Below are 161,520 nucleotides of genomic sequence, written 5' to 3'. Positions count from 1 at the left end.
GGGGTATCGCCGGAGGCAGCGGCACTCCGTCGTGTTGAGTTATGTCTCAAAGTATCTATCGGGACCGCCACCGCCGTCGCCTACGGGCTCGGCTGCCGGTGGTGGGTGCGCTGCCTACCCCCCGCGATGGCGTCCCGTTGGCAGAACCGCTCCCGGCGCCTGGAGCCGAAGTCCGCCTGGTGGCTGCTGTTCCACGAGCATCCGGATGCTGTCGTCCATCTGGGATGCGTTCTGACGGACGGCGGTTACCTCGCCGGACGGCTCCACAGTTTCAGCCGCTCCCCAGTCGAGAACGGCGACCGTGAACTCACCCTGCGCGGTGACATCACCTACCGCGCACCGGGAGACAGCACCGCGGCGGTGCTGCCCCTGGTCAACGCGGTGGTCATCAGTGCGCGCCAACTGGCCTTCGTGACTGTCAGCTATCTGCCGACCGACTGCGGCCCCGCTCCCGTGCCGGCGCAGGGCACTGCCACGACCGGCGGGCCGACGGGCGACCCCGCTGGAGGGCCGTGAAATGGATACCGTGCTCGGAGAGCTTTGGGGAGGGCGCCGAGTGAGTGCGGCCGTGGTGGAGGCCCTCGCACTGGCCCAGGCACTGGCCGCCCGACAAGGCCGCGCCCAGGTCACGACGGGTCATCTGCTGGACGCACTGTTACGCGTGGCCGAGGCCCCCGCCTCGCACGCGGGCGTGATGTTGCGGGCCCAGGGGCACGCACCGGACGAGCTGGGCCGCGACCGCCCCCGTGGGACGGCCGCGCCAGGCGGGGTGCGCAGTCGTGCACAGGAGCCACCGCCACCGGATCCCGCCGTCCACGAGGTGCTGCGGGACCTCGACTCCTGGACCGTCGTCACGGGGGACCGGCGGGCGACCACACTCCATCTGCTCGCGGCGTTGTCCCGGTCCACGGCCGCCGAAGGAGTCTTCCTGCGCGAGGCGGGACTGGGCTCGGACACCGTCCTCGCTGTCGGCGCACGGTGCCGGGGCGACGTGCGGGGCGAGGACGCGGCCTTCGCGGCCGGTCGCCGTCCGGAGGGCGACGCCACGGTCCTGGCCATACCCCCGGCTCCCCGCCCGGACGACCTCGTGACTCGCACCACGGGCAGGCGTTCGGCCTCGGTGGCGCGGTTGTTGAGTGGTCAGTTGCCGGAGAGTGGCCGGATGAACACCCGCCTGGGAGTCGTCCGGGTGCGCTCGTGGGTCCTGGGCCACGCCGCGCACTACCTGATCACCCTCGCGGCGGTGCTCCTCCTCGTCGACGAGTTCATCGGGACGGGCGACTGGACGCTGTTGGTCTGCGTTCCTCTCGTCCCGCTCCAACTGTCTCTCACGCCCTGGACCGTCTGGGTGGCGGCGCGGGCCGTGGCCCTGTGGCTGACGCCGGCACCCCTCCCCTGGCTCGTGCTCGGCGCCTCGCTCCTCGAAGTCCTTGTGGTGAGGGACGAACTGTGGATGAAGCGGGTCGACCTGGGCCGCCCGGGCCTTCCCCTGCGCTATTTCCGGCTCGAGTACTGGCGCGAGTTGCGCAGCATGATCGAGGCAAGGATGTTCGGTGACGATGAGAACTGACAGGGCCTCGGATCCTGCGTTCCGGGACGCGGAGTCCGCGAGGCGCTGGCTGGCCGAGCGTGGTGGTCCCCGTGACGAAGAGGCCGCGGAGCTGGCGGCTCCAGCCGACTTTCTGATCGCGGCCCGCCGCCTGAGCCGTCTCGAAGGGCTGCTCGTCCTCGGGCGGGCCGTCCGTGACTATCGCGCGTTCCACCGTGCGGGCACGGGCCGACGCCGCCTCGGCACCTGGGACGTAGACAGCGGACGGCTGCTGTTTCGGCAGCTCGTGCTGCGCCCGTTGGCGTTGAGATTGCTCCTGCCCGGACTCGTCGGCGCCGCGGGAGCTCTTGCCGCTCTCCCCCTCGCACAGATCCTGCTGTGCATGGGCGCGGCGCTGCTGGCTCGATGGCACACCCTGATCTGCACCCTGCTGACCCTGGTCGCCGTCGTGGTCGAGTGGGACACTTGGTGGTTCCCCCCGCTGGCCGCTATGACCTCTTGGTACGCCCATGCGGTGACCGACCTGCTGTGGAGCGTGACGGGAACGGCGTGGTGGGCGCGCGGAGCGGCGTTCGCCTTCCTGCCGCTGAGGGACCGGCTCGTACTCAGGGCATCCGGCAGGTGGACGCTGTTCGCCACGGCGGTGGACCTGGCGGCCGGTGGGCAGGGGGGAACCGCCGAACCCTTCCTGGCGCGCTGCGGCGAGGTCCCGCGCCGCAGCCGGCCCGTCCTCGACATGGCACGGGCCCTGGTCGCCCTGCAGCGGGGCGAGCTGGCGGACGCGCTCGCACGAGCGGGTGCCGCCGTGGACGCCGCGCGGACGTCTCCGGCCGGTGTGCGCGGCTGGTGTCATGCCCAGCTGTCCCAGGTCTTCCTCGCCAGCGGTCGTCTCGACGATGCTGCGGCTGTCCGCGACGAGGCGATGCTCCTGCTCCAAGGTCGGCGGTGCCGCCGCTACGCCCGCGAACTGCAGGTGGCGCGTGTAGCCGAGGAACTGGCCGTCGAACCGGTCGAGTCCTCCCTGCGCGAGATTCACCGTCTGCGACGGGCGGCCATGCGCGCCAGCGACCAGAACCTGTTGCGCCACACGGAGATGTGCGTCGTCCAGCTGATGCTGCGGGAAGTGGACAACCGCGCCGGTGCGGCGCTGATCCTGCCGTCCGTCGTCGAGGGAGACGATGATGCCCGTACCCCGTGGCACATCACGCCGGACCAGGCGGCGAACGAACGGCTGCTGCGAGCTTCCGTCCTGGTCGAGGCGGAGGAGACACGGGATCATGCGCGCAAGGACGCGCAAGCCGCGCTGGCGATCGTTGATGCCGGCCGCAGACCGATCGCCGCCGTCGCAGCGCGTCTGCTGCTCGCGCGGGCCGACGAATTCGACGGCCGTCACGATCTCGCGCTGGCCCAGGCCGCGCACGCTCTCGCCGCCGTTCACGACGCCCGTTACCTGATCCCCTCCGCGCGTGGACGCAAGCAGTGGGAACGCATGCAGCTCAACGCCTACGCCACCGTGCTGCGCCTGGCAGAACGCTCGCAGGACGCAATCCTGGTCGCCGAGGTCGTCGAGACCGTGCGGGGCGAGGTGCTGCCCGACCGGATCGGCCGGGCGGAGCTGGAGGCGCACCTCGCACTCGACGCGATGACCGCCTCCGCCACAGCCGCCGGGACGGCCGCCCGCCCGGACTCCGTTCACGGAGGGCCTCCGGCCGGGGAGGATCCGTCGGCCGGGACGCCGGCGGGCCTGGCGGGCCTCGATCCGGTCCGCAGGCCGCCGCCGGTGCGGGTCGCGGGCCGACGGCAGCTGCCCACCGGCACGGACCGGCCCGAGGTGATCGATCTCGACCTGGAACTGTGCGCGCTGGCCGGCCGCTGCTGGTACTGGAGTGCGGCGGCCGTGCTCGACCGTTACCACTGGGTCGTCCGCGATCCTGACGGCCGCTGGTTCCAGGGAAGTTGCGACTTCGGTGAGCACAGTGCCGCCGCCCTCGCCGACGGAGCGCTGCGCGAGGCACTGCCGTTGCCGCTCCCGGACGAGGATTCAGCCTCGGCCGGAGCGCGCGCGGAACGGGGTCCGCTCGCACGGGGTGCCGGACCGGACGGCGGGAAGGAGCGGGCGCTGCTCGGCGCGGTCGCCGATGCCTTCCTGCCGCCCCCGCTCGCGGCCGGGCTGCGCGCCACGTCCGGCGAAGCGTCGTCGCTGGTCGTCTCGCTGCCTGCGGCTCTGGCTCATCTTCCCGTCCCCGCTCTGCTCTTGGAGCCCGGAACCGACCGGCGGGTGGTGGACGTGGCACGGGTGCTGCATGTCCCGGCCTGGTCGGTGATCGGACAGCGCCGGTCGCGGCCCGCCGGGAGAGCGGGGACGTATGATCTGCGCCTCGCGGTGATCGCCCCGGACGGCGACCAGCAGGCCGCCGCCCGCCTGGAGTGTCCGCCGGCAGCCCGCCGGTCCCTCGGCGGCCCGCTGCCGAAGAAGCGGCTGTCGGAGGCCCTGCGCGCGCTCGACGACGACCGGCACTGGCTCCTCTACCTCGCGGGGCACGTGGATGCCGGCGGGAACCCGACTCGCAGCGGTCTGCGCCTGGCCCCGGAGGGCGACGGGCACGGCCATCTGTCGATCGCCGAGATGCTCGGCGCCGCGGACGCGGACGGCCACGAGAACCCGTTTCCGCTTCCTGAGCGCGTCCTCGCCGTCGGGTGCCGCAGCCTCGGCCACGACACCGTGGCCGCCGGCACGGTCCGCACCCCGACCAGTGAGTGGCTCGGCTTCGGTTCGGCGCTGATGTTGGCGGGTACGGACCACGCCATCTGCACGCTCTACCCGGTTTATCCGGTGCGGCAGTTGAACGGCATCGCACATCGCCTCGCCGACCGGCTCGTCGCCGGCGAGAACCCCGCCGATGCGCTGCGCGCCGTTCAGCTCACCGAACTGGAGCAGTGGCGCCGCACCGGCCGGGGCCGGCCGTTTCTCTGGCAGGCTTTCGTCTACGTGGGAGTGGGGGTCTGACGGTGGCGGATTTCACCCAACGTCGCCCGTCGGGCCCGGCCGTGGCCCTCACACCGCGGCTGCGCTGTGCGCACGGAGCGGGTGCCGTCGTTGGCGCCGCCGATGCGGCACTCACGACGGGACGGGCCGCGCACGCGCTCGACGCGTACCTGCGTGCGCTGGCCGACCATCCGAGGACCGGCTTCTGCGACCGAGTGCTGCACGCGCGAGCGGCAGAGGCGGCACTGGCGGCGCGCTGCCCGCAGATCGCCCGCGACCTGGCGTCCGCGGCCGCCCGCGGCGCCGGTGAACGGCCCATCGGCGCGGACGCCGCCCTGACCGCCCGGGCACTGGCCCTGCTGGCCCGCGCCCTGCTGGCCTTGGGCCGCACGGAAGCGGCGGCAGGTGCGCTGCGCCGGGCGCAGAGCACCGTGCAGCGCGACAAGGCGGTGGACCAACTGGTACGCCTGTCCGCGGCCCAAGTCCACCTGGTGCTGGAAGCTCCCTTCGACGACCTGGAGCGCGCCACCGCATGGCTCACCTCGATGCTGGGCAGGCATCAGCTCAACCCTGCCCAGCCCGGCGTGATGCCTTCCCTCCTCATCTCCCTCGGGCGCACGTTCCTGCAGCACGACCGTCTCGAACCCGCATGCGAGTCCTTCGACATGGCCGGCCGGTTCACGGGCGTCACCGGTTGGGTCGCCGCCAAGGGCATCCTGGCCCTTGCCGGCCGGCACCCCGAGGCCGACCGGCGCATGCGGTACGCCGCGGCGGACTGGGCGGAGGCGCTCTGCGAGGAAGCCCACTGCCGCGCGGCCATGGGGATCGACTGCGCCGAGAGCGACGCGCCGCTCGTCTTCGGCCTCGCCGCGACTTCGGCGGCGAACCGAGGTGACGCGGAGACGGCGGCGCGGCTGTCCGCGTCCTGTACGTACCTCGACGGACTGGCCCGGACCGGTCAGGGGGTGTGGACCGTCCCCGGTGAACCCCCCGCCGACTCCCTCTTCCTGTTCGCGGACCACGCGGCGCAGCGCCGCTGGGCCGCCCTTCACCAAGGCGTGCACGGTATCCGGGCGCTCGCCACGGCCGGCGCTGACGCGGAACCGGATGCCGACGTCGACGTCCTGCCGCCCCGGCCGGTGTGGTGGGCTGAACGCTCGGACGCCGCCCACCTGCGCGCGGTGGCCCGTGAGGCGCATGGGGTATTCGGCCGGCTGAGCGCGTCGGACCCCGAGACGTTCCGGGCGATGTACGACCGGGCCATCCGAACGATCGCCCACCTGGAGTCACTGCTCGGTGAGGAACCGATCCTCAGCAGGCGGCGGACTTCTCGGCTCGAAACGAGTGCCTCGGTCCTGGGACCGGTGCGGCCGGCGCCCGACGGCGGGTCCGCCGCGGCCGACTGGAAGAAGCCGCCTGGCGCCCTTGGGCTCCCGGCGTTCGTGCCGGCCCCCTACAAGGACATGACCACGGCGACTCCCAGCGCCGAGCGAGCTCGGCCCGGGGCCTTCGCACGTCCCTCCTGGTCCGTTGTGGACGCCGGACGGCCGGGGGCCGACTGCTGGACGGCGCTGACCGCGGCGGCCGAGGCCCATCGGCTCGGCCATGGCCTGGTGGGAAGCGAGCATCTTCTCCTGGCGGTCTCCGAGGACGCCGACTGCGCCGGACTGCTGGGGCTGCTGGGGATCACTCGCGCGGCCGTACTGCGGTGTGTCACGGCGCTGCTGGGGCCGGACCCGGAACGCCGCGCGGAACTCCGGCTCTCCGAGAGGGCGGGCGCCGTGCTCGCCCTGGCCGCCGGTCACGCCCTGGCCAGGGGCGCGGGGCGGGTCCGTCCGCTGCATGTCCTGGGCGCTCTGACGCTGGACGGCATGGGCGTCGGAGCGCAGATCCTGACCTCGCTCGGCGCGGACCACGACGAGATCCTGGTCCGCATCCGATTGCACACTTCCTCCGCTCCAGACGGTCCGACGCCGTCCGCGGCCTCAGCCGGGTGGGTGATCGGTGGGCTGCCGTCGCTGCGGGACCTGACCGCGCCGACCCGCCGGAGTGTCGCCAGGGCGGTGGACTGGGCCGCAGCCTCACCGGGCGGTCTGCTCGATCCGTCGCTGCTGCTCCGCGCGATCGCTGCGGAGGGCTGGGACCAGACCCGCCGCCCGGCCGCCGGCCCGTCAGGCATGCTCCCCTCCGGTCCGCCGCGGAGCCCGGAGCATGCCCTGCCGGATGCGAGCGTGCCCGCCCCGGACAACGCGGGCGGCTCCACTGCGGAGGTCGGCAGCACTGCCCTCCGCGTCACGCCCACACCGGCCGCGCGCCGGGTGCTGGCGGCAGCCTCCAAGAATGCTCAGCGGCAGGGCCGTCAGGGCGTGGACCTCGACGACGTCGTCAGGGCGATCCTCCGGGACGGTGACTCCGCCGAGAGTACCGGTGCCCGCCCGGCTCCGGGAGCCGAGGAAGGGGACAGGCCTCCACCTGACACCGGAGCGAGAGGTGTCCTGGACTCCGCCCGGGCAGCCGCCGAGAGCGGAGGACAGCCGTACATCGGTCCCGAACACCTCCGGACCGCTCTGGAGGAGGCCGGTGACCGGCCCTGCCACGCCCAGGCGGCCTCACCCGGAACCGGGCTGTACCCCGGTGCCCCGCTGCCGCTGACTCCGGGCGCCGACCGGGCGCTCGCGTCCGCCGCTGCTCTGGCACGTGCCGCCGGCCGTGCCGGATTCACCGCCGGCGACCTGGCACAGGCTCTCTCCGAGGTGGCACCGCTTCCGAACTCCCGTCCCGCACCGCCCAGTCACGAGTACGGGTCCGAGAATCCGACCGAGCGCGACACGGCGGACGAGGAACCCGAGCGGCCCGACGGACAGCCGTTCCACCCAGATCTGGTCCGGCACCTGAAACGCGCCCTGGCGACGATCGACCGCGAGACAACCAATCTGCTGTCCCGGGGCCACTCCACCGATGGAGACGAGGCCGAGTACCGGCGGCGTCTGGAGGAGGTACTGGACGCACAAGGCGAACAGCTCGAAATCCTGCGGCTGCTCCACCGGCACGCCCCCGGCCGCCACGTGCACCGGTTGATCGAGGTACTGACCACCGTGGCCCGGCGGCGTCGGGGCTTCCTGGCCTGCGCCGCACTCGATCAGGCCGCCGGTCTGGCTCGGCTGAACGCCCGGCCGCACCAGGAGCGGACAGTCGGCCTGGCACGCGTCCTCACCGAGTTGGGCGTGGTGCATCAGGAGTCGGGAAGGTGGCGGGAGGCCCTGGTGTGGTACGACGAGGCACTCGGTCTTCTGGAGCCGGTGCAGGAGCCCGACGGCGGCTCCCTCGCCGCTGCCGGGATGGCATCCGAAGCGGGCGACCTGCGGGGCTGGACGCTCGGACAGCGGGCGCGCTGTCTCTCCGCCGACGGTCCGGACTCCGAGACCGCCGCACTCCTGCTGGTCGCCGCCCACCACAGACTCCGGATGACCGGGGCGAGACCGCCGACGCGCCTCGGACCGATGGTGACGGAGGTCGCGCACGTCGCAGGACGACTCGGCGAGCTCGGCCGTCACGACCAAGCGCTCGTCGTGGCGAGCGGCACGATCAAGACGGTGGGCGCCGAACTGCCGGAGCTGGCCGCCGTCCACGACGAGCGGGCACGGGCGCTGTCCCGCCTCAATCGTGGTGATCTCGGGAGGGCCGACCTCGACCACGCGGTCCGACTGGCACCCGACGACCCGTCCCGTCTGTCCGCGAGGGGGGCGCATCTGCTGTGGACCGGGGGGCTCGACGAGGCCATCGCCGACTTTGACCGCGCTCTCGCGCTCTCCCCCGCCTCGGTGTTCCCCTTGCACCTCAGAGGCGAGGCATTCCGCCGGGCCGGGCGCCTCACCGAGGCGCTCGCCGATCTCGACACCGTCGCGCGGGACGGCGGGTCCCCGTCGGCGCTGCTGTGCCGGGGGCAGGTACGGCGTGAACTCGGTGACGTGGAAGGGGCGTTGCGGGACCTCACGGCGGCAGGCGCCCTTGATCCCGACTGCGCCTGGACCCGCTACGAGTACGCCCTCGGGCTCTTCGTCGCAGGCTGTCCGGAACAGGCACGTCTACAGACCGGCGCGGCCATCCGGCAGGGGACGGCCCGCTACCGGGAGTTCGGCCCCTGGCGCTTCACCCACGCGGCCAACCTGGCTGTCTTCCACACAGCACTCGGCGCGGGGCGCCAGGCCTGTCACTGGCTGGGGACGGCGTTCAACTACCGCCATCACCCCTGGGGGGTGGCGGACTTCCATGACGACCTCGTCGAGCTGGCCCGAGCTCTTCCCGAGCGTGCCGGACTCTGCGCCGAACTGAGCAGAGCGGCCGGCCGACATGGCCCTTGAGCGGGGCTTGACCGACGGCTCGGACGACGGCACTCGTCGACCCCACCGGCCTGTCACGCCGGCGGCGCACACCGGCCGTCCGTGAATTCGGCCACCGTGCCCGCAAGATGTGCTCGACGTGGCAGCGCGATCGACACGGCCGTGCGAGGCCTCTCTTGGACAGGGCGTGACACACCAGGTCGCTCTCTTGTGCATATTACTCACTCTAAATATCCACACATGAACAAAAGAGTTAACTAGTCATCATATGCGCCTGCTTGACTATTGCGCCCGGTTAAGTGAGTGCAGTATCTCCGTCGTACACGAGGAACGACGGAATCGGGGGGATTGCCGTGGGCAAGTCAGTGCGGGTGGAAATCCATGGAGAGACTTCGAGCACGTCCCTGCGATCGCTGTACTCCTCACTGGCGCAGGAGCCCGCCTGGCGCGGACGCGTCGACGTCATCAAGGCACCGCACCCACCGGAGACGCTGAGCAGCAGCCTGCCCGAAGCGCTCGTCATCGCCCTGGTGCCGGGGGGAGCGGTCTCGATCCTGGTCGGGGCAGTGGTGGCCTGGGCCCGGAGGCAGGCGGTGGGGGACGTCGTGTGCAAGCTGAGCCGTCCGGACGGAACCTCGGTCGAAGTGTCGGCTCCGATCGCGCGCAGCCTGCGAGGGGCGGATGAGTTGAGTGCTCTGGTGGCGGACGTTGTGCGCCGCCTGGAGCACGGCGCGGGCGCTCCGGACGGGGAGTGACGGCAGTGGGGACTTTCGCTGCGTCCGGTGCGCGGGTTCTTCTGGCCGGATGCGGCGCCTACAGGGCGGAGTCGGGGCTGGAGGACGTGACCGCGGTGGCGGCCAGTGTCCGTGACCTGGGGCAGGCGCTGGTGGAGCGGTGCGGGCTCGACGAGGCGGATCTGCGGATGGTGCTGGACCCGCAGGAGCCCGGCGAGTTGGGGCGGGCGGTCGCGGAGGAGATCGGGCAGCATGCCGGGGTGCTCTGGTTCCACTACGTGGGGCATGGGCTGGTCAGTCCGAGCGGTCAGCTGCATCTGGCGACGGGTGGGACCCGTACGGAGCCGGGGTGGCTTGCGCATACGGCGCTGCCGTATGCGTCGGTGCGTGACTCGCTGCTGCTGAGTTCCGCGGGTGCGGTGGTGGTGACTCTGGACTGTTGCTTCTCCGGGCGTGCCGTTGGGTTCCTCGGGCCGAGCCCGGAAGGGCTGGAGGCGGACCTGGCGCAGATCGACGGCGGGTTCGTACTGGCTGCCGCGGCCAGGGAGGAACTGGCGCTGGCGCCGAAGAACTCGGTGCACACGGCGTTCACCGGGGAGCTGATCAAGCTGCTGTGGCAGGGCGATCCACAGGCCGGACCTCAGCTGACGCTGCTGGGAGCGGCGCGCTCTTTGCAGCGGTCCCTGGGCGAACAGGGGTTTCCCGTTCCTCGCCAGCGGACGAGCGGACGAGCGGGCGACATGGTGCTGTGTGCCAATCCCGCCTACCGGCCACCGGCTGACAGCGGTGATGCCGACGAGACGCAGACCCCCGCGGACTCAGGCGCCGACATCGTGTGTCCCTACCCGGGGCTGGTGGCGTTCAGCCCCGAGCAGGCGGCGTGGTTCTTCGGGAGGGGGAAGTTGCTCGACCGGCTGGCCTCGCAGCTGGCGCAGCGCATGGACACGCCGGAGTTGCTGGTGGTCGTCGGGCCGTCGGGGGCGGGGAAGTCGTCGCTGCTGGGGGCAGGGCTGATACCGGCGCTCGGCCGGGGTGACGCGGGTCTGCCCGGCTCCGCCACGTGGCCTCATGCCCGGTTCTCTCCCACCGGCCGACCGGTGGAAGCTCTGGCGGCGGCACTGACCCGCCTGGGTGGCGGCGGGAACGTCGAGGACATCACGGCCACTCTGTCGGCACAGCCGGGGGCCATGAGCGAGTTCGTCGGGAGGATCCTCGAGGCCAGGGCCGGCGGGCAGGGCACCGGGCGCACTCGCCTGGTGCTGATTGTCGACCAGTTCGAGGAGGTCTTCACACTGTGCGAGGACCGCACACAGCGGCAGGCGTTCATCGGGGCTCTGAGCGCAGCCGCGAAGGGGGCGGACGCGGCGGGCGGTGCACTGGTGGTCCTCGGACTGCGGGCCGACTTCTACAGCGAGTGCCTGGCCCGGCCGGAACTCGAACACGCACTGGGTCAGGCCGTGGTGGTCGGCCCCATGACGCAGGCAGGCCTGGCCGAGGCCATCACCAAGCCGGCGGAGATGTGCGGCCTGAGACTTCAGTCCGGACTGGTCGAGATCATGCTGCGTGATCTGGGACTGAAGGCCGAGGACGGCCTGGGTGAGGAAAGGGGTGCCGACTGTGAGGCCGCGGACGCAGGAGTGCTTCCCCTGCTGGCTCATGCGCTACAGGCAGTGTGGGACCTACGCGAGGGAAGGACGCTGACGCTCGCGGGCTACCGTGCAGCCGGAGGAATCCACGGCGCGATCGCCGCCACAGCCGACACCTGTTATGCCGCCCTGGAGTCGGAAACTCTCAAGGAGCTGGCAAAGACCATGCTGCTGCGGCTGATCCAGGTCACCGACAAGACCGAGACTCGGCGTCGCATGGGCCCCACCGAACTGCTCGTGGATCTGCCGCGGCCGGATGCCACAGCCGTACTGGACGCCCTGACCGAAGCACGGCTGGTCACCCGGGACACCGACGCGGTCGAGATCGCGCACGAGATCCTCATCCGAGCCTGGCCACGACTGCGCACCTGGGTGGAGGACGACCGGGCCGGTCTCCTGATCCGCCAGCGTCTGGCAGCCGCCGCCCGGTTGTGGCAGGACGCCGGACGCAAGGAAAGTGAACTGCGCCAGCAGACGGTCTTGCTGCGCGAGGAAGTCGCCTGGGCGGCGCATTCCCCCGCTCACCTGCGACCGACCGCCGTCGAGCGGGACTTCCTCAACGCTTCAGTGGCCCTGGACCAGCGCCGCACCCGCACTCGACGGGCCTGGGCTGTGGGCGGCAGTCTGCTGCTGGTCCTGGCTCTCGTGGCCGGACTGCTGGCCTTGCAGCGCTCACAGGCCCTGTCTGCGAGCCGGCGGCAGGCAGCCGCTCGCAACATCGCCGCCCGGGCCGACACTCTGCGGCAGTTCGACCCGCAGACCGCGATACTGCTGAACATCGCCGCATGGAAGACCGCGCAGGTACCCGAGGCGCGGTCCGGTCTGCTGACCGCCTCCGTGCAGCAGGACCAGGACGCCCTGTCTCTGCCGGATCTGTCCAATCCCCAGGTTGTGCTGTCCGGAGACGGGCAGGTGGTGATGGCCGTCAACGGAGACGGCACGGCCTACGTATGGGATATCGCGGCCAAGAAGCTCACCCATGGGTTCGATGTGTTCGACGCGGCAGCACATCCTGACGGCGGTGCGGCCGCCATCAGCTTCAACGGTCGGGTGGCGGCGGTGCAATCGGGCGAGGGCGTGCGTTTGTGGGACGTCGAACTCGGTCGGCAGATGCACCGCCGGACGGTGGGCGCCCCGGACAGCACACCACTGTCACTGGATGCTTCCGGACGGCTCCTGGCCCTGGACTCCGGCAACCATGTGGAAGTCTGGGACACGGTCGAGCACCGGCGACTGTTGCGAGCACCGGGCCCGGCGGCCACGGCAGAGCTGTCACGAGACGGCCATCTGGCCTTCTGCGGCCCGTCCCAGCACAAAGGCGGTCAGTCCGCAGTACTGGAACTGTGGGATGTGCGCACACATCGGAGTATTTCACGGAACCTGACCTCTTCCGTCGTATGCGACGCGAGATCCCTGCACTTCAGCCCCGACGGAAAGCTGCTGGCTGCCGCCGTTTTCACCTCAGGGACATCGGCAGGCCAGTTCACGCTCTGGGACACCGGCACGGGACATACGGGGGGACTCTTCTCGGCATTCCACGTCCTGGGCCCAGGTTTTCCCTTCTCCGTCTCTCTTGCGTTCTCCCCGGACGGTACTCGGCTCGCGCTGTCCGACGATCAGGCGATCCAACTGACGTCACTGAGCGGCGAGAGCACCGACCAGAACTATGTGCTGAACAACGAGGACGCGGAGTTCATGGCGTTCGCCCCGGACAGCCATACGCTGCGGTTTCTGCGCGGTATCAATGCCGGATTGGCCGTCAGGTCCATCAACATGGACACCGGGGCCGGCCGCGCCTTCTCCACCGCGGCCGGGGCGAGCGCGATCAGCGCGGACGGACGAGTCGTAGCCGTACAGAGCCCCGACGGCAGGCGCAACAAGGTCCGGATCATCGACCCCGCCACGGGCAGGGCAACCGGACAGGCCCTTGCCACCCATCCCGCCCCCGCGGCCGTCCCGGGAAATCCCGGCCCCACACCGATGGCACTGAGCGCAGACGGACGGCTGTTGCTGGTCGCTGACCCCACCGCGTCCACCATTGCCGTGTGGAACACACAGCACCGCCGCCGAGAACGCCGACTGGCCTTCTCGGCACCGCTATCAACGAAGTCGTCCCCGTTCGGAGGCACAAACCTCCTGCTGAGCGCCGACGGCACGGTAGCCGTCGCAGCGCTCGGCGACGGTACTACAGTGCAGGCGCTGCGGGTGAACACCGGGACGGCGATCCGCACCGTCCGGAACGTCACGGGCAGGCTGCTGGCCATCAGTGCCGATGGCCGCCTCCTGGTCACCAACGCGGGTGAGGTCATAGATGTGACGTCAGGGCGGACACGCAGGGTTGTCCTCGCACGCTACGGCACGGCCACACAGGCAGCGTTCAGCCCCGACGGCTCGCTGCTCGCCGCGACGGACCATGCCGGAGGTCTGGCCCTGTGGAACAGCACGGCCACCAAGCGGCTGACTTACCTCGACGGCGGGAACGCCTACTCTTACGGCAACGGCATGCTCGCGCCCGGCGGCCTGCTGGCCTTCTCCGCCGACGGGCGCCAGCTGGCCGCCCAGCAGCCTCTGGCCCCCAGAGTGACGCTCTGGGACACCCACACATTCCGAGCCCTCGGCGCTCCGCTCCCCCTGTACCCGCAACTGAACGTCCACGGGCTCGCCTTCGACACCAGCAGACGACACCTGCGAGTCGTAGGGGCTGATGCCCGTACCTCCTGGGACCAGTCGGCAAACCGGCAAGGAATCTTCCTCGTCCAGACGGCACTCGCTCCGGACGTGCTCGCCACCGCCCTCTGCAAACGCGTGGGACGTGATCTGACACGCACCGAATGGGCTCTCTACATCCAGGACCTTCCCTACCGGCACGTGTGCACGTAAAGGTCTCGAACGCCGGCTCCACGATGCGTGCGCTGGGCGGCCGCACGGCGGGTAAGGCCTGAGACTTGTACGACCGAACCTCGGTCGAGCTCCTCCGGACCCGCGTTCTCACTGCACCATGGTCTGGGCGACGGAACCGTGGCGAGCGCACCGAAGATCCAAGAAATCTCGACAGCACCTGCCCCAGGTACATTGAAGCCCCCGAGCAGGCCCGCACCCCATGGCCGGGACGGGCGACGACAGCCGCCGAAGTCCGAGCCAGGACCCAGCCAATGATGTAAGGATGCGAGAGTCCCGTGTATGACAAGAAGGGAATCGCTGCCGTTGATGTGCAGCGCTCGTAGGCACTGAGGCGGGTCGCAGACTGGCGCTTGAGCACGGCAGGATTGCCGACACCTACACCTACCTCATCGAGGTGACATCGCCGGGCATACCAGACGCCCCGAACCATGGCTCGTCCTCGGCGCTCCCCCACGGGCATCGAAGTCCACCAAGCGGCAACCTGTCGGCCCCGGCCACACCGACAGAGCACCCGACCACTCGTCGAGCAGGACGGCAGAGGGTCAGCACGAGGACGGCTGAACGCGACGACGGACGACCGTAGGCGCACATGAGTCAAACGCTGGGCAAGTACTAATGACCTGGGAAAGTGCCAGCTCACAGGGGAGCTGGTAAAGTGAGGGGCGAGCCGTGTTCTACTACCTGCTCAAGTACGTACTGCTGGGGCCGCTGCTGAGAGTGGTGTTCCGGCCGCGGATCGAGGGCCTGGAACATGTTCCGGCGTCGGGACCGGCCATCGTCGCCGGCAACCATCTCTCCTTCTCCGACCACTTCCTGATGCCGGCCGTCCTCAAACGGCGCATCACCTTCCTCGCCAAGGCCGAGTACTTCACGGGTCCGGGGGTGCGGGGCCGGCTGACCGCCTTCTTCTTCCGCAGCGCCGGGCAGATCCCGGTGGACCGCTCCGGCAAGGAGGCGGGCCAGGCCGCGATCCGGGAGGGGCTCGGGGTGCTGGCCAAGGGCGAGCTGCTCGGGGTCTATCCGGAGGGCACGCGCTCGCACGACGGCCGCCTGTACAAGGGCAAGGTCGGGGTCGCCGTGATGGCGCTGCGGGCCGGTGTCCCGGTGATCCCGTGCGCGATGATCGGCACCTTCGAGGCGCAGCCGCCCGGCAAGGTCATCCCGAACGTCCACCCCGTGGTGATCCGCTTCGGCAAGCCTCTGGAGTTCTCGCGCTATGCGGGGATGGAGAACGAGAAGGCCGTCCTGCGCGCCATCACCGACGAGATCATGTACGCCATCCTGACCCTGTCCGAGCAGGAGTACGTCGACCAGTACGCGGCCGTCGTCAAGGCCGAGCAGGCGGCGGCGAAGGGCGAGAAGGGACGCAGGTTCCCCCGGGCACCGCTCAGTTGAGGTCACACGTGGGGCGAGGGGCGGCCGGAGTGTTCCGGCCGCCCCTCGTCGTCGTGCGCGTCGTACGTGTCGTGCGCGTCGTACCGGAGCGGTTACGGCTGCGGGGTGGCGTGCGGGCCGCAGGTGACGTCCGCGCTGTCCAGCCGGCCGGTGAGCAGGTAGGTGTCGACGCGGCTGTTGATGCACGGGTTGACCAGGCCGGTCACGCCGTGCGAGCCGGCGCCCTGCTCGGTGATGAGGCGCGAGCCCTTGAAGCGCTGGTGCAGTACGACGGCACCCTCGTACGGGGTGGCGGCGTCACGCGTGGACTGCACGATCAGCACCGGCGGCAGGCCCTTGTGGGTCTTGACGTTCACCGGGGTCTGCTGCTTGACCGGCCAGGTGGCGCAGGGCAGGTTCATCCATGCGTTGGCCCAGGTCATGAAGGGGTACTGCTGGTTGAGCTCGGTGTTGTCGCGGTCCCACTTCCTCCAGCTGGTGGGCCACTTGGCGTCGGTGCACTCGACGGCGGTGTAGACGGCGTTGCCGTTCTCCGACGTGATGTTGCCCGCGGTGTCGCTGAGGTCCGGGGCGGCCGCGTCGACCAGTGCCTGGGTGTCACCGGCGAAGTACTCGCTGAACACCGTGGCGACCGGGACCCACGAGGAGTCGTAGTACGGGGCGCTCTGGAAGAAGCCGATCAGTTCGGCCGGTCCGACGACCCCGCCGATCGGGTTCGCCTTGGCGGTGGCGCGCAGCTGGAGCCACTTGGCCTGGACGGCGTCCCGGGTGGTCCCCAGGTGGAAGGCGGAGTCGTGCGCGGCGACCCAGTCCTCCCAGTCCTTCCAGCGGCCCTCGAAGGCGACGTCCTGGCCCAGGTTGGCCTGGTACCAGATGTTCTCCCGCGACGGGTTGACGACGCTGTCGACGATCATCCGGCGCACGTGTCCCGGGAACAGCGTCCCGTACACCGCGCCGAGGTAGGTGCCGTAGGAGACACCGAGGTAGTTGAGCTTCTTCTCGCCCAGCGCGGCCCGGATGACGTCCAGGTCGCGGGCGGTGTTCGCGGTGGTCATCTGCTGGAGCATCGCGCGGCCGGTGCGCTCGGCGCAGCCGTCCGCGTACTGCTTGGCGAGCTTGCGCTGCGCGGTCTTGTCGGCCTCGCTGTCCGGCACCGGGTCGGCCTTGGGGGCCTTCACGAACTCCTGCGGGTCCTCGCAGGAGATGGGCGCCGAGTGGCCGACACCGCGCGGATCGAAGCCCACGAAGTCGTACGCCTTCGAGGCGTTGACCCACAGCGGGTTCTTGTTGGTGACCCGGAGCGGGAAGCGCATCCCCGAGCCGCCGGGGCCGCCGGGGTTGTAGACGAGCGCGCCCTGGCGCTCGGCCGGCGTCCCCGTGCTGCCTATTCGGTCGACGGCGAGCTTTATCTGCTTGCCGTCGGGCTTCGTGTAGTCGAGCGGCACGCTGACCCAACCGCACTGGACGGGCTTGGTCAGAGCCCAGTCGGCGGGGCAGTCGGCCCAGTCGATGCCGGCCTTGGCGGCCCGCGCCGCCGCGATCGCCGCGCCCTGCTGGGCCCGGTCCTGGCCGCCGTGCCGGGCCTCGGCTCCGGCAGCGGGTACCGCGAGCGCACCGGTGATCAGGCTGGCCGTGACGAGCGCGCCGGCCGAACCGAGCGCGAGCACCCGGCTCCTCGATCTGAAGTTGTCCCTCAAGTGGGCCCCTCCCCCTGCATGATGACGAATGGTCAGGGGAGATCCTTGCGGCTGTGAGCCTCCTGGGAACAGGGCTGGGCAGCCGTCTTTACCAATCCGATAACCGGACGATCACATCGCACTCGCCCCGCTGAGCGGATCACCCGCCCAACTGGCCCAGCGCCTCGTCCAGAACCCGGCGCAGCCGCAGCGCATCGCCCGCCACCGCGCTCACCAGCACCGCGGGCCCGGCGAGCGGAGTGAGCGCGGCGCACTCCCCCAGCATCCGTGCCGTCAACGGCTCCGCCGCGAACTCCGGCCGTACAAGCACGAGTTGCCCCACCGCGCGATGCCCCGCCAGTACTGCGGGCCCGTCCCAGCCGCCGAGCGCACCGGGCCCGCAGGCCAGCTCCTGATCCAGTACGGCTCTTCCGGCCACCCGCACGGTGAGCCGGCTGCCGAGCCGCCCGGGCTCCTCCCCGACCCGCCCGAGCACCTGCTCCTCCCGCAGCACGAGCCGCCCCCGGGCCCCGACGTCGACCCGCGTGCGGACCCGCAGATCACTCCCGCCGGCCGAGATCAACTGCTCGGGCAGCCAGTGCAGTTCGCCGCCGTCGGCGACATCGAGCCGGACGTCGTAGCGGGCCTCTTCCTTCCCCTGCCCGGGCAGCGCGATGGTCGCGGCGGCCGACCCGACCCACAGCCGGGCCCCCTCCTCGACCCGGGCCTCGATCCCGAACCGGTCCCCGCCGAGCGGCCCGCTCATCGCCCCGACCACCATCACCCGGGCCTCGGCCCCGCTCCCCCGGGTGCGCCGCAGCGCCAGCGGTCCGGCGCCCTCCAGCACGGGAAGCGAGGTACCGCCCCGGCCGTCGTCCCGGGCCACGATCCGAGCGGTCGCACGCACCCCGGTGACTGTCATGCGGTCCACGCGGCGAGCCGCTCCCGCACCCATGCGGCCACGTCCGCGACACCGGTCCCACTGCGCAACGACTGGAAGACGACGGGCAGTTCGGCACGCTGCGCCTTGGCGTCGGCGGCCATCCGCGCCAGGTCCGAGCCGACGTACGGAGCGAGGTCCGTCTTGTTGACGACGAGCAGGTCGGCCGTGGTGACCCCCGGACCGCCCTTGCGCGGGATGTCGTCGCCGCCCGCCACGTCGATCACGAAGATCTGTGCGTCCACCAGCCCCTTGGAGAAGGTGGCGGTGAGGTTGTCCCCACCGGACTCGACGAGGATGAGGTCCAGCGGCCCGGCCTCGTCCTCCAGGTCCTCCACCGCTTCGAGATTGGCCGAGATGTCGTCCCTGATCGCGGTGTGCGGACAGGCCCCCGTCTCCACGGCGGTGATCCGCTCCGGCGGCAGCACGGCCTCCCGGAGCAGGAACTCGGCGTCCTCGCGGGTGTAGATGTCGTTCGTGACGACGGCCAGGGACAGCTCCGTGCGCAGGGCCCGGCACAGGGCGGCGACGGTAGCGGTCTTCCCGGACCCCACAGGACCGCCGAGCCCTATCCGGAGAGCGCGCCGGGACCCGTCGGGCCGGTGCGCGTCGGCGCTGAGGGCGACGGGACCGTGGTGGTGATCGTGATCGAGATGCATGTGCGGCTCCTTAGTATTACCTGGCCCTCTCACAGGCCTGTTCTGCAACTCCTGGACCGTCCGGCGCTCAAGGACGAGGACCGGTCCGCACCCCCCTACGACGCGAACAACCGCACCGCCCACCCCGCATGCCACTCCGCCCCGATCTCCGACAACGGCGCCGAAGCCGCGGGCAGTGCGTCGACCCCCGCCTCCTCGACCGCCTCCCGCGCCGCCTCCACCGCCCGGTCGACCACCAGGTCCACCTCGGCCGCCAACCGCGCCAGCACCCCGGTCGCCTCGAACGGGTCCAGACTCAGCAACCGCACCACCGCCGTGGCCGGCCCGCTCACCGACTCGTACGCCGCGCAGTAGGCCGCGTCCACCGCGGAGAGCCCCGCCGCCCGGGCCACCACCCCCAACACCACCGGCTGATGCGCCCCCTTGGGGAACTCCCGTGCCAGGGCGTCGAGTTCGGCACTCGGCCAGGCCGCCCGCGCGGCTCGCAGCAGCTGCCGCCCGAGCCTGCGCGCCGCACCCCGGAGCGCGGCCGACGGCGTCCGCGCATCGGCCGCCGCGTCCAACTCCCGTACATCCGCACCGAGTACCGCGGCCGCCGCGAACGCGCCCGCCACCAGCCCGGCCGTGTGCAGCCGACCCCGGCAGTACTCCTCCAAGTCGGCGGCCCCGGTGATCCGGCCGGCCTTCACGGCCGCCTCCGCCCCGCCGGAGTGCGCATGTCCCCCGGCGGGGAAGCGGCCGTCGGCCAGTACCAACAACGCTGCCCGGGACATCACAGACCTCGGCTCTCAGAACAGGAAGTAGCGCTGGGCCATGGGCAGTTCCGCGGCCGGTGTCGCCTCGACCAGTTCCCCGTCGATGTACACGGCGAAGCTGTCGGGATCGACCCGGACACCGGGACGCGCGTCGTTCTCCCGCATGTCCGCCTTGGTCACCCCCCGGGTCGACTCGATGGCGACGAACCGCTTCCCGAGCTGGAGCCGTTCCGGCAACCCGTCCTCGATCGCCAACGGGGCGACGAAATTGAAGGAGTTGGCGGCCGGCGCGCGTCCGATCGCCCCGTACATCGGGCGCGGCAGGATCGGCTGGGGCGTCGGGATCGACGCGTTGGCGTCACCCATCTGCGCGTAGGCGATCTGCCCGCCCTTGAGCACGAGGTGCGGCTTGACCCCGAAGAACGCGGGCTCCCAGAGCACCAGGTCGGCGAGCTTCCCGGACTCCACGGAGCCGACCTCGCGGGCCAGTCCCTGCGCGAGGGCCGGGTTGATCGTGTACTTGGCGACGTACCGCCGTACCCGGTGGTTGTCGGCCCGCCCGTCGCCGGGCAGTGCGCCCCGCCGTCGCTTCATGACGTGCGCGGTCTGCCAGGTCCGCAGGATCACCTCGCCCACCCGCCCCATGGCCTGCGCGTCGGAGGAGATGATGGAGATGGCGCCGAGGTCGTGGAGTATGTCCTCCGCGCCGATGGTCGACGGCCGGATCCGCGACTCGGCGAAGGCCAGGTCCTCCGGCACCGCCGGGTTGAGGTGGTGGCACACCATCAGCATGTCGAGGTGTTCCTCGGCGGTGTTCACCGTGTACGGCCGGGTCGGGTTCGTCGAACTCGGCAGCACGTGCGGCTCGGAGACGACGGTCATGATGTCCGGGGCGTGCCCGCCGCCCGCGCCCTCGGTGTGGTACGCGTGGATCCCCCGCCCGCCGATCGCGGCGAGGGTGTCCGCCACGAAGCCCGCCTCGTTCAGGGTGTCCGTGTGGATGGCCACCTGGATGCCCGTCCGGTCGGCGACGGTCAGGGCCGCGTCGATGACGGCCGGGGTCGACCCCCAGTCCTCGTGCAGCTTCAGCCCCAGTGCCCCGCCCCTGATCTGCGAGACCATCGCCTCGTGCGAGACGGTGTTGCCCTTGCCGAGGAAGCCGATGTTGAGCGGGTACTGCTCCATCGCCTCCAGCATCCGGGCCAGGTGCCACGGGCCGGGGGTGACGGTGGTCGCCTTGGATCCCTCGGCGGGGCCGGTGCCACCGCCGATCAGCGTGGTGACGCCCGCCGACAGCGCCTCGTCGGCGATCTGCGGGCAGATGAAGTGGACGTGCGCGTCGACCCCGCCCGCGGTGAGGATGCGCCCGTTGCCGGCGATGACCTCGGTCTCGGGGCCGATCACCAGGTCGGGGTGCACGCCGTCCATGGTGTCGGGGTTGCCGGCCTTGCCGATGCCGGTGATCCGGCCGTCCCGGATGCCGATGTCGGCCTTGACGATGCCCCAGTGGTCGATGATCACGGCACCCGTGATGATCGTGTCGGGGGTGCCGTCTGCGCGCGTAGCGCGCGACTGGCCCATGGACTCCCGGATGACCTTGCCGCCGCCGAACACGGCCTCGTCCCCGGCGAGTCCGGGCCCGCCGGAGCGGTCCTCCTCGATCTCGACGATCAGGTCGGTGTCGGCGAGCCGGATCCGGTCGCCGGTGGTCGGCCCGAACAGGTCGGCGTAGGCGGCACGGGAGATCTCAGGCATCGAGGGCACCTCCGGTCTCGCCGCGCAGCCCGGGGACCACCCGGGCGCCGGTCAGCGGGACGAGTTCGACGTCGACGGGGATGCCGGGCTCGAAGCGGACGGCGGTGCCGGCGGCGACGTTCAGCCGCTTGCCGCGCGCCGCGCCCCGGTCGAACTCCAGTCCGGGATTGGCCTCGGCGAAGTGGTAGTGCGAGCCGACCTGGACGGGCCGGTCGGCGGCGTTGAGGACGGTCAGCCGGGTGACCTCACGGCCCGCATTGAATACGACGGGCCCGTCGGCGAAGAGAATCTCTCCGGGAATCATCGACGGCCTCCTCAGACGATCGGGTCGTGGACGGTGACGAGCTTGGTGCCGTCCGGGAAGGTCGCCTCGACCTGGACGTCGTGGATCATCTCGGGGATGCCCTCCATGACGTCGTCCCTGGTGAGGAGCTTGCGCCCGGAGGCCATGAGTTCGGCGACGGTACGACCGTCACGCGCGCCCTCAAGGATGTGCGACGTGATGAGGGCGACCGCCTCGGGGTGGTTCAGCCGGAGGCCGCGGGCCCGGCGCCTCTCGGCGACGTCGGCCGCCACATGGATCAGCAGCCTCTCTTGCTCGTGCGGGGTCAGTTGCACGTCCCACCTCACAGTCCTCGCTCCGGACCGTGCGGGGTCCGGTTGCCGCAGCCACCCGACCGGGCCAGGAAAACCCCAGGTGGCGTGGATCGGCAGGCTAGTTCGCCGGAGTTTCGACGACGTTAACCGGACCTTGATCACCGCCTGACCGGCACACGAGCCTCCCGACCGGCGCACGGAAGCGCACCCCCGCTCCACGACGCGATCCACGCGCCCACCCTTGCCCCGGCCGCTCCACAACACCCGAACAGCCCTCACCCGAACGCCCACGGGAGGACCGACGGTCACGCCGGGGGCCCGTGACCGAACGCCGCCGGGGCCTGTGGCAGTGGTCCTCGGCGCCGACCGGCGGGGCAACAAGGCGGAGAAGGCCGAGTCGATCAGCCGCTGCCGCGGCGGGCGGACCGGTGGGAGCGCCCCGGCCCGGAACCCGAGGAGGGTGTGCCGTGCCTCGCGTCCGCGACCGGATCCGCCGGGCGGTCCCCTACGAGCCCGCGGCCCCCCGATGCTCCGCGGCGATGCCGAAGCGGCCGCGCTCCGGTCGTACGGCCGCGGTCTCGCGGACCGTGGAGACCGAGCTGACCACGTGGTCCACATGCTCCTCGGCGGGGCCCGCGAGCTCTTCGAGGCGTTCGAGGTCGGCGGCGGAGACAAGGGCGACCAGCGGCTTGCCGTGGCGTGTCACGACGACGCGCTCGCCGCCGTACACCACCCGGTTGATCAGTTCGGCGAGCTCAGCCCTGGCTTGGGTCACCGGAATCTCGTAGGCCATGAACCCAGCTTACGGGGCACTCCGGACAACGCCCTGTGTTCGACGACAGCGGAATCCCCGCTCCGGGCTATGTACGTCCTGTACATTTTTTACAGAGAGCTCGGCCATCGAGACGCCCAGCCACAAGGAGGGGTACGCCATGACCCGACCGTCCGCCCGCTACGTCCTGCCCGAGTTCACGGAACGCACCGCCACCGGACAGCGCACCCTGGACCCGTACTCGAAACTGCTGGAGGAGCGGATCGTCTTTCTCGGCGCGCCCGTCGACGAGACCTCGGCCAACGACGTGATGGCCCAGCTGATGTACCTGGAGTACGCGGCTCCGGAGCGGGACATCTCCCTGTACATCAACTCCCCGGGCGGGTCGTTCAACGCGATGACCGCGATCTACGACACGGTCCGCTATGTGAGCTGCGACGTGGAGACGGTCTGCCTCGGGCAGGCCGGGGCGTCGGCGGCGCTCCTGCTCGCGGCCGGCACACCCGGCAAGCGGTCCGTGCTGCCGGGCGCCCGCATCGTGCTCCAGCAGCCTTCGCTGCCGGAACCGGTGCAGGGCCAGCCGAGTGATCTGATGATCCAGGCGGCGGAGTTGGACCGGGTCCGGGCGCTGCTCGAAGGGATGCTCGTCCGGCACACCCGGCGCACGGCGCAACAGGTGCACCGGGACCTGGAGCGGGATCTGGTCCTGGACGCGCAGGAAGCACTGGCCTACGGGCTGGTGGACCGGGTCGTGCCCAGCCGCCGGGCCACCCTCGGCCTGCCGGACGCGGGGTGAACCGCCGATGCTGCCGCCGGAACTGCCGCCGCTGCCCGCGCTGACCCGCGCCGAGGGCGAGCTGATCGACCGTTACCTGGACGTGGTGGATCTGCTGGGCCGGATCAATCCGGCGCAGAACGAGGACACCTACCGCGGGCTGCGCGCCGCGCAGGCGCTGGTGCGCGCCGCGTCCGAGCTGCGTGACGCGCTCGCCCTGATGCACCTGCGGGGCGAGACGGAGCTTCACGGGGACACGCTGGCACGGGCGTTGCGGGTGCTCGACGGTGAGCGCCGGACCGCTCGCGTCGCACTCCCGCCCGACTGCGTACGCTGACACCCGCCGGACTCCGGTCCGATGCGTCGACGGCGCGACCGGGCCGGAGTCGAAACGATCCAAAGGGGTTACCGCCGTTCGGCGGAGCGTGGCGTGGTTTTACCTGCCCGCGGGGACCGCTCGGATCGCCTGCGCGGGGGTGCCCGCGAGCGGCTTCGTCGCAGGTCCGGGGCTACGCAGCACAGTTGACGAAGAATCGAACACAGCACTGTCCACCCGAACGGGTGGGTGGTGAGTAACCCCACAAATCCCCGATTCCATTGGGTTTTTCGGACACGAGTGCGTGAAGATCCCTGTCTGACGACAAGCCCCCGCCACAGCGGCGGGGCGGTCCGGGCGGACGCCGAGTCCTGCCGCCGCCCGGATTGACCCGTCGACAGAAGTGCATCGGCAGGAGTGGAGGACCCAGGCACGACGGGTCGCCGGAACGGTCACCACGACCGGACCGAGCAGCCCTTGGGGTGAAGCCGTGGCAACACGGCCGGGCAACTTCGCCAGCCCGAATCCGACAGGTCATCCTTCACAGGCGGCTGACGAAGGGTTGCGCATGACTGCGCTCAATCGTGTCCCGTCGCTCATGGCCCGGGCCGGCACGGCCTCGGCGCTCACCATCGCCGCCGTGGGCGGCTCCATCGTGATCCCGGGTGTCGCCTCCGACGCCTCGGCCGCCACGATGGGGACGAAGGCACTTCAGGTCGCTGCCTCGAAGAAGGGCTCGCCCTACAGGTGGGGCGCCACCGGACCGAACCGGTTCGACTGCTCCGGGCTGACGCTGTACTCGTTCAAGAAGGCGGGCAAGAAGCTGCCTCGTACGGCGGCCCAGCAGTACAACAAGACCCGTCACATCTCGGCCGGCAACCGCAGGGCCGGGGACCTGGTCTTCTTCCACTCGGGTTCCAGCGTGTACCACGTCGGCATCTACGCCGGGAAGGGAAAGATCTGGCACGCCCCGAAGACCGGGGACGTGGTGAAGCTCCAGAAGATCTGGACGCGCAGCGTCTGGTACGGCCGGGTCAGCTGACCCGCTCCAGCGGCCGGCCGGCAGGGGCTCGGGGCTACGGCTCCTGCTGGCCGGCCGCGGTGACGGTGCCGGCCGGGACCGTCCAGGGGAGTTCGATGGAGACGGTCTTGCCGCCCTCCCGGGTGGGGCGCACCCGTAGCTTGCCGCCGCACTCGGCGGTCAGCCAGCGGATGATGACCATGCCGCGCCCGTTGTCCTGCTGGACCGCGGCGGGAAGTCTCTTGGGGAAGCGCGGATGACTGTCCGTGACGCCGATGCGCAGTTGTTCGTCACGGTCGAGCACGAGGTCCACCGTGAAGGTGGGTGACTGCCCGAAGGTGTGCTGCACGGCGTTGGTGGCGAGTTCGGAGACGATGAGGCGGATGGTGTCCGCGGTCTCCGTCCCCGAGGGCAGTCCCCATTCCGCGAGGGTGTCCAGCACATAGGACCGGGCGGTGCAGACCGAGGCGGGATCGCTCGGCAGAGTGACGGATGCTTCCAGGTGGTCTGCCATGGCGTCGTCGTCCCTTTCCTCGGGACCGGAGTCCGGCACGGTGCGGATGGTTCGAGTACGGTCCCGGACTGGTGCTTCTTCGCCAGACTGCCATTACCGGGCCGGTCACGGGGAGCGATCCACCAAGATATGCATATATCTGTCGCTCGAAGCGGTGAACTCTGCTACCTCAGACCGTATTTGGGCGGCTCGGAAGGAGTAAGGAGTAGCCCATGCAGAACGGTCCCGCGGTGCGCCGCCGGAAACTGGGCGCCGAACTGCGCACACTGCGCACCGGTGCCGGCCTCACGAGCGGTGAGGCCGCCCGTCTGGTGGGCTGGCACCAGTCGAAAGTCAGCCGGATCGAGACCGGCGCCAGCGGTGTGAAACCGGCCGATGTGCGGTTACTCCTGGACGCCTACGGCGTGGTCGAGGGACAACTGCGCGAGTTGCTCATGGTGTTGGCGGGGTCGGAGGACACCGCGGGACGGCACCACTGGTGGCACGCCTACCGTGGGGTACTGCCGCCCGCCTACCGGGATTTCATCAGCCTGGAGTCGCAGGCCAGCGCGATGCGCACGCTGGAGACCTCGGTCGTACCGGGGCTGCTGCAGACCCAGGAGTACGCGCGCGCGGTGACCCGGGCGGCCGTGGACGGGCGTGCCGACGAAGCCCTGGACGCCCTGGTGGAGGTACGTCTGGCCAGGCAGGACGTGCTGCACAACGATCCGCCGCTGAAGCTGAGCGCGGTCCTGGACGAGGCGGTGCTGCGCCGGGAGGTGGGCGGTCCCGGAGTGATGGCGCGGCAGTTGGCGCGACTGGTGGAGGCGGCCCGGTTGCCCCAAGTACGGCTCCAGGTACTGCCGTTCGCGGCCGGGGCGCATATCGGCATCACCGGGCCTTTCGTAATCTTCTCATTTCCGAGCACTTCTGATCTGGACGTGGTTGTTATCGACCAGTTGACGAGTAGCCTCTACCTGGAGCGGAAAGAAGACCTCCAGGCCTACACGGAGGCCTTCGACACGCTCCGGATCCACGCCCTTTCGCCCGAGGACTCGTTGGATTACATCGCCGTGATAGCTGACGGCGCGTAAGGAGGCACCATGACTGCACTGCCTCGGAACGTACCTTCAAGTGCTGATCTGCACGGACTGCGGTGGCTGCGCAGCAGCTACAGCACCGGAGCGAACAACTGCGTGGAGACGGCACGGCCGCACTCCGGCCCCTCGGCCGGACTGCTCGCCGTACGCGACTCCAAGGCTCCGGCGGGACCCGCGCTGCTCTTCTCCCCCGGGAGCTGGGCGGGTTTCATGACCGCACTTGCCGACTGATCAGCCCCTAGCAGTCTGATCAGATCCGAACGAAACTGATCAGACCCCAACCTGATCGATCACCGACTCCGTATCCGTCTGCGAGCCGGACCCGGCCGTGTCACGCCGACTCATGGTCGTGTCTCGCCGATCACACGTACAGCGCGTTCGATCTCGGCCCCGGAGAGGTCCGCACGGGCGGTCAGCCTGAGCCGTGAGATGCCGTCCGGCACCGACGGCGGACGGAAACAGCCCACGGCCAGGCCTGCCGTCCGGCAGTCGGCCGCCCACCGCACGGCCTGCTCCGGGGACGGGGCCCGCACGGAGACCACCGCGGCGTCCGGACGTACTGCTTCCAGACCCGCGGCGGTCAGCCGTGCGTGCAGCTCGGCGGCCACCTCACGGGCCCGGGCCGCCCGCGCGGGCTCGCGGCGCAGCAGCCGCAGGGCCGCCAGCGCCGCTCCCGCCGCGGCGGGGGCGAGCCCGGTGTCGAAGATGAAGGTCCGGGCCGCGTTCACCAGATGGTCGATCACCCCGGCCGGGCCCAGCACCACCCCGCCCTGGCTGCCCAGCGACTTCGACAGGGTCGCCGTGACCACCACGTCGTCGGCGCCCGCCAGCCCGGCCGCGTACGGCGCGCCCCGCCCGCCGTCCCCGAGGACCCCGAGCCCGTGGGCGTCGTCGACCAGCAGCCCGGCGCCGCGCTCCCGGCACGCCTCCGCCAGTGCGGCCAGCGGGGCCGCGTCGCCGTCGACCGAGAACACCGTGTCGGAGACGACCACCGCGGGCCCCTCGTGGGTCCCGAGCGCCTTGCGTACGCCGTCCGGGTCGGCATGCCCGACGACCTGGGTGGCGCCCCGAGCCAGCCGGCAGCCGTCGATCAGGGAGGCGTGGTTGAGCGCGTCGGAGACGATCAGCGAGCCGTGCGGACCGAGCACGGTGACGGCGGCGAGGTTGGCCGCGTAGCCGGAGGAGAAGACCAGGGCGGCCTCGAACCCGCAGAATCCGGCCAGCTCCCGCTCCAGTTCGGTGTGGAGTTCGGTGGTGCCGGTCACCAGCCGGGAGCCGGTGGAGCCGCCGCCCCAGATCCGGGCCGCCCCGGCCGCGCCCTCGGCGACCTCCGGATGGTGGGCGAGGCCCAGGTAGTCGTTGCTCGCGAGGTCCAGCAGCGGCGAGTCGGCGGGGCGGGGGCGCAGGGTCCGTACCAGTCCGGCGCGGCGGCGCTGCTCCGCCTGTTCCTCGATCCAGCCGAACGCCATGACCCCTCCGGTGATTTTGTAGGCAGTGGACAGACCCTAGCGGGACCATCCGGCCCCCACTGTGTGGCAATACCCACACGTCGAACCGGCAGGGTTGTGCGAACTCTCCTTGGCCCGGAGCAGCCTCGTAGTACAGGATCGGCTCTCATGGACCTGCTGAACACGCTGGTGGACAAGGGGCTTCGGCGCGAGCTGCCGACCCGCGAGGAAGCGCTCGCCGTACTGGCGACCTCCGACGACGACGTGCTCGACGTGGTGGCCGCGGCCGGCAAGGTGCGCCGGCAGTGGTTCGGCCGACGCGTGAAACTCAACTACCTGGTCAACCTCAAGTCGGGCCTGTGTCCCGAGGACTGCTCCTACTGCTCGCAGCGCCTCGGCTCCTCGACCGGGATCCTGAAGTACAGCTGGCTCAAACCCGACGAGGCCTCCAGGGCGGCCGCCGCGGGCCTGGCCGGGGGCGCCAAGCGGGTCTGCCTGGTGGCCAGCGGACGCGGTCCGACCGACCGGGACGTGGACCGGGTCGCGGGCACCATCAAGGCCATCAAGGAACAGAACGAGGGCGTCGAGGTGTGCGCCTGCCTCGGGCTGCTCTCCGACGGCCAGGCGGAGCGGCTGCGCGAGGCGGGCGCGGACGCCTACAACCACAACCTCAACACGTCCGAGGGAACGTACGGGGACATCACGACCACGCACACGTACGCCGACCGGGTGGACACGGTCAACAAGGCGCACGCGGCGGGTCTGTCGGCCTGCTCGGGCCTGATCGCCGGTATGGGTGAGTCGGACGAGGACCTGGTCGACGTGGTGTTCTCGCTGCGCGAGCTGGACCCGGACTCCGTTCCGGTGAACTTCCTGATCCCGGTCGAGGGCACCCCGCTGGCCAAGGAGTGGAACCTCACCCCGCAGCGCTGCCTGCGCATCCTGGCGATGGTGCGGTTCGTCTGCCCGGACGTGGAGGTGCGGATCGCGGGCGGCCGCGAGGTCCATCTGCGCACCATGCAGCCGCTCGCGCTGCACCTGGCCAACTCGATCTTCCTCGGCGACTACCTGACCACCGAGGGCCAGGCCGGCCAGGCCGACCTGGAGATGATCGCGGACGCCGGGTTCACCGTGGAGGGCGCGGACGAGGTGACACTGCCGCAGCACCGGGCCGAGCTCCAGGGCGCGGGCTGCGGGTCGCACGGCGCCGAGGGGGCCGGCTGCGGATCGCACACGGCCGAGGGCGCGGGGTGCGGTTCGCACGCCGAGGGCGGATGCGGTTCGGTGTGCGGCTCCCACGAAGACGTGGCCGCGGCTGTGACCGTCGCCGCCAACGAGCCGCGCACCGACCTGGTCGCCGTCCGCCGCCGGGGTGCCGGAACGGATCTCGCGCCCAATGCCTGACCTGAGCGTCCCCGAACTGCTGGACCTCGACCGCCGGCACGTCTGGCACCCGTACGGTCCGATGCCCGGCCGGGCCGAACCGCTCGTCGTGGAGTCGGCGAGCGGGGTCCGGCTGCGGCTGGCGGACGGCTCGGGCGAACTGGTCGACGGGATGTCGTCGTGGTGGTCGGCGATCCACGGCTACAACCACCCGGTGCTCAACGAGGCCGCGCACGACCAGCTCGGCCGGATGAGCCATGTGATGTTCGGCGGGCTCACCCACGAGCCCGCCGTCCGCCTGGCGAAGCTCCTGGTCGACATCACTCCGGCCGGACTGGAGCATGTCTTCCTCGCCGACTCGGGGTCGGTGTCGGTCGAGGTCGCGGTGAAGATGTGCCTGCAGTACTGGCGCTCCCTCGGCCGCCCCGCCAAGCAGCGCCTGCTGACCTGGCGGGGCGGCTACCACGGGGACACCTGGCAGCCGATGTCCGTCTGCGACCCCGAGGGCGGCATGCACGAGCTCTGGTCCGGGGTGCTGCCCCGCCAGGTGTTCGCGGACGCCCCGCCGGCGGAGTACGACGAGTCGTACGCCGGGCACCTGCGCTCGGCGGTCGAACGGCACGCGCACGAACTGGCCGCGGTGATCGTGGAGCCGGTGGTGCAGGGCGCCGGCGGGATGCGGTTCCACTCCCCCGCCTACCTGCGGGTGCTGCGCGAGGCCTGCGACGCGCACGACGTGCTGCTGGTGTTCGACGAGATCGCGACCGGGTTCGGGCGTACCGGCGCGCTGTTCGCGGCGGACCACGCGGCCGTCACCCCGGACGTGATGTGCGTGGGCAAGGCACTGACCGGCGGTTACCTGACGATGGCGGCGACCCTGTGCACGCCCCGGGTGGCCGAGGGGATCTCGCGGGGCGAGGTGCCGGTGCTGGCGCACGGGCCGACGTTCATGGCCAACCCGCTCGCGGCCTCGGTGGCCTGCGCCTCGCTCGGACTGCTGCTGGGCCAGGACTGGCTCGCGGAGGTCAAGCGGATCGAGGCGGGGCTGCGGGAGGGCCTGGCGCCCGCCCGGGAGCTCCCCGGCGTACGGGACGTCCGGGTCCTCGGCGCCATCGGGGTGGTCCAGCTCGACCACGAGGTCGACATGAAGGCCGCGACGGCCGCCGCGGTCCGCGAGGGCGTGTGGCTGCGGCCGTTCCGCGACCTGGTGTACACGATGCCGCCGTACGTCACGGGTGACGCGGACGTGGCACGGATCGCGCGCGCGGTGTGCGCGGCCGCGCGGGAGGGATGAGCATGCCGATCCTGGTGATCACGGGGACGGGCACGGAGGTCGGCAAGACCGTCACCACGGCCGCGCTCGCCGCCGCCGCGCTGGCGGCGGGCCGCTCCGTGGCGGTCCTGAAAGCCGCGCAGACGGGGGTAGGGCCGGACGAGCGCGGGGACGCCGACGAGGTCGCACGGCTCGCGGGTGCCGTGACGGCGTCCGAAGTGGCCCGTTTCCCCGAGCCGTTGGCACCGGGCACGGCGGCCCGCAGGGCGGGGATGCCCCCAGTACGTCCGCAGGACGTGGCGGAGGCCGCCGCCAAGCTGGCCACCGAGCACGAGCTGGTGCTGGTCGAGGGCGCGGGCGGGCTGCTCGTCCGCTTCGACACCGCGGGCGGCACGCTGGCGGACGCGGCCCGGCTGCTGAACGCACCCGTGCTGGTGGTGGCGTCGGCGGGGCTCGGCACGCTGAACACCACCGAGCTGACGGCGCGTGAACTGCGGGTCCGGGAGCTGGAGTTGCTGGGCGTGGTGATCGGCAGTTGGCCCGACGTGCCGGACCTGGCGTCGCGTTGCAATGTCGCCGATCTGCCGGAGGTGGCCGGGGCGCCGCTGCTGGGTGCGTTGCCCGCGGGAGCGGGTGCCCTCGCTCCTGGCGACTTCCGTGCGATGGCGCCGAGTTGGCTGTCGGCGCGGCTGGACGGGAGCTGGGACGCGGAGGCGTTCCGGGGGCGGGTAGCTCCTTAGCCGGCAGGCCAGGTCTCGGTCGGGCGCTCCACCGGCGCCCCCGAAGGGGCGCGGGGAACTGCGCGACCAGCCCCCACACAGCCGCACCCGACCGACGGCCTAGGGCGACGCGCCCAGCAGCCGTACCAGTTCGATCCGGGACCGGATCCCCAACCGGCTGAAGACCCCCCGCAGATGGTGGTCGATGGTGCGCGGGCTGAGGTTGAGCCGGTCGGCGATCTCTCGGTTGGTGGCGCCCTCGGCCGCCATCCGGGCGACCATCAGCTGCTGGGCGGTGAGCACGGCGGCCGGGTCGGGCGCACTGGTGGCAGGTGTCAACGCCGTGCCCAGAGCGCGGAGTTCGGCGCGAGCCTGGGCCGCGCAGTGCGGGGCGCCGAACGACTCGAAGGCCTCCAGGGCGCTGTGCAGCCGGTCCCGGGCCTCGGTGCGCTGCCGCAGCCGGCGCAGCGCACTGCCGAACAGCAGCTCGGTGCGGGCGCGTTCGAAGTCCCGGGTGCCGCGGGCGTGCAGGTCCAGTGCGGCGCGGTAGTGCTGGACCGCCTCGGTGCCGGGGGCGAGCAGGGCCCGGCAGCGGGCGCTCAGCGCGAGGTCGTCGGTGCTGCGGACGGCGGTGGCCCAGCGGTGGTAGTCGGCGTGCGCGGCGCGGGCGACCCGGGTGTCGCCGGTGCGGACGGCGGCCTCGACGTAGTGCGGGGTGGCCAGGTGCCGGATGGCCCGGTGGCCGTGTCCCGGCCCGAACCCGGCGAGGGCGCGCAACCGTGCGGCGGCCGCCGGGAAGCGGCCGTTCGTCAGGTCGAGGAAGGCGAGCGCCCACTGCGCGAGGGCGGCGGGCAGCCCCAGTCCGTGCGCCAGGGCGTGCGAGCGGGCGGCCGCCGCGCGCTCCCGGCAGGCCTCCTCGTCGCCGGTGACGGCGGCGAACATGGCGAGCGCGGCCTGGAGATGGCAGGCCCCGTTGTCCTGTCCGGCGGCGTGGGCCTGGCGCAGGGCCTCCTGGGCGGCGGCCTCGGCGGACCTGGGGCGGCCGGTCCAGAAGTCGGCGTAGGCACGGAACTCCATGGCCTGTGCTTCCGTCCCGGGGATGCCGCGGGCGCGGGCCGAGGCGGCGGCCCGGAGGGTGGCGGTGACGGTCCGGGTGTGGTCGCCGAGCATGAGCGCGGCGATGCCCGAGTGGATCAGCGGACCGGGTTCGCCGCCGGGCCCGCAGCGGCCGGCGGTGCCCTTGAGGAGGACGCGGGCGTCGGCGTAGCGGCCCTCGACGGCGCAGGCGAGCGCGGCGAGGATGCCGGACGGCGGGAGGTCCAGCCACTGGGCGAGGACATGGGCCTCGCGGCAGCGTCTGAGGTCGCCGGTGTAGACCGCGGCCTCGGTCGCGAGGGCGAGGAGTTCGAGGGCATCGGCGGAACGTTCCTGCCGTACGGCGGCGGTGAGCAGGGCGTCAAAGGCCTCGGCGGCGTTGCCTGCCCTGAGGGCGAGGACGCCGTTGAGGGCCGAGTTGTCCGTCCGGGCGGCGAGCCGTCTGGCCCGGTCGGGCTCCCCGGAGCACCAGGCGTCGGCGGCGGCCCGGGCGAGCAGCCGGGCCCCCTCGACCGGGTCGGAGCAGAGGTCGGCGGCGCGTTCGGCGAGCGCGCGGGCCAGGGCGGGCCGTCCTTCGGCGCGGGCCCGGTCGGCGGCGGTGCGCAGTTCCGCGGCGAGCCGGGCGCTGGGGCCGAGTGCGGCGGCGCCCCGGTGCCAGGAGCGGCGGGTCGTCTCGTCCTTGCCGCCCAGCACCCGGGCGAGCAGCAGGTGGGCTTCGCGCCGGTCGGCCGGCGAGCCGGTCTCGTAGGCGGCGACCCGGGTCCAGGCGTCCCGGAAGAACACCCCGCCGGCGCTGGCGTGGGCGACCCCGGCCGCCTCGGCCGCCTCCAGTGGGCGGGTGTCGAGCCGGCCGGCGGTGACCGCCCGCAGGAAGGCGTGGGTGGCCACCGGGTACTGGTCGGCGGCGGCGAGCAGCAACAGCAGCCGGGTCCCGTCGGGCAGGGCACGGATCTCCCGGCGCAGCGAGTGGAGCAACCCCGGTGCCAGTTCGGCCGGTTCGACGGGCAGCGGGTCGACGCCGGCCGCCTGCCGTGCGGTGAGGCGCGGCACGAGTTCGGCCACGGCGCGCTGGTCTTCGTATACGACGCGCCACACCCGGGCGCGGACGCCCGCGGGGAGCGCCGAAGCCGGGCACGGCCCCGCGTCGGTCGATTGCGGTGGCGAAGTGCGGTCGAGAGGTGGGGGGTTCGCCGGTATCACCACACCAATGACGTTACTGGCGAGTTAGTTGACTCGTAAAGACTGGCGACTTCACCGATGCGGCGCGCGTAGACCCGTCCCGACACTCCTGAACAACCCCACCCGTTTCAGGAGGCATCATGCAACGCGCCAAGCGTCGCATCGCAACCGCTCTGTCGGCGATAGCCGGTTCGCTCCTTCTGTCCCTCCCCCTGACCGCCGGTACCGCACACGCGGCGAGTCACGAACCGATCGTCTTCGTGCACGGTCTGAGCAGCGACTCCAGCAGCTGGAACACCTGGATCTCGGACTTCGAGGCGGACGGCTACTCGTCCTCCGAGCTGTACGCGATCTCGTACGACTGGACGAAGTCGAACGTCACCACCGCCTCGACGCTGTCGACCTACATCCAGTCCGTCCTCTCGAAGACCGGCGCCTCGAAGGTCGACCTCGTGGTCCACTCCATGGGTGCGCTCAACAGCCGCTACTACCTGAAGAACCTCGGCGGGACGTCGTACGTGGACCACTTCGTGTCGGTCGCCGGGGTGAACCACGGGACCACCGTCGCCTCGCTCTGCGCGTTGCTGTACACGTCCTGCAAGGAGATGACGACCGGCAGCTCGTTCCTGACCGCCCTGAACTCGGGTGACGAGACGCCCGGCAGCGTCTCGTACGCGGCGTACTGGTCGGACTGCGACGCGGCGATCGACCCGGACACCTCGGCGGAGCTGAGCGGGGCGACCAACGTCGACGTCGGCTGCATCTCGCACACCGACATGAACGACAACTACAGCGTGTACGAGCAGGTCCGCGACTTCATCTCGTAGGGCCTGCCGCGGGGGTGCGACGGGCCCGTACGGGGGACAATCACCGTAGACCTGCTTCCGTCGGGAGGTCCGTCATGCGGCTGATGTCCGCCCGCACCGGCAATCCGGTGCGGGATCCCGTCCACCACCCGCTGTTCGCGCGTTTCTACGCCCGCTGCAGCGTCCGTGCCGAGACCGGACTCGGCATGGCGGCGATCCGGGAGCGGCTGCTCCTCGGGCTGTCCGGGCGGGTGATCGAGATCGGGGCCGGCAACGGGCTCAACTTCGCCCGGTATCCCGGCTCGGTCGCGGAGGTCGTGGCGATCGAACCGGAGCGCACCCTGCGGCAGTTGGCGGTGGAGGCCGCGGTGCGCGCCGACGTCCCGGTGGACGTGGTGCCGGGCGCGGCGGAGGCACTGCCGGTCAAGAGCGAGGCCTTCGACGCGGCGGTGTGCTCGCTGGTGCTGTGCAGCGTCCGGGATGTGCGGCGGGCGCTCGCGGAGGTACACCGGGTCCTGCGGCCGGGCGGTGAGCTGCGGTTCTTCGAGCACGGCGCGGGCGGTGGCACGGCGATGCGGTTCACCCAGCGGGCCCTGGACCGGACGGTGTGGCCGCTGCTGAGCGGCGGCTGCCGGCTGTCCCGGGAGCCGGTCGCCGAGCTGCGCGCGGCCGGGTTCGAACTCGGCCCCTACCGCCGGGTGTTCCTGCCGGAGCACGGTCCCCGGCTGCCCTCCTCGTACTGCGTGCTGGGCGTCGCCCGCAAACCCCGGGAGTCCTGAAGGCCTGGTCACAGGCTCGACCGGACCGGTCACAGGCTCCAGCGGCGCAGTTCCTCGGCGATGTCGGCGACGCCCGCCTCGCCGTTCTTGACCAGCCGGGCCAGGTCGCGGACCTGCTCGGGCGAGGTGGCCACCTTCAGGCCGCTGGCGACCAGGTAGGCGTACGCGACGGAGGACGCGAACAGCGCGTTCGACCGCTCCAGGGCCGGGACGTGGATCAGCAGCTGGAGCAGGGCGGCGGCCCGGGCGTGCGGGGTGTCGTAGACGGGGACGTCGAATATCTCGGCCCGGTGCCTGGCGACGGCGGCGATCAGCGCACCCCAGTCGGTGACCTGCGGGTCACCCGGGGTCTTCTGTTCGGCGAGCATGAGGAGCCAGGCGAGGTCGATCGTCAGGTCGCTCAAGGGATCAGTGACGGCCTTCGGTCTTGTCAGATGTGTCGCTACCGTGCGGCTCGCCGAACTCCTCGGCGAAGACGGACTCGTACTGCTTCATGAAATCGGCGGCGGCCTCGACGAACGTACGGCCTGCCTCACCCGTGTCCTGCATGACCAGTTCCTCTATGTAGCGATTGACGCTCACACCGCGCGCGAGGGCGCGCTCGCGGGCCGCCTTGGCGGTCCCCTCGTCCACGCGCACGTTCAGCTGGGTCTTCGCCATACCTCGAAGCTAGCGCGGTTGCGCTAGCGGCGGCAAGCGCGCATCGGAATCGAAAAGTGATACCGCCTGTGCGACGGGTCACACTACGCTCGACCCGGACAAAGAGGTCGGTGATCGCCGGTTGAACGGGGAGGCAGTCTTGTCGACAGCAGCTGCGGAGGGGCCGGCCGACGACGGGACCGCGGCCCGTGCCCGCGGTCTGACCAAGGCCTACGGCGCGGGCGAGACAGCGGTGCTCGCACTGGACTCGGTGGACGTGGACATCGCACGCGGCCGGTTCACCGCGGTCATGGGCCCGTCGGGCTCCGGGAAGTCCACGTTGATGCACTGCCTGGCGGGCCTGGACACCGTGTCGGCCGGTCAGATCTGGCTCGGCGGCACCGAGATCACCGGGCTGCGGGAACGCGAGCTGACGCGGCTGCGCCGGGACCGGATCGGGTTCATGTTCCAGTCGTTCAACCTGATCCCGACGCTGAACGCCGCCGAGAACATCACCCTGCCCATGGACATCGCGGGCCGCAAGCCCGACGAGAAGTGGCTGGACCAGGTCATCGACACGCTCGGGCTGCGGGACCGCCTCAAGCACCGGCCCGCGCAGCTCTCCGGCGGCCAGCAGCAGCGCGTGGCCTGTGCGCGGGCGCTGGCCTCCCGCCCGGAGCTGATCTTCGCCGACGAGCCGACCGGCAACCTGGACTCCCGGGCCGGCCTGGAGGTGCTGGGCTTTCTGCGGGAGGCGGTGGACCAACTCGGCCAGACGGTCGTCATGGTGACCCATGACCCGGGCGCCGCCGCCCACTCCGACCTGGTGCTCTTCCTCGCGGACGGCCGGATCGTGGACCGGATGGAGGATCCGACCGCGGACGCCGTGCTGGAACGCATGAAGCGCTTCGACGTGGGACGCGGGTCCTCCGGGCCCGAGGAGGACTGACCCGGTGCTCAAGGCGACCCTGCGCAGTTTCCTCGCGCACAAGGGACGGCTGATGCTGTCCGCGCTGGCCATCGTGCTGTCCGTGGCGTTCGTCGCGGGCAGCCTGATCTTCTCCGACACCGTCACCCGCACCTTCGACCGGCTGTTCGCGTCCACCTCCGCCGACGTGACGGTGGATCCGAAGCAGGACCTCAAGTCGTCGGTGCCGACAGGCGCCGTGCAGACCGTGCCGGCCGCGCTGGCGGGCCAGGTGGCGAAGGTCGCCGGGGTCGCGGGCACCCACGCGGACGTCTCCGTGCAGAACATCGTGGTGGTGGACGGCCACAACAAGTCGGTGGGCCCGACCACCGGCGCCCCGACCATCGCCACCGACTGGTACCTCACCCACCGCAGCCCCGTGAAGCTCACCTCGGGGCACGCCCCGCAGGGCGCCGGACAGGCCCTCCTGGACGCGGACACCGCCGACAAGAAGCACGTCCGGATCGGCGACACGCTGACCGTGCAGGCCCAGCCCGGCACCTTCCGGGTGGAGATCGTCGGCATCGCCACCTTCACCACCACCAACCCCGGCGCGGCCCTGGTCTTCCTCGACCCGGCGGTGGCCGCGAAGGAGCTGCTGGGCTCCCCCGGCCGGGCCACCAGCATCTCGGTGGACGCGGCGCAGGGGGTGACCGACGCCGTGCTCAAGGGCCGTATCGGCGCCGCGATCGGGACCGGGACGTACGACCTGAAGACCGCCGACGAGCAGGCGAAGTCGTCGGCCGCGGACCTCGGCGGCTTCCTGGACGTCATCAAGTACGTGATGCTGGGATTCGCCGGGATCGCCACCCTGGTGGGCGTCTTCCTCATCGTCAACACCTTCTCCATGCTGATCGCCCAGCGCACCCGGGAACTGGGGCTGCTGCGCGCCCTGGGCGCCGACCGGCGCCAGGTACGTCGGTCCGTGCTCACCGAGGCGGTGCTGCTGGGGCTGGTCGGCTCGACGCTCGGGCTTGGTGCCGGAATCGGGCTGGCGCTCGGGCTGATCAAGCTGATGACCGCGTTCGGCATGAACCTCAAGACCACCGAGATGGTCATCGGCTGGGGTACGCCGGTCGCCGCGTACGTCGTGGGCGTCGGCGTCACCTTCGTCGCCGCGTATCTGCCCGCCCGGCGCGCGGCGACCGTGTCGCCCATGGCGGCGCTCGCGGACGCCGAGATCGCCGGGATCGGCAAGCCGCTCAGGACGCGGGCGATCGTGGGCGGGATCGTCGGGGCGCTCGGGGCGGCGGCCCTCGCGGGCTGTGCCACGGCCTCGAAGACCGCCTCCGCCGCCTCGCTGCTAGGCCTCGGGGTCGTCCTGACCCTGATCGCGACCGTCATCGCCGGACCGCTGCTGGTCCGCCCCGTGATCCGGGTCCTCGGCGGGGCCTTCCCCGCCCTCTTCGGCCCGGTCGGCCGGATGAGCCAGCGCAACGCCCTGCGCAACCCGCGCCGTACCGGCGCCACCGCCGCCGCGCTCATGGTGGGGCTCGCCCTGGTCGGCGGGATGTCGGTGGCCAGCGCCTCCATGTCCAAGTCCTTCGACCAGCAGATCGACAGGACGCTGGGCGCCGACTTCATCGTCCAGAACAGCAACTTCCTGCCGTTCACCGGGGAGATCACCGACAAGGTGCGCGGCACCGCGGGCGTGGGGCTCGTGGTGCGGCAGCGGTTCACGCCGGTGGCGGTACGGCTGCCGGACGGCAAGCGGGTCACCACCACCGCCGCCGGGTACGACTCCCAGGTCGACCAGGTCGCCCATGTCGCCTACAAGGGCGGCGACACCGCGGCCGCGCTGGCGCCCGGCAGCCTCGGTATGAACGTCACCTTCGCCGAGGACCACAAGGTGCGCCTCGGCAGTGTGCTTGCGGTCGAGTTCCCGGGCGGGAAGCGGGCCGAGATGAAGGTGGGCGCCCTCTCCGACCAGGACAGCGGCAGCGGATTCGGCACCCAGGGCGGACTGTTCTTCGGCATCGCCACCGTGCAGAAGTACGTCCCCGGCGGCCAGGACTCGTCGCTGTACGTCAACCGGGCCCCGGGCACCACCGCCGACCAGCTGCGCTCTCGGCTGGAGCGGACGCTGGCGCCGTACCCGCAGGTGCAGGTCCGCGACCAGGCCGACTACAAGAAGCTGGTGCACGACCAGATCGCCGTGCTGCTCTACCTCGTGTACGCGCTGCTCGGCCTGGCGATCGTGATCGCGGTGCTCGGGGTGGTCAACACCCTCGCCCTGTCGGTCGTGGAGCGCACCCGGGAGATCGGGCTGCTGCGCGCGATCGGACTGGCCCGGCGGCAGCTGCGCCGGATGATCAGGCTGGAGTCGGTGGTGATCGCGGTGTTCGGCGCCGTACTGGGGCTGGCGCTCGGCCTGGTGTGGGGCGTGTGCACCCAGCAGGTGCTGGCGCTCCAGGGCCTGAAGGCCCTCGCCGTGCCGTGGGGCACGATCATCGCGGTGGTGATCGGCTCGGCGGTCGTGGGCATCGTGGCCGCGCTGCTGCCGGCCCTGCGTGCCTCGCGCATGAACGTGCTGGCGGCCATCGCGCACGAGTGACTCACGTCATCGGCAGCCGAGGAGAGTTCATGCCGCGCCCGTTCCGTTTCGGGGTCAATCTGCTCGCCGACGACCCGTCGTCCGCGCTCGGCCCGCTGCTGGAACGACGACCCGAGCTGACCCTGGACCGGGCCCTCGCCCTGCCGATCGTCGTCGTCGGCACGCTCGCGGAGGTCGTCGCACGGGTGCGGGGGCTGCGCGAGCGGTACGGGTTCTCGTACCTGACCGTGCTGGAGCCGTCCATGGAGGCGTTCGCCCCGGTGGTCGAGGCCCTGTCCGCATAGTGGAATCAGCAGGTGGGCAGGGGCGGTTGTGATGGGATCGCCGCATGACCGAGCTGCGTATCCGGGCCGCCGTGCCCGATGATCTGGACACCGTTCTCGCCTTCTGGAAGACCGCGGCCGAGGGCACCAGCATCAGCGACGACCGTGGCGGGACGGACCGCCTCCTCGCCACCGACCCCGAGGCCCTGCTCCTCGCCGAACTGGACGGTGAGCTCGTCGGCACGGTGATCGCGGGCTTCGACGGCTGGCGCTGCCATCTGTACCGGCTGGCCGTGCATCCCGAGCGGCGCCGCCGGGGCATCGGGGCGGCCCTGCTGACGGCCGCCGACGAGCGGTTCGTACGGCTCGGCGGGCGGCGCGCGGACGCGATGGTGCTGGAGCGCAACGAGACCGCGCACCATGCCTGGCGGGCCGCGGGGTACCAGGCCCAGGAGCAGTGGCGGCGGTGGGTGAAGCCACTGACGGACGGCGGCCACTGAGGCAACTTTGCTCATCCTTTACCATTGGGGAAACGTCGTTCCCGATGAAAGGTGTGTGAGCGTCCCGCCATGGGCGAGCCTCCCAGTCCTGTCCGCCGCCGACACCGCGCGGTCCTGTCCACCCTGCCCGATCATGGGACGGAGGTGACCCGATGACCGAAGTGCTCCTTCTGCTGGTGGCGATCCTGCTGTCGCTCGCCTGCGGTGCCTTCGTCGCGGCCGAGTTCTCGCTGACCACGGTCGAGCGCGGCGAGCTGGAGCGGGCCGCGGAGCGCGGCGAGCGCGGAGCGGCGGGGGCCCTCAAGGCCGTACGGAACCTGACGTTCCAGCTCTCGGGGGCGCAGCTCGGCATCACGGTCACCAACCTGGTGGTCGGCATGCTCGCCGAGCCCTCGGTCGCCAAGCTGCTGGCCGGTCCGCTGGAGGCGCTGGGCATCGGGCCGTCGGCGGCGAGCTCGCTCGCACTGGTGATCGGAACCGGGCTGTCCACGGTGTTCCTGATGGTCGTCGGCGAGCTGGTGCCCAAGAACTGGGCGATCTCCGCGCCGCTGGCCGTGGCCAAGCGGGTGGGCAACGCCCAGCGCTGGTTCAGCGCGGCCTTCCGGCCGTTCATCACGCATCTCAACAACACCGCGAACCGGCTGGTACGGCGCCTGGGCATCGAGCCCGCCGAGGAGCTGGCCTCCGCACGCGGGCCCCAGGAGCTGGCCGCGCTGGCCCGGCACTCCGCCAGACAGGGCGCGCTGGAGCCGGACACCGCCGAGCTGTTCGTGCGCACGCTCAACCTCGCCGACCTCACGGCCGAGAACGTGATGACCCCGCGCGTCCAGGTCGTCGCCCTGGAGGCCCGGGCGACCTGCGAGGACGTGGCGAACGCGACCCGCGCGACCGGCCTGTCCCGGTTCCCGGTCTACCGGGAGAGCCTGGACTCGGTCGTCGGCACCGCCCACATCAAGGACATCGTGGCCATGCCCGTCGAGGAGCGGGCCCGGGTCCGGGTGGCCCAGGTGATGCGCGAGCCCCTGCTGGTCCCCGAGTCCCTGACCGTCGACCGCCTCCTGGACCGGCTCGGCGGCCGGCGCACCATGGCCGTCGTCATCGACGAGTACGGCGGTACGGCCGGGGTCGCCACCCTGGAGGACATCGTCGAGGAGGTGGTCGGCGAGGTCCGCGACGAACACGACCCGCACGAGACGCCCGACCTCGCCCCGGCCGGCGCCGACGCGACGGGCCGCGCGCTCTACTCGGCGGACGGCGCGGCCCGCATGGACCAGCTCGCGCGCGTGGGCCTGCGGCCGCCCGAAGGGCCGTACGAGACGCTGGCCGGGCTGGTCGCGGCCGAGTTGGGCCGGATACCGGAGACCGGGGACGGCGTCGAGGTCGCCGGCTGGCGGCTGGACGTGGTCGACGCCTCGGGGCGGCGGGCGGCCCGGGTGCTGCTGCACGCGCCGCTGGACGACGAGACGGAGCAGGAGGGGCAGCGGTGACCGCCGTACAGTTGCTGATCGGTTTCGCGACGCTGGTCGTGAACGCGTTCTTCGTGGGCGCCGAGTTCGCGTTGATCTCGGTGCGCCGCTCCCAGATCGAACCGCACGCCGAGGCAGGCGACCGGCGGGCCAGGAGCGTGCTGTGGGGGCTGGAGCACGTGTCCGCGCTGCTGGCCGCCGCCCAGCTCGGCATCACGCTGTGCACGCTGGTGCTGGGCGTGGTCGCGGAGCCGGCGATCGCGCATCTCCTGGAGCCGGTGTTCCACGCGGTCGGCGTGCCCACCGGCGTCGGCCACGCCGTGTCCTTCGTGATCGCGCTGTCCCTCGCGACCTATCTGCACATGCTGCTGGGCGAGATGGTGCCGAAGAACGTGGCACTGGCCGAGCCGGTGCGCAGCGCGCTGCTCCTCGGGCCTCCCCTGGTCGCGCTGTCGCGGGCGCTGCGCCCGGTGATCTTCACGATCAACGCCTTCGCCAACGGCCTGCTGAGGATGCTCCGGGTGGAGACCAAGGACGAGGTCTCGGCGACCTTCACGGACACCCAGCTCGCCGAGATCGTCAAGGACGCCGGCGAGGCGGGCCTGATCGACGACCGGGCGCAGGAGCGGCTGCACGACGCCCTGGAGCTGGGCCGCCGGCCGGTGCGGGACGTGGTGGTGCCGCTGGAACGCGTCGTCTACGCGCGCGTGGGCGTCACTCCGGAGGAGCTGGAGCGGCTGTCCGCGGAGTCGGGCTTCTCCCGCTTCCCGGTGGTGGACGAGGGGCGCCGGATCGTCGGCTATCTGCACGTCAAGGACGCGCTGGACGCCTCGCCCCGGGACGAGGCGTTCCGGCTGCGGGACATGCGGCCGATCGCCCGGGTGCGGGAGACCACACCGCTGGACGACGTGCTCACGGCAATGCGCGGCAGCCGCACCCACCTGGCGGGCCTGCTCGGCGACGACGGACGGCTGGCGGGGCTGGTGACCATGGAGGACGTGCTGCGGGAGCTGTTCGGGCAGCACGCGTAGCCCTCGGCGGAGGGGGTGACCGCGGCGTCGCGCCCGCGGAGGGAGTGACCAAGGCATCGCGCCCGCGGAGGGAGTGACCGACTGGCGGGTATGCGCCCCGGGATACCATCTCTGTCGCCATGCAGAAGAACCCGGTGCCTCCCGCACACTCCAGCCTGGTCGCGATCGGCGACTCCTTCACCGAGGGCATGTCGGACCTCACGGCCGACGGCTCCTACCGCGGCTGGGCCGATGTCCTCGCCACCCGGATGGCCGCCCGTACCCCCGGCTTCCGCTACGCCAACCTCGCGGTGCGCGGCAAGCTGATCGGGCAGATCGTCGAGGAGCAGGTGGACGTGGCGGTCGCGATGCGGCCCGACGTGATCACGCTGGTCGGCGGCCTCAACGACACGCTGCGCCCCAAGTGCGACATGGTCCGGGTCCGGGACCTGCTGACCGAGGCGGTGGAGCGGCTGGCGCCGGCCTGCGAGCAGCTGGTGCTGATGCGCAGCCCCGGCCGCCAGGGCCCGGTCCTGGAGCGGTTCCGCCCCCGCATGGAGGAGCTGTTCGCCGTGGTCGACGAGCTGGCCGAGCGGCACGGTGCCCTCGTCGTCGACCTGTACGGGGCGCCCTCGCTGGCCGACCCCCGGATGTGGGACGTGGACCGGCTGCACCTGACAGCCGAGGGGCACCGCAGGGTGGCCGAGGCGGTCTGGCAGACCCTCGGCCACGAGCCCGAGGACCCCGAGTGGCGCACGCCGATCCCGGCCACGGCGCCGCCGGGCTGGGTCGCGCGCCGGGTCGCGGACGCCCGCTTCACCAGGCAGTACCTCCTGCCGTGGATAGGCCGCCGCCTCACCGGCCGCTCCTCCGGCGACGGCCGCGAGCCGAAGCGCCCCGAACTGCTGCCGTACGAGGCGTAGGACCGCTCGCATGCCCACCCGGGTGATCAACGTCAGGGGCCGGATCCACGAGTTCGGCCCCCGGCTGGAACACGCCCCCGCGGATGTCGTCTACGTGGGCCGCCGCTGGACGATGGGCGGCTGGGACCTGCCCCGCCACCCGCTGTACAACCCCTTCGCCTACGACACCGCGAAGAAGAAGCGGGACGGCACCCGGGCCGAGGTGATGTCGATGTACCGGGCGTACCTGCTGGAACGGCCCGAGCTGCTGGAGCCGGCGGCGGAGCTGCGCGGGAGGACGCTGGCCTGCTGGTGCGCCCCGGAGCTGTGCCACGCGCACGTGCTCGCGGAACTGGCCGACGTTCGGGAGCGGTGACGTGGCTCTCGTACGTTCAGCGGCGGACCGGTCGGCGGACGGTGTCGAGGATCTCGGCGGCCTGGTGGGCGGCGAGGTGGCCTGGGCGGATGTCAACCGGGCGGACTGGTCTGAGCGGACCGCTTCATTGCGTTGATGATGAGTGCGATGCCGCCGCACAGGCCTCCCAGTGCGCCGATGACTCCAGCTGACGCGGTGATGATCTGTGCGGCGTTGCTGGGTGACGGGTTCGTGGGCGGGGTCGGGATCCCTGTCGCTGACGGAGAGTCGGGAACCGCGGTCTGGGTTTCCGAGCCTGAGCCGCCTCCGCCTCCGCCGCCCCAGCCGCCAGGTGTGGACTGGCCGGCCTGAGGTGCGGTGGCACTCGTCGGGGGCCCGGTAGAAGGGGGTGGCGATCCTGTCGCGGAGCCGCCGTTCGCAGCCACCCAGAGGAGCAGACTGCCGAGTACGAGGGCGGCGGCGGAGATGATCGCAAACAGCCACGTCCACCGCTTGCTTGATCGTGGTGCAGCCATCGCAAGTCCCTAGCTGATCACGCTTGTGGTAGCCGGTGATCTCAGTCTCCGAGGTTCCGACCGCCGCCGCTCGTCGAGCTGTTCCCGGGGCGTCAGGCGGGGCCCCGAAACCCGAAACGTCGCACCTCAGGGCCGATATCCAGGGCGAAACCGGCTTCGGGTCGAGGTGAAAACCGCGGGCTTGACCCGAAACCGGCCCGGTGGGTCCCCGGCTTGCACCGGTCCGGCCTGAGCGGGCGATGGGCCTCGACGACCCGGGGCGGACGCCCACGGCCGACAGGTCCGGCGCTGCCGTAGGTGCGGCAGCCATGTGTCCACGAGCCGCCGCCTGCCGAATGCCGACGGCGGCAGGGCCGTCTCACAGCCATCCCGCGGACTCGCCGGAGAGCGCAGGTCGCAGTGCACCCGACCTGCGCTCTCCGGACTGTATGGCTGTCCCGGACCCCTCGTGGACGCCAGGTAAACTCCGTACACGTGACTTCAGCCGCGCCCGCCAAGCCCCGCATCCCGAACGTCCTCGCCGGACGCTACGCCTCCGCCGAGCTCGCCACGCTCTGGTCGCCCGAGCAGAAGGTGAAGCTGGAGCGGCAGCTCTGGCTCGCCGTGCTGCGGGCCCAGAAGGACCTCGGGATCGAGGTGCCGGACGCGGCGATCGCCGACTACGAGCGGGTCCTCGACACCGTGGACCTGGCCTCCATCGCCGAGCGCGAGAAGGTCACCCGGCACGATGTGAAGGCGCGGATCGAGGAGTTCAACGACCTCGCCGGGCACGAGCACGTGCACAAGGGCATGACCTCCCGGGACCTGACGGAGAACGTCGAGCAGCTCCAGATCCGGCTCTCGCTGGAGCTGGTGCGCGACCGTGCGGTGGCCGTGCTGGCACGGCTGGGCAAGCTGGCCGGCGAGTACGCCGAGCTGGTCATGGCCGGCCGTTCCCACAACGTGGCCGCGCAGGCCACCACCCTCGGCAAGCGCTTCGCGACCGCCGCCGACGAGCTGCTGGTCGCCCACGGCAGGGTCGAGGAACTGCTCGGGCGCTACCCGCTGCGCGGCATCAAGGGCCCGGTCGGCACCGCCCAGGACATGCTGGACCTGCTGGGCGGGGACGCGGCGAAGCTGGCCGAGCTGGAGGACCGGATCGCCGGGCACCTCGGTTTCTCGCAGGCGTTCACCTCGGTCGGCCAGGTCTACCCGCGCTCGCTGGACTACGAGGTCGTGACCGCGCTCGTACAGCTGGCCGCCGCCCCCTCCTCCCTCGCCAGGACGATCCGCCTGATGGCCGGGCACGAGCTGGTGACCGAGGGCTTCAAGCCGGGTCAGGTCGGTTCCTCCGCGATGCCGCACAAGATGAACACGCGGTCCTGCGAGCGCGTCAACGGCCTGATGGTGATCCTGCGCGGCTACGCCTCGATGACCGGCGAGCTGGCCGGCGACCAGTGGAACGAGGGCGACGTGTCCTGCTCGGTGGTGCGCCGGGTGGCCCTGCCGGACGCGTTCTTCGCCCTCGACGGCCTGCTGGAGACGTTCCTGACGGTCCTCGACGAGTTCGGTGCCTTCCCGGCGGTCATCGCCCGCGAGCTGGACCGCTACCTCCCGTTCCTCGCCACCACCAAGGTGCTGATGGGCGCGGTGCGCGCGGGTGTCGGCCGTGAGATCGCCCATGAGGCCATCAAGGAGAACGCCGTCGCCACCGCGCTCGCGATGCGTGAGCAGGGCGCCGAGCGCAACGACCTGCTCGACAAGCTCGCCGCCGACGAGCGGCTGCCGCTGGACCGTGAGCGGCTGGCGGCGCTGATGGCCGACCGGCTGTCCTTCACGGGCGCGGCCGCCGCCCAGGTCGGTGTGGTCGTCGGCCGGATCGAGGAGATCGTCAAGCAGCACCCGGAGGCCGCCGGTTACACCCCCGGAGCGATCCTCTGAGCCGCTTCACGGCGGCGGAACTGGAGGCCGCCCGCGACCGTCTCGTCCCGGACGTGCTCGCGGCCGGCCTCCGCGTCCTTTTCTGCGGGATCAACCCAGGTCTGATGACGGCGGCCACCGGTCACCACTTCGCCCGTCCCGGCAACCGCTTCTGGCCGGTGCTGCACCTGTCCGGCTTCACCCCGAGGCTGTTCAAGCCCGCCGAGCAGGACGAGTTGCTCGCGTACGGGCTCGGCATCACGAACGTGGTGGCGCGGGCGACCGCGCGGGCCGACGAGCTGACCGCCGAGGAGTACGCGGAGGGCGGCCGGCTCCTGACCGCGAAGGTCGGCCGGGCCAGGCCGACCTGGCTGGCGGTGGTCGGCGTCACGGCCTACCGGGCCGCCTTCGCCGACCGCAGGGCCCAGGTGGGGCCGCAGGAACGGACCATCGGTGACACCCGGGTGTGGGTACTGCCGAACCCCAGCGGCCTGAACGCGCACTGGACGGCGGCGACGATGGCGGAGGAGTTCGGGCGGTTGCGGGAGGCGGCGGAGGGCCGGCGCGGGCGTGGCTAGCGCGGGCGTCAGCCGTCCCGACGCCTGATGCCCCATGCCCCCGGTCCCACGTTTCGTGGCACACCGGTCGGCCGCTCTGTCTCGCAGCATCTCCGCGCCGGAAAACCGGACGGCCGGTCATCGGCGCCGTTCCGGCCGGAGCCCGGGGTGACGGAGCGTACCCGGACAGTGATCGCGGCGCACGGGTCGGGGCTCGTCGCGCCCCGTGGATCACGGAGTCGGTCGCGGATCTCCGGCAGATCGGAGGCGTCCGGCACTCGCCGGGATCGGCGGCGCCGAAGTACGATCCGGCCAACGTTCAGGGCTAGCTGGGAGGACCGACGTTGGCGGGGCTGACCGGCGGTGATCCGTCTCTGTTGCGGAGGATCAATTCCGCGGTGGTGCTGCACGCGCTGCGGGCCACCGACTGTGCGACGCTCACCGAGATCACCCGGGTCACCGGGCTGTCCCGGCCGACCGTCGAGGGGGTCGTGGAGGGGCTCATCGAGGCCGGTCTGGTCGTCGAGAAGGCGGCCGAGGAGGGCGCCGCCCGGCGGCAGGGGCGGCCGGCGCGGCGGTTCCGGTTCCGGGCCGAGGCCGGGCATCTGCTGGGTCTGGAGATCGGCCCGCACCGCGTCGCCGCGCTCCTGGCCGACCTGGACGGCCGCATACTGGGGGCGCAGGCCAAGGACGTGGACGAGACGGCCGACGCGGACGAGCGGCTGGAGCGGCTGCGCACCGCCGTCGCCGAGCTGCTGCGCCGGGCCGGGGTGGCGCGCAGTTCGCTGCGGGCCGTCGGGGTCGGCACCCCCGGCATCGTCGAGGCGGACGGCCGGGTGCGGCTGGGCACCGCGCTGCCCGAGTGGACGGGGCTCCAGCTCGGCGAGCGGCTGAGCAGGTCGTTCAAGTGTCCGGTGCTGGTGGAGAACGACGCCAACGCGGCGGCCGTGGCCGAGCACTGGAAGGGCGCGGCCACCGAGTCCGACGACGTGGTGATGGTGCTGGCCGGGCTGAGTCCGGGCGCCGGTTCACTGATCGGCGGGCGGCTGCACCGGGGGTACGGCGGGGCGGCCGGGGAGATCGGCGCCCTGCATCTGCTGGGCCGGGAGGTGACCCCGGAGACACTGTTGTCCACCACCGACGAGCCGCTGCATCCGCTGGACGAGCAGGCGGTCGCCGAGGTGTTCGCGCTGGCCCGCAAAGGGGACGCGCGGGCCCGCGCGGCCGTCGACCGGTTCATCCAGCGGCTGGTCCACGACGTCGCCGCGCTGGTGCTGGCGCTGGACCCGGAGCTGGTGGTGATCGGCGGCTGGGCGGCGGGCCTGGACGGCGTCCTGGAGCCGCTCCGCCGTGAGCTGGCCCGGTACTGTCTGCGGCCGCCCCGGGTGGCGCTCTCCCTGCTCGGTGAGGCGGCGGTGGCGACGGGTGCGCTGCGGCTCGCCCTCGATCATGTGGAGGAGCAGCTGTTCGCGGTGGACGGGACGGTCACCGCCCGCCGCTGACCGGCCGGCCTGCGGCTGCCCGGCTGCCCGGCTGCCCGGCTGCCCGGCGCGAACACGTCGCGCCCCGGAGGGGATCCGGGGCGCGATCCGGTCGTCCGGCGCGGTGGCTAGGAGGCCTGCCGCTCGGGGCCGTGGTGGATCTCCACACCGCCGGTGTCGCCGAAGGTCAGCCGGCAGGTGTCCGCCCGGTAGGTGGCGACGGAGAGCGCGGCGGTGCGGCCGTCGGCGAGGAAGCGGGTGGTGACGACCAGCACCGGGGCGCCGGGGAGACGGTCGAGTTCCTTGGCGTCGTCCGCGCGGGCCGAGCCGAGCTCCACGGCACGGTCCTGGCCCTCCAGCTCCAGGTGCTGGAGCTCGCGCAGCACCGCACGCGCGCGGGACGCTCCGGACGGCGCGTCGATCGCCGTGAGCTCCGGGACCGAGGCCGCCGGGATGTAGAGCAGTTCGGCGGCGACGGGCTGGCCGTGCGAGACGCGGGAACGGCGCACGACGTGCACGGGCTCCTCCGCGCCGGTCTCCAGGGCGGTCGCGACGGCGGCGGGCGGCACCACGAGGGTGCAGTCGGCGGGCTGCCAGGCGTCGCCGGCGGCGCCCGGCCAGGCGTCCTGGTCGGTGCCGACCGCCACGCCCATGCGCGGGGGCGCGACCGTCGTACCGACACCGCGGCGGCGCTGCAGCCGGCCCTCCAGTTCGAGCTGTTCGAGGGCCTGGCGGAGGGTGGCGCGGGCCACCCCGAAGCGGGCGGCGAGGTCACGCTCGTTGGGCAGGATCTCGCCGACCGAGAACTCCGAGTCCAGTGCCTCACTGAGCACGGTCCTGAGATGCCAGTACTTCGGTTCCGGCACCGATTCCAGCTGCGTGGTCCCCACCCTGTCCTCCGCAATCGCCGTGGTCCGGCGGCATTTTAGCGCCCTTGTTTATTAAAGGTTGTTGTACTTATCTGCGACCATAGGGCGGCGCACACCCTTGGTCAAGACCAATCCTCGATCCCTTGGCCAACGGATAGAAAGCGGTGCCATCCACCGTTCACAAGGCGTTCGCGCGGGTGCGTTTTCGTGACTTGGCGGCACGCGGTCCCGCCGCGTGCGACACACCCCCACCGGGGACTACCCGCGAGTAGCAATTGCTGACAAGCTGTCTACGGCGTCCGCAGAAGCCCAGACGAGGAGCCCCCATGTCCGCCACCGTGTCCTTCGAAGTCCCGGCCGCGCCCGGACGGCAGGATGTGACCGTCTCGTACGCGCGCGTAGGCCGCGGCGAACCGCTGGTCCTCATCCACGGCATAGGGCATCACCGGCAGGCCTGGGACCCCGTGGTGGACATCCTCGCGACCGAACGGGACGTGATCGCCGTGGACCTGCCCGGCTTCGGCGCCTCCCCGGCCCTGCCGGACGGCCTCGCCTACGACCTGCCGACCACCAACGCCGTGCTCGCCGCCCTCTTCGAGGCCCTGGAGCTGGACCGGCCGCACGTGGCGGGCAACTCGCTCGGCGGGCTGCTGGCACTGGAACTGGGCCGCGAGAAACTCGTACGGTCCGTCACCGCCCTCTCCCCCGCCGGGTTCTGGTCACAGGCCGAGCGGCGCTACGCCTTCGGCGTGCTCATCGCCATGCGGCGGATCGCGGAGCGGCTGCCGCTCCCGCTGGTCGAGCGGCTCTCCCGGTCGGCCGTCGGGCGGACGGCCCTGACCAGCACCATCTACGCCCGTCCGGCGCGGCGTTCACCCGAGGCCGTGGTCGCGGAGACGCTGGCCCTCGCGCATGCCGGCGGCTTCGCCGAGACCCTGCGGGCGGGCTCCGCCGTCCAGTTCACCGATGACGTCCCCGGCATCCCGGTCACCGTGGGCTGGGGCACCCGGGACATGCTGCTGGTGCGCCGCCAGGGGGTTCGGGCCAAGCAGATCATCCCCAAGGCCCGGCTGGTCCGGCTGCCCGGCTGCGGGCACTGCCCGATGAACGACGACCCGGCGCTGGTCGCCCGCGTCATCCTGGACGGCAGCCGCTGACGGACGGCCGGGAGCCGGCGCCGTGTCCGCACCGGCCGCCCGGGACCGCACGGGGTGACGGCCGCCGACCGACGGCTCGATGCGGGGCGGGACCGGGGCGACCGGCGCCCCGCGGCCGGTACGACGGGGCCCCGGGCCGGTCGTCGACGGCCCGCTGCCGAGGCGGGGCAGGGCGCCGGAGCCCAGGGCCACCCCGGCCCCGACCAGGACGCTGCCGACGGCCTGGGCGGGACCGTAGGAGCCGGTGCCGACGAGCGGGGCGGTGCATACGGCGCTCAGCGGGACGAGGCCGGTGAAGAGGGTCGCGCGCTCCGTGCCGATCCGCTGCACGCCCATGTACCAGCACACGAACCCGACGACGGTGACGACGGCCGCCTGCCACAGCAGCGCGGCCGTCTCCGTGGCGTCGGGTCGGGGCAGCCACGCCCCGCCGTCGAGCACGGCCCCGGCCACCGCCGCCTCGGCCGCGGCGAGGGCGCACACGGTGGCGGTCAGCAGCCGTGGCCCGAGCGTCCGCAGCACCGGTCCCGCGAGCACCGCGAACCCGACCTCGCCGGCCAGGGCGCACACCGAGAAGGCGAGCCCGCGCCCGTCCGTCCGCCCCCAGCCCTGGACCGCGAAGGCACCGGCCGCGACCAGCGACGCCCCCTGGAGCACCCGGCGTCGGGGCCGTCGGCCGTCGAGGAACGGGACCAGGACCGCGACCACCACCGGGGCGCAGCCGACGAGGACGCCCGGGACCGCGGGTTCCGCGGTGCGCTCGGCGGCGAGGACCGCCAGGTTGAAACCGACCATCCCGACGGCGGCGAGCAGGGCCAGCCGCAGCCAGGCGCGCGCTCCCAGCCCGCGCAGCCGCCCTGCCGCGCCCCGCCCGACGAACGGCACGAGCAGCAGACAGGCCAGTGCGTAACGGAGGAACTGGCCGCCCGCGTACGGGTAGTGGCCCAGCACACTGTTGGCGGTGAAGGAGCCGCCGACGAGGACGTAGGCGAGCGCGGTCAGCAGGGCGCCGCGCATGGTGGTCGCGTTCATGGGGACGACGCTAGGAACCCGGGCGGTCCGGATTAAGGTCCACTTCCATGACGTCATCGGGGACCAATCCGGGCGCCCTGCCGGGTTCCGCCGCCTGGGAACTGCTGCTGCCGGCCGCATCCGCGCCCGCACGCGCGCGTGGCCGCTTCCTCCAGGCGGCGCTGCGGGACGCCATCCGCGCGGGGCGGCTCACGTCCGGCACCCGGCTGCCGTCGAGCCGGGAACTGGCCAAGGACCTCGGGGTGTCGCGGGGGCTGGTCACCGAGGCGTACGAGCAGCTGACGGCGGAGGGCTATCTGCGCAGCGGCCGGGGAGCGGGCACCTGGGTGGGCGGCGCCGTACGGGCGGCGGAGCCACGCGCGCGTGATCTCGCGCCGCGCCCGCGGGGCGTCCGGGTGGACTTCGTGCCGGGGTCACCTGATCTCGCGCTGTTCCCGCGCGGCGCCTGGGCCGCCGCACAGCGGGAGGTGCTGGCGGAGCTGCCGCACCGCGACCTCGGCTATCCGGACCCGCGCGGACTGCCCCGGCTGCGCTCGGCCCTCGCCGAACTGCTGGTCCGGCGCCGCGGGGTGGTCGCCGACCCGGAGCGGATCGTGGTCGTCTCCGGGGTGGCGCAGGCGGCCGCGCTGCTCGGTTCCGTGCTGCACGCGCGCGGGGTGCGCGAGATCGGCGTGGAGGACCCCGGCAGCCCGCAGCACGACAGCCTGTACGCGGCGGCCGGGCTGCGTGCCGTACCGCTGCCCCTGGACGACGAGGGCCTGGCGCCGGAGCCACTGCATGCCTCGGGCGTCCGCGCGGTGGTGACGACGCCCGCCCACCAGTACCCGACCGGGATCGCCTGCTCCGCCGGGCGCCGCGCCCTGCTGCTCGACTGGGCCCGGTCGGTGGACGGGCTGCTGCTGGAGGACGACTACGACGGCGACTTCCGTTACGACCGGGCCCCGGTCGGCGCGCTCCAGGGTCTCGATCCGGAGCGGGTGGCCCACATGGGGTCGGTCAGCAAGTCCCTCGCCCCCGGACTGCGGCTGGGCTGGCTGCTGGTGCCGGATTTCCTGGCGGACGCCGTCGTCGACCGGAAGCGGACCACGGACCTGGGACACCCTTCCGTCGACCAGGCGGTGTTCGCCCGGTTCCTGGAGCGCGGCGACTACGACCGGCAGTTGCGCCGCTGCCAGCGCGCCTACCGGGAGCGGCGGGACGTCCTGGTCGCCGCCCTGGCCGAGCACGTCCCGCACGCGCGCGTGTCGGGGATCGCGGCAGGGCTGCACGCCATCGCCGAACTGCCCGAGCGGTACGGGCCGGAGAGCCGTTTCGTGCGCCGGGCGGCGGCGGCCGGGGTCGCGGTGCGCGCACTGGGCGAGTGCACGCACGCGCGGGGCGACGAGTCCGTCGTACGGCTGGTGCTGGGGTACGCGCACCTGTCGCCGGCGCGGATCAGGGAAGGGGTGCGGATGCTGGCGGAGGCCGTCGGCCGGTGACGTCCCCCTGGCCGGTCAGTTGTTCACCCGCGGTTTCCGTGTGCGCTGCGGCGCACCCGTAGTTGTGACTGTGCACAGCTGGCCCGACCGCGTCCTGGAGGCCCCTTCCATGTCCCTTTCGTTCCCCGCCCGCCGCAGCGTGCTGCGCGGCTCGCTCGCCGCGTCGGCGGCCCTGTCCCTGCCCACGGCGTTCGGTTCGGCGCCGGCGTTCGCGCTGTCCGGGCGTCCGCGCGCGGACTGGGGCGTCCAGGCGGGCGACGTGACCGCCGACTCCGGCCTGGTGTGGGTCCGTTCGGACCGGCCGGCCCGGATGATCGTGGAGACCTCGGCCACCGAGTCGTTCCGGGGCGCCCGCAGGTGGCGCGGTCCGCTGCTCGGCGCCGGCAGCGACTTCACCGGCACCACCCGGCTGCACGGGCTGCCGTCCGGCGAGCAGATCCACTACCGGGTGCTGCTCGCCGACCCCGACGACCCGCGCCGCACCGGCGAGCCGATCAGCGGAACCTTCCGGACCGCCTCCGCCCGCCGCCGCCAGGGCGTGCGGTTCGTGTGGTCGGGCGACCTGGCCGGACAGGGCTGGGGCATCAACGAGTCCATCGGCGGCTACCGCATCTTCGACGCGATGGCGAAGCTGGACCCGGACTTCTTCCTGTGCAGCGGTGACAACATCTACGCCGACGGCGTGATCCCGGCGACGCAGGCGCTGTCCGACGGGAGCCTGTACCGCAACGTCACCAGTGAGGAGAAGTCGCACGTCGCGGTCACGCTGGACGACTTCCGCGGCAACTTCCGCTACAACCTGCTCGACCAGGCGCTGCGCCGGTTCAACGCCCAGGTGCCGAACGTCATCCAGTGGGACGACCACGAGGTCCGCAACAACTGGTACCCGGGCGAGGTGATCGGCACCGGCACCGCCTACCCGGCCGGCACCAGGCTGGACGACATGGCGCTGCGCTCCCGGCAGGCGTTCTCCGAGTACTTCCCGATCTCCACGATCAGCGGCCGCCCGGACGGCCGGATCTACCGCGTCCACCACCACGGCCCGCTCCTCGACGTGTTCGTGCTCGACATGCGGACCTACCGGAACGCCAACTCGCCCGACGACCAGACCACCGACCCGCAGGGCATCCTCGGCGCGGAGCAACTGGCCTGGCTCAAGCGCGAGCTGTCCCGGTCGCGTGCGGTGTGGAAGGTGATCGCCGCGGACATGCCGCTCGGGCTGGTCGTGCCCGATCCGGTGGAGGGCCAGGCGAACTTCGAGGCCGTCGCCCAGGGCGACCCGGGCGCGCCGCTCGGCCGTGAGCTGCAGATCGCGGAGCTGCTGCGGTACATCAAGCACCGGAAGATCACCGGCACGGTGTGGCTGACGGCCGACGTCCACCACACCTCTGCCCAGCGCTACGACCCGTCGCGGGCCGCGTTCACCGACTTCGCGCCGTTCTGGGAGTTCGTCTCCGGACCGCTGAACGCCGGCGCCTTCCCGGCCAACGCGCTCGACGGCACGTTCGGCCCCGACCGGGTGTTCGTCAAGGCGCCGACCGCCTCGAACGTGTCACCCGCGGAGGGCTACCAGTTCTTCGGCGAGGTCGACATCGACGGTGACAGCGGCGAACTGACGGTGCGTCTGCGCGAGTACGACGGCACCGTGCTGTTCACGCGGACGCTGCAGCCGGGCCGGGTAGGTCAGTGACTCCCGTACGCTCGTGACAGGGCCGCGCACCGGCGTCATCCCCCGGTACGCGGCCCTGCCGGCTTTCCCGAACCCGTCGGCCTGAGGGCGTTTTCGCAGGTCGATGCCGATTGTCAGTGGTCGCCTCTACGGTTTTCCCATGACGCGATCTTCACAGTCCGTGGCCTATCGCCAACCCTCCGTGCTGCGCTCCGCCGCCGACGGCCGCCATCTCGGTCTCGAGACCTCCCGGGGTGCGACGCCGACCGGGGTCGAGGACCATCCGCGGTTCTTCGCGGGCTTCCTGACCTCGCCTCAGGTGGCCGCGGCCGGGCTGCTCGCGGTGGCCGACGTGGCGGCCGCGCGGTACTTCCAGCCGCAGCTGCGCGCCTCGCTGGATCCGGTGGTGACGGGCAACGGCGACCGGCTGCGCTTCGAGTCCTTCTCCGGCTGCGGCGGGGTGTACGCCCGGCTGGACGTCCTCGGCGCGGGACTGGACGGCGGCCAGGTGGGCCACGGCACGACGAACGTCGACGTCAACAACCCCCTGCGGGAGGCCCTTTCCCGGCTCGGCTCGGACGACCCGCTCCATCTGCGGGTCGGCCCCGAGGAGTTGACGGTGACCACGCTGGACGGCCCGGTCGTGGAGAAGAAGGTCCCGCTCCCGGACCGCTGGCTGCGCGGCTTCGCGGAGGCGCAGGTCACAGCGGCCGGTTTCGATCTGCGGGCCGAGCTGCCGGCGGACGAGGCGGTGCGGTTCCTGCGCTCGCTCCCCCGCGCCGGCACCGCGCGCCGGGGCGCGACCGGACCTCGCTGGGTGGTGCCGGCGGGCCGGTCGCTACGGCCGACGACCCGCCCGGTGCCGGGCGCGGTCTGCCTGCCGGGACCGGAGCGGCTGGGCGCGCTGCAACGGGTGCTGCGGCACGCGACGGCCCTGCGTGTCTACGGCCCGCAGGGCGCCCTCGCCGCCTCGGGTACGGCCGCGGCCTGGGAGGTCGTACTGCCGGGCATGCGGCTCACGCTGACCCTTTCGCCGGATCCGGCCCGGGGGTTCTCGGGCGAGGGCGGCGTGCTGGACGCCCTCGCCACCGACGAGGCCGCCGAGGACGCGGAACTGGTCGCGGTCCTGCTGGCCTGGGAGCCCCGGGTCGACGTCGCCGACCTGGCCGCCTCCGCCGGGCTCACCCCGGAGCGGGTCCGTGCGGCCCTGGTCCGTCTCGGCACCTCGGGACGCGTCGGCTACGACACGGCGGAGGCCGCCTACTTCCACCGCGAACTGCCCTACGACGCCGGGCGCGTGGAGCGGCACAACCCCCGGCTGCGCTCGGCGCGGGCGCTGGTGGCCGCGGGCGCCGTGGCCCTGGACGGCGAGCTCGGCACGGTGACGGCCGAGGACGGTCATGTGCACCGGGTGCGGGACGCGGCGGGGGTGCTGAGCTGCAGTTGTCTGTGGTGGGCGAAGTACCGGGGCGGGCGCGGACCGTGCAAGCACGCGCTGGCGGTGCGGATGGTGCGGCGGGGGGCCGCGGTGGAGCACGGCGGACGGCAGAACGTGGCACAGGACATGGCGGAGATCGGCGGGGGTGCGTGATGAGCGCGGTGCTGGAGGCGGTGCGGGCGGGGCGCGTCGGGGAGACGGCCCTCCTGGTGAAGAAGTTGACGGATGCCGAACGGCGCGCGCTGCTGCCCGAGTTGCAGGCCGTGCGCAAGGAGCTGCGGGCGGCGCCGTGGGAGAGCCGGTCCGAGCGCGGCTATCCGGCGCTCCAGGTGGCCGGGGCGATGTGCCACTCCGGGGCCGCGGCGGCCGCGACCTGGATCGCGGGGGCCGACATGCGCCGGCGGCAGGCGCCGGCGGAGATGCTGCTGAAGGTGCTGGCGGACCGGGACACCGGCTGGCAGGCCGATGTGGCCCGTCGGCTGGCCGCGCGGCCGGTCTCCGCGGACGTGCCGTTCCTGCTGATGGCCGGACTGGTACGCCGGTCCGGATGCGAGGTACCGGTGACGGACGCGTATGTGGTCGGTTGGGTCCGCCACATCGGCCACAGCTGGGGACGGGTCCCTCTCGTCGACCGGCTGCGCGCCGAGCCGGACCTCGCGCCGCTGGTGACCGGCCTGTTCGAGCTCTCCGACCTCGGCGAGGTCCGCTGGCTGTTCGGCGAGGGTCCCGGTTCCTGGCAGAGCGCGCTGGCGGAGCTCACCGGCGCGGGCGTGCTGGAGCGCAAGGCCGTGGTCGACGCCTGTGTGGCCCGGCTGCTGCGCGGCGGTGGCCCGACCGACCACCGGGTCTTCCTGCCGCTGCTGGGTCTGCTCGCCCTCACCCGGGACGAGCTGCGCGAGCGGGTCGCCGACTGGACGGCCCTGGCCCGGGACGCGGTCTCCCCGGTCGCCGGCCATGCCCAGTCGGTCCTCGGCACCCTGGCGCTCGACGGCGGCCTCACCCCGCGGCAGCTCGCCGAGGCCTCCGAAGGGCTGCTGTTCCGCACCGAGAAGAAGCTGGTGCGGGCCCAGCTGGTGCTGCTCGGCAAGGTGCTCGCCCGCGAGCCGGCCGCGGCGGCGGAGCTGCTGCCGGCCGTGGCCCGGGCGTTCGGGCACGAGGACACCGAGGTGCAGGAGCGGGCGCTGAAGCTGGTGGAGCGGCAGGCGAAGCGGCTCGACGAGGAGCCCGCGGTCCGGGCCGGCATCGCCGTCGCGGCCGAGGCGTTGAGTCCGGCCCTGCGGGTCCGGGCGGCCGCTGTCCTGGGCATCGCGGCGGTGGCGGCGCCCGAGGCGTACGAGGAGGTGCTGCCGCCGCCTCCGGAGCCGGTCCGGCTCATGGCCGCGCCGGACTCGGCCGTGGAGCTCGCCGAGGAGGTCTCGGCGCTGCTGGCGGCCGGCGGGGACGGAGACGTGGCCGCGTTCGAGCGGGCGCTGGACGGTCTGGCCCGGCACGCCCACCGCGACCAGGACGCGCTGCGGGAGGCGCTCGAACCGGTGGCGGCCACCCGCTGGTGGAAGCAGTCCGAGTCGCACGGCCGGCGGGACACCGAGGAGTACTTCGGTCACACCCGGCGCGGCCTGCTCACCGCCGAGGGCGGCCTCGAACTGGTCCTGGGCACGCTGTACGGGGCCGTGAGCACGGCCACCCTGCTCGCCGCGCTGCGGAGCGGTCCGGCCGACCACGACTGCGCGCGCCACGGGTTCTCCCGGATCCTCGACGTCCGGCTGCGTGAACTGGCCCACCGGATACGCACGGACCCGCAGCCGCTGCTGCTGGCCACGCCGTCGTGGAGCACCGGGCTCCTGGAGCCGGACGAGCTCGTCGGCCGGCTCGACACCTACCGTCGCCTCGGCGCCCGGGTGGGCGAGGCCGACTTCGCCCAGGCCCTGCTGCGGGTCCGCCGCGAGGACCGTGCGGCGGCCCTGGCCGCCGCCGGGCGCGCGAGCGCACTGGGCACGCCGGAGGGCGACCGGCTCGCCCGCCTGCTGTCCGCCGGGGCGGCCGCCCTGCCCGGCTGCGACCGCCGGACCTCGGGTCCGCGCGTCCTGGTCGAGTCCGGCGAGGTCCGGGAACTGCAGACGGACTTCCCCGAGGCGTTCCGGCGGCTGGGCCGGCCGTTCACGACGTCCGACGCGGTCCGGTACTGCTGTCACTGGGGCCAGGAGAACCACCGGCACTGGCTGGCCACGCTCCCGGAGCTGCGCGAACTCGTCGCCGTACGGCTGGTGCACGACCTCTCCGAGGCCGCCCTGGACGACGAGCGGGGCGCGGGCGCCGTGCTCCCGCTGCTCGCCGAGTCCGGCGGGGTCGCGGGCGAGAGCACGCACCTGTGCGTGGCGTACGGGCTGGGCGCCCGGCATCCGGAGGACCGGCTGGCCGCGGTGGACGCGCTGCTGGTGCTCGCCGCGCGTGGGCAGCTCGACGCGGAGCGGCTGGGCGCCGACCTCGGCCAGCTGGTCCGGCGCGGTGCGGTGAAGCCGCTGCGGCTGGCGGAGTCGGCCCGGACGGCGGCGGCCACGGGCGCCAACACGACGATCTGGGAGATGCTCCGGCACACCCTGCCGATACTGCTCGCCGGCCTCTCGACCGAGGGGACCGCGGGCGCCCCGGGGACGGTCCGTGGGCTCGGCGAGCTGCTCTCGGTCGCCGCCGACTGCGCCGAGCGGTCCGGGGCCCGGGGTGAACTGCCCCATCTCACCGGGGCGGCGGCCCGGCGCGGCTCGGCCCGGCTGGTGGTCCAGGCCCGTCGGCTGCGGGACGCACTGGCCGTGGCGGAGGCCGCCTGACAGGGGCAGGAACCGGCTGTTTCACGGCACTCGGCAACTGTTGAAACTGGCACAAAAACCACGTAAGCATGCTTTACCCATCGGTCACAGAGCGTTCGTGATCACGCAACACCGTTGCTTCACAGTGGCTGCATGAATCGAGACATGTCTGATGTGACACGCGCGAGGCACGGACGCCCCGTGCACCACTGGCGACGGGACGTCGTCGAACTCGCCGCCCTGTTCACGGCTGTCGCGGTGGCGGACGCGGTGGCCAACCTGATCGGGCACGGGCCCGGCGGTCCGGCGCTGCTGATGATCTCGGCGCTGGTGCTGGCGGCCACGGTGGGGTTCCACGTCTGGTGGGCGAGGCGCCCAGGCCATGCACCGCCGGTGACCGATACCGATACCGGCGCCCGGTCTGCCGTCTTTGGGACACGGCAGGCCGGGCCCGGTCCGGACACCGCGGAGACCGGGGACCGGGCGAGCACGCTGTGGCGGCTGCGCACGACGGTGCGGGACGAGCCCGGTTCGCTGGCGGCGCTGTGCGCGGCCCTCGCCGGGCACCGGGTGGACATCCTGAGCCTGCAGACGCATCCGCTGGCCGACGGCACGGTGGACGAGTTCCTGCTGCGGGGACCGGGCGAGCTGGCCGCCGGCGAGATCACCCGGGCGGTCGCGCTGGCCGGGGGCACCGACACCTGGATCGAGCGGGCCGACGCCCACGACCTGGTGGACGCCCCGACCCGGGTCCTGGGCCTGGCCACCCGCACCGCCCTGGACGCGGCGGAACTTCCGCTGGCCCTCCGGCAGTTGTTGGGAAGGTGCACGATCCGCTCGCTCCCCGCCCACCCGGTCGGCGGGGCCCGGAGCCCCGAGGCGGTTCCCGTCGAAGGGGCGCTGGAGGACACCGTGATGCGGCTGCGTGCGCCGGAGGGGGGAGTGATCACCGTGGAGCGGCCGTATCTCCCGTTCACGCCGACCGAGTTCGCGCGGGCACGGGCGCTGGTGGAGCTGGACGCCCGGCTCGGGCCGCGCATCCCGCGCGGCCAGGACGTGATCGCGTTGTCCGCGGGCGAGGCGATCACCGTGCGCCGGGCGGACACCGGTGACCTGGAGGCGGCGAAGGCGATGCACGAGCGCTGCTCGACGCGGACGCTCGGGCTGCGCTATCACGGGCCGGTCGGGGACGTGGACCGTTACCTGAACCACCTGCTCAGCCCGCGCTTCGGGCGGACGCTGGCGGTGCGGACCGCGTCGGGCCGGATCGTCGGCCTCGGGCATCTGCTGTGGGACGGGGACGAGACGGAGGTCGCCCTGCTCGTCGAGGACGACTGGCAGCGGCGCGGCATCGGCGGTGAACTGCTGACCCGGCTGGTGGGGATGGCCGTCGAGGCGGGCTGCGAGAGCGTGTACGCGGTGACGCAGGCGTCCAACACGGGGATGGTGGCGGCGATGCGGGGGCTGGGCTTGCCGTTGGACTATCAGATCGAGGAGGGAACGCTGGTCATCACGGCCCGGCTGGCGGCGGAGCCGGGTGACGCCGTGACCGCCATGGGGTGGCTCTCGGGTGCCGGGGAGCCGGGGAGGGCGGAAGCGCCGTAGGGTTCATGGCCGTTCGCCGGTCGCGGTTGCGGGCGCGGGCGTGTGGGGGCCGATCGCGCAGTTCCCCGCGCCCCTGAAGGGGCGCTACAGCATCAGCGCCCGGGCGGCCGCTCCGTGACCTCCCGCGGGATCCGGCCCGCCGGATCGGGGCCGTCGACGCGGACCGGCTGACCGTGTCGTAGGCGTCGTGGGGACGGAAGCCCCGCATGTGCCGGGCTTCCGTCGCCGCGGGGGCTAGCGGAGGGTGCGGAAGCCGTTGCGGAGTTCGCCGACGAAGAGCTCGGGCTGTTCCCAGGCGGCGAAGTGCCCGCCCCTGGGGAGCCGGTTGAAGTGGACGAGGTTCGGATAGGCCTCCTTCGCCCAGCTCTCCGGCGCCTGGTAGAGCTCGTCGGGGAAGACGCTGACGGCCACGGGGAGCTTCACGCCCTTGGCGCCGAAGAACGGGGTGGTGTTCTCGGCGTAGAGGCGGGACGCGGAAACGGCCGTGTTCGTGAGCCAGAAGAGCGTGATGTTGTCCAGGACGTCGTCCCGGGACAGCCCTTCCCGTACACCGTCGAAGGAGCGCGTGATCAGCGCCAGGCTCTTCGCGTCGTGGTCGAGCAGGAACGCCGCCAGGCCGACGGGCGAGTCCGCGAGGCCGGTCAGGGACTGCGGACGCGAGCCCATCATGTAGGCGTAGTAGACGTGCCGGTACACGAAGTCCAGCTGCTCGACGGCGCGCTTCTGCTCGTCGTCGGCGAGGACGACGTCGTCCGGAAGCGGGTTTCCGGCGACGATCGCCTCTTCGACGGCCGGCGGGATGACCTTGGGCATGTTGGTGTGGATGCCGACCAGCCCGGCCGGTTCCTGCACACCCATGAGGTCGGTGACGACGGCGCCCCAGTCGCCGCCCTGCGCGACGTACTTCGGGTAGCCGAGGCGCTTCATCAGCTCACCCCATGCCCGTGCGATGCGCTCCGGGCCCCAGCCCTTGGCGGTGGGCTTGCCCGAGAAGCCGTACCCGGGCATCGACGGGATGACCACGTGGAACGCGTCCTCGGCCAAGCCGCCGTGCGCCGTGGGATCGGTGAGCGGCTCGATGATCTTCAGCTGCTCGATGACCGAGCCCGGCCAGCCGTGCGTGACGATCACCGGCAGCGCGTTCTCGTGCTTCGAGCGGACGTGGATGAAGTGGATGTCCAGCCCGTCGATCTCGGTGATGAACTGCGGGTGGGAGTTCAGCCGCGCCTCGACCTTGCGCCAGTCGTACTCCGTGGCCCAGTAGCGTGCCAGCTCCTTGACGGTGGCGAGCTGGGTGCCCTGCGACTGGTCGGCGACGGTCTCCTTCTCGGGGAAGCGCGTCGCCTCGATGCGCGCACGCAGGTCCTGGAGCGCCGCCTCGGGGAACTCGCAGGTGAACGGCCGGATGGCTGCGGCTGCTGAAATATCAGACATATGCGGGTGTGACTTCCTCGCTCGATCGGCGACCCTGCGCCGCCGACCCGTTCACAGTGCTCCGGATCTACGCGCATCACCCCAGGGAGAACCCCGGGGTACCCCCGGGCCCGGACCCCGGGTACGGCAAGGCACGGGCAGCGGCCGGGACGACGCGAAAGGAATACCGTTGACATGACGTGCCGAAGTGGTGCCCCAGGAAGATCGATCCATGGATGCACAGGCCATCGATTCACCGGTCGCCCTCCGGGGCCGGAGTCATGAGCTGGCCGCGCTGGACCAGGTGCTGGCGACCGTGCGGGCGGGCAGCAGCGCGGTCCTGGTGCTGCGCGGCGAGGCCGGGATCGGCAAGACCGCGTTGCTGGACTGCGCGGCCGGCCGCGCCACCGGGTTCCGCACCCTGCGTGTCGCAGGCGTGGAGACGGAGATGGAGCTTCCCTTCGCGAGCCTCCACCAGCTCTGTGCACCCCTGCTGGGCGGCGCCCACCGGCTGCCCGGTCCGCAGCGCGACGCGCTGTCCGTGGCGTTCGGACTGCGGGACGGCGAGGTACCGAATCGGTTCCTGGTGGGACTGGCCGTGCTCGGGCTGCTCGCCGACACCGCCAAGGAGCGCCGGCTGGCCTGCCTGGTCGACGACGCGCAGTGGCTGGACGAGGAATCCCTCCACGTGCTGGCATTCGTGGCCAGACGGCTGGCGGCCGAGTCGGTGGCCCTGGTCTTCGCCCTGCGGGATGCCGACGACCGCCGTGAGGTGGCCGGCCTGCCGGAGCTGACCGTCCGGGGCCTCAGCGAGTCCGACGCACGTGCCCTGCTCGCCTCGGCGGTGCACGTGCCGCTCGACCCGCTGGTACGGGACCGGATGGTCGCCGAGACACACGGCAATCCGATGGCCCTGCTGCAACTGCCGCGCGCGCTGACACCCGCCGAACTGGCGGGTGGCTTCTGGCTGCCGGGCAGACGCCCCTTGGCAGGCCACATCGAAAGCGCCGTTCACCGGCAGTTCCGATCGCTTCCGGCGGACAGCCGACGGCTTCTGCTGACGGCCGCGGCCGAGCCCACCGGAGACCTGGACCTGCTGTGGCGCGCAGCCGGTCTGCAGGGGATACCGGCGCACGCGGCGGCACCGGCCGAGGACGCGGGACTGGTGGAGTTCGGCACCAGGGTGCGGTTCCACCATCCCCTGGTGCGCTCGGCCGTCTACCGGCGGGCCTCCGCGCCGGAGCGCCGGGCCGCGCACCGGGCACTCGCGGAGGCGACGGACGCTCTCCTCGATCCTGATCGCAGGGCCTGGCACCGTGCTCATTCCGCGCCGCGGCCCGACGAGGACATCGCCGTCGACCTGGAGCGCTGCGCCGACCGGGCCCAGGGCAGGGGCGGCATCGCCGCGGCGGCCTCGTTCCTGCGTCAGGCGACGGAGCTGACCCCCGATCCCGCCCGCCGGGTCGACCGGGCGCTGGCCGCGGCCCAGGCCCACATCGACGCCGGCGGAGCCGACCAGGCCCGCACCCTGCTGGCCTACGCGGAGACCGGTCCCCTCGACGACCTTCGGCGGGCCCGCCTGGAGCGGCTGCGGGCCCGGCTGGTCTTCTCCCAGGTGCGGGGCGGCGGCGCGCCCCGGCTCCTGCTCGACGCCGCGAACCGGCTGGCCCCCCTCGACGCGGCCCTCGCCCGCGACACCCTCCTGGAGACGTTCGGCGCGGTGATCTTCGCCGGTCGTCTCGGTGCCGGGCCCGGACTGCGGGAAGTGGCCGAGGCGGCCCGCTCCGGACCGCCGCCGCGGATGGTCGACGTGCTGGTGGACGGCATCGCCGGCCGGATCCTGGACGGCCACGGGACCGGAGTGGCCGAGCTCGGGCGAGCACTGCGCATCGTGCGGCAGGAGCTGAGAGCCGGCGCGGCGGACGCGGACAGGCGCAGGCTGTGGCTCGCGTTCCGGGTGATGCCCGAGCCGCTCGCACCCGAGCTGTGGGACGACGACGCATGGCATGAGCTGGCGGTGGCCGCCGTCGCTCTCGCCCGTCAGGCGGGGGCGCTCGCGGTCCTGCCGATGGCGCTGACCTACCAGGCGTGCTCCGACGTCCAGGCCGGTGAATTCGACACCGCGGCGGATCTGATCGACGAGGCCACCGCGATCTCGGACGCGGTCGGCGGCGTACCCATGATGTACACGTCGCTGATGCTCGCCGCCTGGCGGGGGCAGGCGCAGCCGGCCATGGCACTGATCGAGTCCACCGTCGACGAGGTGCGCCCGAGGGGCGAGGGGCGCGTCCTGGGCCTCGCCGAGTACTCCACCGCGCTGCTGTACAACGGGCTCGGCCGCTACGACGACGCGCTGGCGGCCGCGACGCGCGCATGCCGGTACGAGGATCTGGGCCTGTTCGGGTGGGCGCTGGCCGAACTGGTCGAGGCGGCCGCCCGCAGCGGGCGGGCCGCGGTAGCCGAGGCGGCGCTGGAGGATCTCACCGAGCGCAGTCGTGCGAGCGGTACCGAGTGGGCCCTGGGCACCGGGGCCTGCTCGCGCGCGTTGCTGAGCGACGACCGGACCGCCGACGCGCTCTACCAGGAGGCGATCGGGCGTCTCGGGCACTGCCGGGTGGCGGTCCAGCTGGCCCGCGCCCACCTGCTGTACGGCGAGTGGCTGCGGCGCCGGAACCGCCGTCAGGAGGGCCGCGTCCAGCTGCGCTCCGCCTACGAGGCATTCAGCCGGTTCGGGGCCGACGCCTTCGCCGACCGCGCCCGCCGGGAACTCCTGGCGACCGGCGAGACGGTCCGCAGGCGGACGGCCGGGACGGACGTCGAACTCACCAGCCAGGAGGCCCAGATCGCCCGGCTGGCCGGGGACCACACCAACTCCGAGATCGCCGCCCGGCTGTTCATCAGCCCCCGTACGGTGGAGTGGCACCTCGGCAACGTCTTCGCCAAGCTCGGTGTGAGCTCCCGCAGGCACCTTCGCGCGGCGCTGTCCGCGCCGGGGGCGCAGCCGCCGCGAGCCCGGTCACGTTAGGGGCGCAACTCACCCAGGGCCGTGTCCAGGTCGCGCCAGAGATCGTCCACGTCCTCCAGCCCCACCGACAGGCGCAGCAGCCGGTCGGTCACACCGGCACCGCGGCGGTCCCGCTCGTCGACGACACGGTGGCTGATGGACGCCGGGTGCTGGATGAGGGTGTCGACGCTGCCGAGGCTGACGGCCGGGGTGATCAGACGTACCCGGGAGACGACCTCGTGCGGATCGTCGTAGACCTCGAAGGCGATCATCGCGCCGCCCAGCCGCGGGTAGTGGACGCGGGCGACCCGGGCGTCGGCGGTGAGACGGTGGGCCAGGTCGGCGGCGGTGGCGGAGGCGGCGCGGACCCGGACCGGGAGTGTCGAGAGGCCGCGCAGCAGCAGGTAGCCGGCCAGCGGGTGCAGGACGCCGCCGGTCGCGAAACGTATCTTCCTGAGCTGCCCGGCGAACTCCTCGTCGCAGGCAACCACCCCGGCGAGCACGTCGCCGTGGCCGCCGAGGTACTTGGTGGCGCTGTGCAGGACGAGGCGTGCGCCGTGCTCGGCGGGGCGTTGCAGCACGGGGGTGGCGAAGGTGTTGTCGACGAGCAGCGGCACCGTGCCGCAGGCGTGGGCGACGGCGCGCAGGTCGACCTCGGCGAGGGTCGGGTTGGCCGGGGACTCGACCAGCACCAGCCCGGTGTCGGGGCGCAGCGCGTCGGTGATGCCGGCCGGGTCGGTCCAGGTGACCTCGGTGCCGAGGAGGCCGGCGGTGAGAAGGTGGTCGCTGCACCCGTACAGGGGCCGTACGGCGACGACATGGCGCAGGCCGGTCGACGCGCGGGCGAGGAGGACGGCGGACAGGGCGGCCATGCCGCTGGCGAAGGCGACCGCGGCCCCGGTGCCTTCGAGGCGGGCCAGGGCGGTCTCGAAGCGGGCGACCGTCGGGTTGCCGAGGCGGCCGTAGACGGGCGGTCCCGAGGGGTCGGCGCCGTCGGCGGCGAAGGCGTCGACGCGGGCGGCCTCGGCGCGGCTGTCGTACGACGGGTAGGTCGTGGACAGGTCGATCGGCGGGGCGTGCAGGCCCTGGCGGGCGAGGTCGTCGCGGCCGGCGTGCACGGCCTCGGTGGCCAGGGCGCGCGGTGCGTGCACGGCGTGGCCGCGGACGGGCGCCGGATCGTCGTAGGTGCTCGCTGTGTCCATGGCGGCAGGGTGAACACCCGACGGGAGATGCGGGTTGAACTCCGTGTTACGTTCGGCCCATGGCTGATTCCGTCGTACTGGATCCGGTCGATCTGCATCTGCTGCGGCTGCTTCAGAACGACGCCCGGACCACCTACCGCGATCTCGCCGCCCAGGTGGGCGTCGCGCCGTCGACGTGTCTGGACCGGGTGACCCGGCTGCGCCGGTCCGGGGTGATCCTCGGGCACCGCCTCGAACTGGATCCGGCCAAACTCGGGCGCGGTCTGGAGGCGCTGCTGTCGGTGCAGGTCAGGCCGCACCGGCGGGAGTTGGTGGGACCGTTCGTGGAGCGGATCCGGGCGTTGCCGGAGTCGCGGACGGTGTTCCATCTGACCGGTCCCGACGACTACCTGGTGCATGTGGCCGTGGCGGACATGGCGGACCTGCAACGGCTGGTCCTGGACGAGTTCACGGCGCACCGGGAGGTCGCCCGGGTGGAGACCCGGCTGATCTTCCAGCAGTGGGAGTGCGGGCCGTTGCTCCCCCCGGTGTCGTCGGCCCAATCCCCGTGACGCGCGACGGTCCGGCGTACGAGGATGGACCGCATGTCACAGACCAACAGCCCGCTGCCCCGTCAGGTCGCCGACACCTACGTCGACGAGCTCATCGCCCTCGATCCGATCACCGGTACTTTCCTCGGCGTGCAGGAGAGTTCGAGCCGGCTGCCCGACACCTCGCCGGCCGGCACGGAGGCGCTCGCCCGGCTGGAGCGCGCCACGCTCGCCAGGCTCGACGAGGCCGAGCGGCAGCCCGGTGCGGACAGTGACATCGAACGTCGCTGCGCGCGCCTGCTGCGGGAGCGGCTCAGTGCCTCCCTCGCCGTGCACGAGGCCGACGAGAGCCTGCGGTCGGTCAGCAACCTGAGTTCGGTCGCGCACGCGGTGCGTCAGGTGTTCACGGTGACGCCCACCGCCACGGAGGACGACTGGGCGGCGGTCGTCGAACGGCTGCGCGCGGTGCCGGCCGCGCTGGAGGGCTACCGGCAGTCCCTCGAACTGGGCCTGGACCGGAAGCTGTACGCCGGTCCGCGCGCCACCGCGACCTTCGTCGGACAGCTCGGCGAGTGGGCCGACACGGGCGACGGCAAGGGCTGGTTCGAGCAGTTCGCGGCCTCCGGTCCCGAGGCGCTGCGCGCCGGGCTGGACGAGGCGGCCGGCTCCGCCACCGTGGCCGTGCTGGCGCTGCGCGACTGGATGCGGGACGTGTACGCGCCGGCGATCGAGGGCGCGCCGGACGTGGTGGGCCGGGAGCGGTACGCCCGCTGGGTGCGCTACTTCAACGGCACCGACCTCGACCTCGACGAGGCGTACGCGTACGGCTGGTCCGAATACCACCGGCTGCTCGGCGAGATGAAGACCGAGGCCGAGAAGATCCTGCCCGGCGCGGCCACCCCGTGGGTGGCGCTCGCACACCTGGACGAGCAGGGCACCCACATCGAGGGGGTCGACGAGGTCCGGAGCTGGCTGCAGTCGGTGATGGACGAGGCCATCGAGAAGCTGGACGGCACCCACTTCGACCTGGCCGAGCGGGTGCGCCGGGTCGAGTCCCGGATCGCGCCGCCCGGCAGCGCGGCGGCGCCGTACTACACACCGCCGTCGGACGACTTCACGCGCCCTGGCATCACCTGGCTGCCGACCATGGGCCAGACCCGGTTCCCGGTCTACGACCTGGTCTCGACCTGGTACCACGAGGGCGTGCCCGGCCACCACCTCCAGCTGGCGCAGTGGAAGCACATCGCCGAGAACCTCTCCCGCTACCAGGCCAGCGTGGGCATGGTCAGCGCCAACGCCGAGGGCTGGGCGCTGTACGCGGAGCGGCTGATGGACGAGCTGGGCTTCCTCACGGACCCGGAGCGCCGCCTCGGCTACCTGGACGCGCAGATGATGCGGGCCGCGCGGGTCATCATCGACATCGGCATGCACCTGGAGCTGACGATCCCGGACGACTCCCCCTTCCGTCCCGGGGAGCGCTGGACGCCCGCGCTGGCGCAGGAGTTCTTCGGCGCGCACAGCAGCCGGCCCGCGGACTTCGTGGAGAGCGAGCTGACCCGCTATCTGTCGATGCCGGGGCAGGCCATCGGCTACAAGCTGGGCGAGCGGGCCTGGCTGCTGGGCCGGGAGCGGGCCCGGGAGCGGCGGGGCGCCGGCTTCGACCTCAAGTCCTGGCACATGGCGGCCCTGTCCCAGGGTTCGCTGGGCCTAGACGACCTGGTGGAGGAGCTGTCGCGGCTCTGAGGGTGCGGTCCCGCCGTCCGACGGGCGGCAGGACCGGACCGACGCCGGTCTGCCGTTCGGGGGTGCTCCGGTGGCGGCGGCCGGTGGCAGGGGGCTTGCTGGTGCCCGGGGGCCACCGGACACGGGAAGCGAGCAGCGCATGCAGACCTCCACGCCGCCACGGCAGCCGTTGCAGACCCCACGCGCCGCCGGCGTGGCCGGGATCGTCTTCGCACTGCTGCTCGCCGCCGCCATGGTGCTGATCCGGCTGGGCATCCCGCAGGGCGCCGACGCGGTCAGCGCCCAGCGGCCGGATCCCGCCCAGCTGAGCGCCGTCCGTGCGGCCCTGATGCTGGTGCCGTTCGCCGGGATCTTCTTCCTGTGGTTCGTCGGCGCCGTCCGCTCGCATGTCGGCGACGCCGAGGACCGGTTCATGGCCACCGTGTTCCTCGGCAGCGGCCTGGTCTTCACGGCCACGATGTTCGCCGCCGCCGCGACGGCCGCGGCCGTCCTGGACACCGCTCATCCGGCGGGTACCTCGCCGTCCCGGCCCACCTGGGACTTCGGTCAGCACCTCGCGTACACGCTGATGACCGGGTACGCGATGCGGATGGCGGCCGTCTTCGCCTGTTCCGCGTCGGTGATCGGGCACCGCCTGGGCATCCTGCCGCGCTGGCTCACGCTGCTGGGCTTCCTCACCACCCTGGTCCTGCTGTTCGTGTCGTCCGCGGTGCCCTGGGCCGAACTGGTCTTCCCCGCCTGGTCGCTGCTGCTCAGCGCGTACATCGTCATGGAGAGCCTCCGCCGCTCCCCCGCGGCCCCAGCGGCCCCCGCGGCCTGAGGGCTCACCCGATCGGCGGGCCCCGGCGCGCGACCGCCGGGCCGGGCTCCCATGCTGGCGTGCGGGGAGTTCTCCGCCGTCCGAGACCGGGACGGCGGACCGCGGTACGCACCGGACCTGGCCACCGGAAGGGCGGAGCCATGATGCGCCTTGTCGTCGACCTCAACAGATGTCAGGGATACGCGCAGTGCGCGTTCCTCGCTCCGGACGTCTTCGCCATGCACGGCGAGGAGTCGCTCGTCTACAACCCACAGGCCGAGCGGGAGCAACGGGAGCGGGTGGCGCGCGCCGTCGCCGCCTGCCCGGTGCAGGCGATCACCGCCGACGGTCTGGACGGATTCGCGGGAGGGACCTCCGATGCCGCCCACTGACTATCTCGACTGGCTGCGGCGCGAGGGCCGGATCGTCATCGTGGGGGCCTCGCTGGCCGGGCTGCGGGGCGCCGAGACGCTGCGCGCCGAGGGCTTCGCCGGCGAGCTCACCATGATCGGCGACGAGCCGTACGAGCCCTACGACCGGCCGCCGCTGTCCAAGGCGGTGCTGCTCGGCAGGGCTGCCCCGCACCACACCGAACTGCCGCACCGCCGGGAGATCGACGCGAAGTGGCGGCTCGGTGTCGCGGCCACCGGTCTGGACGTCGAGGCCAAGCGGATCCGGCTGGCCGACGGCGACGAGGTCGAGTACGACCGGCTGCTGATCGCCACCGGAGTGAGCGCCCGGCCCTGGCCCAAGGAGGACGAGGACCGCCTGGAGGGTGTGTTCACGCTGCGCACCCGGGACGACGCGGCCGCGCTGCTGCGACGGCTGAAGGCGGGGCCGCGCCGGGTGTTCGTGATCGGCGCCGGGTTCACCGGGTCGGAGATCGCCTCGGCCTGCCGGGAGCAGGGGATCCCGGTCACCGTCGCGGAACGCGCGGGCGCGCCGCTGGTGGGCGCCCTCGGCGGGGTGATCGGCGCGGTCGCGGCCGAGATGCACCGCGAGAACGGGGTGGACCTGCGCACCGGCGTCATGGTCACCGCGCTGGAGGGCGACCCGGCCGGACGGGTGCGAGCGGTCCATCTGTCCGACGAGAGCATCGTCGAGGCGGACGTGGTGATCGTGTCGCTGGGCGCGACCCGCAACACCGAGTGGCTGACCGGTTCCGGTCTCGGCGCGGGCCCGCGCGGCATCGCCTGCGACGCCGGCTGCCGTGCCTTCGACTTCCGCGGCATCGTCACCGACGACATCTTCGTCGCCGGCGATGTCGCCCGGTCCCCGCACGCGCTGTTCGGCTACCAGTTCCTGTCCCTGGAGCACTGGGGCAACGCGGTCGCCCAGGCCGAGACCGCCGCGCACAACATGATCAGCCCGAGCGCCGAGCGGAAGCCGCACCTGTGGGTGCCGGCGTTCTGGTCGTCGCAGTTCGGCGTGAACATCAAGTCGGTCGGGGTGCCCCCGATGGGCGACCAGATCATGATCACGCAGGGTTCGCTGGCCGAGCGCCGGTTCGTCGGGGTGTACGGCTACCAGGGCCGCACGATCGCCGCGGTGAGCTTCGACAACACCCGGTGGCTGGAGTTCTACCAGCGGCAGATCGAGAAGGGTGGGCCGTTCCCGGTGGAGTTCCCCACCGTGGACCGCCGTCCCGAGGGGCGGGTGCCGGTCGGCGCCGACTTCCCGGACCCGGCCCTGCCGACGCACGGCCCCATGGTGACCCTGAGCGGCTACTCGCCGACCGACCAGCAGCTGGTCTTCCACCCCGCCCGCCACTGACCGCGCCCCGGCCCCGACGCTGCAAGGAACTGTCATGCCGCAGACCTCGATGTTGCGCCAGATCACCGACTTCGCGAACCGCGCCAACCCCTACCCGCTGTACGAGGAACTCCGCAAGACGCCGGTGCTGCACGAGGAGGAGGACGGCCCCTACCTCATCAGCACCTATCACGACATCGAGGCCCTGCTCCATGATCCGCGGATCAGCTCGGACGCCGCCAACCTGGCCGCGCCCGGGGCGGACGAGCTGTCCGGCCCGGAGGCGACGGGGCTGCCGCCGAGCTTCATCCGGCTCGACCCGCCGGAGCACGACCGGCTGCGCCGGATCGCCAACAGCTCCTTCGGGCCGCCGCACCAGCCGTACCGGATCGACAACATGCGGGGCCAGCTGGAGGAGATCGTCACCGGGCTGGTCGACGGCCTCGGGGACGCCCGGGAGTTCGACCTGGTCGACCAGGTCGCGTACCCCTTCCCGGTGACCGTGATCTGCCGGCTGCTCGGCGTGCCGCGCGAGGACGAGCCCCGCTTCCGGGCCTGGGTCGACCCGATCGTCGCCGGTCTGGACCCCGACACCCGTACGGCCGCCGACTCCGAGAAGGCCGCGCAGGAGGCCCGGCTCCAGCTCGGCATGTACCTGAACGGGCTGGTGGAGCAGCGCCACAGGGAAGCCCGCGACGACATGCTGTCCGACCTGGTGCACAGTCATGGCCCGGACGGCTCCATGACGACCATGGAGGTGCTCAGCACCACGGTGCTGCTGCTCATCGCCGGGCACGAGACGACGGTCAACCTCATCACCAACGGCATGCTGACGCTGCTGCGGTACCCGCAGTACCTGGAGCGGCTGCGCGACGACCCGGGGCTGTCGGTGCGGATCGTGGAGGAGCTGCTGCGCTACGAGCCGCCGGTGCAACTGCTGCCGCAGCGCACCTGCATCGCCGACCTGGAGGTGCACGGGGTGACCATTCCCAAGGGTTCGCGCATCTGGTTCGTGCTGGGCGCGGGCAACCGGGATCCGCACCGGTTCACGGATCCCGACCGGTTCGACCCGGACCGCCAGGACATCCAGCACCTCGGCTTCGGCAGCGGCATCCACAGCTGTTTCGGTGCCCCGCTGGCCCGCCTGGAGGCCCAGATCGCGCTGTCCCAGCTGGCCCGCAGGCTCGACGGCCCCCGGCTGGTGGAGGACCCGCCGCCGTACCGGCCGAACGCGGTGCTGCGCGGCCCGCGGCACCTCAACATCGCGGTCGACGGCATCAAATGACACTCCGTCAGGGTTGCAGTCGTCGCAACTGCACCAGGCCCAGCCAGGTTTCCGGGCCGGGCCTGGTGTAGGCGGCGCGCACCGCGTAGGTGCCGGGTTCCAGCGGGACCCGCAGATGGTCACCGCCCTCGGCCTCGCCGCCCGGCCAGGCGGAGTCGAACAGGACGACGGGGCCCGGGACCTGCCAGCGGATCTCGTTCTCCCACACGGCGCCGTCGAGGGCGGCGGGCACCTGGGCCAGGAGTTCCTCCTCCGAGTTGGCGGCGGACCAGCGTACGAAGGTGCCGTGGTCCGGCAGGAACGACGTCGAGGCGGGTTCGTCGCCGAGGACCAGGGCCGTGCTGTCCCCGACCGGGAGCAGTCCGACATAGCCGTCGACCTCGCAGGCCCGGTCGTAGTCGGTGGCCAGGTCCTCGCTGTCGGCGCCGGCCCAGAACGGCAGGACCGTCTCCGGCACCGCCACCAGCGGGCCGCCGCCCGACTCCACCCACTCCACCGCGCCTGGATCCGCATATCGAGTCATGGGGGTGAACCTACACGGACAGCGAGGGCACAGGTTCGCCTCCGGGAATCAGCAACCGCAGTCGCCCGCGACGGGTGCCGTGAGCGGGTCGGGGGCGCGCCGGTCCCGTCCCCGCCAGGTCTCGAACTCGAAGCCCTCACGCACCCAGTACTCGAAGCCGCCGAGCATCTCCTTGACCTGGTAGCCGAGTTCGGCCAGCGCGAGGGCGGCTCGGGTCGCGCCGTCGCAGCCGGGACCCCAGCAGTACGTCACCACGGGCACGGTCCGGTCGAGGAGTTCGGCGGCCTGCTCGGGGACGAGCGCGGTCGGCAGGTGCACGGCGCCCGGGATGTGTCCCTGGTCCCAGGACTCGGTGGAGCGGGAGTCCACGACGACGAAGCCGGGGTCACCGCCGGCGGCGAGGGCGGCGGCCACGTCGGAGACGTCGGCGTGGCAGGCGAGGCTCGCCCGGAAGTGGGCGGCGGCCTCGGCGGGGGCGGCGGGGGCGATGCGCAGAACGGGGTTGACGGTGCTGACGGTCATGTCGGGCCTCTCGCCGAACGCCGGGGCGGTGATCTCCATGACCGGAAATCTACGGCGGCGAGCGCCCGCCCTGAAGGCACGATCCCCGGCTGTCACCTTGAACGGCCGGGGATTCCCTGCTATCCCTCCCCCATGACCGAGTTTTCCCCGGATGCCACCGACCGGCGCATCCTCGACGTCCTCCAGCGTGAGGGCCGGGCCAGCTTCGCCGAGCTGGCGCGGGCCGTCGCGATGTCCCCGAGCGCGGTGACCGAGCGGGTGCGCCGACTGGAGGAGACCGGCGTCATCCAGGGGTACACGGCCGTGGTCGACCCGGAGCGCCTCGGCCTGCCGATCCTCGCCTTCGTCCGGCTGCGCTACCCGAACGCCAACTACAGGCCCTTCCACGACCTGGTCGCCGCCACCCCCGAGATCCTGGAGGCGCACCACGTCACGGGCGACGACTGCTTCGTCATCAAGGTCACCGCCCGCTCGATGCGCCACCTGGAGGAGATCTCCGGCAGGATCGGCACCCTGGGCTCGGTGACGACGAGCGTCGTCTACTCATCGCCACTGCCCCGCCGGGCGGTCGGTACGTAGGGCGTCCTGAAGGGGCGCGGGGAACTGCGCGACCAGCCACGACGGCGCCGCAGCCGCCGCACGGCACATCGCCGCACTTCAAGCGGCGCACGCCGCACACTCAGACCCCGCGCTGCCGCAGCGCCGAGCCCGATCTGCCCTTCACCACCTCCAGTTGGGCATGGACGCGGCGGCGCAGGTCGGCGACGTGGCTGACGATGCCGACGCTGCGGTCGCGTTCCCGGAGGGAGTCGAGGACGTCGAGGACCTCGTCCAGGGTCTGGTCGTCGAGGCTGCCGAAGCCCTCGTCGATGAAGAGGGTGTCGAGGCGGACGCCGCCCGCCTCGTCGGTGACGACGTCCGCGAGGCCGAGGGCGAGCGCGAGGGAGGCGAAGAAGGTCTCGCCGCCGGACAGGGTCGCGGTGTCCCGCTCGCGTCCGGTCCAGGCGTCGACGACGTGCAGTCCGAGGCCGCTGCGGCCGCGTCCGGTGCGGTCGTCGGAGTGGACCAGGGTGTAGCGGCCGGACGACATGCGCCGCAGCCGTACGGTCGCCGCGGCGGCGACCTGTTCCAGGCGGGCGGCCAGGACGTACGACTCAAGGCGCATCCGGCGCTCGTTGTCGGCGGAGGTGCCCGCGGTGAGCCCGGCCAGCCGCGCGACCCGGTCGTACTCCTCGCGCAGCGGGGCGAGTCGGCGCACGCCCTCGGTGGCGCGGGCGGACAGCCGGTCGAGTTCGGCGCAGCGGCGGACGGACCGGTCACGGGCGGAGGCGGCGTCGCGCAGCCGCCGGGCGGCGACGGCGGCGGTGCGGTCCGCCGCTTCGAGGTCGGCGGGCGGCCGCTGGGCGGCGGCCGCGGTGTCGGCCTCCGCCAGCACGGCACGCACCGCGGCTTCCTCGGACTGCCGTTCGTCCAGGCGCCGTTGGAGCTCGCGATGGGCGGTGTCGTCGAGACGGGCGGCCGCCGCGGCCTGCGGAGTGTCGAACCCGGCCCGGTAGGCGGCGTCGGCGAGCCGGGCGTCGGTGTCCTTCAGATGCCGGGCGGTGTCCTCGGCGGCGCGCGCGGCGTCGGCGGCGTCGGTGAGCAGCGCCACCTGCCGCTCCAGCTGCGCGGCCCGTACGGACACGCTGGCCGCGCTTCCCCGGGCCTGGACCAACTCCGTTTCCAGGGCGGTCTGTTCCGTGTCCAGGACCTCGCGCCGGGTCAGCCGTGCGGCGGCCCGGACCTCGGCCTGCTGCCGCTCGGCCAGCCGGCGCTCGCGTTCCTGCTCGGCCAGCCGCAGTTCCTCGTGGGCCGCGTGCAGGGCGGAGCCGGTCCGCCGCGCCTGGGTGTACTCCCGCTCCAACTCGTCCGCCTGGGCGGCCAGTCGAGCGGTCGGGGTGTCGCCGGCCTCGGCGGTGGCGGCGGCCAGTGCCTCGCGTACGGTGCCGAGCCGCCGCTCGTCCCGGGCGCGCCGTTCGTCGGCGTCCTGGTGGGCGGCGAGCGCGCGTTCCTCGGCCGCGCGGTCGACGTGGCCCGCGAACTTCTCGGCCGGTGCCGGGTGTTCGGTGGCCCCGCAGACGGCGCACGGTTCGCCTTCGGCGAGCTGCGCGGCCAGTTCGGCGGCGATGCCGTTCAGCCGCTGTTCCTTGAGGTCGAGCCAGTGCGTCCGGGCCTCGACGGCCTGTTGTGCGGAGGCCAGGGCCGCACGCTGGGCCTCGTCGGTGTCCCGGCCCAGCTCGTCCCGCAGCCGCGCCGTCTCCAGCCGCCGGCGGGCGGGCTCGCGCTGGACGGCGAGCTGCTCGGCGCGGGTCGCGGCCTCCTGGGCGGAGTCGATACGGGCCTGGAGTTCCGCGCGCCCGGCGTCCCAGCCGGCGAGCCAGCCCGAAGCCTCGCGCAGGACGTCCTCGTCGTCCCGTTCCTGCCGGTGGAGCCGGCCGCGCTCGTCGACGACGTCGGCGAGCCGTCGCTCGGCCCGGCGCGCGGACTCCAGGCCGCCCAGTTCCCCGGCGGCCCGGTGGGCGGCGGCGACGAGCCCCGCCGCACCGGCTCCCGCCAGGCTCTCCGGCAGCAGCGCACGCGCCCGCGCCTCGGCGGCGGCCGCCGTGCGGTGTCCCGACTCGGCGGCCTCCCGCAGCTCCAGCGCCGGCGCCACCTCCGCCGCCTTCCGCGCCCGCTCCATCCGGGCCAGCGCCGCCCGGTGCTCCCCGGCCCCCTCCTCCAGCCGTACGGCCCGCTGCCGCGCGTGTGCGAACTGCTCCTGCAACCGGGCCAGTTCGCGTGCGTCGGCCAGCGCGCGATCGGCCGCGAACTGGGCGGACTCGGCGGCGCTGAGCCGGCAGTGGGCGATGGCGAGGTGCTCCCGTGCGGTGCTGCGGGCCACGGCCGCGGCGGCGAGGACGGCCGGGGCCAGTCCGGGCTCGCCCGGGGCCAGGTCCGGCAGCTCCATCGTGTCGCCCGCTTCCTGCTGCATGCGGTGCGCGTCGGCCAGCAGTGCGGAGTCGCCGTCCCGGACCCGGGCCTCGGTCGTCCTGCGGCGCTCGGCGAGGCGCTTCTCGACGTCGGCGAAGCGCTGGGTGTCGAAGAGCCGGCCGAGCAGCTGGCCACGGGCGCCGGCGTCGGCGCGCAGGAAGCGGGCGAAGTCGCCCTGGGGCAGGAGCACGACCTGGCAGAACTGCTCGCGGCTCATGCCGAGCAGCTGGGTGATCTCCTCACCGATCTCCTGGTGGGAGCGGCTGAGGTCCTGCCAGGCACCGGCCGTGGCGTCGTACGCGCGCAGCCAGGTCTGGGCCTTGTCCAGGGTGGTGCCCGCGCCGCGCTTCTTGGGGCGTTCCCAGGGGGGCTGCCGGGTGATCTCCAACCGGCGTCCGGCGACGGTCAGTTCGAGGCGGACCTCGGTGCGGGTGGCCGGGTCCGCGTGGTCGCTGCGCAGGGTGAGTCCCTGGCCGCTCTGCCGGGCGCCGGGGACGGTGCCGTAGAGGGCGTAGCAGACGGCGTCCAGGACGGAGGTCTTGCCGGCGCCGGTCGGGCCGTGCAGGAGGAAGAGCCCGGCGGCGGAGAGCTCGTCGAAGTCGACGCTCTGGGAGCCGCCGAAGGGTCCGAAGGCGGTGAGGTCGAGCCGGTGGAGCCTCATGCGGCCGTCTCCGGGGTGCGGTGCGGGTGCCCGGCTGCCGTGCTCGGGCGGTGCGTGGGGTCGTTCACCGGGCCACCTCACGTACCACGGCGTCCGCGCGTACCGCGTCGAACGCCTCGCCCAGAACGGCCAGTTCGTGTGCGTCGGGGCCCGCGCCGCGCACGTGGGCGACGAAGTCCTCGGCGATCTGCCGGTCGGTGCGGCCGGCCAGCCGGCGGGCGTAGGTGACGTCGGGGTCGTCCGAGGCCCGGTCGGGGGCGAAGACCAGGCTGAGGGTGTGCGGGAAGCGGTCGCCGAGGCGGGCCATGGGGTCGGCGGGGCGGACCGGGTCCGTGAGGGTGGCCTCGACCCAGGCGTCCTGGTGGGGGGTGAGGGCGGGGTCGGCGAGCAGGTCGTCCAGGGTGCCGCGGATGCGGGCCAGCGGGCGCGGCACCGGACAGTCGAGGCGCTCGGCGGTGACCGTGCCGTCGGCGGCGAGGTCGACGAGCCACATGCTCTTGCGGTGGTCGGTCTCGGAGAAGGAGTACGCGAGCGGGGAGCCGGAGTAGCGGACGCGGGGGGTGAGGGTCTGGCAGCCGTGCAGGTGGCCGAGGGCCACGTAGTCGGCGCCGTCGAAGACGCCCGCCGGGACGGCGGCCACTCCGCCCACCGTGATGTCCCGTTCGCTGTCGCTGGGCTCGCCGCCGGTGACGAAGGCGTGTGCGAGGACCACGGAGCGGGTGCCGGGGGCGCGGGCGGCGAGGTCGGCGCGGACCCGGTCCATGGCGGCGGCCAGCACCGTCTCGTGCCCGGCCCTGTCGACGGCGAACTCGTCCTTGACCAGGGCGGGTTCGAGATACGGCAGACCGTAGAAGGCGACGTCCCCGAAGGCGTCGGCGAGCATCACCGGGGTGCCGCAGGCCGCTGGCTCGGTGCGCAGGTGGATGCCCGCGCGGTCGATGAGACCGGCGCCGACGCCGAGGCGGCGGGCGGAGTCATGGTTGCCGGAGATCATCACCGTGGGCACACCGAGGGCGGCGAGCCGGTGCAGGGCGTCGTCGAAGAGTTCCACCGCGGCGAGCGGCGGCACCGCGCGGTCGTACACGTCTCCCGCCACCACCACGGCGTCGACGGCGTGCTCGCGCACGGTGGTCACGAGGTGGCCGATGAACTCGGTCTGGGCATCGAGCATGTTCACGCGGTGGAACGCCCGGCCCAGATGCCAGTCGGACGTGTGCAGGATCCTCACGAGACCACCTCGACCTGCACGCCTGCCCCTAGTGCACCTATTCGACCCGAACAAACCGGCACACATACCCATGAACCGGTACGAGGACTTCCCCGTCAACACCCGCCACGCTAACGCATTTCACCCCCGGCTCACGCGTCTCCGTAAGCCTCTCCGCCCAGTTCGAGGGTCGCCGTGCCCGCCGTCGCGTCGGCGAGCCAGGCACAAAAGGCGGCCACGTCGGCGTCCGGCAGGCCGATCCCGATGGTGACGGCCTCGCCGTAGCGGACGTCGCGGACGTCGCGGCCGGTGGCCCGCAGATCGTTCTGGATCTTGCCGGCGCGCTGGTGGTCGACGGTCACGGTGGCGAGCCGGAAGCGGCGCCTGGTGCGGGTGCCGACGGCGTCGAGGGCCTCGCCGACCGCACCGCCGTAGGCGCGGATGAGCCCGCCGGCGCCGAGCTTGACGCCGCCGTAGTAACGGGTGACGACGGCGACGACGTACCGCATGTCGCGGCGCAGCAGCATCTGGAGCATGGGGACGCCGGCGGTGCCGCCCGGTTCGCCGTCGTCGCCGGCCCGCTGGGTGGCGGCGTCGGCGCCGATGACGTAGGCCCAGCAGTTGTGGGTGGCGTCGGCGTGCTCCCTGCGGACCGCCGCGAGGAAGTCCTGGGCCTCCTGCTCGGTGGCGGCCGGGGCGAGGCTGCACAGGAAACGGGAGCGGTTGACCTCGGTCTCGTGCGTGCCCGCGCGGGCGACTGTGCGGTACTCGTCCTGCATCCGCCCAGCCTATGCGGACCCGTCCGCTAGCCCTTGCGCCCCCTCGCCACCGTCACCTCCGTCAGCAGCGCCGTCCCCGGGGCCAGGGCCGCCCATGTCGTGCCGTGCCAGGCGAGGACGGCGATCGCGGACGTCGGGAACTTCTTGCGCACCTGCTCCAGGGTGTCGCCGAGGCCGTCGCCCGCGAGGTCGAGGACGAGTTCCTCCAGGCCGGGGTTGTGTCCGACCAGCAGCAGCGTCTCCACCTCGGCCGGCACCTCGCGCACGACCGCCAGCAGGTCGGGTACGCCGGCCGCGTACACCCGCCGGTCGTGGCGGACCGGCGGCGGCGTGCCCCACTGGCCGGCGGCCAGCTCCCAGGTCTGCCGGGCGCGCACCGCGGTGGAGCACACCGCGAGGTCGGGCAGGCAGTCGGACTCGGCGAGGGCACGGCCGGCCGCGGGGGCGTCGCGTCGGCCGCGTTCCGCCAGCGGGCGGAGCCGGTCCGGGACGCCCTCGGGCCAGGCCGACTTGGCGTGCCGCAGGACGACCAGGCGGCGCAGCGGGCCCGCGCCCGCCCGGGTGGTCACAGCGCCCGCCCGAGGTCGCTGGTGAGGTCGAGGGCGAGCAGCCGGTCGGCGTAGGCGCAGGTCTCGAAGCGGGCGCCGGCCGGGATCTCGGGCTGGTTCTCCATCCAGCGCAGCACGGCGAGCACCGCGGGCACGTCCAGGTCGTCCTCCCAGGCGTCGCGCAGCCGTCCCCGTACCTTCTCGGGCACCGGCCGCGAGGGGCTGCGCGCCCATCGCGCCACCGACTGCCGCAGCCCGCCGAGCCGCCGTGCGGCCTCGTCGAGGGCGCCGGCGCCGAGGTGGACGGCGGCGCCGCGCGGGGCGTCGAGAAGGGCCAGCCGGAGGGCGGCGGGGTCGGCGAGCATGTTGAGGACGCCGGCCCCGGGGCCGCCGGCCGGGGCGACGGCGACGGTCACGCCGGCGCCGCCCACCGTGCCGCCCGCGGCCGCGACACGCACGACCTGTGCCTCGCCCAGTCCCGCGGCGAGGTCGCGGCCGTCCTCGAAGGGACGGATGCCGAGGGTGGTGGCGGCCGCGTGCAGCTCGGCCTGGTGGCGGTCGGCGGTGAGCAGGGGCAGGACCGGGGTGCCGCCGAGTTCCAGCGCGCGCAGCAGGAGGTCGGTGGTGAGCAGGACCCGCAGGGCCGTCAGGTCGTACCCGGAGGCATGCGCCTCCACCCGGGTCAGGGCACGGCGGGCGGGGACGGCGGGGACGGTCTCACCGGTCTTGGCGTCGAGGATGCGCAGCACGGGCTGAGCGTAGGCGGGCGGAGGGCCGTACGGAGGCACCTTGCGCCGATTCGGGTCACCGTGGCGGGACATGCGGGACATGCGACACCCCCTGCCTCGCGGACTGCCTCGACGGTACTGCGCGGACCGGGCCCGGGACAGGGAATCAGGGTCCGGCGGCCGCTGTTGGCCACGGCGAATGTTCCCCAGGGCCGAGGAGGCCGACGGTGTACGGCGACGAAGCGACGATCCGCAGGATTCTGACCGGGACGGGCGACACCTGGGCGGTGGTCGGCCTGTCGGCCAACCGGGGACGGGCGGCGTACGGGGTGGCGCAGGTGCTGCAGCGGTTCGGCAAGCGGATCGTGCCGGTCCACCCGAAGGCGGAGACGGTGCACGGCGAGCGGGGTTACGCGTCCCTCGCGGAGATCCCCTTCGAGATCGACGTGGTCGATGTCTTCGTCAACAGCGACCTGGCCGGGCCGGTCGCGGACGAGGCGGTGGCGAGGGGCGCGAAGGCGGTGTGGTTCCAGCTCGGGGTGGTCGACGAGGCGGCGTACGAGCGGGTGCGGGCCGCGGGTCTGGACATGGTCATGGACCGTTGCCCGGCCATCGAAATACCGCGCCTGGGCCGGATCTGAGCCGGATTTGAGGAAGATCTGAGCTTGCCTGTCTTACCCTCTTCTCACATATCGCCACTGAATACGGACATTCCGTGACCCTCTCTGACCTGTGTAAAAGCTTTTACCAAGACAGGAAAGATCGAGGGTCAAATCTTCGGCAACACTCTTCTCCGGTTGCGACACGCGCCCTTAAGTTGTGCCCTCTTGCTCGTTAAAGCTGCGTTCAGAAACTGAGAGGCCACTTGACATGGTGAGTGTCGAGAATGCCGCGACGGAGGACACCACACCTTCGGGCGGTCTGAGGCGGGACGTCGGGCTCATCGGCCTGATGTGGGCCTCTGTGGGCTCGATCATCGGCTCCGGATGGCTGTACGGCGCCGAGAAGGCGGTCGGTGTGGCCGGCCCCGCGGCGATCATCTCGTGGGTGATCGGCGCCATCGCGATCGTGCTCCTGGCACTGGTGCACGCCGAACTCGGCGGCATGTTCCCGGTGGCCGGCGGTACCGCCCGCTACCCGCACTACGCGTTCGGTGGCCTGGCCGGCATGTCCTTCGGCTGGTTCTCCTGGCTGCAGGCGGCGACCGTGGCGCCGATCGAGGTCGAAGCCATGATCGGTTACGCCGGTCACTGGAAGTGGGCCCAGCACCTCCAGCACAGCGACGGCACCCTGACCGCGAGCGGCCTGCTGGCCGCTGTCGTGCTCATGGCCCTGTTCGTCGGCGTCAACTTCTTCGGCGTCCGGGTCCTCGCGCACACCAACAGCGCGGCGACCTGGTGGAAGATCGCCGTCCCGCTGGCCGCGATCTTCATCATCGCGATCGGCAACTTCCACCCGGGCAACTTCCACTCGGAGGGCTTCGCACCCTTCGGCGCCAAGGGCGTACTGACCGCGATCAGCACCAGCGGCATCATCTTCGCGCTGCTCGGCTTCGAGCAGGCCATCCAGCTGGCCGGTGAGAGCCGCAACCCGAAGAAGGACCTGCCGCGCGCCACCCTCGGCTCGGTCGCGATCGGCGCCGTCATCTACGTCCTGCTCCAGGTCGTGTTCATCGCCGCGCTGCCGCACAGCACCTTCGCGCGCGGCTGGGGCCACCTCGCGTACGAGGGCATCAGCGGCCCGTGGGCCGGCCTCGCCACCCTGGTGGGCCTCGGCTGGCTGGCCTGGGTCCTCTACCTGGACGCGATCATCTCCCCCGGTGGCACCGGCCTCATCTACACCACCGCCACCTCCCGCGTCTCCTACGGCCTGGCGAAGAACGGCTACGCGCCGAAGATCTTCACCCGGACAGACTCCCGCGGTGTGCCGTGGTTCGGTCTCATCATGTCCTTCGTGACCGGCGTGATCTGCTTCCTGCCGTTCCCGAGCTGGCAGCAGCTGGTCGGCTTCATCACCTCGGCGAGCGTGCTGATGTACGCCGGCGCCCCGCTGGCGTACGGCGTCTTCGCCGACAAGCTGCCGCAGCACGAGCGCCCGTACCGGCTGCCCTTCGGCAAGGTGATCTCGCCGCTGTCGTTCGTGGTCGCCAACCTGATCATCTACTGGTCCGGCTGGGACATCCTGTGGCGGCTCGGCCTCGCGATCATCCTCGGCTACCTGCTGCTCGGCGGCTACGCCTTCTACGCCCACAGCAGGAACCTGCCGGACGCGCCCCGGCTGGACTTCCGGGCCGCGCAGTGGCTGCCCGTCTATCTGATCGGCCTGGGCCTGATCTCCTGGCAGGGCAGCTTCGGCGGACAGAACAACATCGCGCTGTGGTGGGACATCGTGGTCATCGCCGTCTTCTCGATCGGCATCTACTACTGGGCCAAGGCCACCGCCTCCACGGCCCAGGACATCGAGCGCAGCATCGACGAGGTCGTGGTCACCGACGCCCCGGCGCACTGACCTCTCCTTCTCACCGGTGTCCCGTCAGCCGTGGCCACACCGCCGCGGCTGACGGGACACCGTCATAATGCGGGGGTGACTCACCCCTCCTCCCACACCAACTCCCCCTCCCAAGAGCGCCGTACGGTCGTCGTCGTGGGTGCCGGACCCGCCGGACTGACCGTCGGCAACATCCTGCGGGCCGCCGACGTCGACTGTGTGGTCCTGGAGACCGAGAGCAGACGGTTCATCGAGACCCGGCCGCGGGCCGGGGTCATCGAGGAGTGGGCCGTACGCGGGCTCCGGCAGCGCGGCCTCGCCGACAGCCTGACGGCCCGGGCCCAGGTGCACAGCGCGTGCGAGTTCCGGTTCGGAGGCGAGCGGTTCCGGTTCGACTACAGCGAACTGACGGATCATCACCATTACGTCTATCCGCAGCCGTTGCTGGTGACCGACCTGGTGCGGGAGTACGCCGACGTGCGTGGCGGCGACATCAGGTTCGGGGTGCGGGACGTCACGCTGCACGACCTGGAGTCGGACCCCGCCGTGTCCTACCTCGACCCCACGACCGGCGAACGGCACGTCCTGCACTGCGAGTTCGTGGCGGGCTGCGACGGGGCGCGCGGGGTGACCCGGGACGCGATACCCGACGGGCGGGTACGGATCGCCCGGCAGGACCACGGCATCGCATGGCTGGCCCTGCTCGCCGAGGCGCCGCCGTCCTCGGACTGTGTGCTGTTCGGCGTCCATCCGAACGGTTTCGCCGGGCACATGGCGCGCAGCCCCGAGGTCACCCGCTACTACCTCCAGTGCCCGCCGGGCGACGATCCGGAGAGCTGGTCGCACGACCGGGTCTGGGGCGAGCTGCGCGAACGGCTCGGTGCGGCAGGCGCACCGCCGCTCACCGAGGGGCGGCTGACCGAGAAGCGGGTGCTGGACATGCACGACTACGTGGTCGAACCGATGGTGTTCGGCCGTCTCTTCCTGGCCGGTGACGCGGGGCACCTGACCGCCCCGATCGCCGCCAAGGGCATGAACCTCGCCCTGCACGACGCCTTCCTGCTGGGCGACGCACTCGCCGCGCACGCCACGAAGGGCGACGACACCGGCCTGGAGGGCTACTCCCACGCCTGCCTGCGCCGGGTCTGGGACTACCAGGAGTTCTCGCACTTCCTGTCCGGCATCTACCACGGCACGGCCTCCGGCGATCCGTTCCTCGCGGGCACCAGCCTGGCCCGGCTGCGCAGGCTCTTCACCTCACGCGCCGCGGCGACGGCCTTCGCCGAGCAGTACCTCGGAGCGGCCGCCGCCTTCTGATACGAGGACGAGGCTCAGCCGTCCGCCGCGGTGGCGGTCTCGGTCAGCCGGTGGTCCGCCACCTTCAGCGCCTCGTCGACCAGCCGCCGCAGATGACCGTGGCGCAGCGAGTACACCACCCGGCGCCCCTCCTTGCGCGTGCCCACCAGACCCGCGAGGCGCAGCCGGGCCAGATGCTGGCTGACCGCGGGCCGTGCCGCACCGCACACCTCGGTGAGCGTGCCGACGTCGGCCTCTCCCGTCGTCAGGGCGTGCAGCAGGGTGAGCCGGGTGCGGTCGCCGAGCAGGGCGAGGACCTCGGCGGCGAGCGCGAACTGCTCCTCGCCGGGGGTACGCGGGTGCGCATGATGCGCAGGTGATAGGTGCATGCGTGCGCTCATACGCACATAATGGCGTCGTGGGCGTCGGATGTCCACGTCCCGCGCACCGGAGAGGGGAGCCGCATGAGCGACCGGCACCACCACGAACACGCACCCGCGGACGACCGTCACCCCCGCGAGCACACCCACACCTCCGACCGGCACGGCGAACCCACCGACGGCCATGGCCACAGTCATCGCCCGAGCCATGACCACAGCCATGACGGGAGCCGCCACCACGACCACCACCACGGTCACCCGCACTCCGAACCCCATGCCCACCCCTCGTCCGCCGGTCTCCGGCACCGCCTCACCCACCTCCTGAAGCCCCACTCGCACGAGACGGCGGACAAGCTCGACCCCGCGCTGGAGTCCTCGGCGCGGGGCATGCGGGCGCTCTGGGTGTCGCTGGCCGTGCTCGGCGTGACGGCGCTCGTGCAGGCGGCCGTGGTGGTCCTGTCCGGTTCCGTCGCCCTGCTCGGGGACACCGTGCACAACGCGGCGGACGCGCTGACCGCCGTACCGCTGGGCATCGCCTTCGTGCTCGGGCGCCGCGCGGCGAACCGCCGCTTCACCTACGGCTACGGGCGCGCCGAGGACCTCGCGGGGATCGCGATCGTGCTGACGATCACCGCGTCGGCCGCCTTCGCCGCCTGGACCGCGGTCGACCGGCTGCTGGATCCGCGCCCGGTGACGCACCTCCCGGCGGTCGCGGTGGCCGCGCTCGCCGGGTTCGCCGGGAACGAGTGGGTGGCCCGGTACCGGATCCGGGTGGGCCGGGAGATCGGCTCGGCCGCGCTGGTGGCCGACGGGCTGCACGCCCGCACCGACGGATTCACCTCACTGGCCGTCCTGCTGGGGGCCGGCGGCTCGGCCCTCGGCCGGCAGCTCGCGGATCCGCTGGTGGGGTTGGCGATCACCGCGGCGATCGTGCTGGTGCTGCGGGACGCGGCGCGCGAGGTGTTCCGGCGGGTGATGGACGCCGTGGACCCGGAGTTGACGGACCGGGCCGAGCGCGCGCTGCGCGAGGTGCCCGGGGTGCGGGCGGTGGGCGAGCTGCGGTTGCGGTGGATCGGGCACCGGCTGCGCGCCGAGGTGGCGGTCGTGGTCGACGGCGAGGCGACCGTACGGCAGGCGCACGCGATCGCCGTCGCGGCGGAGCACGCGCTGCTGCACGCCGTGCCGCGGCTGACGGCGGCCCTGGTGCACGCGGATCCGGCGCCCGCACCGGGCCAGGCGGACCCGCACCTGCCGCTGGCCCACCACGCGCACGCCCTCTCCTAGACGCCCAGCCCGTCCAGCACCACCGCGCCCGGCAGTTCGGCGAACGCCTTGCCGGGAATCAGGAGTTTGCCGCGGCGGCGGCCGCTGCCGACCAGGACACAGGGCAGGTCGACCACCGCCGAGTCCACCAACAGCGGCCAGTCGCGCGGGAGTCCGACGGGGGTGATACCGCCGTACTCCATGCCGGTCGCGCCGGTCGCGATGTCCATCGCGGCGAACGAGGCCTTGCGGGCGCCGAGTTGGCGGCGGACCACACCGTTGACGTCCACCTTGGTCGTGGACAGCACCAGACAGGCCGCCAGGGTGGTCTCGGCACCGCGCCTGCCCGCCACCACCACGCAGTTGGCCGACCGCTCCAGCAGGTCCTGCCCGTAGTGTTCGACGAAGACCGCGGTGTCCGCCCACCGCGGGTCGGTCTCGACGTAGACGATCCGGTCGGCGGGTACGGCGCCGGTCCAGCCGCGTACGGCGTCGGCCACCGGCGCGATCAGGTCGTCGAGGCAGTCGGGGGCGGGGACGGCGGTGTCGAAGTCTCCGATGGGTGCGCGCATGTCCGCACGCTAACAGTCAGACCCGCGAGGCTCAGGGCACGGGCGGCACGGAGACGGTCATCACCATCTCCATCGGCACGTCACCGGCGTTGCCGTACACATGGGCGCTGTTGGCCTCGAAGGAGGCGCTGGCGCCCGTCGGCACGCGGTACTCGGTGCCGTCGACGGTGAGGGTCAGTTCACCGGCGGTGACATGGACGATCTCCACCGTGCCGGCGGGATGGGGTTCCGAGGGACTTCTCTCGCCCGGCATCAGATGCCAGTCCCACATCTCCAGCGGGCCGGGCGCCTCGGTGCCGGCCAGCAGCCGGTTGTAGCTGCCGGCCTCGGTGTGCCACAGCCGTACGGCCTTGTCCGCGGGGATGATCTGCACCTTCGGGCCCTGCTCGTAGTCGAGCAGGGTGGTGATGCTGATGCCGAGCGCGTCACCGATCTTGACGACCGTGCCGATACTGGGGTTGGTGCGGGCCTGCTCGATCTGGATCAGCATGCCGCGGCTGACCCCGGCCCTGGTCGCGAGCACGTCCAGGGTGAAGCCGCGGACCGCCCGCCAGTGCTTGACGTTGCGGGCCAGGGACTGGGTCAGCAGGTCGAGGTCCGACACGTTCCGTCCATCGGGGAGAGCATTGCGGAGGGCATCCTGGTCCAATATTTTGGATGACATAGTCCAACTTGGCGAACTACGGTGGGGTGTACCTGATCGTTCACCGAACTGTACTGCGAGGCGGGCCGTGACAGCATTCTTCGCCCTGACCACCAGTCTCCTGTGGGGACTGGCCGATTTCGGCGGCGGGCTGCTCACGCGACGCGCCCCGGCGCTCACGGTGGTCGTCGTGTCACAGGGCCTGGCGGCGGTGGTCCTGGGCGTGATCGTGGTCGCCACCGGCGGCTGGAGCGAGGCCGGGCCGCGGCTGTGGTTCGCGTTCGCGGCGGGTCTGGTCGGACCGGTCGCGCTGTTCTCCTTCTACAAGGCCCTGGCCCTCGGCCCGATGGGGGTGGTCTCGCCGCTGGCCACGCTGAGCGTCGCCATCCCGGTCGGGGTCGGCCTGTTCCTCGGTGAGCGGCCGGGGCTGCTCCAGGTCGCGGGCATCGCCGTCGCCGTCACCGGGGTGGTCCTGGCCGGCGGCCCCCAGCTGCGCGGCGCGCCCGTCCAGCGCCGGACGATCCTGCTCACCCTGGTCTCGGCGGCCGGCTTCGGCACCGTGTTCGCGCTGATCACGGAGGCGTCCACCACGGTCACCGGCCTCTTCCTGGCCCTCTTCGTGCAGCGGCTGACCAGCGTCGTGACCGGCGGCGGCGCCCTGTGGCTGTCCGTACGGCGGGGCGCGCCGGCGCTGCCGCGGGGCGGCCTCGCCCGGTCCGCGCTACCGGCGCTGGGCTTCGTCGGTCTCGCCGACGTCGCGGCCAACGGCACGTACTCGATCGCCGCCCAGCACGGCCCGGTCACCGTCGCCGCGGTGCTCGCCTCGCTCTACCCGGTGGTCACCGCGCTCGCGGCCCGCGGCTTCCTCAGCGAACGGCTGCGCGCGATCCAGGCGGCCGGCGCCGGGCTGGCGCTGGTGGGGACGTTGCTGCTGGCCACGGGCTGAGCCGACGGCGCCGGCCACCGGCTGAACCGGCGGCCGGTCAGCTCTCGGGTTCCAGTGCGGCGAGCCGCGCCACGTCCTCCTCGGCCAGCTCCGCGAGGGCGCGCAGCTGCTCCGGCGTGGTGCCCGCCGGGATCGGCACCGGCGGGGGTGTGCGCAGCGGCGGCTGCCAGCCGGTCTCGGGCGTCCAGCGGCGTACGACCCGGGCGGGCGCGCCGGCCACCACGGCGTGGTCGGGCACCGTGCCGCGGACCACCGCGCCGGCGGCCACCACCACGTTGCGGCCGATCCGCGCGCCCGGCAGGATCACCGCGCCGGTGCCGATCCAGCAGCCCGGCCCGATCTCCACCGGCTCCATACGGGGCCACTGCCTGCCGATGGGCTCGTGCGGGTCGTCGTAGGAGTGGTTGGTGGAGGTCACGTAGACGTACGGGCCGAAGTAGCAGTCGCTGCCGATGGTGACCGTCGTGTCCGCGATGACGTGACTGCCGCGGCCGAGGACCACTCCGTCGCCGATGCGCAGGATCGGGTCGGGGCCGAGGTCGAGGTCGGGCATCAGGCCCGCGGTGAGGGTGACCTGTTCGCCGACGATGCAGTGCGAGCCGAGGTGGATCCACGGCTCGCCGAAGACCGTGCCGAGCGGGAAGGCGAGGCGGGTGGCCTCGCCGATCGCGCCGAAGCGGAGCCCCGCCGGGTGCTCGGCCGTGACCGAACCGGTGCGCTGGACCCAGGCCCAGACCGCGTGGACTGCGCGTTGGGCGAGGCGATGTCGCCAGAATGAGAACGTGTTCTTGGGCTTCGGCACGCAGTCACGCTACTCAGCGGGCGCCGACTTCAAGAGGGCGGGCTGCTGTGATCTTCGCCCCAGGGGGTGAGCTAGGTTGCCGGGGACATCGATGACGAGGGGAGACCGTGGTGACGCAGAAGGCGCTGATCGTGGGCATCGGGGGGCGTGAGCCGCAGATCGAGGACGAGGTGTTCGTGGCGCCGAACGCCTCTGTGATCGGGGACGTGACGCTGAGGTCCGGGGCGAGTGTCTGGTACGGCGCGGTGGTCCGGGGGGACACCGAGAAGATCACCGTGGGGTCTCAGGCGAATGTGCAGGACAACGCGACGCTGCATGCGGATCCGGGGTTTCCCGTGAGCATCGGGGAGCGGGTGTCCATCGGGCACAACGCGGTCGTGCACGGGGCGACCGTCGGGGACGACTGCCTGATCGGGATGGGGGCGACCGTGCTGAACGGGGCGGTGATCGGGGCGGGGTCGTTGGTGGCCGCGCAGGCGCTGGTGCCGCAGGGGATGGAGGTGCCGCCGGGGTCGTTGGTGGCGGGGGTGCCGGCGAAGGTGCGGCGCGAGCTCAGCCGGGAAGAGCGGGAGGGGGTGACCCTTAACGGGACTTTGTATGCGGAGTTGGCCAAGACGCATCGGGGGGTGCATGAGTAGGTGGTTCGGCGGGTGCGGGTGCGTGGGGGCTTGTCGCGCCCACGCGGCGGAGCCGCAAATCGACTACGCCCCGCGCCCCCTTGGGGCGCTTCAGTCCCCGGCGCCTACAGGTTCGGTTTCCTTCTCCGTGATCCGGGCCTTCTTCGCCCTGCGCTGCACGATCAGCATCGAGGCCAGGCCGAAGAGGACCGCGGCCGCCAGGCCCACGTAGGAGAACCGCTTCAGCCAGTCCTCCGCGACGATGCCGACGTAGTAGACGACCGCCGTCGTGCCGCCCGCCCAGCAGATGCCGCCGAGCAGGTTGGCGGTCAGGAACTTCCAGTAGGGCATGTGCAGGACGCCCGCCAGCGGGCCCGCGAAGATGCGGAGGAGGGCGATGAAGCGGCCGAAGAAGACCGCCCACATGCCCCACTTCTCGAAGGAGCGCTCGGCGGTGGCCACGTGGCCCTCGCTGAAGTGTCTCGGGAACTTCCGGCCCAGCCAGGCCAGCAGCGGACGGCCGCCCTTGCGGCCGATCGCGTAGCCGATCGAGTCGCCTATGACCGCGCCGGCCGTCGCACAGGCGCCGAGGACGATCGGGTTGATGCCCGAGTGCTGGGAGGAGAGCAGCGCGGCGGAGACCAGGACGATCTCGCCCGGCAGCGGGATGCCCAGGCTCTCCAGTCCGATGACCAGCGCCACCACTGCGTAGACGGCGACCGCAGGCACCGAGTCGAGCCATTCCTGGACGTGCACCGCCGGATCCTCCCCTGTCGCGTGCTCCTTCCCCAGGAAGGCTACCGGTTCCGCCGGGTACCGCCGTGCCCGTGGCACCGGCCCGCCCTCCCGCCTTAGGTTCTCGGACATCCGGGTGTCATTCGGGACGGGAAGGCTCCCGGCGTCTCCGCTCGCCCGCGGCTCCCCACCGCCGGCCCGCCGTGGAAGGACAACGTCCCCGTGTCCTCTCTGTCCTCGCTCCGCTCCGACGCGCCGCCCGCGCGCCCGCTGCCGTCGCCCTCGGCGGCGGGCCGTCCGCTCCGGCTCGCCCTGTGCCTGTCTCCGCTGCTCGTCGCCGCGGTCTGGGGGCTGACCAACCGGTCCCTGCTGTACGAGGGCGTCACCCGGCTCGCCCGCGCCGAACCGGCGTGGCTGCTGGCCGCGGCCGCCTGCACCTGCCTGACCTGGGTGGTGGCCGCCTGCATGCGGCAGGGCGCCGTGCCCGACCGGCTGCCGCCGGGGCTGCTGCTGGCCTCGCAGTTCGCCGCCGGGGCCGCCAACCACGTACTGCCCGCCGGGCTCGGCGCGCACGCCGTCACCGTGCGCTTCCTGCGCACCCGGGGCGTCCCCCTGGAGCGGGCCACCGCCTCGGTCGCGCTGTACTCGGTGGCCAGGTCGGGCGCGAAGGCGGTCGTGCTGATCGGGTTCCTGCTCTCCTCGTCCGCGTGGCGGCGGCTGGGCGAGCTGGTGCCGGACGGCGCGGTGCTGGTCCCGCTCGCCGCCGGCGTCACCCTGGCGGGCGTGGCGACGGCCGTCGTACGACCGCTGCGGCGGCCGCTGACCGGGCTGGTGCGGTGTGCGTTCAGCGATGCCCGGACGGTGCACGCGCGGCCCTCCCGGGTGCTGGCCCTGTGGGGCGGGGCCGCGGCGATGCCGCTGGTGCAGGCGAGCGTGCTGGCCTGCACCGGGCAGGCGCTCGGGCTCGGGCTGTCCTGGCCGGAGGTGACCCTCGCGTATCTGGCGGCGGGCACCGCCGGGGGTGCCGTGCCGGTGCCCGGCGGGGTCGCGGTGGACGCGGCGCTGGTGTTCACGCTGGCCGCGTTCGGCTCCCCGCCGGCCGTGGCCACCGCGACCGTGATCGGCTACCGCGTGCTGACCGACTGGATGCCGCTGCTGCCGGGCGCCCTGGTGCTGTCGGCGATGATCCGCGCGAAGGTGCTCTGAGAGCCGTCCCGAAGGTCCTCCGAGCCGTCCCTGCGCCGTCAGTCGCGGCGGGCGACGATGCGGTACGCGTTGGAGACGCGCAGGCGCTGCGAGAGCGGCCGTACGGCGAAACGGTCCAGGAGGGTGCCGGCGATCAGGGCCGGGATGCCCGCGAGGAGCAGGGCGGCGCGGAGCGTCTTCTGCAGGCCGCCGGGAGGTCTCGGCAGCCAGGGGGCGTCCTCGCGCGGGGCGGTGTGATCCAGGGCCAGCCAGACGGCGGCCAGCAGGTCGACGGGGTCGTGGGCCTCGGCGTGCTGCTCGGCGACGACCGTGAAGCCGAGGTCGGTGAGGCGGGCGCGGAGGTTGGCGACCGGGACGAAGTGCAGGTGCTGCGGCTGGAGCCAGGGCAGCCACCAGCGGCCCAGCAGGCGGGCGTAGCGGCTCTCGGGGTCGGGGACCTCGATGAGGAGGTGGCCGCCGGGGCGTACCGTCTCGTGGGCGGCGCGCAGTTCACGGTCGGGGTCGGTGCTGTGTTCCAGGTAGTGGAACATGCTGACCACGTCGTAGCGGGCGGCGAGTTCGGGGGCCAGGTCGGGGAAGGCACCGCGGTAGGCGTGCTCGACGCGGCCCTCGCGGGCGGCGAGTTCGACGCCGTCGGTGAAGTCGAGGCCGTCGAAGGCGGTGCCGGGCAGCACCTCGCGGGCGGCCTCGCAGAAGTGGCCGTGGCCGGTGCCGACGTCGAGCCAGTTCTTGGGGGTCGGGTCGTGCGGGACCATCGAGGCGGCCCGGCCCTGGTACATCTTGGTGCGGCCGCCGAAGGTGCCGCTCATCTTCTGCTCGCCGAGGCCGTCGTAGAAGTCGCGGTAGTAGAACTCCAGGCCGGTCTCGTTGAGGCGCGGGTTCTGGAAGGTGTGTCCGCACTCCGCGCAGCGGTCGAGGACGAAGGCGCCGGGCTTGTGCTGGAGCAGGTCGGTGGTGCGCAGCCGGGTGGTCAGCCGGTCGGAGCCGCACCAGGGGCAGCTGGTGCGCCGGGGTTCGAAGAAGCGGTCGGTGCCCTCGGCGAGGTCCTTCCGGTAGGCGGCGCGCAGTGCCTCGATCTCAGTCTGCTTGCTCATCGGCTCTCCTTGCGTGCGGGTCGGCGGCGAGGCGTTCCAGGTGGGCCGCGGCGGCCGGCGCGCCGCCGGCCGCGCGGAACGCGGTGCGGATCCGGGCCGCCGCGGTGCGCGGGCCGGGCTCGTACAGGACGGTGTCCAGGGCCTCGCCCAGCCGCGCGGCGGTGACCCGGCCGAACCGGACCCGGATGCCCGCGCCGGCGTCCACGACCTGTCCGGCGATCACCGGCTGGTCGTCGCGGATGGGGGCGACGACCAGCGGGACGCCGTGCCACAGGGCCTCGCACACCGTGTTGTGCCCGGCATGGCAGACGACCGCGTCGACCCTTTCCAGCAGCGGGAGTTGGGGCAGGGACGGCAGGATCAGGAGGTCCTTGTCGTCGGTCACCGGGGGCAGGGTGCCTCCCGGGTCGGCCACCAACGCCTGGACCCGGTGCGCCCGTTCGCGTACGGCGGCCAGGCACTCGGCGAGGAAACGACCGCCCACGTCCGCGTTGGCGGTGCCGAGGGAGACGAGGACCCGTTCCCGGCTCGGGTCCAGCCACTCCCAGGGGAAGCCGTCGTCGGCGACCGGCCGCTCGGAGATCGACGGGCCCACGTAACGGATCGCCGGCCGGCCGGTGGGGCCCGCCAGTTCGGGGGTGGTGAAGGCGAGGGTGAGCCGCGGCGAGAAGCGCGGGTCGGCGGTGCCCGCCGGATCGCCGATGCGGGCCCGTAGTTCCGTGAGCCGGTCCCGGAGCCACTCGGCGACCTTGGGGATGCCGTCGTAGGCGCCGCCGAACTCGGCGGAGGTGGTCGCGGAGGTCGCCCAGGGCAGGCCCAGCCGCTCGGCCACCAGGGCTCCGGCGAAGGCCTGTTGGTCGGCGACCACCACATCGGGGCAAAAGTCGTCGGCGGCCGCCCGTACGCCGGGCGCCATGGCGTCCGCCAGCGGCACCAGGAACCACTCCCAGAGGAACTTCAGCGCCTCCGCGCCGCGCAGGCCGGGGGGCCGCTCCCCCTCGGCCGTCCCCGCGCACGGGAACACCCTTGCCTGCGGCCCCGCCAGCCGGCGCAGCAGCCCGGCGTCCGCGCAGACCCAGGCCACCCGGTGCCCGCGCGCGGCGAGTTCGGCGGCGACGCCGACGGCCGGATTGATGTGCCCGACCAGGGGTGGCACGACGAACAGGAAGCCGCTCACCGGACCCCGGCCGCCCGCGCCCCGCCGACCGAGTGGATCAGCTCCAGAATGTGTCCGCCGACCGTGCCGGCCGCCTCGACCAGCACGGAGTGCTCGTGGCCGGGCAGCACCACCGACCGGTAGTCCGCCAGCAGGGCCTCCTTCAGCGGGACCACCCCCACCAGGTCGGAGTCACCGCCGTACACCCCGAGGACCGGGCAGCGTACGGCGCTGATCTGGTCCTCGGTCAGGACCCGGCTGGCCGGGATGTCCCGGCCGAGGCTGGTCTCGCGGGCGAGCCGGGCCGCGCCCTTGGCCAGGCGGGCGGTGTTGTGGCTGCGGTTGGCGGTGATCCAGGCGATCGCGTCCGGCTCGTTGTGGGCGAGTTCGGTGACGACCCGGCGCAGGATGCCGCCGATCTTCGCCGCCCAGGCGGCGGTCGCCGGTTCGGACTCGATGAGGGTCAGACTGGCCGTGCGCTCCGGGTGCCGGGCCGCGTAGCCGAAGGCGATGGTGCCGCCGTAGGAGTTGCCGACGAGGTGCACCGGGCCGGTGACCGCCAGCCGGTCGAGCAGTCCCTCCAGGTCGTCGATGTTGTCGTCGAGGGTGTAGCCGCCGGCCGGGCGGCCGCTGCGGCCGTGCCCGCGCAGGTCGTACATGACCACGTCTAGGCCGGAGGCCGCGAAGGCGGGGGCCACGGTGAAGTAGTAGCTGGCCAGGCTGTCGGTGAGCAGCCCGTGGACGAGGACCACGGTGGCGAGGGGGGTACGGCCCTCCGCCGGGCCCATGCGCTGGACGTGCAGCCGGATGTCCCCGGTGTCGACGATCGCCATGGCTCAGCCCGCCTCCGTGGCCTTCAGGCTCCACACCACGTACTCGACGAGCCGGCCGACGGTCAGCTCGATGATCTCGTCGAACTCCATCCCGGCCAGGAACTCGGCGAAGTTGACCCGCTTGCCGTACCGCTCCTCCAGGAGCCCGGCGAGGGTGACCAGGTCGATGGACTCCAGCTCCAGGTCGCGGTTGAAGGTGGTGCTCATGCCGATCTCGGCGTCGTCGTCGCCGTACTCCTCCAGGAGGGTGCGGAGCATTCGCGCGAGGTCGGCGAGGACCGCCTCCTCGTCGGCGCGGACTTCGGGCTCGGTGGGATTCATCGCGGGTCCTCCTCGGGGTCTGCGGCTGCCGGTCCGGTGGTCCAGGCCACGACGTAGTCGCGGTCCGGCAGTGCGGGGGGATTGCGGACCGGCGCGCAGTGCACCGGGTAGGCGCGTTCCAGCCGGCCCGAGACCAGCAGCCGGCTGCCGTCCGGGGTCGCGTCCAGGACGGTGAAGTCCCTTGGCCGGCCGTCGAATCCGGTGCCCTCCGCCTTGGCGACGGCCTCCTTGGCGGCCCAGAGGCGGGTGAACCACAGTGCGGTGTCCGGGCCGAGGCGGTGCAGGAGCCGGAGTTCGTCCGCGCCGAGCGCGGCCTGCATGGCTGCCGGGTCGCGTTCGGTGACCTCTTCGAGGTCGATGCCCGGCCCGGGTCCGGGGGTGTGCGGGCGTACGATCGCCACCGCCGCCTCCGCCCGGTGGGCGAGGGAGACGTCCAGCGCGGGCAGCGTGCGGCCGTGCACGCCGACCACGTACGGACGGCCCAACGCGTCGTTGCGGACCCGGAGTTCGGCGGGGAAGACCGGTCCCTCGCCGTGCTGCCAGAGCCACTGCCGTACCGCGTCCTTGGCGGCGATCCGGCCCAGCAGCCACTGCCGGCGACCGCGCGGCGGGCGCGCGGCGTACTCCGAACGCTCGGCCCCGCCCAGGGAGTTGCGCATGATCAGCTCGCGGGAGGCCAGGTCCGGCCAGCGTTCGTGGAGCAGGGTCCAGCCGCCGGGCCGGGCCTCGGAGAGGGTGTTGCGCTCCGGGAAGCGCTCCACGGGACGGGTGTGCGGGTCGTTGTCGAAACGGCGGTCCTGCCAGCCGTCGATCCGGGCCCAGACCCGGTCGCCGACGGTCAGCTCCACGTCCGCCTCCAGCACGGTGTCGGTGAGCGAGGTGATCCGCACCAGGCAGCCGACCTCGGTGCCGGGGGCGGGATGCGGGCCGTGGAAGCGCATCTCCCGCATCTGCACCGGGAAGACGACGGTCCGCTCGGTGCGGCTGGCCATGATCCAGTAGCCGAGGATCTGCCCGACGTTGTCGAGGAGGGCACCCGGGGCGGTGGGCGTGGTGATCACGCCGCGGACGTGCCGGTCGCCGATCGCGGTGAGTTCGGTGACGCCCTGGAACGCCGGGCCGTGGAACATCCAGCGCTCGGAGTACAGGTCGGCCGCGGTGTGGTCGGGGGTGCGCTCGGGGGTCGGCGGGTGCCCGGGAGCGGCGGGGGGTGCGGAGTGGCGGGGGGCGAGTTCGATCACCGCGCGGGCGGTGGGGCCGAAGGTGACCGAGACGCGGCCGGGCCGCTCGGGGGTGACGGTGACCGGGACGTCCACGGGGGGTGTGGCGGTGAGCCAGCGGTCGAAGCGGGCTCCGTGCACGGCGACCGCCCGCAGTCCGGTGGCGTCCTCGGCCGCGTCCGTCATGTGCTGGACGATCGTGGTGGCGGGGACCACCGGCCAACGGTCCTCGGTGTCCGGCCAGCCGGGGCGTTGCGGGAAGAAGCAGTGGTCGAGAAGGTGCGGCATCGCCTCGGGGGACACCTGGAGGGTGGTGGTGCGGGAGGCGACGGGCGTCGGCTGAGCCGCTGTGGGCTGTGCTGCGGTGGGCAGTGGTGCGGTGGGCAGTGGTGCGGTGCGGGCCGGGATGGGCGGCAGCGCCCGGGAGGCGGTGGGGGCCGCGCCGGTGGACGGGGTGCGGATCGTGGTGAGCACGGCCGCCGCCGTGTCGGCCGTCTCCCGCAGCAGCGCGTCGAGTTCGGCGGCGGCCGGGATGCGGGCGGCGAGGTCGCCCAGCGGGGACGGCCCGGCGGATGTCCGGCGACCGCCCAGCGCCGTGCGGAGTTCGTGCAGTTCCGGGCCGTCCAGCGACACCAGTGCGCCGCCCAGGTCGAGCCGGACGGGCGGCCGCCGCCGAGCGGGCGTGACCGCCCGGCCCGTCCTCGGGACCGCCGGTGCGACGGCGCCACCGGCCGTCCACAACGCCGTGGCCACCCGCCGGAGCTGGGCCAGCCCTGAGTGGTGCGGGGAGTTGGCGGCGACGGCCAGGTGGTCGCGGTCGCCGAGGGTGTCGCCGATCAGGGAGGCGAGCCGGCCGGGGCCGGTCTGCACGAAGACCCGGTGCCCGGCGGCGTACATGGCTTCGACCAGTTGCCGGAACCGGACCGGCTCCAGCAGATGCCGGACGAACAGCTCCCGAGCCTCGGCCTCGGCCGCCGGGAAGGGGGCCGCGATGGTGCCGGACCAGACCGGGACGGTCGGCCGGTACAGCCGGAAACGCTCGGCGGCCTCCTTGATGGGGCTGAGGTACGGCTCCAGCATCGGGGTGTGGAACCCGGACCGGAACGGCAGGACCTGGCACAGCACTCCGTCGGCCCGGAAGGCACGGACGAACTCCGCCACCGCGCGGTCCGGTCCGCAGACCATCGACTGGTTGGGCGCGTTGTCGTGGGAGAGCACGATCCCGGCGTCCGTCCAGTCCTCGTGGAGTGCGGCGAGGACCCGGTCGGCGGAGGCACCGACGGCGGCGAAGGCGAGGCCCGGGACGGTGACCGCGTCGGGGTCGAACTCGGCCATGAACGCGTCGACCTGGTCACCGGAGTAGAGCCCGGCGGCCGTCATCGCCGTCCACTCGCCGACGCTGTGCCCGGCGACCGCGTCCGGCACCACGCCCATCCGGCGCAGCGCCGCGTCCAGCAGCCGCCCCACGCCGACGACACCGAACCCATGACGGCCTACGTCCCCGACGCGCACGGCGTCCGTGGCCGGACCGGGGACGGTGGGGAGGCCGAAATGCGCGGCGATGTCGTCGACGCGGGGAGTGAACTCGCCTTCCAGGCCGGGGAAGACGAAGGCCAGTCGGCCGGTGGGCAGCAGCGCGGTGGGCCGGAACCACACGTCGTTGCGGCCCTGCCAGGCACGGCCCTTGCCGACCGCGCGCCGGGCGAGGGCGAGCCGTTTGGCGGTGGGGTCGACGATGCCCAGCCGGACCGGTCCCGCCTGCGGGTGGGTCCCCTCGGGGGCCAGACCGGCGGCGAGCACGGCGGGGTCGTCGTCGGCGAGCAGGGCGGCGAGCCGCTCGGGGGTCTCGGCGGCGAGCAGGAGGATGCGCTCGGGCTCGGCGACGGCTGTGACACGGGGTGCGGGAACCGTGGTGGCGCCGGGTGCGGGGACCTCCGTGGTACGGGGTGCGGGAACCCCGGTGAGGCCGGGTGCGGGGACCTCCGTGGCACGGGCTGCAGGAACCCCGGTGAGGCCGGGTGCGGGAGCCTCCGTGGCACGGGCTGCGGGGAGCTCTGGGGCGCGGGCTGCGGTGTCTTTCGGGGCGCACTCTGTGGCACGCGGTTCGGGGACCGACGTGGCACGCGGTTCGGGGACTCCTGTGCTGCGGGGTGCGCTGCCCCTTGTGCTGCGGCCGACGGCGGCGGTGCGGTTGCCGGGGGCCTCCTCCAGCACCACGTGCGCGTTGATCCCGCCGAACCCGAAGGCGTTCACGCCGGCTCTGCGGATCGGCTGTCCGGGAGCGGTCTCCCAGGGCTCGGCCCGGTCCAGGGTGCGGAAGCGGGTGGCGGCCAGCGCCGGGTTCGGGTCGTCGCAGTGCAGGGTGGGCAGCAGGGTGGCGTGGTGGAGCGCGAGGGCGGCCTTGACCAGCCCCGCGACTCCGGCGGCCGGCATGGTGTGGCCGATCATCGACTTCACCGAGCCCAGCACGGCTCGCTCGTCGCTCGGCCCGAACACCTCCGCCAGCGTGGTCAGTTCGGCCGCGTCCCCGGCAGGCGTGGCGGTGCCGTGCGCCTCCAGGAGGCCGACCGAGTGCGGTGCGGCGGGGTCGAGGCCGGCGGTCCGCCAGGCCTGGCGTACGGCATGGGTCTGGCCGCCCGGGTCGGGGTTGACGAGTCCGGCGGTACGGCCGTCGCTGGCCACCCCGGTGCCGCGGATCACGGCGTAGACGCGGTCGCCGTCGCGTTCGGCGTCGGCGAGCCGCTTGAGGGCGACGACTCCGGTGCCCTCGCCGATGAGGATGCCGTCGGCGTCGCGGTGGAAGGGGCGGATGCGCTGGCTCGGGGAGAGCGCGCGCAGCTGGGAGAAGACGCTCCACAGGGTGATGTCGTGGCAGTGGTGCACTCCCCCGGCGAGCATCAGGTCGCAGCGCCCGGCGGTGAGTTCGGTGACGGCCTGGTCGACGGCGACCAGCGAGGAGGCGCAGGCCGCGTCCACGGTGTAGGCGGGGCCGCGCAGGTCGAGGCGGTTGGCGATGCGCGAGGCGGCGAGGTTGGGCACCAGGCCGATCGCGGACTCGGGGCTGGCCGGACCGAGCCGGTCGGTGAACGCCTCGCGTACCCGGGCCAGTTGGCCGGGCGTGAGGTCGGGTACCAACTCACCGAGGGTGCGTACGAGTTGACCCGCCGTGCGGACCCGTTGGTCGAGCCGGACCAGGCCGGGGGTGAGGTAGCCGCCCCGGCCCAGGACCACGCCGATCCGGTGCCGGTCGGGCAGCCGGTCCTCGCCGCCCGCGTCGGCGATCGCGGCGGCCGCCACGTCGAGGGCGATCAGCTGGTCGGGTTCGGTGCCGGCGACGGAGCTCGGCATGATCCCGTAGCGGGTGACCTCCACCTCGGCCAGCGCGTCCACGAAGCCGCCGCGCCGGCAGTACACCTGGTCGGGGACGGCGGGCCCGGTGGCCGAGCCCGGCCGGTAGTAGTCCGCGTCCCAGCGTCCTTCGGGTACCTCGCCGATCGCGTCCACGCCGTCGCGCAGGTTCCTCCAGTAGGCGTCGAGGCCCGCGGCGCCGGGCAGCAGCACCGCCATGCCCACGATCGCGACCGGTGTCCGGCGGTCGTCGGTCATGTCACCAGCCCGAGGCGGTGTAGACGACGGCCCGCACGGACTCCTCGCCCCAGGCGAGTTCGCGCAGCAGCGCGGCGGTGCCCTCGTCGGGGTCGATCAGCCCGATGCCGCGCCGCGCGTACTCGCGTCCGAGTTCCGCGCTGACCATGCCGGTGTGGCCGCCGACGGGCGCCCACGGCCCCCAGTGCACGGTCAGCGCGCGGTTCCCGGTGCGCTCCGCCCAGCCGGCGCCGAGGCTCTCCAGGGCGTCGTTGGCGGCGGCGTAGTCGGCCTGGCCGCGGTTGCCGAGGACGGCCGAGATGCTGCCGAACAGCACCGCGAATCCTGGCCCGTTGGGCAGTTCCTCCAGGGCGGCGAGCAGGGTGGCCGCGCCGGCCGTCTTCGTCCCGAACACCCGCTGGAAGGACTCCGGGGTCTTCTCGGCGATCAGCCGGTCCTCGATCACCCCGGCCGCGAACACGACCCCGTCCAGGCGGCCGTGGTCGGCGTGGATCTCCTTGACGGCCTGGAGCGCGGCGTCCCGGTCCCGGAAGTCGACGGCGTGGTAGCGCGCCTCGCTGCCGAGGGCGGCGAGTTCGTCCAGGGTGGCGGTGATCTCCCGCTGGGCCAGGATCAGTTCGGCCTCGCGGTTGATCTCGGCGGGCTTCAGGCCGCCCCGGGCGGCGAGGGCGGTGCGGAGGGCTGCCGGGGTGCGGGCGGCGGCGGTGTCCGGGTTCTCCGGGCCGGTGGGCGCGGGCGTCCGGCCGAGGAGTTCGATCCGGCAGCGGCAGGCGGCGGCGAGGGTGGCCGCGAACTTCGCGGTGATGCCCCGGGCCCCGCCGACCAGCAGCACCACCGAGTCCCGGTCGAGGCCGAGGGCGGCGGCCTCGGCGGCCCCCTCCCCGGCGGGTCCGGCCCCGGTGCCGGCGAGTGCGCCGGGTGGCTCCTCCACCAGTTCGAGGCCCTGCCGTCCGGCCGCCGTGCGAAGGACGACCGGGGCCGGTTCCGGCGCGAGCAGTTCGGCGAGCAGGGCGTCGGCGACCGCCTCCGGTGCGGTGTCGTCGAGGGTCACGACCCGGGCGACGGTGTCCGGGTACTCCCGGGCCACGGTACGGAACAGCCCGTGCAGCCCGGCGGAGCGGGCCGCGTCCGCGCCGTCGGCGGGGCGGGCGGCCAGCAGCCAGCGCGGGCCGCGGGCGAGGGCCGCGCGCAGCACCGGGTAGGCGTCCGGCAGGACCGGGGTCTCCGCGGCGCCGGGCAGGCCGCCCAGATACAGCACCCCGTCCACGGTCCCGTCCGCCGTGCCGGGCAGCCGGTCGGCCGCCTCGGTCACGACCTCGGCCCCGTGTGCGGACAGCCGCGCAGCGACCTGTGCGGCGGCCGGGCCCGCCGCCCCGAGCAGCACGAACCGGCGGCCGGCGAGCAGCCCCGTGGGATCGGCCCCCGGACCGGGCTCGGCCAGGGTGACGGGCCGCAGGACGAAGCGCTTGGGGGCCACGCCGGTGAGGGGCTCACCGGGCGGAGGAACCGGCACCGCGTCGGTACCGGCGGGGCCGGCCGGCTCGGCGGCCGGGGGAGGCGGGACCGGCCCGGCACCGCCCCCGCCCGCGCCCGCGGACTCCGCGGGAGCCGGGGTCACGGCCTGTCCGGCGGCGCCGGCCCCGTCCACCCGCGCCTTCAGCCACCCGGTCACCGCGGCCGCCGTGCGGGCCTTCGCCAGGTCTTCCAGCTCGGCGTCGTCCAGGGTCTCCGCGCCGCCCGCGATACCGAGTCGCTTGGCCAGCTCCCCCGCGATCTCGGCCCGCTTGATCGAGTCGATGCTGAGGTCCGCCTCCAGGTCGAGGTCGGGCTCGATCATGTCGACGGGGTAGCCGGTCCGTTCGCTGATGATCTCCAGGACGACCCGTTCGACGTCGGCCGCCGCTCCGGGCTCGGCCACGGGCCCGACCGCGAGGGCGGGTTCGGGCTCCGCCGACCGCGGCTGTGCCACGACCGCCTCGCCGGGCGGCAGCTGCTGGAGCACCGGCGGGGCCGGCACCTGCACCTGGGCCGCCCCGAAGTAGGTGAGCAGCACGTCGCGCTGGGCGGCCACCATCTCCCGGCTGGTGCGCAGGAACTCGGAGATCAGCGCGTCCCGGTCGGCCGGTGCGCCGTGCGGCTGGTTCGTCGTCACAGTCGTCGTCTCCACGACTCGTCGGGCCGGTGCGAGGGCACCGGGCAGGAGTTCTCCGGCGGCGGTGCGGACGAGCTGTCCGTCGACCGTCCAGCCCGGCCGCTTCGGCGCCGGGGTACGGACCGCGTCCACGGCGTCCCGGCCGCGCAGCAGCCAGGCGGTGCGTACCGGAGCCCCGGCCACGGCCAGCCGGGCGAGCGCGTCGAGCCAGCCGCGCAGTCCGCCGACCGCGCTCGGCTCGCAGGCCACGGTGGTGTGCGGTCGGTCGCCGAGAATCTGCCCGACGAGCCGGGTGAGGACGGTCCCGGGCCCGGCCTCCACGAAGACCCGGGCCCCGGCCTCGTACATCGCCTCGATCTGGGCGGCGAAGGCGACGGGTGAGCCGATCTGGGCGGCGAGTCCGGCGCGTACGGCGTCGGCGTCGGGCCGGTAGGGGGCAGCGGTGCGGTTGGACCACACCGGGAACTCGGGGGGTCGTACGGCCGTGTCCGCGAGGACGTCCGCGAACCGGTCGCCCGCCCCGGCCACGACCGGGCTGTGGAAGGCGCAGGCCACCTGGATCCGCTTGGCACCGAGACCGGCATCGCGCAACAGCCGCACGGTTTCGGTCACTTCGGCGGTCGGGCCGGAGATGACCGTCTGGCGGGGCGAGTTGTGGTTGGCCACGACCACGGAGGGCGGGGCTCCGGCCGTCCGCAGCGCGCGTTCGACGTCGTCCGCTCCGGCGGAGACGGCCGCCATGGTGCCGGGTTCGTCGCCCGCGACGGCCAGGATGGCGGCGGCGCGTTCGGCGCTCAGTTCCAGCAGGGTCTCGGGGGTGAGGGCGCCGGCCGCGCTGAGGGCGACGAGTTCGCCGTAGCTGTGTCCGGCGGCCATGTCGGGGCGGACGCCGGCCGCGGTCAGGAAGGCGTGGGCGACGAGACCGGTGATGCCGAGGGCGGGCTGGGCGGCCCGGGTGTCGGTGAGGGCGGCCCGGCGGCGCTCTCGGGTGTCGTCGTCGAACGCGGCGGGCGGGTAGAGGGTGTCGGCGTGGGCGCGGCCGAGCTGGAGGTAGTGCTGGAGTTCGGGGAAGGCGATGAGGACGTCGGCGAGCATGCCGGGACGCTGGCTGCCCTGGCCGGGGAAGAGGAACGCGACCTTGGCGTCGGCGGCCGGCTGCGGGTCGGCCAGGTGGATGCCGGCGGCCGGGTCGTGCTCCCCCGCGAGGACGCGGCGCAGTTGTCCGGTCAGCCCGGCCGTGTCGGTCGCGACCACCGCGGCCCGTACCGGCTCGTGCGAGGCGTCCGCGCGGCGGGCGGCGGCGAGTGCCAGGTCGCGCAGCCGCCAGGACCCGGTCCCGGCGGCCCGCAGGATCTCCTCGACGCCCCGGTGGGCGGCCTGGTCGTCCCGCCCGCGGAACACGAACAGCTCGGCGGGCCAGGCGTCCAGTCCCTGCTCGGGAGGTACCGCGCCGTCGTACGCGGCCAGCACCACATGGAAGTTGGTGCCGCCGAAGCCGAACGCGCTCACCCCGGCGACCCGTTCGGCGGGCGGGGTGGCCCAGGGGCGCGCCTCGTTGTGGAAGGCGAACGGGCTGCCGTCCTCCTGCCAGGCCGGGTTGGGGTGGTCGAGGTGCAGGGTGGGTGGTTTGACGCCGGTGTGCAGGGCGAGGGTGGTCTTGATCAGCCCGGCGAGACCGGCGGCGCACTTGGTGTGCCCGATCTGGGACTTGACCGATCCGAGTGCGCAACCGCCGTTCGCCGCGCCCGCCTCAGCGAACACCTCGCTGAGGATGGTGAGTTCGGTGCGGTCGCCGACGACGGTCCCGGTGCCGTGCGCCTCGACCAGGCCGACCTGGGCCGGAGAGATCCCGGCGCCGCGGTACGCCCGCAGCAGGGCGGCCCGCTGCCCCTCGGGGCGCGGCGCGGTCAGGCCGAGGGAACGGCCGTCGCTGGACGAGCCCAGGCCCTTGATCACGCCGTAGATCCGGTCGCCGTCGCGCTCGGCGTCCGCCAGCCTCTTCAGGACGACGCAGGCCACGCCCTCGCCGAGGGCGATGCCGTCGGCGGAGCCGTCGAAGGCGCGGGAGCGGCCGGTCGGGGACAGCGCGTGCACCGAGGAGAACAGGACGTAGTCGTTGATGCCGTTGTGCAGGTCGGCGCCGCCGCAGAGCACGACGTCGCTGGTGCCGGCGGTGAGTTCCTTGCAGGCGACGTCGACGGCGGCCAGCGAGGAGGCGCAGGCGGCGTCGACGGTGTAGTTGGCGCCGCCCAGGTCGAGCCGGTTGGCGATCCGGCCGGAGATGACGTTGGCGAGCATGCCCGGGAAGGAGTCCTCGGTGAGGCCGGGCAGCTGGTCTTCGAGGCCGTCGGGCACCTTGCCGTAGTAGGAGGGCAGGACGGCGCGCAGGGTGGCCGCGTTGGAGAGGTCGCTGCCGGCCTCCGCGCCGAAGACGACGGAGGTGCGCGAGCGGTCGAACTCCCGTCCCCGCTCGCCGTATCCGGCGTTGTCCAGGGCGCGCCGGGCGGCCTCCAGGGCGAGCAGTTGGACGGGCTCGATGTGCCCGAGGGAGGCGGGCGGGATGCCGTAGCCCAGCGGGTCGAAGGGGATCGGCGGCAGGAAGCCGCCCCACTTGGACGTCGTGCTGCCGTCGGCGTGGTGCACGGCCGGATCCCAGCGATCCACCGGCACCTCGGTGACCGCGTCGCGTCCGCCGACCACGTTCGCCCAGAAGGCGGCGAGGTCCGGGGCCTGCGGGAACATACAGGCCATACCGACGATCGCGACGTCGAGCGGGGCGGGGGCGGGCGGTGTCCGCGGCTGCCCGACCGCCGTCCGCCGGTCCAGGAAGTCGGCGGCCCCGTCGGTCACGGCGTGGTGCAGGGCGGCCACCGTGGTGACCGCCGAACGCAGGACGGCGACCTCCCCGGCCATGAACATGCCCTCGGAGAACTGTCGTTGCTCGTCCACGGCCGTCAACTCGCCGTCGCCCGACCGGTCGACGCCCTTGCTGGCGATGCGCAGCCGGCCCACGTTGAGCCGCTCCAGCTCCTCCCACAACCGCCGGTCGGGGACCCCGCCCTCCCGCAACTCCGCCTCACGCTCGCGGTAGTTGTACGTGAACGGGCTGGGAACGCAGCGGGTGGCGTGGCCGGGGGCGGTCTCCAGAAGGGCGGTCGAGGCGGCCGCCATGACCTGGCGCTGGAACAGCGGCTGGATCGCGCCCCGGTCCACGGCCTCCTCGGTGAACAGGTAGGCGGTGCCCATGAGCAGGCCGACGGCCGCGCCCCGGGCGGTGAGCGGCGCGGCGAGCGCGGCGACCATCGCCGCCGAGCGTTCGTCGTGGATGCCGCCCGCGAAGAACACCTCCACGTCCCCGGCGTCCGGGAAGTCCTCCAGTACGGCGAGCTGGGCCTCCCAGAGCGGGAAGCTCGCGCGCGGTCCGACGTGGCCGCCGCACTCGGAGCCCTCGAACACGAACTTCCGGGCGCCGGCCTCCAGGAACTGCCGCAGCAGCCCCGGGGAGGGCACGTGCAGGAAGGTGCTGATCCCGGCCCGCTCCAGCGCCTCCGCCTGGGCGGGCCGGCCGCCCGCGACGATCGCGTGGCTGGGCCGCAGCTCGCGTACGGCTTCGAGCTGGGCGTTCCTGAGTTCCTCGGGCGCGAAGCCCAGCACGCCGACGCCCCAGGGACGTCCGTCGAGCGCGGCCTTGGCCTCGGTGAGCATCTCCCGGGTGCGGGCGCCGTCGGCAAGGGCCAGCGCCAGGAAGGGCAGCGCCCCGTCGTCGGCGACGGCCGCGGCGAAGGCGGCCCGGTCGCTCACCCGGGTCATCGGCCCCTGCGCGACGGGCAGTCGGGTGCCGAGGACCCGGCTCATGGCAGAGGTGGCGGGCCGTAACGCGGCAGCGGCCGTGGCGGCAACGCCGGTGGCCACGGCGAGCGGCGACGAGCCGGGCGCGGCAGCGGAGCCCACCGGCGGCGCCACGTCGGCGGCAGCGGCAGCAACACCGGCACCGGCGGCAGCAGCAGCAGCCGAGCCGACCGGCTGCGGCACGTCGGCGGCGCCGGCAGCCGAATCGGCCGACCGCAACACGCCGGGCACGGCACCCGCAGCGAAGTCGGCCGGCCGCGGCGCGTCGGCGGCGGCACCGGCCCCGCCGGTACCGGCACCAGCCCCCCGGACCGCCGTCGTCAGTTCCCGTACGGTTCGCCGTACGGTCCCCCACCGCTCCGCGAACCGGGCGGCAAGGAAGCCGTCCTGGCCGACCGGGAGCAGCTGGGTGCGCAGGTCCTCGGCGCCGAGCAGTGCGGCGACCGCGGCCGGGTCGTCGGTGGGCGGGCGGACGGCGTCCGGGCCGCGGCGGTGCAGGACCCGGTATCCGGCGACGACGGCGGTCTCGGAGCCGTCCAGGGAGCGCAGGGCGGCCGCCGTCGCCTCGGGCAGCCGGGACTCGGCGAGCAGGGCCAGCTGGCTGTCCAGGACCACCCCGGCGGCGCCGCCGGCCACCGCGGCCGCGGCCGTGTGCGGCCCGATGCCGCCTGCGGCCCACACCGGCACCTCGAACTCGGTTGCGGCGAGCAGCTGTTGGAGGAGGACGAAGGTGCTGAGCTCACCGACCCGGCCGCCGCTCTCGGCGCCCCGGGCGATCAGCCCGTGCGCGCCGGCCGCGACCGCCGCACGCGCCCCGGCCAGGTCGGTCACCTCGGCCAGCACCCGGGTGTGCGGGGCGAGTTCGGCGACGGTCCAGGGCGCGTCGGCGGCGCGGACCACGGTGTCGGGCGCCGGGCCCGCATCGTCCGGGACGAGTTCGTCCGGGGTCAGGGCGCAGCCGGCGGCGATCCGCACGCCGTACGGTCCCGGCGCGGCCCGTTTCAGCCGGGCCAGCGCCTCCCGGGTTCTTCGGTCGCCGCGGCCCAGGTCCAGGACGCCGAGTCCGCCGGCGGCGCAGACCGCTGTGGCGAGCCTGGCATCGGGTTCTCCGAAAGGGGTGACGCACATGATCAGGTCGACGGCACGCACAGGGGACGTCATGACACTCCGAATAATCGGGAGGACAGCACGGTGGGGGATGTGTGCGGCGGAAAGCTCGTGGTGAGGCCACCGGAAACTAGCGAGTTCGTTACTCGCGGGTCAATAACGGAGCATGCCTATCGCGTCCGGTAGCATTGATTCGGCCAGCGGGCGGAATTCACCGCAAGAGCCGAAAATCCGAGCATTCCACTTCGGGTTGGCCGCCCTCCGGCGCCCGGACCACTGACGGCACACCGCCACAAGCCCGTCAAAGCACCCTGGCCATTCACCCGGCACTCACCGCGACGCAACGCGGCGTGCGACCGCGCCGAGCTCTGTAAATTCGGGATGACTTCGGTCCGCTGGCTCGATCGTGGCACACCGGAAACCCGCGCCGAACGTCTCCGCGGCAACCCTCACTCAATCCTGACAAAATCCTGTCGTCAACCGCATTGCTTCAAATGAAACGCATAGCGGGGAAAATTCTTGTAAACCCTTGGAGCAATGGGCCGGAGAGCCCTTGGCCCCCCGGCCGCTCCTTGACAGGAATTCAGCGCCGACCGCCGCCCACCTGGGCGCCGGTGCGCAGCCTCAGGTCGCCCGACGAGGCGCCGATCCAGACCGTCCGCCGTCCGGTGCCGAGTGTCCAGCGGTGGTGCCGCGCGTCCCAGGACGACAGGGTGCGCGCGGCGACCCGCACCGTGACCCGCCGCCGCTCCCCGGCCCGCAGGGTCAGTCGCCGGTAGCCGCCCAGCACCCGTACCGCCTGGTCGAGCCGGAGGTCCGGGGAGGGCCCGACATACACCTGCGGCACCTCGGTCCCGGCCCGGCGGCCGGTGTTGCGGACGGTGAACGTCACCTCCAGTCCGCCGCGCGTCCAGCGGGCCTCCGGGGCGGAGTACGCGAAGGAGGTGTACGACAGCCCGTGCCCGAAGGGGAAGAGCGGCCGCACGCCCTGCGCGTCGTACCAGCGATAGCCGGCGTGGATGCCCTCGGAGTACTCCTCCACCCCGTCGACGCCGGGGTAGCGGCGCGGGTCGCCGGCGACCGGGTGGTGGTCGTCGTCGGCCGGGAAGGACTGGGTGAGACGGCCGCCGGGATCGCTGTCGCCAAAGAGGACGGCCGCGGTGGCGGCCGCTCCCTCCTGGCCGGGGTAGTACATCTGGAGCACGGCCCCGGTGTCCGCCAGCCACGGCATCGAGGTGCACGACGAGGTGTTGAGGACGACGGTGGTGCGCGGACAGGCCGCGGCCACCGCGCGGATCAGCTGTTCCTGGTGGCCGGGCAGGGCGACGGTCGTGCGGTCGAGGCCCTCGGTGGCGTCCTCGTAGGCGAACAGCACGGTGTGCCGGGCGGCCCGCGCGGCGGCCACCGCGTCCGCGACGTCCTGGGCGCGGGTCGCGCCGGTGCCGCGCCGCAGCCGGAACAGCAGACCCGTGTCGCCGCCGGCCGCCGTGATCTTCAACGGGTGGGTGCCTCTGGCGAGTCGGAGTGTCCGACGGCGGACGCCGAGGCCGTCGGGGGCGACGGCGACCAGGCCACCGGAGAAGTACTCGCCGTATCCGGCCGCGAGCGGGAAGAGCTCCTCGCCGTCGAGCAGGACCTTGGGGCGGGCGATGGCCGCGGAGGAGAAGTGGAGCACGAGGGTCCACTCGTCGTCCTTGGCGACGGTGAGCGGAAACGTAGATCCAGCAGTGACCCGTGTCAACGATCTGCACAAGAAAAGCGCACCCGGCCGACAGGAACCGAAGTCGGCGCCAGCCGACCGTCCTCGCGCGCGGTCGGCGCGTCTGATCTACTTCTGGACGGCACCCGATCGACGAAGACCCGAGGTCATGACCACCCACTGCTGCGAGGCGATGAACAGCCGCGTCGACGTGCCCTGCGACCGGCACGCCGACCCCTTCGCCTGCCCGGACACGCTGGTCGCGTTCAACGCCGCATTCCAGGAGTACGGCCTGATCATCCATGACGGCGGCACGTCGAGCGTCACCATCGGGTTCTGCCCCTGGTGCGGCCGGCGCCTCCCCGAGTCGCAACGGGACAGGTGGTTCGACGAACTGGAACGCCGCGGGATCGATCCGGGGCAGGACGAGGTCCCGCCCGAGTTCCGCGACGAACGGTGGTTGGCCTCACTGCCTCAGGAGTGACGGTCCGCGCCGTGCGAACGGCCACGCAGCAGCCACTGCACGAACGTCCGACGGGCGGGCCGTACCACGACACGACCGTGGGCCTTCTCACCGACCAGTTCCACCCGCAGCGCGGGCCGGGTACCCGAACTCGTGGACTCCTGGCGGTACTTGGCCTTGGTATGCACCAGCAACAGACCATCGGTGTCGACCACGACACCCGGCCGTGTGATCAGCGTCAGCGTCTTGCCCGCCATCGCCACGTCGATCCGCAGGGTGTCGTGCGTGATGACCGCGTCCGTGAAGTCGAGCGTCACGTCGCAGTAGGTCACCGCGAGTTCCAGCCTGCGCGGAACCACCCAGCGCCCCACCCACTCGACCGCACTGCTGTGGACCTGTTCGATCCGCACCACGTCCTTGGCTTCCGCCCCGACCGCGCCGACGCCGGCCGATACGGGCGGCAGGTCGGCGGTGAGCGGGGCCAGTTCGCTCAGGGTCCGCGCCGACAGGGCGGCTTCCAGGCGCTCGTCCAGTTCGTCCGCGGTCAGCAGGCCGTCCCCGGCCGCGATCCGCAGCACATCCACCACCCGGTCCCGGTCGGCGTGGGAGGCCCGCAGCTCGGGCGGCGAGCCGGGGCCGACGGGCTTCCCGGTGGGCGACATCTCTCCCGGCATGCTTCCCGTCCTGATCCTGTCGAAACGTCTGTCCTGTCGAACGTCTCCGCGTGACGCGGGCCGCGGCGCGGGCAGAAGACCGACGCCATGTCGCGACCGGAATCCCCGCCGAGCCCCGTCACGGTGAGGTGTCGGTGTCGGACGACGGCGATCTACGGTGGTGCACGGCACGCGGCGTACCGCGTCCATCATGCCGAGGCCCGGTCGGTACAACAACCGCACCCCGAGGGCCGGTTCGCCCGGCACCCGGGGCAGGCGGCGAGGCGGGGCCCGGCGCGGACGTCAGCCGAGCAGCCCGGCCACTCCACCTACTCCGCCGACCGCGCCCACTCCGCCCACTGCGCCCACTGCGCCCACGACGTCCGGAACGGAGTTCAGGACGTTCGTCACGGTGGCAGGTGCCGGGGGCAGGATGCCGCCGACCGCCTCGGAGAGCGAGCTCACGGTCTCACGGGGTGCGGGCGGTGTGACGGCGCCGGGACGCCGAGGGGATCCGGCCTGCGCGACCCGCGTGCCGTACGGCTCCTGCGGCTCACCGGGGTCGCCCTGCGGAACCATCGGAAGCGATGGCGCGGGCGTCCCGGCCGACCCGCCCTGCTGCGGCGCGGGGGCCGCGGGCTGCGGAGTCACCGCGACTCCGCCCTCCCCCGACTCCAGCTCCCAGCGCTGCCCGGCCGACCCGCTGCGCCGGGCCACGACCACCCGGGTGCCGTCCGCGGCCAGCGCGAGGCCCTTGTCCCAGCGCAGCAGGAGTTCCCCGCGCACCGTCAGGTCGTACGACACCTCTCCCGCGTGCACCAGACAGCCGGCGACCACCACACTGTGCGCACCCGGGTCGGCGGCGACGCACAGGGTGGGGTCGAGCGCGCTGCGCAGCAGGCCGTCGTCCTGGTACGACCACTGCTGGGACCCGGCGTCCGAGCACGGGCCGAGCCGCAGTTCCGCGCCGACCCGCGGCCGGCCCCCGCGCACGTCGGCGCAGAGCCCGGCGTCGAGGGCGCGCAGCCGGCCGTGGGCGATCTCGACGGGTTCGCCCACGGAGGCCGGGGACGGGGAGCCCGAGGAGGGCGGGTTCGCCGTGGGGCCGGGCCGGGTGGTGGTGCCGCCCGGGGCTCCCCAGGTGGCGGCGCCGGGACGCGGGACGCCGTTGTCGTCGGTCCAGCCCTTGGCCACGAGCACGGTGGCGAGCAGCGCGAGGGAGACCAGGCCGGCACCGGCCAGCACGGCCTTGCGCCGCCCGCTCCCGGACACGATGCGGTGCCGTCCGCCGAGCGCCGCCGTGGCCGCCGGTTCGCCTCCGTCCGGCCAGGCCTCGACGACCGCGCCGCGGGCGGTCCGCGCGTCGAGGTAACGGCGGGCTCCCCAGCCGAGCACGGTCTCGGCGAGCAGCACCTCCAGGCCGGTGTCGAAATGGCTGAGCTGTTCGGCGGCGTGCCGGCAGTACCGGCACTCGGTGAGATGTCTTTGCACATCGGGGAGCAGAGAGCCGCCCCGGCGAATGGGAACGTCGAGGAGCCGGTTGTAGAAGCGGCATTCCTTCGAGGGTGCGAGTTCCCGATGGGTGCGTACCAATCCGATCCGGAATTGTTCGCGGGCCTGATCCAGTGCGGCCGTCGCGGTTGCCGTGTCGACACCCAGCAGACCAGCGGGTATGTTTATGGGTTCGGCTTCGACCTCGGTGTGCCAGAGGAGGCATTGCGAGGCTCCCGGAAGGGCCTGGAAAGCACGCTCCGCGAGTTGCCGCCTTTCGGGGGTGCCGGGTCTCGCGGCACCGAGTCCGCGACCGCCGGTGGTCTTGCGCAGTTCCGGTGCGACCACCGAAATGGCCTCGTCGGCGGCCCAGGCGCGGACCGTCTCCCGTACGGCCACGAGGAGCTGCGGACGCAGCGCCCCGCCCACCGCGCCGCCGGCCAGCCTGCCGAGGACCCGCTCGAAGGCGGCGCTGGCGACGAGCTGGGCGGTGGGCGTGGCGGCGGCCAGGCAGACGACGGCGTAGTCACAGGTGGCGTGCCAGTGTCGGGCGAGCAGCAGGGCGACGGCATGGTGTCTGGCCGCGGGGGCGCCGGTGAGCTGGGCGACGAGATCGCGGTCGGACTCCCCTGGGGCCGAACCGGGGCGAGGCGGGTACGGCGGGCGTGGGGGGTAGGGGGATTGCACTGAACCATTTCCTTCCGAGCCGCAGGGCGGCATGCGAATGGGCGCCCTGACGGAATGCGGTGCTGATTGGTGCGTACCTTTTCAGGTCCATAACGGCCGGCTTGGTGGCCGTACCGTTCTCCGGACCCTCCCGCGGGGTGGCTCACCTTTGCACACACGTCTCACAGGAAACAAGAAGTTGAGGTGACCCAAGTTCAAAGAGATGGGAATTCAGATAAGTTACCGGCGGTATCCACGCCCGGTCGGGATTCAGCGGCCGCACAGGTTCAACTTGTGTGCGCCAGGACCCCGATGGCACACGAAATCTTCAACTCCCGGACGGCCCCGGTCCCCCGTGGCGGAACGCGGAGTTCCACAGCCGCCTCCCATGCTTCTCCCGGCCCTCTCTCATCCCGGCGGGCGAGCATGGGCCGCATGATCGCCCCCCACTCCTCACCCGCCCCCACGTCCCCCCGGCCGGTGCGCAAGGCCGTCGTCCCGGCCGCCGGGCTCGGCACCCGGTTCCTGCCCGCCACCAAGGCGACCCCGAAGGAGATGCTGCCGGTCGTCGACAAGCCGGCCATCCAGTACGTCGTCGAGGAGGCCGCCAAGGCCGGGCTCGACGACATCCTCATGGTCACCGGCCGGCACAAGCGGGCCATCGAGGACCACTTCGACAACGCCTTCGAACTGGAGCAGGCGCTGGCCGCCAAGGGCGACACCGTGCGCCTGGACGCCGTACGCGATCCCGCGCGGCTCGCCGACATCCACCACATCCGCCAGGGCGACCCGCTCGGCCTCGGCCACGCGGTGCTGTGCGCCAGGCACCACGTGGGCGACCAGCCCTTCGCGGTGCTCCTCGGCGACGACCTGATCGACGCCCGCGAGACCCTGCTCAGCCAGATGCTCGACGTCCGCGACCGCCACCAGGGCAGTGTCGTCGCGCTGATGGAGGTCGACCCGTCACAGGTCCACCTCTACGGCTGCGCCGCCGTCGAACCGACCGGCGAGAGCGGCGTGGTCAGGGTGACCGGCCTGGTGGAGAAGCCGTCCCCGGAGCAGGCGCCCAGCAACTACGCGGTCATCGGCCGCTATGTCCTCGATCCCGAGGTGTTCGACGTCCTGGAGCGGACCGCGCCCGGCCGGGGCGGCGAGATCCAGCTGACGGACGCGCTGCAGGACCTGGCCGCGGCCGGCACGGTGCACGGCGTGGTCTTCGACGGACTGCGCTACGACACCGGCGACAAGGGCGACTACCTGCGCACGGTGGTCCGGCTCGCCTGCGAACGCCCGGACCTGGGACCGGAGTTCACGGCATGGCTCAAGGACTTCGTGGCGGGTCTGGAGGACGCCGGGGCCGGGCGCGAGGAGCGCCGCGCCGCCTGAGCGGCCCCGGTGAAGGACGGGGTGCGGGCCCGGCGGCCCGCACCCCGTCCGGCGTTCACGGAACCGCTCAGCCGTTGGGACGGAGGGTCCAGACGACCGTCATCTCGCCGGTGACCGCGCCGTCCTCGCGCGTGATGGCGACGGTGACCGGGAACTCGGGGCGCTTGCCCGCGTCGAGTTCGGCGACGACGTCGGCGGCCGGACGGCCCAGGACCGCGGTGGCCCTGACCGGGCCGAGGGCGACCTTCTTGTAGGCGATCTCGGCACTGACGGCCAGCGGTACGGCCCGGGAGAGCTGGTCGCCGAAGGCGGCGAGCACGATCGCGCCGCTCGCGGACTCGGCGAGGGTGAACATCGCGCCCGCGTGCGGGCCGCCGATGTGGTTGTGGAATTCGCCCTGGTCCGGCAGGGACAGCACGGCCCGCTCCGGAGTGGTCTCCAGGTACTCCAGGTTGAGGGTCCGCACCATCGGGACCGTGGCGGCGAGCATCTCGCCGATCGACATCTGGTCAGTGCTCATGACGGTCATGTTACTCACGAGTAGCCGAATCTGGCCAGACCAGCCGCCGTGATCGCCGCCATCGTGGCGGTCCCGACGGACACCGGTGACCGGATCATGTCCATGGCGGGACTAGGGTTACGAGCCATGTGGCCAGAACAGCAGCCGCCAGGGGGCGAGCAGTACCCGCAGAACAACCCGTATCAGCAACCGGGTTACCAGCAACCGAACCCGTACCAGCAGCCCGGCTACCAGCAGTACCCGCAGCAGGGCGGGTACGGGCAGCAGCCGCAGTGGGGCCCGGCCGGGCCCGCCGGCACCCCGCAGGGCGGGGGCGGGGGCGGCGACCGTACGAAGCTGGTCGCGATCATCGCGGCGACCGCCGTCGTGGTGGCGGCCGGGGTTACCGGGTTCCTGGTCCTCGGCGGCAAGAAGGACGACAAGGCGGACACCGGCAAGAACCAGCAGGCGACCCACTCGCCGGCCGCCTCCGCGTCCGCGTCGGCGTCCTCGGACGACAGCCCGCGCGGCGACGACTCGACCGAGAAGCCGACGGTCGCGGGCTGGAAGACCGTCGTGAACCCCAAGTGGGGCACGGCCTTCGACGTGCCGGCCGGCTGGGAGGTGCTGACCTCGGGGACGTCCGTCGGCTTCGAGGACTCGGACGGCAAGCCGATCATCACGATGTCGGCGCCCGCCCAGTACAAGTCGAAGTGGTGCACGAGCGACGACGACAAGGACGGCAGGACCGAGGACACCGCCCTGGCGGCAGTGGGCACCAAGGGCGAGAGCGGCGCGAAGACACCGGGCGACGCGGCCGTCCGGGAGGTCCCCTGGTGGGTGTACGGCGGCTACACACAGCCGGACAAGAAGACGATCACCTACGACAAGAAGTCCACCGCCTACACCACCGCGTCGGGCCTCAAGGGCGCCTACGCCTGGGCGCGTTCGACGAACAGCCCGCAGAAGGGCAAGTGCGCGGGCGACGGCAAGGCGATCACGTTCGGCTTCGAGAACTCGGCCGGCGACCTGGTCTCGTGGGACTTCTACGGCGCCAGGGGAGTGAGCGGCGAGGTCCCGACGGCGACGATCATGAAGATCCTCAGCACGGTCCGCCTGCACGGCACCCCGACCGGGAGCTGACGGCGGCGGGACAGCGGACGCCCCGGACTCAGGCACCCGCACACCGGATGCCGGGGAACGGGACGCCCGCGGACCGGATTCCCGGGTGCGAGGTGCCTGCGGACCGGATTCCCGGGCACGGAACGCCTGCGGACCGGATTCCCGAGCGCGAGGTGCCTGCGGACCGGATTCCCGGGCACGGGACGCCCGCGGACCGGATTCCCGAGCGCGAGGTGCCTGCGGACCGGATTCCCGAGCGCGAGGTGCCCGGGGGCAGGATTCCCGAGCGCGAGGTCCCCAGGGGGGATTCCCGGGCCTGCGGTGCCCCGGAACGGGATGCCCGGGAATCGGATTGGCAAGGCGGGCTCTTCGCGGGGATAGTCGGGCGGTGACCTCCACCTCCGGCTCCCCCGACTCCCCCGGCGCCGCCGGCACCCCGTCCCGCCTGCGCAGACCCGCCTGGGCGGGCCGCAACTACAGCCTGCTGACCGCGGCGACGATCGTGACGAGCCTGGGCGCCAACGGCTCCCTGATCGCCGCCGCGTTCGCCGTGCTGGACGCGGGCGGCGACGGCGGGGACGTCGGCCTGGTGGCCGCGGCCCGCACCTTCCCGCTGGTGCTGTTCCTGCTCGTCGGCGGCGCGGTGGCGGACCGTTTCCCCCGTCACCGGGTGATGGTCGCGGCCAACGCCCTCAACTTCCTCTCCCAGGGCGCCTTCGCCGTCCTCGTGCTCACCGGCGACCCCCGGCTGTGGCAGATGATGCTGCTCACCGCGCTGGGCGGCACCGGCCAGGCGTTCTTCGGCCCGGCGGCGGAGGGCATGCTGTTGTCCTCGGTGAGCGGCGACCAGGCGGGCCGCGCGTTCGCGGTGTTCCGGATGGCGATGCAGAGCGCCGCCCTCGGGGGCGCGGCTCTGGGCGGCGTGCTGGTGGCCGCGGTGGGTCCCGGCTGGGTGCTGGCGGTGGACTCGGCGGCGTTCGCGGTCGCCGGTGCGCTGCGCTCGTTCCTCGACGTCAGCCATATCCCGCCGCGCGCCCCGGGCGAGGGGATGCTGGCCGATCTCCGGGAGGGCTGGCGGGAGTTCGCGGGCCGCCCCTGGCTGTGGGGGATCGTCGTCCAGTTCTCGGTCGCGAACGCGGTGGTGGGCGCCGCCGACGCGGTCTACGGCCCGCTGGTGGCCCGCGACAGCCTGGGCGGACCCGGTCCATGGGGTCTGGCGCTGGCCGCGTTCGGCGCGGGCACGGTGGCCGGCGCCCTGCTGATGACCCGCTGGAAACCCCGCCGCCTGCTGTTCACCGGCACCCTGTGCATCTTCCCGCTGGCCCTGCCCTCGGCGGCGCTGGCGGTACCGGTCCCCGTGGCGGCCCTGTGCGCGGTGATGTTCGTGGCGGGTACGACGGTCGAGGTCTTCGGCGTCTCCTGGATGACCGCGCTGCACCAGGAGATCCCCGAGGAGAAGCTCTCCCGGGTCTCGGCCTACGACTGGTTCGGCTCCGTCTCCCTGCTGCCCCTGGCGACGGCGCTGGCGGGTCCCGCGGAGGACGCCTTCGGCCGGGGCCCGGCCCTGTGGGGCTGCGCGGGTGTGGTGGTCGCCGTCACGGCGGCGGTGCTGTTCGTGCCGGAGGTGCGCAACCTCACCCGCCGCACGGTCCCGGTCTCCGCCCGGCCGTCGCCGGCCTCACCCGATCCCGAACGTTCCGCCGGGGGGCTCGGGTGACGGTACGGCGGCCGGGTCCCCGACCGGCCGGGCCGCGCCGACGAACTCCCGCAGCGCCGACCCGTGTTCGACCCGCGCAGGGAAGGCGTCGGCGGCCGTACGACGGGCCAGCGCACCGGCGTCGATCGGCCGGTGCGAGGCGATGAGCACCGCGTTGCCGAACCGCCGCCCGCGCAGCACGCCGGGCTCGGCGATGAGCGCCAGCTCCTCGAAGACGACGGCGAACGTGGCGAGTTGGGAGCGCAGGAAGTCGAAGGGGGCGGAGTCCGCGAGGTTGGCCAGATAGATTCCGTCGCTCCTGAGCACCCGCTCGGCCTCCCGCGCGTAGCCCAGCGAGGTCAGGTGCGCGGGGATCCGGGACCCGCCGAAGACGTCCGCGATCATTACGTCCGCCGAGTCCGCGGGCGCCGCTTCCAGCCAGCCGCGCGCGTCGGCGGCGTGCAGGGTGATCCCGGTGCCGTCCGCCCACGGCAGGTGCTCGGTGACCAGCTCCAGCAGCTCCCGGTCGGCGTCCACGACGTCCTGCCGGGAACCGGGCCGGGTCGTCGCCACGTACCGGGGCAGCGTGCAGGCGCCCCCGCCGAGATGCAGCACGTCCAGGGGTGCGCCGGCCTCCGCCACGGCGTCCAGCACATGCCCCAGCCGCCGGGCGTACTCGAACTCGAGATGCGTCGGCTCGTCGAGATCCACATACGACTGCGGCGCCCCGTCGACGGTCAGCAACCAGGCCCGCTCGCGATCGACATCGGGCATCAGCTTGGCGGTCCCGTGCGCGGTGACCCGGACGACGGGTATGGCTTCGTTCACTCCCCCATTGTGCGTTGCGCAGGCCGACCGAGGCGCAGGGCCCGCACAGGGCCCATGGAGCGACGGTCACGACGGCGCCCCGAAAGGGGCGCGGGGAACTGCGCGACCGGCCCCCACCGGCCCGCAGTCCCCCACCCACCGCGACCTCACTCCACGGAGGTCACGGTCCCGCTCACTCCACGGAGGTCACGGTCCCGGCCCCCACGGTCCGGCCGCCCTCACGGATGGCGAACCCCAGCCCCGCCTCCAGCGGAACCTCCCGCCCCAGCCGCACGGTCATCTCCACCGTGTCCCCGGGCCGGGCCACCGCCACCTCACCGAGGTCGACGTCGCCGACCACGTCCGCGGTACGGATGTAGAACTGCGGCCGGTACCCCGTCGCGACCGGGGTCGTACGGCCCCCTTCACGCCCCGACAGCACGTACACCCGCGCCGAGAACCGCCACGCCGGCACCACGCTCCCCGGCGCCGCCACCACGTGCCCCCGCCGCACCGCGTCCCGGGGCACGCCCCGCAGCAGCAGCGCCACGTTGTCCCCGGCCTGCGCCTCGTCCATCGGCTTCCCGAAGGTCTCCAGCCCGGTGACGACGGTCTCGACGTCGGCGCCGAGCACCTCCACCCGGTCGCCGACCCGCACGGTCCCCCTCTCCACGGCCCCGGTCACGACCGTGCCGCGCCCGGTGATGGTGAGCACGTTCTCCACCGGCAGGAGGAACGGTGCGTCCAGGTACCGCTCCGGCATCGGCACGTACGTGTCCACCGCGTCCAGCAGCGCCTCGATCGACGCCGCCCACCGCGGGTCCCCCTCCAGGGCCTTGAGTCCGGAGACCCTCACGACGGGCACGGAGTCGCCCCCGTAGCCGTGCGCGCTGAGCAGTTCCCGCACCTCCAGCTCCACGAGCTCGACCAGTTCCTCGTCGGCCGAGTCCGCCTTGTTCAACGCCACCACGACGTGGTCGACGCCCACCTGCCGGGCGAGCAGCACGTGTTCGGCGGTCTGCGGCATGATCCCGTCGAGCGCGGAGACGACGAGGATCGCCCCGTCCAGCTGCGCGGCTCCGGTGACCATGTTCTTGACGTAGTCGGCATGGCCCGGCATGTCCACGTGGGCGTAGTGCCGGGTGTCGGTCTCGTACTCGACGTGCGCGATGTTGATGGTGATGCCGCGGGCGGCCTCCTCGGGGGCCCGGTCGATGCGGTCGAACGGCACGAAGGTGCCGGTGCCGCGCTCGGCGAGGACCTTGGTGATGGCGGCGGTCAGGGTGGTCTTGCCGTGGTCGACGTGGCCCATCGTGCCGATGTTGAGGTGCGGTTTGGTGCGGACGTATGCCGTCTTGGGCATGGCTGTACCTCGAAGCGTGTCCGAAGGAAGTGCGGGACCCCGGGAAACCGGCCGACCCTCCCCCTGCGGGGTCCGCCGGACTTTCCGGGGAGGGTCAGCTTCGGGCGCCGTCGGCAGCGGCCGTGAGAACGGGAACGGCAGCCTTCGGCGCGTCCGCGACTGCGGACGCTGCGACGAGGAAGGCGAACCGGAACATGACACAGATCATCGCCGACGCGTCGCCCCACGTCGAACGGTTTTCCGGTGGCCCGACACGGGCCGGATCCCCCCAAGGGGCCGCATCCATACGGCGATCACACATCCGCTTCGGTTAGTGTCGCCGAATGCTCGATGCCAACCGCTCTGGCACCGCCACGGCCTCTCCCCGGGTCGCCGCCACGGAGCTGACCGTCGCCGTGCCCGCTCCGACGAGCTTCGGCGCGCGCTGCACACGCGTGCTGCTGTCGCCGTGGTCCCGGCTGTCCCTGCTCGTCGCGCTGCTGGCGGCGGCCGCGGCGTCGGTCCTGCTCTTCGAGCCCCAGAAGCTGATGACACAGGGCTGGCCGCCACAGGTGGCCGGCACCACCGCGGTGGTGGTCTTCGCCGTGGCGTACGGCCTGATCACGGTGGCGTTCGTGCCCCGGCCGATCCTGAACCTGGCGGCCGGCGCGCTGTTCGGCTCGGCGCCGGGGATGGGCGCGGCCATGGCCGGCACCGTGCTCGGGGCGTGGCTCTCCTTCGCGCTCGGCCGGATGCTCGGCCAGGAGGCACTGCGCCCGCTGCTGCGCGGCCGGCTGCTGAAGGCGGCGGACAGCCAGTTCAGCAGGCACGGCTTCCGCTCGATGCTGGCGGTACGGCTGTTCCCCGGCGTCCCGTTCTGGGCCGCGAACTACGCGGCCGCCGTCTCCCGGATGCGCTGCACCCCGTTCCTGGTGGCCACGGCCCTCGGCTCGATCCCGAACGTGGCCGCCTACGTCGTGGCAGGCGCCCGCGCCTCGACCCCGACCTCCCCGGTCTTCCTGATCTCGGTGGCCGCGATCGTCGTCCCCGCGGTGGCCGGAGCGGTACTCGCCTGGCAGAAACGCCACCACCTACGCCCCCGGCGCTAGCGCCCCCGAAGGGGCGCGGGGAACCGCGCGACCAGCCCCCACGCTCCGGCAGCCGCGCGACCACACCACACGGCACCCCATGAGGCGCACAGCCCCCTACCGCACCGCCTCCAGAATCATCGCGTTGGCCAACCCACCGGCCTCGCACATGGTCTGAAGGCCGAAGCGAGCGCCGCGCTCCCGCATCGCATGCACCAGCGTCGTGGTCAGCCGGGTCCCGCTCGCCCCCAGCGGATGCCCGAGGGCGATCGCCCCGCCGTTCACGTTCACCCTGCCGAGGTCCGCCCCGGTCTCCTGCCGCCAGGCCAGCACCACGCTGGAGAACGCCTCGTTCACCTCGAACAGGTCGATGTCCCCGATGCCGAGCCCGGCCCGCCGCAGCACCTTCTCCGTCGCCGGTATCACGCCGGTCAGCATGAGCAGCGGGTCCGAGCCGGTCACGGCGAACGAGTGCAGCCGGGCCAGCGGCCGCAGCCCGAGCCGCGCCGCGGTCTCACCGGAGGTGACGAGCACCGCGGAGGCGCCGTCGTTGATCGGGCTCGCGTTGCCCGCCGTGACGTTCCACTCGATCTGCGGGAACCGCTCGGCGAACCCGGGGTCGTAGTAGGCGGGCTTGAGCCCGGCCAGGATCTCGGCGGTGGTCCCCGGCCGTACCGACTCGTCACGGCCGACACCGTCCAGCGGAGCCACCTGCGCGTCGAACCGCCCCGCCGCCCACGCGGCCGCCGCCTTCCGGTGCGAGGAGACCGCGAAGGCGTCCATCTCCTCCCGTCCGATGGACCACTTCGCGGCGATCAGCTCGGCGCTGATGCCCTGCGGCACCAGCCCCTCCGGGTAGCGCGCGGCGACTCCGGGACCGAAGGGGTCCTTGCCGGCCGGCACGTTGGACCACATCGGCACCCGGCTCATCGACTCGACGCCACAGGCGACGACGATGTCGTAGGCGCCGGACATGACCCCCTGCGCGGCGAAGTGCACGGCCTGCTGGGAGGAGCCGCACTGGCGGTCCACCGTGGTCGCCGGGACCGTCTCGGGGAAACCCGCGGACAGCACGGCGTACCGGGTGGTGTTCATGGCCTGCTCGCCGACCTGGTCGACGGTGCCGCCGATCACGTCGTCGATGAGGGCGGGGTCGACGCCGGAGCGTTCGACGAGGGTGCGCAGGGTGTGGGCGAGGAGCTCGACGGGGTGGACATGTGCCAGGGACCCGTTCGGCCTGCCCTTTCCGACGGGTGTGCGTACGGCTTCGACGATGACTGCGTCACGCATCACGGGGACCTCGATTGCCAGTCTCGACTACCAGTGAGTAGGAAAACCGAACTCACCATAACCCCGAGAGTTGGAAAATCCAACCCTCCACTAGACTGACCACATGGCCGCACCCAAGCACCCCCGCCCGTGTTCGGTCGCCGACACCCTGGCGCTCGTCGGCGAGAAGTACTCCCTGCTGGTCCTGCGGGAGGTGTGCCTGGGCAACGGCCGCTTCGACCAGCTGGTACGCAACATCGGCGCCCCGCGCGACATCCTGGCCACCCGGCTGCGCCGCCTCGTCGACGCCGGGATCCTCACCAAGCGCGTCTACAGCGAGCGGCCGCAGCGCTTCGAGTACCGGGCCACGCTGGCCGGCCTGGAACTGGAGCCGGTCCTGATGACCCTGATGGCCTGGGGCGACCGCCACCTCCATCCGGACGGCGACCGCCCCATGGTGATCGAGCACAGCTGCGGCAAGGACCTCGCCCCGGTCGTCACCTGCGCGGCCTGCGGCGACCCGGTACGCCACGAGGACCTGACGGCCCACCCGCAGGCACCGGGCTGGACCGTCACCGGCCCGCAAGCCACCTGAGCGGCCCACTCCCCCCGGCGGTGGGCGGCGAGCCGCCCGGCAGCCCCGCGGACGCGGCCTCCCCGTCGCTCACCAGGGATGCGCGTCCAGGTACTTGGCGATGTCCGAGCGTCCCCAGGCCCCGTCGGCGACGACGACCCGGTAGCGGCGCCGGAGGGTGTCGCCGGGAGGCAGTTCCAGCTCGTCGTGGAAGGCCCAGGAGGGGGCGATGCCGGCGAACGGGTCGTTGCGTACGAACCAGTGGGCGGGGTGCCCGCCGTTGCTGCCCGACTGGTCGTTCTCCGGGGCGTGTTCGAAGACGACCGTGGCATGGCCGTCGGTGCCGTCGTGCTCGCCGGACAAGGCCAGCCAGGACGACTGGGAGCCCATCAGCTCCGGACCCTCCCCGTCGGGGCCGATGATCCGGCCGTCCCGGAAGGCACGCGGACCGCGCCAGAACAGGCCGGTGTAGCCCGCCTGTTCGCGCCCGGCCGTGGTCGGACTGCCGAACAGCAGGGGCTCGGCACGGCAGTTGGTGATCTCGCTGGTCCAGGTGAGCGCCCAGGAACCCGCCTCGGGGTCCACGTCATGGACCTCGACGCGCCGCCGCTCCTGCGCCCACAGCGTCCCGTCGTACGGATGCCAGGTCAGCCGCTCCGCGACCACCAGGCGCCCGTCGGACGACGACAGTTCGTCGAAGCCGGTGTGCCGCATCGAGCCGACGCGTTCCGGGATGGCGAGGTAACCCTGGCCGTGGACATAGGAGTTGCCGCCCCACAGGTTCGCGCCCGACAGGTGCGAGGCGGTCAGGGAGAGACCCTTGTGCCAGCGGTGGTCGTTGGGCCGGTAGTCGGTGACCACGTCCCCGGCCAGGGTACGGATCGGGTGCAGGTAGGGCCTCGGGGCCTCCCAGTCCGCCTCGGGCCGGTAGACGTACGAGAAGAGCTGTACCCCGGTGACCGGCTCGGTCACGGTGATCCGGTCGCCATGGGTGTGCGTGATCCGCAGCTCGCCGCTCACGCGGACACCTCCTCGTGCTCGACCGGCGCCCAGCCCGGGGCTCCCCCGTGCAGGGCCGTGTAGTAAGGATCACCCGGACCGATCCCGCCCGCGCGGACGGTCGTGTCGGTGAACGCCGCCTTGTACAGCGCGGTGATCAGCTCCAGGCTGGTGCGCCCGTCCGCACCGCTGCCGCGCGGCCGCTCCCCGGCGCGCATGGCGGCGACCAGTTCGCGCAGCTGGGCCAGGTGCGAGCTGGGCACGTCCGGGCCGAAGTCACGCCAGGCCGCCGCCTCGTCGGCGGGGACGCCCGGGGCCGGGGTGATGCGCCAGTTCTCGTTGCCGTGACCGTACAGGTGGGTCAGCTCGACCGTCGCGCGCTCGCAGTCGATGCGGATGCGGCTGACCTCGTCGGGGCTGAGCACGCTGTTCACGACGGTGGCCAGGGCGCCGTTCGCGAACCGGACCAGGGCGGTGGAGACATCCTCGGTCTCCACGTCGTGCACCAGCCGGCCGGCCATCGCCCGCACCTCGCTCCACGGCCCGAGCAGGTCCAGGAGCAGATCCATCTGATGGATGCCGTGACCCATCGCCGGGCCGCCGCCCTCGGTCGCCCAGCGCCCCCGCCAGGGCACCGCGTAGTAAGCGGTGTCCCGGTACCAGGTGGTCTGGCAGTGGGCGACCAGCGGCCGTCCCAGCGCCCCCTCGGCGAGCAGCCGCCGCACATGGGTGGCCGCGGAGCCGAACCGGTGCTGGAAGACGATCGAGGCGTACGGCCCGCCGTCGGTGCCCTCCGCCGCCTCGACCGCGTCGAAGTCGGCGAGGCTCGGCACCGGCGGCTTCTCGCACCACACCCAGGCACCGGCCCGCAGCGCGGTCACCGTCTGGTCCCGGTGCAGGGTGGGCGGGGTGCAGACGGTGACCAGGTCCGGCCGCTGCTCGGCGAGCATCCGGTCCAGGTCGGTGTACGCGTGGGGAACCCCGGCCTCGGCGCACATCGCCTCGACGGCGGTGGCATCGATGTCGACGGCGGCGACGACCTCGGTCTCGCCCTCCGCGGCCAGCCGGGCGAGGGCGGGCAGATGGGAACCGCGCCCGATGGCGCCGGCGCCGACGACGGCGGCTCTGATGCGCCCTCCGGTGAAGGGGGCTGTGGAGCGGGGCATGGACGTGATCAGCACTCCTCGTGCGTGTACCGACGATGGGCGAAGTCCCGCCCGACGTGCGCCGCACACGCACCCCGATGTGCGGGAGCAAGCGCTTTCTCCAGCTGAAACGTAAGCGGCGGCACCTTGACCGGTCAACACCCCGTGGCCGACCGTCCACCTGCCGAACCCCCTGTGTCCCGGCTGTCACCCCGGCCCGATACGCTGCCGTGGCACGCGCATGATCACGTGCGCCCCTGTGAACACGCGTGTCCGCGCGACCTCCAGCCCCCTTCTCACCCCTGGGACGCCGTACCTTCATGTCTTGGTTTGAATCGCTGGTCCTCGGCCTCGTCCAGGGGCTGACCGAGTTCCTGCCCGTCTCCTCCAGCGCGCATCTGCGGCTGACCGCGGCCTTCTCCGGCTGGGAGGATCCGGGAGCCGCCTTCACGGCGATCACCCAGATCGGCACGGAGACCGCGGTGCTGATCTACTTCCGCAAGGACATCGGGCGGATCATCTCGGCCTGGTTCCGGTCGCTGTTCGACAAGGCGATGCGGCGGGACCACGACGCCCAGATGGGCTGGCTGGTGATCGTCGGCTCGATACCCATCGGGGTGCTGGGCGTGACGCTCAAGGACCAGATCGAGGGCCCGTTCCGGGATCTGCGCATCACCGCGACCATGCTCGTCGTCGTCGGCGTCGTCATCGGCATCGCCGACCGGCTCGCCGCCCGGGACGAGACCGGCGGCAAGCACCGCGCCCCCAAGCAGCGCAAGACGCTGGAGAACCTCGGGGTCAAGGACGGCCTGGTCTACGGCCTCTGCCAGGCCTGCGCCCTCATCCCCGGCGTCTCCCGCTCCGGTGCCACCATCAGCGGCGGCCTGTTCATGGGCTACAAGCGCGAGGCGGCCGCCCGCTACTCCTTCCTGCTCGCCGTCCCCGCCGTGCTGGCCTCCGGTGCCTTCGAGGTCAAGGACTCGGTGAGCGGGGGCGATGTGGCCTGGGGCCCGACCCTGTTCGCGACGGTGATCGCGTTCGCGTCCGGCTACGCGGTGATCTCGTGGTTCATGAAGTGGATCTCCAACAAGAGCTTCATGCCGTTCGTCTGGTACCGCATCGCCCTCGGCATCGTCATCATCGCCCTGGTCAGCGCCGATGTGATCAGTCCTCATGCTGCCGAATCGGCGACCTAGGCGCGTCGCCGGGGAGGCGGGAGAGCGGTGCCATCTAGCATTTCCCAGCGCCTGAATGCATCACCACGCCATGATCATCTCCCACTCGTCTCCCACCCGGGAGACGGGACGCACCCGCCTATGAGGCTGACGGAGATCTTGGATTCCGGCCCTGCCGCTGACGTGGCAGGGCCGGACTCGTCATGTGGCGATGGGTGAGTGGGCCGGCGAGATGGTCGGGCCGGATGCGTGGGAGACATGTCGGGACCTGATCCCGGCAGGGAGTGTGTTCGCGTTCCTGGCCGGGCACCGCGGTGCCGTGTCCCCGGCTGAGATGTTCGCGGGCATGTACCCCTCGGCGAACGGGCAGCCGGCTTGCCGCCGCAGATCCTGGCCTCGGTGATCACGCTGCAGGCGCTGCACGGGCTGCCGGCCTTCGAGACGGTCCAGGAACTGCGGTGCGGCCTGAGGTGGAAGGCCGCCTGCGCGCGGGGCCTTCACGCCATGGCCTTCGACCCGTCACTGCTCGCCTGATGTCGCCGTCGGCCGGCCCGTTCCGCCCGCCCGAACCGGGCGTTCGAGGCCGTGCGCGAGGTCTTGAAGGCCACCGGCGTCCTCAAGGGCAGGCACCGCCGGGCGCTGGACCCCACCGTGCTGGCCGATGCGATGCGGTTCGGCGACAGGCCGCCCCGCTTCTTGATGAGCGAGAAGGCCGCGGAGAAGTCGTGTTCCGCCAGGGCTCAGCGTAAGTCGTCTCGTTCGACGACTTCGCGGGCGGGCAGGCCGGGGGTGATGGCGTCCATGCACGTACTTCACTGCATGACCCTATTGAGCCCGGGAGGGCCGATGCTGAGCAATGCTCAAGACCTGTGGATCAGTCTCGGGAGGAACGCGGAGGGCATACCTTCCCGAATGATCCTGTGATGGTCACCGAGTAGGCCCGCGTTCGCAGCGCGGGTCGGGAAGGCACGCCCGTGCTCAGCGTAGTGAACGCCGAAGGTTCCACCGAGTCCGGCTCCCTGATCGACGAGATCGTGCGTGAAGGCGCCCAGCGGATGCTCGCCGCCGCCCTGGAGGCTGAAGTCAACCAGTACATAGCCGAGTTGGCGGCCGAGACGGACGGCGCCGGCCGCCGTCTGGTGGTCCGCAACGGATACCACCGGCCGCGGACCGTGGTCACCGCGGCCGGGGCGGTGGAGGTGAAGGCGCCGCGGGTGAACGACCGGCGGGTGGACGCAGCCACCGGAGGGCGCAAGCGGTTCTCCTCAAAGATCCTGCCGCCCTGGTGCCGCAAGTCGCCGAAGATCTCCGAGGTGCTGCCGCTGCTGTATCTGCACGGTCTGTCCACCGGCGACTTCGTCCCGGCGCTGGAGCCGTTCCTCGGCGGCGCGGCGGGCCTGTCCGCGGCGACCGTGACCCGGCTGACGAAGCAGTGGCAGGACGACCACGCCGCATTCCAGGACCGGGACCTGTCGGACCGCGACTATGTGTACGTGTGGGCCGACGGCGTGCACCCCAAGGTTCGGCTCGGGCAGGCGCACAGTTGCGTGCTGGTCCTGCTCGGCGTCCGGCTGGACGGCACCAAGGAACTGATCGCGCTGGCCGAGGGCCTGCGCGAGTCCACCGAGTCATGGGCCGACCTGCTGCGCGACTGCCGCAGGCGCGGCATGCGCGACCCCGGGTTGGTCGTCGGCGACGGCGCGATGGGCCTGTGGAAGGCCCTGGCCAAGGTGTTCCCCGCCGCCCGCCACCAGAGGTGCTGGGTCCACAAGGCCCGCAATGTCACGAACTGCCTTCCGAAGTCCGCACAGCCGGGCGCGACGAAGGCGATGCAGGAGATGTACAACGCCGAGGACCGTGCGCACGCCGAGAAGGCGATCGCGGCATTCGCGAAGACCTACGGCACGAAGTGGCCCGAGGCCGTCGCGAAGATCACCGACGATCAGGAGGAACTGCTGGCGTTCTACGACTTCCCCGCTGAGCACTGGATCCACCTGCGGACCACGAACCCCATCGAGTCGACCTCCTCCACGGTCAAACTCCGTACCAAGGTCACCCGCGGCGCCGGCAGCCCGGCAGCGGCCCTGGCGATGGTGTTCAAGCCGGTCGAGTCCGCCCAGGCCCGCTGGCGGGCAATCACCGGAGCCCACCTGGTGCCCCTGGTCCGTGCGGGCGCCCGTTTCGAGAACGGCCTCCTGGCCGAGCGCCCTGAGCCTGCGGTGGCATGACCGTCGAAGTGTCAGAAACTCGCTGGTCCAGCTGATTCCCCAACCGTGATACTTGATGTTCATGACGTGCGATGACCTCACCGGAGATGTCCCGGTCAACCCGGCGTTACGTCGAGTTCTGGCACGGGCAGACAGCCCGGAACTGTTGGAACTGCTGGCCAGCGGGATGTCGGGCGCGGATCTGACCACACTGCTGCTGGAGGTTTTCCGGCGCCGGGCGGACCGGCTCTCGCCGGCCGAGGTGATGCGGCGCTATCGCAGCGATCGGTTCGTGGCCCCAGCGCCGGTTGAGTTCGCCGCACTGCGCCGCGCCGAGGACACGTTGGTGTCGGCGTTGCCCGACGGCTTCGAGGTCCTTGTGCTCGCCCCGGTCGTGCCGCTGGCCGCGCATTCGGCCGTGGCGACCGTCGATCCACGCAAGGTGATCGCGACTGTTCGGGGCAGTGAGGTGGCCGCCGACCCGACGAACGCACTGGCGCTGGAGGCATCGCATCGGCGCTCCCTGGCCCTGGCCGCCGATCCGCGTTCGAACGCACCGGTCCGGCTGGCGGCCAGTCAGCGAGTGGCCCGCGCCCAGAGCTTCAACGGTCCGAAGAACCTCGCCCACTTCCAGCTCTTCGGCCTGGTGACCGCCGGCCGGGACACCGGCAACCAACTCTTCGAGCACCGGCACTTGGCCGAGCACCTGCGGTTCGCCGCCCGCGTCATGGCCGACGTCGGGGCACAGGACACACAGATCAGACTGACCTTTCTGGAGGACACGACTGGTCCGACCCTTGAGCAGATGCGCCACGAACTCGCCGTGCTGCCAGGAATACAGGTGTGCGAGGACCCCGACCGGACCACCGGACGCGGCTACTACACCGGCATCTGCTTCAAGATCCACACCAGCATCGCAGGCCACCGGCTGGAAATCGGCGATGGCGGCTTCGTTCAATGGAGCCAACTGCTCACCGGCAACCGCAAAGAACGCCTACTGATCAGCGGATTCGGCGTCGACCGCCTTGCCGAGGCCCTGACGTCGCAGCCGGAGCCTGACGAGTCCGCATCGCAGCAGACAAGTCGATCAACCCACAGGTCTTGACAATTACTCGCCGATGCTCAGCACTCCGAACGCGGACAGGGCCTGGAAAGGCATGACGAGGTCGTTCCCGACCCAGGAGGCCAGACCAGTATGCCGCCCCGAGCGAGGCGGAGAGGACGGCTTACGCCGTACTGCTGCACGGACCTGCTGCGCGCTCAGGCGGCGCCGACGCCGGTCAGTGGCTGCTGCTGCGCGACCGCACAGCCAAGCGCCTGTAACCGGCACACCAGCAGCAGCCGCAGAAAGTCGAGACCCTGCGACCTGGGCATTTGGCTTGATCACTAGAATCGCGGGCCGAATCTGCGCTCTTAGGGAAAATCGCAGGTCAGAGGGTTGGTCGTGAGATCGTCTACCTCACTTTTCTCACAGAATCTGTAGGTCATGCAGGAGTGCCGCGCGTCGTACAAGCGCACGCGCCTCATCTTGAGCTCGCTCATGAGCCCGTACGCGTGCTCACGCAGGTGCCGGGTGTTTCTCGGGATCCCGAGCTCGTTGACGACGACATACCCCGAGTCGGTGTAGCCCTCGCCCGCCGCAAGGCGCTCGCAAGCCTGTCGCGCGCGGAACTGCTTCAGCGCATCCAGGACCCACGCCGGCAACGGGAGCACGCGCTCCCCGGCCGCCGTCTTGGCGTCCTTCTCGACCACCTCGGAGTTCCCATTCATCGTCCGGATTCTGGTCATCTCCACGGTGGCCAGCTTCAGATCGAGATCCGCCCACCGCAGCCCCACCACTTCGGCCGGCCGCAGCCCCATCAGCGAGAGCAGGAGCGGCGCGTACAGCCGGTCCCGCTCCATTCCGGAGATGAACCGTTGGACCTCGGCCACGGTCCAGGGCTTGACCATGGGCCGCTCGCGCTTGCCGGTCGGGGACAGCGGGAGCGAGGCATTCTGGAAGGAGTTCCTGCGCTCACTGCGAGAGCGCGGCCTGTCCGGGGTCCGCCTGGTCGTGACCGACCAGCACGCTGGATGGATCGTCCGCACGGTGATGCTCGGCGCTGCCTGGCAGCGGTGCAGGGTTCATTTCCTGCGGAACATCTTCGGTGTGATCGACCGGGATTCCGATGAGATGGCCGCCGAGACGATCCGCACGATCTTCACCCAGCCCACCGCCGGCCTCGTGCGCACTCAGCTGGACACCGTCGCAGACATGCTCGGCACCCAGTTCCCCAAGTTCAAAGCCATGTTGATGGAGGCGAAGGAGGATCTGACCGCGTTCGCGGACTTCCCGCCCAGGCACTTGAAGAAGATCCGGTCGACGAACCCGCTGGAACCGGTGAACCGGGAGATCAAGCGCAGGATGGACGTCGTCCAGGTCTTGCCCCAACGACGACGCGCCGGTCCGGTTGGTCACCGCCGTGCTCTTCGAGATGCACGACGAATGGATCACCTTCCCCCGCCACCACCTCCCGGAAGGCAGCATGGGCGAGATCTACCGCGAGCTCCCCGAAAGCGCCCCGACACTACCCAGCACCCCGAACACTCGCGCCAGTTGATCCCCTACACCACGGCAAGGGACACGACCCGCACTCTCATCACGGCCCGGGCGGGGACGACGCGTGTGCTCCCGGTTCAGGCGGGTGCCGGCCGGCAGATTGGTCGTGCTGGAGCGTGAAGCCCGGCCGGGCACACGGACACAACCGTTTGACGTAATGATTGCGTCACTATATCGTCGGGTGATGCTCTTCCCCATGCCTGATCTCACCACGGACGACCGCCGGGTCCTCGATCAGATCGACCAGATGCGCGAGACATTGCGGCATGCCGTGCGGACCTCCGCCGCGAAGTGGACGGATGGCCTACGGAAGTTCCTCACCGCAGACGCGGTAGCAGCCTCGAATTCCATCGAGGGCTTCAAGGTGTCGACCGTGGACGTCGAGGACCTCATGGAAGGCGAGACCGAGGTCGACGTCTCGGAGGAGAACCGGGAGGAGACTCTCGCCTACCAGCGGATGATGACCTACATCCAGACCCTCCACGACGTCGAGGACTTCTCCTACAGCAAGGGCCTACTCAACAGTCTTCACTGGATGCTCCAAGGCCACCGGCACAGCATCCGCCGGCCGGCGGGCCAGTGGCGCAAGGGTCCCGTCTACGTCACCGACCCCCGCGATCCGAGCATCGCCGCCTACACCGCCCCTGACGCACCGCTCGTCGCCGGTCTGATGCAGGAACTCGTCGACTGGCTCAACGAGAGCGACGGCACACACGCCCTGGTGCGGGCCGCCATGGCCCACCTTCATCTGGTCTCCATCCACCCCTGGGCCGACGGCAACGGCCGTATGTCCCGCTCCCTGCAAACCCTCATGATCGCCAGAGAAGGAGTCCTCGCACCTGAATTCTCCTCCATCGAGAGCTGGCTGGGCCGACCGGGCAACACATGGGAGTACTACCGCGAGCTCAACGACCGGGGCAGCCACTACCAGCCCGACCAGGACGTTTCTGGCTGGATCAGATTCAACCTCACCGCCTACCACCAGCAGGCACAGACCGTCCAGGGCCGCCTCACCCGCTCGGGCCATGTCTGGACCTCCCTCGTCGGCTACGCCGACAGCCAGGGCCTCGATGAACGCACCGTCACCGCACTCCATGACGTCGCCATGGCCGGACGCGTGCGCCGTTCCCGCTACCAGCACGCCGAGGACCTCAGCCTCCAGCAGGCCCAACGCGACCTCCGAGACCTCACGGCCGGCGGCGTCCTCCAGCCCGTCGGCCGCACCCGGGCGCGCTACTACACCGCCGGCCCCCAGTTCCCCCAGGACGCCATCGACATCGCACGGACCCCCATGCCCCTGACACACCCCTACCGCACCTGACGGGGCACAGGAAGGCATCGAGTACCTCACCCGCCCGTCGCCGGAACCGGGGCGGCCGGCACACGGCACCGTCGCTCCGCCCCTGCACGCCCCCCACCACCAGCCCGCCCCCAACTGGCCCCCGGAGTAGTCCCAGCGGCGGGCGATGAGCTTGCGGTGCCAGGCCAGAAGCGTGCTGGGCGTGACCGGGAAGACTTCGGCCCAGCGGCGGCGCGAGATCAGCGAGGACAGGGTCACGAACCAGAGGCGGTCCGCAGACTCGTACCGTATTGGTCTTATAGCAGCTGGCGTCGTAGCACGGCGTTCTCGTGCCGCAGGACCAGCAGTTCCGCCTCCTTCGCGGTCTGGCACCGCAGCAGCACCGCTGGAACAGACAGAAGATGCCGAGTGACCTGGTACACGAGCGACACGATCACTTGAACATGGTCGCAGACCAACACTCGGGGCGTGGCGCTTTGACCAGCAGCGATGAATAACCGAGCCCCACAGCCACCTCCGTGGTAGCGCACAGCATCGCCGAGCTGCACCAGGGCAGCGGATGGGAGTGTGCCCGCACCGAGTCGAAGGACACCAATGTCGCTGGCGCTGTCCCTGACCCTTCGATCGCACTCAGCTCTGCTGCGGCCAACGGCTACGGCTCTGGAAGTACTCAAGAGCCGCGGGTTCCTCCGTGAATTCGAGCAGGCCGCCTACCTTGTCTGCCAATAGTGCTCGCACCTCGGATGGTGTGGCGAAGAAGAACTCGCGTCGCTCGTTGACAAAGTTGACGCGGCGCGCGGCGAACGCCTTGTGGAGTTCGGACTCCAGTGTCACGGCGTCCTCGGAGAAGAACATGGCGTGGACGTCGTACCGGAACGGCACTGAAGCGTCGCCGAGTTCCCGGACACGGTCCATCGGCTCGAGGCGGCGGGTCATGCCGATCTTGACGATGTTCGGGCCGAAAGCACCCAGGTTGGAGATGACGTATACGTAGCCGGCGCGGATGTTCGCGATGCGGTAGTCGTTGGCTGCGATGGCTTTTTCGATGTCAGCGAGGCGGAGCGAGAGCTCAGCGACAGCAGTGTCGTCGCCTTGGGCCCTCAGGGAGTCCAGGACGCTGATGTAGTGGGCTCGTTCCTTCTCGAGTCGCTCTTTCTCGGCGGCCAGCTCCTGTTCAGCCCGGCGCTGTTCGCGAAGGAGCTGGCGTTCCTGGCGGGCGCGTTCGCGCTCTTCTTGTGCCTTCATCTGAAAGTCTGCAGTGAGTTCGAGCTCGGTGATGCGCAGGGCGTGATACTCGGGGTTGATCCGCATCTCCATGATCACGCCCAGCTTCTCGATCGCGGTGACCGCCGACTCCAGGCGCTTCCGCGCGGCGCGCACGTTCCCCGATCGCAGCGAGCGCACGCAGTTGTCGGCCTCCGCGTTGTAGGCCCGCAGCATCAGTTTGGACAGGTCACCGACAAGCTTTCGCCCTCGGGCCAGGGATCCGTCGAAGGTGAACATGTCGGCAGCGAGGATCGCGCGGCCGCTCTTGATGACCTCGTCGATCTGCCCTTCGAGGCTGTGGATGCGCTCCTTGTAGGCTGCAGCGTTCTCCAGAGGGTGGTGGTAGCGATAGATGCCGACGTCCTGTAGTGCGCGCTGGTCGCTGAGATCGATCGCCTGGGCACCGCTGTGTGCGGTGGCGAGCTCGGCTTCAAGGGCGGCAATACGGGCCAGCAACGGCGCGGGGTCAACTCCGTTCACCGGCTGCGCAGTCGGAGGAGCAGCGGATGTCTGGTCCTGCCTGGACTGACGTGGTCCCGGCGTCGGGCCGGCGGGATCCTCGGCGGTCGGCACGGTGATGCACACATCGATGCTGTTGTCCGATGCGGACGCGTCGTCGGTGACGAACAGCTGCCAGCCGGGCGGTGGGGCCGGCCAGGCCGGGTCGGGTTTCCATCCCTGTGGAGGTGTCCAGCCCTCGGGCGGCGTGGGCCACCCTGGTGGCGGGTTGAATCGCATCGTCACTGCCCTCGAACCCGGATGCCACGGCTGGTGTCTGCCGCTAGCAGGTCGAAAGGCGACTTCGACAGCGCGGCACCAAGGTGCTGCAACGTGGCCTGCGGGACAACTCTGGCCAGGTCGAACCCGTTGAACGTCTCACGGTCCGCGGCAACGACAGCCAGAGGAACGGTAGCCGGGCGTCCCGTGGCCGGATCAATCGTGTTGACGCCGACCGTCAGGGCAATCGAGTGGATCTTTCCGGCACGGTCGGCCTCGAAGACCTCGTGGAGGCTGCGGACGGCGACCTGCCAGACCGCGTTCGCGTACCGCTCTTTCTGCTCGCGGACCGGCAGACTGCTTGACGCTATCTCGTCTTTCGTCTTCACGTACCGGTAGCCCTTGACGGAGGGCACAGTTGAGGGCTCTGGAACGCTGACCGTGAGCGTGAGTTCGCGAGCCTCGAGACGGAACGCATGGTCGTGCTCGACCGGGAAGACCTCGGGGTAGACCGAGTTGGACAGGACGATGCCGATGTACTCCTCGATCGCGGACTCCACATCGAAGGCAAGATCATTGATGAGCTTGGAGAGCTCGGCGTTGCGAGCAGACGCTTCTGCCTCGCGCTTTTCGTATTCCTGCCTGTACTTCTCCTCGGCGGCAGCCAGCTGGGCCACACGCTTGGCTTCCTTCCTCTCCCGCCGGGCCACTGCCTCGGTATAGCGCTGATGGAGAGCGTCCCTGGCACGCTCCCAGTCGCCATGCGCCTCCTCGAAGGCGGCCCTGGCTCTCTCGACAGCCTGCTGGTGCCGCTTCTTCCCGCCGAGCACAGCAGAGAGTCCGGTGGGTGCAGCCGGCTCCTGATACACCGGCTCAGGGCCATACTCCGGCTCCGCCACCACAGCCGCAGGAACATCCAGGCCACCAGGCTCGAACGGAGGATGGTCGACCTGCGGGATCTTCAGCGCTTCGAGATCGACGTAGTCGTCCACGTCCAGAGTCCAGGCGAGCAGCCCGTCGATGTCGGCAAGTTCGCTGGCCAGATCCGTATTCAGGGACTCGACCTCGGCCAGCCGGGACTCCACCAGGAGCCGCGCAGCCTCACGCTCGGCGGCCTTCTTCTCCGCAGCCGACGCTCTCGCCGCCGCCGCCTGTGCACGCTGATGTGCCTTCATGGCCCGTTCGGCTTGGCGGAGCGCTGCAACATGAGCACGATGCGTGGCAGCCTCCTGCTGTCGTCGACGCTTCTCCGCCTGCTGCGCCTGATAGTTCAGCTCCGCGAAGAAACCACGACGTCTGCCCATAACATCCCCCCAGAAGACCCGGTACCGAGAACTCCCTGTACCGAGAACTCAAACTCTCTGTGTCACCGTAGCGACGATCACTGCCACCCGGAAGTTGATCCAGCATTTGCGTAGGCCAGGCCAAACACCTGCCACGACCACTTCTGCCCAACGGCCGGAGCGTCGCATGTCGCGCCGTACCACCGTGAGCTCTTTTCAACCTCATGGCGTGAGTCCGGACCTGGCTCGTGTCGCAGTGCCGGCGTGGGTGCACAGTCGCGGCGCTGGGTTGCGTCCAGGGAAGTGGTGTACCGGTTCCCACCTGATCCGAGTGTTTGTCCCGGCGTCGGAGTGAGGGTCCGGAGATGAGAACGGCCACCGGCTGATCTCCTTCGAGGCTTCGACACTTCGAAGATCAGCATGTGGCCGTTCATCTATGCGGGCACCATCCCGATGCCGGAGCAAACCCCCGGATGAGGTCGAACCCGTACACCATCTCCATGGACGCAACCGTGCACTGCTATGGAGAGGGGCGGAGAGATGAGCCCGTCCCTGCGCGGTCACTCAGGGCGGCCCTGCTGGTCCGGCGGTGGAACAGGTATCGGTCAGTACAAGGTGTCGCGCTTGCCCTCCAGCGCGTCGAGCAGAACGGCCTCGGACAGTTGTAGGGCCGGTGCACAGCGCAGGAACTGGGAGGGCGTGACGCGGGCCACCCGACGAGCCAGGCGGTCACCAGGGGCTTCGGGAAGGATGGCTGCCTCGGCGAGCTGGGTCCATGACAGCGTCGGCTTCCGGCAGCCCGTGATGACCTGCCCGGGCTTCGCGGACGGCCGGGGGCCGGTGCGTGAACGCGGGGACTGCCGGTCGTGCATGGGCCACGTCGACTCGGCCTCCCGGTGCGCGGGGTGTCCATAAAAGCGGTCTCGAACCACTGGTACTGGTCTTCCGCCTGTGCGTCGGCGTACCAGAGGGAGTGGCTGCGGCCCTCGTATCCGTACTGGTTGGCGGGGACCTTCAGGGAGAGGGTCGCGGACGCGATGACATCGAACGGTGCCGGCGCCGAGGTGGTGCGCCAGATCTCGGGCGCGGTCTCTCTCGGTCCGGACAGCGTCAGCTGGGCGTCGTTGATCCGGACGGTCCAGCCTGCCTGGTTGCCCTTGCGGACCTCCGCGCTCGGGGCGGCGGTCGTGAGGAGGCTATATTCAGCATGCTCATGGACTATGCAGTCGATGACGGCCTACGGGCCGAATCACCGGTGAAGAAGAAGTCCGGAAAGTGCCATCTCCCACTACTCTCCCATTCGATCTTGAAGAGTGGTGGAAACAGCAGGTCAAAGCCGCTTAAGGACCTCGACGCTCGAACTGGTTCATGAAGTGGAACTCCAACAAGAGCTTCATGCCGTTCGTCTGGTACCGCGTCGCCCTCGGCATCGTCATCATCGCCCTGGTCTCGGCAGACGTCCTCAGCCCGCACGCGGCGGAGTCGGCGGGCTGAACGCTCCGCCGGACGTGCCGCGCAGTGCCGTCTGCCGACTGCGGCGCCGTCGTGGCTAGTCGCGCGGTTCCTCCCCGGCCTTCGGCCGGGAGTACCCCTGCGGGGCGCCGCCGAACCGCAGGGGACTTCGCCGGGCCCGGCCCGCACAGCCCCCGCCGTACGAACCGGACCGAGCCGGTCAGCCGCTGCCGTGGCGGGCGGCACGGCGGCACCGCCCCCGGCCGAAGGCCCGGGGCCGTCGGCTGCCGACGGGCGACGGGCGACGGGCGACGGGCGACGGGCGACGGGCGACGGGCGACGGGCGACGGTACGGGCTAGTCCTCGGCGGCCGGTGTGCCCTGGTGGTGGTACAGGCGCCAGCCCGACTCCGTGTGCCGCCACAGGGAGCTGCGCCAGGCCCGGCGGCCCTGGTTGTCGGCGAAGTAGGTGAGGTGCACGACGCCCGGCGCCAGTACGGTCCCGGACATCCCGCTCACCTCCACCGGCGACTCAGGGGACACCGACCCGCCGCTGGTCACCGTCAGGATCGACGTCGCGTCCCAGCGCCGGCCCGACACCCCGACCTCGGTGAACCCCGGGTCGAGCAGTTCCAGGACGAGGTCCGGGCGGGCCCGCACCGCGGGGTCGAGAAGCCGCAGCTCCGCGTCGATGGCCGCCTGTACCGCCCGCTGGTTCTCGTCCGTCATACGCCGACCCTAGGGACCCGTCGCCGCCCCGGCACAGCGGTTTTCCCGCTCGGGATCACCCCAGCTTGAGCAGGAGGCCGGCGAGTCCGGCCGGCATGGTGATCATGCAGTCGTGGCCGGTGGGCAGTTCCCACACCCGCTCGGTCGCGGGGACCGGACGGCGTACGACGCCCTCCGGGACGTTCGCCAGGCAGTGGATGTGGGTCCGGGGAATGGTGCGTACGGCCGGATCGTCCAGGCGCACCGGCTGCTGGAAGGTGCGCACCGACTGGTCGTAGAGCATGGTGCGCAGCCATGCCAGGTCCGCCGCCTCGGTCACGCCGAACAGCCCGTAGGGCGGCGGCATCTCGGGCAACGGCGGGACCCGCCAGCCGCTGTCGGACGCGAGCGCCCGGTCGATCAGGTCCCGGGTCACGGGCTGGATGTCGGCCGCGGTCTCGCCGTGTTCCGGGACCATCGCGTCGAGGTAGACCAAGTGCCCCACGCGGTCCGGGACCTCGTTGGCCGCCCAGGAGACGACCAGCCCCGCGTAGCTGTGCCCGACCAGGACGACGTCGGTGAGGTCCTCGTCCTTGATCAGCCCGACGACGTCGGCCACGTGGGTGTCGAGGCCGACGTCCGGGCCGAGCAGCCCGGCCTTCTCGCCGTGCCCGGTCAGGGAGGGCGCGTACACCCGGTGTCCGGCCGCCGTCAGCAGGGGCACCACCCGCTCCCAGCACTCCCCGCTGTGCCAGGCACCGTGTACCAGCAGATACGTCGGCATGTTCGCGCTCCTCGGTTGTTCGTCTCCGTCACCGGCCACACTCGCGGCCCGTCGCCCGCCGGGGCAGCGCCCCGGTGATCCTGGGGGTGACAGGACCAGGCACGGCCGCCGGGGCCGCACTACGGTGGCGGGATGACCGACGAACCGAACCCGCTGGGCGCGTACGTGCGGGCCCGCCGCGAACTGGTCACGCCGGAGCAGGTCGGCATTCCGGTGCTGGGCGTACGGCGGGTGCCGGGCCTGCGCCGGGAGGAGGTCGCGATGCTGGCCGGGATCAGCGCCGACTACTACCTGCGCCTGGAGCAGGGCCGCGACCGCAACCCCTCCGTGCAGGTCCTGGAGTCCCTCGCCCGGGTACTGCGGCTCGACGAGGACGCGACGGCGTATCTGCTCCGCCTCGGCGCCGACCGCCCGCGGCGCCGGGTCCGGGTCCGGAAGGAGACCGTCCCGCCGGGCGTCGCCCAGCTCGTCGCCGCCCTTGCGCTCCCCGCGCTCGTCGAGGGCCGCTACTTCGACGTCCTCGCCGTCAACGCCCTGGCGACCGCGCTGTCACCGCGCTTGTCGGTCGGCGCCAACCGGCTGCGGGACACCTTCCTCGACCCCGCCGAGCAGGCCCTCCACCCCGGCTGGGAGGAGGCAGGTGCCGGTATGGTCGCCGGTTTCCGCGGCTCCGTCGGTACCGACACGGACGACCCCCGCGTGATCGACCTGGTCGGCGAACTCTCCCTCGCCAGCCCGCACTTCAGCCGGCTCTGGGCCCGTCACGACGTGACGTCCTGCGACGGTGCGGCCAAGGTCATCGACCACCCCCGGGTCGGCCGCCTGCGGCTGAACCGGGAACGGCTGGACGTCAGTGGCACGGCCGGTCAGACACTCGTCGTCTACCACCCGGACCCGGGCAGCGACAGCGCCGAGAAGCTCGCGCTGCTCACCTCGGCGCTGCCGACGGGCTGAGGGCGGCCGGGCGCCGTATCTCGGCCAACCCCCGGGTTCCCTCGTTCTCCAGGGGTTCGGGATCGCCGCACCGGCTCCGGCGAGGGCGAAGGCCCGCGCGGGGGCGTACTGCCCGGTCCAGGTCGTGGCCGGCCACCTGGCACCTGGCACCTGGCACCTGGCAGGGCATTGCCGCCCGCCCGCCGGATCGCCCGTGACCAACCCCATACGGTCTGCGTAGTGGCCCGGTGGCGCAGGGTCAGTTCTTGCCCCTACGCTGTTCGGTATGTCCCCCGATTCCCGAACCCCTGGTTCCGTGCGGTCTGCTGCCGAGGTGAACGAGCACATCCGCGCACTGTGGCTGCGGGCGGGCGGAACGCTGTCGGCCCAGGAGCGGTCGGAGTACGAACTGCTGGTGGTCGAGTGGGCCGAGGCGGTCCGCGGGCAGATCATCGAGGCGGCCTGACCGAGGGCCGGGTTCAGCGCCCGCCGGCGACCCGCAGGACCGTGCCCGTCGCGTAGGAGGCCTCGGGAGACAGCAGCCAGGCGATCGCGGCGGCGATCTCCCCGGGCTGACCGGCGCGGCCCAGCGGCGTGGTGGCACCGACCCGTCCGGCCCGGCCGGGATCGCCCATCGCCGCGTGGATCTCCGTGTCGATCACACCGGGCGCGACCGCGTTGACCCGCACGCCGTCCGGGCCGAGTTCCTTGGCGAGGCCCACGGTGAGGGCGTCGACGGCCGCCTTGGTGGCCGCGTAGTGGACATACTCGCCGGGGCTGCCGAGGGTGGCCGCGGCCGAGGACACGTTCACGATCGCGCCGTTGCCGCGCGGTCCCATCAGCCGGGCCGCCCGGCGTGCGCACAGCAGCGCGCCCAGCAGGTTGACCTCCACGACCCGGCGCAGGTCGGCGGCGTCCGCGTCGGCCAGCCGCCCGAACGGCCCGGTCACGGCGGCGTTGTTCACCAGTCCGGTGACCGGCCCCAGTTCCCGCTCGGCCACGTCGAACAGCCGCTCCACCTGGACCTCGACGGACGTGTCCACCTGCACGACGGCACACCGGGCGCCGCTCCCGCGCACTCCCGCGGCGACCGACTCGGCGGCGTCCGCGTCCCGGACGTAACCGATCACCACGTCGTGCCCGTCGGCCGCGAGCCGCAGACAGGTCGCGGAGCCGATGCCCCGGCTGCCGCCGGTGACCACCGTGACGGGACGTGCCATCGCGAACCTCCTGGGAGCGGCCGGACAGCGATCCTACGACCGCGGACGCGCGCCGGTTACGGCCGCCCCCGGGCAACGGCTCGGCGGCCGCGTCGGGTTCACCGGCCCGGACCGGCTCCCGGGCCCGGGCCGCGAGCGGGGTCTCGTCCCGTCCGGTACGCCGACGACCCGCTCGTCGGCGTACCGGACGGCCGCCTCACCCGGGAGGCCCGACGGCAGGGACCGACGCGGCAGCGCGGCGCGGATCCCGCAACTCCCGGCGAGCGGCCCGCGCCGACCTCCCGCGGAGCCCCGCGGCTTCCCGGTGATCCGGGTTCCCGGCGAGCGCCGACCGCGGGCGAGCCGGGGGCACGGGCCGGTCGTCAGGCGCTCAGCCGCTCCCGGTCGCCCATCACCACGACCGGGTGCAGGCGGGGATCGAGGGTGCGCAGCAGGGTCCTCATGCCCGACTCGGGAACGGTGACACAGGCGGACGTGCCGTCGCCGTGGTCCAGGTGCAGCCATATGCCGCCGCCCTTCTCCACTCCGTCGGGACGGCTCCAGTCGAACGGCGGGACGCCCTTGAGGCGGTTGTAGTCGATGGCGATGACGTAGTCGAAGTCGTGGACGTGGTCGTCGCCGTCCTCGATCATGGAGGCGAAGGCGTTGTCGTCGTACCAGTAGCGCAGGCGGCTGCCCGGATCCCTGAGCGACCCTCCCGCGTCCGTCAGGGAGAACACGCCGACGGGACTGCGCTCGTCGTCCATGCGATGGTCGGTCGTCCAGCCGAGTCTGCCGTTGTGCGCGCGCCAGCTGCCGTCGCGTTTCCAGGTGGTGCCCTGTTTCTCGTAGAGCACGACGGTGCTCTCGGCCGAGTCCGCGTCGTCGCCGTAGACGACCACGGCCTGGTGGGCGTCGGCCGGTACGCGCTTGCCCGTGCGGCTCCCGACGCCCGGGAGGCGCGGGCCCGCTTCCGGGCCGGAGGAGCCGGGCGCGGAAGGGTTGTTGACGCCCGGGGCACCGACGTGGCTCCGGTGCTCGTCGGTCCCGGCGCACGCCGCGGTGCCGGCCAGCAGCACACCGCAGGCAAGAGCCGCGGATATCGCGTGCCGCGCACCGCCGCGCCGCGTCGACCGGGAGAAGGGCTGTATCTCAGCAGATGTCCGCATGAGCAGGATCCTGTGGCGGGCCACCCCGGCACGCACCCCGACGACGGCATCCGGCCTAGCGGGAGCCGTCCGGCGGCGATCTCCGCACCGCGGTCGGTGAGGTCTTCGACGACTCCGCCAGGTGCCTGATGTGCGGCGAGTTGTCTTGATCCTCCGGTGGGCCGTTGCTAAGCCTTTCGGGCACTCGACCCTAGGGAGCACGCCGTGCGCCAAGAGCCCCCTCTTCCCGTTCCCCCCCGTTCACGCGCCCGGGGATTCGTCCGCGCCGTCGCGGCCGTCGCCCTGGTGACGCTCACCGCCGCGACAGGTCCCGCCGACGCGAGCACCCGGCCCGCGCAGGACCCGGCGGCCGTGGTCCGCGACTGGAACGCCATCGCCACCGACACCATCAGGACCAGCCTCGGCCCACGCCCCTCCGGACAGGCGGCGATCTGGGAGGGGTTCGTCTCCGTCGCCGTGTACAACGCCGTGGTGGGGATCGAGGGCGGTTACGCCCTGTACAAGTGGCACGAGCGCGGTCCGGCCGAGGCGTCCTCCGCCGCGGCCGCCGCCACCGCGGCCCACGACGTGCTGCTCGCCTGCTTCCCCGGCCTCAAGGCGCGGCTCGACACGGCCTACGCGGACTCGCTCGCCGCGCTTCCGGCCGGCCAGGGCAGGGACCTGGGCGTGAACTACGGACAGCGCGCCGCCGCCCGCGTCATCGAACTCCGGGAAGGGGACGGACGGTTCGCGGACGTTCCGTTCACCGCCGCCCCGGCACCGGGGGTCTGGCGACCCACCCCACCCGCGTTCCAGCCCTTCATCGACACCTGGCTCGCCAGGCTCCGTCCCCTCCTGCTCTCCTCCCCGCAGCAGTTCCGGCCCGGCCCACCGCCCGCCCTGTCCTCGACGGCCTACGCCAAGGACCTCCAGGAGCTGGAGGCCATGGGCGCGAAGACCGGCTCGGGCAGGAGCGCGCGGCAGACCGAGACCGCCCTCTTCTTCAGCGGCAACCTGATCGAACAGGCCCAGACGGCCGTACGAGACCACGCCGCCCGGCACCGGCTCGGCATCGCCGAGACGGCCCGGCTGTTCGCCGCGGTGAACGCGTCGGCGACCGACGCCGTCGTCACGGCATGGGACGCCAAGTTCCACTACGGCTCCTGGCGGCCGATCACCGCCATCCACCTCGCCGACACCGACGGCAACCCGGCGACGACGGCGGACCCCGCCTGGGAGCCGCTGCTCGTCACCCCGCCGCACCCGGACTACGTCGCCGGCCACACGACCGTCGCCGCCGCCGTGGCACGCGCCCTGACCGGCGTCCTCGGCACCTCGCACATCGACCTCCGCGTGCCCTCCGACGTCACCGGCACCACGCGGTTCTACGGGTCCGCCGACGACCTCGACCGGGACGTCGTCGACGCCCGGGTGTGGGGCGGCGTCCACTCCCGCTCGGCGGACGTGGCCGGCTGCCGGGCCGGCGCCCGGGTGGCCGCCTGGGCGCTGGACCACTACTTCCAGCCGTCCAGGCCGACACGACCGACCCGACCGGCTCGGGAGGACGGGCCCACCGAGCCGAAGTGCGGCGAGCACACCGGCTGAACCGCGGCGCCCGGCCCGATGCCGGGTGGTGGGTGGTGGGCCTGGTGGACGGTGGCGGTGGAGGTGGAGGTGGAGGTGGCCGTACGGCGGGCACGGATGCGGAACCTGGGCTCTTGTTCGACCGATCGGCCGTCCTATGCCCGGGGTCGGTGGTGGTTCGGTTCGAACACCACCGAATATCGCTCGTGCCCCTTGGCTCCGTCCGCCCGGTGCCCAACACTGAGCCGATGACGCAGCGTGTGGAGCTCGCGACCGTGATGGACCGGCTGGCCGTGGACGAGATGGTCACCGAGTACGCGGCGGCCGTCGACGACGGTGACTGGACGGCGTACCGGAGACTGTTCGCGGCGGACGGGCGGGCCGACTACCGTTCCGCCGGCGGGATCGAGGGCGATGCCGAGCAGGTGGCCGGGTGGCTCGCGGAGAACCTGACCCTCTTCTCGATGCGGCAGCATCTGATCGTCAACCGCCGGGTGCGGTTCGGTGTCCTGGACCAGGACACCGGCGACACCGCCCACCTCCGGGCCGACTACGTCAACCCCATGCGGTTCGCCGGCGGTGACGGCACCTCCACCGCCCCGGACTTCGTGTGCGGCGGCCGCTACTCCTTCGCCTTCGTGCGCACCACGGACGGCTGGCGGCTGCGTCAGGTGGTCGTCGAGGAGAGGTGGCGCAGGCTGCCCGACCCGCGCGCGGTGGCCGTGTCCGACTGAGCCCGCGCCCATGCCCCCTGTCGGAGATCCCGCCCGGTCCCGCACACTGGAAGGACCTGCGGGCAGGAGGCGATGGATGAGGACCGTCGAGCGCTGGCTCTCCTCCCCGTGGCGGCGTTCCTGCGTCGGGGCGGTGGCGGGCGCCCTGCCGGTGCTGGCCTTTCCGGCGCCGTCACTGTGGTGGTTCGCCTACGTCGCGCTGGTCCCGTGGCTGCTGCTGGCCCGGTCGGCGCCGACCGGACGGCGGGCCGCGTACGACGGCTGGTGCGGCGGGATCGGGTTCATGGTCGCCGTGCACCACTGGCTGTTGCCGAGCCTGAGCGTCTTCATCTTCCTGATCGCCGGACTGCTCGGCGTGCTCTGGGCGCCCTGGGGCTGGGTGACGCGCCGGCTGCTGGGCGGGGTGCCGTCGCCGGGGCGGGCCGTGGTCGCGGTGCTGGTGCTGCCGTCGGGCTGGCTGATGGTGGAGCTGGCGCGGTCCTGGCAGGGGCTCGGCGGGCCGTGGGGCATGCTCGGCGCGACCCAGTGGCAGGTGACGCCGGCGCTGCGGCTGGCCTCGGTCGGCGGGGTGTGGCTGCTGAGCTTCCTGGTGGTGGCCGTCAATGTCGCGGTCGCCGTGCTGATATCCGTGCGGGAGGCACGCGTGCCCGCGGTGGCCTCGCTGGTGGCCACCGCCGCCGCGACCTCGGCGGCCTGGATGTGGTCGCCGCGCCCGGACGTCGACGGTCACGTCCGCATCGCCGTCGTACAGCCCGGCGTCGTCGGCGGCACCGACAGCGGCGACCGGCGGTTCGACCGGGAGGAGCAGCTGACCCGGCAGCTGGCCGGGCGGCATCCGGACCTGATCGTCTGGGGCGAGAGCAGTGTCGGGTACGACCTAGGGGACCGGCCCGATCTCGCCCGGCGGATCGCCGCCCTGTCCCGGAAGACCGGCGCGGACATCCTGGTCAACGTGGACGCCCGGCGCTCCGACCGGCCCGGCATCTACAAGAGCTCCCTCCTGGTCGGTCCCGACGGCCCGACCGGGGAGCGGTACGACAAGATGCGCCTGGTCCCGTTCGGCGAGTACATACCGGCCCGCTCCCTGCTCGGCTGGGCCACCTCGGTCGGCAAGGCGGCCGGCGAGGACCGGCGGCGCGGCACCGAGCAGGTGGTGATGAACGTCGGCCACGGGCTGCGGATCGGCCCGATGATCTGCTTCGAGACGGCCTTCCCCGACATGAGCCGGCATCTCGCCCAGGACGGCGCGCAGGTGCTGGTCGGCCAGTCGTCGACCTCTACCTTCCAGGACAGCTGGGCGCCCGAGCAGCACGCCTCGCTGGCCGCGCTCCGGGCCGCCGAGACCGGCCGCACCATGGTGCACGCCACGCTGACCGGGGTCTCCGCCGTGTACGGCCCGGACGGCGAGCGCATCGGCCCCTGGCTCGGCACCGACGCGAGCACGGTCCATGTCTACGAGGTGCCGGTCGCCCGCGGGGTCACCCCGTTCGTGCGGTACGGCGACTGGCCGGTGGGCGGCGCGCTGCTGGTGCTGGCCGCCTACTGCCTGGCCGAGGGACTGCGCACGGTCAGGCTGCGCCGGGGTGCCGCAGAACCTCTCGTACCACCCGCTCGCACAGTTCGTGAGTCGCCAGTGCGTCCCGGGCGCTGAGCACCTTCCCGGCACGGACGGCGTCGAGGAAGGCGAGGACGGCCTGTTCGATGCCGCGCTGCCGGGCGACCGGCACCCAGTCGCCGCGCCGCCGGACCGTCGGCTGTCCCTTGTGGTCGATCACCTCGGCGAGGTTGAGGACCTGGCGCTTGGTGTCCTGCCCGGAGACCTCCAGGATCTCCTCGGCCGAACCGCTGAGCCTGTTCATCACGCCGAGCGCGGTGAAGCCGTCCCCGGCCAGCTGAAGGACGACATGGTGCAGCAGGCCGTCGGCGACCCGGGCGCGGACGGTCACGTCCGCCACCGGGCCAGGGGCGAGGAAGCGCAGGGTGTCGACGACGTGGATGAAGTCGTCGAGGATCATCGTGCGGGGTTCCTCGGGCAGGCCGATGCGGTTCTTCTGCATCAGGATCAGCTCGCGCGGGTGGTCGGCGCACTGGACGTAGCCGGGGGCGTGGCGCCGGTTGAAGCCGACGGACAGCGACACGTTCCGCGCCTCGGCGAGCGTCACGAGCCGCTCGGAGTCGGCGAGCCGGTAGGCGAGGGGCTTGTCGACGTACGTCGGTACGCCCGCCTCCAGCAGCCGCGTGACGATCTCGGGGTGGGCGACGGTGGCCGCGTGCACGAAGGCGGCGTCGAGGTCCTGGGCGAGCAGGTCGTCCAGGGTCGCGTGCCGGTGGGAGGCGGGCAGGCGGAGGCCGTCGGCCACCCGGTCGAGGGTGGCGGAGGTACGGGTCTGGAGGTGGAGTTCGAGCCCCGGCTGCATGGCCAGCACCGGCAGGTACGCCTTCTGCGCGATGTCGCCGAGTCCGATGCAGCCGACCTTCACTGGCGTTCTCCTCGCGGTGCTCCACATGTCCTGCGGCGAAGCATACGGGCCGATAATCCGTGGAGGGATCGGGCGGGGGTGGGCCAGGATGCCGGGCATGACGACCGAACGCCGTGACCCCGCCGTCGACGCCGGCGAACGCACCATGCTGGAGGGCTGGTTGGAGTTCCACCGGCAGACCCTCGCGATGAAGTGCGAGGGCCTGACCGACGCCCAGCTCAGGACCGCCTCCGTGGAACCGTCCCCGATGTCGCTCATGGGGCTGGTGCGGCACATGGCCGACGTGGAGCGGAACTGGTACCGCAGGATCCTCATCGGCGAAGAGGTGCCGTTCCGCTACTGGACCGACGAGGATCCGGACGGCGACTTCCATCTCACCCGGGCGGACACCTGGCAGGAGGCGTACTCGAACTGGCAGTCGGAGATCGCGACCGCCCGGAGCAACGCGGCCGGCTTCGGCCTGGACGACCTCTCCCAGGGCCGCCACCGCCGCACCGGCGAGCAGATCAGCCTGCGCTGGATCCACACCCATATGATCGAGGAGTACGCCCGGCACAACGGCCATGCCGACCTGATCCGGGAGCGGATCGACGGCGTGACCGGCGACTGACGTCAGCCTCGCACCCGTCCGCCCCTCGTACGGGGCAGGAGATCACCCGTGCGGGGCACCGAAGCCCTGTCGACGGTGTCAACGACCGCGCGGACCCAGCAGAGTTGCGCGGGTGCATCGAACGACGACGACCGCAGCGCTCCTGGTCACCGTGGCCGTCTCGGCCCTCTCCGGCTGTGTGACGGTCCAGCGCCCCGCGGCGGGCACGGCGCCCTCGCTGCCGTCGGTGCCCCGCCAGGACGGCAGGGCCGAGCCGAGGGTGGTGCAGGCGCCGGCCAAGGAGGCCCTGGAGATGGTCGGCCCGCCCCGCCGCTCCGCACCGGCCGTCCCGCACGCCCCCGCACCCCCTCCCCCGGCCCACCACCGTCCCCCGGCGGCCCCGCGCGCCACCGCTCCGCACCCCCGCACCGCACCCCGCTCGCACACCCCGCCGGCCGGCCTCCCCGACCTCTCGCACTCCGTCCCGAACCCCCCGGACGTGTGCTCCCTCGGCAGGCGGTACGGCGGCTGGGCCCCGAACAGCCCGGAGACACGAGCCTGCGAGCAGACATACGGGCACTGAGCCGCCGCCCGGAAAGTGAGCGGCCGTGGGGGGCACGAGGGCCTGGCGGGTGGTGTGGTCGGTGCGTATCGGCTCGTCGGGGGCAGGTGCGCCGGGGCCTTCGGCGGAGGTGTCCGGGGAGCGGGCGCAGGAGGGCCCGGCGTGGAGGCGGGTGGGGTGCTACTCCGGCCGCTGCCTCGGTGGGCCCCAGGACTCGCCGTCCGGGCCGCCGTCGTCGCCGAGTCGCAGTTCCAGGCGGGTGATCGCGGCCCGGACCCCGTCGCCGTACCCGTCGTCACCGAGTGCGGCGGCGGCGCCGCGGGCCCGGTGCAGGTGGCTGCGCGCGGCCTCGGCGCGGCCGAGCTTCTCGTAGTCGGCGGCGAGGTTCAGATGCAGGGAGGGGTAGAAGCCGCGCAGCCCCACGGCTCCCTCCACCTCGTCCGCCGCCGACAGCGCCCGCAGATCCCAGGCGAGTTCGTCGCACGGGTCGTCCTGGGTGTCCGCCAGGTAGTGGGCCAGGGTGCAGCGGTGCAGCGGCCGCCCGTGCGCGCCGATCTCCGTCCACAGGTCGAGCAGGCGCCGACGGGCCTCCTCACGGTCGCCGGCGTGGTGCAGCATCACGACCTGCCCGATCCGCGTGAGCACGGCATCGGGTTCCGTGCGCTCCTGTCGCTCCGCCACCAGGTCCTCCGCAGTGTCCGGCTGTCTGCGACGACGCTAACCGGCGCCGACGCCTTCCCCGGGGCAACCGGCCCGCGCCGCTCCCGACGTGTTCCCGCCCCCTCGGCCCCGGCTTCCACCCGGACGGCCCCGCGCGGTGCGCGACCGCCCCCTCTCCTCGCCCCGCATCACGCGGAACCGACAGCTCGGCACCGGCTCCCCCGGCGGCCCCACGCCCTCACCCGCGGAGACCATCGGCACCACCGTGCGAGGCCTTCCCGGCGGCCCCGCCCCCCGGCGGCCCGAAGCCCCCGCTCCGGCCGCTCAGCCCCGCTTCGGGATGCGCCAGTCGATCGCCTCGTGGCCCTGGGCCGCCACCGCCTCGTCGATCTTGGTGAACGGGCGGGTGCCGAAGAACTTCGCGGCGGAGAGCGGTGACGGGTGCGCGCTCTGGATCACCACGTGCCGGGTCTCGTCGATCAGCCGCGCCTTCTTCTGCGCGTAGCCGCCCCAGAGGACGAAGACCGCCGGGTCGGGCCGGTCGGCGACGGCGCGGATCACCGCGTCCGTGAACTTCTCCCAGCCCTTGTTCTTGTGCGAGTTGGCCTCACCGGCGCGGACCGTGAGGACCGCGTTGAGCAGCAGCACGCCCTGCCGGGCCCACGGCATCAGATAGCCGTTGTCCGGCGCCTCCTCCCAGCCCAGCTCCTCGCGCATCTCCTTGTAGATGTTCCGCAGCGACGGCGGGATCCGCACCCCGGGGCGGACGGAGAAGGACAGGCCGTGGCCCTGGCCCTCGCCGTGGTACGGGTCCTGGCCGAGGACGAACACCTTGACCTGGTCGTACGGCGTCGCCTCCAGCGCGGCGAAGACCTCCTCGCGCGGCGGGTAGACGGGGCCCTTCGCCCGCTCCTCCTCGACGAACTCGGTCAGCTCCTTGAAGTAGGGCTGCTGCAGTTCGTCACCCAGAACCCCGCGCCAGGACTCGGGCAGCATGGCGATGTCGGTCACGTCAACGTCCTCACGAATTGCGGTCACTTGCAGATCCTGCTGATACCGAAAAACCTACAGGCGACCACTGACAACCGGTGCCGGACGGCTGTTTCACCAGCTGGTCTTGCGGTGCAGCTCCCACATCATCATGATCGTCGAAGGATCGAGCGCCTGTTCGCCGCCGGAGATGTCGTCGCTGGCCGCGACGTACTGCCGCCCCTGCCACAGCGGGATCAGCCGGGCGTCGTCGACGAGGATCCGCTGGGCCTCCTCGAACTCCTTGACGACCTCGCCGCGGTCCCGCTCGCTGCGCGACTCGGGCAGCAGCTTGCCGGTGATCACGGGTGACGGGTAGGGCGTGCCGAGGGCGTTCTGCTCGCCGACGAAGGGGGCGATGAAGTTGTCGGCGTCGGGGAAGTCCGGGAACCAGCCGCGGCCGAACACCGGGTACTCGCCCTTCTGGTAGCCGACCACATAGGTCTTCCAGGGGCGGCTGCGCAGGGTGATGGTGAAGAGCCCGGAGTCGTCGAGCTGCTGCTTGAGCTCCTGGAACATCTGGCCGGTCTCGGAGCCGTAGCGGTCGGTGGTGTACCAGAAGGTGAGCGGGACGCGCTGGGTGATGCCGGCGTCGGCGAGGATCTTGCGGGCCTTGGAGGTGCTGGGGTCGCCGTAGTCGTCGAAGAAGCCGGTGGTGTGGCCGGTCAGGCCCGCCGGGACCATGGAGTACAGCGGGTCGACGGTGTCCTTGTAGACCGTGTGGGCGATCGCGGCACGGTCGACGAGCTGGGCGACGGCCTTGCGTACCGCGGGCACCTTGGCCCACGGGTCCTTGGGGTTGAACACCAGGTAGCTGATGTCGGTACCGGTGCCGTCGATCAGCTGGAGGTCGGTGTCGGAGTGCGCCTCCAGGGCGATGATGTCGGAGGCGGCGAGGCCGCGGTAGGTGACGTCGATGTCCCCGGACCGCAGGGCCTTGACCATGGTGGCCGAGTCCTGGAAGTAGCGGATGGTCACCGCGTCGTTCTGCCGGTCGGCGAAGCCCTGGTAGTTGTCGTTGCGGACCAGCTCGGCCCGCTTGCCGTCCTGGTAGGACTTGAGGACGTACGGCCCGGAGCCGTGCACGGAGTCGTCCTTGCGCAGCGCGTGGGCGGGGTAGTCGTCGGGGTCGACGATCGACATGGCCGGGGTGGCGAGCACGAACGGGAAGGTGGTGTCCGGCTTGTTGAGGTGGAAGACCACCTCGCGGTCGCCGGTCACCTGCACCCGGTCGAGGCTGCCGAGCAGTCCGGCCGGGCCGCTGGGCGCGTTGACGCTCCGGATCCGGTCGATGGAGTACTTGACGGCCGCGGCGTCGAGCTTGTCGCCGTCGGCGAACTTCAGGCCGGAGCGCAGTTCGCAGCGGTAGGTGCGGGCGCCGGAGTCCGTGAAGGCGCAGTTCCGCGCGGCGTCGGGCTGCGGGGTGGTGGCACCGTCGGGGTAGGCGAGCAGTGTCTGGTAGACGTTCCGGAACAACTCCCAGGAACCGTCCCAGGATCCCGCCGGGTCAAGGGTGCTGGGGGCACTGGTCGTGCCGACCACGATCGGCCCGCTGTCGGTCGTGCTGCTGCTGGAGAACACACCGCACCCGGCCACCAGGGATATGGACGCGACCGCTGCGGTTCTTCGCAGCCCTCGGTTCCGGTTGAACACGCGCATGCTCCTCGATCCGCCGTACCAGGGGTCGGCGGCAGACCATACCGCAGCGTTCTGCGCCTTGAAGCACCCCGGAAACACGGGCGTTGATCGAATGTGCTATGACGACGTTGTCATGGTGTCGTGTGAATGTCGTGCGGCCGTCCGGGCGTCGTTTTCGTCGCTCCTGTGACGAAATTTCTGTGCGGAAATGTCCGCACAGAAATTTCCGGTGCGTCTGCGGTGCCGTCAGGCCATGCCCGCGTTCAGGAAGATGCCGCCGTCGACGACGAGCGTCTGGCCGGTGATCCAGTCGGACTGCTCCGAGGTGAGGAACGCGGCGGCGCCGCCGATGTCGGAGGGCACGCCGAGCCGCTTGAGCGGGTAGCCCGCGGAGGCCTCCGCCTCCCGGCCCTCGTACAGGGCCTCGGCGAACTTGGTCTTGACGACCGCCGGGGCGATCGCGTTGACCCGGACGCCGGGCGCGAACTCGTGCGCCAGCTGCTGGGTCAGGTTGATCATCGCGGCCTTGCTGATGCCGTACGCGCCGATGAACGGCGAGGCCGACAGACCGGCGACGGAGGCGATGTTGACGATGGCGCCGCCGTTGTCCTTCTGCCAGGCGTGCCAGGTCTTCTGGGCGAAGCCGAGGGCCGAGACCACGTTGGTCTCGAACACCTTGCGGGCCACGTCCAGGTCGACGTCCGCGATCGGGCCGAACACCGGGTTGGTGCCGGCGTTGTTGACCAGGTAGTCGACGCGGCCGAAGGCCGCCATGGTGCGCTCGACGACCTCGCTCTGGTGGGCCAGGTCGTGCGCCTTGCCGGCGATGCCGATGACGCGCTCGGAGCCGAGGCTCTCGACGGCCGCCTTCAGGGCGTCCTCGTTGCGGCCGGTTATGGCGACGCGGTCGCCGCGGGCGACCAGCGCCTCGGCGACGCCGTAGCCGATGCCCCGGCTCGCGCCGGTGACGACGGCGACCTTGCCGGACAGCTCGGGCAGTTCAGTCATGTCAGTGTTCCCCAGTGATCTTCCGGTCTGCTAGTCGAGCGGTCCGCCGGCCACGTACAGCACCTGGCCGGAGACGAACCCGGCGGCCTCGTTCGTGAAGAAGGCGATGGCGTTGGCGATGTCCTCGGGCTCGCCCACGCGCTGCACGGGGATCTGGGTGGCGGCGGCCGCCTTGAACTCCTCGAAGCCCATCTTGACCCGTTCGGCGGTGGCCTTGGTCATCTCGGTGGCGATGAAGCCGGGGGCGACCGCGTTGGCGGTGATCCCGAACTTGCCGAGCTCGATGGCGAGGGTCTTGGTGAAGCCCTGCAGACCGGCCTTGGCGGCGGAGTAGTTGGCCTGGCCGCGGTTGCCGAGCGCCGAGGAGGAGGACAGGTTGACCACCCGTCCCCAGCCGGCCTCGACCATGTGCTGCTGGACGGCCTTGGTCATCAGGAAGGAGCCGCGCAGGTGCACGTTCAGGACCGTGTCCCAGTCGGACGCGGACATCTTGAACAGCAGGTTGTCGCGGAGCACGCCGGCGTTGTTGACCAGGATGGTCGGGGCGCCCAGCTCCTCGACGATCCGCGCGATCGCGGCGGCGACCTGGGCCTCGTCGGAGACGTCGGCGCCGACCGCGACGGCCCTGCCGCCGGCGGCGGTGATCTTCTCGACGGTGTCCTTGCAGGCGGCCTCGTCGAGGTCGACCACGGCGACCGCGCGGCCCTCGGCGGCCAGTCGTACGGCGGTGGCGGCGCCGATACCGCGCGCGGCACCGGTGACGACGGCTACCCGCTGCTCAGTGCTGGACATTGCTGTTTCTCCTCGCCCTTGAGAACACCTGATCGAGAACCCGGCCGGACAGTGAGCGACCGCTTAGTACCTTCGACAGACGTGACGCTAGAAGCCCTGGCACGCGGTGTCAACGTCACACAGCGCGGTGTGATTCATTACCTCACCAGGAGGTCCAGCAACCGCTCCGTCTCGGCGGCCGGGTCGAGGGTGAGCCCGGTGTGCACGGGCCCCGGCTGGACGACGGCGGAGCGGGGTGCGACCAGCCAGCGGAAGCGCCGCCCCGGGTCGTCGCCGGCCGCGCGCCCCGCCGCCGCCCCGCCCGCGCAGACCCCCTCCACCGCCCCGAGCGCGGCCCGCACCCCGGCCAGGTCCGCGGCCGGGTCCAGGGCCAGCAGCCGGGCCTCGTCGAGATGCGTGCGGGCGCCGACGTAGGCCTTGGCCCGGCAGTACAGGATCACGCCGGCGTTGATGCACTCGCCGCGCTCCACCCGGGGTACGACGCGCAGCAGGGCGTACTCGAAGACGTCCCGGTCGCCGCCCTGACCGGACCGGGTGATGTGGCGCTCGGTCATCTGTCCGGCCACGTTGACATGGGTCTGGCTCACTTGGCCCCCTCGATGCCGGTGATGCGCTCGTGGATGACGGCGGCCCGGTCGAGCAGCGGCCGCGCGTAGGTGCGCCGCAGGTCGTCGGGGGTGTCGAAGCCGGGCTCCGCGGTGAGCCAGACGTCCGGGATCTCGGCGGTCACCTCGGCGAGCAGGTCCTCGGTGACCCGGGGCGCCAACTCGGCGGCGGCCGCCCGGACATCGGGGCCGAATCCGCCGAGCGCGTGGTCGGCGGCGTCGTACGGGCGGGCGGCGGACGCCGCCACGGACGGCCAGTTGTGCTGCCAGATCATGGTGGCGCCGTGGTCGATGAGCCAGAGGTCGCCGTGGTGGACCAGCAGGTTGGGGTTGCGCCAGGAGCGGTCGACGTTGTTGACCAGCGCGTCGAACCAGACGATCCGCCCGGCCTCCTCGGGGCTCACCGCGAAGGCGAGCGGGTCGAAGCCGAGGGCACCGGACAGGAAGTCCATGCCGAGGTTGGTGCCGCCGCTGCCCCGCAGCAGGTCCTGCACCTGCTGCTCGGGTTCGCCGAGCCCCAGCACCGGGTCCAGTTCGACAGTGACCAGCCGGGGCATCCGGAACCCCAGCCGGCGCGCGAGTTCACCGCAGACCACCTCGGCGACCAGTGTCTTGCGGCCCTGCCCGGCGCCCGTGAACTTCAGGACGTAGGTCCCGTAGTCGTCGCCCTCGACGAGCCCCGGCAGCGAGCCCCCCTCACGCAGGGGCGTGATGTAGCGGGTAGCGGTGACTTCCTTGAGCATCGCCCCAGATTACTGGGGATCCCGCGGCGCTCCCGCACCCGGCCTGACCAGGCACGTCCAAGCCGACAGCGAACCGACAGCCCCGTTTTACCGAAGCCTCATGTTGAGGGGGTCACTATCTGGATGCCGTCTGAACAGGTGGTGCCCGAAGACCGTACCCCTGGACAGATCAACGAAGAAGCTCCGCGGAAGGGAACCCCTCACATGACCAGCGCACCGCTCAACCCCTCGGCCGGACCGGCTCGCCGTACCGTCATGGCGGCGGCCGGAGCGACGGGGCTCGCCGCCGCGCTGACCGCCTGCGGGTCGTCCGACGACGGCTCGTCGACCACCACCACCACGAACAACAACGCGGCCGGTGGCTCCACCACCCAGGACAGCAACGGCTCGGCCGGCGGCTCCACGGCCGCGGCCGGCGGCACCGCGCTCGCCAAGACCACGGACATCCCCGAGGGCGGCGGCACGATCTACAAGGACCAGTCCGTGGTCGTGACCCAGCCGACGTCGGGCACGTACAAGGCGTTCTCGACGAAGTGCCCGCACGCCGGCTGCGCGGTGTCGAGCATCGCCGACGGCGAGATCGTCTGCCCCTGTCACGGCAGCAAGTTCGCCATCGCGGACGGCAGCGTGAAGCAGGGCCCGGCGACCACCGGCCTGACGGCCGCGAACATCACGGTCTCCGGCGACCAGATATCGCTGGCCTGATCCTCAGGACCGCCGGCGCGGTCGTTTGAGGCAGCCGAGCACCTCGTCCGTGGTCGCGACCGTGGCGACCAACGCGAGCGTGTTGCGGACCATCGCGGGGGTGTACTCGGAAGGCACCCCCGCGACGGCGTCGGCCGGGACGACGGCCGTGTAGCCCCGGTTGACCGCGTCGAACACGGCGTTCGGGATGGCCACGTTGGCCGAGACACCGGTGACGATCAGGGTGCGGCAGCCGAGGTTGCGCAGCAGCGGGTCGACGTCGGTGCCCTGGATCGGCGACAGGCCGTGCAGCCGTCGTACGACGAGGTCCTGCTCCGAGACCTCGATGGGGGGCGCGACGCGGACCGCCGTCGTGCCGGACAGCTGCTGGACGGGCAGCCGTTCGGCGGCGCGGAACAGACGGGCGTTGCGGCTCGCGCCCCGGCCGTCCGGGCGGCGTTCGGCGATCGCGTGGATCACCTGGACGCCGGTGTCGTGGGCCGCGGCGACCAGGCGGGCGATGTTGTCGAGAGCCCCCGACACCCGTGCCTCACGGGCGAGTTCGGGCAGCGCGCTGTCCGGGCCCACCACCCCCTGCTGACACTCGACGGTGAGCAGCACGGTACTCACGGGATCGAGGAGTTCCGAGAGCCGTTCGTACGACGGCATGTGACGCCCCCTTCCGCCTTGGTGCGGGGCGGGCGAGACTAACCAGCATTGCGCGGGAACGGAAGAAGAGGGGGCCGCATGACCGTCACTCAGCGCCGGGGCCGGAAGATCATGATGACGCCCGGTGAGCTGGACGAGTTCCTCACCACACAACGCACCTGCCGGGTCGCGACCGTATCGGCGTCCGGTGCTCCGCACGTCAGCGCCCTGTGGTTCGCCTGGGACGGCACGTCCCTGTGGCTCTACTCGGTGGTGCGCAGCCAGCGCTGGAAGGACCTCACCCGTGATCCGCGGGTGGCGGTCGTGGTCGACTCCGGTGAGGAGTACGACCAGTTGCGCGGCGTCGAGCTGCGCGGGACCGTCGAGTTCGTGGGCGAGGTGCCGCGGACCGGCGAACTGGTCGCCGAACTCGACTACATCGAGACGGTGTTCGCCCGCAAGAACTTCGGCCTGGACGAGATGCCGCACGACGGCCGGCACGCCTGGGCGCGGCTGACCCCGACGAAGACCGCCTCCTGGGACTTCCGCAAGCTGGGTTCCGCGTAAGGGAGTTCGGGCAGGCGGACTCAGCCGATCGTCTCGGCCGCGCCGCGCAGGGCCTGCACCGCCGCCCGGATCGAGGGGCGGCGGTCGGCGTCGGCCCGCCAGACGACGTACACATGGCGGCGCACCCGCTGCTTCAGGGGAACCACGAGAACACCCTCCGGCACCGGGTGACGCCCCAGCAGCGGTGCGATGCACACCCCCAACCCGGCCGCGACCAGGTTCAGTTGCGTGTGCGTCTCGGCCGCGCGGTGCCCGACGATGGGTTCGACGCCGCGCGAGCGCAGGGTGAACATCAGCCATTCGTGGCAGAACTCGCCCTCGCCCCAGGTGATCCACTCGTCCTCGGCGAACTCCCCCAGGTCGACCTCCTCGCGGCCGGCGAGCCGGTGCCCGACCGGCAGCGCCACCTCGGCGGGGTCGTCCAGCAGGGGCGCCTTGACCAGCCCGCCGGGCAGCGGCATCGGCTTGTTGTACCAGTCCAGGACGACGGCGAGATCCAGGTCGCCACGGACCACCCCGGCGATGCCCTGCTCCGGTTCCAGTTCGCTGGAGCGGACGCGCAGCGCCGGATGCCGGGCGCGCAGGGCGGACAGCGCGGCCGGGAAGAGGCCACGGGCGGCCGTCGGGAACGCGGACAGCCTGAGTTCGCCGACGACCTGGCCCCGGTGTGCCTCCAGGTCGGACTGGGCCAGCTCGACCTGGGAGAGGATCCGGGCCGCGTGCTCGGCGAGCAGCCGCCCGGCGTCGGTGAGCCGGATACCCCGGCCGTTCTTCGCGAGGAGCTGCTGGTCCACCTCGCGTTCCAGTTTGCCCATCTGCTGCGAGACCGCCGACGTCGTGACGTGCAGGGCCTCGGCGGCGCCGCTGACCGAGCCGTGCCGGGCGAGGGCATCCAGGGTGCGCAGCCGCTCCAGATTCAACATGTAAGCGATCCTAAGAGGTACCGGATGGAAAGTCTCCATTGTGCTACGAGGACGGCTCCCGCATGGTGGAGGCCATGAGCACCGCGACCACTGCCGCGACCAGCGGGCCCGCGCCTGCCGCCGGCCCCTCCCGCCCCCGCCTCGGCTGGCGCCTGCGCTTCGGCGCCCTCTCGCTGATCTGGGGTTTCAGCTTTCTCTTCATCAAGGTGGGGACGGAGGGCTACGCGCCGTTCCAGGTCACCCTGGGGCGCCTGGTCTTCGGTACGGCGGTCCTTGCGGCGGCGCTGGCCGTGAAGCGGCAGCGACTGCCGCGCGGGGCCCGCACCTGGGGGCATCTGGCGGTCGCCGCGTTCCTGCTCAACGCGCTGCCGTTCTCCCTCTTCGCCTACGCGGAGCTGACGATTCCGTCCACGCTGGCCGGGATCTGCAACGCGACCTCGCCGCTGTGGGGCATGGCGCTGTCGCTGGTGGCCCTGTCGGAGGACCGGCCGACGCGGGTGCGGTTCGCCGGACTGGGCCTCGGGTTCATCGGCGTGCTGACGGTGCTGGGCGCCTGGCAGGGGTTCCACGGCCTGGACGTCACGGGGACCGCGATGGCGCTGCTGGCGTCGCTGAGCTATCCGATCGGGTGGATCCACGTCCGGCGGACGTTGGCCGGGACGGGTGACTCGCATCTGGCGATGACCGGGGCCCAGCTGTTGCTGGCGACGGCGCAACTGGCGGTGGTGACACCGCTGTTCACGTCCTTCCCGACGCACTTCGCGCTGGTCCCGCTGCTGGCGGTCGCCGCCCTGGGCACCTTGGGGACGGGGCTGGCGGTGCTGATCCAGTACGGGCTGGTGGCGGAGGTGGGCCCGACCACCGCCCAGATGGTCACGTACTTCATCCCGGTCATCGCCGCCGCGGCCGGGGTCGCGGTGCTGGGCGAGTCGCTGCGCTGGAGCACCCCGGTGGGAGCGGTGATCATCCTCGCGGGGGCGTCCCTCACCCAGGTCAGGCCGCGTTCGGCAGCGCCCCGAAGGGGCGCTGGGAACTGCGCGACCAGCCACGACGGCGCCGCAGACGGCAGACGGCAGACGGCAGACCCCGCATCGCGGCGCTTCCAGCGGAGCGCCTAGGCCTGGATCCGGCCCTTCGCAGGTGTCACCGCTGCCGCCACCGCCGCTGCCAGCGGGCCGGCTTCGGCGGGCGTCAGGGTCGAGACGGTGATGCGGATGCCCGGCGGGGTCGCCAGGCGGTAGCGGGCGCCCGGGGCCACCGCCCAGCCCGCGTGCAGCAGCCGGGACACCGCGCCCGTCTCGTCCGGGACCGGGACCCAGACGTTCATGCCGCTGCGACCGTGGGCCTGGACGCCGTGCTCCGCCAGCGCGTCGACGAGCAGGTCACGGCGGGCCCGGTAGGCCGCCGCCACCTCGGGGCCGTTCACCGCCCCGTCGGCCCACATCCGGACCACCGTGCGCTGCAGCAGCCGGCTCACCCAGCCGGGGCCCAGGCGCTGGCGCCCGCGCACCCGGTCGACCGTGACCTCGTCGCCGGTCAGGGTGGCCAGGCGCAGGTCGGGGCCGTAGGCCTTGGCGACCGAGCGGACGAAGGCCCACTGGTGGGTGGCGCCCGCGAGGGGGTGCAGGGGGAGATCCACGATGCCGTGGCCGTGGTCGTCCTCGATCAGCAGGGTGTGCGGATGCGCCCGCAGGACGGCCCGCAGGGCACGCGCGCGTGCGGCGCCCACCGCGGCGCCGGTGGGGTTGTGCGCCCGCGCCGTGACGATCACGGCGCGGGCCCCGGACTCCAGCGCCCGGCGCAGGGCGTCGGCACGCGGCCCCTCGTCGTCGACGGCCACCGGGACCGTGCGCAGCCCCAGCGCGGGGATCAGGTCCAGGGTGCGGCCCCAGCCGGGGTCCTCGACCGCGACGGCGTCACCGGGCCTGAGGTGCGCCAGCAGGACGCGTTCGGCGGCGTCCAGGGAGCCCGAGGTGACGGTGAGCGGCCCGTCGGGCACGCCGTCCGCGGCCAGTTCGGCGCGCGCCGCCCGCTCCAGCTCCGGCTCGACGGGGTCGGCACCGTAGAGGACCGGGTCACGGTCGTACTCGGCCGCCACCACCGCCAGGGCCGGCGCGAGAGCGGGGAGCAGTGCGGGGTCGGGGTTGCCGGAGGACAGGTCGCGCACGCCGGCCGGGATGTCGACGGGGATCCGGTCCCGCCCGGTGGTGGCCGGCTTCGGCCGGATGCGGCTGCCCCGCCGGCCGGCGGTCTCGATGACCCCGCGCTCGCGCAGGATGCGGTACGCGGCCGCGACCGTATTGGGATTCACCCCGAGTCTGCTCGCCAACTCCCGCATCGGGGGCAGCAGTTGTCCCGGCTCCAGGTTCCCCGAACCCACCGCGCGCTCGACGCTGGCCGCAATCTCCGCTGCGCCGCGCCCTTCGATCGGATATTCTCCTAGCACAAACAGCATTATGCACTAGTGCAATGGAGGAACGCAATGGAGACAGCCGTACCGGTCACCGTGCCGGGCCAGTCCCCCGGGTCCGCCGCCTACGAGAAGACCGGCCGCACCGTTCCCACCCGCTCCGCCGAGCGGGCGTCGTACGACAGGGAGCTGGTGCACGCCATCCTGGACGAGGGCTACCTCTGCCACCTCGGCTTCGTGCGCGACGGTGCGCCGGTCGTGCTGCCGACGCTGTACGGCCGGGTCGGCGAGGTCCTGTACCTGCACGGTTCGACGGGCTCCCGGCCGCTGCGGATGACCGGCCAGGCCGACCCCGGACTCGCGGTGTGCGTGACGGTCACCCATGTCGACGGCCTCGTGCTGGCCCGCTCGGCGTTCCACCACTCGGTCAACTACCGCTCCGTGGTGGTGCACGGCATCGCCCGCCAGGTCACCGACCCCGAGGAGAAGTGCCGCGCGCTGGACGCCCTGGTCGACCACGTGGTGCCGGGCCGGGCCGCGGACTCCCGCCCCGCCGACAGGAAGGAACTGGCCGCGACCGCGGTGATCCGCCTCGACCTGACCGAGGTCTCCGCCAAGACCCGCACCGGCGGCGCGAACGACGACCCGGAGGACCTGGGCCTGCCGCACTGGGCGGGCGTGCTTCCGCTGCGCAAGGGGTACGACACCCCGGTCGCGAACGCGGACCTGGCGGCGGACATCGCGGTGCCGTCGTACCTGAAGGGCGCCTGAGGCGGGTCCCGCCAAGAGCCGACGCGCCCCGTCCGGGGCGCGGGGCCGGGTACGGGCCGGCGCGTGCGCGCCCGCGTCAGGCCGAGGCGACCGGTTCCTTCACCGTGCCGCGGCTCACCACCGACTCCGGCACCGGGGTCGACGACTGGGCGACGAACGCGCCCAGCAGCACCACGGCTCCCCCGACCAGTTGCGGCACCGACAGCCGCTCGCCGAGCAGCACCCAGGCCAGCGCCGTCGCCACCACCGCCTCCAGACAGGCCACGACCCCTGCCACCTGCGGAGACAACCGCCGTACCGACACCACGCCCGTGATGTAGGCGACGACCGTCGCGACCAGCACGATCCAGACGAGCAGCCCGGCGGCCGGGACCGTCCAGCCGTTCATCCGGGCCGTGCCCGCCAGCACCGACCAGTCCATCTCCCACGGCCGGGCCACCACGGTGAGCAGGCCCGCCCCGACCAGCAGCCCGTACGCGATCACGCCCAGCGGATCCGCCCCCTCGCCCCCGCCGTGGTCGGCGAGCACGAAGTACCCCACCTGGCAGCACGCCGCCGCGAGCGCGAGCACCAGACCCAGTACGTCGAACCGCAGCCCCGACCACACCTCCACCACACACGCGAGGCCGCCCGCCGCGAGGACGACACCGAGCGCGGCGGCGCGGGTGACCGGCCGTCGCTGCACGAACCGCACCCAGCCGAGCACCAGCGCGGGAGCCAGGTACTCCACGAGCAGCGCCACCCCCACCGGTATCCGGGAGATGGCCGCGAAGTAGCAGGCCTGGACGCCGGCCACGGCGAGCAGGCCGAACCCGGCGAGCAGCGCCGGGCGGCGGCGCGGCAGGTCACGGTGGCGGACGGCGAGCGGAAGCATCACCAGGGCGGCGCCCGCCACCCTCAGCCACACCACGTGCAGCGGCGCGAGGCCGGCCTCGATCAGGGGCTTGGCCGCGACGCCGGAGCCGCCGAAGGCGAGCGCCGACCCGATGGCGAGGGAGAGCCCGACGCCCTTTCCATGGCTGCTGTCCGTGGTGTGCACCGGGACATGATGCCAGGGGATGACATGAGCGTCACCCCTTGTGGCACCTGTCTCAGCGGCCGGACGTGCGGTTCTCGGTCTCGGTGTCCCGGATCGCGCCGACCGCCCCGTCCCCGTCTATCCGCACGGCCAGCTCGCGAGCGGCCACCCCGGCCCGCTCCAGCACCTGAACGGCCCGGGACTCCGGGTCGAGGACCAGGCCCGCGAGCAGGTCGATGCCGCCGGCCCGGGTCTCGCCACGGCGCCTGGCGCGGCTGCGGGCGTACTCCAGGGCGGCCGCGGCCACCGGCGACCAGGCGCCGTCGCCCTTGCCCTCGACCCGTCTCCCCGCGTGCGGAAGGGCCGGCAGCGCGCCGGAGTCCTCGACGCCGGTCTGCCAGCGCAGGCCGTAGCCGATGCTGCGCTGCACGAGGTAGCCCAGCAGGCGGGCGAGTTGCGGGGCGTCGCCGACGGACGCCCGCGCCTCGGGGTCGTACTCGATCAGCGAGTGCAGCAGATGGGCGGTGTCGACCTGGCGGTCCCCGTCCCGTACGGCCCGGCGGCGGGCACCGGCGACCACCGCCGCGAGCTCGGCACCGAGCCCGGCATCGTCGTCCGCGTGGATACCGCCCTGGTCCTGGGCGGGCTGGCGGGGAATACGGGGTTGCACATCCCTACCCCATCAATCCCGGGGCTCCGCGTCATCGGCGAGGGGAAGCATTTTCGCGTCCCACGCAGAGTGGACGCGGATGGCCGGAATCTCCTCCTTACGGATGAGATCAGACCGAATCCGGCCACCAGGCGCGCGCCGACTTGCCGCGCGCCCCGTGCGCAACCGGCGCACACCCGTCATACGTCCCACACTGACATGGAGCGCGGGTGCTGTTGCTGGCTGGTCGCCCTGTCGGCGGTCGACGGCAGGCAGTACGTGTACCGGGTGTACGCCCCGGCGGACGCCCTGCTCGCGGACCTGTTCTGGGACGCCTGGCACTGCCACGAGGAGAGCGCGTTCCCGCGCGCGTGGGACCTGTTCGACACGGCGCTCATACGGCGGGTCGGCTGAGCGGCCGGGGGCGGCCGCCGACGCCCTGGATCCGCACATTTCCTGACGGTTCATCAGTATTGAATGTTCGAGGCCCTGCGGCTACGTTCCGCGACACCGTAGCCCGACACGAAGGGGTGGCCCGATGGCCGAAGTCAGCGCGGAGGCACGCATCCAGGCACCGGTCGAGAAGGTGTGGGCACAGCTCACCGACTGGTCGGCGTACGGCGAGTGGAACGCGACCCACACCAACTTTCCCAAGGGCGGCCCCGAGAGCCTGGCGGTGGGCGGCACCTTCCAGGAGAACATGAAGCTGATGGGCTTCCCGGCCGAGGTCGAGTGGACCATCGAGGAGCTGGAGCCGGCGCGGGTCCTGGCGATCCGCGGCAAGGGCCCGATGGCGGTGACCGTCGCGACGCGCTACACGCTGACCCCGGACGGGGACGCGACGGGGGTACGGATCGACGGCGAGTTCACCGGCGCGGCCGTGTCGCTGATGGCGGGCAAGCTCAAGGACTCGGCGACGGCGGCCCTGAACGAGTCGCTGCGCAAGCTGGGCGGCCTGGTGGCCTGAGCCCTCCCACACGGGAAAGCGCCCCCCGGAGCGATCCGGAGGGCGCCCTGCACACCGAGGCTCAGTCCTCGTCGGCGAGGATGAGGTACAGCTTCTTGCGGGCCTCGTTGATGACGGTCAGCGCCTTCTCGCGCTGCTCCTTGCTACCGGTCTTCCAGACCTGCCCGAAGGCCTCCATCAGACCGAAGCCGGCCTGGCGGATCTCGTTCAGGGCCTCGAAGTCGACCCCGCGGGAAGCCTCCTCCCAGGGGGCGTCCGGCCCCTCGTCGGCGGCGGTACGACCGCTGTCGGTGAGGGAGAACAGCTTCTTGCCGCCCTCGCTCTCGCTGGCGATCAGGCCCTCGTCCTCCAGCAGCTGGAGGGTGGGGTAGACCGAGCCGGGGCTGGGCTTCCACGCACCGCCGCTGCGCTCGGCGATCTCCTGGATCATCTCGTAACCGTGCATCGGACGGTCCTTCAGCAGGGCCAGGATCGAGGCCCGTACGTCACCGCGCCGCGCCCTTCCCCTGGGGCCACCGCGCCCTCGC

At 72.4% G+C, this 161,520-nt stretch carries 138 protein-coding genes, 4 pseudogenes and 1 riboswitch (1 of these 143 cut by a window edge); of the genes and pseudogenes, 75 read left to right on the top strand and 67 right to left on the bottom strand.

From position 1 onward, the window contains the following. The 7 genes from IEZ11_RS34405 to IEZ11_RS34375 all read left to right on the top strand — a co-directional run. The coding region (locus IEZ11_RS34405; RefSeq protein WP_229713525.1) for a DUF6338 family protein at positions 1 to 516 on the top strand (516 nt) is incomplete at its 5' end. A gap of 40 nt (positions 517 to 556) precedes the next feature. Beyond that, positions 557 to 1,570, top strand: a complete 1,014-nt coding sequence (locus tag IEZ11_RS34400; RefSeq protein ID WP_189266871.1) for a Clp protease N-terminal domain-containing protein — start codon at positions 557 to 559, stop codon at positions 1,568 to 1,570. After that, on the top strand, positions 1,560 to 4,556 hold the full coding sequence (locus tag IEZ11_RS34395; RefSeq protein ID WP_189266870.1) for a CHAT domain-containing protein: 2,997 nt from the start codon (positions 1,560 to 1,562) through the stop codon (positions 4,554 to 4,556). The genes IEZ11_RS34400 and IEZ11_RS34395 overlap by 11 nt, the downstream gene beginning before the upstream one ends. Before the next feature lie 41 nt (positions 4,557 to 4,597). Further along, on the top strand, positions 4,598 to 8,896 hold the full coding sequence (locus tag IEZ11_RS34390; RefSeq protein ID WP_189266869.1) for a tetratricopeptide repeat protein: 4,299 nt from the start codon (positions 4,598 to 4,600) through the stop codon (positions 8,894 to 8,896). Between the two features lie 332 nt (positions 8,897 to 9,228). Continuing rightward, positions 9,229 to 9,630 carry an effector-associated constant component EACC1 gene (locus IEZ11_RS34385; protein WP_189266868.1) on the top strand — a complete coding sequence of 134 codons (402 nt, stop codon included), beginning with the start codon at positions 9,229 to 9,231 and terminating at the stop codon, positions 9,628 to 9,630. Beyond that, positions 9,627 to 14,135 (top strand): NACHT and WD repeat domain-containing protein, encoded by a 4,509-nt coding sequence (locus tag IEZ11_RS34380; RefSeq protein ID WP_444544942.1) that lies wholly within the window; start codon positions 9,627 to 9,629, stop codon positions 14,133 to 14,135. Before IEZ11_RS34385 ends, IEZ11_RS34380 begins: the two co-directional genes overlap by 4 nt. A gap of 690 nt (positions 14,136 to 14,825) precedes the next feature. Then, entirely contained in the window at positions 14,826 to 15,551 is a 726-nt protein-coding gene (locus IEZ11_RS34375; protein WP_189266866.1) for a lysophospholipid acyltransferase family protein, read from the top strand. A gap of 92 nt (positions 15,552 to 15,643) precedes the next feature. Here IEZ11_RS34375 and IEZ11_RS34370 read toward each other — a convergent pair whose 3' ends face one another. From IEZ11_RS34370 to IEZ11_RS34335, 8 genes are all read right to left on the bottom strand, one after another. Then, positions 15,644 to 17,248 carry an alpha/beta hydrolase gene (locus IEZ11_RS34370; RefSeq protein ID WP_189266865.1) on the bottom strand — a complete coding sequence of 535 codons (1,605 nt, stop codon included), beginning with the start codon at positions 17,246 to 17,248 and terminating at the stop codon, positions 15,644 to 15,646. A 139-nt stretch (positions 17,249 to 17,387) separates the two neighbouring features. Further along, positions 17,388 to 18,149 carry an urease accessory protein UreD gene (locus tag IEZ11_RS34365; RefSeq protein WP_189266888.1) on the bottom strand — a complete coding sequence of 254 codons (762 nt, stop codon included), beginning with the start codon at positions 18,147 to 18,149 and terminating at the stop codon, positions 17,388 to 17,390. Continuing rightward, entirely contained in the window at positions 18,146 to 18,826 is a 681-nt protein-coding gene (gene ureG / locus IEZ11_RS34360; RefSeq protein ID WP_189266864.1) for an urease accessory protein UreG, read from the bottom strand. The genes IEZ11_RS34365 and ureG overlap by 4 nt, the downstream gene beginning before the upstream one ends. 95 nt (positions 18,827 to 18,921) lie before the next feature. Next, positions 18,922 to 19,599 carry an urease accessory protein UreF gene (locus tag IEZ11_RS34355; RefSeq protein WP_189266863.1) on the bottom strand — a complete coding sequence of 226 codons (678 nt, stop codon included), beginning with the start codon at positions 19,597 to 19,599 and terminating at the stop codon, positions 18,922 to 18,924. Positions 19,600 to 19,614: 15 nt separating this feature from the next. Next, positions 19,615 to 21,336 carry an urease subunit alpha gene (locus IEZ11_RS34350; protein ID WP_189266862.1) on the bottom strand — a complete coding sequence of 574 codons (1,722 nt, stop codon included), beginning with the start codon at positions 21,334 to 21,336 and terminating at the stop codon, positions 19,615 to 19,617. Then, positions 21,329 to 21,640 carry an urease subunit beta gene (locus IEZ11_RS34345; protein ID WP_189266861.1) on the bottom strand — a complete coding sequence of 104 codons (312 nt, stop codon included), beginning with the start codon at positions 21,638 to 21,640 and terminating at the stop codon, positions 21,329 to 21,331. The genes IEZ11_RS34350 and IEZ11_RS34345 overlap by 8 nt, the downstream gene beginning before the upstream one ends. A gap of 11 nt (positions 21,641 to 21,651) precedes the next feature. Continuing rightward, on the bottom strand, positions 21,652 to 21,954 hold the full coding sequence (locus tag IEZ11_RS34340; protein ID WP_046730081.1) for an urease subunit gamma: 303 nt from the start codon (positions 21,952 to 21,954) through the stop codon (positions 21,652 to 21,654). Positions 21,955 to 22,438: 484 nt separating this feature from the next. Continuing rightward, positions 22,439 to 22,726: a type II toxin-antitoxin system Phd/YefM family antitoxin gene (locus IEZ11_RS34335; RefSeq protein ID WP_189266860.1), complete on the bottom strand. Its 288-nt coding sequence runs from the start codon at positions 22,724 to 22,726 to the stop codon at positions 22,439 to 22,441. Between the two features lie 139 nt (positions 22,727 to 22,865). Here IEZ11_RS34335 and IEZ11_RS34330 point away from each other — a divergent pair, with 139 nt between their 5' ends. The 3 genes from IEZ11_RS34330 to IEZ11_RS34320 all read left to right on the top strand — a co-directional run bounded on the left by IEZ11_RS34330 (position 22,866) and on the right by IEZ11_RS34320 (position 24,838). Then, positions 22,866 to 23,501, top strand: a complete 636-nt coding sequence (locus tag IEZ11_RS34330) for an ATP-dependent Clp protease proteolytic subunit (protein ID WP_189266859.1) — start codon at positions 22,866 to 22,868, stop codon at positions 23,499 to 23,501. 7 nt (positions 23,502 to 23,508) lie between these two features. Then, positions 23,509 to 23,817, top strand: a complete 309-nt coding sequence (locus tag IEZ11_RS34325) for a hypothetical protein (protein WP_189266858.1) — start codon at positions 23,509 to 23,511, stop codon at positions 23,815 to 23,817. Between the two features lie 364 nt (positions 23,818 to 24,181). Next, positions 24,182 to 24,361, top strand: a riboswitch (cyclic di-AMP (ydaO/yuaA leader). Between the two features lie 3 nt (positions 24,362 to 24,364). Continuing rightward, positions 24,365 to 24,838, top strand: coding sequence for a C40 family peptidase (locus tag IEZ11_RS34320; protein ID WP_189266857.1), 474 nt, complete (start codon positions 24,365 to 24,367; stop codon positions 24,836 to 24,838). A gap of 34 nt (positions 24,839 to 24,872) precedes the next feature. Here IEZ11_RS34320 and IEZ11_RS34315 read toward each other — a convergent pair whose 3' ends face one another. Then, positions 24,873 to 25,331 carry an ATP-binding protein gene (locus tag IEZ11_RS34315; protein WP_189266887.1) on the bottom strand — a complete coding sequence of 153 codons (459 nt, stop codon included), beginning with the start codon at positions 25,329 to 25,331 and terminating at the stop codon, positions 24,873 to 24,875. Between the two features lie 212 nt (positions 25,332 to 25,543). On the opposite strand from IEZ11_RS34315, the gene IEZ11_RS34310 reads away from it, so the two are divergent. Together IEZ11_RS34310 and IEZ11_RS34305 are read left to right on the top strand one after the other, a co-directional pair. Beyond that, entirely contained in the window at positions 25,544 to 26,404 is an 861-nt protein-coding gene (locus IEZ11_RS34310; protein ID WP_189266856.1) for a helix-turn-helix domain-containing protein, read from the top strand. Between the two features lie 9 nt (positions 26,405 to 26,413). Then, on the top strand, positions 26,414 to 26,641 hold the full coding sequence (locus tag IEZ11_RS34305) for a DUF397 domain-containing protein (protein ID WP_189266855.1): 228 nt from the start codon (positions 26,414 to 26,416) through the stop codon (positions 26,639 to 26,641). A 110-nt stretch (positions 26,642 to 26,751) separates the two neighbouring features. Here IEZ11_RS34305 and IEZ11_RS34300 read toward each other — a convergent pair whose 3' ends face one another. Then, entirely contained in the window at positions 26,752 to 27,879 is a 1,128-nt protein-coding gene (locus IEZ11_RS34300) for an 8-amino-7-oxononanoate synthase (protein ID WP_189266854.1), read from the bottom strand. Between the two features lie 147 nt (positions 27,880 to 28,026). On the opposite strand from IEZ11_RS34300, the gene bioB reads away from it, so the two are divergent. The 3 genes from bioB to bioD are packed head-to-tail and all read left to right on the top strand — an operon-like array spanning position 28,027 to position 31,254. Then, on the top strand, positions 28,027 to 29,262 hold the full coding sequence (gene bioB, locus IEZ11_RS34295) for a biotin synthase BioB (protein WP_189266853.1): 1,236 nt from the start codon (positions 28,027 to 28,029) through the stop codon (positions 29,260 to 29,262). Continuing rightward, positions 29,255 to 30,535: an adenosylmethionine--8-amino-7-oxononanoate transaminase gene (locus IEZ11_RS34290; protein ID WP_189266852.1), complete on the top strand. Its 1,281-nt coding sequence runs from the start codon at positions 29,255 to 29,257 to the stop codon at positions 30,533 to 30,535. Before bioB ends, IEZ11_RS34290 begins: the two co-directional genes overlap by 8 nt. 2 nt (positions 30,536 to 30,537) lie before the next feature. After that, positions 30,538 to 31,254 (top strand): dethiobiotin synthase, encoded by a 717-nt coding sequence (bioD, locus tag IEZ11_RS34285; RefSeq protein WP_229713529.1) that lies wholly within the window; start codon positions 30,538 to 30,540, stop codon positions 31,252 to 31,254. Positions 31,255 to 31,353: 99 nt separating this feature from the next. On the opposite strand, the gene IEZ11_RS34280 is transcribed toward bioD, so the two are convergent. After that, on the bottom strand, positions 31,354 to 33,531 hold the full coding sequence (locus IEZ11_RS34280; RefSeq protein WP_189266850.1) for a helix-turn-helix domain-containing protein: 2,178 nt from the start codon (positions 33,529 to 33,531) through the stop codon (positions 31,354 to 31,356). A gap of 116 nt (positions 33,532 to 33,647) precedes the next feature. Here IEZ11_RS34280 and IEZ11_RS34275 point away from each other — a divergent pair, with 116 nt between their 5' ends. Together IEZ11_RS34275 and IEZ11_RS34270 are read left to right on the top strand one after the other, a co-directional pair. Beyond that, positions 33,648 to 34,334, top strand: coding sequence for an esterase/lipase family protein (locus IEZ11_RS34275; protein ID WP_189266849.1), 687 nt, complete (start codon positions 33,648 to 33,650; stop codon positions 34,332 to 34,334). Positions 34,335 to 34,408: 74 nt separating this feature from the next. Continuing rightward, a complete protein-coding gene (locus IEZ11_RS34270; RefSeq protein WP_189266848.1) occupies positions 34,409 to 35,092 on the top strand; it encodes a class I SAM-dependent methyltransferase in 684 nt (227 codons plus the stop codon). A 29-nt stretch (positions 35,093 to 35,121) separates the two neighbouring features. Here the strand turns inward: IEZ11_RS34270 and IEZ11_RS34265 are convergent, their stop codons facing one another. Together IEZ11_RS34265 and IEZ11_RS34260 are read right to left on the bottom strand one after the other, a co-directional pair. Continuing rightward, positions 35,122 to 35,496 (bottom strand): fic family toxin-antitoxin system, toxin component, encoded by a 375-nt coding sequence (locus tag IEZ11_RS34265; RefSeq protein ID WP_189266847.1) that lies wholly within the window; start codon positions 35,494 to 35,496, stop codon positions 35,122 to 35,124. A 4-nt stretch (positions 35,497 to 35,500) separates the two neighbouring features. Further along, positions 35,501 to 35,752: a toxin-antitoxin system HicB family antitoxin gene (locus IEZ11_RS34260; protein ID WP_189266846.1), complete on the bottom strand. Its 252-nt coding sequence runs from the start codon at positions 35,750 to 35,752 to the stop codon at positions 35,501 to 35,503. A 139-nt stretch (positions 35,753 to 35,891) separates the two neighbouring features. On the opposite strand from IEZ11_RS34260, the gene IEZ11_RS34255 reads away from it, so the two are divergent. The 11 genes from IEZ11_RS34255 (at position 35,892) to IEZ11_RS34205 (ending at position 48,242) form a co-directional block, all read left to right on the top strand. Then, on the top strand, positions 35,892 to 36,680 hold the full coding sequence (locus tag IEZ11_RS34255) for an ABC transporter ATP-binding protein (protein WP_189266845.1): 789 nt from the start codon (positions 35,892 to 35,894) through the stop codon (positions 36,678 to 36,680). 4 nt (positions 36,681 to 36,684) lie between these two features. Then, positions 36,685 to 39,252 carry an ABC transporter permease gene (locus IEZ11_RS34250; protein ID WP_189266844.1) on the top strand — a complete coding sequence of 856 codons (2,568 nt, stop codon included), beginning with the start codon at positions 36,685 to 36,687 and terminating at the stop codon, positions 39,250 to 39,252. Between the two features lie 29 nt (positions 39,253 to 39,281). Further along, positions 39,282 to 39,536, top strand: a complete 255-nt coding sequence (locus IEZ11_RS34245) for an LLM class oxidoreductase (RefSeq protein WP_308426547.1) — start codon at positions 39,282 to 39,284, stop codon at positions 39,534 to 39,536. 44 nt (positions 39,537 to 39,580) lie between these two features. Next, complete coding sequence (locus tag IEZ11_RS34240) at positions 39,581 to 40,015, top strand: GNAT family N-acetyltransferase (RefSeq protein WP_189266843.1); 435 nt, start codon at positions 39,581 to 39,583, stop codon at positions 40,013 to 40,015. A gap of 152 nt (positions 40,016 to 40,167) precedes the next feature. Continuing rightward, positions 40,168 to 41,502 (top strand): hemolysin family protein, encoded by a 1,335-nt coding sequence (locus IEZ11_RS34235; protein WP_189266842.1) that lies wholly within the window; start codon positions 40,168 to 40,170, stop codon positions 41,500 to 41,502. After that, positions 41,499 to 42,512 carry a hemolysin family protein gene (locus IEZ11_RS34230; RefSeq protein WP_189266841.1) on the top strand — a complete coding sequence of 338 codons (1,014 nt, stop codon included), beginning with the start codon at positions 41,499 to 41,501 and terminating at the stop codon, positions 42,510 to 42,512. The genes IEZ11_RS34235 and IEZ11_RS34230 overlap by 4 nt, the downstream gene beginning before the upstream one ends. Positions 42,513 to 42,631: 119 nt before the next feature. Then, on the top strand, positions 42,632 to 43,414 hold the full coding sequence (locus IEZ11_RS34225; RefSeq protein WP_189266840.1) for an SGNH/GDSL hydrolase family protein: 783 nt from the start codon (positions 42,632 to 42,634) through the stop codon (positions 43,412 to 43,414). A gap of 10 nt (positions 43,415 to 43,424) precedes the next feature. Next, positions 43,425 to 43,769, top strand: coding sequence for a DUF4326 domain-containing protein (locus IEZ11_RS34220; protein ID WP_189266839.1), 345 nt, complete (start codon positions 43,425 to 43,427; stop codon positions 43,767 to 43,769). A gap of 989 nt (positions 43,770 to 44,758) precedes the next feature. Next, positions 44,759 to 46,204 carry an adenylosuccinate lyase gene (gene purB / locus IEZ11_RS34215; protein WP_189266838.1) on the top strand — a complete coding sequence of 482 codons (1,446 nt, stop codon included), beginning with the start codon at positions 44,759 to 44,761 and terminating at the stop codon, positions 46,202 to 46,204. Then, on the top strand, positions 46,201 to 46,761 hold the full coding sequence (gene mug / locus IEZ11_RS34210) for a G/U mismatch-specific DNA glycosylase (RefSeq protein WP_189266886.1): 561 nt from the start codon (positions 46,201 to 46,203) through the stop codon (positions 46,759 to 46,761). The genes purB and mug overlap by 4 nt, the downstream gene beginning before the upstream one ends. A gap of 323 nt (positions 46,762 to 47,084) precedes the next feature. Beyond that, positions 47,085 to 48,242 carry an ROK family transcriptional regulator gene (locus IEZ11_RS34205; RefSeq protein ID WP_189266837.1) on the top strand — a complete coding sequence of 386 codons (1,158 nt, stop codon included), beginning with the start codon at positions 47,085 to 47,087 and terminating at the stop codon, positions 48,240 to 48,242. 107 nt (positions 48,243 to 48,349) lie between these two features. On the opposite strand, the gene IEZ11_RS34200 is transcribed toward IEZ11_RS34205, so the two are convergent. Then, the gene (locus IEZ11_RS34200) at positions 48,350 to 49,111 is read right to left on the bottom strand and encodes a GntR family transcriptional regulator (protein ID WP_189266836.1); all 762 of its coding nucleotides are present in this window, start codon (positions 49,109 to 49,111) and stop codon (positions 48,350 to 48,352) included. A 305-nt stretch (positions 49,112 to 49,416) separates the two neighbouring features. Here IEZ11_RS34200 and IEZ11_RS34195 point away from each other — a divergent pair, with 305 nt between their 5' ends. Continuing rightward, the gene (locus tag IEZ11_RS34195; protein WP_189266835.1) at positions 49,417 to 50,247 is read left to right on the top strand and encodes an alpha/beta fold hydrolase; all 831 of its coding nucleotides are present in this window, start codon (positions 49,417 to 49,419) and stop codon (positions 50,245 to 50,247) included. Positions 50,248 to 50,490: 243 nt separating this feature from the next. Here IEZ11_RS34195 and IEZ11_RS34190 read toward each other — a convergent pair. Further along, a pseudogene (locus IEZ11_RS34190) lies at positions 50,491 to 51,264 on the bottom strand (EamA family transporter); the annotation flags it as partial. Positions 51,265 to 51,326: 62 nt separating this feature from the next. Here IEZ11_RS34190 and pdxR point away from each other — a divergent pair. The 5 genes from pdxR (at position 51,327) to IEZ11_RS34165 (ending at position 60,273) form a co-directional block, all read left to right on the top strand. Then, the gene (gene pdxR, locus IEZ11_RS34185) at positions 51,327 to 52,757 is read left to right on the top strand and encodes a MocR-like pyridoxine biosynthesis transcription factor PdxR (RefSeq protein ID WP_189266834.1); all 1,431 of its coding nucleotides are present in this window, start codon (positions 51,327 to 51,329) and stop codon (positions 52,755 to 52,757) included. Between the two features lie 109 nt (positions 52,758 to 52,866). Further along, the gene (locus IEZ11_RS34180; RefSeq protein ID WP_189266833.1) at positions 52,867 to 54,447 is read left to right on the top strand and encodes an alkaline phosphatase D family protein; all 1,581 of its coding nucleotides are present in this window, start codon (positions 52,867 to 52,869) and stop codon (positions 54,445 to 54,447) included. A 139-nt stretch (positions 54,448 to 54,586) separates the two neighbouring features. Then, positions 54,587 to 56,017, top strand: a complete 1,431-nt coding sequence (locus IEZ11_RS34175; protein WP_189266832.1) for an SWIM zinc finger family protein — start codon at positions 54,587 to 54,589, stop codon at positions 56,015 to 56,017. Further along, on the top strand, positions 56,017 to 58,689 hold the full coding sequence (locus IEZ11_RS34170; protein WP_189266831.1) for a DUF7825 domain-containing protein: 2,673 nt from the start codon (positions 56,017 to 56,019) through the stop codon (positions 58,687 to 58,689). The genes IEZ11_RS34175 and IEZ11_RS34170 overlap by 1 nt, the downstream gene beginning before the upstream one ends. Positions 58,690 to 58,833: 144 nt before the next feature. Further along, the gene (locus IEZ11_RS34165; protein ID WP_189266830.1) at positions 58,834 to 60,273 is read left to right on the top strand and encodes a GNAT family N-acetyltransferase; all 1,440 of its coding nucleotides are present in this window, start codon (positions 58,834 to 58,836) and stop codon (positions 60,271 to 60,273) included. Between the two features lie 234 nt (positions 60,274 to 60,507). On the opposite strand, the gene IEZ11_RS34160 is transcribed toward IEZ11_RS34165, so the two are convergent. Beyond that, the gene (locus tag IEZ11_RS34160; RefSeq protein WP_189266829.1) at positions 60,508 to 61,707 is read right to left on the bottom strand and encodes an epoxide hydrolase family protein; all 1,200 of its coding nucleotides are present in this window, start codon (positions 61,705 to 61,707) and stop codon (positions 60,508 to 60,510) included. A 211-nt stretch (positions 61,708 to 61,918) separates the two neighbouring features. Between IEZ11_RS34160 and IEZ11_RS34155 the strand changes: the two genes are divergently transcribed. Next, positions 61,919 to 64,711 carry an ATP-binding protein gene (locus IEZ11_RS34155; protein ID WP_189266828.1) on the top strand — a complete coding sequence of 931 codons (2,793 nt, stop codon included), beginning with the start codon at positions 61,919 to 61,921 and terminating at the stop codon, positions 64,709 to 64,711. Here IEZ11_RS34155 and IEZ11_RS34150 read toward each other — a convergent pair. Further along, complete coding sequence (locus IEZ11_RS34150) at positions 64,708 to 65,892, bottom strand: trans-sulfuration enzyme family protein (protein WP_189266827.1); 1,185 nt, start codon at positions 65,890 to 65,892, stop codon at positions 64,708 to 64,710. The two genes, IEZ11_RS34155 and IEZ11_RS34150, sit on opposite strands and share 4 nt — an antisense overlap. A 59-nt stretch (positions 65,893 to 65,951) precedes the next feature. Between IEZ11_RS34150 and IEZ11_RS34145 the strand changes: the two genes are divergently transcribed. The 6 genes from IEZ11_RS34145 to IEZ11_RS34120 all read left to right on the top strand — a co-directional run bounded on the left by IEZ11_RS34145 (position 65,952) and on the right by IEZ11_RS34120 (position 72,001). Then, complete coding sequence (locus tag IEZ11_RS34145) at positions 65,952 to 66,443, top strand: Lrp/AsnC family transcriptional regulator (RefSeq protein WP_189266826.1); 492 nt, start codon at positions 65,952 to 65,954, stop codon at positions 66,441 to 66,443. 33 nt (positions 66,444 to 66,476) lie between these two features. Further along, complete coding sequence (locus tag IEZ11_RS34140; RefSeq protein ID WP_189266825.1) at positions 66,477 to 68,165, top strand: DUF885 domain-containing protein; 1,689 nt, start codon at positions 66,477 to 66,479, stop codon at positions 68,163 to 68,165. A gap of 139 nt (positions 68,166 to 68,304) precedes the next feature. After that, positions 68,305 to 68,985 carry a hypothetical protein gene (locus tag IEZ11_RS34135; protein WP_189266824.1) on the top strand — a complete coding sequence of 227 codons (681 nt, stop codon included), beginning with the start codon at positions 68,305 to 68,307 and terminating at the stop codon, positions 68,983 to 68,985. Positions 68,986 to 69,128: 143 nt separating this feature from the next. After that, on the top strand, positions 69,129 to 69,356 hold the full coding sequence (locus IEZ11_RS34130; protein ID WP_189266885.1) for a ferredoxin: 228 nt from the start codon (positions 69,129 to 69,131) through the stop codon (positions 69,354 to 69,356). Further along, positions 69,343 to 70,737 (top strand): NAD(P)/FAD-dependent oxidoreductase, encoded by a 1,395-nt coding sequence (locus IEZ11_RS34125; RefSeq protein ID WP_189266823.1) that lies wholly within the window; start codon positions 69,343 to 69,345, stop codon positions 70,735 to 70,737. Before IEZ11_RS34130 ends, IEZ11_RS34125 begins: the two co-directional genes overlap by 14 nt. Positions 70,738 to 70,771: 34 nt before the next feature. Beyond that, on the top strand, positions 70,772 to 72,001 hold the full coding sequence (locus IEZ11_RS34120; RefSeq protein ID WP_189266822.1) for a cytochrome P450: 1,230 nt from the start codon (positions 70,772 to 70,774) through the stop codon (positions 71,999 to 72,001). 7 nt (positions 72,002 to 72,008) lie between these two features. Here IEZ11_RS34120 and IEZ11_RS34115 read toward each other — a convergent pair whose 3' ends face one another. Further along, positions 72,009 to 72,524, bottom strand: a complete 516-nt coding sequence (locus IEZ11_RS34115) for an immunity 21 family protein (RefSeq protein WP_189266821.1) — start codon at positions 72,522 to 72,524, stop codon at positions 72,009 to 72,011. Between the two features lie 48 nt (positions 72,525 to 72,572). Beyond that, positions 72,573 to 73,046 carry a rhodanese-like domain-containing protein gene (locus IEZ11_RS34110; RefSeq protein ID WP_189266884.1) on the bottom strand — a complete coding sequence of 158 codons (474 nt, stop codon included), beginning with the start codon at positions 73,044 to 73,046 and terminating at the stop codon, positions 72,573 to 72,575. A 132-nt stretch (positions 73,047 to 73,178) separates the two neighbouring features. On the opposite strand from IEZ11_RS34110, the gene IEZ11_RS34105 reads away from it, so the two are divergent. Then, positions 73,179 to 73,625: an Lrp/AsnC family transcriptional regulator gene (locus tag IEZ11_RS34105; protein ID WP_189266820.1), complete on the top strand. Its 447-nt coding sequence runs from the start codon at positions 73,179 to 73,181 to the stop codon at positions 73,623 to 73,625. A gap of 100 nt (positions 73,626 to 73,725) precedes the next feature. Here IEZ11_RS34105 and IEZ11_RS34100 read toward each other — a convergent pair whose 3' ends face one another. The 5 genes from IEZ11_RS34100 to IEZ11_RS34080 all read right to left on the bottom strand — a co-directional run bounded on the left by IEZ11_RS34100 (position 73,726) and on the right by IEZ11_RS34080 (position 79,999). Next, positions 73,726 to 76,716, bottom strand: coding sequence for an AAA family ATPase (locus IEZ11_RS34100; protein ID WP_189266819.1), 2,991 nt, complete (start codon positions 76,714 to 76,716; stop codon positions 73,726 to 73,728). Between the two features lie 64 nt (positions 76,717 to 76,780). Next, positions 76,781 to 77,944, bottom strand: a complete 1,164-nt coding sequence (locus tag IEZ11_RS34095; protein ID WP_189266818.1) for an exonuclease SbcCD subunit D — start codon at positions 77,942 to 77,944, stop codon at positions 76,781 to 76,783. Between the two features lie 131 nt (positions 77,945 to 78,075). Next, positions 78,076 to 78,702, bottom strand: coding sequence for a YigZ family protein (locus tag IEZ11_RS34090; RefSeq protein ID WP_189266817.1), 627 nt, complete (start codon positions 78,700 to 78,702; stop codon positions 78,076 to 78,078). A gap of 26 nt (positions 78,703 to 78,728) precedes the next feature. Next, positions 78,729 to 79,271 (bottom strand): SixA phosphatase family protein, encoded by a 543-nt coding sequence (locus tag IEZ11_RS34085; protein ID WP_189266816.1) that lies wholly within the window; start codon positions 79,269 to 79,271, stop codon positions 78,729 to 78,731. Beyond that, positions 79,268 to 79,999 carry a hypothetical protein gene (locus tag IEZ11_RS34080; RefSeq protein ID WP_189266815.1) on the bottom strand — a complete coding sequence of 244 codons (732 nt, stop codon included), beginning with the start codon at positions 79,997 to 79,999 and terminating at the stop codon, positions 79,268 to 79,270. The genes IEZ11_RS34085 and IEZ11_RS34080 overlap by 4 nt, the downstream gene beginning before the upstream one ends. Before the next feature lie 206 nt (positions 80,000 to 80,205). On the opposite strand from IEZ11_RS34080, the gene IEZ11_RS34075 reads away from it, so the two are divergent. The 3 genes from IEZ11_RS34075 (at position 80,206) to IEZ11_RS34065 (ending at position 83,782) form a co-directional block, all read left to right on the top strand. Further along, complete coding sequence (locus tag IEZ11_RS34075) at positions 80,206 to 80,619, top strand: CoA-binding protein (protein WP_189266814.1); 414 nt, start codon at positions 80,206 to 80,208, stop codon at positions 80,617 to 80,619. Positions 80,620 to 80,848: 229 nt separating this feature from the next. After that, positions 80,849 to 82,486, top strand: coding sequence for an APC family permease (locus tag IEZ11_RS34070; RefSeq protein ID WP_373295011.1), 1,638 nt, complete (start codon positions 80,849 to 80,851; stop codon positions 82,484 to 82,486). Positions 82,487 to 82,561: 75 nt separating this feature from the next. Then, positions 82,562 to 83,782: a 4-hydroxybenzoate 3-monooxygenase gene (locus IEZ11_RS34065; RefSeq protein ID WP_189266813.1), complete on the top strand. Its 1,221-nt coding sequence runs from the start codon at positions 82,562 to 82,564 to the stop codon at positions 83,780 to 83,782. Positions 83,783 to 83,796: 14 nt separating this feature from the next. Here IEZ11_RS34065 and IEZ11_RS34060 read toward each other — a convergent pair whose 3' ends face one another. After that, a complete protein-coding gene (locus IEZ11_RS34060) occupies positions 83,797 to 84,150 on the bottom strand; it encodes an ArsR/SmtB family transcription factor (protein WP_189266812.1) in 354 nt (117 codons plus the stop codon). A gap of 75 nt (positions 84,151 to 84,225) precedes the next feature. Between IEZ11_RS34060 and IEZ11_RS34055 the strand changes: the two genes are divergently transcribed. After that, positions 84,226 to 85,425 (top strand): cation diffusion facilitator family transporter, encoded by a 1,200-nt coding sequence (locus IEZ11_RS34055; RefSeq protein ID WP_189266811.1) that lies wholly within the window; start codon positions 84,226 to 84,228, stop codon positions 85,423 to 85,425. Here IEZ11_RS34055 and IEZ11_RS34050 read toward each other — a convergent pair. Further along, positions 85,422 to 85,976 carry a YbaK/EbsC family protein gene (locus IEZ11_RS34050; RefSeq protein WP_189266810.1) on the bottom strand — a complete coding sequence of 185 codons (555 nt, stop codon included), beginning with the start codon at positions 85,974 to 85,976 and terminating at the stop codon, positions 85,422 to 85,424. The two genes, IEZ11_RS34055 and IEZ11_RS34050, sit on opposite strands and share 4 nt — an antisense overlap. Positions 85,977 to 86,007: 31 nt before the next feature. After that, positions 86,008 to 86,580: an XRE family transcriptional regulator gene (locus IEZ11_RS34045; protein WP_189266809.1), complete on the bottom strand. Its 573-nt coding sequence runs from the start codon at positions 86,578 to 86,580 to the stop codon at positions 86,008 to 86,010. A gap of 127 nt (positions 86,581 to 86,707) precedes the next feature. On the opposite strand from IEZ11_RS34045, the gene IEZ11_RS34040 reads away from it, so the two are divergent. After that, complete coding sequence (locus tag IEZ11_RS34040; protein WP_189266808.1) at positions 86,708 to 87,565, top strand: DMT family transporter; 858 nt, start codon at positions 86,708 to 86,710, stop codon at positions 87,563 to 87,565. Positions 87,566 to 87,602: 37 nt separating this feature from the next. Here IEZ11_RS34040 and IEZ11_RS34035 read toward each other — a convergent pair whose 3' ends face one another. Next, complete coding sequence (locus IEZ11_RS34035; protein WP_189266807.1) at positions 87,603 to 88,367, bottom strand: acyltransferase; 765 nt, start codon at positions 88,365 to 88,367, stop codon at positions 87,603 to 87,605. Positions 88,368 to 88,477: 110 nt separating this feature from the next. Between IEZ11_RS34035 and IEZ11_RS34030 the strand changes: the two genes are divergently transcribed. Beyond that, positions 88,478 to 89,005, top strand: a complete 528-nt coding sequence (locus IEZ11_RS34030) for a gamma carbonic anhydrase family protein (protein WP_189266882.1) — start codon at positions 88,478 to 88,480, stop codon at positions 89,003 to 89,005. Positions 89,006 to 89,095: 90 nt separating this feature from the next. Here IEZ11_RS34030 and IEZ11_RS34025 read toward each other — a convergent pair whose 3' ends face one another. Further along, a complete protein-coding gene (locus IEZ11_RS34025; protein ID WP_189266806.1) occupies positions 89,096 to 89,740 on the bottom strand; it encodes a DedA family protein in 645 nt (214 codons plus the stop codon). Positions 89,741 to 89,941: 201 nt separating this feature from the next. On the opposite strand from IEZ11_RS34025, the gene IEZ11_RS34020 reads away from it, so the two are divergent. Next, a complete protein-coding gene (locus IEZ11_RS34020; protein ID WP_229713523.1) occupies positions 89,942 to 90,925 on the top strand; it encodes a lysylphosphatidylglycerol synthase transmembrane domain-containing protein in 984 nt (327 codons plus the stop codon). A gap of 38 nt (positions 90,926 to 90,963) precedes the next feature. Here the strand turns inward: IEZ11_RS34020 and IEZ11_RS34015 are convergent, their stop codons facing one another. The 7 genes from IEZ11_RS34015 to IEZ11_RS33985 all read right to left on the bottom strand — a co-directional run bounded on the left by IEZ11_RS34015 (position 90,964) and on the right by IEZ11_RS33985 (position 108,004). Further along, entirely contained in the window at positions 90,964 to 92,019 is a 1,056-nt protein-coding gene (locus IEZ11_RS34015) for a class I SAM-dependent methyltransferase (protein ID WP_189266805.1), read from the bottom strand. Next, entirely contained in the window at positions 92,003 to 93,196 is a 1,194-nt protein-coding gene (locus IEZ11_RS34010) for a glycosyltransferase (protein WP_189266804.1), read from the bottom strand. Before IEZ11_RS34010 ends, IEZ11_RS34015 begins: the two co-directional genes overlap by 17 nt. Then, positions 93,193 to 94,008, bottom strand: coding sequence for an alpha/beta fold hydrolase (locus IEZ11_RS34005; RefSeq protein ID WP_189266803.1), 816 nt, complete (start codon positions 94,006 to 94,008; stop codon positions 93,193 to 93,195). Before IEZ11_RS34005 ends, IEZ11_RS34010 begins: the two co-directional genes overlap by 4 nt. A gap of 3 nt (positions 94,009 to 94,011) precedes the next feature. Continuing rightward, a complete protein-coding gene (locus IEZ11_RS34000) occupies positions 94,012 to 94,329 on the bottom strand; it encodes an acyl carrier protein (RefSeq protein ID WP_181809046.1) in 318 nt (105 codons plus the stop codon). Then, positions 94,326 to 99,155 (bottom strand): type I polyketide synthase, encoded by a 4,830-nt coding sequence (locus IEZ11_RS33995; RefSeq protein WP_189266802.1) that lies wholly within the window; start codon positions 99,153 to 99,155, stop codon positions 94,326 to 94,328. The genes IEZ11_RS34000 and IEZ11_RS33995 overlap by 4 nt, the downstream gene beginning before the upstream one ends. 1 nt (position 99,156) lies before the next feature. After that, a complete protein-coding gene (locus IEZ11_RS33990; RefSeq protein ID WP_189266801.1) occupies positions 99,157 to 106,317 on the bottom strand; it encodes a type I polyketide synthase in 7,161 nt (2,386 codons plus the stop codon). A 529-nt stretch (positions 106,318 to 106,846) separates the two neighbouring features. Beyond that, on the bottom strand, positions 106,847 to 108,004 hold the full coding sequence (locus IEZ11_RS33985) for a glycoside hydrolase family 3 C-terminal domain-containing protein (protein ID WP_229713522.1): 1,158 nt from the start codon (positions 108,002 to 108,004) through the stop codon (positions 106,847 to 106,849). A gap of 127 nt (positions 108,005 to 108,131) precedes the next feature. On the opposite strand from IEZ11_RS33985, the gene IEZ11_RS33980 reads away from it, so the two are divergent. Continuing rightward, complete coding sequence (locus IEZ11_RS33980; RefSeq protein WP_189266800.1) at positions 108,132 to 108,446, top strand: DUF6980 family protein; 315 nt, start codon at positions 108,132 to 108,134, stop codon at positions 108,444 to 108,446. Here IEZ11_RS33980 and IEZ11_RS33975 read toward each other — a convergent pair. Both IEZ11_RS33975 and IEZ11_RS33970 read right to left on the bottom strand, forming a co-directional pair. Beyond that, positions 108,437 to 109,099, bottom strand: a complete 663-nt coding sequence (locus IEZ11_RS33975) for a DUF1707 SHOCT-like domain-containing protein (RefSeq protein WP_189266799.1) — start codon at positions 109,097 to 109,099, stop codon at positions 108,437 to 108,439. The two genes, IEZ11_RS33980 and IEZ11_RS33975, sit on opposite strands and share 10 nt — an antisense overlap. 282 nt (positions 109,100 to 109,381) lie before the next feature. Continuing rightward, positions 109,382 to 111,256 carry an RICIN domain-containing protein gene (locus IEZ11_RS33970; protein ID WP_229713521.1) on the bottom strand — a complete coding sequence of 625 codons (1,875 nt, stop codon included), beginning with the start codon at positions 111,254 to 111,256 and terminating at the stop codon, positions 109,382 to 109,384. Between the two features lie 414 nt (positions 111,257 to 111,670). Here IEZ11_RS33970 and galU point away from each other — a divergent pair, with 414 nt between their 5' ends. Next, on the top strand, positions 111,671 to 112,621 hold the full coding sequence (gene galU, locus IEZ11_RS33965; protein ID WP_189266797.1) for a UTP--glucose-1-phosphate uridylyltransferase GalU: 951 nt from the start codon (positions 111,671 to 111,673) through the stop codon (positions 112,619 to 112,621). A 67-nt stretch (positions 112,622 to 112,688) separates the two neighbouring features. Here galU and IEZ11_RS33960 read toward each other — a convergent pair whose 3' ends face one another. Then, positions 112,689 to 113,126, bottom strand: coding sequence for a DUF4442 domain-containing protein (locus IEZ11_RS33960; protein ID WP_189266880.1), 438 nt, complete (start codon positions 113,124 to 113,126; stop codon positions 112,689 to 112,691). A gap of 141 nt (positions 113,127 to 113,267) precedes the next feature. Here IEZ11_RS33960 and IEZ11_RS33955 point away from each other — a divergent pair, with 141 nt between their 5' ends. Together IEZ11_RS33955 and IEZ11_RS33950 are read left to right on the top strand one after the other, a co-directional pair. Then, positions 113,268 to 114,263 (top strand): DUF8017 domain-containing protein, encoded by a 996-nt coding sequence (locus tag IEZ11_RS33955; protein ID WP_189266796.1) that lies wholly within the window; start codon positions 113,268 to 113,270, stop codon positions 114,261 to 114,263. A gap of 367 nt (positions 114,264 to 114,630) precedes the next feature. After that, positions 114,631 to 115,959 carry an MFS transporter gene (locus tag IEZ11_RS33950; protein WP_189266795.1) on the top strand — a complete coding sequence of 443 codons (1,329 nt, stop codon included), beginning with the start codon at positions 114,631 to 114,633 and terminating at the stop codon, positions 115,957 to 115,959. Here IEZ11_RS33950 and IEZ11_RS33945 read toward each other — a convergent pair. Together IEZ11_RS33945 and tuf are read right to left on the bottom strand one after the other, a co-directional pair. Beyond that, positions 115,921 to 116,766, bottom strand: coding sequence for a spermidine synthase (locus tag IEZ11_RS33945; RefSeq protein ID WP_189266794.1), 846 nt, complete (start codon positions 116,764 to 116,766; stop codon positions 115,921 to 115,923). The genes IEZ11_RS33950 and IEZ11_RS33945 overlap by 39 nt on opposite strands. Positions 116,767 to 116,938: 172 nt before the next feature. Then, entirely contained in the window at positions 116,939 to 118,108 is a 1,170-nt protein-coding gene (gene tuf, locus IEZ11_RS33940) for an elongation factor Tu (protein WP_189266793.1), read from the bottom strand. Positions 118,109 to 118,431: 323 nt separating this feature from the next. Between tuf and IEZ11_RS33935 the strand changes: the two genes are divergently transcribed. Further along, positions 118,432 to 119,196 carry a TVP38/TMEM64 family protein gene (locus tag IEZ11_RS33935; protein ID WP_189266792.1) on the top strand — a complete coding sequence of 255 codons (765 nt, stop codon included), beginning with the start codon at positions 118,432 to 118,434 and terminating at the stop codon, positions 119,194 to 119,196. Between the two features lie 96 nt (positions 119,197 to 119,292). Here the strand turns inward: IEZ11_RS33935 and IEZ11_RS33930 are convergent, their stop codons facing one another. Continuing rightward, entirely contained in the window at positions 119,293 to 120,465 is a 1,173-nt protein-coding gene (locus tag IEZ11_RS33930) for a thiolase family protein (RefSeq protein WP_189266791.1), read from the bottom strand. Positions 120,466 to 120,568: 103 nt separating this feature from the next. Here IEZ11_RS33930 and IEZ11_RS33925 point away from each other — a divergent pair, with 103 nt between their 5' ends. Further along, positions 120,569 to 121,039: a winged helix-turn-helix transcriptional regulator gene (locus IEZ11_RS33925; RefSeq protein ID WP_189266790.1), complete on the top strand. Its 471-nt coding sequence runs from the start codon at positions 120,569 to 120,571 to the stop codon at positions 121,037 to 121,039. Positions 121,040 to 121,108: 69 nt separating this feature from the next. Here the strand turns inward: IEZ11_RS33925 and IEZ11_RS33920 are convergent, their stop codons facing one another. Next, a complete protein-coding gene (locus IEZ11_RS33920; RefSeq protein WP_189266789.1) occupies positions 121,109 to 122,038 on the bottom strand; it encodes a DUF6807 domain-containing protein in 930 nt (309 codons plus the stop codon). Beyond that, on the bottom strand, positions 122,035 to 123,183 hold the full coding sequence (locus IEZ11_RS33915; RefSeq protein ID WP_189266788.1) for a Gfo/Idh/MocA family protein: 1,149 nt from the start codon (positions 123,181 to 123,183) through the stop codon (positions 122,035 to 122,037). Before IEZ11_RS33915 ends, IEZ11_RS33920 begins: the two co-directional genes overlap by 4 nt. A gap of 299 nt (positions 123,184 to 123,482) precedes the next feature. On the opposite strand from IEZ11_RS33915, the gene IEZ11_RS33910 reads away from it, so the two are divergent. The 4 genes from IEZ11_RS33910 (at position 123,483) to IEZ11_RS33900 (ending at position 127,649) form a co-directional block, all read left to right on the top strand. Next, positions 123,483 to 124,358 carry an undecaprenyl-diphosphate phosphatase gene (locus IEZ11_RS33910; protein ID WP_189266787.1) on the top strand — a complete coding sequence of 292 codons (876 nt, stop codon included), beginning with the start codon at positions 123,483 to 123,485 and terminating at the stop codon, positions 124,356 to 124,358. 378 nt (positions 124,359 to 124,736) lie between these two features. Then, positions 124,737 to 124,871 carry a hypothetical protein gene (locus tag IEZ11_RS52060; RefSeq protein ID WP_268239941.1) on the top strand — a complete coding sequence of 45 codons (135 nt, stop codon included), beginning with the start codon at positions 124,737 to 124,739 and terminating at the stop codon, positions 124,869 to 124,871. Between the two features lie 440 nt (positions 124,872 to 125,311). Then, on the top strand, positions 125,312 to 126,565 hold the full coding sequence (locus IEZ11_RS33905; protein ID WP_189266786.1) for an IS256 family transposase: 1,254 nt from the start codon (positions 125,312 to 125,314) through the stop codon (positions 126,563 to 126,565). 61 nt (positions 126,566 to 126,626) lie between these two features. Continuing rightward, positions 126,627 to 127,649, top strand: a complete 1,023-nt coding sequence (locus IEZ11_RS33900; RefSeq protein ID WP_189266785.1) for a hypothetical protein — start codon at positions 126,627 to 126,629, stop codon at positions 127,647 to 127,649. Positions 127,650 to 127,957: 308 nt separating this feature from the next. On the opposite strand, the gene IEZ11_RS33895 is transcribed toward IEZ11_RS33900, so the two are convergent. Beyond that, complete coding sequence (locus IEZ11_RS33895; RefSeq protein ID WP_189266784.1) at positions 127,958 to 128,494, bottom strand: site-specific integrase; 537 nt, start codon at positions 128,492 to 128,494, stop codon at positions 127,958 to 127,960. A 13-nt stretch (positions 128,495 to 128,507) separates the two neighbouring features. Between IEZ11_RS33895 and IEZ11_RS33890 the strand changes: the two are divergent. Together IEZ11_RS33890 and IEZ11_RS33885 are read left to right on the top strand one after the other, a co-directional pair. Further along, positions 128,508 to 129,144, top strand: a pseudogene (locus IEZ11_RS33890) (transposase); the annotation flags it as partial. Between the two features lie 183 nt (positions 129,145 to 129,327). Further along, positions 129,328 to 130,464 carry a Fic family protein gene (locus IEZ11_RS33885; RefSeq protein WP_189266783.1) on the top strand — a complete coding sequence of 379 codons (1,137 nt, stop codon included), beginning with the start codon at positions 129,328 to 129,330 and terminating at the stop codon, positions 130,462 to 130,464. Between the two features lie 123 nt (positions 130,465 to 130,587). Here IEZ11_RS33885 and IEZ11_RS51285 read toward each other — a convergent pair. The 4 genes and pseudogenes from IEZ11_RS51285 to IEZ11_RS33870 form a co-directional block, all read right to left on the bottom strand. Then, positions 130,588 to 130,880 (bottom strand): annotated as a pseudogene (locus IEZ11_RS51285) (integrase core domain-containing protein); the annotation flags it as partial. 193 nt (positions 130,881 to 131,073) lie between these two features. Then, entirely contained in the window at positions 131,074 to 132,447 is a 1,374-nt protein-coding gene (locus IEZ11_RS33880; RefSeq protein WP_189266782.1) for an SNIPE associated domain-containing protein, read from the bottom strand. A 2-nt stretch (positions 132,448 to 132,449) separates the two neighbouring features. Then, positions 132,450 to 133,730, bottom strand: a complete 1,281-nt coding sequence (locus tag IEZ11_RS33875) for a hypothetical protein (protein ID WP_229713520.1) — start codon at positions 133,728 to 133,730, stop codon at positions 132,450 to 132,452. Positions 133,731 to 134,314: 584 nt separating this feature from the next. Continuing rightward, positions 134,315 to 134,581, bottom strand: coding sequence for a hypothetical protein (locus IEZ11_RS33870; protein ID WP_189266781.1), 267 nt, complete (start codon positions 134,579 to 134,581; stop codon positions 134,315 to 134,317). 490 nt (positions 134,582 to 135,071) lie between these two features. Here IEZ11_RS33870 and IEZ11_RS33865 point away from each other — a divergent pair. After that, positions 135,072 to 135,203 (top strand): annotated as a pseudogene (locus tag IEZ11_RS33865) (undecaprenyl-diphosphatase); the annotation flags it as partial. A 314-nt stretch (positions 135,204 to 135,517) separates the two neighbouring features. Here the strand turns inward: IEZ11_RS33865 and IEZ11_RS33860 are convergent. Then, positions 135,518 to 135,889, bottom strand: coding sequence for a nuclear transport factor 2 family protein (locus IEZ11_RS33860; protein WP_189266780.1), 372 nt, complete (start codon positions 135,887 to 135,889; stop codon positions 135,518 to 135,520). Between the two features lie 55 nt (positions 135,890 to 135,944). Beyond that, positions 135,945 to 136,652: an alpha/beta fold hydrolase gene (locus IEZ11_RS33855; RefSeq protein ID WP_189266779.1), complete on the bottom strand. Its 708-nt coding sequence runs from the start codon at positions 136,650 to 136,652 to the stop codon at positions 135,945 to 135,947. 132 nt (positions 136,653 to 136,784) lie between these two features. Here IEZ11_RS33855 and IEZ11_RS33850 point away from each other — a divergent pair, with 132 nt between their 5' ends. Together IEZ11_RS33850 and IEZ11_RS33845 are read left to right on the top strand one after the other, a co-directional pair. Continuing rightward, entirely contained in the window at positions 136,785 to 137,606 is an 822-nt protein-coding gene (locus IEZ11_RS33850; RefSeq protein WP_189266778.1) for a helix-turn-helix domain-containing protein, read from the top strand. A 265-nt stretch (positions 137,607 to 137,871) separates the two neighbouring features. After that, entirely contained in the window at positions 137,872 to 138,051 is a 180-nt protein-coding gene (locus tag IEZ11_RS33845; RefSeq protein ID WP_189266777.1) for a hypothetical protein, read from the top strand. Positions 138,052 to 138,064: 13 nt separating this feature from the next. On the opposite strand, the gene IEZ11_RS33840 is transcribed toward IEZ11_RS33845, so the two are convergent. Continuing rightward, entirely contained in the window at positions 138,065 to 138,805 is a 741-nt protein-coding gene (locus IEZ11_RS33840) for an SDR family oxidoreductase (RefSeq protein WP_189266776.1), read from the bottom strand. A gap of 362 nt (positions 138,806 to 139,167) precedes the next feature. Beyond that, on the bottom strand, positions 139,168 to 139,953 hold the full coding sequence (locus IEZ11_RS33835; RefSeq protein WP_229713519.1) for a hypothetical protein: 786 nt from the start codon (positions 139,951 to 139,953) through the stop codon (positions 139,168 to 139,170). Between the two features lie 204 nt (positions 139,954 to 140,157). Between IEZ11_RS33835 and IEZ11_RS33830 the strand changes: the two genes are divergently transcribed. The 3 genes from IEZ11_RS33830 to lnt all read left to right on the top strand — a co-directional run bounded on the left by IEZ11_RS33830 (position 140,158) and on the right by lnt (position 143,901). Further along, on the top strand, positions 140,158 to 141,537 hold the full coding sequence (locus IEZ11_RS33830; protein WP_189266775.1) for a vanadium-dependent haloperoxidase: 1,380 nt from the start codon (positions 140,158 to 140,160) through the stop codon (positions 141,535 to 141,537). Positions 141,538 to 141,764: 227 nt separating this feature from the next. After that, a complete protein-coding gene (locus tag IEZ11_RS33825; RefSeq protein ID WP_189266774.1) occupies positions 141,765 to 142,250 on the top strand; it encodes a nuclear transport factor 2 family protein in 486 nt (161 codons plus the stop codon). A gap of 76 nt (positions 142,251 to 142,326) precedes the next feature. Next, positions 142,327 to 143,901, top strand: coding sequence for an apolipoprotein N-acyltransferase (lnt, locus tag IEZ11_RS33820; protein WP_189266773.1), 1,575 nt, complete (start codon positions 142,327 to 142,329; stop codon positions 143,899 to 143,901). Here the strand turns inward: lnt and IEZ11_RS33815 are convergent. After that, complete coding sequence (locus tag IEZ11_RS33815) at positions 143,819 to 144,730, bottom strand: Gfo/Idh/MocA family protein (protein WP_189266772.1); 912 nt, start codon at positions 144,728 to 144,730, stop codon at positions 143,819 to 143,821. The genes lnt and IEZ11_RS33815 overlap by 83 nt on opposite strands. Positions 144,731 to 144,827: 97 nt before the next feature. On the opposite strand from IEZ11_RS33815, the gene IEZ11_RS33810 reads away from it, so the two are divergent. Both IEZ11_RS33810 and IEZ11_RS33805 read left to right on the top strand, forming a co-directional pair. Beyond that, positions 144,828 to 145,340 carry a DinB family protein gene (locus tag IEZ11_RS33810; RefSeq protein ID WP_189266771.1) on the top strand — a complete coding sequence of 171 codons (513 nt, stop codon included), beginning with the start codon at positions 144,828 to 144,830 and terminating at the stop codon, positions 145,338 to 145,340. A 112-nt stretch (positions 145,341 to 145,452) separates the two neighbouring features. Then, positions 145,453 to 145,902 (top strand): hypothetical protein, encoded by a 450-nt coding sequence (locus IEZ11_RS33805; RefSeq protein ID WP_189266770.1) that lies wholly within the window; start codon positions 145,453 to 145,455, stop codon positions 145,900 to 145,902. Positions 145,903 to 146,061: 159 nt separating this feature from the next. On the opposite strand, the gene IEZ11_RS33800 is transcribed toward IEZ11_RS33805, so the two are convergent. From IEZ11_RS33800 to IEZ11_RS33770, 7 genes are all read right to left on the bottom strand, one after another. Beyond that, complete coding sequence (locus IEZ11_RS33800) at positions 146,062 to 146,562, bottom strand: hypothetical protein (protein WP_189266769.1); 501 nt, start codon at positions 146,560 to 146,562, stop codon at positions 146,062 to 146,064. Positions 146,563 to 146,865: 303 nt separating this feature from the next. Then, the gene (ung, locus tag IEZ11_RS33795) at positions 146,866 to 147,552 is read right to left on the bottom strand and encodes a uracil-DNA glycosylase (protein ID WP_189266877.1); all 687 of its coding nucleotides are present in this window, start codon (positions 147,550 to 147,552) and stop codon (positions 146,866 to 146,868) included. Between the two features lie 93 nt (positions 147,553 to 147,645). Next, positions 147,646 to 149,229, bottom strand: coding sequence for an ABC transporter substrate-binding protein (locus IEZ11_RS33790; RefSeq protein ID WP_229713518.1), 1,584 nt, complete (start codon positions 149,227 to 149,229; stop codon positions 147,646 to 147,648). Between the two features lie 225 nt (positions 149,230 to 149,454). Continuing rightward, positions 149,455 to 150,216 (bottom strand): SDR family oxidoreductase, encoded by a 762-nt coding sequence (locus IEZ11_RS33785; protein ID WP_189266767.1) that lies wholly within the window; start codon positions 150,214 to 150,216, stop codon positions 149,455 to 149,457. 30 nt (positions 150,217 to 150,246) lie between these two features. Then, entirely contained in the window at positions 150,247 to 151,008 is a 762-nt protein-coding gene (fabG, locus tag IEZ11_RS33780; RefSeq protein ID WP_189266766.1) for a 3-oxoacyl-ACP reductase FabG, read from the bottom strand. 137 nt (positions 151,009 to 151,145) lie between these two features. Next, positions 151,146 to 151,562 carry a DUF3037 domain-containing protein gene (locus IEZ11_RS33775; RefSeq protein WP_189266876.1) on the bottom strand — a complete coding sequence of 139 codons (417 nt, stop codon included), beginning with the start codon at positions 151,560 to 151,562 and terminating at the stop codon, positions 151,146 to 151,148. A 29-nt stretch (positions 151,563 to 151,591) separates the two neighbouring features. Then, the gene (locus IEZ11_RS33770) at positions 151,592 to 152,356 is read right to left on the bottom strand and encodes a HipA family kinase (RefSeq protein ID WP_189266765.1); all 765 of its coding nucleotides are present in this window, start codon (positions 152,354 to 152,356) and stop codon (positions 151,592 to 151,594) included. Between the two features lie 204 nt (positions 152,357 to 152,560). On the opposite strand from IEZ11_RS33770, the gene IEZ11_RS33765 reads away from it, so the two are divergent. After that, on the top strand, positions 152,561 to 153,061 hold the full coding sequence (locus tag IEZ11_RS33765) for a Rieske (2Fe-2S) protein (RefSeq protein WP_189266764.1): 501 nt from the start codon (positions 152,561 to 152,563) through the stop codon (positions 153,059 to 153,061). Between the two features lie 3 nt (positions 153,062 to 153,064). Here IEZ11_RS33765 and IEZ11_RS33760 read toward each other — a convergent pair whose 3' ends face one another. Then, on the bottom strand, positions 153,065 to 153,709 hold the full coding sequence (locus tag IEZ11_RS33760) for a cysteine hydrolase family protein (RefSeq protein WP_189266763.1): 645 nt from the start codon (positions 153,707 to 153,709) through the stop codon (positions 153,065 to 153,067). Between the two features lie 78 nt (positions 153,710 to 153,787). On the opposite strand from IEZ11_RS33760, the gene IEZ11_RS33755 reads away from it, so the two are divergent. Next, the gene (locus IEZ11_RS33755; protein ID WP_189266762.1) at positions 153,788 to 154,255 is read left to right on the top strand and encodes a pyridoxamine 5'-phosphate oxidase family protein; all 468 of its coding nucleotides are present in this window, start codon (positions 153,788 to 153,790) and stop codon (positions 154,253 to 154,255) included. 20 nt (positions 154,256 to 154,275) lie between these two features. Here the strand turns inward: IEZ11_RS33755 and IEZ11_RS33750 are convergent, their stop codons facing one another. Further along, positions 154,276 to 155,178, bottom strand: a complete 903-nt coding sequence (locus tag IEZ11_RS33750) for a LysR family transcriptional regulator (protein WP_189266761.1) — start codon at positions 155,176 to 155,178, stop codon at positions 154,276 to 154,278. Between the two features lie 74 nt (positions 155,179 to 155,252). On the opposite strand from IEZ11_RS33750, the gene IEZ11_RS33745 reads away from it, so the two are divergent. Next, positions 155,253 to 156,296, top strand: coding sequence for a DMT family transporter (locus IEZ11_RS33745; RefSeq protein WP_189266760.1), 1,044 nt, complete (start codon positions 155,253 to 155,255; stop codon positions 156,294 to 156,296). Here IEZ11_RS33745 and IEZ11_RS33740 read toward each other — a convergent pair. Then, on the bottom strand, positions 156,293 to 157,624 hold the full coding sequence (locus IEZ11_RS33740) for an aminotransferase class I/II-fold pyridoxal phosphate-dependent enzyme (RefSeq protein ID WP_189266759.1): 1,332 nt from the start codon (positions 157,622 to 157,624) through the stop codon (positions 156,293 to 156,295). The genes IEZ11_RS33745 and IEZ11_RS33740 overlap by 4 nt on opposite strands. Before the next feature lie 36 nt (positions 157,625 to 157,660). Between IEZ11_RS33740 and IEZ11_RS33735 the strand changes: the two genes are divergently transcribed. Then, positions 157,661 to 158,359 (top strand): pyridoxamine 5'-phosphate oxidase family protein, encoded by a 699-nt coding sequence (locus IEZ11_RS33735; protein WP_189266758.1) that lies wholly within the window; start codon positions 157,661 to 157,663, stop codon positions 158,357 to 158,359. 76 nt (positions 158,360 to 158,435) lie between these two features. On the opposite strand, the gene IEZ11_RS33730 is transcribed toward IEZ11_RS33735, so the two are convergent. Together IEZ11_RS33730 and IEZ11_RS33725 are read right to left on the bottom strand one after the other, a co-directional pair. After that, on the bottom strand, positions 158,436 to 159,398 hold the full coding sequence (locus IEZ11_RS33730; RefSeq protein WP_189266757.1) for an EamA family transporter: 963 nt from the start codon (positions 159,396 to 159,398) through the stop codon (positions 158,436 to 158,438). 52 nt (positions 159,399 to 159,450) lie between these two features. Beyond that, a complete protein-coding gene (locus tag IEZ11_RS33725) occupies positions 159,451 to 160,047 on the bottom strand; it encodes a Clp protease N-terminal domain-containing protein (RefSeq protein ID WP_189266756.1) in 597 nt (198 codons plus the stop codon). A gap of 198 nt (positions 160,048 to 160,245) precedes the next feature. On the opposite strand from IEZ11_RS33725, the gene IEZ11_RS33720 reads away from it, so the two are divergent. Then, a complete protein-coding gene (locus tag IEZ11_RS33720; protein ID WP_189266755.1) occupies positions 160,246 to 160,440 on the top strand; it encodes a hypothetical protein in 195 nt (64 codons plus the stop codon). A gap of 124 nt (positions 160,441 to 160,564) precedes the next feature. After that, complete coding sequence (locus tag IEZ11_RS33715) at positions 160,565 to 160,993, top strand: type II toxin-antitoxin system Rv0910 family toxin (RefSeq protein ID WP_189266754.1); 429 nt, start codon at positions 160,565 to 160,567, stop codon at positions 160,991 to 160,993. Between the two features lie 61 nt (positions 160,994 to 161,054). On the opposite strand, the gene IEZ11_RS33710 is transcribed toward IEZ11_RS33715, so the two are convergent. Continuing rightward, positions 161,055 to 161,520, bottom strand: the 3' portion of a protein-coding gene (locus tag IEZ11_RS33710) for a PadR family transcriptional regulator (protein ID WP_189266753.1). Its footprint extends 170 nt past the window's final position; the window shows 466 of its 636 coding nt (coding positions 171-636); the start codon falls outside the window, past its right edge; its stop codon occupies positions 161,055 to 161,057.

The sequence above is a fragment of the Streptomyces fuscichromogenes genome (assembly GCF_014645815.1).
In the GTDB taxonomy this organism is placed as follows: domain Bacteria; phylum Actinomycetota; class Actinomycetes; order Streptomycetales; family Streptomycetaceae; genus Streptomyces; species Streptomyces fuscichromogenes.
Note: the sequence above shows the minus strand (reverse complement) of the source record. Positions and strands in the feature narration are given on the sequence as shown.

What these genes read in the sequence shown, in the direction of transcription:
- IEZ11_RS34395 (WP_189266870.1), top strand. Translation starts at nt 1,560, where the DNA reads ATGAGAACTGACAGGGCCTCGGATCCTGCGTTCCGGGACGCGGAGTCC.
- IEZ11_RS34365 (WP_189266888.1), bottom strand. Translation starts at nt 18,149, where the DNA reads ATGACAGTCACCGGGGTGCGTGCGACCGCTCGGATCGTGGCCCGGGAC.
- ureG (WP_189266864.1), bottom strand. Translation starts at nt 18,826, where the DNA reads ATGCATCTCGATCACGATCACCACCACGGTCCCGTCGCCCTCAGCGCC.
- IEZ11_RS34355 (WP_189266863.1), bottom strand. Translation starts at nt 19,599, where the DNA reads ATGTCCCGGGCAGCGTTGTTGGTACTGGCCGACGGCCGCTTCCCCGCC.
- IEZ11_RS34350 (WP_189266862.1), bottom strand. Translation starts at nt 21,336, where the DNA reads ATGCCTGAGATCTCCCGTGCCGCCTACGCCGACCTGTTCGGGCCGACC.
- IEZ11_RS34345 (WP_189266861.1), bottom strand. Translation starts at nt 21,640, where the DNA reads ATGATTCCCGGAGAGATTCTCTTCGCCGACGGGCCCGTCGTATTCAAT.
- IEZ11_RS34335 (WP_189266860.1), bottom strand. Translation starts at nt 22,726, where the DNA reads ATGGCCTACGAGATTCCGGTGACCCAAGCCAGGGCTGAGCTCGCCGAA.
- IEZ11_RS34330 (WP_189266859.1), top strand. Translation starts at nt 22,866, where the DNA reads ATGACCCGACCGTCCGCCCGCTACGTCCTGCCCGAGTTCACGGAACGC.
- IEZ11_RS34325 (WP_189266858.1), top strand. Translation starts at nt 23,509, where the DNA reads ATGCTGCCGCCGGAACTGCCGCCGCTGCCCGCGCTGACCCGCGCCGAG.
- IEZ11_RS34320 (WP_189266857.1), top strand. Translation starts at nt 24,365, where the DNA reads ATGACTGCGCTCAATCGTGTCCCGTCGCTCATGGCCCGGGCCGGCACG.
- IEZ11_RS34315 (WP_189266887.1), bottom strand. Translation starts at nt 25,331, where the DNA reads ATGGCAGACCACCTGGAAGCATCCGTCACTCTGCCGAGCGATCCCGCC.
- IEZ11_RS34310 (WP_189266856.1), top strand. Translation starts at nt 25,544, where the DNA reads ATGCAGAACGGTCCCGCGGTGCGCCGCCGGAAACTGGGCGCCGAACTG.
- IEZ11_RS34305 (WP_189266855.1), top strand. Translation starts at nt 26,414, where the DNA reads ATGACTGCACTGCCTCGGAACGTACCTTCAAGTGCTGATCTGCACGGA.
- IEZ11_RS34300 (WP_189266854.1), bottom strand. Translation starts at nt 27,879, where the DNA reads ATGGCGTTCGGCTGGATCGAGGAACAGGCGGAGCAGCGCCGCCGCGCC.
- bioB (WP_189266853.1), top strand. Translation starts at nt 28,027, where the DNA reads ATGGACCTGCTGAACACGCTGGTGGACAAGGGGCTTCGGCGCGAGCTG.
- IEZ11_RS34290 (WP_189266852.1), top strand. Translation starts at nt 29,255, where the DNA reads ATGCCTGACCTGAGCGTCCCCGAACTGCTGGACCTCGACCGCCGGCAC.
- bioD (WP_229713529.1), top strand. Translation starts at nt 30,538, where the DNA reads ATGCCGATCCTGGTGATCACGGGGACGGGCACGGAGGTCGGCAAGACC.
- IEZ11_RS34275 (WP_189266849.1), top strand. Translation starts at nt 33,648, where the DNA reads ATGCAACGCGCCAAGCGTCGCATCGCAACCGCTCTGTCGGCGATAGCC.
- IEZ11_RS34270 (WP_189266848.1), top strand. Translation starts at nt 34,409, where the DNA reads ATGCGGCTGATGTCCGCCCGCACCGGCAATCCGGTGCGGGATCCCGTC.
- IEZ11_RS34260 (WP_189266846.1), bottom strand. Translation starts at nt 35,752, where the DNA reads ATGGCGAAGACCCAGCTGAACGTGCGCGTGGACGAGGGGACCGCCAAG.
- IEZ11_RS34245 (WP_308426547.1), top strand. Translation starts at nt 39,282, where the DNA reads ATGCCGCGCCCGTTCCGTTTCGGGGTCAATCTGCTCGCCGACGACCCG.
- IEZ11_RS34240 (WP_189266843.1), top strand. Translation starts at nt 39,581, where the DNA reads ATGACCGAGCTGCGTATCCGGGCCGCCGTGCCCGATGATCTGGACACC.
- IEZ11_RS34235 (WP_189266842.1), top strand. Translation starts at nt 40,168, where the DNA reads ATGACCGAAGTGCTCCTTCTGCTGGTGGCGATCCTGCTGTCGCTCGCC.
- IEZ11_RS34225 (WP_189266840.1), top strand. Translation starts at nt 42,632, where the DNA reads ATGCAGAAGAACCCGGTGCCTCCCGCACACTCCAGCCTGGTCGCGATC.
- IEZ11_RS34220 (WP_189266839.1), top strand. Translation starts at nt 43,425, where the DNA reads ATGCCCACCCGGGTGATCAACGTCAGGGGCCGGATCCACGAGTTCGGC.
- IEZ11_RS34195 (WP_189266835.1), top strand. Translation starts at nt 49,417, where the DNA reads ATGTCCGCCACCGTGTCCTTCGAAGTCCCGGCCGCGCCCGGACGGCAG.
- pdxR (WP_189266834.1), top strand. Translation starts at nt 51,327, where the DNA reads ATGACGTCATCGGGGACCAATCCGGGCGCCCTGCCGGGTTCCGCCGCC.
- IEZ11_RS34180 (WP_189266833.1), top strand. Translation starts at nt 52,867, where the DNA reads ATGTCCCTTTCGTTCCCCGCCCGCCGCAGCGTGCTGCGCGGCTCGCTC.
- IEZ11_RS34175 (WP_189266832.1), top strand. Translation starts at nt 54,587, where the DNA reads ATGACGCGATCTTCACAGTCCGTGGCCTATCGCCAACCCTCCGTGCTG.
- IEZ11_RS34170 (WP_189266831.1), top strand. Translation starts at nt 56,017, where the DNA reads ATGAGCGCGGTGCTGGAGGCGGTGCGGGCGGGGCGCGTCGGGGAGACG.
- IEZ11_RS34165 (WP_189266830.1), top strand. Translation starts at nt 58,834, where the DNA reads ATGTCTGATGTGACACGCGCGAGGCACGGACGCCCCGTGCACCACTGG.
- IEZ11_RS34160 (WP_189266829.1), bottom strand. Translation starts at nt 61,707, where the DNA reads ATGTCTGATATTTCAGCAGCCGCAGCCATCCGGCCGTTCACCTGCGAG.
- IEZ11_RS34155 (WP_189266828.1), top strand. Translation starts at nt 61,919, where the DNA reads ATGGATGCACAGGCCATCGATTCACCGGTCGCCCTCCGGGGCCGGAGT.
- IEZ11_RS34150 (WP_189266827.1), bottom strand. Translation starts at nt 65,892, where the DNA reads ATGGACACAGCGAGCACCTACGACGATCCGGCGCCCGTCCGCGGCCAC.
- IEZ11_RS34145 (WP_189266826.1), top strand. Translation starts at nt 65,952, where the DNA reads ATGGCTGATTCCGTCGTACTGGATCCGGTCGATCTGCATCTGCTGCGG.
- IEZ11_RS34140 (WP_189266825.1), top strand. Translation starts at nt 66,477, where the DNA reads ATGTCACAGACCAACAGCCCGCTGCCCCGTCAGGTCGCCGACACCTAC.
- IEZ11_RS34135 (WP_189266824.1), top strand. Translation starts at nt 68,305, where the DNA reads ATGCAGACCTCCACGCCGCCACGGCAGCCGTTGCAGACCCCACGCGCC.
- IEZ11_RS34130 (WP_189266885.1), top strand. Translation starts at nt 69,129, where the DNA reads ATGCGCCTTGTCGTCGACCTCAACAGATGTCAGGGATACGCGCAGTGC.
- IEZ11_RS34125 (WP_189266823.1), top strand. Translation starts at nt 69,343, where the DNA reads ATGCCGCCCACTGACTATCTCGACTGGCTGCGGCGCGAGGGCCGGATC.
- IEZ11_RS34120 (WP_189266822.1), top strand. Translation starts at nt 70,772, where the DNA reads ATGCCGCAGACCTCGATGTTGCGCCAGATCACCGACTTCGCGAACCGC.
- IEZ11_RS34115 (WP_189266821.1), bottom strand. Translation starts at nt 72,524, where the DNA reads ATGACTCGATATGCGGATCCAGGCGCGGTGGAGTGGGTGGAGTCGGGC.
- IEZ11_RS34110 (WP_189266884.1), bottom strand. Translation starts at nt 73,046, where the DNA reads ATGACCGTCAGCACCGTCAACCCCGTTCTGCGCATCGCCCCCGCCGCC.
- IEZ11_RS34105 (WP_189266820.1), top strand. Translation starts at nt 73,179, where the DNA reads ATGACCGAGTTTTCCCCGGATGCCACCGACCGGCGCATCCTCGACGTC.
- IEZ11_RS34100 (WP_189266819.1), bottom strand. Translation starts at nt 76,716, where the DNA reads ATGAGGCTCCACCGGCTCGACCTCACCGCCTTCGGACCCTTCGGCGGC.
- IEZ11_RS34090 (WP_189266817.1), bottom strand. Translation starts at nt 78,702, where the DNA reads ATGCAGGACGAGTACCGCACAGTCGCCCGCGCGGGCACGCACGAGACC.
- IEZ11_RS34070 (WP_373295011.1), top strand. Translation starts at nt 80,849, where the DNA reads ATGGTGAGTGTCGAGAATGCCGCGACGGAGGACACCACACCTTCGGGC.
- IEZ11_RS34060 (WP_189266812.1), bottom strand. Translation starts at nt 84,150, where the DNA reads ATGCACCTATCACCTGCGCATCATGCGCACCCGCGTACCCCCGGCGAG.
- IEZ11_RS34055 (WP_189266811.1), top strand. Translation starts at nt 84,226, where the DNA reads ATGAGCGACCGGCACCACCACGAACACGCACCCGCGGACGACCGTCAC.
- IEZ11_RS34050 (WP_189266810.1), bottom strand. Translation starts at nt 85,976, where the DNA reads ATGCGCGCACCCATCGGAGACTTCGACACCGCCGTCCCCGCCCCCGAC.
- IEZ11_RS34015 (WP_189266805.1), bottom strand. Translation starts at nt 92,019, where the DNA reads ATGAGCAAGCAGACTGAGATCGAGGCACTGCGCGCCGCCTACCGGAAG.
- IEZ11_RS34005 (WP_189266803.1), bottom strand. Translation starts at nt 94,008, where the DNA reads ATGGCGATCGTCGACACCGGGGACATCCGGCTGCACGTCCAGCGCATG.
- IEZ11_RS34000 (WP_181809046.1), bottom strand. Translation starts at nt 94,329, where the DNA reads ATGAATCCCACCGAGCCCGAAGTCCGCGCCGACGAGGAGGCGGTCCTC.
- IEZ11_RS33995 (WP_189266802.1), bottom strand. Translation starts at nt 99,155, where the DNA reads ATGACCGACGACCGCCGGACACCGGTCGCGATCGTGGGCATGGCGGTG.
- IEZ11_RS33990 (WP_189266801.1), bottom strand. Translation starts at nt 106,317, where the DNA reads ATGACGTCCCCTGTGCGTGCCGTCGACCTGATCATGTGCGTCACCCCT.
- IEZ11_RS33980 (WP_189266800.1), top strand. Translation starts at nt 108,132, where the DNA reads ATGACCACCCACTGCTGCGAGGCGATGAACAGCCGCGTCGACGTGCCC.
- IEZ11_RS33975 (WP_189266799.1), bottom strand. Translation starts at nt 109,099, where the DNA reads ATGCCGGGAGAGATGTCGCCCACCGGGAAGCCCGTCGGCCCCGGCTCG.
- galU (WP_189266797.1), top strand. Translation starts at nt 111,671, where the DNA reads ATGATCGCCCCCCACTCCTCACCCGCCCCCACGTCCCCCCGGCCGGTG.
- IEZ11_RS33960 (WP_189266880.1), bottom strand. Translation starts at nt 113,126, where the DNA reads ATGTCGATCGGCGAGATGCTCGCCGCCACGGTCCCGATGGTGCGGACC.
- IEZ11_RS33955 (WP_189266796.1), top strand. Translation starts at nt 113,268, where the DNA reads ATGTGGCCAGAACAGCAGCCGCCAGGGGGCGAGCAGTACCCGCAGAAC.
- tuf (WP_189266793.1), bottom strand. Translation starts at nt 118,108, where the DNA reads ATGCCCAAGACGGCATACGTCCGCACCAAACCGCACCTCAACATCGGC.
- IEZ11_RS33935 (WP_189266792.1), top strand. Translation starts at nt 118,432, where the DNA reads ATGCTCGATGCCAACCGCTCTGGCACCGCCACGGCCTCTCCCCGGGTC.
- IEZ11_RS33930 (WP_189266791.1), bottom strand. Translation starts at nt 120,465, where the DNA reads ATGCGTGACGCAGTCATCGTCGAAGCCGTACGCACACCCGTCGGAAAG.
- IEZ11_RS33925 (WP_189266790.1), top strand. Translation starts at nt 120,569, where the DNA reads ATGGCCGCACCCAAGCACCCCCGCCCGTGTTCGGTCGCCGACACCCTG.
- IEZ11_RS33915 (WP_189266788.1), bottom strand. Translation starts at nt 123,183, where the DNA reads ATGCCCCGCTCCACAGCCCCCTTCACCGGAGGGCGCATCAGAGCCGCC.
- IEZ11_RS33910 (WP_189266787.1), top strand. Translation starts at nt 123,483, where the DNA reads ATGTCTTGGTTTGAATCGCTGGTCCTCGGCCTCGTCCAGGGGCTGACC.
- IEZ11_RS33900 (WP_189266785.1), top strand. Translation starts at nt 126,627, where the DNA reads ATGACGTGCGATGACCTCACCGGAGATGTCCCGGTCAACCCGGCGTTA.
- IEZ11_RS33895 (WP_189266784.1), bottom strand. Translation starts at nt 128,494, where the DNA reads ATGGTCAAGCCCTGGACCGTGGCCGAGGTCCAACGGTTCATCTCCGGA.
- IEZ11_RS33885 (WP_189266783.1), top strand. Translation starts at nt 129,328, where the DNA reads ATGCTCTTCCCCATGCCTGATCTCACCACGGACGACCGCCGGGTCCTC.
- IEZ11_RS33880 (WP_189266782.1), bottom strand. Translation starts at nt 132,447, where the DNA reads ATGCGATTCAACCCGCCACCAGGGTGGCCCACGCCGCCCGAGGGCTGG.
- IEZ11_RS33875 (WP_229713520.1), bottom strand. Translation starts at nt 133,730, where the DNA reads ATGGGCAGACGTCGTGGTTTCTTCGCGGAGCTGAACTATCAGGCGCAG.
- IEZ11_RS33870 (WP_189266781.1), bottom strand. Translation starts at nt 134,581, where the DNA reads ATGCACGACCGGCAGTCCCCGCGTTCACGCACCGGCCCCCGGCCGTCC.
- IEZ11_RS33860 (WP_189266780.1), bottom strand. Translation starts at nt 135,889, where the DNA reads ATGACGGACGAGAACCAGCGGGCGGTACAGGCGGCCATCGACGCGGAG.
- IEZ11_RS33855 (WP_189266779.1), bottom strand. Translation starts at nt 136,652, where the DNA reads ATGCCGACGTATCTGCTGGTACACGGTGCCTGGCACAGCGGGGAGTGC.
- IEZ11_RS33850 (WP_189266778.1), top strand. Translation starts at nt 136,785, where the DNA reads ATGACCGACGAACCGAACCCGCTGGGCGCGTACGTGCGGGCCCGCCGC.
- IEZ11_RS33845 (WP_189266777.1), top strand. Translation starts at nt 137,872, where the DNA reads ATGTCCCCCGATTCCCGAACCCCTGGTTCCGTGCGGTCTGCTGCCGAG.
- IEZ11_RS33840 (WP_189266776.1), bottom strand. Translation starts at nt 138,805, where the DNA reads ATGGCACGTCCCGTCACGGTGGTCACCGGCGGCAGCCGGGGCATCGGC.
- IEZ11_RS33835 (WP_229713519.1), bottom strand. Translation starts at nt 139,953, where the DNA reads ATGCGGACATCTGCTGAGATACAGCCCTTCTCCCGGTCGACGCGGCGC.
- IEZ11_RS33825 (WP_189266774.1), top strand. Translation starts at nt 141,765, where the DNA reads ATGACGCAGCGTGTGGAGCTCGCGACCGTGATGGACCGGCTGGCCGTG.
- lnt (WP_189266773.1), top strand. Translation starts at nt 142,327, where the DNA reads ATGAGGACCGTCGAGCGCTGGCTCTCCTCCCCGTGGCGGCGTTCCTGC.
- IEZ11_RS33810 (WP_189266771.1), top strand. Translation starts at nt 144,828, where the DNA reads ATGACGACCGAACGCCGTGACCCCGCCGTCGACGCCGGCGAACGCACC.
- IEZ11_RS33790 (WP_229713518.1), bottom strand. Translation starts at nt 149,229, where the DNA reads ATGCGCGTGTTCAACCGGAACCGAGGGCTGCGAAGAACCGCAGCGGTC.
- IEZ11_RS33785 (WP_189266767.1), bottom strand. Translation starts at nt 150,216, where the DNA reads ATGACTGAACTGCCCGAGCTGTCCGGCAAGGTCGCCGTCGTCACCGGC.
- fabG (WP_189266766.1), bottom strand. Translation starts at nt 151,008, where the DNA reads ATGTCCAGCACTGAGCAGCGGGTAGCCGTCGTCACCGGTGCCGCGCGC.
- IEZ11_RS33775 (WP_189266876.1), bottom strand. Translation starts at nt 151,562, where the DNA reads ATGACCGAGCGCCACATCACCCGGTCCGGTCAGGGCGGCGACCGGGAC.
- IEZ11_RS33770 (WP_189266765.1), bottom strand. Translation starts at nt 152,356, where the DNA reads ATGCTCAAGGAAGTCACCGCTACCCGCTACATCACGCCCCTGCGTGAG.
- IEZ11_RS33765 (WP_189266764.1), top strand. Translation starts at nt 152,561, where the DNA reads ATGACCAGCGCACCGCTCAACCCCTCGGCCGGACCGGCTCGCCGTACC.
- IEZ11_RS33760 (WP_189266763.1), bottom strand. Translation starts at nt 153,709, where the DNA reads ATGCCGTCGTACGAACGGCTCTCGGAACTCCTCGATCCCGTGAGTACC.
- IEZ11_RS33755 (WP_189266762.1), top strand. Translation starts at nt 153,788, where the DNA reads ATGACCGTCACTCAGCGCCGGGGCCGGAAGATCATGATGACGCCCGGT.
- IEZ11_RS33750 (WP_189266761.1), bottom strand. Translation starts at nt 155,178, where the DNA reads ATGTTGAATCTGGAGCGGCTGCGCACCCTGGATGCCCTCGCCCGGCAC.
- IEZ11_RS33745 (WP_189266760.1), top strand. Translation starts at nt 155,253, where the DNA reads ATGAGCACCGCGACCACTGCCGCGACCAGCGGGCCCGCGCCTGCCGCC.
- IEZ11_RS33735 (WP_189266758.1), top strand. Translation starts at nt 157,661, where the DNA reads ATGGAGACAGCCGTACCGGTCACCGTGCCGGGCCAGTCCCCCGGGTCC.
- IEZ11_RS33720 (WP_189266755.1), top strand. Translation starts at nt 160,246, where the DNA reads ATGGAGCGCGGGTGCTGTTGCTGGCTGGTCGCCCTGTCGGCGGTCGAC.
- IEZ11_RS33715 (WP_189266754.1), top strand. Translation starts at nt 160,565, where the DNA reads ATGGCCGAAGTCAGCGCGGAGGCACGCATCCAGGCACCGGTCGAGAAG.